This window comes from Synechococcus sp. RS9909 (genome assembly GCF_014279595.1).
GTDB lineage: Bacteria > Cyanobacteriota > Cyanobacteriia > PCC-6307 > Cyanobiaceae > Synechococcus_C.
Genome location: NZ_CP047943.1, coordinates 1801938 through 2015229 on the forward strand (window position 1 = coordinate 1801938; position 213292 = coordinate 2015229).

The 213292-nt window shown below is 64.4% G+C and carries 250 protein-coding genes, 3 tRNA genes and 3 pseudogenes (2 of these 256 only partly in view); 116 read left to right on the forward strand and 140 right to left on the reverse strand.

Features of this window, described 5'->3' with window-relative positions:
* Window positions 1-1088: the 5' portion of an ABC transporter ATP-binding protein gene (locus SynRS9909_RS09385; RefSeq protein WP_007101987.1), read on the reverse strand. The gene continues 769 nt to the left of window position 1, outside the view; 1088 of the gene's 1857 nt are visible here — the first part of the coding sequence; its start codon is at window positions 1086-1088; the stop codon falls past the left edge of the window.
* Complete coding sequence (gene hisG, locus SynRS9909_RS09390; RefSeq protein WP_007101986.1) at window positions 1088-1741, reverse strand: ATP phosphoribosyltransferase; 654 nt, start codon at window positions 1739-1741, stop codon at window positions 1088-1090. The genes SynRS9909_RS09385 and hisG overlap by 1 nt, the downstream gene beginning before the upstream one ends.
* A 29-nt stretch (window positions 1742-1770) precedes the next feature.
* Between hisG and gloB the strand changes: the two genes are divergently transcribed.
* Window positions 1771-2529 carry a hydroxyacylglutathione hydrolase gene (gene gloB / locus SynRS9909_RS09395; protein WP_007101985.1) on the forward strand — a complete coding sequence of 253 codons (759 nt, stop codon included), beginning with the start codon at window positions 1771-1773 and terminating at the stop codon, window positions 2527-2529.
* A 7-nt stretch (window positions 2530-2536) separates the two neighbouring features.
* Here the strand turns inward: gloB and SynRS9909_RS09400 are convergent, their stop codons facing one another.
* A complete protein-coding gene (locus SynRS9909_RS09400) occupies window positions 2537-3628 on the reverse strand; it encodes an ABC transporter ATP-binding protein (RefSeq protein WP_007101984.1) in 1092 nt (363 codons plus the stop codon).
* Window positions 3629-3671: 43 nt separating this feature from the next.
* Here SynRS9909_RS09400 and SynRS9909_RS09405 point away from each other — a divergent pair, with 43 nt between their 5' ends.
* From SynRS9909_RS09405 to SynRS9909_RS09415, 3 genes are all read left to right on the forward strand, one after another.
* Window positions 3672-4073, forward strand: coding sequence for a Rid family detoxifying hydrolase (locus tag SynRS9909_RS09405; protein WP_007101983.1), 402 nt, complete (start codon window positions 3672-3674; stop codon window positions 4071-4073).
* A 95-nt stretch (window positions 4074-4168) separates the two neighbouring features.
* A complete protein-coding gene (locus SynRS9909_RS09410; protein ID WP_240307762.1) occupies window positions 4169-4639 on the forward strand; it encodes a hypothetical protein in 471 nt (156 codons plus the stop codon).
* Window positions 4640-4711: 72 nt separating this feature from the next.
* Window positions 4712-4936: a DUF3136 domain-containing protein gene (locus SynRS9909_RS09415; protein ID WP_130129579.1), complete on the forward strand. Its 225-nt coding sequence runs from the start codon at window positions 4712-4714 to the stop codon at window positions 4934-4936.
* Window positions 4937-4962: 26 nt separating this feature from the next.
* On the opposite strand, the gene cbbX is transcribed toward SynRS9909_RS09415, so the two are convergent.
* The 13 genes from cbbX to SynRS9909_RS09485 all read right to left on the reverse strand — a co-directional run bounded on the left by cbbX (window position 4963) and on the right by SynRS9909_RS09485 (window position 18289).
* The gene (cbbX, locus tag SynRS9909_RS09420; RefSeq protein ID WP_007101979.1) at window positions 4963-5871 is read right to left on the reverse strand and encodes a CbbX protein; all 909 of its coding nucleotides are present in this window, start codon (window positions 5869-5871) and stop codon (window positions 4963-4965) included.
* Window positions 5855-6127 (reverse strand): 4a-hydroxytetrahydrobiopterin dehydratase, encoded by a 273-nt coding sequence (locus SynRS9909_RS09425; RefSeq protein ID WP_038001913.1) that lies wholly within the window; start codon window positions 6125-6127, stop codon window positions 5855-5857. Before SynRS9909_RS09425 ends, cbbX begins: the two co-directional genes overlap by 17 nt.
* A 49-nt stretch (window positions 6128-6176) precedes the next feature.
* The gene (locus SynRS9909_RS09430) at window positions 6177-7313 is read right to left on the reverse strand and encodes a CO2 hydration protein (RefSeq protein ID WP_007101977.1); all 1137 of its coding nucleotides are present in this window, start codon (window positions 7311-7313) and stop codon (window positions 6177-6179) included.
* Window positions 7313-8818 (reverse strand): NADH-quinone oxidoreductase subunit M, encoded by a 1506-nt coding sequence (locus SynRS9909_RS09435; RefSeq protein ID WP_007101976.1) that lies wholly within the window; start codon window positions 8816-8818, stop codon window positions 7313-7315. Before SynRS9909_RS09435 ends, SynRS9909_RS09430 begins: the two co-directional genes overlap by 1 nt.
* Before the next feature lie 10 nt (window positions 8819-8828).
* Window positions 8829-10673, reverse strand: a complete 1845-nt coding sequence (locus SynRS9909_RS09440; protein ID WP_007101975.1) for an NAD(P)H-quinone oxidoreductase subunit F — start codon at window positions 10671-10673, stop codon at window positions 8829-8831.
* Window positions 10674-10757: 84 nt separating this feature from the next.
* Window positions 10758-11438: a BMC domain-containing protein gene (locus SynRS9909_RS14125; RefSeq protein ID WP_083774486.1), complete on the reverse strand. Its 681-nt coding sequence runs from the start codon at window positions 11436-11438 to the stop codon at window positions 10758-10760.
* A gap of 44 nt (window positions 11439-11482) precedes the next feature.
* Window positions 11483-11734 (reverse strand): carboxysome peptide B, encoded by a 252-nt coding sequence (locus SynRS9909_RS09455; protein WP_007101973.1) that lies wholly within the window; start codon window positions 11732-11734, stop codon window positions 11483-11485.
* Window positions 11734-12057 carry a carboxysome peptide A gene (locus SynRS9909_RS09460; protein ID WP_007101972.1) on the reverse strand — a complete coding sequence of 108 codons (324 nt, stop codon included), beginning with the start codon at window positions 12055-12057 and terminating at the stop codon, window positions 11734-11736. The genes SynRS9909_RS09455 and SynRS9909_RS09460 overlap by 1 nt, the downstream gene beginning before the upstream one ends.
* A gap of 2 nt (window positions 12058-12059) precedes the next feature.
* On the reverse strand, window positions 12060-13589 hold the full coding sequence (locus tag SynRS9909_RS09465; protein ID WP_007101971.1) for a carboxysome shell carbonic anhydrase: 1530 nt from the start codon (window positions 13587-13589) through the stop codon (window positions 12060-12062).
* Window positions 13590-13596: 7 nt separating this feature from the next.
* Window positions 13597-15963: a CsoS2 family carboxysome shell protein gene (locus tag SynRS9909_RS09470; protein WP_007101970.1), complete on the reverse strand. Its 2367-nt coding sequence runs from the start codon at window positions 15961-15963 to the stop codon at window positions 13597-13599.
* Window positions 15964-16062: 99 nt separating this feature from the next.
* Window positions 16063-16404 carry a ribulose bisphosphate carboxylase small subunit gene (locus SynRS9909_RS09475; protein ID WP_006043651.1) on the reverse strand — a complete coding sequence of 114 codons (342 nt, stop codon included), beginning with the start codon at window positions 16402-16404 and terminating at the stop codon, window positions 16063-16065.
* 59 nt (window positions 16405-16463) lie between these two features.
* Window positions 16464-17879: a form I ribulose bisphosphate carboxylase large subunit gene (locus SynRS9909_RS09480; protein ID WP_007101969.1), complete on the reverse strand. Its 1416-nt coding sequence runs from the start codon at window positions 17877-17879 to the stop codon at window positions 16464-16466.
* A 98-nt stretch (window positions 17880-17977) separates the two neighbouring features.
* A complete protein-coding gene (locus SynRS9909_RS09485; protein ID WP_006169870.1) occupies window positions 17978-18289 on the reverse strand; it encodes a BMC domain-containing protein in 312 nt (103 codons plus the stop codon).
* Between the two features lie 345 nt (window positions 18290-18634).
* Between SynRS9909_RS09485 and SynRS9909_RS09490 the strand changes: the two genes are divergently transcribed.
* Complete coding sequence (locus tag SynRS9909_RS09490; protein WP_007101968.1) at window positions 18635-19219, forward strand: non-canonical purine NTP pyrophosphatase; 585 nt, start codon at window positions 18635-18637, stop codon at window positions 19217-19219.
* Here SynRS9909_RS09490 and SynRS9909_RS09495 read toward each other — a convergent pair whose 3' ends face one another.
* Window positions 19220-20005: a BMC domain-containing protein gene (locus SynRS9909_RS09495; RefSeq protein ID WP_007101967.1), complete on the reverse strand. Its 786-nt coding sequence runs from the start codon at window positions 20003-20005 to the stop codon at window positions 19220-19222.
* 97 nt (window positions 20006-20102) lie between these two features.
* Between SynRS9909_RS09495 and SynRS9909_RS09500 the strand changes: the two genes are divergently transcribed.
* The gene (locus SynRS9909_RS09500) at window positions 20103-20471 is read left to right on the forward strand and encodes a hypothetical protein (RefSeq protein ID WP_007101966.1); all 369 of its coding nucleotides are present in this window, start codon (window positions 20103-20105) and stop codon (window positions 20469-20471) included.
* A gap of 20 nt (window positions 20472-20491) precedes the next feature.
* On the opposite strand, the gene SynRS9909_RS09505 is transcribed toward SynRS9909_RS09500, so the two are convergent.
* Window positions 20492-21013 (reverse strand): hypothetical protein, encoded by a 522-nt coding sequence (locus tag SynRS9909_RS09505; protein ID WP_007101965.1) that lies wholly within the window; start codon window positions 21011-21013, stop codon window positions 20492-20494.
* 136 nt (window positions 21014-21149) lie between these two features.
* On the opposite strand from SynRS9909_RS09505, the gene SynRS9909_RS09510 reads away from it, so the two are divergent.
* From SynRS9909_RS09510 to bchL, 3 genes are read left to right on the forward strand one after another with little or no spacing between them, the layout of a single operon-like run.
* Window positions 21150-22388: a ferredoxin:protochlorophyllide reductase (ATP-dependent) subunit N gene (locus SynRS9909_RS09510; protein WP_007101964.1), complete on the forward strand. Its 1239-nt coding sequence runs from the start codon at window positions 21150-21152 to the stop codon at window positions 22386-22388.
* A 17-nt stretch (window positions 22389-22405) separates the two neighbouring features.
* Window positions 22406-24004, forward strand: coding sequence for a ferredoxin:protochlorophyllide reductase (ATP-dependent) subunit B (locus tag SynRS9909_RS09515; RefSeq protein ID WP_007101963.1), 1599 nt, complete (start codon window positions 22406-22408; stop codon window positions 24002-24004).
* Window positions 24005-24058: 54 nt separating this feature from the next.
* A complete protein-coding gene (bchL, locus tag SynRS9909_RS09520) occupies window positions 24059-24949 on the forward strand; it encodes a ferredoxin:protochlorophyllide reductase (ATP-dependent) iron-sulfur ATP-binding protein (RefSeq protein WP_038001202.1) in 891 nt (296 codons plus the stop codon).
* 2 nt (window positions 24950-24951) lie between these two features.
* On the opposite strand, the gene SynRS9909_RS09525 is transcribed toward bchL, so the two are convergent.
* From SynRS9909_RS09525 to psaM, 3 genes are all read right to left on the reverse strand, one after another.
* Window positions 24952-25959: a protochlorophyllide reductase gene (locus SynRS9909_RS09525; protein WP_050752501.1), complete on the reverse strand. Its 1008-nt coding sequence runs from the start codon at window positions 25957-25959 to the stop codon at window positions 24952-24954.
* Between the two features lie 91 nt (window positions 25960-26050).
* Complete coding sequence (locus SynRS9909_RS09530) at window positions 26051-26437, reverse strand: hypothetical protein (RefSeq protein WP_007101960.1); 387 nt, start codon at window positions 26435-26437, stop codon at window positions 26051-26053.
* 69 nt (window positions 26438-26506) lie between these two features.
* Window positions 26507-26611 carry a photosystem I reaction center subunit XII gene (psaM, locus tag SynRS9909_RS09535; RefSeq protein WP_007101959.1) on the reverse strand — a complete coding sequence of 35 codons (105 nt, stop codon included), beginning with the start codon at window positions 26609-26611 and terminating at the stop codon, window positions 26507-26509.
* Between the two features lie 81 nt (window positions 26612-26692).
* On the opposite strand from psaM, the gene SynRS9909_RS09540 reads away from it, so the two are divergent.
* Window positions 26693-27166, forward strand: coding sequence for a CRR6 family NdhI maturation factor (locus SynRS9909_RS09540; RefSeq protein ID WP_007101958.1), 474 nt, complete (start codon window positions 26693-26695; stop codon window positions 27164-27166).
* Here SynRS9909_RS09540 and SynRS9909_RS09545 read toward each other — a convergent pair.
* Window positions 27154-27927: a TSUP family transporter gene (locus tag SynRS9909_RS09545; RefSeq protein WP_007101957.1), complete on the reverse strand. Its 774-nt coding sequence runs from the start codon at window positions 27925-27927 to the stop codon at window positions 27154-27156. The genes SynRS9909_RS09540 and SynRS9909_RS09545 overlap by 13 nt on opposite strands.
* 91 nt (window positions 27928-28018) lie before the next feature.
* On the opposite strand from SynRS9909_RS09545, the gene SynRS9909_RS09550 reads away from it, so the two are divergent.
* On the forward strand, window positions 28019-28690 hold the full coding sequence (locus tag SynRS9909_RS09550) for a lipoate--protein ligase family protein (RefSeq protein ID WP_240307761.1): 672 nt from the start codon (window positions 28019-28021) through the stop codon (window positions 28688-28690).
* On the opposite strand, the gene SynRS9909_RS09555 is transcribed toward SynRS9909_RS09550, so the two are convergent.
* Entirely contained in the window at window positions 28663-29952 is a 1290-nt protein-coding gene (locus SynRS9909_RS09555) for a site-2 protease family protein (protein WP_007101955.1), read from the reverse strand. The genes SynRS9909_RS09550 and SynRS9909_RS09555 overlap by 28 nt on opposite strands.
* A gap of 64 nt (window positions 29953-30016) precedes the next feature.
* Between SynRS9909_RS09555 and SynRS9909_RS09560 the strand changes: the two genes are divergently transcribed.
* Together SynRS9909_RS09560 and SynRS9909_RS09565 are read left to right on the forward strand one after the other, a co-directional pair.
* Window positions 30017-30691 carry a phosphoribosylanthranilate isomerase gene (locus tag SynRS9909_RS09560; RefSeq protein ID WP_007101954.1) on the forward strand — a complete coding sequence of 225 codons (675 nt, stop codon included), beginning with the start codon at window positions 30017-30019 and terminating at the stop codon, window positions 30689-30691.
* Between the two features lie 26 nt (window positions 30692-30717).
* Window positions 30718-31230 (forward strand): hypothetical protein, encoded by a 513-nt coding sequence (locus SynRS9909_RS09565; protein WP_007101953.1) that lies wholly within the window; start codon window positions 30718-30720, stop codon window positions 31228-31230.
* 5 nt (window positions 31231-31235) lie between these two features.
* On the opposite strand, the gene folE is transcribed toward SynRS9909_RS09565, so the two are convergent.
* From folE to SynRS9909_RS09595, 6 genes are all read right to left on the reverse strand, one after another.
* Window positions 31236-31982 carry a GTP cyclohydrolase I gene (folE, locus tag SynRS9909_RS09570; protein WP_007101952.1) on the reverse strand — a complete coding sequence of 249 codons (747 nt, stop codon included), beginning with the start codon at window positions 31980-31982 and terminating at the stop codon, window positions 31236-31238.
* Between the two features lie 12 nt (window positions 31983-31994).
* Complete coding sequence (locus SynRS9909_RS09575) at window positions 31995-32702, reverse strand: SDR family oxidoreductase (protein WP_007101951.1); 708 nt, start codon at window positions 32700-32702, stop codon at window positions 31995-31997.
* Between the two features lie 24 nt (window positions 32703-32726).
* The gene (locus SynRS9909_RS09580; RefSeq protein ID WP_007101950.1) at window positions 32727-33719 is read right to left on the reverse strand and encodes an acetyl-CoA carboxylase carboxyltransferase subunit alpha; all 993 of its coding nucleotides are present in this window, start codon (window positions 33717-33719) and stop codon (window positions 32727-32729) included.
* A gap of 20 nt (window positions 33720-33739) precedes the next feature.
* Window positions 33740-34780: a long-chain acyl-[acyl-carrier-protein] reductase gene (locus tag SynRS9909_RS09585; RefSeq protein ID WP_007101949.1), complete on the reverse strand. Its 1041-nt coding sequence runs from the start codon at window positions 34778-34780 to the stop codon at window positions 33740-33742.
* A 143-nt stretch (window positions 34781-34923) separates the two neighbouring features.
* Window positions 34924-35655: an aldehyde oxygenase (deformylating) gene (locus SynRS9909_RS09590; protein ID WP_007101948.1), complete on the reverse strand. Its 732-nt coding sequence runs from the start codon at window positions 35653-35655 to the stop codon at window positions 34924-34926.
* A gap of 74 nt (window positions 35656-35729) precedes the next feature.
* On the reverse strand, window positions 35730-36563 hold the full coding sequence (locus SynRS9909_RS09595) for a creatininase family protein (protein WP_007101947.1): 834 nt from the start codon (window positions 36561-36563) through the stop codon (window positions 35730-35732).
* Between the two features lie 69 nt (window positions 36564-36632).
* Here SynRS9909_RS09595 and SynRS9909_RS09600 point away from each other — a divergent pair, with 69 nt between their 5' ends.
* From SynRS9909_RS09600 to pgeF, 3 genes are read left to right on the forward strand one after another with little or no spacing between them, the layout of a single operon-like run.
* Window positions 36633-37931, forward strand: a complete 1299-nt coding sequence (locus SynRS9909_RS09600; protein WP_007101946.1) for a S1 RNA-binding domain-containing protein — start codon at window positions 36633-36635, stop codon at window positions 37929-37931.
* Window positions 37928-38842: a Tab2/Atab2 family RNA-binding protein gene (locus tag SynRS9909_RS09605; protein ID WP_007101945.1), complete on the forward strand. Its 915-nt coding sequence runs from the start codon at window positions 37928-37930 to the stop codon at window positions 38840-38842. The genes SynRS9909_RS09600 and SynRS9909_RS09605 overlap by 4 nt, the downstream gene beginning before the upstream one ends.
* Window positions 38843-38852: 10 nt before the next feature.
* Window positions 38853-39641 carry a peptidoglycan editing factor PgeF gene (gene pgeF / locus SynRS9909_RS09610; RefSeq protein ID WP_007101944.1) on the forward strand — a complete coding sequence of 263 codons (789 nt, stop codon included), beginning with the start codon at window positions 38853-38855 and terminating at the stop codon, window positions 39639-39641.
* A 4-nt stretch (window positions 39642-39645) separates the two neighbouring features.
* Here the strand turns inward: pgeF and SynRS9909_RS09615 are convergent, their stop codons facing one another.
* From SynRS9909_RS09615 to hemH, 6 genes are read right to left on the reverse strand one after another with little or no spacing between them, the layout of a single operon-like run.
* Window positions 39646-41319 (reverse strand): NAD(P)/FAD-dependent oxidoreductase, encoded by a 1674-nt coding sequence (locus SynRS9909_RS09615; protein ID WP_007101943.1) that lies wholly within the window; start codon window positions 41317-41319, stop codon window positions 39646-39648.
* A 30-nt stretch (window positions 41320-41349) separates the two neighbouring features.
* Window positions 41350-42612 (reverse strand): histidine kinase, encoded by a 1263-nt coding sequence (locus SynRS9909_RS09620; RefSeq protein ID WP_038001200.1) that lies wholly within the window; start codon window positions 42610-42612, stop codon window positions 41350-41352.
* A gap of 29 nt (window positions 42613-42641) precedes the next feature.
* Window positions 42642-42902: a GIVxVP protein gene (locus SynRS9909_RS09625; protein ID WP_007101941.1), complete on the reverse strand. Its 261-nt coding sequence runs from the start codon at window positions 42900-42902 to the stop codon at window positions 42642-42644.
* On the reverse strand, window positions 42903-43262 hold the full coding sequence (locus SynRS9909_RS09630; RefSeq protein WP_007101940.1) for a hypothetical protein: 360 nt from the start codon (window positions 43260-43262) through the stop codon (window positions 42903-42905).
* The gene (gene ilvB / locus SynRS9909_RS09635; protein ID WP_038001199.1) at window positions 43262-45115 is read right to left on the reverse strand and encodes a biosynthetic-type acetolactate synthase large subunit; all 1854 of its coding nucleotides are present in this window, start codon (window positions 45113-45115) and stop codon (window positions 43262-43264) included. The genes SynRS9909_RS09630 and ilvB overlap by 1 nt, the downstream gene beginning before the upstream one ends.
* A 54-nt stretch (window positions 45116-45169) precedes the next feature.
* Complete coding sequence (gene hemH / locus SynRS9909_RS09640; RefSeq protein WP_007101938.1) at window positions 45170-46345, reverse strand: ferrochelatase; 1176 nt, start codon at window positions 46343-46345, stop codon at window positions 45170-45172.
* Between the two features lie 74 nt (window positions 46346-46419).
* Here hemH and SynRS9909_RS09645 point away from each other — a divergent pair, with 74 nt between their 5' ends.
* The 3 genes from SynRS9909_RS09645 to cobO are packed head-to-tail and all read left to right on the forward strand — an operon-like array spanning window position 46420 to window position 48964.
* Complete coding sequence (locus SynRS9909_RS09645) at window positions 46420-47586, forward strand: site-specific integrase (RefSeq protein ID WP_007101937.1); 1167 nt, start codon at window positions 46420-46422, stop codon at window positions 47584-47586.
* 29 nt (window positions 47587-47615) lie between these two features.
* A complete protein-coding gene (locus SynRS9909_RS09650; RefSeq protein WP_007101936.1) occupies window positions 47616-48284 on the forward strand; it encodes a class I SAM-dependent methyltransferase in 669 nt (222 codons plus the stop codon).
* Window positions 48281-48964, forward strand: a complete 684-nt coding sequence (gene cobO, locus SynRS9909_RS09655) for a cob(I)yrinic acid a,c-diamide adenosyltransferase (protein WP_007101935.1) — start codon at window positions 48281-48283, stop codon at window positions 48962-48964. Before SynRS9909_RS09650 ends, cobO begins: the two co-directional genes overlap by 4 nt.
* A 1-nt stretch (window position 48965) precedes the next feature.
* On the opposite strand, the gene SynRS9909_RS09660 is transcribed toward cobO, so the two are convergent.
* Complete coding sequence (locus tag SynRS9909_RS09660; protein ID WP_007101934.1) at window positions 48966-49151, reverse strand: hypothetical protein; 186 nt, start codon at window positions 49149-49151, stop codon at window positions 48966-48968.
* Between the two features lie 126 nt (window positions 49152-49277).
* Between SynRS9909_RS09660 and pyrH the strand changes: the two genes are divergently transcribed.
* From pyrH to SynRS9909_RS09675, 3 genes are read left to right on the forward strand one after another with little or no spacing between them, the layout of a single operon-like run.
* Window positions 49278-49985, forward strand: a complete 708-nt coding sequence (gene pyrH, locus SynRS9909_RS09665) for a UMP kinase (protein WP_007101933.1) — start codon at window positions 49278-49280, stop codon at window positions 49983-49985.
* Window positions 49986-50011: 26 nt separating this feature from the next.
* Complete coding sequence (gene frr, locus SynRS9909_RS09670; protein WP_007101932.1) at window positions 50012-50560, forward strand: ribosome recycling factor; 549 nt, start codon at window positions 50012-50014, stop codon at window positions 50558-50560.
* Window positions 50561-50570: 10 nt separating this feature from the next.
* Window positions 50571-51719 carry an NAD(P)/FAD-dependent oxidoreductase gene (locus SynRS9909_RS09675; RefSeq protein ID WP_007101931.1) on the forward strand — a complete coding sequence of 383 codons (1149 nt, stop codon included), beginning with the start codon at window positions 50571-50573 and terminating at the stop codon, window positions 51717-51719.
* On the opposite strand, the gene SynRS9909_RS09680 is transcribed toward SynRS9909_RS09675, so the two are convergent.
* The 6 genes from SynRS9909_RS09680 to SynRS9909_RS09705 all read right to left on the reverse strand — a co-directional run bounded on the left by SynRS9909_RS09680 (window position 51716) and on the right by SynRS9909_RS09705 (window position 58673).
* Window positions 51716-53230 (reverse strand): cryptochrome/deoxyribodipyrimidine photo-lyase family protein, encoded by a 1515-nt coding sequence (locus SynRS9909_RS09680; protein ID WP_007101930.1) that lies wholly within the window; start codon window positions 53228-53230, stop codon window positions 51716-51718. The genes SynRS9909_RS09675 and SynRS9909_RS09680 overlap by 4 nt on opposite strands.
* Window positions 53231-53274: 44 nt before the next feature.
* Window positions 53275-53661, reverse strand: a complete 387-nt coding sequence (locus SynRS9909_RS09685) for a Crp/Fnr family transcriptional regulator (RefSeq protein ID WP_007101929.1) — start codon at window positions 53659-53661, stop codon at window positions 53275-53277.
* Window positions 53662-53727: 66 nt separating this feature from the next.
* Entirely contained in the window at window positions 53728-54900 is a 1173-nt protein-coding gene (locus tag SynRS9909_RS09690; RefSeq protein WP_007101928.1) for a transaldolase, read from the reverse strand.
* A gap of 63 nt (window positions 54901-54963) precedes the next feature.
* Window positions 54964-56760, reverse strand: coding sequence for a penicillin-binding protein 2 (locus SynRS9909_RS09695; protein ID WP_007101927.1), 1797 nt, complete (start codon window positions 56758-56760; stop codon window positions 54964-54966).
* Between the two features lie 4 nt (window positions 56761-56764).
* Complete coding sequence (locus SynRS9909_RS09700; protein WP_007101926.1) at window positions 56765-57217, reverse strand: hypothetical protein; 453 nt, start codon at window positions 57215-57217, stop codon at window positions 56765-56767.
* Between the two features lie 88 nt (window positions 57218-57305).
* Window positions 57306-58673 carry a CPBP family intramembrane glutamic endopeptidase gene (locus tag SynRS9909_RS09705; RefSeq protein ID WP_007101925.1) on the reverse strand — a complete coding sequence of 456 codons (1368 nt, stop codon included), beginning with the start codon at window positions 58671-58673 and terminating at the stop codon, window positions 57306-57308.
* 107 nt (window positions 58674-58780) lie between these two features.
* Here SynRS9909_RS09705 and SynRS9909_RS09710 point away from each other — a divergent pair, with 107 nt between their 5' ends.
* Window positions 58781-60109: a histidine phosphatase family protein gene (locus SynRS9909_RS09710; protein WP_007101924.1), complete on the forward strand. Its 1329-nt coding sequence runs from the start codon at window positions 58781-58783 to the stop codon at window positions 60107-60109.
* 4 nt (window positions 60110-60113) lie between these two features.
* Window positions 60114-61391, forward strand: coding sequence for a dihydroorotase (locus SynRS9909_RS09715; protein ID WP_038001195.1), 1278 nt, complete (start codon window positions 60114-60116; stop codon window positions 61389-61391).
* Here the strand turns inward: SynRS9909_RS09715 and lepB are convergent.
* A complete protein-coding gene (gene lepB, locus SynRS9909_RS09720; protein WP_007101922.1) occupies window positions 61363-62067 on the reverse strand; it encodes a signal peptidase I in 705 nt (234 codons plus the stop codon). The genes SynRS9909_RS09715 and lepB overlap by 29 nt on opposite strands.
* 80 nt (window positions 62068-62147) lie before the next feature.
* Here lepB and SynRS9909_RS09725 point away from each other — a divergent pair, with 80 nt between their 5' ends.
* Window positions 62148-63653 (forward strand): hypothetical protein, encoded by a 1506-nt coding sequence (locus tag SynRS9909_RS09725; protein WP_007101921.1) that lies wholly within the window; start codon window positions 62148-62150, stop codon window positions 63651-63653.
* Here SynRS9909_RS09725 and SynRS9909_RS09730 read toward each other — a convergent pair.
* The 4 genes from SynRS9909_RS09730 to SynRS9909_RS09745 all read right to left on the reverse strand — a co-directional run bounded on the left by SynRS9909_RS09730 (window position 63616) and on the right by SynRS9909_RS09745 (window position 65739).
* Complete coding sequence (locus SynRS9909_RS09730; protein ID WP_007101920.1) at window positions 63616-63975, reverse strand: Spx/MgsR family RNA polymerase-binding regulatory protein; 360 nt, start codon at window positions 63973-63975, stop codon at window positions 63616-63618. The two genes, SynRS9909_RS09725 and SynRS9909_RS09730, sit on opposite strands and share 38 nt — an antisense overlap.
* A gap of 6 nt (window positions 63976-63981) precedes the next feature.
* A complete protein-coding gene (locus SynRS9909_RS09735) occupies window positions 63982-64341 on the reverse strand; it encodes a 2Fe-2S iron-sulfur cluster-binding protein (RefSeq protein WP_007101919.1) in 360 nt (119 codons plus the stop codon).
* Between the two features lie 80 nt (window positions 64342-64421).
* A complete protein-coding gene (locus SynRS9909_RS09740) occupies window positions 64422-64934 on the reverse strand; it encodes an inorganic diphosphatase (RefSeq protein WP_007101918.1) in 513 nt (170 codons plus the stop codon).
* A 340-nt stretch (window positions 64935-65274) separates the two neighbouring features.
* A complete protein-coding gene (locus tag SynRS9909_RS09745) occupies window positions 65275-65739 on the reverse strand; it encodes a hypothetical protein (protein ID WP_007101917.1) in 465 nt (154 codons plus the stop codon).
* 146 nt (window positions 65740-65885) lie between these two features.
* Between SynRS9909_RS09745 and SynRS9909_RS09750 the strand changes: the two genes are divergently transcribed.
* The 4 genes from SynRS9909_RS09750 (at window position 65886) to SynRS9909_RS09765 (ending at window position 70651) form a co-directional block, all read left to right on the forward strand.
* Window positions 65886-67670 (forward strand): proline--tRNA ligase, encoded by a 1785-nt coding sequence (locus SynRS9909_RS09750; RefSeq protein ID WP_007101916.1) that lies wholly within the window; start codon window positions 65886-65888, stop codon window positions 67668-67670.
* Window positions 67671-67730: 60 nt separating this feature from the next.
* Complete coding sequence (gene psb27 / locus SynRS9909_RS09755; protein WP_007101915.1) at window positions 67731-68168, forward strand: photosystem II protein Psb27; 438 nt, start codon at window positions 67731-67733, stop codon at window positions 68166-68168.
* Window positions 68169-68256: 88 nt separating this feature from the next.
* The gene (locus SynRS9909_RS09760) at window positions 68257-69576 is read left to right on the forward strand and encodes an adenylosuccinate synthase (RefSeq protein WP_186593719.1); all 1320 of its coding nucleotides are present in this window, start codon (window positions 68257-68259) and stop codon (window positions 69574-69576) included.
* A 58-nt stretch (window positions 69577-69634) separates the two neighbouring features.
* Window positions 69635-70651, forward strand: a complete 1017-nt coding sequence (locus SynRS9909_RS09765; protein WP_007101913.1) for an adenosine kinase — start codon at window positions 69635-69637, stop codon at window positions 70649-70651.
* Here SynRS9909_RS09765 and cutA read toward each other — a convergent pair.
* On the reverse strand, window positions 70613-70972 hold the full coding sequence (gene cutA, locus SynRS9909_RS09770; RefSeq protein ID WP_038001907.1) for a divalent-cation tolerance protein CutA: 360 nt from the start codon (window positions 70970-70972) through the stop codon (window positions 70613-70615). The genes SynRS9909_RS09765 and cutA overlap by 39 nt on opposite strands.
* Window positions 70973-70987: 15 nt before the next feature.
* The gene (locus tag SynRS9909_RS09775) at window positions 70988-71782 is read right to left on the reverse strand and encodes a precorrin-6A/cobalt-precorrin-6A reductase (protein WP_007101911.1); all 795 of its coding nucleotides are present in this window, start codon (window positions 71780-71782) and stop codon (window positions 70988-70990) included.
* Window positions 71783-71816: 34 nt separating this feature from the next.
* Between SynRS9909_RS09775 and SynRS9909_RS09780 the strand changes: the two genes are divergently transcribed.
* A complete protein-coding gene (locus tag SynRS9909_RS09780; protein ID WP_007101910.1) occupies window positions 71817-72284 on the forward strand; it encodes a single-stranded DNA-binding protein in 468 nt (155 codons plus the stop codon).
* Between the two features lie 35 nt (window positions 72285-72319).
* Here the strand turns inward: SynRS9909_RS09780 and SynRS9909_RS09785 are convergent, their stop codons facing one another.
* Window positions 72320-72514, reverse strand: coding sequence for a hypothetical protein (locus SynRS9909_RS09785; RefSeq protein WP_007101909.1), 195 nt, complete (start codon window positions 72512-72514; stop codon window positions 72320-72322).
* A gap of 117 nt (window positions 72515-72631) precedes the next feature.
* Between SynRS9909_RS09785 and SynRS9909_RS09790 the strand changes: the two genes are divergently transcribed.
* From SynRS9909_RS09790 to SynRS9909_RS09800, 3 genes are read left to right on the forward strand one after another with little or no spacing between them, the layout of a single operon-like run.
* The gene (locus SynRS9909_RS09790) at window positions 72632-73186 is read left to right on the forward strand and encodes a DUF2854 domain-containing protein (RefSeq protein WP_038001906.1); all 555 of its coding nucleotides are present in this window, start codon (window positions 72632-72634) and stop codon (window positions 73184-73186) included.
* Between the two features lie 9 nt (window positions 73187-73195).
* Complete coding sequence (gene argB, locus SynRS9909_RS09795; RefSeq protein WP_007101907.1) at window positions 73196-74059, forward strand: acetylglutamate kinase; 864 nt, start codon at window positions 73196-73198, stop codon at window positions 74057-74059.
* A 3-nt stretch (window positions 74060-74062) separates the two neighbouring features.
* Window positions 74063-75160: a DUF3153 domain-containing protein gene (locus SynRS9909_RS09800; protein ID WP_007101906.1), complete on the forward strand. Its 1098-nt coding sequence runs from the start codon at window positions 74063-74065 to the stop codon at window positions 75158-75160.
* A gap of 1 nt (window position 75161) precedes the next feature.
* On the opposite strand, the gene priA is transcribed toward SynRS9909_RS09800, so the two are convergent.
* The gene (gene priA, locus SynRS9909_RS09805; protein ID WP_007101905.1) at window positions 75162-77405 is read right to left on the reverse strand and encodes a primosomal protein N'; all 2244 of its coding nucleotides are present in this window, start codon (window positions 77403-77405) and stop codon (window positions 75162-75164) included.
* Window positions 77406-77759: 354 nt separating this feature from the next.
* On the opposite strand from priA, the gene rpoD reads away from it, so the two are divergent.
* The gene (gene rpoD / locus SynRS9909_RS09810; protein WP_007101904.1) at window positions 77760-79130 is read left to right on the forward strand and encodes an RNA polymerase sigma factor RpoD; all 1371 of its coding nucleotides are present in this window, start codon (window positions 77760-77762) and stop codon (window positions 79128-79130) included.
* 37 nt (window positions 79131-79167) lie between these two features.
* On the opposite strand, the gene SynRS9909_RS09815 is transcribed toward rpoD, so the two are convergent.
* Complete coding sequence (locus SynRS9909_RS09815; protein WP_007101903.1) at window positions 79168-79656, reverse strand: DUF6561 domain-containing protein; 489 nt, start codon at window positions 79654-79656, stop codon at window positions 79168-79170.
* Between the two features lie 96 nt (window positions 79657-79752).
* Here SynRS9909_RS09815 and hemC point away from each other — a divergent pair, with 96 nt between their 5' ends.
* A complete protein-coding gene (hemC, locus tag SynRS9909_RS09820) occupies window positions 79753-80706 on the forward strand; it encodes a hydroxymethylbilane synthase (RefSeq protein WP_007101902.1) in 954 nt (317 codons plus the stop codon).
* 3 nt (window positions 80707-80709) lie between these two features.
* Window positions 80710-81342, forward strand: a complete 633-nt coding sequence (locus SynRS9909_RS09825) for a MarC family protein (RefSeq protein ID WP_007101901.1) — start codon at window positions 80710-80712, stop codon at window positions 81340-81342.
* Here SynRS9909_RS09825 and SynRS9909_RS09830 read toward each other — a convergent pair.
* The 6 genes from SynRS9909_RS09830 to SynRS9909_RS09855 form a co-directional block, all read right to left on the reverse strand.
* Window positions 81332-81808, reverse strand: a complete 477-nt coding sequence (locus tag SynRS9909_RS09830) for a L,D-transpeptidase (protein ID WP_007101900.1) — start codon at window positions 81806-81808, stop codon at window positions 81332-81334. The genes SynRS9909_RS09825 and SynRS9909_RS09830 overlap by 11 nt on opposite strands.
* A 193-nt stretch (window positions 81809-82001) precedes the next feature.
* On the reverse strand, window positions 82002-82589 hold the full coding sequence (locus SynRS9909_RS09835) for an inorganic diphosphatase (RefSeq protein WP_007101899.1): 588 nt from the start codon (window positions 82587-82589) through the stop codon (window positions 82002-82004).
* A gap of 58 nt (window positions 82590-82647) precedes the next feature.
* On the reverse strand, window positions 82648-83109 hold the full coding sequence (locus tag SynRS9909_RS09840; RefSeq protein ID WP_116431316.1) for a L,D-transpeptidase: 462 nt from the start codon (window positions 83107-83109) through the stop codon (window positions 82648-82650).
* Window positions 83109-83294: a hypothetical protein gene (locus SynRS9909_RS09845; RefSeq protein ID WP_007101897.1), complete on the reverse strand. Its 186-nt coding sequence runs from the start codon at window positions 83292-83294 to the stop codon at window positions 83109-83111. Before SynRS9909_RS09845 ends, SynRS9909_RS09840 begins: the two co-directional genes overlap by 1 nt.
* Window positions 83295-83486: 192 nt before the next feature.
* Complete coding sequence (locus SynRS9909_RS09850) at window positions 83487-83744, reverse strand: hypothetical protein (RefSeq protein ID WP_007101896.1); 258 nt, start codon at window positions 83742-83744, stop codon at window positions 83487-83489.
* A gap of 58 nt (window positions 83745-83802) precedes the next feature.
* On the reverse strand, window positions 83803-84123 hold the full coding sequence (locus tag SynRS9909_RS09855) for a hypothetical protein (protein ID WP_050752629.1): 321 nt from the start codon (window positions 84121-84123) through the stop codon (window positions 83803-83805).
* Between the two features lie 112 nt (window positions 84124-84235).
* Between SynRS9909_RS09855 and SynRS9909_RS09860 the strand changes: the two genes are divergently transcribed.
* Window positions 84236-84469, forward strand: coding sequence for a hypothetical protein (locus SynRS9909_RS09860; protein WP_038001181.1), 234 nt, complete (start codon window positions 84236-84238; stop codon window positions 84467-84469).
* Window positions 84469-84783: a hypothetical protein gene (locus SynRS9909_RS09865; RefSeq protein ID WP_007101893.1), complete on the forward strand. Its 315-nt coding sequence runs from the start codon at window positions 84469-84471 to the stop codon at window positions 84781-84783. Before SynRS9909_RS09860 ends, SynRS9909_RS09865 begins: the two co-directional genes overlap by 1 nt.
* Window positions 84784-84804: 21 nt before the next feature.
* Here SynRS9909_RS09865 and SynRS9909_RS09870 read toward each other — a convergent pair whose 3' ends face one another.
* A complete protein-coding gene (locus SynRS9909_RS09870) occupies window positions 84805-85143 on the reverse strand; it encodes a phenylpyruvate tautomerase MIF-related protein (protein WP_007101892.1) in 339 nt (112 codons plus the stop codon).
* Window positions 85144-85203: 60 nt separating this feature from the next.
* Complete coding sequence (locus SynRS9909_RS09875) at window positions 85204-85386, reverse strand: hypothetical protein (RefSeq protein ID WP_007101891.1); 183 nt, start codon at window positions 85384-85386, stop codon at window positions 85204-85206.
* A 44-nt stretch (window positions 85387-85430) separates the two neighbouring features.
* Between SynRS9909_RS09875 and SynRS9909_RS09880 the strand changes: the two genes are divergently transcribed.
* Both SynRS9909_RS09880 and SynRS9909_RS09885 read left to right on the forward strand, forming a co-directional pair.
* Window positions 85431-85682, forward strand: a complete 252-nt coding sequence (locus SynRS9909_RS09880; RefSeq protein WP_007101890.1) for a hypothetical protein — start codon at window positions 85431-85433, stop codon at window positions 85680-85682.
* Window positions 85683-85791: 109 nt separating this feature from the next.
* A complete protein-coding gene (locus SynRS9909_RS09885; protein WP_007101889.1) occupies window positions 85792-85980 on the forward strand; it encodes a hypothetical protein in 189 nt (62 codons plus the stop codon).
* A gap of 37 nt (window positions 85981-86017) precedes the next feature.
* Here the strand turns inward: SynRS9909_RS09885 and SynRS9909_RS09890 are convergent.
* Window positions 86018-86071: pseudogene (locus SynRS9909_RS09890) on the reverse strand (DUF427 domain-containing protein); the annotation flags it as partial.
* Window positions 86072-86117: 46 nt separating this feature from the next.
* Between SynRS9909_RS09890 and SynRS9909_RS09895 the strand changes: the two are divergent.
* Window positions 86118-86603, forward strand: coding sequence for a GNAT family N-acetyltransferase (locus tag SynRS9909_RS09895; RefSeq protein WP_007101888.1), 486 nt, complete (start codon window positions 86118-86120; stop codon window positions 86601-86603).
* 256 nt (window positions 86604-86859) lie between these two features.
* Here SynRS9909_RS09895 and SynRS9909_RS09900 read toward each other — a convergent pair whose 3' ends face one another.
* Window positions 86860-87810 (reverse strand): alpha/beta fold hydrolase, encoded by a 951-nt coding sequence (locus SynRS9909_RS09900; RefSeq protein WP_007101887.1) that lies wholly within the window; start codon window positions 87808-87810, stop codon window positions 86860-86862.
* Window positions 87811-87951: 141 nt separating this feature from the next.
* Here SynRS9909_RS09900 and SynRS9909_RS09905 point away from each other — a divergent pair, with 141 nt between their 5' ends.
* A complete protein-coding gene (locus SynRS9909_RS09905; RefSeq protein ID WP_007101886.1) occupies window positions 87952-88188 on the forward strand; it encodes a DUF2973 domain-containing protein in 237 nt (78 codons plus the stop codon).
* A gap of 222 nt (window positions 88189-88410) precedes the next feature.
* Window positions 88411-88950: a sterol desaturase family protein gene (locus SynRS9909_RS09910; protein ID WP_007101885.1), complete on the forward strand. Its 540-nt coding sequence runs from the start codon at window positions 88411-88413 to the stop codon at window positions 88948-88950.
* A 52-nt stretch (window positions 88951-89002) separates the two neighbouring features.
* Here SynRS9909_RS09910 and SynRS9909_RS09915 read toward each other — a convergent pair whose 3' ends face one another.
* Entirely contained in the window at window positions 89003-89212 is a 210-nt protein-coding gene (locus tag SynRS9909_RS09915) for a hypothetical protein (protein ID WP_038001905.1), read from the reverse strand.
* 187 nt (window positions 89213-89399) lie between these two features.
* Here SynRS9909_RS09915 and SynRS9909_RS09920 point away from each other — a divergent pair, with 187 nt between their 5' ends.
* The 3 genes from SynRS9909_RS09920 to SynRS9909_RS09930 all read left to right on the forward strand — a co-directional run bounded on the left by SynRS9909_RS09920 (window position 89400) and on the right by SynRS9909_RS09930 (window position 92152).
* Window positions 89400-89810 (forward strand): YccF domain-containing protein, encoded by a 411-nt coding sequence (locus SynRS9909_RS09920; RefSeq protein ID WP_007101883.1) that lies wholly within the window; start codon window positions 89400-89402, stop codon window positions 89808-89810.
* Window positions 89811-89834: 24 nt separating this feature from the next.
* Window positions 89835-90098, forward strand: a complete 264-nt coding sequence (locus SynRS9909_RS09925) for a hypothetical protein (RefSeq protein ID WP_007101882.1) — start codon at window positions 89835-89837, stop codon at window positions 90096-90098.
* Between the two features lie 203 nt (window positions 90099-90301).
* Window positions 90302-92152: an alpha-amylase family glycosyl hydrolase gene (locus SynRS9909_RS09930; RefSeq protein ID WP_007101880.1), complete on the forward strand. Its 1851-nt coding sequence runs from the start codon at window positions 90302-90304 to the stop codon at window positions 92150-92152.
* Between the two features lie 197 nt (window positions 92153-92349).
* On the opposite strand, the gene SynRS9909_RS09935 is transcribed toward SynRS9909_RS09930, so the two are convergent.
* From SynRS9909_RS09935 to SynRS9909_RS14050, 3 genes are read right to left on the reverse strand one after another with little or no spacing between them, the layout of a single operon-like run.
* Window positions 92350-93471, reverse strand: a complete 1122-nt coding sequence (locus tag SynRS9909_RS09935) for an IS3 family transposase (protein WP_007100122.1) — start codon at window positions 93469-93471, stop codon at window positions 92350-92352.
* On the reverse strand, window positions 93435-93941 hold the full coding sequence (locus SynRS9909_RS14045; protein WP_071933931.1) for a transposase: 507 nt from the start codon (window positions 93939-93941) through the stop codon (window positions 93435-93437). Before SynRS9909_RS14045 ends, SynRS9909_RS09935 begins: the two co-directional genes overlap by 37 nt.
* Before the next feature lie 32 nt (window positions 93942-93973).
* Complete coding sequence (locus SynRS9909_RS14050; RefSeq protein ID WP_255479138.1) at window positions 93974-94099, reverse strand: hypothetical protein; 126 nt, start codon at window positions 94097-94099, stop codon at window positions 93974-93976.
* A 127-nt stretch (window positions 94100-94226) separates the two neighbouring features.
* Here SynRS9909_RS14050 and SynRS9909_RS09940 point away from each other — a divergent pair, with 127 nt between their 5' ends.
* A complete protein-coding gene (locus SynRS9909_RS09940; protein WP_038001902.1) occupies window positions 94227-94637 on the forward strand; it encodes a hypothetical protein in 411 nt (136 codons plus the stop codon).
* 318 nt (window positions 94638-94955) lie between these two features.
* On the opposite strand, the gene SynRS9909_RS09945 is transcribed toward SynRS9909_RS09940, so the two are convergent.
* Window positions 94956-96098: an alanine/ornithine racemase family PLP-dependent enzyme gene (locus tag SynRS9909_RS09945; protein WP_116431314.1), complete on the reverse strand. Its 1143-nt coding sequence runs from the start codon at window positions 96096-96098 to the stop codon at window positions 94956-94958.
* Window positions 96095-97261, reverse strand: coding sequence for a DUF1611 domain-containing protein (locus tag SynRS9909_RS09950; protein WP_240307759.1), 1167 nt, complete (start codon window positions 97259-97261; stop codon window positions 96095-96097). Before SynRS9909_RS09950 ends, SynRS9909_RS09945 begins: the two co-directional genes overlap by 4 nt.
* 517 nt (window positions 97262-97778) lie before the next feature.
* On the opposite strand from SynRS9909_RS09950, the gene SynRS9909_RS09955 reads away from it, so the two are divergent.
* Window positions 97779-98150: a YidH family protein gene (locus SynRS9909_RS09955; protein WP_007101874.1), complete on the forward strand. Its 372-nt coding sequence runs from the start codon at window positions 97779-97781 to the stop codon at window positions 98148-98150.
* A 191-nt stretch (window positions 98151-98341) separates the two neighbouring features.
* Window positions 98342-99930: pseudogene (locus tag SynRS9909_RS09960) on the forward strand (IS3 family transposase).
* A gap of 15 nt (window positions 99931-99945) precedes the next feature.
* Here SynRS9909_RS09960 and mscL read toward each other — a convergent pair.
* The 4 genes from mscL to SynRS9909_RS09980 all read right to left on the reverse strand — a co-directional run bounded on the left by mscL (window position 99946) and on the right by SynRS9909_RS09980 (window position 103970).
* Window positions 99946-100254, reverse strand: a complete 309-nt coding sequence (gene mscL, locus SynRS9909_RS09965; protein WP_007101873.1) for a large conductance mechanosensitive channel protein MscL — start codon at window positions 100252-100254, stop codon at window positions 99946-99948.
* Window positions 100255-100369: 115 nt separating this feature from the next.
* Window positions 100370-101176, reverse strand: coding sequence for a prohibitin family protein (locus SynRS9909_RS09970; protein WP_038001898.1), 807 nt, complete (start codon window positions 101174-101176; stop codon window positions 100370-100372).
* A 191-nt stretch (window positions 101177-101367) separates the two neighbouring features.
* Window positions 101368-102348, reverse strand: coding sequence for an SDR family NAD(P)-dependent oxidoreductase (locus SynRS9909_RS09975; protein WP_007101871.1), 981 nt, complete (start codon window positions 102346-102348; stop codon window positions 101368-101370).
* A complete protein-coding gene (locus SynRS9909_RS09980) occupies window positions 102345-103970 on the reverse strand; it encodes an FAD-dependent oxidoreductase (protein WP_116431313.1) in 1626 nt (541 codons plus the stop codon). The genes SynRS9909_RS09975 and SynRS9909_RS09980 overlap by 4 nt, the downstream gene beginning before the upstream one ends.
* Window positions 103971-104278: 308 nt before the next feature.
* Here SynRS9909_RS09980 and SynRS9909_RS09990 point away from each other — a divergent pair, with 308 nt between their 5' ends.
* Window positions 104279-104482 (forward strand): type II toxin-antitoxin system VapC family toxin, encoded by a 204-nt coding sequence (locus SynRS9909_RS09990; RefSeq protein ID WP_007101868.1) that lies wholly within the window; start codon window positions 104279-104281, stop codon window positions 104480-104482.
* A gap of 14 nt (window positions 104483-104496) precedes the next feature.
* On the opposite strand, the gene SynRS9909_RS09995 is transcribed toward SynRS9909_RS09990, so the two are convergent.
* The gene (locus tag SynRS9909_RS09995; RefSeq protein ID WP_007101867.1) at window positions 104497-105171 is read right to left on the reverse strand and encodes a L,D-transpeptidase; all 675 of its coding nucleotides are present in this window, start codon (window positions 105169-105171) and stop codon (window positions 104497-104499) included.
* A gap of 244 nt (window positions 105172-105415) precedes the next feature.
* On the opposite strand from SynRS9909_RS09995, the gene SynRS9909_RS10000 reads away from it, so the two are divergent.
* Window positions 105416-107116, forward strand: coding sequence for a YdiU family protein (locus SynRS9909_RS10000; protein ID WP_007101866.1), 1701 nt, complete (start codon window positions 105416-105418; stop codon window positions 107114-107116).
* Window positions 107117-107146: 30 nt separating this feature from the next.
* Here the strand turns inward: SynRS9909_RS10000 and SynRS9909_RS10005 are convergent, their stop codons facing one another.
* From SynRS9909_RS10005 to SynRS9909_RS10020, 4 genes are read right to left on the reverse strand one after another with little or no spacing between them, the layout of a single operon-like run.
* Complete coding sequence (locus SynRS9909_RS10005; RefSeq protein ID WP_007101865.1) at window positions 107147-107941, reverse strand: J domain-containing protein; 795 nt, start codon at window positions 107939-107941, stop codon at window positions 107147-107149.
* A gap of 15 nt (window positions 107942-107956) precedes the next feature.
* Window positions 107957-108622 (reverse strand): SDR family oxidoreductase, encoded by a 666-nt coding sequence (locus SynRS9909_RS10010; RefSeq protein ID WP_007101864.1) that lies wholly within the window; start codon window positions 108620-108622, stop codon window positions 107957-107959.
* A 46-nt stretch (window positions 108623-108668) separates the two neighbouring features.
* Window positions 108669-108824, reverse strand: a complete 156-nt coding sequence (locus tag SynRS9909_RS10015; RefSeq protein WP_007101863.1) for a hypothetical protein — start codon at window positions 108822-108824, stop codon at window positions 108669-108671.
* 4 nt (window positions 108825-108828) lie between these two features.
* Window positions 108829-109398 (reverse strand): zinc ribbon domain-containing protein, encoded by a 570-nt coding sequence (locus tag SynRS9909_RS10020; protein WP_007101862.1) that lies wholly within the window; start codon window positions 109396-109398, stop codon window positions 108829-108831.
* Between the two features lie 127 nt (window positions 109399-109525).
* Here SynRS9909_RS10020 and SynRS9909_RS10025 point away from each other — a divergent pair, with 127 nt between their 5' ends.
* On the forward strand, window positions 109526-109693 hold the full coding sequence (locus tag SynRS9909_RS10025; protein ID WP_007101861.1) for a hypothetical protein: 168 nt from the start codon (window positions 109526-109528) through the stop codon (window positions 109691-109693).
* 11 nt (window positions 109694-109704) lie between these two features.
* Here SynRS9909_RS10025 and dcd read toward each other — a convergent pair whose 3' ends face one another.
* Window positions 109705-110229, reverse strand: a complete 525-nt coding sequence (gene dcd / locus SynRS9909_RS10030) for a dCTP deaminase (protein ID WP_007101860.1) — start codon at window positions 110227-110229, stop codon at window positions 109705-109707.
* 77 nt (window positions 110230-110306) lie between these two features.
* Here dcd and SynRS9909_RS10035 point away from each other — a divergent pair, with 77 nt between their 5' ends.
* Together SynRS9909_RS10035 and SynRS9909_RS10040 are read left to right on the forward strand one after the other, a co-directional pair.
* The gene (locus SynRS9909_RS10035) at window positions 110307-110639 is read left to right on the forward strand and encodes an MliC family protein (protein ID WP_007101859.1); all 333 of its coding nucleotides are present in this window, start codon (window positions 110307-110309) and stop codon (window positions 110637-110639) included.
* 118 nt (window positions 110640-110757) lie between these two features.
* The gene (locus SynRS9909_RS10040; protein WP_007101858.1) at window positions 110758-110931 is read left to right on the forward strand and encodes a hypothetical protein; all 174 of its coding nucleotides are present in this window, start codon (window positions 110758-110760) and stop codon (window positions 110929-110931) included.
* 27 nt (window positions 110932-110958) lie between these two features.
* Here the strand turns inward: SynRS9909_RS10040 and SynRS9909_RS10045 are convergent, their stop codons facing one another.
* Entirely contained in the window at window positions 110959-111192 is a 234-nt protein-coding gene (locus tag SynRS9909_RS10045; protein WP_038001174.1) for a hypothetical protein, read from the reverse strand.
* Window positions 111193-111877: 685 nt separating this feature from the next.
* Between SynRS9909_RS10045 and SynRS9909_RS10050 the strand changes: the two genes are divergently transcribed.
* A complete protein-coding gene (locus SynRS9909_RS10050; RefSeq protein WP_240307758.1) occupies window positions 111878-112111 on the forward strand; it encodes a hypothetical protein in 234 nt (77 codons plus the stop codon).
* Between the two features lie 41 nt (window positions 112112-112152).
* Here the strand turns inward: SynRS9909_RS10050 and SynRS9909_RS10055 are convergent, their stop codons facing one another.
* The gene (locus tag SynRS9909_RS10055) at window positions 112153-112308 is read right to left on the reverse strand and encodes a hypothetical protein (RefSeq protein WP_162858321.1); all 156 of its coding nucleotides are present in this window, start codon (window positions 112306-112308) and stop codon (window positions 112153-112155) included.
* 783 nt (window positions 112309-113091) lie between these two features.
* Between SynRS9909_RS10055 and SynRS9909_RS10060 the strand changes: the two genes are divergently transcribed.
* Both SynRS9909_RS10060 and SynRS9909_RS10065 read left to right on the forward strand, forming a co-directional pair.
* Window positions 113092-114540 (forward strand): hypothetical protein, encoded by a 1449-nt coding sequence (locus tag SynRS9909_RS10060; protein WP_007101852.1) that lies wholly within the window; start codon window positions 113092-113094, stop codon window positions 114538-114540.
* Window positions 114541-114593: 53 nt separating this feature from the next.
* On the forward strand, window positions 114594-115019 hold the full coding sequence (locus SynRS9909_RS10065; RefSeq protein ID WP_162858320.1) for a DM13 domain-containing protein: 426 nt from the start codon (window positions 114594-114596) through the stop codon (window positions 115017-115019).
* A gap of 19 nt (window positions 115020-115038) precedes the next feature.
* Here the strand turns inward: SynRS9909_RS10065 and SynRS9909_RS10070 are convergent, their stop codons facing one another.
* Window positions 115039-115341 carry a TIGR03894 family protein gene (locus SynRS9909_RS10070; protein ID WP_007101850.1) on the reverse strand — a complete coding sequence of 101 codons (303 nt, stop codon included), beginning with the start codon at window positions 115339-115341 and terminating at the stop codon, window positions 115039-115041.
* 69 nt (window positions 115342-115410) lie between these two features.
* On the opposite strand from SynRS9909_RS10070, the gene SynRS9909_RS10075 reads away from it, so the two are divergent.
* Entirely contained in the window at window positions 115411-115788 is a 378-nt protein-coding gene (locus SynRS9909_RS10075; RefSeq protein WP_007101849.1) for a DCC1-like thiol-disulfide oxidoreductase family protein, read from the forward strand.
* A 12-nt stretch (window positions 115789-115800) separates the two neighbouring features.
* Here SynRS9909_RS10075 and SynRS9909_RS10080 read toward each other — a convergent pair whose 3' ends face one another.
* The gene (locus SynRS9909_RS10080) at window positions 115801-116298 is read right to left on the reverse strand and encodes a hypothetical protein (RefSeq protein ID WP_007101848.1); all 498 of its coding nucleotides are present in this window, start codon (window positions 116296-116298) and stop codon (window positions 115801-115803) included.
* A gap of 157 nt (window positions 116299-116455) precedes the next feature.
* On the opposite strand from SynRS9909_RS10080, the gene SynRS9909_RS10085 reads away from it, so the two are divergent.
* Both SynRS9909_RS10085 and SynRS9909_RS10090 read left to right on the forward strand, forming a co-directional pair.
* Window positions 116456-116938 carry a hypothetical protein gene (locus tag SynRS9909_RS10085; protein WP_007101846.1) on the forward strand — a complete coding sequence of 161 codons (483 nt, stop codon included), beginning with the start codon at window positions 116456-116458 and terminating at the stop codon, window positions 116936-116938.
* A gap of 7 nt (window positions 116939-116945) precedes the next feature.
* Complete coding sequence (locus SynRS9909_RS10090; protein WP_007101845.1) at window positions 116946-117425, forward strand: low molecular weight phosphatase family protein; 480 nt, start codon at window positions 116946-116948, stop codon at window positions 117423-117425.
* Here the strand turns inward: SynRS9909_RS10090 and SynRS9909_RS10095 are convergent.
* Both SynRS9909_RS10095 and SynRS9909_RS10100 read right to left on the reverse strand, forming a co-directional pair.
* A complete protein-coding gene (locus tag SynRS9909_RS10095) occupies window positions 117414-118061 on the reverse strand; it encodes an SOS response-associated peptidase (RefSeq protein ID WP_007101844.1) in 648 nt (215 codons plus the stop codon). The two genes, SynRS9909_RS10090 and SynRS9909_RS10095, sit on opposite strands and share 12 nt — an antisense overlap.
* The gene (locus SynRS9909_RS10100) at window positions 118061-118963 is read right to left on the reverse strand and encodes a GNAT family N-acetyltransferase (RefSeq protein WP_007101843.1); all 903 of its coding nucleotides are present in this window, start codon (window positions 118961-118963) and stop codon (window positions 118061-118063) included. The genes SynRS9909_RS10095 and SynRS9909_RS10100 overlap by 1 nt, the downstream gene beginning before the upstream one ends.
* Before the next feature lie 230 nt (window positions 118964-119193).
* Between SynRS9909_RS10100 and SynRS9909_RS10105 the strand changes: the two genes are divergently transcribed.
* A complete protein-coding gene (locus tag SynRS9909_RS10105) occupies window positions 119194-119415 on the forward strand; it encodes a chlorophyll a/b-binding protein (RefSeq protein WP_007101841.1) in 222 nt (73 codons plus the stop codon).
* On the forward strand, window positions 119416-119895 hold the full coding sequence (locus SynRS9909_RS10110) for a hypothetical protein (protein WP_007101840.1): 480 nt from the start codon (window positions 119416-119418) through the stop codon (window positions 119893-119895).
* Here SynRS9909_RS10110 and SynRS9909_RS10115 read toward each other — a convergent pair.
* From SynRS9909_RS10115 to SynRS9909_RS10130, 4 genes are all read right to left on the reverse strand, one after another.
* On the reverse strand, window positions 119885-120478 hold the full coding sequence (locus SynRS9909_RS10115; protein WP_007101839.1) for a pyridoxamine 5'-phosphate oxidase family protein: 594 nt from the start codon (window positions 120476-120478) through the stop codon (window positions 119885-119887). The genes SynRS9909_RS10110 and SynRS9909_RS10115 overlap by 11 nt on opposite strands.
* Window positions 120465-121205 carry a peroxiredoxin-like family protein gene (locus SynRS9909_RS10120; RefSeq protein ID WP_007101838.1) on the reverse strand — a complete coding sequence of 247 codons (741 nt, stop codon included), beginning with the start codon at window positions 121203-121205 and terminating at the stop codon, window positions 120465-120467. The genes SynRS9909_RS10115 and SynRS9909_RS10120 overlap by 14 nt, the downstream gene beginning before the upstream one ends.
* The gene (locus SynRS9909_RS10125) at window positions 121202-121366 is read right to left on the reverse strand and encodes a hypothetical protein (protein ID WP_007101837.1); all 165 of its coding nucleotides are present in this window, start codon (window positions 121364-121366) and stop codon (window positions 121202-121204) included. Before SynRS9909_RS10125 ends, SynRS9909_RS10120 begins: the two co-directional genes overlap by 4 nt.
* Before the next feature lie 101 nt (window positions 121367-121467).
* A complete protein-coding gene (locus tag SynRS9909_RS10130; protein ID WP_007101836.1) occupies window positions 121468-121641 on the reverse strand; it encodes a Nif11 family protein in 174 nt (57 codons plus the stop codon).
* Between the two features lie 557 nt (window positions 121642-122198).
* On the opposite strand from SynRS9909_RS10130, the gene SynRS9909_RS10135 reads away from it, so the two are divergent.
* Window positions 122199-124913 carry a DUF1214 domain-containing protein gene (locus SynRS9909_RS10135; protein WP_038001171.1) on the forward strand — a complete coding sequence of 905 codons (2715 nt, stop codon included), beginning with the start codon at window positions 122199-122201 and terminating at the stop codon, window positions 124911-124913.
* Here the strand turns inward: SynRS9909_RS10135 and SynRS9909_RS10140 are convergent.
* The 3 genes from SynRS9909_RS10140 to SynRS9909_RS10150 all read right to left on the reverse strand — a co-directional run bounded on the left by SynRS9909_RS10140 (window position 124902) and on the right by SynRS9909_RS10150 (window position 126959).
* On the reverse strand, window positions 124902-126446 hold the full coding sequence (locus SynRS9909_RS10140) for a carboxypeptidase M32 (protein ID WP_007101833.1): 1545 nt from the start codon (window positions 126444-126446) through the stop codon (window positions 124902-124904). The two genes, SynRS9909_RS10135 and SynRS9909_RS10140, sit on opposite strands and share 12 nt — an antisense overlap.
* A 10-nt stretch (window positions 126447-126456) precedes the next feature.
* Entirely contained in the window at window positions 126457-126633 is a 177-nt protein-coding gene (locus SynRS9909_RS10145) for a hypothetical protein (protein ID WP_007101832.1), read from the reverse strand.
* Between the two features lie 74 nt (window positions 126634-126707).
* Complete coding sequence (locus SynRS9909_RS10150) at window positions 126708-126959, reverse strand: hypothetical protein (protein ID WP_007101831.1); 252 nt, start codon at window positions 126957-126959, stop codon at window positions 126708-126710.
* Between the two features lie 65 nt (window positions 126960-127024).
* Here SynRS9909_RS10150 and SynRS9909_RS10155 point away from each other — a divergent pair, with 65 nt between their 5' ends.
* Window positions 127025-127939, forward strand: coding sequence for a histone deacetylase (locus SynRS9909_RS10155; RefSeq protein ID WP_007101830.1), 915 nt, complete (start codon window positions 127025-127027; stop codon window positions 127937-127939).
* A gap of 10 nt (window positions 127940-127949) precedes the next feature.
* Here the strand turns inward: SynRS9909_RS10155 and SynRS9909_RS10160 are convergent, their stop codons facing one another.
* Window positions 127950-128195 carry a hypothetical protein gene (locus SynRS9909_RS10160; protein ID WP_007101829.1) on the reverse strand — a complete coding sequence of 82 codons (246 nt, stop codon included), beginning with the start codon at window positions 128193-128195 and terminating at the stop codon, window positions 127950-127952.
* A 56-nt stretch (window positions 128196-128251) separates the two neighbouring features.
* Between SynRS9909_RS10160 and SynRS9909_RS10165 the strand changes: the two genes are divergently transcribed.
* The 5 genes from SynRS9909_RS10165 to SynRS9909_RS10185 all read left to right on the forward strand — a co-directional run bounded on the left by SynRS9909_RS10165 (window position 128252) and on the right by SynRS9909_RS10185 (window position 132634).
* Complete coding sequence (locus SynRS9909_RS10165) at window positions 128252-128542, forward strand: 4a-hydroxytetrahydrobiopterin dehydratase (protein WP_007101828.1); 291 nt, start codon at window positions 128252-128254, stop codon at window positions 128540-128542.
* 60 nt (window positions 128543-128602) lie between these two features.
* Window positions 128603-129706 (forward strand): GTP-binding protein, encoded by a 1104-nt coding sequence (locus tag SynRS9909_RS10170; protein ID WP_038001891.1) that lies wholly within the window; start codon window positions 128603-128605, stop codon window positions 129704-129706.
* A gap of 70 nt (window positions 129707-129776) precedes the next feature.
* The gene (locus tag SynRS9909_RS10175) at window positions 129777-129926 is read left to right on the forward strand and encodes a hypothetical protein (RefSeq protein ID WP_007101826.1); all 150 of its coding nucleotides are present in this window, start codon (window positions 129777-129779) and stop codon (window positions 129924-129926) included.
* Window positions 129927-130031: 105 nt separating this feature from the next.
* Entirely contained in the window at window positions 130032-131069 is a 1038-nt protein-coding gene (locus tag SynRS9909_RS10180; protein WP_007101825.1) for an extracellular solute-binding protein, read from the forward strand.
* Window positions 131066-132634 (forward strand): iron ABC transporter permease, encoded by a 1569-nt coding sequence (locus SynRS9909_RS10185; RefSeq protein WP_007101824.1) that lies wholly within the window; start codon window positions 131066-131068, stop codon window positions 132632-132634. Before SynRS9909_RS10180 ends, SynRS9909_RS10185 begins: the two co-directional genes overlap by 4 nt.
* Here SynRS9909_RS10185 and SynRS9909_RS10190 read toward each other — a convergent pair.
* The 7 genes from SynRS9909_RS10190 to SynRS9909_RS10220 all read right to left on the reverse strand — a co-directional run bounded on the left by SynRS9909_RS10190 (window position 132613) and on the right by SynRS9909_RS10220 (window position 140851).
* Window positions 132613-134754, reverse strand: a complete 2142-nt coding sequence (locus tag SynRS9909_RS10190) for a PhoX family phosphatase (protein ID WP_007101823.1) — start codon at window positions 134752-134754, stop codon at window positions 132613-132615. The genes SynRS9909_RS10185 and SynRS9909_RS10190 overlap by 22 nt on opposite strands.
* A gap of 28 nt (window positions 134755-134782) precedes the next feature.
* Window positions 134783-135790, reverse strand: coding sequence for an esterase-like activity of phytase family protein (locus SynRS9909_RS10195; RefSeq protein WP_007101822.1), 1008 nt, complete (start codon window positions 135788-135790; stop codon window positions 134783-134785).
* Between the two features lie 121 nt (window positions 135791-135911).
* On the reverse strand, window positions 135912-137354 hold the full coding sequence (locus tag SynRS9909_RS10200; protein WP_007101821.1) for an MFS transporter: 1443 nt from the start codon (window positions 137352-137354) through the stop codon (window positions 135912-135914).
* Window positions 137355-137384: 30 nt separating this feature from the next.
* On the reverse strand, window positions 137385-138359 hold the full coding sequence (locus SynRS9909_RS10205) for a lysylphosphatidylglycerol synthase domain-containing protein (protein WP_007101820.1): 975 nt from the start codon (window positions 138357-138359) through the stop codon (window positions 137385-137387).
* A complete protein-coding gene (locus tag SynRS9909_RS10210; RefSeq protein ID WP_007101819.1) occupies window positions 138353-139597 on the reverse strand; it encodes a LarC family nickel insertion protein in 1245 nt (414 codons plus the stop codon). The genes SynRS9909_RS10205 and SynRS9909_RS10210 overlap by 7 nt, the downstream gene beginning before the upstream one ends.
* The gene (locus SynRS9909_RS10215) at window positions 139590-140222 is read right to left on the reverse strand and encodes a hypothetical protein (protein ID WP_007101818.1); all 633 of its coding nucleotides are present in this window, start codon (window positions 140220-140222) and stop codon (window positions 139590-139592) included. The genes SynRS9909_RS10210 and SynRS9909_RS10215 overlap by 8 nt, the downstream gene beginning before the upstream one ends.
* A complete protein-coding gene (locus SynRS9909_RS10220) occupies window positions 140222-140851 on the reverse strand; it encodes a hypothetical protein (RefSeq protein WP_038001889.1) in 630 nt (209 codons plus the stop codon). The genes SynRS9909_RS10215 and SynRS9909_RS10220 overlap by 1 nt, the downstream gene beginning before the upstream one ends.
* A gap of 136 nt (window positions 140852-140987) precedes the next feature.
* Here SynRS9909_RS10220 and SynRS9909_RS10225 point away from each other — a divergent pair, with 136 nt between their 5' ends.
* On the forward strand, window positions 140988-141800 hold the full coding sequence (locus SynRS9909_RS10225; protein ID WP_007101816.1) for a hypothetical protein: 813 nt from the start codon (window positions 140988-140990) through the stop codon (window positions 141798-141800).
* Here SynRS9909_RS10225 and SynRS9909_RS10230 read toward each other — a convergent pair.
* The gene (locus tag SynRS9909_RS10230) at window positions 141745-142071 is read right to left on the reverse strand and encodes a hypothetical protein (RefSeq protein ID WP_007101815.1); all 327 of its coding nucleotides are present in this window, start codon (window positions 142069-142071) and stop codon (window positions 141745-141747) included. The genes SynRS9909_RS10225 and SynRS9909_RS10230 overlap by 56 nt on opposite strands.
* A 58-nt stretch (window positions 142072-142129) precedes the next feature.
* Between SynRS9909_RS10230 and xth the strand changes: the two genes are divergently transcribed.
* Window positions 142130-142960 carry an exodeoxyribonuclease III gene (gene xth / locus SynRS9909_RS10235; protein ID WP_007101814.1) on the forward strand — a complete coding sequence of 277 codons (831 nt, stop codon included), beginning with the start codon at window positions 142130-142132 and terminating at the stop codon, window positions 142958-142960.
* 11 nt (window positions 142961-142971) lie between these two features.
* Here the strand turns inward: xth and SynRS9909_RS10240 are convergent, their stop codons facing one another.
* A complete protein-coding gene (locus SynRS9909_RS10240; RefSeq protein ID WP_007101813.1) occupies window positions 142972-144432 on the reverse strand; it encodes an FAD-linked oxidase C-terminal domain-containing protein in 1461 nt (486 codons plus the stop codon).
* 136 nt (window positions 144433-144568) lie between these two features.
* Between SynRS9909_RS10240 and hemL the strand changes: the two genes are divergently transcribed.
* Complete coding sequence (gene hemL / locus SynRS9909_RS10245) at window positions 144569-145870, forward strand: glutamate-1-semialdehyde 2,1-aminomutase (protein WP_007101812.1); 1302 nt, start codon at window positions 144569-144571, stop codon at window positions 145868-145870.
* Window positions 145871-145910: 40 nt separating this feature from the next.
* The gene (locus tag SynRS9909_RS10250; RefSeq protein WP_007101811.1) at window positions 145911-147164 is read left to right on the forward strand and encodes a carbohydrate porin; all 1254 of its coding nucleotides are present in this window, start codon (window positions 145911-145913) and stop codon (window positions 147162-147164) included.
* Window positions 147165-147172: 8 nt separating this feature from the next.
* Here SynRS9909_RS10250 and SynRS9909_RS10255 read toward each other — a convergent pair whose 3' ends face one another.
* Window positions 147173-147670 carry a YajQ family cyclic di-GMP-binding protein gene (locus tag SynRS9909_RS10255; RefSeq protein WP_007101810.1) on the reverse strand — a complete coding sequence of 166 codons (498 nt, stop codon included), beginning with the start codon at window positions 147668-147670 and terminating at the stop codon, window positions 147173-147175.
* Between the two features lie 54 nt (window positions 147671-147724).
* Between SynRS9909_RS10255 and SynRS9909_RS10260 the strand changes: the two genes are divergently transcribed.
* Window positions 147725-148177 (forward strand): MAPEG family protein, encoded by a 453-nt coding sequence (locus SynRS9909_RS10260; RefSeq protein ID WP_038001168.1) that lies wholly within the window; start codon window positions 147725-147727, stop codon window positions 148175-148177.
* Here the strand turns inward: SynRS9909_RS10260 and SynRS9909_RS10265 are convergent.
* The gene (locus tag SynRS9909_RS10265) at window positions 148174-149088 is read right to left on the reverse strand and encodes an SPFH domain-containing protein (RefSeq protein ID WP_038001886.1); all 915 of its coding nucleotides are present in this window, start codon (window positions 149086-149088) and stop codon (window positions 148174-148176) included. The two genes, SynRS9909_RS10260 and SynRS9909_RS10265, sit on opposite strands and share 4 nt — an antisense overlap.
* 107 nt (window positions 149089-149195) lie before the next feature.
* Between SynRS9909_RS10265 and SynRS9909_RS10270 the strand changes: the two genes are divergently transcribed.
* A complete protein-coding gene (locus tag SynRS9909_RS10270; RefSeq protein ID WP_007101807.1) occupies window positions 149196-149648 on the forward strand; it encodes an NfeD family protein in 453 nt (150 codons plus the stop codon).
* Between the two features lies 1 nt (window position 149649).
* Here SynRS9909_RS10270 and SynRS9909_RS10275 read toward each other — a convergent pair whose 3' ends face one another.
* Genes SynRS9909_RS10275 through ebsA form a run of 3 tightly spaced genes read right to left on the reverse strand, consistent with a single transcriptional unit; the run spans window position 149650 to window position 151758 of the window.
* Window positions 149650-150168, reverse strand: coding sequence for a hypothetical protein (locus tag SynRS9909_RS10275; RefSeq protein ID WP_007101806.1), 519 nt, complete (start codon window positions 150166-150168; stop codon window positions 149650-149652).
* Between the two features lie 30 nt (window positions 150169-150198).
* A complete protein-coding gene (locus tag SynRS9909_RS10280) occupies window positions 150199-151293 on the reverse strand; it encodes a phosphotransacetylase family protein (RefSeq protein WP_186593720.1) in 1095 nt (364 codons plus the stop codon).
* Window positions 151294-151326: 33 nt separating this feature from the next.
* Window positions 151327-151758, reverse strand: a complete 432-nt coding sequence (gene ebsA / locus SynRS9909_RS10285) for a type IV pilus biogenesis protein EbsA (protein ID WP_007101804.1) — start codon at window positions 151756-151758, stop codon at window positions 151327-151329.
* 11 nt (window positions 151759-151769) lie between these two features.
* Between ebsA and SynRS9909_RS10290 the strand changes: the two genes are divergently transcribed.
* The gene (locus SynRS9909_RS10290) at window positions 151770-152534 is read left to right on the forward strand and encodes an SDR family oxidoreductase (protein WP_007101803.1); all 765 of its coding nucleotides are present in this window, start codon (window positions 151770-151772) and stop codon (window positions 152532-152534) included.
* Here the strand turns inward: SynRS9909_RS10290 and map are convergent.
* A complete protein-coding gene (map, locus tag SynRS9909_RS10295; protein WP_007101802.1) occupies window positions 152512-153372 on the reverse strand; it encodes a type I methionyl aminopeptidase in 861 nt (286 codons plus the stop codon). The two genes, SynRS9909_RS10290 and map, sit on opposite strands and share 23 nt — an antisense overlap.
* A 77-nt stretch (window positions 153373-153449) precedes the next feature.
* Between map and SynRS9909_RS10300 the strand changes: the two genes are divergently transcribed.
* From SynRS9909_RS10300 to SynRS9909_RS10315, 4 genes are all read left to right on the forward strand, one after another.
* A complete protein-coding gene (locus tag SynRS9909_RS10300; RefSeq protein ID WP_007101801.1) occupies window positions 153450-153767 on the forward strand; it encodes a hypothetical protein in 318 nt (105 codons plus the stop codon).
* A gap of 33 nt (window positions 153768-153800) precedes the next feature.
* Window positions 153801-154310, forward strand: coding sequence for a 50S ribosomal protein L19 (gene rplS / locus SynRS9909_RS10305; RefSeq protein ID WP_007101800.1), 510 nt, complete (start codon window positions 153801-153803; stop codon window positions 154308-154310).
* Window positions 154311-154372: 62 nt separating this feature from the next.
* Window positions 154373-154445: transfer RNA gene (locus SynRS9909_RS10310), tRNA-Trp, on the forward strand.
* Window positions 154446-154481: 36 nt separating this feature from the next.
* Entirely contained in the window at window positions 154482-154670 is a 189-nt protein-coding gene (locus tag SynRS9909_RS10315) for a hyperconserved protein Hcp (RefSeq protein WP_006043540.1), read from the forward strand.
* A 15-nt stretch (window positions 154671-154685) separates the two neighbouring features.
* Here SynRS9909_RS10315 and SynRS9909_RS10320 read toward each other — a convergent pair whose 3' ends face one another.
* The gene (locus SynRS9909_RS10320) at window positions 154686-154865 is read right to left on the reverse strand and encodes a hypothetical protein (RefSeq protein WP_162858319.1); all 180 of its coding nucleotides are present in this window, start codon (window positions 154863-154865) and stop codon (window positions 154686-154688) included.
* A 130-nt stretch (window positions 154866-154995) separates the two neighbouring features.
* Between SynRS9909_RS10320 and SynRS9909_RS10325 the strand changes: the two genes are divergently transcribed.
* Together SynRS9909_RS10325 and gltX are read left to right on the forward strand one after the other, a co-directional pair.
* Window positions 154996-155069 (forward strand) — tRNA-Asp (locus tag SynRS9909_RS10325).
* Window positions 155070-155089: 20 nt separating this feature from the next.
* Window positions 155090-156526, forward strand: coding sequence for a glutamate--tRNA ligase (gene gltX / locus SynRS9909_RS10330; RefSeq protein ID WP_038001164.1), 1437 nt, complete (start codon window positions 155090-155092; stop codon window positions 156524-156526).
* Here gltX and SynRS9909_RS10335 read toward each other — a convergent pair.
* Genes SynRS9909_RS10335 through wecB form a run of 3 tightly spaced genes read right to left on the reverse strand, consistent with a single transcriptional unit; the run spans window position 156476 to window position 159170 of the window.
* Window positions 156476-157762 carry a sodium:proton antiporter gene (locus SynRS9909_RS10335; RefSeq protein WP_007101797.1) on the reverse strand — a complete coding sequence of 429 codons (1287 nt, stop codon included), beginning with the start codon at window positions 157760-157762 and terminating at the stop codon, window positions 156476-156478. The genes gltX and SynRS9909_RS10335 overlap by 51 nt on opposite strands.
* Window positions 157752-157997 carry a hypothetical protein gene (locus tag SynRS9909_RS10340; RefSeq protein WP_007101796.1) on the reverse strand — a complete coding sequence of 82 codons (246 nt, stop codon included), beginning with the start codon at window positions 157995-157997 and terminating at the stop codon, window positions 157752-157754. The genes SynRS9909_RS10335 and SynRS9909_RS10340 overlap by 11 nt, the downstream gene beginning before the upstream one ends.
* Before the next feature lie 60 nt (window positions 157998-158057).
* On the reverse strand, window positions 158058-159170 hold the full coding sequence (gene wecB, locus SynRS9909_RS10345; protein WP_007101795.1) for a non-hydrolyzing UDP-N-acetylglucosamine 2-epimerase: 1113 nt from the start codon (window positions 159168-159170) through the stop codon (window positions 158058-158060).
* Between the two features lie 119 nt (window positions 159171-159289).
* On the opposite strand from wecB, the gene SynRS9909_RS10350 reads away from it, so the two are divergent.
* On the forward strand, window positions 159290-160471 hold the full coding sequence (locus SynRS9909_RS10350; RefSeq protein WP_038001161.1) for a PilT/PilU family type 4a pilus ATPase: 1182 nt from the start codon (window positions 159290-159292) through the stop codon (window positions 160469-160471).
* Window positions 160472-160486: 15 nt separating this feature from the next.
* Here the strand turns inward: SynRS9909_RS10350 and SynRS9909_RS10355 are convergent, their stop codons facing one another.
* Together SynRS9909_RS10355 and tsaD are read right to left on the reverse strand one after the other, a co-directional pair.
* Entirely contained in the window at window positions 160487-160711 is a 225-nt protein-coding gene (locus SynRS9909_RS10355) for a high light inducible protein (protein WP_050752627.1), read from the reverse strand.
* A 41-nt stretch (window positions 160712-160752) separates the two neighbouring features.
* Complete coding sequence (gene tsaD, locus SynRS9909_RS10360; RefSeq protein WP_007101792.1) at window positions 160753-161838, reverse strand: tRNA (adenosine(37)-N6)-threonylcarbamoyltransferase complex transferase subunit TsaD; 1086 nt, start codon at window positions 161836-161838, stop codon at window positions 160753-160755.
* A 76-nt stretch (window positions 161839-161914) separates the two neighbouring features.
* On the opposite strand from tsaD, the gene SynRS9909_RS10365 reads away from it, so the two are divergent.
* Window positions 161915-162394 (forward strand): photosystem I reaction center subunit III (PsaF), encoded by a 480-nt coding sequence (locus tag SynRS9909_RS10365; protein WP_007101791.1) that lies wholly within the window; start codon window positions 161915-161917, stop codon window positions 162392-162394.
* A 35-nt stretch (window positions 162395-162429) separates the two neighbouring features.
* Window positions 162430-162549 carry a photosystem I reaction center subunit IX gene (gene psaJ / locus SynRS9909_RS10370; RefSeq protein ID WP_007101790.1) on the forward strand — a complete coding sequence of 40 codons (120 nt, stop codon included), beginning with the start codon at window positions 162430-162432 and terminating at the stop codon, window positions 162547-162549.
* 53 nt (window positions 162550-162602) lie between these two features.
* Here the strand turns inward: psaJ and gmk are convergent, their stop codons facing one another.
* Window positions 162603-163172: a guanylate kinase gene (gmk, locus tag SynRS9909_RS10375; protein ID WP_007101789.1), complete on the reverse strand. Its 570-nt coding sequence runs from the start codon at window positions 163170-163172 to the stop codon at window positions 162603-162605.
* A gap of 61 nt (window positions 163173-163233) precedes the next feature.
* Between gmk and SynRS9909_RS10380 the strand changes: the two genes are divergently transcribed.
* On the forward strand, window positions 163234-164982 hold the full coding sequence (locus SynRS9909_RS10380; RefSeq protein ID WP_007101788.1) for an NFACT family protein: 1749 nt from the start codon (window positions 163234-163236) through the stop codon (window positions 164980-164982).
* Between the two features lie 102 nt (window positions 164983-165084).
* A complete protein-coding gene (gene tatC, locus SynRS9909_RS10385; protein ID WP_007101787.1) occupies window positions 165085-165819 on the forward strand; it encodes a twin-arginine translocase subunit TatC in 735 nt (244 codons plus the stop codon).
* On the opposite strand, the gene SynRS9909_RS10390 is transcribed toward tatC, so the two are convergent.
* Window positions 165770-166114, reverse strand: coding sequence for a DUF3067 family protein (locus SynRS9909_RS10390; protein WP_007101786.1), 345 nt, complete (start codon window positions 166112-166114; stop codon window positions 165770-165772). The two genes, tatC and SynRS9909_RS10390, sit on opposite strands and share 50 nt — an antisense overlap.
* A 102-nt stretch (window positions 166115-166216) precedes the next feature.
* On the opposite strand from SynRS9909_RS10390, the gene petC reads away from it, so the two are divergent.
* The 6 genes from petC to SynRS9909_RS10420 all read left to right on the forward strand — a co-directional run bounded on the left by petC (window position 166217) and on the right by SynRS9909_RS10420 (window position 170438).
* The gene (gene petC / locus SynRS9909_RS10395) at window positions 166217-166753 is read left to right on the forward strand and encodes a cytochrome b6-f complex iron-sulfur subunit (protein ID WP_007101785.1); all 537 of its coding nucleotides are present in this window, start codon (window positions 166217-166219) and stop codon (window positions 166751-166753) included.
* Between the two features lie 46 nt (window positions 166754-166799).
* Complete coding sequence (petA, locus tag SynRS9909_RS10400) at window positions 166800-167732, forward strand: cytochrome f (protein WP_007101784.1); 933 nt, start codon at window positions 166800-166802, stop codon at window positions 167730-167732.
* Window positions 167733-167752: 20 nt separating this feature from the next.
* Window positions 167753-168604, forward strand: coding sequence for a prolipoprotein diacylglyceryl transferase (gene lgt, locus SynRS9909_RS10405; protein ID WP_038001883.1), 852 nt, complete (start codon window positions 167753-167755; stop codon window positions 168602-168604).
* Window positions 168601-169368: a precorrin-4 C(11)-methyltransferase gene (gene cobM, locus SynRS9909_RS10410; protein ID WP_007101782.1), complete on the forward strand. Its 768-nt coding sequence runs from the start codon at window positions 168601-168603 to the stop codon at window positions 169366-169368. The genes lgt and cobM overlap by 4 nt, the downstream gene beginning before the upstream one ends.
* Before the next feature lie 42 nt (window positions 169369-169410).
* Window positions 169411-169482: transfer RNA gene (locus SynRS9909_RS10415), tRNA-Val, on the forward strand.
* A 140-nt stretch (window positions 169483-169622) separates the two neighbouring features.
* Window positions 169623-170438, forward strand: a complete 816-nt coding sequence (locus tag SynRS9909_RS10420) for a helix-turn-helix domain-containing protein (protein ID WP_007101781.1) — start codon at window positions 169623-169625, stop codon at window positions 170436-170438.
* Here SynRS9909_RS10420 and SynRS9909_RS10425 read toward each other — a convergent pair.
* Complete coding sequence (locus SynRS9909_RS10425) at window positions 170401-172062, reverse strand: Ppx/GppA phosphatase family protein (protein WP_007101780.1); 1662 nt, start codon at window positions 172060-172062, stop codon at window positions 170401-170403. The genes SynRS9909_RS10420 and SynRS9909_RS10425 overlap by 38 nt on opposite strands.
* Window positions 172063-172143: 81 nt before the next feature.
* On the opposite strand from SynRS9909_RS10425, the gene SynRS9909_RS10430 reads away from it, so the two are divergent.
* A complete protein-coding gene (locus SynRS9909_RS10430) occupies window positions 172144-173064 on the forward strand; it encodes a 4-hydroxybenzoate polyprenyltransferase (RefSeq protein WP_007101779.1) in 921 nt (306 codons plus the stop codon).
* Window positions 173065-173082: 18 nt separating this feature from the next.
* Window positions 173083-173988: pseudogene (locus tag SynRS9909_RS10435) on the forward strand (LD-carboxypeptidase).
* On the opposite strand, the gene ispD reads toward SynRS9909_RS10435, so the two are convergent.
* Window positions 173975-174652, reverse strand: coding sequence for a 2-C-methyl-D-erythritol 4-phosphate cytidylyltransferase (gene ispD / locus SynRS9909_RS10440; protein WP_038001881.1), 678 nt, complete (start codon window positions 174650-174652; stop codon window positions 173975-173977). The pseudogene SynRS9909_RS10435 and the gene ispD sit on opposite strands and share 14 nt — an antisense overlap.
* Before the next feature lie 73 nt (window positions 174653-174725).
* Between ispD and SynRS9909_RS10445 the strand changes: the two genes are divergently transcribed.
* The 3 genes from SynRS9909_RS10445 to fabG are packed head-to-tail and all read left to right on the forward strand — an operon-like array spanning window position 174726 to window position 177431.
* On the forward strand, window positions 174726-175562 hold the full coding sequence (locus SynRS9909_RS10445) for a glycosyltransferase family 9 protein (protein WP_007101776.1): 837 nt from the start codon (window positions 174726-174728) through the stop codon (window positions 175560-175562).
* On the forward strand, window positions 175562-176632 hold the full coding sequence (locus tag SynRS9909_RS10450; RefSeq protein ID WP_007101775.1) for a TrkA family potassium uptake protein: 1071 nt from the start codon (window positions 175562-175564) through the stop codon (window positions 176630-176632). The genes SynRS9909_RS10445 and SynRS9909_RS10450 overlap by 1 nt, the downstream gene beginning before the upstream one ends.
* Window positions 176633-176678: 46 nt before the next feature.
* Window positions 176679-177431 carry a 3-oxoacyl-[acyl-carrier-protein] reductase gene (gene fabG / locus SynRS9909_RS10455; protein ID WP_007101774.1) on the forward strand — a complete coding sequence of 251 codons (753 nt, stop codon included), beginning with the start codon at window positions 176679-176681 and terminating at the stop codon, window positions 177429-177431.
* A gap of 16 nt (window positions 177432-177447) precedes the next feature.
* Here the strand turns inward: fabG and SynRS9909_RS10460 are convergent, their stop codons facing one another.
* The gene (locus tag SynRS9909_RS10460; protein WP_007101773.1) at window positions 177448-177624 is read right to left on the reverse strand and encodes a hypothetical protein; all 177 of its coding nucleotides are present in this window, start codon (window positions 177622-177624) and stop codon (window positions 177448-177450) included.
* A 129-nt stretch (window positions 177625-177753) separates the two neighbouring features.
* On the opposite strand from SynRS9909_RS10460, the gene groL reads away from it, so the two are divergent.
* A complete protein-coding gene (gene groL, locus SynRS9909_RS10465) occupies window positions 177754-179418 on the forward strand; it encodes a chaperonin GroEL (protein ID WP_038001879.1) in 1665 nt (554 codons plus the stop codon).
* Window positions 179419-179447: 29 nt separating this feature from the next.
* On the opposite strand, the gene SynRS9909_RS10470 is transcribed toward groL, so the two are convergent.
* Genes SynRS9909_RS10470 through SynRS9909_RS10500 form a run of 7 tightly spaced genes read right to left on the reverse strand, consistent with a single transcriptional unit; the run spans window position 179448 to window position 184610 of the window.
* Window positions 179448-179630 carry a hypothetical protein gene (locus SynRS9909_RS10470; protein ID WP_007101771.1) on the reverse strand — a complete coding sequence of 61 codons (183 nt, stop codon included), beginning with the start codon at window positions 179628-179630 and terminating at the stop codon, window positions 179448-179450.
* A gap of 48 nt (window positions 179631-179678) precedes the next feature.
* Window positions 179679-180401: an N-acetylmannosamine-6-phosphate 2-epimerase gene (locus SynRS9909_RS10475; RefSeq protein ID WP_007101770.1), complete on the reverse strand. Its 723-nt coding sequence runs from the start codon at window positions 180399-180401 to the stop codon at window positions 179679-179681.
* Window positions 180402-180404: 3 nt separating this feature from the next.
* Window positions 180405-180740 carry a hypothetical protein gene (locus SynRS9909_RS10480; protein ID WP_007101769.1) on the reverse strand — a complete coding sequence of 112 codons (336 nt, stop codon included), beginning with the start codon at window positions 180738-180740 and terminating at the stop codon, window positions 180405-180407.
* Window positions 180741-180744: 4 nt separating this feature from the next.
* Window positions 180745-181572 carry an ABC transporter permease gene (locus SynRS9909_RS10485; protein WP_007101768.1) on the reverse strand — a complete coding sequence of 276 codons (828 nt, stop codon included), beginning with the start codon at window positions 181570-181572 and terminating at the stop codon, window positions 180745-180747.
* A gap of 51 nt (window positions 181573-181623) precedes the next feature.
* Complete coding sequence (locus tag SynRS9909_RS10490) at window positions 181624-182637, reverse strand: daunorubicin resistance protein DrrA family ABC transporter ATP-binding protein (protein WP_007101767.1); 1014 nt, start codon at window positions 182635-182637, stop codon at window positions 181624-181626.
* A gap of 31 nt (window positions 182638-182668) precedes the next feature.
* On the reverse strand, window positions 182669-183673 hold the full coding sequence (locus tag SynRS9909_RS10495) for a heme o synthase (RefSeq protein ID WP_038001147.1): 1005 nt from the start codon (window positions 183671-183673) through the stop codon (window positions 182669-182671).
* The gene (locus SynRS9909_RS10500) at window positions 183666-184610 is read right to left on the reverse strand and encodes a heme A synthase (RefSeq protein WP_186593721.1); all 945 of its coding nucleotides are present in this window, start codon (window positions 184608-184610) and stop codon (window positions 183666-183668) included. The genes SynRS9909_RS10495 and SynRS9909_RS10500 overlap by 8 nt, the downstream gene beginning before the upstream one ends.
* Window positions 184611-184879: 269 nt before the next feature.
* Between SynRS9909_RS10500 and SynRS9909_RS10505 the strand changes: the two genes are divergently transcribed.
* From SynRS9909_RS10505 to SynRS9909_RS10520, 4 genes are all read left to right on the forward strand, one after another.
* Window positions 184880-185716, forward strand: a complete 837-nt coding sequence (locus SynRS9909_RS10505; RefSeq protein ID WP_007101764.1) for a cytochrome c oxidase subunit II — start codon at window positions 184880-184882, stop codon at window positions 185714-185716.
* Window positions 185713-187386: a cytochrome c oxidase subunit I gene (gene ctaD, locus SynRS9909_RS10510; protein ID WP_007101763.1), complete on the forward strand. Its 1674-nt coding sequence runs from the start codon at window positions 185713-185715 to the stop codon at window positions 187384-187386. Before SynRS9909_RS10505 ends, ctaD begins: the two co-directional genes overlap by 4 nt.
* On the forward strand, window positions 187383-187985 hold the full coding sequence (locus SynRS9909_RS10515) for a cytochrome c oxidase subunit 3 (protein ID WP_007101762.1): 603 nt from the start codon (window positions 187383-187385) through the stop codon (window positions 187983-187985). Before ctaD ends, SynRS9909_RS10515 begins: the two co-directional genes overlap by 4 nt.
* Window positions 187986-188065: 80 nt before the next feature.
* A complete protein-coding gene (locus SynRS9909_RS10520) occupies window positions 188066-188485 on the forward strand; it encodes an AbrB family transcriptional regulator (protein WP_007101761.1) in 420 nt (139 codons plus the stop codon).
* A gap of 16 nt (window positions 188486-188501) precedes the next feature.
* Here SynRS9909_RS10520 and SynRS9909_RS10525 read toward each other — a convergent pair whose 3' ends face one another.
* Window positions 188502-189092, reverse strand: a complete 591-nt coding sequence (locus SynRS9909_RS10525; protein WP_007101760.1) for an HdeD family acid-resistance protein — start codon at window positions 189090-189092, stop codon at window positions 188502-188504.
* Between the two features lie 73 nt (window positions 189093-189165).
* Window positions 189166-189816, reverse strand: coding sequence for a riboflavin synthase (locus SynRS9909_RS10530; RefSeq protein ID WP_007101759.1), 651 nt, complete (start codon window positions 189814-189816; stop codon window positions 189166-189168).
* 65 nt (window positions 189817-189881) lie between these two features.
* Here SynRS9909_RS10530 and SynRS9909_RS10535 point away from each other — a divergent pair, with 65 nt between their 5' ends.
* Window positions 189882-190499 (forward strand): bifunctional nuclease family protein, encoded by a 618-nt coding sequence (locus SynRS9909_RS10535; RefSeq protein WP_007101758.1) that lies wholly within the window; start codon window positions 189882-189884, stop codon window positions 190497-190499.
* Window positions 190496-191632, forward strand: coding sequence for an aldo/keto reductase (locus SynRS9909_RS10540; protein WP_007101757.1), 1137 nt, complete (start codon window positions 190496-190498; stop codon window positions 191630-191632). Before SynRS9909_RS10535 ends, SynRS9909_RS10540 begins: the two co-directional genes overlap by 4 nt.
* Before the next feature lie 10 nt (window positions 191633-191642).
* Here SynRS9909_RS10540 and SynRS9909_RS10545 read toward each other — a convergent pair whose 3' ends face one another.
* From SynRS9909_RS10545 to topA, 5 genes are read right to left on the reverse strand one after another with little or no spacing between them, the layout of a single operon-like run.
* Window positions 191643-192665 carry a hypothetical protein gene (locus SynRS9909_RS10545; RefSeq protein WP_007101756.1) on the reverse strand — a complete coding sequence of 341 codons (1023 nt, stop codon included), beginning with the start codon at window positions 192663-192665 and terminating at the stop codon, window positions 191643-191645.
* A 9-nt stretch (window positions 192666-192674) separates the two neighbouring features.
* A complete protein-coding gene (locus tag SynRS9909_RS10550) occupies window positions 192675-193805 on the reverse strand; it encodes a nicotinate-nucleotide--dimethylbenzimidazole phosphoribosyltransferase (RefSeq protein WP_007101755.1) in 1131 nt (376 codons plus the stop codon).
* Window positions 193805-194437, reverse strand: coding sequence for a DUF2232 domain-containing protein (locus tag SynRS9909_RS10555; RefSeq protein WP_007101754.1), 633 nt, complete (start codon window positions 194435-194437; stop codon window positions 193805-193807). The genes SynRS9909_RS10550 and SynRS9909_RS10555 overlap by 1 nt, the downstream gene beginning before the upstream one ends.
* 35 nt (window positions 194438-194472) lie before the next feature.
* A complete protein-coding gene (locus SynRS9909_RS10560; protein WP_007101753.1) occupies window positions 194473-194940 on the reverse strand; it encodes a hypothetical protein in 468 nt (155 codons plus the stop codon).
* Window positions 194940-197654, reverse strand: coding sequence for a type I DNA topoisomerase (gene topA / locus SynRS9909_RS10565; RefSeq protein ID WP_007101752.1), 2715 nt, complete (start codon window positions 197652-197654; stop codon window positions 194940-194942). The genes SynRS9909_RS10560 and topA overlap by 1 nt, the downstream gene beginning before the upstream one ends.
* 132 nt (window positions 197655-197786) lie before the next feature.
* Here topA and SynRS9909_RS10570 point away from each other — a divergent pair, with 132 nt between their 5' ends.
* From SynRS9909_RS10570 to SynRS9909_RS10580, 3 genes are read left to right on the forward strand one after another with little or no spacing between them, the layout of a single operon-like run.
* Window positions 197787-199358 carry an NAD(P)H-quinone oxidoreductase subunit N gene (locus SynRS9909_RS10570; protein WP_007101751.1) on the forward strand — a complete coding sequence of 524 codons (1572 nt, stop codon included), beginning with the start codon at window positions 197787-197789 and terminating at the stop codon, window positions 199356-199358.
* Window positions 199351-200082 (forward strand): ABC transporter ATP-binding protein, encoded by a 732-nt coding sequence (locus SynRS9909_RS10575; RefSeq protein ID WP_007101750.1) that lies wholly within the window; start codon window positions 199351-199353, stop codon window positions 200080-200082. The genes SynRS9909_RS10570 and SynRS9909_RS10575 overlap by 8 nt, the downstream gene beginning before the upstream one ends.
* 40 nt (window positions 200083-200122) lie before the next feature.
* Window positions 200123-200851, forward strand: coding sequence for a response regulator transcription factor (locus SynRS9909_RS10580; protein ID WP_007101749.1), 729 nt, complete (start codon window positions 200123-200125; stop codon window positions 200849-200851).
* Between the two features lie 12 nt (window positions 200852-200863).
* On the opposite strand, the gene SynRS9909_RS14065 is transcribed toward SynRS9909_RS10580, so the two are convergent.
* From SynRS9909_RS14065 to SynRS9909_RS10605, 5 genes are read right to left on the reverse strand one after another with little or no spacing between them, the layout of a single operon-like run.
* Window positions 200864-201868: a M23 family metallopeptidase gene (locus SynRS9909_RS14065; RefSeq protein ID WP_007101748.1), complete on the reverse strand. Its 1005-nt coding sequence runs from the start codon at window positions 201866-201868 to the stop codon at window positions 200864-200866.
* Between the two features lie 24 nt (window positions 201869-201892).
* A complete protein-coding gene (locus SynRS9909_RS10590) occupies window positions 201893-202672 on the reverse strand; it encodes a biotin--[acetyl-CoA-carboxylase] ligase (protein ID WP_007101747.1) in 780 nt (259 codons plus the stop codon).
* Window positions 202654-203847 carry an aminotransferase class I/II-fold pyridoxal phosphate-dependent enzyme gene (locus tag SynRS9909_RS10595; protein ID WP_007101746.1) on the reverse strand — a complete coding sequence of 398 codons (1194 nt, stop codon included), beginning with the start codon at window positions 203845-203847 and terminating at the stop codon, window positions 202654-202656. The genes SynRS9909_RS10590 and SynRS9909_RS10595 overlap by 19 nt, the downstream gene beginning before the upstream one ends.
* Complete coding sequence (gene trxA / locus SynRS9909_RS10600; protein WP_007101745.1) at window positions 203834-204160, reverse strand: thioredoxin; 327 nt, start codon at window positions 204158-204160, stop codon at window positions 203834-203836. Before trxA ends, SynRS9909_RS10595 begins: the two co-directional genes overlap by 14 nt.
* Before the next feature lie 36 nt (window positions 204161-204196).
* Window positions 204197-204976 (reverse strand): PspA/IM30 family protein, encoded by a 780-nt coding sequence (locus SynRS9909_RS10605; RefSeq protein WP_007101744.1) that lies wholly within the window; start codon window positions 204974-204976, stop codon window positions 204197-204199.
* Window positions 204977-205072: 96 nt separating this feature from the next.
* On the opposite strand from SynRS9909_RS10605, the gene SynRS9909_RS10610 reads away from it, so the two are divergent.
* Window positions 205073-205645, forward strand: coding sequence for a DUF721 domain-containing protein (locus SynRS9909_RS10610; protein WP_038001140.1), 573 nt, complete (start codon window positions 205073-205075; stop codon window positions 205643-205645).
* Here the strand turns inward: SynRS9909_RS10610 and SynRS9909_RS10615 are convergent.
* The 3 genes from SynRS9909_RS10615 to SynRS9909_RS10625 are packed head-to-tail and all read right to left on the reverse strand — an operon-like array spanning window position 205605 to window position 209532.
* Complete coding sequence (locus SynRS9909_RS10615) at window positions 205605-207473, reverse strand: glycosyltransferase family 39 protein (RefSeq protein ID WP_007101742.1); 1869 nt, start codon at window positions 207471-207473, stop codon at window positions 205605-205607. The two genes, SynRS9909_RS10610 and SynRS9909_RS10615, sit on opposite strands and share 41 nt — an antisense overlap.
* Complete coding sequence (locus tag SynRS9909_RS10620) at window positions 207464-208576, reverse strand: glycosyltransferase (protein ID WP_007101741.1); 1113 nt, start codon at window positions 208574-208576, stop codon at window positions 207464-207466. The genes SynRS9909_RS10615 and SynRS9909_RS10620 overlap by 10 nt, the downstream gene beginning before the upstream one ends.
* The gene (locus SynRS9909_RS10625) at window positions 208576-209532 is read right to left on the reverse strand and encodes a DMT family transporter (protein WP_007101740.1); all 957 of its coding nucleotides are present in this window, start codon (window positions 209530-209532) and stop codon (window positions 208576-208578) included. Before SynRS9909_RS10625 ends, SynRS9909_RS10620 begins: the two co-directional genes overlap by 1 nt.
* A gap of 53 nt (window positions 209533-209585) precedes the next feature.
* Between SynRS9909_RS10625 and sppA the strand changes: the two genes are divergently transcribed.
* From sppA to yidC, 7 genes are all read left to right on the forward strand, one after another.
* Entirely contained in the window at window positions 209586-210395 is an 810-nt protein-coding gene (sppA, locus tag SynRS9909_RS10630) for a signal peptide peptidase SppA (protein WP_038001876.1), read from the forward strand.
* Window positions 210392-210772, forward strand: coding sequence for a chorismate mutase (gene aroH, locus SynRS9909_RS10635; RefSeq protein WP_007101738.1), 381 nt, complete (start codon window positions 210392-210394; stop codon window positions 210770-210772). Before sppA ends, aroH begins: the two co-directional genes overlap by 4 nt.
* 98 nt (window positions 210773-210870) lie before the next feature.
* Window positions 210871-211476, forward strand: a complete 606-nt coding sequence (locus SynRS9909_RS10640; protein WP_007101737.1) for a DUF2808 domain-containing protein — start codon at window positions 210871-210873, stop codon at window positions 211474-211476.
* Window positions 211477-211536: 60 nt separating this feature from the next.
* Window positions 211537-211674, forward strand: a complete 138-nt coding sequence (gene rpmH / locus SynRS9909_RS10645; protein WP_071933957.1) for a 50S ribosomal protein L34 — start codon at window positions 211537-211539, stop codon at window positions 211672-211674.
* Window positions 211675-211690: 16 nt separating this feature from the next.
* Window positions 211691-212089, forward strand: a complete 399-nt coding sequence (locus SynRS9909_RS10650) for a ribonuclease P protein component (RefSeq protein ID WP_038001137.1) — start codon at window positions 211691-211693, stop codon at window positions 212087-212089.
* Window positions 212086-212496, forward strand: coding sequence for a PH domain-containing protein (locus tag SynRS9909_RS10655; RefSeq protein ID WP_007101735.1), 411 nt, complete (start codon window positions 212086-212088; stop codon window positions 212494-212496). The genes SynRS9909_RS10650 and SynRS9909_RS10655 overlap by 4 nt, the downstream gene beginning before the upstream one ends.
* Window positions 212497-212562: 66 nt before the next feature.
* Window positions 212563-213292: the 5' portion of a membrane protein insertase YidC gene (gene yidC, locus SynRS9909_RS10660; RefSeq protein ID WP_007101734.1), read on the forward strand. 416 nt of this gene lie beyond the right edge of the window; the window shows 730 of its 1146 coding nt (coding positions 1-730); the start codon lies at window positions 212563-212565; its stop codon lies off the right edge, out of view.

The window sequence follows — 213292 nt, forward strand, 5'->3', positions numbered from 1 at the left end:
GTGGTGCTGGAGCGACGCGACGCCGTGGTCCCGCCCAGGGGGTGATCAACCTCGCCCAGGGTGTGGTCAACGATGTCGAGGGGCTCCTCGAGCAGTTCGCCGATGCGCTCCACGGCCGTCAGGCCCCCCTGAATCTGGGTGAAGCGTTCAGCTAACTGACGCAGGGGGTCAAACAATCGCTGCGAATAGAGGATGAACGTGGTCAGGGTGCCCAGACCGATCGCCCCGGCGGTCACCATCCAGCCGCCAAGCGCCAGAACCACGGCCACAGCCCCGAGCGCCACCCACTCGATGAAGGCGGAGATGCTGCTGTCGAAGAAGATCGTGCCATTCACAGCACGGCGGTAGGCCTGTCCGGTGTGGGCAAAACGGGCGCTGTTCGCCGCCTCTCGCCGGAACATCTGCACCACATCCAGGCCCTGCAGGTTTTCCTGAAAGTCAGCGTTCAGCTGCGACAACTCCTCGCGCACCCGGTAGTTGGCCTTCCGGAAGCGCCGTTGCAACCAGAGAATGGTGAGAACCACCGGCACCTGGGACACCAGCAGCAACAGCCCGAGACGCCATTCCACCAACAGCATGGTGATCGCAATCACCAGGAGGGTCACCAGGTCGCCGAGCACGCCGACGGCACCGCTGCCGAACACCTCCGCGAGAGCATCGACATCGCTGGTGAGCCGGGTGAGTAACTTGCCGACCGGCATCCGGTCGTGAAAGCGAAGCGACAACTGCATCGCATGCGAAAACAGATCGTTGCGGATCCGGGCCGTGAGGCGCTGCCCGACCGCCTGAATATTGAACGACTGAAATCCCTGCAGACCCAGGCGCAACAACACCGACACCAGCAGCGTGATCACCAGCAGGCGGACCGCCACCGGCGTGTCGAGCGACTGCAACAGGGGAAGCACCGATTCGTTGGTGGCACCGCCCGTGCGCCGCAGCACGGCAATCGCCTGGCCGACCAGGAGGGGTTGGATCGCACCGGCCAGGGCCACCGGCAGGAGCAACACGAGGGTGAGCGTGAGCCGGCGTCGATCGCGGCCGAGATAGCGACCGAGCCGCGTGACGCGCTGCAGATCAGAGCCGGCCATCAGGCTGCTGCCGCCGGATGGCCGGCGGACGACCGCATCGCTTCCACGATGGCGCCCAGCTCACCGCGATCGAGCCGTAGCGACAGGGGGTGGCCCACCAGCCTGGCGGTGGAATGAAACAGGTCTTCAATCGCGATCAGGCCGTTGTCCCGCAGGGTTCTGCCGGTGGCCACCAGGTCGACGATCGCTTCGGCGATGCCGGTGATCGGCCCGAGCTCCACGGATCCGGTGAGATGCACCAGTTCGACCGGCAGATCGAGGGCATCGAAATAGGTGCGGGCGCAGTGGATGAATTTGCTGGCAACGCGGCAATGGGGAGGCAGATCGGCGGCGCTGCGATAGCCGCTGCCGTCCTTCACCGCCACCGACATGCGACAGCCGCCGAAGCCCAGATCCACCAGCTGGGCAACGGGCATCTGGTGTTCCCGCAGCACGTCGTAACCAACCACTCCCAACTGGGCCTGGCCATAGGCCACATACACCGGCACGTCGCCGTTGCGCACCAGCAGAGCCCGGGCCTTGCCGCAGGCGGACGGCACCATCAACTGGCGATTGTCGGGGTCGAGGACGGCGCTGAAATCCAGCCCTGCCGCAGCGAACCGAGCGACGGAATCCTTCAAGAGCGCTCCCTTGGCCAGGGCGACGGTGATCATGGAGTGATGCGTCGACATGGACTTTAACGATGCCCCCTGCTGCCGAGGTGCGCGATGGCCTGCACGCCCTGCCCGTGCTCCAGGACAACATCGTCTGGATCTGGGTGGCCGGAGATCGGGCGGTGGTGGTTGACCCCGCCGTGGCCGCGGAGGTGATCGCCTGGCTCGACGCCCGCGCGCTCCGGTTGGACGCGGTGCTCCAGACCCATCACCACGCCGATCACATCGGCGGCACGCCGGCACTGCTGCAACGCTGGCCAGAGGCGGCGGTGCTGGCCGCCGCCAACGATCGAGACCGGATCCCGTTCCAGACCCTGTCGGTGCGGGAAGGCGAGCGGATTCCCCTGCTCGACGGGGAGCTTGAGGTGATGGAGGTTCCCGCCCACACCCGTGCCCACATCGCCTTTGTGCTCACCCCCAGCGATGGAGGCCCAGCGGCCCTCTTCTGCGGCGACACCCTGTTCAGCGGCGGTTGCGGTCGCCTGTTTGAGGGCACAGCCGCCGACATGCATCGCGCCCTGCAGCGCTTCAGCCGTCTACCGTCCGACACCACCGTGCATTGCGCCCACGAATACACCGAAGCCAACCTGCGCTGGGCTGCAGCGCTGCAACCAACGAACGAGGCGATTCAACAGCGCTTGAGGGCGGTGCAGGCCCTGCGCCGAGAGGGGGGCTGCAGCCTGCCCAGCACGATCGCGATCGAACGGGAAACCAATCTGATGCTGCGGGCCGCCGATGCGGAGGAGCTGGGGACGCTGCGCCAGCACAAGGATCACTGGAGGGGCTGAAGCGATCTCAGCTGGAGGCCAAGGCCAGCAGCGGCAGACGCTGGGGATAGAGCACCACCGCCTCACCCGGTGACAGCTCCAGGCGGCAGCGGGTGCCGCGCCGGTAGTCGCTTTGCAAGGGTAGGCGCAGCCGCAGCTGACGCGATCCCACCTCCACCCGATACAGCCATTCGCGTCCGAGAAATTCCCGACCCATCACGCAGGCCTCAGCCGACGCATCCGGGACCAGGCGAATGGCGGCCGGATCGATCAGCACCGAGGCCTCGGCCAGATCGTCGGGACAGATCCCGGCGGGCATCGGGAAGCGGCCCAGGGGGCAGACCAGATGGCCACCAGCGTCGGCGTGCACCGGCAGCAGATTGCCCTGAAGCACGAAACGGCCCACGAATGGCGTCGCCGGTTGCTCCACGAGGGTGCGGGGCGACGCACATTGATGAATGATGCCGTTCTGCATCACCGCGACCCGATCGCAGATCGCCAGGGCCTCCCCGGGATCGTGGGTCACGAGGACGCCCGAAGTGCCGCAACGGCTGAGCACGGCGGGCAATTCACTGCGCAGACGCAGGCGCACCTCCACATCGAGATTGGAGAAAGGTTCATCGAGCAAAACCACAGCGGGAGCGGGCGCCAGGGCCCTGGCCAGGGCCAGCCGCTGGCGCTGACCACCGGAGAGTTCATGGGGATAGCGGGCGGTGAGCCGCTCAAGACCCAGCAGCTCCAGCAGCCAGGACGCCCGGCTGGTGTCCTGCCCCCTGCGCAGGCCGAACACCGTGTTCTCCCACGCGGTGAGGTGGGGAAAGAGGGCGTAGTCCTGAAAGACCATGCCCACACCACGCCGTTCCGGGGGCAGACAGCGCTGAGCATCGGCGGCGATCTGCCCCTGCAGGAACACCTCCCCCCGGGAGGGCTCCTCAAAGCCGGCGATCAGGCGCAGGAGGGTGGTCTTGCCGCAACCGGAGGGGCCGAGCAACCCCACCAGCTCTCCCGCCGCCAGGCTCAGATCGATGCCCTTCAGCGTCCAATCGCTGTCGCGTCCCGGGTAGCGGTGCCAAAGGCCCGACACCGCAACCGGCGCGGCCTCTGATCCGCGACCCTCCATAGTCCTCAGGGGCGATGATGCCCGCTCATTCTGCGACCCGACCATGCCGGCATCCGCCAGCCCTGAGGCGATCAACACTCCTGCGGCCCCGGCCCCGGTGGGTCCCTACAACCAGGCGGTGCGCGCCGGCGAGTGGCTCTATTGCTCAGGCCAGATCCCCCTGGATCCCCACAGCGGTGCCATGGTCGGCGCCGGGGATGTGGAGGCGGAGACCCGCCAGGTGCTGCACAATCTGGAAGCTGTGCTCTCCGCTGCAGGTGCCAGTGCCGCCCAGGTGGTTCGCACCACCGTGTTCCTGGCCGATCTGAATGATTTTCAGGCCGTCAATGCCATCTATGCGGAGATGTTTGGTGCGGGGGTGAGCCCGGCGCGGGCCTGCGTACAGGTGGCGGCCCTGCCGAAGGGCGCCCGGGTGGAGATCGATTGCGTTGCCTACCTGGGCTGACCACCACCGGTGCGGATTCGGCAACGGTGTCATCCAGCTCACCGCGGCCTCCACCCGTTGGCTCTTAATCAGGGCTCAGCTCCTGAACCATGGTGATGCCATCAATCTCCGAGATCACCCCGGTAGCAGCATCAACCGATTCCCTGCCCTGCCTGGATCTCCGTGATCAAGCCGCCCGCACCCTGATCGGCCAGGGCTGGCAGCTGCTCTACTCCGGCAGCACGCCGCAACGGGTCACCACCACCCTGCTGGATCCCAGCGAAAGCCTCCAGATCAGCCTGCAGATTCCGGTTCACCAAGACGACGACTGGAATCTCTGGCTGGAGGCCTGCCACCACCAGCTGAGTGCGCCACTGCGCGACTGGCTCCAATCCCTCGGGGTGGAACACAGCAGACTCAGCCGCCTCAGCGGCCTGGAGCGTGGGGTGGATCACGCCCTGGATCTGAACGCCATGCTTCAGGTCGCGCGCTGGCTGCAGGGGCCGATCCAGGAGATCGAACAACTGGCACGAGAGCACAACAGCCAACTGGTGCTCCACCTGGCCGGACTGGGGCCGAACAGCTGAAGCAGGCCATCCGCCAACGGTCGACCGAGGGGCAGCCGGTTGCATAGGTTGAGAGTTGCGCTGCGTGACCCCATGGCCCAGACCAAGCTGACCATCGGTGAACTGGAGGCGGGCTATCCCCTGTATTGCAAGGCCCTGCGCCGCTTGCTGAAGGAAGGTCGCAGCACCCAGGACATCCAGAAAACCGTCTGCTGGGGACACCTGGAAACCCTCAACCGCTGCCTTCCCACCCGTTACAAAGCTCCCTCCTATCTGCTCGCCCTGATCCGTCGCGATCTGCAGCAACCCAAGGTCTGAGACGCCGCAGCCACCCATTCACAACCTCAAGACGTCAGCGGGCGGGCGGGATCCACACCTTCCACCTCCCCTTGAAACACCCGGCTCGCCTGAATATCGGCAGCCTCAATCGTGATCAGGTCATCGCGACTGAGCGGTTGATCCATCCGGGAAAACAGCCGGTTGGCCTGACGCAGACGCAGGCGATCGAGGGCATTGCGAATCGAGCGGGCATTGGCAAAGAACGGCAACTGACGACGACGACGGATGTAATCCGCAAACACCTCCTGGGCATCATCGGCAAACCGGTAGCTCTGCTTTTGCAACAAGAGCAAGGCGATCGCCATGAGTTCGGAATCGCTGTAATCCGGAAAATCAATGTGATGAGCCACACGCGATGAAAGCCCTGGATTGGAGTGATAAAACTGCTGCATCCTGTCTTTGTAGCCAGCAAAAATTACGACAAAATCATTGCGTTGCCGCTCCATATCCTGCAGCAGGATTTCGATGGCTTCAGCGCCATAATCCCTTTCATTTCCAGGTTTATAGAGGTAGTAAGCCTCATCAATGAACAACACACCCCCCTGCGCCCGCTTGATCATCTCGCGGGTTTTCGGAGCGGTATGGCCCACATACTGCCCAACCAGATCGTCACGGGTCACCGTGACCACATGACCTTTGCGCAAATAACCAAGCCGGTTCAGAATCTCAGAGATGCGATTGGCCACGGTGGTTTTACCCGTTCCCGGATGACCGGTGAACGACATATGCAGCGATGGTGCAGAGCTGGGCAGATCCAAGGAACGGCGCGCCCGATCCACCAACAACAGAGCGGCAATTTCGCGAATCCGCGTCTTCACCGGTTGTAAACCGATCAACTCACGGTCGAGCTGCTCCAGCACCTCAGCCACGCCGGATTCGGCGAGGCTCGCCGAAAGATCAATCGAGGAGTCCATCGACCCCTGCAGCGAAGGCATGATCCTCCTCCCGCAGCTGGGCGCCCTCAGACTCATCACCCGGCCGCAGCGTCAGATTCACATAGGTGCGGCCAAAGCTGATATCAGGGAAACGCTGCTGTTGCTCGCTGAACTCACCAAGTCGATCAAGAAAATCGCGGGTGGCGCCGTAGGTTTCAAATTCAACACGTCGCTCCAGACGGATCGGGCGCTCGCGCTGCTGCCATTGATGCCTCCCGGTAGGGCCCTGCCCCATCGCAATCGGTTGCTCCACGCTCTCCAGCCTCCCAGCTCTCTGGCTGAACCTAGATCAGGGCTTCGCGACGGGTGCCCATCAGTCGATCCACCCAGGACTGGGCATAGGCCAGGTTCGCCTCGCGGGCCTCGGGATCCTCGCTGTCCAGCGGATGGGGCATGGTGCCGGCGATGGCACCGTTGGTGACGCAGAACATTGATTTCTGGAAGCTGATGCAGATCTGCACGTGCACATCCACCTGACCGCGCCCATGGCGGTCGTACCAGCCACTGAGCTCCTCAGGCAGATGGCGATACATGTCCTGCATGCAGAGACTCGGCGGGATTCCAGCCCCCATGCTCGGCAGGGGATCGGCATAGAGCGCCCCATACCGAAAGCTGCTGGGATCGGGAGAAATCTGCTGAGCCTGGGCGTTGTAGGACACCGTGCCCAGAAAGGGCATGCCCCGAAAGAACACCGCTTCCACGTAGGGCACGGCGACGTCGGCAAGAAACGTGAGGCCGGCCTCCGGCGGCAGGATCCAGATCGTTTCTCCGCCCAGCTCCACCTGATAGGTGATCGGATCGGCAGCGGCTGCCACGAGGCCATCGCGGATGTGATGCACCACATCGCGCACAGAAGCCACCTCACCGAGGCGATAGCGACGGGCCAGATCGAGGAACAGATCGCTCATCACCCGCCAGAAGAGGCCGAGGGCGTAGATGGTGGTCAGGGAGCGGATCGCCTCCGGGGCGAAGCCCGGGAACAGGGCGTTGACGGCAGCCAGCAGGGGATCCCGCCGGCGCTTCAGCTGGATGATGCGATCACAGACTGCCAGGAAGGGCGGACTGTCGAGATAGGCATCAAGGCCTCCGGTGCCGTGCCAGAACATCGCTTTCTGGCAGTACTCGGCATATTCAAAATTGATCCGATCCCCGGCCAGATGCCGCCAGAGCCGCGACAGGCTGAAACCGTCGTGGAAAAAGCGCAACACCGGAAAAGGATTGAGCAACTGCGTCTGCCCCTGATACACCAGGTTGCGGCTGTAGGCATCAAGAACAATGCCGTAGCTCTCCAGCACATTCACCACCTGAAGCAGGTGATCCGGGGTGTCGGCCAGAAGAGGCACATCGCCGAGGAGGCGCTCGATCAGCTGCTCACGATCGGGCGGAGTCTGAAGCTGGAACTGGGACAGGAGCTGGGACATCAGGTGAATCCTCCCGGCAAAGCGGTGAGAGCAAGCTGGCTGAGCCCGGTGGTGGCCGCTTCACTGATGCCCACCAGGAGGTCGGGGGCCAACCCGAGCACCAACACGCCCAGGCTGAGCAGAATCGCAGGCATCTGCTCAGCCAACGGAACGGGCAACAGGATGCGGGGGTTGGGCTGATCGCCCACAGCGATCGCCAAACGACCAAAAAAGGCGCGGTTCACCAAGAGCAGGAAGTACACCGCCGTCAATCCGGAGCCCACCATCGACAACAGGGTCGCGACGGTGAACGACGGAAGACTGCCGCGGAAGATCAGAAATTCGGAGATGAACCCAGCCATACCGGGAATCCCAGCACTGGCCATCACGCCCACAATCATCAACGTGCCACTGAGGGGAAGACCCCGCTGGGGGTTGAGCAGACCGCGCAGGACATTGAGATCGCGGGTGCCTGTGCGCTCATACACAACGCCAACCACCAGGAAAAGAATGGCCGAAATCAAGCCGTGGCTCACCATCTGGAACACGGCGCCGACCAAAGCCACAGGGGTGGCAGCGGCGGCTGCGAGCAACACATAGCCCATGTGGCCCACCGAGCTGTAGGCCACCATGCGCTTCATATCGGTCTGGGCGATGGCGGCGAGGGAACCGTAGAGAACGGAAACCGCGGCCCAGATCGCCAACCAGGGGGCCGCCACGGCCCAGGCCTCCGGGAACAGACCCAGACAGAAGCGCAGAAGGCCGTAGGTCCCCAGCTTGAGCAGCACACCGGCCAGCAGCACCGACACCGGCGTGGACGCCTCGGTGTGGGCGTCGGGCAACCAGGTGTGAAAGGGAAACAAGGGAATCTTGATCGCAAAGCCGATCAGGAGCGCCCCCATCAACACCAGTTGACTCAGCAGCCCCATGTCCGTGCCGAGCACGGGGTGGAGGCTGAAGTCCGCCGATCCGGTCAACACGGCCATGCCGAGAAATGCGGCCAGGATCAACACACCCGACACTGCGGTCACGATCAGGAACTTGGTGGAGGCATAGGCGCGGTTGGCACCTCCCCACACCGCGATCAGCAGCCAGAGCGGGATCAGCTCCAGTTCATAAAAGAGGAAAAACAGCAGCAGGTTCTGGGCCAGGAAGGCACCATTCACGGCGCCACTGATGATCAACAGCAGGGCGAAATAAATCCGGGGGCGATTCTCAACACGCCTGGAGGTGAAGGCGGCGACAAAGCAGAGCAGCCCATTCATCAACACCAGGGGCAGCGACAGACCATCAATGGCGAGGGCGTAATCAAGGCCGAGGCTCGGCAGCCAGGGCATGCGCTCGATCAGCTGCAGACCCGCCTCACCCGGCTGAAACGCCCACAGCACAGGCAATCCGAGTAGACACTGGGCCGTGAGCAGAACCAGGGCCAGACGGCGAAACACGGGCCCATCGGCACCTGAGGGCCAGAGGCTGATCAGCAGCGCACCGGCGAAGGGGATCAGGAGCAGCAAGGTCAACATCATGGCGTCCCTCTCAGCGCTGCAGCCAGTTCAAACTGGACAACAACAGAACAATCGCTGCAATCGCCGTGAGCACATAGGTCTGGCTTCGACCGCTGATGCTCAGCTTCAGCCCCTCCGCACTCTGCAACGAGAGACGGGCCATGGAATGGAGCACACCATCAACCACCACGCGGTCGAAACGATCAGCCAGCGTGGAGAACGCCGCCACAACACGCACAATCGTGAGCCGATAAAAACGCTCGGTGTAGAAATCGAAAGCGAGAAGATCCTGACACCAACGCAACACCGGGTTGAGGGAACGACTCCAGGCCTTATTGAGCGGAATCAGCGCCCCGATCAGCAGACCCAAAGCACCACTCCCCACCACCAGAGCCGCTGCCCAGAGCGGGAAGGCCAGCATCCCCTCCAGCGATTCAAGCCGGATCAACAAAAACGGCGTGAGCAGAACGATCACCGCAAGGGCCACCATGGGCAGCGCCATCTGCCAGTTCACCTCCGCCGCCCGCCGAGTCTTGAGCAGGGAGGCGCCGAGGAACACATGGCGGTACACACGCGTGAGGTTGAGCGCCGTGAGCGCATTGGTGAGCAGGAACACACTCAGCAAAGCGGGGGCACGGGCCCCGATCAGTTCCACCGACTGGGCCAGGCACAGGAACCCACCCAGGGGCAGCAGACCGACCAGGCCGAGGGAGCCGATCAGAAACGCGCCGGATGTGGCTGGCATCCGCGAGCCCAGACCACCGAGCTCGGTGATGTCCTGACAGTTGGTGGCCGCAATCACGCCACCCACACTCATCGACATCAGCGCCTTGGCAACCGCATGGGCAAACAGAAGCAGCAGAGCGAGCACGGGCACCTGCAGGGCGATGGCAAGGAACACCAACCCCAGATAGGCGGTCGTTGAATAGGAGAGATTGCGTTTGATGTCGACCTGGGCGATCGACACGAGGGAACCCCCAATCGCACTGATCGTGCCGATCACCTGGAGCACCACCAACGTGACCGGAGTCTGCTGGAGCAAGGGCATCACCTTGAGCAGCACGATCGCGCCACAGGTGACAACCACAGAGTTGCGCAGGATCGAGGCTGGATTCGGCCCCTCCATGGCCTCATCAAGCCAGAGGTGCATCGGAAACTGGGCACACTTGCCGGTGGGACCGGCAATCAACCCCAGGCCCAGCAAAGTGGCGGCCAGGGGAGGGAGCGTCTGCGTGGCCGACCAGGCATAGAGATCCTCGAAGCGCATCACTCCAGCCCAGGCGGCCAGGGCCACCACACCCATCAGCAGCATCACATCGCCGACGCGTTTGGTGAGAAAGGCATCGCGGGCGGCGGTGACCACCAGGGGCTGGGCGTACCAAAACCCCACCAACAGATAGGTCGAGAGGGTGAGCATCTCCAGGAGGAAATAGCTCTGGAAGAGGGAGTCGCTGAGCACCACGCCCGACATCGCCCCCTCGAAAAACCCGAGCAGGGCAAAAAAGCGCGCCAGCGCCCATTCCTTGTCGAGATAGCCGAGGGCATACACCTGGGCGAGCAGGCTGAGGCCGGTGATCAACTCCAGAGCGGCCAGGTTGGTGAGCGACAAGCTGATGCTGATGCTCAGATCGAGATCGGCAAAAGCCAGCCAGGGAAACTCGAGCGTGGCCGGCCCAGCGCGCATCACCGCCTGCAACACCAGGCTGCCGTGCACAAACGCCACCAGGGTGAGCAGGATGTTGAGGTAGGCCGCCGGTCGGTGAGCATCACGCCGGAACCACCCGAAGGCCCAGGGACAAGCCACGAGTGTGCCAACCACTCCATACAGAGGAATCAGCCAGGCCGTTTGGGTGGGCAGTGTGAAAACCGAGCTCAAGAAAGAGGAATTAAACGAAGCGAACCAAAGTCGCGTTGGCCGGGGAATCTAGGCGAAAACCCAGGAACCGAGCATGACAACGGATCAGAGACGCCTCCGGATCCCGGTGGCGACCAGGGCAGGCTCCACCTCCTGGTGCGGGCGAGCAATGATGTGGGCGGCCACCAGACCGTCGCCGACCCGCTCACAGGCATCGGCACCGGCGCGCACAGCGGCATTGACGGCACCGGTTTCGCCACGCACCATCACGGTCACGTAACCGCCACCCACATACTCGCGACAGATCAGCTGCACTTCAGCGGCCTTGGTCATCGCGTCGGCAGCTTCGATGGCCGGCACCATGCCCCTGGTCTCGATCATGCCCAGGGCGACACCACGAATCGGGGTCGGTGCGCTGGGGGTGGAGCTACTAACCGCAGCCATGGAGCCACCGCCTCCTGCTCTGCCAACGGACGTGGCTCTCCCGCGAGCGCTGGTGGAGCGCACCGGCGTGCTGCGGACGCCGGTGGAACGACGGGTGGTAGTGGTGGTGCGTCGTGTTGTGGTGGCGCCACGCGTGGGCACCGGCGTCACATCGACGGTGGCCTTGGCTGCAGCCGAGCCCGCCGCGGTGGTGGCTGTGGAGGCCGAAGGCTGGGGAGGGGATGGCGTCAGGGCGCTGCCAGAGACGGGTGCTCCGGAGGTTGCGGCCTTGGCATGCTCCGTGGCCGAAGACGGCGGACTGGTGGAAGCGGAAGAACGGCGACGAGGAGCAGGAGTGGCCATGGCGAGAGAAGAAGGGATGGAACGGAGGAGGCGGTGCTGGTCAGCTATCCATCCGGCATCCAATGGTCGATGATCCCACCAATCGTGAGATCCGTGAGCACCTTGTTATCGGGACAAGCGTGACGGGCCGCGGAGCCACTGGCGGTGAACACCCAGTTGCCCTCGCGGGCGCCAACAGGATCCACAGCCACCAGCTGCTTGCCTTTGCTGTTCTGAAGAATGCGCAGGTGCATATGGTCGAGCCCCGCCACCCGATAGGTGCACACCAGGGTTCCCTTCACCTGCATGATTTCCATCAGCCCACGCCTCCCCCAGGGGGAGTGGACGCCGGCGCAGGGGATGGGCTCGGCGCTGGAGCAGCGGGTGGCTTGGGCGGATCCGGTTCCCAGTGATCGATGATGCCAACGATGGTGAGATCGCTGGGATACGACTTGCTGCCGGCCGCTTCCCGCGCAGCCGAACTGCTCACACAGATGACCCAGTCGCCGGGTTTGGCGCCGACGGCGTCGACAGCCACCTTCTTCGTGCTGCCGTCCTGCACCACCTGGAGATGCTTGTGCTCGAAATCAGGGATCCGATTGGTGGAAACGAGGGGCTTGATGACCTTGACGATCAACATGATCAGTGGGCCTCCTGCTGAACAGGATCGAGTGAGGACCCTACCGGTTCGGCAGGGGTGGCGTCATCGCGATCGCGGATGGTGAGGAAGGTATGGAGCAGTCCGTCCTGCATCAGATCGCCATAGCGCTCCGCGATCGCCCCATGCACCCGTCGGCAGTCGGAGATGGCCCGCTCGCGAGCGCCAGGCACCTTGCCGGAATAGTCGAAGCGCACGACCACCGGAATCGGCAGATCTCGGGAGACATTGAGACCTTTGAAGATCTTGATGCCCACATCAAGATCAGGCGCGCCCTCCTCCACCGTGTCGAGATGGGCGAAATAGGTGAGGTTGCGAAGGTGCACCTCCTTGAAACCGATCCCCACACCGATGAAGCGCTCGGCGTGACCAGCGTCGGGATAGGCGCCACCATGCAGAGAACGCACGTAATCCTGCTGGGAAAAATTATTGATCAGCATCTGACTGATGAACCGCACCATCCCCGGGTCGGGTGCCTCGGCCTGGTGCGTCTCCACGGCTGCTGTCACCGCATCCCGAGCCTGGCTGGCCGTGAGGGGCAGGGTGCTCTCGTACAAAGCCCGGCCGCAGAGCCAGCGGTCGAGTTGCAAGCTGCCAGCACGATCGGGCACATGCACGCGAATCGCGTCCGTGTCGGTGTCGAGTCCGATCAGGAGCAGATCGACAGAGGCGCCGCAGCAGAAGCTGTTTTCCACCGCTTCGCGGAAATCAAGCAGCCGTTGCAGGCCCGCCGAGGCCGCAAGAGCATCGTTGCTGCCATGGGCAGCGCAACCCTGATGCTCGGGATCCAGGGAACTGAAGTGGTAATTCACCACTTTCAGATAGCGGGTGGGGGCATGGGCCTCATTCGGCACCTGCTCCCGATAGCGCCGGTGTTCCGTTTTCACCCAGCGGTTGACGGTGTTCTCCACATCGAACATGGCGCCGGCATGGGTCCGACGCCGCACCGAACTGAACGGGATCCTCAAGGTGTAAGCGATGGCATGTGCCAAGCGACCATCGGCGCAGGGCGTGACATCGAGAAGATGGAAGCCACACTCCAGCAGGAACCGGTTGAACGCTTCCGCCGGTGCACTTGAGGCCCCTCCGTTGAGGGGGTCATCCAGAAAGAATCGATCGCTGATGCTTTGGTGCGACTGAAACACGCACCAGGCGAACAGGGCCCGCATGTCCAGAGGGCGCACCCAGGCCTTGGCCAGGATGGGCTCGGGCAGGTCAAACCCGAGTTCAGCACGGGCCAGTCGCTGGGCCTGGGCGGTGAAGTCGGGGTCGTGCTGAAGCGCAGACAGCCGCTGAAGCACAGGAATGATCCGTTCAAACCGCCCCTTCACTTCCAGCTCATACGCCTGGAGCCGCGCATTATCATCGCGCTTGGTGAGCGGATGGACAGCCGTGTTGCGAGCCGTGGAGGCTGGCTGACGTCGAACCCAGGCCGGCTGCTGCAGCTGACGACGCGTCGGAGCGGTGGGAGCCTGGGGCCGCCCGCTCCGCAACGATGGTGTGGAGCGAACCATGCTCCGATCAGCCCCGTGCGCCGCCGGAGACGGTGATCAGGGACCCTTTGTCGGTGTTACCGCTGGAACCGGTCACACGGCTGACAGGCCACTCCGTCTCCTGATTGCGCTTGCGCTCGAATGGTGGCATCGCACCCATGGGGCCGGGACGGGTGGGGTTGCGACGACGGGCTGAGGCCCCTTCCGTGCCGGTGACATGCTCACCACGATCCCAGTCATCGCCGGTAATTTTTGTGGAGGATCCCTCTCCGGTGACCCGGGATGCGGGTGGCGCTGAGGGCTCACTCACCACAGCCACCGTGGGCTGGAACTGACGCTGTTGACGGTTCTGGAAGTCGCGGTTATCGAAGCGAAACTGCTCGGTCCCGGTCACCTTGCCGCCAGCCATGTCAAAAGGGCCGGTGATACGGCTCCCTTGCTCATAGGCCGTGCCAGTGACGCCGGAGCGTTGATCGCGCTGCTGCTGGGCGGCGCGGGCTGGAGACATGACGCTGAAGCGAGTCCAGGCAGCTCCTTCAGGAGCAACACCATGGCTGTCGGTTCCCTCTGGGGCATCGGCGCCACAGGCCGCGGCCAACTGATCAGCCCCCACATAGGGCGTTCCGGTCACCGCTTCACAGGCACCACGTTCATCCCCGGTCATCACACCGCCAACGCCGGGCTGGATTCCGGTCATGGCAGCGCCAGGGGTTCCTGGACGGGAAGGGGTGCGCTCACGCATGGCCTTGACCGCAGGGGTGCCGCAGTACTGACCGGCCTGCTCAAGCCCGGCGTAGGGAGTACCGGTGACCGCCTTGCAGCTGCCCGGCTCATCGCCGGTGACCTTGTCCGAACGACCGGTGCGGGTGCCGCTCACCACCTGGTTGCGGTTGGTGATGCTGAACCCCACCTTGGCCGCTTCCGGTTCTGCTTTGGTGCCGCAGAACGCATTCACCTGTTCAGCACTGATGTATTGATCGCCGCTGACGCGATGGCAAGAGCCGAATTCATTGCCGGTCACCTGGGCTGACCGGCCCACCAGGGTGCCGGTCACACCGGTGCCCGACAGAGTGGCCGACACACCGACCTTCGCTGCAGACCGGCCTTCGGGCAGGGGATCGGAGCCCAGATATTGATCGCCGGTGAGGCTGCGGGCAGCGCCGGCCTCATCGCCGGTGACGCGGGACGAGCGACCGACCATCACCCCACTCACCGGACGCCCCTGGTCGGTGAGGCTGTGCCCCACTTTGCGCGGCGACGGCTGAGAACCACCACACCAGGCTGCGGCCTGGTTGGCGGAGATGTATTCGGTGCCGGTCACGTTCTTGCAGGTGCCGGGCTCATCCCCGGTGACCTTCTCACTGCGGCCGACTTCGTTTCCGGTGACCCGGTTGCCGTGGCTGGTGGCCGACACCCGCACCTTGGCTGGGGTTGTGACCGGAGGCGCGCTCTGGCAGAAGGTCTGGAACACCTCAGCGCCGAGGTATTCCGTGCCGGTGATCGTGCGACAGGTGCTGGCCTCGTTGCCGGTGGTCTTCACGGAACGGTTGGCCTGGGTGCCGGTCACGGTCTGGCCCGCGCTGGTGGTGCTTTCGCCCACCTTCCAAGAGGCATCCGCAGCAGCAGCCTGCTTGGCGCCGTGGCGATTAGGACCGGTGGGGCGGGTCACACCGGCGCTTTGCTTATTGCGGGCACCAGCCTTGGCACGGAGCTCGCGCACCTGTTGGGCAAGCTCACGGCTGGTGAGATCGGGATTGGCCTGTCGGGCGACAGCCGCCGCACTGGTGGGCTGCTTGCCGGCGGTTTTGCCGTGCTTCGACATCGCCTCACGACGGGCAAGCACCAGAGCTCGGCTAGGGTTTTCGATGGCCCGCCGTTTCGGCGTCGCAGAGCGGCGCTCGCCGTTGCGGCTGCTCAGTTGAAGGCGCGCTGCAGGACGACTTGGGGCTTCGGCGCTCTCCACTGGCCGCTGGCCACCAGCGCAGGAACAGGAGGATTTGGCCTCGCTGGCACTGGCAGCAACCTTGCTCGACTGGCTGGCCTGCTTGGCCACATCGGCACGATTGCGATCACGCGTGGTATCGGCCGATTTGCCTCGACGGGACAGGGCTTCGCGGCGCGCGAGCACCAGCTCGCGGCTTGGCTGGCTGATGGGTTTGACCTGGGAACGCACCGTGGTGGATCGCACGAGCCGTTGCGGAGCTGCAGCAACGGGCTCTGGCGTGGTCACGACGGCGGGCTCGTCAGCACCATTGGCCTGGGTGCGGGTCTGGTGGGCATCCGATGCATTGCGAACCCGGTTGGCACTGCCAACAGCGACGGCCGCCTTCTTTCCGGAGGCGGTGAGCGCCTTACGGCGTTCAAGTGCGAGTTCGCGACTGGAAAGTCTTGCCATGTCCGCCCGATGGATTCGTCGTGAAGTGGAGGGGTAACCCCCCCCAGAAAAAATTGAGCCCTGAAGAAGGTCAGGGCTCGGAACCGTTCGATCCGAAGATCAGCGGCCTTCGAAGACCACGAAGCAGGCACCCTGGCTTTGGGTGTAAGCGTCGTAACCGACGATGCGCACGTGATGGTCGGGGTAAGCGCGATGGCAGGCCTCGAGCTCACTCACCACCACGTTGAGATCCTTCTCGCCGAAGAAAGGCAGCTTCCAATAGGACCAATAGGTGGCCATGGAATTGCTGGGATGGACGTGCTCAACGAGCGGGCTCCAGCCCTGGGCGATGATGTAGGCGATCTGGTCGTAGATCTCGTCCTGGGTCATCGGCGGGAGGAAGCCGAAGGTCTCCAGGGTGGCGACTGTTTGGTAGTCACCCACGGTGCTCTGGAAAGGCATGGGGATCCTGGGTGTAAGAAAAAGGGTTGGCCGGTTGCATCAACCGGCCGAAGAAACGATCAGTTCTGAACGTCGAGCTTGTCGACGGTGTCGAATTCGAACTTGATCTCCTTCCAGGTCTCGAGGGCGATGGCCAGCTCGGGGCTGTGCTTCGCCGCCTCGGTGAGGATGTCGCGGCTCTCCTTCTCGAGATGACGGCCGGCGTTGCGTGCCTTGACGCAGGCCTCGAGGGCCACGCGGTTGGCGGCAGCACCTGCAGCGGAGCCCCAGGGGTGACCGTGGGTACCACCACCGAACTGAAGAACGGAGTCATCACCGAAAATGGTGACGAGGGCCGGCATGTGCCAAACGTGGATACCACCGGAGGCAACGGCGAACACACCGGGCATGGAACCCCAGTCTTGATCGAAGAAGTTGCCGCGGCTGCGATCTTCGGGAACGAAGGATTCACGCAGCTGGTCGATGTAGCCGAGGGTGGTCTGACGATCACCTTCGAGCTTGCCCACCACGGTGCCGGTGTGGAGCTGGTCACCACCGGAGAGACGCAGACACTTGGCGAGGACGCGGAAGTGGATGCCGTGCTTGGGGTGACGGTCGATCACCGCGTGCATGGCGCGGTGGATGTGCAGGAGCATGCCGTTCTTGCGGCACCACTTCGACAGACCGGTATTGGCGGTGAAGCCGCCGGTAATGAAGTCGTGCATGATGATCGGCATGCCGAGCTCTTTGGCGAACTCGGCGCGCTCATACATCTCTTCGGGAGTGTTGGCGGTCACGTTGAGGTAGTGACCCTTACGCTCACCGGTTTCCTGCTCCGACAGCTTGATCGCTTCGGCCACGAACTCGAAACGGTTCTGCCAGCGCTGGAAAGGCTGGGAGTTGATGTTCTCGTCGTCCTTGGTGAAGTCGAGACCGCCGCGCAGGCACTCATACACCACACGGCCGTAATTCTTACCGCTCAGGCCGAGCTTCGGCTTGATGGTGCAACCGAGGAGAGGACGGCCGTACTTGTTCATCCGGTCGCGCTCGACCTGGATGCCATTCGGCGGGCCGTAGCAGCTCTTGATGAAGGCAATCGGGAAGCGGATGTCCTCGAGACGCAGGTGGCGCAGAGCCTTGAAGCCGAACACGTTGCCGACCAGGGAGGTCAGCACGTTGGTGATGGACCCCTCTTCGAACAGATCGAGGGGATAGGCGATGAAGGCATAAAAGGATTCCTTGTCGCCAGGAACGTCTTCAATGCGGTAGCAACGGCCCTTGTAGAAGTCGAGGTCGGTGAGGAGCTCGGACCACACGGTGGACCAGGTGCCGGTGGAAGATTCCGCTGCCACAGCAGCAGCCACTTCCTCCTTGGGCACACCTTCCTGGCCGGTGCACTTGAAGCAGGCCAGGAGATCGGTATCGAGGGGAACATAATCAGGAGTCCAGTACGTGTCCCTGTACTCCTTGACCCCTGCGTCGTACTTCTTGCTCATGGGGAAAACTCCGTTAGGTCGGTGAAGGGAAGGGTTGAGATTGCGACCTTCGAGGACCGATGGTCAGCACCGGTCGCTCAGAGGGTCAGCGGGAGATCTCAGTCCTTCTGACCCAGGAAGTTGCCGTTGCCCAGAGCAGGCTCCACTTCACGGTGGGGGCGGGCGATGATGTGGGCGGCTACCAGGCCGTCGCCCACGCGCTCACAGGCATCAGCACCGGCGCGAACGGCAGCGTTCACAGCACCGGTTTCACCGCGCACCAGCACGGTCACGTAACCGCCGCCGACGAACTCACGACCAATCAGGCGTACTTCAGCAGCCTTGGTCATGGCGTCAGCCGCCTCGATCGCGGGGACCAGGCCGCGGGTCTCGATCATGCCGAGAGCGATGCCCATGGTTTCGTTAGCCATTGCCTACCGAAGAAAGGTGTGGAATGTTCGCCGCTGACATTGCTCTGCCACGAGCCCAGACGTCAAGCGATCCGGCCCTGTTCGCGCATCACTGTCCATAGTGAACCTGATAAGCGCAGCTAATCAGCAAGGCCCCAACTGTTATGAACGGCTGTGGGGGTTCCTGTAAGCACACCGCCACACAGCATTGTCAACGCCCAGTGACCGCCATAACTTCACATTCGGAGACAGAACCCTGCGCCTGCGGGGGTGGAATGTTCAACCCGATCTGACTCCTGGCCGACGAGCGAGCGCCGAGACCCCTACCCCTTACCCACACAATGGAGGCCCCCATCGCCTCACGGATTGGCACGGCCCACCCTCACCATTGCCAGCGGCAATCCTGGCAAGGTTGCTGAAATCGAGGCAATGCTCGGCCCTCTTCCCCTGGAGGTTCGTCGTCAGCCCTCGGACCTGGAGGTGGAGGAAACAGGCGCGTCCTACCTGGAGAACGCTCGCCTCAAAGCGAGGGCCGCCGCCCAACGCACGGGGCACTGGACCCTGGCGGATGATTCCGGCCTCGAGGTGGACGCCCTGGACGGTGCGCCCGGGCTCTATTCCGCCCGTTTCGCCTCCTCCGATGCCGACAAGGTGAGTCGGTTGCTGGAGGCCCTCAGAGGCCACCCCTACCGCAGCGCCCGTTTTCGCAGCGCCATGGTGCTCTGTTCACCACAAGGCGAGTGCCTCGAGGAAGCGGAGGGCCTGTGCTGGGGAGAACTGCTTCAGGCTCCGGCCTATCCAGGGGGCGGCCTCGAATCCCTGTTCTGGGTGCGGGAAGCACAATGCAGCTACGGCGAATTAAATCCGGCCCAGCTGGCCCGCCTGGGCAGTCGTGGCAAAGCGGCCAGAAGCCTGGCTCCCCGGCTGCGGAACCGGCTCGGACTGGACTGATCAGCGCGCGGCGGATCGCCGGTTGACCAACTCAATCGCACGCATGGCAGCAGCGGCGGCCTCCTCCACGTCACCCTCGCGGCCGGCGAGGGTGAGTCGCCCGAACGCCCCCACCGCTTTCACATCCACCAGCGTGATGTTGGAGGCCTTTTCCGCTTCATTGGCGGCGATCAACACGTAACCCGCCGGCTCCGTTTCCAGGATGAACATGCTCATGCCCGCTTCAATCATCGAACCGCGACGGTTCTGACGGTTGATCAACACGGCATGGTCGGGGGTGATCGCCCGGATCACCTCGGTCCAGCTCACATCCGCCGGACTGCGCTGCTCAACCGAGCTTCCGATCGCTTCCAGCACCACATCACCGGAATGGAGCACGGTGCTCTGGTCGCGGTGGTAGAGCGCCATGGATCCGAAGGCCCGCTCCACCACCATCTGGCCAAGCCGCACATTGCTGGCCTTGAGAGCAATGTCGGTGACACGGTGCACCGCCATCCCTGGCGACACCTCCATCCAGAGGCAGGCATCGCCGGGAATCGGCAGGAACCCCTGGCTCACCGAACCCATGTAGGCCGCCAACTGGGGCTGCAGGGAATCGATGAACACATGCGTGCGCAGTTCGATCGACTGCACATGGCTGTTGAGCCGCGTCAGTCGCGGCGATTCGCTGTCGGTGGTGACCACACAGCTGGGACCGCCTGCGGAGGAACGAACCTCCGTGCCGGTGACGAGAGCGCTGCCGCCACGTCGCCGCTCCCGAGCATCGAAGCCGGCGAAACGATTCATGGCGCGGATCTTACCGGAAGCTCAACGACAAAAAACCAGTGGCAATCTTGCGCAGCGGCAGGCAACCGATACCGTCCGGCCATCTGCGCTTGGATCGATGGCAGCTCCTCAGCTCAATGCGGAACAGGCTCTCGGCCTGGTGAGCTACTCGCTGATGCAACGGCTCGCCGATCAGAGTCAGGACCCACTCCCCTGGTTGAACGCCAGCTCGCTGCAAGAGACCGATGGGCTGCGCCAGCTGCGGCAGCGTCTGGAGCTGACGGCCCTCGCGATCGACACCGGCGCCCCACTGTCCACAACCGAGGTCACCCACCTACTCGGAGCCCGACCAGGGGCGGATGTGGTCGAACGGGGCGGACTTCGGGCCCGACGTGTCAGCCGCAACGTGTGGAGGCTGACACGTCTCGACGCCGACTCGCGCTCCTCGGGCGGCTTCAGCGATGACCGCTTCCGCCGCCGCCTCTGAGACTTCAGAGTGCTGAGGAATCAGGACTGACCTTTGTCAGCCTCCTTGGCCTTCTCGTCGGTCTTGGCCCCGTCCTTCTTCGGTGCGGCGGTTTCATCGATTTCCACGCACACGGTGGTGGCAGCCAGCTGCTCCTGGGCAGCCACCACAGGCGCGGCCTTGCCCTTGAGCTTCTCAGCCGCCTGCTCGAGGGTGAGCGACTTGTCTTTGCTCACCGTTTCCACTTCCTTCCGGAAGATGGCCACCTGATCGCGGTATTCCTTCACTTCAGCCTTGTTGAGCTGCTCTTCGGCGCCCTCAAGCTTGGCCAGGGCCGACTTCAGCTGCTCGCCAGCCTTCTCAGCATCGCCGATCGTGGATTGGGGCGTCAGGCCGTTGACCGTTTCGAGGGCGGCATCCACATCGACGCGAGCGGCACAGACCGCTTCCACACCCTGGGCCACCTTCACCTCATCCTTGACCGCCTTCTTCTCTGGCGATTGACAAGCCGCCAAAACCACGGTCAGGGCGAGGACCGCAGGCAGGACGCGCAAAGGAGACATGGGAGATGCAGAACGATTGCGGCAGAAATGTAGACGCAACTTCCTCCGCCCAGACCGCCTGATCCCGAAGAGTTCCTGAGTACAGGCGCCTCAGCCGATTCCGGCGCCACCCTGAAGCCACCACCCCCGGAGCGGGATGCTCACCAACCTGCGGAAGGAATCGGGCCCAAGAGAGGTGTTCTGCGGCCTCACCTCGATCGTCTGGCTGCATCGACGCATGCCGGATGCCTTTTTTCTGGTGGTGGGGTCACGCACCTGTGCCCACCTGATTCAAAGCGCCGCCGGCGTGATGATCTTCGCCGAGCCACGCTTCGGCACCGCCATCCTGAGCGAGCGGGATCTCGCCGGCCTCGCCGATGCCCAGGAGGAACTGGACCGCGTCGCCCGCGACCTGCTGCAACGACGCCCCGAAATCCGCACCCTGTTCCTGGTGGGGTCCTGCCCCAGCGAGGTGATCAAGCTGGATCTGGCCCGGGCGGCGGAACGGCTCAATGCCAGCCTCTCCGGCCGGGTGCGGGTGGTGAATTACTCCGGCAGCGGCATCGAAACCACCTTCACCCAGGGGGAGGACGGTGCCCTGGCGGCCCTGGTGCCGACGCTGCCCGCGCGGGATGAGCCCCAGTTGTTGCTGGTGGGGACCCTGGCCCATGCGGTGGAAGACCGGCTGATCACCCTGTTCCAGCGCATGGGAATCGAAACGGTGCGGAGCTTTCCGCCGCGCCTGTCGACCGATTGTCCGCCCGTCGGCCGCGGCACCCGGATGCTGCTCTGCCAGCCCTATCTGAGCGACACCAGCCGCCAGCTACAGGCCCGCGGCGCCGAACTGATCAGGGCGCCCTATCCACTGGGGGCAGAGGGCAGTCGGTTGTGGATGGAAGCCGCGGCCAGGGCCTGGGGCATCGACGAGCCGATCATCCACGCCACCCTCGATCCCCTCAGCGCCCGGGCGCGCCAGGCCCTGGAGCCCCACCGGCAGCGCCTGCAAGGCAAGCGAATCGTCCTGCTGCCGGACTCACAACTGGAACTACCCCTCGCCCGCTTCCTGCACCGGGAATGCGGCATGGAGTTGGTGGAGGTGGGCACGCCTTACCTCCACCGCGATCTGATGGAGGAGGAACTGAAACTCCTGCCCGCCGACACCCGGGTGGTGGAGGGGCAGCACGTGGAACAGCAGCTCGACCGGGTGCGACAGGCGCACCCCGATCTGGTGGTCTGCGGCATGGGCCTGGCCAACCCGCTCGAAGCGGAGGGCATCGCCACCAAGTGGTCGATCGAGCTGGTGTTCAGTCCGATCCATGGCATTGACCAGGCCGGAGACCTGGCCGAACTGTTCTCACGCCCCCTGGTACGCCACGGTGCCCTCGCCTTCGCCTAACCCCACACCCTCACCGCATGGATCTCACCCTCTGGACCTATGAAGGCCCCCCTCACGTGGGAGCGATGCGGATCGCCGCCTCCATGGAGGGTGTGCACTTCGTACTGCATGCCCCCCAGGGGGACACCTACGCCGATCTGCTGTTCACGATGATCGAGCGGCGCGATCGCCGCCCACCCGTCACCTACACCACGTTTCAGGCCCGTGATCTCAGTGGCGACACGGCGGAGCTGGTGAAGCGACATGTGCGTGAAGCGGTGGATCGCTTCCAGCCCGATGCCCTGCTGGTGGGCGAGAGCTGCACGGCCGAGCTGATTCAGGATCAACCTGGTGCCTTGGCTGCCGGCATGGGGCTGGAGCTACCGGTTGTGAGCCTGGAGTTGCCGGCTTACAGCAAAAAAGAGAACTGGGGGGCTGCTGAAACGCTCTACCAACTGGTGCGCGGCCTACTCCAACATCAGCGCCCTGGCCCCACCGATCACGATCCCTGCGCCTGGCGCCAGCAGGAACGGCGCCCAAGGGTGAATCTGATCGGCCCGTCCCTGCTGGGATTTCGCTGTCGCGATGACGTTCTCGAGATCCGCCGCCTGCTGGAGGCGCACGGCATCGAGGTGAATGCCGTGGTGCCCCTGGGTGCCCGGGTGACGGATGTGGAGCGCCTTCCGCTGGCCGACGCCAATGTGTGCCTGGTTCCAGAGGTCGCCGAACCCTGCTGCAACTGGCTGGAACGCCATTTCGGACAACCCTTCACGCGTACGGTGCCGATTGGCATCGGGGCCACCACCGACTTCCTGAAGGAACTGCACAGCCTGCTGGGCCTGGAAACCCCGGATCCACGGGAAGCCCAGCGTCAGTCGCGGTTGCCCTGGTACGCCGCCTCGGTGGACTCCACCTATCTCACCGGGAAGCGAGTGTTCATCTTCGGAGACGGGAGCCATGCCCTGGCGGCCGCTCGCATCGCCCAGCAGGAACTGGGGTTCAGGGTGGTGGGCCTCGGCACCTACAGCCGGGAGATGGCACGGCCGGTGCGGGCGGCCGCCAAAGACCTGGGGCTCGAGGCCCTGATCACCGACGACTACCTGAGCGTGGAGGCCGCCATGGCGGACGCAGCACCGGAGCTGGTGCTCGGGACCCAGATGGAACGCCACAGCGCCAAGCGGCTCGGCATCCCCTGCGCCGTGATCAGCACCCCGATGCATGTTCAGGATGTGCCCGCTCGCTACGCCCCGCAGATGGGTTGGGAAGGGGCCAATGTGATTTTCGACAGCTGGGTTCACCCGCTGATGATGGGGCTGGAGGAACACCTGATCGGCATGTTCCGCCACGACTTCGAGTTTGTGGATGACCAGCCGAGCCATCTTGGCCATCTCGGCAGAGCCGACACGGCCAAGCCAGCCGGCACCGATCTTGACGCTGCAGGCTCAGAGCCGGACCCCGCCGCGAATCTCAACGTGGAGCTGCAATGGACCCGCGACGGCGAAGCGGAGCTGAAAAAGATTCCCTTCTTCGTGCGCGGCAAGGTGAAACGCAACACCGAATGTTTCGCCAGGCAGCAGGGGAAACATCAGATCGACAGCGAAACGCTGTACGACGCCAAGGCCCACTTCAGCACCTGACACCGGCCACCAAGCCTCAGCACCACTGTCCAGACACTCAGGAGACCATTCACCATGACATCAACACTGAAACGCCCGACCGACGGTGAAGGCAGTGTCCAAGTGCACCAGGAGGCCGGCCTCCAGATCGAGGAGGGAGCCCTGGTGATTGCCGTTTACGGCAAGGGCGGCATCGGCAAGAGCACCACCAGCTCCAACCTCTCGGCCGCCTTCTCCAAGCTAGGCAAGCGGGTGCTGCAGATCGGCTGCGACCCGAAACACGACAGCACCTTCACGCTGACGCACCGCATGGTGCCCACCGTGATCGACATCCTCGAAGAGGTGGACTTCCACAGCGAAGAACTGCGTCCTGAGGATTTCGTCTTTCCTGGCTACAACGGCGTCCAATGTGTGGAAAGCGGTGGCCCCCCTGCCGGCACGGGCTGCGGCGGCTACGTCACCGGTCAAACGGTGAAGCTCCTGAAGGAGCACCACCTGCTTGAAGACACCGATGTGGTGATCTTTGACGTGCTCGGTGATGTGGTGTGCGGCGGCTTTGCAGCGCCGCTGCAGCATGCCAACTACTGCCTGATCGTCACCGCCAATGACTTCGATTCCATCTTCGCGATGAACCGCATCGTGGCGGCGATCCAGGCCAAAGCGAAAAACTACAAGGTGCGGCTTGGCGGTGTGGTGGCCAACCGCTCGGCCGACACCGATCAGATCGATCGCTTCAACAGCCGCACAGGCTTGCGCACGATGGCCCATTTCCGCGATGTGGATGCGATCCGCCGCTCACGCCTGAAGAAATGCACGATTTTCGAAATGGACGACGACGAGCCAGGCGTTAAAGACGTCCGCAATGAATACCTGCGCCTGGCCCAGACCCTGCTCGATAGCGTTGAGCCCCTCGAGGCTTCGCCACTGAAGGACCGGGAGATTTTTGATCTGCTGGGCTTCGACTGAGATCAGGCCTCGGCCGCTACCCCCACCAACTGCATCGACAGGTCCCAGACCCGTTGCGCCGTGCGTGGGTCTGTGGCTTTGTCAGACAACTCCTGACTGAACTGACGACCATCCTTCTTCTGCCGATTGCCCCAGCTCCAGTGCACTCCAGAGGTGCCGAAGTCTGGATCGGCAACGACCTGGGCCACCCGCTCCCCGGCCAGGGCCTGGGTCACATAGCCGCCGGTGATGTTTTTCTGGAACCAGGGGAAGATGGTCTGAAACGCCTTTGGTGTGTCGCGAAACAGGGGTGTATCAGCCACGCAGCCGGGGTAGAGCGAGCTGAACACGATTCCGGTCGGCTCATGCAGGCGCCGATGCAGCTCCTGGCTGGTGATCATGTTGCACAGCTTGCTGTCTTTGTAGGCCTTGCCAGGCTTGAAGGGCTTGCCGCTGGCCATGCTGATCGGAGCCTGGAACCCCTGCTCGAAGCCCGACAGATCGCCGAGATCGGCCGGCGCCGGGATGGGAATCTTGCCGCCCAGCTCCTTGGAATTGGCGGTGACCGTGCCGAGGATCACCACCCGACGTGACGGGTGACTGGACGCCTGGAGTGTGGGCATCAGCAACTGAATCAGGAGAAAATGGCCGAAATGATTCGTGGCCATCGAGATCTCATAGCCCTGGGGTGAGCGCTCCGGCTCCTTGAGGCGGGGTTTGTAGACGGCGGCGTTGCAGACCAGGGCGTCGAGTTCACCAGGGAGGGAGCCGATCAGGGCCTCTACGCCGGCCCGCACACTGTCGAGATCGCCCAGATCGATGCGCAGATGGTGCAGCTGTGCGGAGGGAAGCCCCAGAGACTCCGCGGCCTGAGCGGCCCGCACCGGGTCGCGGTTGGCGGTCACCACACGCCAGCCCCGATCGACCAGGGCCTTGGCGGCATTCAAGCCCACACCGGATGTGGTTCCCGTGATCAGCACCGTTCCCGGAGTGGCGGTGGAGGCAGCTGAAGAAGCAGGAGAAGCAGCCATCAGGGCGGGCCGAGAATGTTCAGAGGGCCAAGGTAAACGTGCCTCGCCTGGCCGAAGCCCCTGGAAAGATCACACCGCAACACTTGGCGACTCAGCGCCAGATCACCCGTAGACGGTTGGGTTCAATCCACTGATCCTGCTCATCCATCAAGCGCTGGTCACCACCGAGGGTGAACAGGCGATCGAAGCGCTGCTGGAGGTGGCGCAGCTTGCCGGTTTCCACGTCAACAACAGCCGCCAGTTCGCTATGTCGATCCAGTCGCTGTTGATAGGCCATGGACAGATTGACCAAGCTGACCACGCCCAGAGCGACCAGACCGAACTTGACGGTGAGCGCCAGAGCACTGCAAAGCAATTCCCGACGCTCCGTCTCGAGTTGCAGTTCAGAAGCCAGGGCGGCGGCGGCGTGGGGTCGACGCTGGGAGACCTCGCGACCTTCACGCCGCTGACGGGACGACTGAGCCAAGGATGACGCCATCAGGTCGTTCGCGCGGATGCTCGCTTCTAACGCAGCCCGTGGGACCTGCCAAGAGGCCCGATCCCGGGATCAGGCGCGGTAGAGGCTGACGCAGAGACGCACAGCGAGCACGCCGGCATGGGCCGCCACCACCAGAGCGATCAGCACTTCAGCTTGGGTGAGGGAGCTGGCCATGACGTCAAGAGAAAACCACCACCATTCTTCTCCCAACTCCAACGCAGACGCCATCATTCGCAAAGGCCTGTCACACCGCCCATGTCTGTTCTGGTCTCGCAGGACGCCATCCGCCTCCTGGATCTCACGCCCCTGCAGGACTGGCTCCACTCCCCCCTCAGTGAGCGCCTGGCCGCTGGACCGGTGCTGGAGTTGCGTTACGACTGGCCCCGCAACGGGGACGATCCGCGCGAAGTGAGCGAATGCCCGGAACCGCGACTCTGGGCCCTGCGGGCCGATGGTCGCTGCCCCTGGCTACCGCTGCTGCTGGAGCGTCAGGGGGGCTCCCTGGTGCAGCATGTGGCCATGCTGGTGCCCCACAGCTTCAGCCGTGGTGAAGGACTGCGCTTCGACCCCCAGGCCCTCGAACTCTGGATCACCCACCGCCTGATCCTGCTCGACACGCTCGCCAGATCGGAAGGCGCATCCCAGCGCGGCAACCTCACCTTGATGGCCCAGAGCCTCGGCTATGAACTCGATCCAGGCTTCTGGCAGCTGCTGGATCAGGCGCCCTGATGCAGGGCGAGCATCACGGCCCGGCGACCGCTGTCGATCGCCAGCAACAGGGAGAGCCCTCGGAGCATCCAGGCCAGGCGGACACCGCCCACCCGATCGAGCCGGGAGGCCGTCCACTGGGCCGCCACAGCCGCCACCGCCCCCAATGCGAGGCCCAGCACAGGCACGCCCCGAGCTTCTCCCAGAAACTGGAGGGACGCCGCACTGGAGGAACAGGCCACGGCCAAGGTGCTGAAGCGGATCGCCAGATGAATGGGCACCGCCAGCCCGCGCACCATCAGGGGCACCATCACCAGGCCGCCACCCAGACCCAACAGCCCCCCGGCCAGTCCCGCCACCCCGCCAACGGCCGCCAGGGGGGCCAAGGGCAGCGGGCGAGCGTCAACCTCCTCCGAAGCCGCGGCATCCGCCTGGATCGTGAGCGCGAGCATCAGATACAACAGGGCCTGGAGACCGAGCAGATGCCAATCCGCCGCAAAGCGGCCGAGCCGGCTGAACACCAGGGCTGCCAGAAACGCCGCCAGACCGATGGCGAGCCCGGGCCGCAGCGGCAGGCGCCGGCGGCGCACATGGGAGAGCGTGCCCCCGAGGGCCGTGGGAACGATTGCGAAGGTGCTGGTGGCCAGAGCCTGATGCGGCGCCAGCCCCATCCAGAGCAATAACGGAGCGAAGATCAAACCGCCGCCGATTCCCAGCAACCCCGCCAGGGCACCGGCCAGCAGGCCCAGGGGCACCACCACCAGTAGATCCCCGAGCTCCATGCATGCCAAGACAACGTCCGCATCCTGCCGCTCCAGCCACCCCAGGGAAGGCTGGCGACTGCCATTCCTGGAGTTGGAAGGGCCCGAGCAGATGGCCCTGGATCGGTGGTTGCTGGAGCGCAGCCTGCAGCGACCCGACAGCGGCCCCGTGCTGCGCTTCTACGGCTGGCGCGGCCCCTGGCTGTCGGTGGGACGTCACCAGGGCCGCCTGCCGGAGCACTGGCAAGCGATGGCCGCCGCCGGCTCCGTGTCCCTGGTGCGACGCCCGAGTGGCGGTGGCGCGGTGCTCCATGCCGGCGGGCTCACCTACGCCCTGATCTGGCCCCAGGCGCCTCGTCGCCGACGCCAGGCCTACGGCCAGACTGCAGCCTGGCTGATGGACGGTTTCCGCCGACTCGGGTACCAGCTCCGGTGCGGCAAGCAAGCGGCTGAGGCCGGAGCCAGCGATTGTTTCGCCACGGCCAGCCCGGCGGATCTGGTGGACACGCTGGGGCAGAAGCGCATCGGCAGCGCCCAGTACTGGCGCCACGGCCATCTGCTCCAGCACGGTGAAATCCTGATTGAACCACCGCCGCAACTCTGGACGGAACTGTTCGGCGGTCCAGCACCGGCCCCGCTGCCAGGGCTGAGCCGCAAGCAACTGATCCAGGCCCTGCAAACGAGCCTGGAAGAACGCTGGGCTCCTCTGCGCTGGATCGACAAGACCCTGACCCTGGACGAGGGGGAGCTGACCCCTTACCGATTGGAGGCGCGGCCCACCTGAACGGTGCCATCGTCATCGAGCAGCCCCGAAGCACGCATCGCCTCCACCGCCTGAACAAGGGGAAGGCCGAAGGGGTAGGTATTCTGCCGCCGGGCCGCCTGCAGCAGCGGCGGTGGCAATCGCAAGGCCATGGCCTTGAGCACGGCCTCTCCCAGATCACTGCGGTCGAGGGTGCCACTGGGTAGCCCGGCCCGATTGATCACCAAGAGACGGCCCTGCGGGCTGGATTCCAGCGCCGGAACCGCCTGCCAGAGCGGTGCCGTCTCGGCAATGGAAGGAAGCTCGGTCAAGGGCTGGAGGTGATCCGCCAGGCGCTGGCGGTCCCATTGCTGCACAGGGAGATCCCTGAGGGGCGCATCGGTGACATACCCCACCCATCGACCATCACGCGTCACCAGCACCCAGTCGCCGAGTGGATCGGCTCCGTCGCTGTCATCCGCGCCAGCCAGTCGTAGCTGGGACAGGCGGCGCAGGGGCTGATCGGCTTCGAGCACCCGAAACCGACGGCTGGCCGCCTCGGCCACGCTGACGCGGCGCAGCACCTGCTGCAGCGCCAGGATCTGGCTCTGGCTACGGGAGGCACCGAGACCGAACCAGCCCAGCATCACGAGCCAGAGGGCACCGATGCCACCACCACGCAGAAACAGCCAGGCTCCGAGCACGATCGCGAACAGAGACAGAAAACGGCCCGTGGCGGAGGCCACCTGGATCCCCTTGCGCTGGCTCCCTGTCCATTGCCACACCAGAGCCTTGAGGATCAATCCCCCATCCAGGGGGAGTCCGGGCAGAAGATTGAACAGGGCGAGCACCAGGTTGAGCGCTCCCAACTGGCCCACCAGGTTGCCGAGCAGGGGGCTGAAGTGACTGGCCTGATGCATGGACGACAGGAACAGCCCAGCCAGCACAAGGCTGACCAACGGACCAGCGGCAGCCACCCGCAGGGCCCCCATCGGCGTGGGACACTCCCGTTCCACGCTGGCGACACCGCCCAGCAGAAACAGGGTGATGCTGCGCACCTTCACCCCTTCCTGCAGCGCCACAAGGGAATGGCCCAGTTCGTGCAGCAACACGGACGCGAACAGGAGCAGGGCCGTGAACAACCCCAGCACCCAGCTGAGCCAGGGACCACTTGCCTGAGCGGCGGGCAGCGAGGCGACCTGATTCTGGAACGCGAGCGTGGCCAGCATCAGAATCACGAACCAACTGGGATGCACCCGCAGGGGAATGCCCCTGATCCGCATCAGCTCCCAGCCCTGACCCACGCGTCAACCTCCACCGGGCTGTGCAGTATCCCGGAATGACTTCATCCTAGAAACAGTTCCTTCGATGTCCCGATCGCCCCTCGCCCTCAAGATCTGCGGACTGACGGATCCGGCTCAGGCCCTGGCGATCGCCGCCCTCGGCGTTGATGCCATCGGTGTGATCGGCGTTCCTGGCTCCCCCCGCTATCTGCCCGAGAGGGAACGTCGCGAGCTGTTTTCGGCTCTGCAGCGGCACCATCCCGCCGTGCTGCGGGTGTGGGTGGTGGCGGATCTCGAGGATCGGGCCATCGCGGCCGGGCTGAGCGGCCCAGGCCGCCCGACGGTGGTGCAGCTGCATGGATCGGAGACCCCGGAGCGGTGCCTCTGGCTGAGGCGACACCACCCGACGCTGCAGTGGTGGAAAGCGCTGCGCATCCGGCAACCCGCCGACCTGGATCGGCTGATCCTCTATGCCGATGCCGTCGATGGCTTGCTGCTGGATGCCTGGAGCCCGGACCAATTGGGAGGCACCGGCCATCGCCTCGATCTCCACTGGCTCGACACCCTTCAGGACCGCCTGCCAGCTGGCATGCCGTGGTGGCTGGCCGGCGGCATCAGCGCCGAATGGGTTCCGGAACTGCGCCAGCGGGTGCAGCCCCATGGCCTCGATGCCTCCAGTCGCCTGGAAACGGCGCCCGGGGTGAAAGACCTGCAACGGGTCAAGCACCTGATCGATGCCATCCGCCCTGGAGCGGGATAGGTTGAGCGCTTCGATTCAGCATTCGGATGGGTTCTGCCCCGCTTCGCCTCGCCCCCCTCGGTGTGGCTTCCCTGCTGCTGGTGACCCAGGCGATTGCGGGCCGCAGCCAGGGCATGTTGGCCGGATGCCGCCTGGTGAACGGCAGTCTCCAATGCGTCCCGGGCCTCACAACGAGCCCGCAGCAGCAGATTCAGATCCTGGACGGGGAGATCAGCCAGGATCAACAGGAGGAAGGAGCGATCGAGCAAACGATCCAAAACCTGAAGCGTTTCGAACTGGTGGGGGAGGCCAGGCAAGGAGCGTTGATCCGCGCCCAGCTGATGCTTCAGGGAGACAACGTGCAGGAAGTGCACATTCACTGGTACCGGCGCCAGGGCGATGGCTCCTGGATCCTGGTGGATGACATCAGTGAGAGCACTTACCGCATCGGTCCTGATGATGCAGGCGCTTCAGTGATGGCGGTCCTCACCGTCCAAGCCGACAACGGAACGGTCCGACGCCTGCAGAGCAACGCCATCGGACCGGTGCCGGCGATCTGAAGAACTCAGGTGCTCAGAAGAGCTTCCTGCTGGCGAACGAGTTCAAAGAATTCCTGCTTCAGACTTGGATCGTGGCGGAAATCACCCCGCACCACCGAGTTGACCATGCTGGTTTGCGGTTCACGCACACCCCGCCACTTCATGCAGTAGTGCTGAGCTTTCACAATGATTCCGAGCCCCTGGGGTTCGCAAAGTCGCTCGATTTCATCAGCAAGGATCATCACCGCTTCCTCCTGAATGTGCGGGCGTGAGAACACCCAATCGGCCACACGCGTGAACTTGGAGAGTCCGATCACCCGACTGCCTGGCTTGATCCCAATCCAACAGTTGCCCATGATCGGCACCAGATGGTGAGAGCAGGCGGAGCGCACCGTAATCGGTCCGACCGTATAAATCTCATCCAGCTGTTTCACATTCGGAAAACTGGCAATCTTCGGCTGCTTGTGATAGCGACCCTTGAACACCTCGTGCAGATACATGCGAGCGACGCGCTCAGCGGTTTCCTCGGTGTTGTGATCATTCTCGATATCAATCACCAGAGCATGCAGCAGGTCGCGCACGCGGTCCGCCACTTCCCGCTCGAGCCCTTCCAGTTCCCCGTCGAGAATGTGATCAGCAATGTTGTCATTGGCCAGAAACGTGACGCCGGCAGATCTGAGTCGGGCACGAATGCGCTCAGACATCGACTGCGACAGCAAGGGAGCTGTCTCACGGCTGAGGCCGTTGGCTGAAGCAGGAAGCGTGGAAGTCATGAAAGCCGGTTATCAGAAAGCGCCAGTCGCTGGCATCAGTGTGAGGTCCTCGATCACCTGCGTGGCGGGTTGCTGGGCGAGGTGAAGAAGGGCTGCCGCCGCCTGCTCGAGAGGAAGCATGGCACGGCGGTCGAAATCGCTCTGCACCGTGGACGAGTCCCAGAGGGGGGAATCGACAGCACCGAGTGTGAGCGTGCAGGCCCGAATTCCATGCGGGCGCTCCTCCTCCGCCAAACATCGGGTGAAGCTAGCCAGTGCAGCCTTGGTGGTGCAGTACGCACCCCAGCCGGGAAAGGCATGGCGGGCGGCATGGCTGCTCACATTGATCACCAAACCTCCGGAGGGGCGCATCACGGGAACCACCGCGGCGCACATCTGGAAGACGCTGGTGAGGTTGAGCTGGAACAACCATTGCCAGCGTTCGAGAGGCATCGCGAGCAGATCACCGGTCCAGGCGGCACCGGCATTGTTGATCAGCACGGAGGGGCGCAAACCCTCACTCAACAGGGCGGCAACACCCTCGGCAATGGCCTCGGGATCGGCCAGATCAATCGCCCGATAGCGAACCTTTCGCCCGGATGCAGACAACTCGCTGGCGAGGGATTGGAGTGCCGCTTCACTGCGGGAGACAAGAAGCAGATCCCAACCCGCCTGGGCGAACTGTCTGGCGGCGGCGTGACCGATGCCTCGAGACGCTCCGGTGATCAGAACAGAGGGCAAGATGCCGTTGCAAGCCTCGATACCCTAGGCAGCGTGATCGTTCTCCGACGCGGCCCCTGTGGAGAGAACCCGCCCCATCGCTCTGAACTTGCGGTAGCGCTGCTCGCGCAACGCGTCGACTGAGAGCCCATCGAGTTCGCCCAGATGGCGCTCGATCGCCTCCTTCAGCACCTCACCGGCCTGAAGCGGGGCCCAATTGTTCCCACCAGCCGGTTCCGGAAGCACCTCATCCACCACCCCCAGCGTGCAGAGATCGGGGCCGGTGATGCGCAGGGCCGCTGCTGCCTCTGGCGCCTTGCCGGCATCGCGCCAGAGGATGGAGGCACAGGCCTCGGGGCTGGCCACCGTGTAGACGCTGTGTTCAAACATCAGCAAGCGATCGGCGACTCCGATGCCGAGCGCACCGCCGGATCCCCCCTCCCCGATCACCGTGGCGATGATCGGCACCCGCAAGCGGAACATCTCCCGCAGATTCACCGCAATCGCCTCTCCCTGCCCCTGTTCTTCGGCCAACAGTCCGGCGTAGGCACCGGGGGTATCGATGAAGCTGAGGATCGGCAATCCGAACCGATCGGCGTGATCCATCAGGCGCAAGGCCTTGCGGTAACCGCCCGGCGTGGCCATGCCGAAATTACGGGCCACATTTTCTTTGGTGTCGCGTCCTTTCTGATGGCCGAGCAGAAGCACCGCACGGTCTCCGATCCGACCCAGGCCGCCAATCAGGGCCTGGTCATCGCTGCCGCGACGGTCGCCATGGAGCTCAACCCAGTCATCGCAGAACATCTGGATGAAATCCAGAGTGCTTGGCCGGTGGGGGTGGCGGGCCACCTGGATTTTCTGTGCAGGGGTGAGATTGGAGAAGATCTCCTCACGGCGTCGCGCCGCCAAGGTTTCGAGCTGGAGCAGCTGCTGGCTCACATCCACCTCAGAATCCCTTGCAAGCTGACGGATCTGCTCGATCTGTTGCTCCAGTTCCACCAGGGGCTTCTCGAATTCGAGCAGGGGACGACGGGCCATGGCAGGTGGGGGAAAGGACTTCAGGCGGCGGCGACCTGAACAGGAGCGCTGAGGTTGAGGGTGGAGAAGCCATGCCGACGCGAAGCCTCACCAATGAAATCCATTTTCTCGAGGGTGATGTTGTTTCTTCCCCAACTGAAATTGGTGTGGCACGATTCAAATTCGAGCAACATCGCCTCCGCAAAGCAAGCAAACATCTGACGCTGCGGTTTCTCCATTTCCGCCAGCTCCATCATGTTCCAACCGATATCACTACCGAATTCAACGATGCCGCCCTTGAGCACATGCACGCCGGATCCGGCGATCCGGGCATTCAGGTTCTTGGGATAACCGCCGTCGATCATCAGGCAGGGTTGCCGCAGGCTGGCGGCATCGATTTCCAGCGTCCTGGGCATGCTGGCCACCCAGACGACCACATCCGCTTCGGGGACCGCTTCGTCGAGGGACAGGATGCGACCGCCACCCAACTCCTTCTGCAGGTCGAGCAGGGGCTGCTGCTGACGCGCCACGAGCAACAGCTCTGCCACGCCCGTGCGTTGAGACAGCCACCGGCAGACGGCGCTGCCGATGTCGCCGGTGGCACCCACCACAGCAACGCGAGCCTTGGAGAGATCGATGCCCAGGCGGGGAGCATTAATCTCAACTTGACGGCTGATCACCCAGGCCGTGTGGGTGTTGCCGGTGGTGAAACGCTCCCACTCCAGGGTGGTGCTGCGCACATGTTGATGCTGCAGCAAGTTGAAGTTCTCAAAAATGATCGAGGTGAAGCCACCGAGAGCCGTGATGTTGATGCCCTTTTTCTGAGCCAGTTCCATGGCGTTCAACACCTTGCGCCGTGCCGTCTTGAAGCGGCTGAGCATCTCAGGCACGAAACAGGAGTCGATGTAGGCCCCCGTGATGGTTCGGCCGGTGGGGCTGGTCACATCAAAGGTTTCCACCAACTGGGGCGGGGCACTGCACCACACATCCAGATCGCCATCAGCGATGTGATCGAACCCGAGCTCGAAAGCCTTCTGCCTGGCGGCTTCAAAGCTGGTGGAGTGTCCGATCAGACCAAACATGTCCCGCCGACGGTCAAAAGAGAAAGGAACCAGGGCCCCACCGAGCGGCGGACCGGTTGGCCATGCTCCCACGAAAGCATGTATCCGAAACTACGTGACAGTGCACGCAGCGGTTCCGGCAACGTGGGAGCTGGTGAAATGGATCAGACCGCGAGGGCAGCGGCGGCCATGCGAGCAATGTCACGGGAGCTGAAACCGATCTCGCAGAGGGCCTCCTGGTAAGCGATCAGGAAATCTTCGATCAGATCTTCCTTTTCCATCTGCAGCACGGCGGCGTCGGCTGCCACCTGCTCCAGCATCGAGCGGATCAGAGGCAGATTGGCCTTGTTGGCCTCCATCAGCTCATCCTTGCTGGCCTCAAAATTGGCCTTCAGCCATTCCTGGCCGTAATTGAGGTGGGTGTACTCATCCTTCACCACACCTTCAGTGATCTTGCGAGCGAAGGGATCCGCCACCGGGATGTAGATGTGATAGGCGGAAATGGCGAACGCTTCAATCAGCAGCGCCTGAATCAACAGGCAGGTCACCACCTTGCCCTCCTGGAGAGCTGCCTGGAAGTTCCCGTGCAGGGGGGCGAAGAATTCCTTAGCAAAGGGAAGGTCTGCCTCCACGCCGAGATTGCGGCCACAGGAGGTGAACCCCTTCATGTGCTTCATCTCCATGCGGGCGAGACGGGCCAGCTCATCCTTCTGCTCGGGGATCAGCGTGCCGAGGGCGATGTAGTTGTCGTGCGCTTCCTGCTCACCCTCGATCACGATCGCATTGATGCGGCTGTAGGCGTCCTTGTAAGCCTCGCTGGTGAAATCAGGCAGCCGGGAGCCTGAAGCCATCGAGTCTTCAAGAACGGCGACCTCAGACGTCTCAAGGGTCGGCATGGGTCTCACAGAACTAGCAATGGATCCGACTGTAACCAGCACATCCGCGGTTGGACTGCTGAAGCGTGGTGAGATCACCACCTCGGGACGGAGTCCGAGGCCTCAGGGCGGGGTGGCCAGTCACTCGCCAGCAGCCGTTCGAGGCGGTCGCACCAATGGTTCACCAGGGCAGTTTCCAGAGCTGCCCCCAGCAACCTGGACGCGCCTCGGCTGTCACCGATCACCCCGCTGTCACTGAGATCGCGGCTCATCCAGGCCCAGGGAGCATCGCCCTCCAGGCTCCAGCCAGCCGGTGGCGTCACAGCAGCGTCGACGCGCTGATGCTCCCCATCCACGGGGCGCTCCGAACCGACCAGATCCGGAGCCAACTGCAGCATCAGACTGGTTTCTGCCAGGCCGGCATGGAGACCGGTCTGCAATTCCGGAGCGGGGATCAGATCCCCGATGCCGTCGACACCAGCCCAGAGGAAGCAAGGCAGCACAGCCAGGGCCGGCCGGCTGGCCCGCAGGCTGCGGGCCGCCGTCTGCAGCAGGGCGATCTGCCCACCATGGGCATTCAGCAGCACCAGGCGTTGCACACCGGCATCGGCCAGCTGGCAGCCCACCTCTTCAACGAGACGCATCAACAGCTCTGCCGACAGGGAGAGGGTACCGGCGAAGCCGAGGTGCTCCGGGGAGAAACCGATCGGCTGCACCGGCAACGACCAGACCGGAAGCGCATCCGGCAGGCGTTCCAGCACCGCCGCGAGGATCCGCTCCGCGAACAGGGCATCGGTGGCCAGCGGCAATTGGGGGCCATGCTGTTCACAGGCACCGAAGGGCCAGACCAGCGTGGCCCCCTCCCGAAGCAAGCCGGTGCGCACCTCCGGCCAGGCGAGACGGTCCAGGCGCCGTTGCGGCTTAGGCATCGGACAGAAGGGGCGCAGGACACCCCACCCTGCCTGTCAGACTGACCAATCGACGACCCCCCAGGGCCCATGGCCGGATCCGGCAGTCCGCAGCCCAAGCAGCCGAAGCCAGCCGCTGCAGCGGCTGCGCCGCGCAAGCCCCAGCTGGTGATGCACATCAGCAAGAAGGAGGAGCAGGATCGCCTACGCCGCGAGGCGGAGGAGGCCAGGGCTGCAGCCGTCGCAGCCGAACAGCGAGCCCTGGAGCTCGAGCAGGCGGCCCAGGCGGCCGGTGTGGTGCCGGCAAGCGGGCCGAGCCGGCCCGTGGCACCGAGCCGGCCGGGCACCCCTGTCAACACGGACGAGAGCCGTTTCGACACCTCGGAGCTCGAGGGCCTGTCGATGGCGGATCTGCTCGGCCCTGCAGACCAGCAGAGACGTGCAGCAGGCGCGTCCCGGCAGGAGTCACCACGGGACGAATCAATCAGCCGCAGCGTCGACGATTTCGACTTCGATGAAGATGCCTTCCTCGCGGCACTCGATGCCAACGAACCGGTGGGAACCACCGGTGAAGTGGTCACCGGAACGGTGATCGGCCTCGAGAGCGACGGAGTGTATGTGGATATCGGCGGTAAAGCGCCGGGGTTCATGCCGAAGAGCGAGTGCGGTCTGGGGGTGATCACCAATCTCAAGGAGCGGTTCCCCAAGGGCCTGGAGGTGGAAGTGCTCGTAACACGCGAGCAGAACGCCGATGGCATGGTCACGATCAGCTGCCGCGCCCTCGCCCTGCGCAAGAGCTGGGACAAGGTGAAGGAGCTGGAGAAACAGGGCAAGGTGGTTCAGGTGACGATCAGCGGCTTCAACCGCGGCGGCGTCACCTGTGACCTGGAAGGCCTGCGCGGTTTCATTCCCCGGTCCCATCTGCAGGACGGGGAGAACCATGAAGCCCTGGTGGGCAAGACCCTGGGTGTGGCCTTCCTCGAGGTGAATGCGGAGACCCGGAAGCTTGTGCTGTCAGAAAAGCGGGCGGCCACGGCGGCCCGCTTCGCCGAACTGGAAGTGGGCCAGTTGGTGGAGGGCACGGTGGTGGCTGTGAAGCCCTACGGCTTCTTCGTCGATCTCGGCGGCATCAGTGGCCTGTTGCACCAGTCGATGATCACCGGCGGCAGCATGCGCTCACTTCGCGAAGTGTTTGATCAGGGTGATGCCGTCAAGGCCTTGATCACCGAGCTCGATCCCGGCCGCGGTCGGATCGCCCTGAACACCGCCCTGCTGGAAGGTCAACCCGGAGAGCTGTTGATCGAGAAGGACACCGTGATGGCGGAAGCCGCCGATCGGGCCAACAGGGCTCGTAACGTCCTCAGGCAGCAAGAACAATCTGCCGGATGATCACGGCCGAACCCGCCTCCAGCGATGGCAGCGCCGATTCCCGAATCAGCCGCCAGGCCGATTGGGAGCTCGACTTCTATTCCCGTCCGATCCTGGAGGCCGATGGCAAAAAACGCTGGGAGCTGCTGATCACGGGCAGTCCCGATCGTTCCGGCCGCCCCCCCTTCCGCTATGAGCGTCGCTGTCCAGCGGGAGAGGTGAATTCCACCTGGCTGGCCTCAGCCCTCCGGGACGCGCTAGATCTTGCCCAGAGTGAAGGATGGTCACCACCGCAACGGTTGCGTTGCTGGCGCAGTGCCATGCGCACCATGGTGCAGCGGGCCGGAACGGAGCTCGGCCTGGAAGTCCGCCCCAGTCGGCGCACCTATGCCCTGATCGACTGGCTGGCCCAGCGGGAACGGGAGGTCTACCCGACTGAGGAGGGCTTCATGGCCGGGCCTCTGGCACCCTCGCCAGCGCCGACCCCCACCCCCGCACTCCCCCTGCCGGAAGCGGTGCGCGGCGATGCCTGGAGCTGGGCCTCCCTGCCTCTCGGCAGCCTTCGGGATGCCGAAGACTGGCCCCTGGGCTTCCACGACCTGCTGCCGATCCCCAACGCTCTGGCAGCGGATCAGCCCGTGCCCGGGCTTCGCTTGTTCAGCCGCAGCCGCGCCCTCGCCCTGGCGGGTTGGCTCGGTGGCCTGGAACCCGTTCGCCTTCGGGTGGAGGGCTGCCAACTGGTGCTCGATGCCGGGCAGGACGACGCCTGGCTGGTGACGGACCTCGAGCCAGAGGCCGCCAACATCACACAGCGTGAGCTGGACGCGGCAAGGGAGCAGATCGGCGGTCTGCAATTCATCGCTGTGCAGACCACGCCGGAAACCCCTCGGTTTGAGGGGTTCTGGATGCTGCGGGATCAACCTGAACCATGACCGCAGAACCATGAGCGAGGTGTGCAGCGATCCGCTGGCCCAGCCCGACAGCCGCTTCAACCTGCTCCAGGGATGGACCTGGATCGGCTGCTATGGCGGCTACTACCTCAGCGCCGACCTGTTGCAGGAGCAGGGATTTGAGCATGGCTTCTTCACGCGCCGCTGGCAGGGACGGGACCCCGATGCCCTGGCGGCCTATGTTTCGGCCGGCGTCAGCGTGCATCGTCCGCAGCAGGTGCATGGCGCCCTGGTGTTGGAAGCCTCCGACGCCAAGGGACCACCCTGGCCTGCTGCCGACGGTCTGGTGAGTGATCGGGGAAGCCAGAGCCTCTGGGTCTGTGGCGCCGACTGCACCCCTGTGCTGATCGCCGATCCAGGCCATGGCCATGTGGCCGCCTGCCATGCCGGCTGGCGTGGGGTGGCCGCCGGCATCCTGCCCGAGGCCATCAGTCGACTGGAGCAACGGGGCGCCCGGCGGGAGCAGCTGGTGGTGGCCCTGGGCCCGGCCGTGAGCGGTCCCCGCTACCAGGTGGCCCTCGATGTCGCCCAGCAGGTGCTGGCCAGCGTGCCTGCGGATCACCAGGCCGGCATCGTGTCGGACGACCCGGAACCCGGGCGCTGTCGACTCGACATCCGCCAAGCCGCCACGGCCCAGTTGATCGGCGAGGGGCTGAACGCGCAACACATCAGTCGCTGCCCGCTCTGCACCGTCTGCGAACCGGACTTGTTCCACTCCTGGCGCCGGGATCAGGTGAAGGCGGTCCAATGGAGTGGCATCGTCTCCCAGGCCGCCAGCTGACCGCTCAACCCGACTCAGCCGCAAGAATCCGCAGCGCCACCGCTTCCGCAGCCCGGATGCCATCAATGGCTGCCGACAGGATGCCGCCGGCGTAACCAGCCCCCTCCCCCGCGGGTGTGAGCCCCAGGGTATTGATCGATTCGAAACTTGCATCGCGAGGCAGCCGCACGGGAGAGGAGGTGCGGGTCTCCACGCCGGTGAGCACGGCATCCGGATGGTCATACCCCTCCAGGCGCGCGGCGAACCGAGGGATGGCCTCCTGCAGAGCCTCGATCATCGGCGCCGGCAGGGCGCTGCGCAGATCAGCGGGCCTGGTTCCCGGTTGATACGACGATTCAATCGTGCCCAGACTGGTGGAGGGGCGATCAGCGAGGAAGTCGTCCAGGCGTTGCACAGGAGCGCTGTGATCGCCGCCGCCGAGGTGAAAAGCCCGCTCCTCGAGCGCGCGCTGAAACGCCACACCGGCGAGCGGATCGCCGGCATAGCGGGCGAAAGCGGTCAGGTCCTCCGCATCCACCGGCACCACCAGACCACTGTTGGCATTGCGCTCATTACGGGTGTGCTGACTCATGCCATTGGTCACCACCCGACCGGCCTCGCTGGTGGCTCCGACCACCAGGCCCCCGGGGCACATGCAGAAGCTGTAGACGCAACGTCCATTGCTGGCGTGGTGCACCAGCTTGTATTCCGCCGCCCCCAGCCGGGGATGGCCCGCCTGCGTGCCCCAGCGGGCCTGATCGATCAGGGGCTGGGGGTGTTCGATCCGCAGGCCGACGGCGAACGGCTTGGCGTCCATGGCCACGCCGATCCGATCCAGCATGTCGAAGGTGTCGCGCGCCGAGTGACCAGGGGCGAGCAGCAGCTGGCGGCAGGGAACGGTCGTGCCATCGGCCAGGCTCAGGCCCACCAGGTGCTGAACCCTGCCATCGGCCCGAGGCTCCGGCAGGGGCTCAAGCTGAAGCTCCTCCACCTTGGCCCCGAAGCGCACCTCACCCCCGAGCGCTTCCACCCTGGCTCGCAGCCCCCGCACGACGGTGGCGAGCTTGAAGGTGCCGATATGGGGCCGATGCACCGTGAGGATCTCGGGATTGGCCCCACACGCCACCAGCTCCTCCAGCACCTTGCGTCCGTAATGCTCCGGATCACTCACCTGGCTGTAGAGCTTGCCATCGGAGAAGGTGCCGGCCCCGCCCTCACCGAACTGCACGTTCGATTCCGGATTGAGAGGCGCCGTTCCCCTCCAGAACGCAAATGTGTCGGCGGTGCGTTGGCGCACCGGCTGGCCGCGCTCCAGCAGGAGAGGCCTGAACCCCATCTGGGCCAGCACCAGGGCAGCGAAGTAGCCGCAGGGTCCAGCCCCCACCACCACAGGGCGCTGCTCGATCCGATGCGGGAATCCAGCTGGCGCCTGTGCCACCGGGCGGTAAGTGGTTTCTGGCGCCAACCGGATGCGCTGATCACCGCGATGCCGGCGTCGCAGAGCACTCTCCCCACGCACCTCCACATCCACGCTGTAGATCAGCTGGATGCGGTCGCGACGACGCGCATCGATGCTGCGTTTCACGAGGCGGTGGCCAATCAATTGCTCCGCAGACACCCGCAACCGGCGCAGAATCGCCGCCTCCAGATCTTCGGGCCCGTGATCGAGGGGGAGCCGAACTTCGCTCAACCGCAGCACGGCCGTTGCCCGCCAGACCTCCAGAAAACCTTACTGAGCGGCGATGAGGCGAGTGAGAGCCTCCCCTGAAGGCGCCTGGGCAGGCCGAAGATCGAGGCCGCTGCTCACCCCCTCCAGGCGCACGGCCTGGCCAGCACGTCGGCGTGCAATCGCCTCGCAGAGCGGCAGGGGGGAAGCCTCAGGATCCATCCAGCCAAGGGGATCGCGGCTGCCTTCCGAGGACACTGGGGCGGGGGCCACCGAGGCCAGCGCCAGCAGACGGGCGGTGTCGTAACCGGCTCCGGCCAGCTGAGAGGGTTCCTGTCCGTAACGCTCCTGAAAGCGCCGGGCAAAGCTCTCCCAGCCAGGACCGACGGCGGGCCGGCGCAGGGCCAGCTGGGGCCAGGGCTGCTCCTTCAGCTCCGTGACCTGATCGGCAGAGAGCGGCCAGATCCAGGCGGGATCGGCCGGAGCGAAGGCGCCATCGCGCTGGGCACGGCGGAGCGCCTCGGCCAAGCGCCCCTGGGGAGGCGCTGCCATCACCAGGGCATCGGGCGCCAACCAGGCCAGATCCTGCGCCAGCAGGCGCAGGCGATCGGGATCAGCCGGGTCCACCTCCTGAACCAACGCATTGGTGTAAGAGAGCACCTGCCCCCCGTCACCTTGCACCAGGCTGATGAAGGGGGTGGCAGCATCCGCTTCGATGGTGCCCGGATCGCTCACCACCACCATCCGGGTCCAACCGCGACGGATGGCGTCCTGAGCGAGAGCCTGCAGATCGGTGTCGCGTGACGGCAGCAGGGGCGACAATCTGGTGCCGGATTCCAGCGCTTTGAGGCCCTGCAGTGAGGTTCCCCTCTGGAAGGGCAGCAGCACCCGGCTGTCGGTGGACTCCGCCAGCTGAGCGAAGGCACGCAGATCGGCAGCGAAAGGAGCCACCAGCAACGGGGGTGCCATGCCGGAGGGGAACGCTGAACCGGGATCGCTGTCCCAGGACAGCGTGCGCCAGTCGACCCTGACGGGCTGCAGGCCACAGGCCCGCACGGCCGCATCACCGAGCTGAAGACCCTGGAGGAAGGAGCCCCTGGCTCGAGCCGGCCCATCCACCAGCAGGATCGCCGCTGCAGACAGGGGCCGCTGACTGGCCGCAATCGCCTGACAGCCCAGCAGACTGGCCGTGATCAGAAGCAGCCGGGCGAAGGGCCAGCGTCGCCATGACATCGCCCGCAGGAATGGCACAGCCTTGGATCGCTCAGCCCCCGCGGAAGCGTGTTCAACACCGGAGTGGGTTGGAGCCTCCGATGAGGCAGCCATGGCGATGCATAGGGCAATGACACTGCAACTTAGGGAGCGGAATCCGATTCGTCCGGGATTGTGCTGGAATCCCCGGCATCGGAGTCGCGTTCGGATTCAGGCTCGGCCTCGGCTGCTGCCGGGAGCCACAACGCCGCCAGGCCAGCGAGCAGCAACATCACGCCCAGACCCAGCGCCAGGGAGCGATTCTCACCCGCAGCATCGGTCCAGACCGCCGTGCTCAGAAAAGCAGCACCCAGGAGCACACAGGGCACCATCACCACACCGGCAGCGACGCGATTGCGACCCATTCAGAGCTGGGCAGAGGCGCAGGTGTCACGCCCGAATCCGGCGGCAACCAGTCCCTGCGACAGATCCCTCCCCTGACCGAGTGGCGTCACCCTGGCGAGAAGGACGCCATCGTCGCTGCCTTCAGGGCGGAGGTTGACCCGACGCCGGCGGGGCAGTTCCTGCTTCAACCAGGCCAGGGCTTCAGCCTCGGAGCCAGGATCCACGGCGACGCAGGCCAGGCGCACCGTGTAGATGCGGTTGTGATCGCCCACCTGCAGCAGGGATGGCGTGCGCACCTGCAGCACCTCGGCCGCTGCGGCCTTGAAGGGAAGGCACAGCAGCATCAAAACCAGCACAGCGGCCCCGAACCAGCGACCCATCAGAGCGAGGCCCCGCAGGAGGGGCAGAAACGGTGCTCGTGGGCCGTGGTCGCCCCACAGGCGGCGCAGGAGCGGGTCGTGTCCATCGCCAGTTCGGGGTGGGCGGGCAGCCCCACCATCTGGGCATTGCTCTTGCCCGGCGGCACCATCGGATAGCAGTTCTCGCCCCGGCGGACGTGCACATCAATCAGCATCGGACCCGGTGCCTGGAGTGCAGCGCTCAGATCGCTCCGGAGGGACTCCCGATCACTGATCTTCACCCCGTCGACACCGAAGGATCGGGCCAGAGCAATGAAATCCGGCATGCCATTGAGCATGTCGGAAGCGGAATAACGCTCGTCGTAGAAACTTTCCTGCCACTGGCGCACCATGCCCTGCCAGTGGTTGTTCACAATCACCACCTTCACCGGCAGGCCATAGGCCGCCAGAGTTCCCAGCTCCTGAATGTTCATCAGGATGCTGGCGTCACCGGCAATACAGATCACCTGACGCTCCGGGCAGGCCATCTGGGCACCGATCGCTGCCGGCATGCCGAAGCCCATCGTGCCGAGACCTGAGCTGCTGATCCAGCCGCGGGGTCCGTTGCGCAGGTATTGCGCCGCCCACATCTGATGCTGGCCCACATCGGTGGTGACGATGGCGTCGTCGGAACATGCACGCACCGCCATCAGCACCTCCTGGGGATAGATCGCCCCTTCCGGCGAGGGCACCACCAGGGGATAGCGCTGCTTCCAGGCCTCGATGCGCTGCAACCAGGCGGCCGTTCTGGGCTCCTCGTGACGCTGCAGGCTCATCTCCACCATCCGGGCGAGGCTGAGGCCGAGATCACCCAGCACGGCCACATCCGCCTGCCGGTTCTTGCCGATTTCCGCCGGGTCGATTTCGAAGTGGATCACCCGCGCCCGGGGCGCAAAGGTGTCGAGCTTGCCGGTGACACGATCATCAAAACGGGCTCCCACCGCAATCAGCAGATCACATTCGGTGACAGCGAAATTGGCGTAGGCGGTGCCATGCATGCCCAGCATGCCCACCGACAATGGATCGTTCTCATCGAAGGCCCCCTTTCCCATCAGGGTGGTGGTGACCGGAATCTGGAACCGATCCGCGAGCACGCGCAGGCTGTCGTGGGCGCAGGCGGAAATCGCTCCACCCCCCACGTAGAGCAGTGGGCGGTTGGCCTGTTCGATCAGATCCAGAGCGGCAGCAATCGCGCCATCCTCCGGGGCTGCAGGCTGACGGAACCCGGCCGGGATCACCGAGCCGGGTTCCACGGGCACGTAATCGAATTCCTCCTGGCCCACATCCTTGGGAATGTCGATCAGGACCGGACCGGGGCGGCCGCTGGCGGCAATCAGGAAAGCCTGGGCGACGATCGCACCGAGATCCGCGGGATCACGCACCACCCAGGAGTGCTTCACGATCGGCAGCGTGATCCCGAAGATGTCGGTTTCCTGGAACGCATCGGTGCCAATCGCCGCCCGGGGCACCTGACCGGTGATCACCACCATCGGCACCGAGTCCATCTGGGCCGTTGCAATCCCGGTGACCAGATTGGTCGCCCCAGGCCCCGACGTGCCGAAGCACACACCGACCTTGCCGGTGGCGCGGGCGTAGGCATCGGCGGCGTGGGTGCCAGCCTGCTCATGTCGCACCAGAATGTGCTGAACCCAACCCTCCCGTTCGGCCACATGGAGGGCGTCGTAGATGGGCAGGATGGCGCCGCCGGGATACCCGAAAATCGTGTCGACCCCGTGGCGACGCAGGGCATCCATCAGCGCCTCAGCGCCGGTGATTCGGCGGTGACCGCCCTGATCGGATGCTCGGGAGACCGAGGGGGCGGAAGTCAGGGTCACTGCGGCATCAGACGGGTCTGACCCTCAAGATTAAGGGCCCAGCCGATCCGTTGCTCAAAGCAGGCCGAGGGCATGCAGTGGACCCTGACCGGTGATCAGCTCGAGCAGGAATGCCGAGAAACCAACCATGGCGAGGCGCCCATTCCACACTTCGGAGCTGTTGTTCCACCCCCACTCCCACTTCTCCTGGGGGTAGAGCTTCACTTTGGTGGGCAGTTCCGCCGCCTGATCCAGATTGATCTCCGGACCCTCGAGGCTGGCACTGACGAGATCGGCCAGGCCTTCGATGAACGGGGGGTAGGTATCGAGGGCGGGAACGCGCCGGAAATGCACCACGCCGGCCTCGGTGGCCAGTTCGCGGTATTCGATGTCGATCTCCTCGAGCGTCTCGATGTGCTCACTGACGAAACTGATGGGCACCACCACCAGGTCGCGGGTGCCGGCGGCACCGAGGGCCTCCAGTGCTTCCTCGGTGTAGGGCTTCAGCCATTCCACGGGGCCGACCCGGCTTTGATAGGCAAGGGTGTGGGGATTGGGACAAGCGAGAAGGCGCTCAAGTTCCGCCATGATCAGGGCGGTGCAGGCCTCGATCTCCCGTTGGTAGGGGTCGCCGGCCTCCTCCACGTAGCTCTTCGGCACCCCGTGGGCACTGAAGAACACGTGGGCCTCCTCGGGCCGCTCCGACGCACGCACCTGCTCAGCGATCAGCTCCGCCATCGCCCGCACATAGCCGGGGTGGTCAAACCAGCTGCGGATGCAGCGGATCGGCAGCTGTTGAAACGCAGGATCGAGCTGACGCAGACGCTGGAGCTCGCGGAAACTGGAACCGCTGGTGCTGATCGAGAAGTGGGGATACAGGGGCAGAACCACCACCTCATCCATGGCATCAGCCTTGATATCGGCCACGGCCGATTCCGTGAATGGGTGCCAATAGCGCATGGCCACGTAGGTAGTGGCCTCGATTCCCCGCTGACGCAACACACTCTGCAGCTCCCGCGCCTGCTGCTCCGTGATCCGGCGCAGCGGTGAACCGCCGCCGATGGAGCGATAGGCCTCCTGCGACTTGCTGCTGCGCAGGGTGCTGATCAACCAGGCCAGGGGCTTTTGCAGGGCCGGAATCGGCAACCGGATGATCTCCGGATCCGCGAAGAGGTTGTAGAGAAACGGACCCACATCCTGAATCCGTTCGGGTCCCCCGAGGTTGAGAAGAAGGACGCCGACCCGGGCCATGGGGGATGTGCGGGACATGAGGGGCTTGAGCGTAACCCCCATCAACGCGATGGTGGCGGCGGCAGACCCGGGGCATGGATCTGAGCGTTGACCTGGCACGAATCAATGCCTCCCTGGCGGCGGAGGGCATCCGGCTGCGCCTCGAGCAGCGCGGCCGGAAACTCAACCTGCGCGGTCCGCTGCCCTGCCGGCAGACGCCACACACCACCCGCACCCAGCGCCTCAGCCTCGGGCTACCAGCGGATGCCCAAGGGCTCCGAGAAGCGGAGCGCACCCTGCAGCTGGTCGATCTGCAGCTGCGCCGCCAGCAGTTCCGCTGGGACCAGTGGGCCGCAGACGCCAACGGAATCGCCTCCAGCAACGCCGCGGCCACCCCCGGGCTCGAGCACCAGCTCGAACAATTTGAACAAGCCTTCTTTCAGGACCCGCGACGGCGGCGCTCAGCAGCGGGCAGCCGCAGCACCTGGACCGCGGCATACCGGCCCTACCTGCGGCGCCTCAGAAGCCTGGCCAGCGAGCACAACCTTCCCCTGGACACGGAGCTCCTGCGCATCACACTAGAGAGTTACGTCGAGGGCAGCCGCAGCCGGCAGCAGTGCGCCACGGCCCTCCAGGCCCTGGCCGTCCACGCCGACCTCGTTTTACCGGAGGACTGGCGGGCCCAGGCGGGGGGCTATGGCCTGCATCGCGCCCGCTTCCGCCAGCTTCCCAGCGACGCCGACATCCTCGAAGCCTTCCTGTTGATCCCCAACCGAAGCTGGCGCCTGGCCTTCGGCCTGATGGCGACCTTCGGACTGCGCAACCATGAGGTGTTCTTCAGCGACCTGTCGAGCCTGCGCGCGGGCGGGGATCGGGTGATCCGGGTGTTGCCCACCACCAAAACAGGCGAACACCAGGTCTGGCCCTTCCATCCAGACTGGGTGGATCGCTTCGATCTGCACCACCTGGGTGATGGCCACGAAGCACTGCCGCCGGTCTGCACCGATCTGCGCCGCACCACCCTGCAGCAGGTGGGCCGTCGGGTCGCGGAGCAGTTCCGTCGCTACGGGCTGCCGTTGACGCCCTACGACCTGCGCCACGCCTGGGCCGTGCGCACCATCCACATCGGCCTACCCGACACGGTGGCGGCCAGGATGATGGGGCACTCCGTGGCCATTCACACCCGCACGTACCACCACTGGATCACCCGCCGAGATCAGCAGCAGGCGGTGGATGCTGCCCTCGCTCGCCTCAAGGCCTGAGCCGGCCCGTCCCGATTCCATCCGCGACCATGAGCACTCCCCTGCGCCAGCTCGCCTATCGCCATCGCTGGCTTTACGACACGGTCACAGCGCTGTCGGCTGTTGCGGTGGGGGGCGTGGGCCGGTTGCGCCGCCTGGGGTTGGAGGGCCTGGCCTCCCGATTGCCCGCCGGAGCTCCCGTGCTCGATCTCTGCTGCGGCAGTGGCGAGGCAGCCGCTCCCTGGTTGGCCTGCGGGTTTTCGGTCACCGGCCTCGATGTATCGCCAAGGGCGCTGGGCCTTGCGGCACAACGGCATCCGGAGCTGGGACGGGTGGAAGGCCTGGCGGAGGAGCCGCCCCTGGAGAGCGAGCAGTTCCAGGCGATTCAGATCAGCCTGGCGCTGCATGAGTTCACCCGATCGGAACGGCAGAGGGTGCTGCAGAGCGCCTATCGGTTGCTGCGCCCCGGCGGCTGGCTGGTGATCGTGGACCTCCATCCCGCCGGAGCCTGGCTGCATCTCCCGCAACAGCTGTTCTGCGCCCTGTTTGAAACCGACACCGCCCTCGACCTGCTGCAGGACAACCTGCCTGCCGAGCTGCAACGGCTTGGCTTTGCGGCGGTGGAGCAGGAGCGTCTGGCGGGGGAGGCCCTGCAACGGATCGTGGCGCAGCGACCGCCAGCGGCCATGCTGCCCCCGGACCCCACGCCAACGCCATGACCTCGGGAGAGACCGGATCCGCCCACAACCTCGACCAGTCCGCCGATGCCCTCGGCATGGGAGGGGATCTGGCGCCGGAGCGGGATGCGGAGGCCTACCGGGCCCGGATGCGGCGCCGGCAGGAGGTGCAGCAGCAGCGCGTCCAGGAACGGTCGCTGGAGAAGGGGCTGGTGATGGTGTTCACCGGGCATGGCAAAGGCAAGACCACCGCAGCCCTCGGCCTCGCCCTGCGCACCCTCGGGCACGGCGAACGGGTGGCGGTGGTGCAGTTCATCAAAGGTGGTTGGGAACCGGGAGAAGCACGCGCACTGCAGGCCTTCGGCGATGCTCTCCAGTGGCATGCCCTCGGCGAGGGCTTCACCTGGGTGACACAAGATCGGGAACGGGACAGGGAGCTGGTGCAGGGGGCCTGGCAGCAGTCGCTTCACTACCTGCGCAGCAGCGAGCATCAACTGGTGATCCTCGATGAGATCAACGTGGCTCTCAAACTCGGCTACCTGACGCTGGAGCAGGTGATCGCCGGTCTCGACACCCGACCGGAGCTCAGCCATGTGGCCCTCACCGGTCGCGGCGCTCCCGCAGGGTTGATCGACCGCGCCGACCTGGTCACGGAGATGACCCTGGTTCGCCACCCCTTCCGGGAACAGGGGGTGAAAGCCCAGGCCGGGGTTGAGTACTGAGTTACGTCTGCTCGAGATCAGCCAAGAGCAGGGTGGAGGCGGTGGTCAACACCGACAGACCACTGACCAGAAGCGCCCGATGCACGATCGGATCACGCCAACAGGAGGGATCCCGGCTGGCGCGATCCAGCGCGGAGAGCGTGAGGCGGGCCATCACCCCGCTCCGTGGCTCCTGCGACTCCGGCATGAAGGCTCTGGCACTGCCCCATCCAAGCGAGGAATGGCACGCCGCACCAGCCCGTCTCCCGCAGGGGTTGCTGAAGGCTGTTGTGCTTGAAGCCTGTTGCTACTGTCATCAGGATCTGGATGCTGCATGGCTTACGCACGTGCCCTTCTCAAACTCAGCGGCGAAGCGCTGATGGGAGATCAGGGGTATGGAATCGACCCCGCCATCGTTCAATCCATCGCTGAAGACGTGGCCCGCGTGGTTGCCGGAGGCACCCAGCTCGCGATTGTTGTGGGTGGCGGCAATATTTTTCGCGGTCTCAAGGGATCGGCGGCGGGAATGGATCGAGCCACCGCCGACTATGTGGGCATGCTGGCCACAGTGATGAATGCGATCACCCTCCAGGACGGCCTGGAGCGGGCGGGGGTGGAAACAAGGGTGCAGACCGCTATCGCCATGCAGGAAATGGCTGAGCCTTACATCCGCCGCAAAGCGATCCGCCATCTCGAGAAGGGCCGGGTGGTGGTGTTCGGAGCGGGTTGCGGCAACCCCTTCTTCACCACCGACACCACCGCCGCTCTGCGTGCAGCCGAAATCAGCGCCGATGTGGTGTTCAAAGCCACCAAGGTGGATGGGGTCTACGACCGGGACCCCAACGTGCATGCCAACGCCGTGAGGTACGACCACCTCACCTTCCAGCAGGTGCTGAGCGGGGAGCTGGCGGTGATGGACAGCACCGCCATCGCCCTGTGCAAAGACAACAACATTCCGATTGTGGTTTTCAATCTGTTCGAGCCCGGCAATATCGGCAGAGCCGTGGCCGGCGAATCCGTTGGTTCCCGCATCAGCAACTGAAACCTCAACACTCCAGCACCGTCGTCATGTCGCAGAACGATCTCGAAACCAGCATGCAGAAGTCGGTGGAATCCACCCAACGCATGTTCAACACGATCCGCACCGGTCGTGCCAATTCTTCGCTTCTCGACCGCATCAGTGTCGAGTACTACGGCGCCGACACCCCTCTGAAGTCGCTCGCCACCCTGTCGACGCCCGATTCACAGACGATTCAGATTCAGCCGTTCGATCTCAGCGCCCTGGCAGCGATTGAAAAAGCCATCGCCATGAGTGAACTGGGATTCACCCCCAACAACGACGGCAAGGTGATCCGCATCAATGTGCCTCCTCTCACCGAGGAGCGACGCAAGGAATTCTGCAAATTGGCCTCAAAATATGCCGAAGAGGGCAAAGTGGCTTTGCGCAACATCCGCCGCGATGCCATCGACAAAGTGAAGAAGCAGGAGAAAGAGGGTGAGATCTCTGAAGACCAGAGCCGCGATGAACAAGACAAGGTTCAGAAGCTGACGGATCGCTTCATCGCTGCCATCGAAACCCATCTCGCCGACAAAGAAGCGGACATCCTCAAGGTCTGAGATCCCTCGCATGAGCCTGTCGGTGGCCGGTCTTGATGCCGATGTTCTGATCCTCGGCGCCGGCGCCGCCGGAGGAGCGGCGGCTTTTCACCTCGCCGCTGCCGGCCATCGGGTGCTGCTGCTGGAGCGGGACGGGAACGACCGCATCAAACCCTGTGGCGGCGGCATGGCGGCCTCCGTGCAGCAGTGGTTTCCTTTTCCCCTCGCCCCGGCGGTGGAAGAGGTGATCCGACGCGTCGACTTCAGTTGGTGCCTCACGGATCCGGTGGTGGCCGAGCTACCCGGCAGCGCACCGTTCTGGATTGTGCGCCGGGAACGGCTGGATCAGCTGCTGCTAGAGGAGGCCATGGCCAAGGGATGCCGGATCGAGCGCGGCTTTGGCGTCGATGACGTCCAGCGGGACGGTGAGCAGTGGTCGGTGCGCTCCACGGACGGACGCACCGTGCGCGGCCGTGCGGTGGTGATCGCCGATGGCTCCAGCTCCCCCTGGCCAGCTCGGTTCGGGCTCGGACCCTCAAGCCTGCACATGGCCAGCACCACCTCGGTGCGCCTCCAGGGGCGGGGATCCCTACAACCCGGAGCGGCCCGATTTGAATTCGGCCTGGTGCATCACGGCTTCGCCTGGGCCTTTCCCATCGCCGATGGCGTCAATTTAGGGGTGGGAACCTTCATCGGGCGCCAGGCAGACAGCAGCGACACGATCCTGCAGCAGCTCCTGCCCGACCTGGGATTCGCCGCCGACGCAGGCCTGCGTCAGACCGCTTCCCTGCGGGTCTGGAACGGCCATGAGCGCCTCGATGGCGATGGAATCCTGGCCGTGGGGGATGCCGCCTCCCTCTGCGATCCCTTTCTCGCTGAAGGGCTGCGGCCAGCGCTGATGAGCGGCTGCGAAGCCGCCACCCACCTGAACCGCTGGTTGCGGGGAGAGTGCAGCGATCTGCGCGGCTACAGCAACGGCATGCGGCAACGCTGGGGCGACTCGATGGCCTGGGGACGACGCATCGCCCAGGTGTTCTATCGCTTTCCGAAGGTGGGGTATCAGCTCGGGGTCAAACGACCCACAGCACCCCAACGGATCGCCCAGATCCTCTCGGGTGAGATGGGCTATGGAGACATCGCCCAGCGGGTGATCCGGCGCCTGTTGTTGCAACGGCGTTAAGCCGGGTCGATCTCGACCTGGAGGCTGAGCTGACGCATCGACGCGTCAGCGATGTCAGTCCGGCGCCGACGGCGGCTGCCCCGGCCTCCCGTCGGCGTGAGCCCAGCCCGGCGGGAGCCATGGCGTTCCTGGATCGCATCGGCGATGCGATCAAAACCGGCGGCGCGGCGGATCGCCCAGATCCTGTCCCGAGCCTCCCGGGCCGCCTGATCAGGATCCACGATCGGGGCGGGGTGATCGCCGCCGCCCCGCCAGGGCTCATGCAGCCACACATCGGGCCGATGGGCGAGTTCCGGACACCAGCGTCGGATGAATACCCCCTTGGGATCGTGATCGAGGCCCTGCTTGATCGGGTTGTAGATGCGGATCGTGTTGATCGATGTGCTGCCGGACTGCATCTGACACTGACTCCAGTGGATTCCGGGCTCGTAATCCACGAACAACCGGGCCAGATGGAGGCCGGTGTCCCTCCAGGGGAGCCAGAGGTGATAGGTGGCCACTGACATGAGCATCGCCCGCATGCGGAAATTGATCCAGCCATGGGCGATCAGGGCGCGCATGCAGGCATCCACAAACGGCAAGCCCGTGCGCCCCTCGGCCCAGGCCTGATAACGCTCCGCATCCCAGACACGGATGTCGCGCATGAAGGGATGGAAATCGCGATGCTCGATCGCCGGCTCACTCTCCAGCTTCTGGATGAAGTGACAGTGCCAGTGGAGGCGGGAGCGAAAGTTGCGCACCCCCCGGCAGGTGAGGGAAGCACTGGCCTGCACCACTTCCCGCAGCGACAGGCAGCCCCAGGTGAGATAGGGCGACAGGCGGGAACAGCCGTCGAAGGCGGTGAGCGGACTGGAGATGCTGCCGCAGTAGCGCTGAACGCGACGCTGAAGAAAATCCTGCAACACCGTCTCAGCCTGGGGGCGACCACCGCGCTGACGGCAGGGACAGGGGTCTGCCGTCAGACCCAGGTCTGAAGCCGAGGGCAGACCACCGGGCTGAATCGCAGGCAGCGGCGGCAGTGCAAGCGGCTCCGGCGTGAGCGGCGTCGCCATCCGCTCCTGCCAGCGGGTCGCCCAGCCCTCGCGACGGCGCAGCCCACGAATCACGCCGAACTGGGGACACTCGCGCCAGGGGATGCCGTGACTGCGCGCCCAGGCCTTCACCCGGCGATCCCGGGCATAGGTGAAGGCATTGCCAGTTTCTTCATGACTCCAGAGCGCCGCCACACCGAGCCGCAGGCGAGCCCGTTCCAGCACCTCCACCGCGTCGCCCACACGCACCACGAGGGGCTGACCCAGCGCAGACAGACGCTCCTGCAGGGCCTCCAGAGCCTCACGACAGAACGCCCACTGGCGTGCAGACGCATCAGGCTGCAACCAGAACTGCGGCTCAACGATGTAGAGGGGCAGCACTGGACCGCGCTCGAGAGCCAGGGCCAGCGGCCGGTGATCAACGCTACGCAGATCCCGCTTGAACCAGACCAGCTGCAGGGGCTGATCGGCCACCGCCATCACCTGCCAGACAGAACGCCGACCCTAGGCAGAGTCAGCATCACTCAGGTGTGAGCCTTGAGCTTGAGATCACGCAGGCGCTCATCCACCGACGCCAGCAGTTCGATCGCGAACATCGGTGCTTCCTGCACGGCAAACAGGAACTTCTCCCGGTTCATTTCGATCAGGCGACAGGAGGTCTCCGCCACGGCGGTGCCGAGTCGGCGGTGATCCGGCGTGACCAGGGCGCCAGCACCGAACACGTGACCAGCCTCGATCACCTCATACCCCTCAACCCCTTCCTCGGTGAGCCAGTTCAGACGCACCGAGCCCTCCAGCACCCCGAACATCGACGTGCCGCCATCACCGGCGGAGAAGATCACATCACCGGCGTTGAAAGTGCAGGACTCGCCTTTGGCGGCGAGGGCACGCATGGTGTCGAGAGCGTTCACGGAAAGGAAACAAGGTCAAGACCTGATGCTGCTCGCACCAGGTAAAGAAGCCGCTAACACGTGCCCTCAAGCGGTCGTCAGCGAGAGGGCAGCCCCTAACCCCTGACGCACCTCATCGGGCGTGAGGCGGCCGTCATGATCTTGATCCAGGGCATCGAACACGGCATCGCTGCCGAGCCATTCATCCCGCGTGATCGAGCCATCCCCATTCATGTCGTTGAGCAGGAAGATCTCCTGCACGGCATGGCGGAAGGCGGAGCCGCCCTCCAGTTCGGCGAGGCGATGGGCGAGCTGCTGTTCGAGGGTTTCGATCGCCTTGCTGAAGCCCTTGATGCCCTCGCCCAGTTTGTCGCTCGCCATCCGGTCCTCGCGCATCAGGGCATCGAAACGCTCCCGGTCCACTTGAATCTGCGGTTCGCTGCTGGAGGGGTTGGCGCCATCCAGCTTGCGGGACAGCACGGCGTCGCTCTGCCGCAGCTGATCGAGCAGCTTGGGGGAGATGGTGAGCAGATCACACCCGGCCAGCTCCACGATCTCGTCGGTGTTGCGGAAGCTGGCCCCCATCACCTCCGTCTTGTAGCCGTAGGTCTTGAAGTAGTTGAAGATCCGCGTCACCGACAGCACACCGGGATCCTCCGGACCCGGATAGGAATCGCGCCCCGTCTCCGCTTTGAACCAATCGAGAATGCGGCCGACGAAGGGAGAGATCAGGGTGACGCCGGCTTCAGCGCAGGCCACCGCCTGAGCGAAACCGAACAGCAAGGTGAGGTTGCAGTGGATGCCTTCCTTCTCCAGAACCTCGGCGGCCTTGATGCCCTCCCAGGTGGAGGCGATCTTGATCAGCACGCGGTCGTTGCTGATGCCGGCATCGTTGTAAAGCCGGATCAGTTTGCGCCCCTTGGCGATCGTGGCGTCGGTGTCGTAACTGAGGCGCGCATCCACTTCCGTCGACACCCGGCCAGGAACGATCTTGAGGATCTGCTTTCCGAAGATCACACTGATTTCATCCAGCGCCTCGTGCACCACATCCTCCACGGGTGCGTTGTCACCGATGAGCTTGCGGGAAGAACGCAGGGCCTCATCGATCAGGCTCTGATACGCGGGAATCTGTGCAGCAGCAAGAATCAGCGAGGGATTCGTGGTGGCATCCCGGGGAGTGAATCGACGGATCGCCTCAAGGTCACCGGTGTCGGCCACGACAACGGTCATGGCGGACAACTGCTCGAGGAGGGTGGCCATGGGGTTGAGAAAGGCTCAGTGCCCGTAACGTAGCGGCGGTTTTCGAACTGACAGCCTCCTGAATCACCCGGGTTTGGCGGTGGCGGACACCTGAGGTGGAATCTGTTCCAGCACCAGCAGACCATCGATGATCTGTTTGGCAACGGGCACGGCCACCGTGGAGCCATAGGCATTGCCGCCCTGCGGTTCGTCCACCACCACCACCACCACGAAGCGTGGATCATTCACCGGCAGGGTGGCAACAAAACTGCAGATCCGGGCGCCGGGGATGTACACGCCGTTGCGCGCCTTCTGCGCCGTGCCGGTCTTGCCGCCGATGCGATACCCCGGCGTCTTGGCCCCTTTGCCACTGCCCTGGTCGACCACCGACTCCATCCAGGCCATCACGGCACGGGTGACCTCAGGCTTGAGCAACTGCTGACCTTTCGGCGGACTCGAGCTGGCCAGACCATCGCCGGAGCGGAGACCGCGGGTGATGTGGGGGCTGACCAGGCGACCGCCATTGGCCAGCATGGCGTGCAGCTGGGTGAGTTTCAGGGGAGTTAGGGAGAAGCCCTGACCGAAAGCGGCGGTGGCCGGTTCGATCGGCTGACCGGTGAACTGCTCTTTCGTCTTCAGCTGACCGGCCTGGGCACCGGGCAGATCCGTATCGGGTCGTGCTTCCAGCCCCAGCCGCTCCAACCAGTCCCAGTAAAGGGAAGGCTTGAGGTTGCGCATCGCCTGCACCATCCCCACGTTGCTCGACACCTGGAGCACGGTGGGGAAATCGATCACGCCATTGGCCTGGCGGTCGTGATTGAAGATCGGCCAACCGCCGATCTGCAGCTGCCCCACATCATTCACCGTTCCTTTCGGTTGAATCACCCCCTCCTGCAGGGCGATCGCCAGGTTGATCGGCTTGAACGTGGAGCCTGGTTCATAGAGATCCTGCACCGACCACTCGCGGAAACGCCCTGGAGCGAACGCCCAGTAGCGATTCGGGTCGTAGGTGGGGGTGGAGGCGAGCGCCAGCAGTTCGCCGTTGCGCACATCCATCACGATCGCCACACCTTTCTTGGCTTTCCACTGCTTCACCTGGGCGGTGAGAGCCTTGGCCGCCAGCTGCTGCAGGCGGGCATCGAGGGTGAGCTGCAAACGCAGATCATCACCGAAGAACACCCCGGGGCTGAGGTTGTCGGGCAGAGGCGTGCCATCGGCGCCCCGGCGCAGGCTGCGCGACTGTTCATGGCGCAGCAGATCGTCATGCCGGCTCTGCTCCAGACCCGCCTGAGGCACACGCTCCTGATTGAGGAAGCCCACCACATTGGCGAACAGATCTCCCTGGGGATACACCCGATAGGGATAGGCCTCGAGATCGAGACCGCTGATACCGAGACGCCGGATTTCCGCCGCCGTTTCCGGATCGATCGCCTCGGCCAGGCGGATGCCCGATGGGCGGTCTCCCATGCGCTTCACGAGCTCCGCCATCGGCACGGCCAGCAACCCCGAGAGGCGACGGGCCACATCAAGCGGAGGGCGCACCAGCTGGGGATCGTCGCCGGGAAAATTGAAGTAACGGGGATGGGCCCAGAGCCGAAAGCGTTCCTCATCGAGCGCCACCAAACGGCCGGAGCGATCGACGATCGGTCGACGCGTCCCCAGGGGGTCGGTCGTCTGGGTCTGGAGGGAACGGGCCCGGGCCTCCAGGGCATCACTCTGCACCACCTGGAGCCAGGCCATCCTGCCGATCAGGCCCACCAGCCCCACGCAGAGGAGGGCGTACACCAGGCGCATCCGGCCAGCGGGAACGGGCTCGAGGCGCACGACCCGCTGACGGGGCCGCTGCTGAGGACGGGCCCGGCGCTCCGTCGAAACAGGCATCAGCTCAATACCCCTGATGGATGGGTTCCTCCATCCAGGCGCCAATCATGGCCAGATGATCGACCTGGGGCTTCGAGGCGGGCTTCGGGCGTTCGAGATACACGAGATTCGACACCTTGGTGGGCACCAGGGTCTTGGGAAGACGCCCCTTTTCAAGCAGATGGCGCTCCAGCATGGCCGTGGATTCGGTCAGGCGGTGGGACAGGGAACGGGTGTCGTCCAGCTGTTGAAACGCCAGGGTCCAGCGGTGCTGCCAATGCAGCGTCAACCCGGTGAGCACCAGCACAGCCACAAACACCCCCACCAGGCTGCCGTCAGCAGCACGGTGCAGCCCTGCCAGCAGGGGAGATCGCCGGGCCACTTTCTGGGCCGACAGCGACCCCTGAATCAACTCCAGGGCACCGTTGCTGCTGCTCCGCGCAGCAGGCGCAGATCGTGGCTGGGGAACGGCAGTCACGGCACAGACCGACCAATGGACCAGTGAACCATTGCCAACGCGCTGTCGCAAGCCCGAAACATCAGGTGCTCACAGGCCCGGTCACCGCTCAGGCCAGGAGAATCAGATTGAGGAAGGTGGCGCCGTTCCAGAAGGCATGCATCACCACGCAGGGGAAGAGTCGACCGCTGCTCAGCCTGAGAAGCCCAAGCCCTAACCCGAGCACGAGCAGCGGCGGCAACTCACCGATGCTGAGATGGGCCACAGCAAAGATGAGCGCACTCAGAAACACGCTCCAACTACGACCGATGCTGCGCCCCAGCACCGGGAGCAGCACGCCGCGGAACACCATTTCCTCAAACAGGGGAGCCAGCAGCACCGCGGTGGTGGCCAGGAGGGCCAGGGCCCAGCCATCCCGACTACGCAACACCAGCTCCAGCAGAGGGTTGCTCCCCCCCTGATCACCGAGCAGGCGCCCCATCAACCAACCGGTGAAGGCCACCGGAGGCATCACCATCAACCAGGCCCTTCCTCCCTGCAACAGGCCCTGGCCCACCGGCCGGAGCCGCCACTGCAGCCAGCCTCCCTCCGGCGCTTCGCGGCGATCGAGACCGCCGAGCTGCTGCTTGATGATCAGCAGGGGCGGCAAGGCCAGTGCGGAGTAGCCCACGAGAACGGCGGCAGCCTGGCTGAGGGGGCCGCGGAGATCGCGCGTGATCCAGCTTGTGAGCGGACTGACCACAAGAGGCAGCAGCACTTCACCAAGCACCACGAAGCCCCCGGCCACCAGCAGCACCATGTCGATGAGACTGAGGGGCAGCACCTGAAGCCGGGGCCAGCGCGGTAGGTCACCACGCCACAGCAACCAGAGATGGCGCAGGAGCAGACCGACACCCAACAGCAGCGCGAGCAGGGGAAGAAGCTCCGCCAACACCAGACGCCGGGCGGTGGAGCGGGCGACTGCGGGCTGCTGACACTCCTGTGCCGTACCGCCCAAGGCCAGACAGCTCACCTGCCGGAGCAGCGGGTCCGCCGGAGCCATCTCCAGGAGCCGCCGTTCCGCCGCCGAGAGACTGGTCCGGTCTGAATCCTCCGCCAGGGCCCGCTGAAGCGGATTCCATGCAGCACCGCCCAGGGGAGCTGTCAACAGCCGACGTTGCTGCTCCGCATCGGTCTCGAGGGCGGCCAGCAGCAGACGCTGACGATCATCGAGGCGATCCAGCGGAATCTCCTGCAGAGACTCCAGGAGGACCTGGGCAGGATCAGCCCCCACCAGAAGAGGCCGGACCGGTTCCGGCAGGGCTGGCCCCGCCAGGAGGGCCATCTCCTGCTGCTGCAGCGACAGAGCCGGGGCCACCGAGGGTCGACGGAGGCTGTCCATCAACCCCACAATCCAGACGGTCACCGCCAGCAGCAGGGACAGAACGGCCAGGAAACCTTTGAAGGAAGCGATGCGTCCGATCGGAGGGGAGGTCAACGGACCGGCGGCAACTGGGCTCGATTCTCCCCGGCGACCGGGACATGTGGGTGACACCGTGGCGGCAGAACGGGCCCATACGATGGCCGCGCCTACGCCTTGATGCGGTGACCTTGCGTCTTCTCCTGGTTCGCCATGGCCTGAGCAGTTTCAATGTCGAGCGGCGCATTCAGGGCCGCAACGACCTCTCGGTGCTGACGAGCGAAGGGGAGGAGCAGGCCCGTCGCACCGGCCAGGCCCTGATCGATCTCCGCCTCGACGCTGTCTACAGCTCGCCGCTTCAACGGGCCGCAGCCACCACCGCCGCGATCCTGGGCGTGCGCAGCGACCACCTGCAACCGGTGCTGGATGAGGGACTGCTGGAAGTCGATCTGGAACCCTGGAGCGGACTGAGCGCCGATGAGCGCGCCCAACGCGATCCGGAGTCTTACCAGGCCTGGAGGCTCCGGCCGGAAGAGCTGGAGCTCACCCGGGCGGATGGCAGCCGCTATCGCCCGATCCCCGACCTGATGGAGCAGGCGCGCCGCTTCCTTCAGACCCTGCTGCAACGCCATCCAGTGGATGGCGACAGCACTGTTCTGGTGGTGGGACACAACGCGATCCTGCGCTGCCTGATCCTGGTGCTGCTGGGAGAACCGGAGCGTGGCTTCCGACGCCTGCAACTCGACAATGCCTCCCTGTCGGTCTTCAACCTCCAGCCGAGCGGCGAGGGGCACAGCGTTCAGATCGAGTGCCTCAACAACAGCAGCCATCTCGGTCAGCCCTTGCCGGCCAAGGGCAAGGGCGCCCGTCTTGTGCTCGTCCGCCACGGTGAAACGAACTGGAACCGGGATGGCCGCTTCCAGGGACAGATCGACATCCCCCTCAACGCCAACGGCCACGCCCAGGCGGAAGCGGCCCGCGCCTTCCTCGCACCCGTGCCGCTGCAACGGGCCTACAGCAGCTCCATGTCACGTCCCCGTCAGACGGCGGAGGGCATTCTTCGTTCCCACCCCGGGGTGCCCCTCACCGTGACCGGGGGGTTGGTGGAGATCGGCCACGGACTCTGGGAAGGCAAGTTGGAAGCGGAGATTCAGGCCCAGTGGGGCGACCTGCTGGCGGAATGGAAACGCTCGCCGCACACAGTGCAGATGCCGGAGGGGGAAACCATCCAACAGGTGTGGGAACGGTCGGTGCACACCTGGACCACGATCGCCGCGAGCCTGGATCCAGAAGAAACGGCCCTGGTGGTGGCCCACGACGCCGTGAACAAAACGATCCTCTGCCACCTGCTCGGCCTGTCCCCCGCCGACATCTGGGCGGTGAAACAGGGGAACGGCGGCGTCACCGTGATCGACATGCCCGTCGACCCTGGCCAGCCTGCGGTGGTGACCTGTCTGAATCTCACCTCCCACCTGGGAGGCGTACTCGACCGCACGGCCGCAGGAGCCCTCTGAGCCCATGCCGCACTCCATGCTGCTGGATCCGGTCCGGATCCTGATCGGCAGCGACCAGGATCCGATTGAACAGGGCGCCGCCCTGATCCGCGACGGTGCGCTGGTGGGCTTCGGTGACGACGCCAGACACTGGGCCCAGCGGGACGGCCTCGAAGCCCAGGCCAGGCCCAAGGCGCTCCTGGCACCTTTGCTGGTCGATCCCCACTCCGTTCTTGAGCAGCCCCTCAACGGCCAAGCGGAAACGCTGGAGAGCCTGTGCCGTGCCGCCGCTCGGGCGGGCTACGGCCAGGTGGCCCTGCTGCCGCGGGCCGAATCCTGGCGCGACAGGGTCGAGCGGCTCCAGGGAGTCCAACGCCCTGAGCTGGGGGTGCGGCTGCATCTCTGGGGCGGATTCAGTTGGGGCGGACGCGGTGAGCAGTTCTCCGCCCATGGTGACCTGCTGGAGCATGGCGCCATCGGCCTCGCCGACGATGACCACTGCCCGCCGATTCCCCTGCTGCAGCGGGCCCTGGTGCTGGGAGAGATGGGCACGGCCCCGCTGCTGCTGGCGCCACGCGACCCCCAGATCCAAGTGGACGGCATGGTGCGCGAAGGCGTGGAGACCCTGCGGGCCGGCTGGCCCCCGGATCCGGTCGCCAGTGAAACCCTGCCCCTGGGCCAGCTGCTCGAACTGCAGCGCCAGCATCCGGAGCGCCGTCTCTGCCTGATGAACCTGTCCACGGCCGCCGGTGTCAACCAGCTGGGGGCGGCGGCCGTGCAACCGCAAGCCAGCGTCTGCTGGTGGCACCTCGTGGCCGACAACGGCAGCCTCCAGCCCACGGAGACCGGCTGGTGCATCACCCCCTCGCTGGGGGGCCCGGAAGACCGGCAGGCCCTGATCGACGCGTTGGAGCGGGGCACCCTGGCTGCCGTGGCGGTGCACGCGGTGCCGCTCGACGAGGAAGACTGCCTGCTGCCGCCCGGAGAACGCCGCCCAGGCCTGGCGGGACACCAACTGGTGCTGCCGGCCCTGTGGCAGGAGCTGGTCAACGTCCGTGGCTGGTCGGTGCGTCAACTCTGGAACGCACTCAGTTTCGGCCCCTCCCGCCTGCTCGGGCAGGCGGAGGAGCGACTGGAGATCGGCAGCAACCGCTGGCTGCTGTTCGACCCCCAGCAGCGCTGGCGCCAGTCGCGTCGGTCAACCGATTCACCCCTGGCGGCCAATCAACCGTGGGAAGGGCGGGAGTTGGTGGGCCAGGTGACGGCCTGCGGTCTTACGACCCCAGAGACCCACTGCGATTGAGGGGCCAGAAACGCCAGACAGCGCGGCCGAGGATCTCTTTTTCAGGCAGAAAGGGGCCGCCGGGCCAGTACCGGCCATCCCAGCTGTTGCTCCGGTTATCGCCGAGCGCCAGCACATGCCCCTTGGGCACAGTGACGTTGAGCGTGCGGCAACGGCTCATCCCCTGCGCATCCAGTGGGCAGTAGTTGCTCACATAGGGCTCGGGCACGGCCTTGCCGTTCACACTCACCTCACCCCGAGGATTCACCACCACCTGATCGCCGGCCACCGCCACCACACGCTTGATGTAGGCGTCACAGGCCGGATCACCGAGACCGGGGATCAGACCCAGCAGGGGAAAGTTGGCCAGGGCGCATTGCAACGGCGAAGGTGACGTGGTGGATTTCAGTGCTGGATCGAAGGAATAAGGAGAATTGAATACAACGATTTCACCGCGGCGGGGGGAACGCTGCCGGTAGGTGAGCTTCTCCACCAGCAGGCGATCCTGAATCTGCAGACCCGGCAGCATGGAACCGGACGGAATGAAACGGGCTTCAGCGATCCAGTGCCTGATGCCCAGGTAGAGGGCGAGGGTGAACAGCACCGGCCCCCAGAAATCCCAGAACGGGTGGGAGCGCCGCGGGCTCGAATCACGGGTCTGGCCCTCCGGGCTCGGATCCCTCTGCGCGTCGGACAACTCGCTACAACACGGATTGGAAACGGCACGATAGGCGCGACTGGTGTCGGCTCCTAGGCTGCCCTTCGCCAGGAGCGCCCATGGTTCGACCCCGCTGGCAAGCGTTGAAACCCTCCTCAAGCGGACGCTTTTGGCTGCGCTGGGATCGACTGCTGGCGTTAATCGCCAGCGCGAACCTGGCCTGGGTCGTGTTCGATGTGACCTATGTGCCCCTGCGCACCTTCTGGCTGCAGCGCAACCTCTACCCGCTGCCGTCGGTGCCGCTGGCCGTGCCGCTGCCCTGGATCCCCGACATCACCCCGGCCTATGACCGGGTCAAGGGCATCGAACCTCATCGCGACACCGCTGCCTACATCGCCCACTTCCGCCAACTCGAGCAGGTGGCCGACAGCCAGGGCATCAACAGCCCCGCCGCGCGGCAGCTGCGCCTGGAAATGGTGGTGCGCAACAGCCAGCTCATCGACGAGAACCCCTTCATCGGCTCTGGCCAGGCCGGCACTCTCGAAAAACTGAAGAATCGTCTGCGCGCCCGCGCCGGCCTTGATTCGGCCAAACAAGCGGCCGCCCGTCTCCTGAGTGACGACCAACTCGCTCAGGGCGGCTGGGACGAGGAGCGTGAATTCTGGAACCGCCAGATCCTGCCGCTGGCCGCCACCAATTACTGGCGTGGCATCGATGAAAACGGGCAGCCGATCGACCACGCCTGGCGCATCGACACCCCGTTTCAGGTGCTGTTCCTCCTCGACATCCTGATTCGAGCGATCCGACTCAAACGTCGCTTCCCGGCGATCGCCTGGCGGGATGCCCTGTTGCGGCGATGGATCGACCTGCCGCTGCTGTTGCCGTTCTGGCGCCTGCTGCGGATCATCCCGGTCACCGAAAGGCTGTCCAGCAGCCGTCTGATTCAGCTGGAACCGCTGCGAACGGTGGTAAGTCGCGGCGTGGTCGCCCTGCTGGCCCTGGAGCTGTTCGAAGTGCTCACCCTGCGGATCCTCGATGCGGTGCAAGGAGTGATCCGCTCGCCGCTGCTGCCCCAGAGAATCCGCGGATTGTGCAGTCACCAGTCGGTGGATGACAACGGCGAACGGGAGCTTGCCGAACTGATCAGGCTGTGGATTCCCCTGTTGCTCACCCAGGTTGGACCGGGTATGCGTCCCCAACTGGTAGCTCTGTTCAGCCACGCGCTGCAGCGCAGCATGAGCGATGCCATGGTGCCGGGTCCGTTGCGTGAACTGGCGGCGGTGCAACGGGCGGAAAACGGCATCAGTCGCCAGCTGGCAACCGGCATGGTTGACGCCTTTCTCGATCTGTCACGACAGACCGGTCAACGCCTGGGACGATGGGACGCCCAGATGGAGGATCTGGCCCTGGAGGCGTTCGACCGTTTCTGGGAGGAGTTGGCGCGCACCTTGGAGCAGGGTCCCGTGCTGGAGAGGAGCCAGGAACTGGTGGCAGCCTTTCTCGAGGAACTCAAACGCAACAGCGTGCAACAGCTGCGCGATCAGGGAGGCGTGGATCAGCTGATCACAGAACTCGATGGCCTCAGCTTCACTGAGGAATCGCCTCGCTCCACACCTCGGCGTTGAAGCCAACGAGACAACGGCCGTCCGGGAGTTCAACAAACGGCCGTTTGATCAACTTGCCGTCGGCGGCAAGGGCGTCGAGGACCTGGCTATCCGTCATCGCCTTGACGCTGGCCGCACCCAGAGCGCGATAACTCTGACCACTGGTGTTGAGGAGCGGTTGGCGCCGGCCAAACTGGGCCAGAGCACGGGCCAGCAGGTCCCGATCGGGCGGGCTCACGGTGATGTCATGGGGGGTCAGCTCAATCCCCCTGTCCTGAAGCCAGGCCAAAGCCTTGCGACAGGTGGAACAGCGGGAGTAACTCCAGATCGTGAGGCCGGTCACCGGCGATCAGCGGCCGATCAGGGCTTTGAGAGCGCCCAGAAGGGAATTCGAACCCTTGCCGACACCGTCATCGGGACGGGTCCGAACAGTGACATCACCATTGACGCTGGTGCGGCAGCTGAGGCGGTAGTTGGCAGGGCGATCCGCCAGGTACACCTCCTCAACATCGCTGCGCGGGGAAAGATTCTGAGCACCCTCCAGCACCTCCACCACGCAGGTGCCGCACTGACCGACGCCGCCACAGTTGTTGAGGTTGTTGAGCCCCTTGTAGGGATTGATGCCGGCATCCAGCGCCGCTTTGCGGAGATTGGCACCTTCAATGCAACCGACCTGCTGGCCTTCCTGCTCGAAACGGATGGTGGGCACGGGTCGTTCACATGCTGGGCGCGCACCAACTTACAAGCTTCCAGGCCCATCCCCGCGGGTCTGCAACGGAACTTGGCTCTTCACGCCTGAGCCGCCCGGATGCAGGACTCCAGCAGGGGCGCCACCGCATCGGCGTCTCGCCAGCCACCGATCACCGTCACCCGGCCCTCGAAGTTCTTGTAGACGCGAAAAAACTCCGCCACATCCTCGAGCTGGTTCGGTGCGATCTGGCGGATGCTGGTGATGCCCCGCTGGCGGGGGTCCGCCACGGGCACGCAGAGAATCTTGCCGTCGTAGTGGCCGGTGTCATGCATATCGAGAACACCGATCGGCCTGGCGCAGATCAGGCAGCCCGCAAAGGTGGGTTCCTCCATGATCACCATTGCGTCGAGGGGAGACCCGTCTTCGGCAAGGGTGTTGGGAATGAAGCCGTAATCAAAGGGATATTTCACCGACGAGTGCAAGACCCGATCCAGGGCCATCACACCGGCATCAGCGAAATACTCGTATTTATTCCGGCTGCCCGCCGGGATTTCCACCAGCAGGTTCACCAAGCCGGGTGATGGCGAAGGGGGAAGGGAGCGCAGATCCATCGCGTTCCTGAACCATGGTGGAGTGGACACCTCGGGCTGGCCGGTCGCTCAACACGGCCAACGTCGGAACGCCGATCGTGGCAACCGCAATGGCGAATCCGGTAAGAATGAGTGCCGGGCCTGCGAGATCGAGGCTGTCTTGGGCCGAGAGGTCGGGTTGGGAACCGTGAGGAGGTTCGGGGTCCATGCAGGTGGAAAAGGGGACATCCCGAGCGCTTCGAACCCCTAAAAAGGGATTCGTATTGAGAGCGTCGAGAACCGCAACTCCCGCTCTGGAGCAGAAGGGGGTGTCTTCACTATGGCACCTCTTTCGTGGAGATGTCGGCCGCAACAGCCAGGGTCAGGCAGCGGCGCGGTCCTGACGCTCGCGCCGGGAGGCAAGGTCGGAAGGGGGCTCCTGCAGACCCTCCAGATGGGAGCGGATCATCCGCAGCTCTTCGAGAATCGCCCCGAGGCATTGCTGCGTGGCGGTCGAGGGTGAGTTCAATACCTCAACGGTGACTTCCTTGATCCGCAGCACATCTTTGGCAAATCGAGCCACCTCGTTGGGGTGAAACAGAAGCGGATCTTTCTGATCGCTTCGGTATTCGGGATTGAGCTTGCGGGGATTGAAAGGAGGATTGAGGTTTCTCGGATCGGTATTGGTGTAGCGATACACCGAGGCACGGGACCGATTCAGTGACTTTTGAACGTCTTCGATACCGACAAGGGCATCGGAGCGCGACATCACCGCATCCACATCAACGGAGGGGTCAACCGTGCCAGCGGTGGCGGAAAGACTGGGGTCGACCGGCCGTGAAAACATGGAGCAAGCCTTATGGCGACTGAAGTCTCACGGACGTTAGCAGTTGAGACTCAGTCGTCACTCCCTCTCTCCCGGATCGGGTCCACTTCGCAGATCGACCCTCTCTGGGGCGGTGGTAATTTCCCGCTTCTTGCTGAATCACGATCATGCGCGTCTCCCGCCTGATGCTGGTGACGTTGCGGGATGTTCCCGCAGACGCGGAGATCGCTTCCCATCAGCTGCTGCTTCGAGGTGGATTCATCCGACGGGTGGGATCTGGGATCTATGCCTACTTACCGCTGATGTGGCGCGTGCTTCAGCGAATCAATGCGATCGTGCGCGAGGAAATGAACGCGTTAGGGGCCCTCGAGACCCTGCTGCCCCAGCTCCAACCGGCTGAACTCTGGGAACGCAGCGGTCGCTGGCAGGGCTACACCGCCGGGGAAGGGATCATGTTTCATCTCGATGACCGGCAAGGACGTCAGCTCGGCCTGGGGCCGACCCATGAAGAAGTGATCACGTCGTTAGCGGGTGAACTGCTGCGGTCCTACCGGCAACTCCCTGTCACGCTCTATCAGATCCAGAGCAAGTTTCGCGATGAGATCCGCCCCAGGTTCGGGTTGATGCGCGGTCGTGAATTCATCATGAAGGATGCGTATTCCTTCCACGCCGACGCATCGGATCTGCAGGCCTGTTATGGGGCCATGGATGGGGCTTATCGCCGGATTTTCGACCGTTGCGGCCTCCAGACCGTGGCGGTGGAGGCTGATAGCGGCGCCATCGGTGGCGCCGCCTCCCAGGAGTTCATGGTCACGGCCGAAGCCGGTGAAGACCTGATCCTGATGAGTGAATCCGGCAGCTACGCCGCCAACCTCGAGAAGGCCGTCTCGATCGCGCCTGACGCCATTCCACTCCCCGAGGGCGACAGCCGGTCGATCGACACGCCCGGACAGCACACGATTGAGGCTCTCTGCCGTGCACAGCAACTCGACCCCTCCCAGGTCGTGAAGGTTCTCGCGCTGATTGCCCGCATGGCCTCCGGCAGCGAGCGCCCCGTTCTGGCCTGCCTTCGGGGCGACCAGGAGCTGAACGAGGTGAAGCTGATCAACGCCCTCACCGCTGCGCTCGGTGAGGGGGTGCTGGATCTGGCCGCCGTGACTGCCGAAGAGCTGGAACGGCAAGGACTCAATCCATGGCCCTTCGGAGCCCTCGGCCCCGACCTGGAGGACAGCCGACTCGCGGGCGCGCGCACCTGGGTCCCCACGTTTCTGCGCTTCGCCGACCCCACCGCTCTGGCGCTCGAGCGATTCGTGTGCGGCGCGAACAGCCCCGACCAGCACCGTTGGGGGTGGCGTTGGCCTGACTGCCAGGTCTTGCCTCAGGCGGTAGATCTACGCAATGCCCAGGCCGGCGACCGCTGCCAGAGCGATCCGGAGCAGACCCTGATGGCACGGCGCGGCATCGAGGTGGGCCACATTTTTCAGTTGGGCCGGAAATATTCGCAAGCGATGGACGCCAGCTTCACCAACGCCGATGGGGGGCAGGAAGCGCTCTGGATGGGCTGCTACGGCATCGGTGTGTCCCGCCTGGCGCAGGCGGCGGTGGAACAACATCACGACGACGCCGGCATCTGCTGGCCGCTGGCGATCGCTCCCTTCCAGGTGATTGTGGTGGTGGCCAACCTGCAGGAGGCAACACAACGCAGCCTCGGCGAAGATCTCTACGCCAGGTTGATGGCCCAAGGCGTGGATGCCCTGCTCGATGACCGTCAGGAGCGGGCTGGGGTGAAATTCAAGGATGCGGATCTGATCGGCATTCCCTGGCGGATCGTGGTCGGCCGCGCCGCCGCTGACGGACAGGTGGAACTGGTGGAACGGGCGACTCGCCAGGCCGACGTGCTGACGGTTGACGCCGCACTGGAGCGGGTGCTCGCTGCGGTTGCCGCCACCTGAACCGACCCATCCAGGTCGCTTCGCCGACACCTTTACAGTCCTGAGAGCTGATCCGTCGCCATGCTCACCGCCCTGCTTCGCCTGACGAACACGTTGCTCAGGGCGGCCGCGACGGCAGCACTGGCCGCCACCCTCTGCGTCGCCCTCCTGCTCACGGCCTGTTCAGGGGCCTCCGCCTCCGGCCTGAGCGGTGATTACGTCGAAGACACCGTGGCGGTGGCCCACAGACTGCAGGCCACCATCGCCCTTCCGCAGGATGATGCCGATCGGCCGGAAGCGGAGGCGGAAGCCCGCACGCTGATCAACGACTACATGTCGCGCTACCGGCCGCGGCCCCAGGTGAACGGACTCGCATCCTTCACCACCATGCAGACGGCCCTGAACTCCCTCGCCGGCCACTACAACACCTACGCCAATCGCCCCCTGCCTGAGGGCCTCAAAGAGCGGGTCGACAAAGAGCTCACCAAGGCGGAGCGGGCGGCCGTGCGCGGCAGCTGAGCGCTGCGAACCACTGCTTTTCTTTTGACCGAAGGGTGGTGGATCTGTAAAGCTGTCGGATTGTGCAGATTGGCGGCTTCGGGCCGCAGTGTCTTTGGCCAACGTTGTCGTCATCGGTGCGCAGTGGGGTGACGAAGGGAAAGGGAAGATCACCGACCTTCTGAGTCGTTCCGCCGATGTGGTCGTCCGCTATCAGGGGGGCGTCAACGCTGGCCACACCATCGTGGTGGACGGACAGGTGCTCAAACTGCACCTCATTCCTTCCGGCATTCTTTATCCCGACACCATCTGTCTGATCGGTTCAGGAACGGTGGTGGATCCCAAGGTGATGCTTGGGGAACTCGACATGCTGATCGAGAATGGCATCGACATCTCCGGCCTGCAGCTGGCGTCGACGGCCCACGTGACCATGCCGTATCACCGCCTGCTGGATCAGGCGATGGAGATGCAGCGCGGTGATCGACGGATTGGCACGACCGGTCGAGGGATTGGCCCCACCTACGCCGACAAGTCCCAGCGCAGTGGCATTCGCGTGATTGACCTGCTGGATGAACAGCGGCTGCGGGATCGCCTCGAAGGCCCCCTCAAGGAGAAGAACCAGCTCCTGGAAACCATCTACGGCATGGAGCCCGTCGATGGGGAAGCGGTGATCGAGGAATATCTCGGCTACGGACGTCGCCTCGCTCCTCATGTGGTTGATTGCACCCGGGCGATTCACACGGCGGCACGGAATCGCAAGAACATCCTCTTCGAAGGAGCGCAGGGAACCCTGCTCGACCTCGACCATGGCACCTATCCCTACGTCACCTCCTCCAACCCGGTGTCGGGAGGTGCCTGCATCGGCGCCGGCGTCGGTCCGACCCTGATCGACCGGGTGATCGGTGTCGCCAAGGCCTACACAACCCGCGTTGGCGAAGGGCCTTTCCCCACTGAACTGAGCGGCAGTCTCAACGATCAGCTCACCGAACGCGGCGGTGAATTCGGCACCACCACCGGCCGCCGCCGTCGCTGTGGCTGGTTTGACGGGGTGATCGGTCGGTATGCGGTTGAGGTCAATGGGCTCGATTGTCTGGCGGTGACCAAGCTGGACGTGCTCGACGAGCTGGATGCCATCCAGGTGTGTGTGGCTTATGAGCTCGACGGGCAGACGATCGAATATTTCCCCAGCTGCGCCGAGGAATTTTCCCGTTGCAAGCCGATCTTCAAAACCCTGCCGGGCTGGCAGTGCTCCACCGCCGATTGCCGCCGACTGGAGGATCTGCCGGAACAAGCGATGGCCTACCTGCGTTTCCTCGCCGATCTGATGGAAGTGCCCATCGCCATCGTCTCGCTGGGCGCCAGCCGGGATCAGACGATCGTGGTGGAAGATCCGATTCACGGACCGAAACGGGCCCTGCTAAGCGCCTGACCAACAGCCGCAGCGCTCGAAGGGCGATACTGCCGCTGTTCTGCGCCTTGATGGCCCCATGACGACACCCCGATTCAGCAACCACGACTGCTCCCTGGATGTGGTGGGAATCGGTAACGCGATCGTGGACGTGCTCGTGCAGACCGATGACAGCTTTCTCGAGACGCACGGTCTGAACAAGGGCGCCATGGCTCTGGTGGATGAGAACCAGGCCCACGCGCTCTATGAAGCCAGCGGCAGCGGTCTGGAGACATCGGGTGGCTCGGCGGCCAATACCCTCGCGGGTCTGGCGCAGCTGGGCAGTCGCGCCGGCTTCATTGGCAGGGTCCGCAACGACCAGCTGGGCGAGATCTTCAGCCACGACATCCGCGCCGTCGGCACACGCTTTGACACCCCTGCAGCGATCGATGGCCCCAGCACGGCCCGCTGCCTGATCCTGGTCACCCCCGATGCCCAGCGCACGATGTGCACCTACCTCGGAGCCTCGGTGCAGCTCGAACCGGAAGACCTGGACCTTTCGATGGTGCGAGACACCAAGGTGCTCTATCTGGAGGGCTATCTCTGGGACAGCCCCGCCGCCAAACGGGCCTTCATCTCCGCTGCGGAAACCTGCCGGCAGAGTGGTGGCCAGGTGGCCCTGTCACTCTCCGATGGCTTCTGCGTGGACCGGCACCGCGACAGCTTCCTGGAGCTGGTGAACGGTCATGTGGATGTGTTGTTCGCCAACGAGAGTGAGATCACGTCGCTGTACGGCACGGACGATTTCGATCACGCCATCGCCCAGGTGAAGGGCTGTTGCCACGTGGCGGCCCTCACCCGCAGCGAAAAAGGTTCGGTGGTGCTCAGCGGCGATCAACGCTGGGACGTTCCCGCCTACAAGCTGGGGGATCTGATCGACACCACCGGCGCCGGCGACCTCTATGCCGGCGGCTTCCTGCATGGCTACACCCAGGGGCTCGATCTGGAGACCTGCGGCCGGATCGGCTCCCTCTGTGCCGGGCAGGTGGTCACCCAGCTCGGCCCCCGCTCCCAGGTGTCACTCCAGACGTTGGTGCGGGAGCACCTGGGGAGCTAACGCCTCCCGCAGCCAGCCGCCATAGGCGGCTGATGCTGATGCAGTCCAGTGCAGGCACTCGGGTGTGTCGTAACTGTGCAGTGTGTCGAGGGCCTGCCTGAGCGGGACCAGGCCCTCAGGTGAGGTCTTGATCAGGAGCTGCACCTCCTCAGCCCGTTCAACTTCACCGTTCCAGCGGTAGCAGGAGCGGATCGGCATCAGGCTCACGCAGGCGGCCAGGCGGCGCTCCACCAGGGCTGAGGCCAGGGCTTCCGCCCGCTCACGATCGGCTTCGGTGGTGAGCACCAGCGTGATCGGTGCGGCCTCGGATCGGGAGTCCATCAGCAGCAAGGAGGGTCAGGCCAGAGCAGCCAGAAGCGCCTCCACGCTATGCACAACCGACACTCCGGCGGGTGGCGCCGGCCGCCGCAGCAACCAGAGCCGCAGGCCCAGCGCCTCCGCAACCCGATGCCAGCAGCGTTCGCTCGCCCCACCAGACTGGCGGCAGAGCACATCCGTGATCTGCCAGCGGCGACAGAGAGCCAGCTCCAGAGCCCCGCTTGACCCCGCCGGCGCGAGCGACTGAAGAGGCCGGAGCAGGGCGAGCTGCTCGGGCGGAATCCCCGCCGCCCGGGCTTGACGCAGACCAGCGGGGGTGGGCAGCACGCGGGCGAACAGCTGGGGTGGCGGTGGCGGCAAGGCCGCCACGACAGCCGAGAGATGGCGCGCCCCCAGGGCCAGCAGCAAGCGCTCCGCACGCAGAAACCGAACGTTGTCGATCAAGTGCAGCGCCGCGGCCGCTGCTGGGGCGATCGGTTCCAGCCTCCGCTCGAAACGCACCAGACACCCTGAGGAGGCGCCGCAGGCCTCCACTAACTGGCGGCTGATCACCGTGGCGAAGGGATGGGTGGCATCCACCACCCGATCGATCCTCTGGGTCGCCAGCCGGTGCCGTATCGCCGCCACATCAGCCAGCGGACCCACCCAGACATGGCTGAGTGGCAGCTGGCGGTAGGCCGCTGCGGCGCCAGGCGTCACAACGCTGACGCTGACCCGCCAGCCCTGCCGGAGCATGGCGTGAGCCAGGCCTGGCCCCTCACCGGTGCCGGCGAGAAGCCACAGATGCCCCTGGCGATTGTGCGGGTCGTGCATCAGGATGGCGGCTCCATCAAGGCGTCAGACGGCGATGAACCACTGCGTGCTCGAAGTGGAGGTGCTGGAGGCCCCCACCCTTCGCTACACCCAGGACAACCAGACGCCGATTGCGGAGATGGAGGTGCGCTTCGACGCCCTGCGCGCCGACGATCCCGCCGGTCAGATCAAAGTGGTGGGCTGGGGAAATCTGGCCCAGGATCTGCAGAACCGGGTTCAGCCGGGGCAGCGCCTTGTGATCGAGGGACGCCTGCGCATGAGCACCGTGCCGCGGCCGGACGGCATGAAAGAGAAACGTGCCGAATTCACGCTCTCCCGCCTGCATCCGGTGGGAACCGCAGCCGCCGGCGCTCCGTCCGCCAGCCCTTCCGCAACGGGCGGCAGGACAGCCCAGCCCAGCCGTCAGGCCTCCGCCAACCGCCCGCCTGCGCCTGCCCAGGACGACGCCGCCACCTGGAACAGCGCACCGCTGGTGCCCGACACCGACGACATCCCCTTCTGAAGAACGATCCACTCGCAACTTGACCACCCGATCGATCAGGTGGTCGGGTCGAGTCGCTCCGCGGCCTTGGCGAGCAACTGACCCAGTTCCCGCTCCAGGGCCGCCAGATCGAGACGCAGATCCGACCAGCGACCGCGATCGATCTGTTCGAGCAGCCAGGCCCGGTCTTGATCGAGCTGGGCGATCAGCTCGACCAGCTCCGGGGTCCCCGCTGCGGCCGTGCCGGGCATGTCTGACGCAGGACGGTCCATGGGCGGAGGCATCGTGATCCCCATTCTCCCCATGGCGCCACGCCATCGCGATCGATTCCATCACCAGGCACCAGGGGCATGCAGCAGAGTGCAGCCATGAACAACCTGCTTTCCCCAGGCAATCTGATCACCGTGGCCGGTGGCGTGCTCACCGTGGTGGGCGCCGTCGCCTACGGCAGCGGCAATGCCAACCTCAGTTTGCCAACGATCTTCTACGGGATCCCGATCCTGCTGGGTGGCCTGGCCTTGAAATCCTCGGAGCTGCCTCCTGCGAAGCGGGTGACGCCGGCCGGTCAGCTCAAGAACGAACGGGCCGATGCTGCCCCGGAACTGGCCAAGCTGCTCAGCGATGTGACCCGCTGGCGCTACGGCCAGAAAGCCCATCTCGAATCATCCCTGGAAGCCCTGAAGCTCTGGGATGAAGACGAACCGCCCCAGCTGCTCGAGATCGAAGAACTGCATGGCCCATCGGGATATGGGCTCAGGCTGCGCTTCAAGCGTGGCAAGGTTCCCCTGGAGCAGTGGCAGGAGAAGCAGGAACGGCTCGGTCGCTTCTTCGCCAAGGGGTTGCAGGCCCAGATCACAGCGTTGGGATCCGCTCGGCTGGACCTCACCCTGCTGCCCGCCGCAGGCGAGCATGGTCAGCAGTGAGCACGAGCGATGGCCAGTGACGACGCCCTGAGGGTTTCGGTTCTCAGTGAAGCCCTTCCCTACATCCAGCGCTTCGCAGGGCGCCGGATCGTGGTCAAATACGGCGGTGCCGCCATGGCCCATGCCTCGCTTCAGGAGGCCGTGTTCCGCGATCTGGCCCTGCTCACGAGCGTGGGGGTTCGCCCGGTCGTGGTACACGGTGGTGGCCCGGAGATCAACCACTGGCTGAAAAAGCTGGAGATTCCCGCCGAATTCCGCGACGGGCTGCGAGTCACCGACCCTTCCACGATGGATGTGGTGGAAATGGTGCTGGTTGGACGGGTCAACAAGCAGATCGTGAATGGGCTCAATCGACTGGGTGCCCGTGCCGTGGGCCTCAGCGGCAGCGATGGGGGCCTGGTGCAGGCCCGCCCCTGGGGGGACGGCAGCCACGGACTGGTGGGGGATGTGGCCCGGGTGGACCCCGACGTGCTCGAACCTCTCCTGGAGAAGGGCTATGTGCCGGTGATCTCCAGCGTGGCGGCCACCAGCGATGGCCGTGCGCACAACATCAACGCCGACACGGTGGCCGGCGAACTCGCCGCGGCCCTGGAAGCGGAAAAGCTGATCCTGCTCACCGACACCCCCGGCATCCTGCGGGATCGGCAGGATCCTGAGTCGCTGATCCGCCAACTGCGCCTGTCGGAGGCGCGGCAGCTGATCGCCGAAGGGGTGGTAGCCGGCGGCATGACCCCGAAAACCGAGTGCTGCATCCGCGCTCTGGCCCAGGGGGTGGCCGCGGCCCACATCATCGATGGCCGCGTCCCCCATGCCCTGTTGCTGGAGGTGTTCACCGATGCGGGAATCGGCACCATGGTGCTGGGTCGCGGTTGATCGATGAGCACGCCCACGGCAGCGGCGGAGGCCGCCCTCGAACGGGGGGATTACGGCCAGTGCCTGCAGCTGTTGGAGCCGCTCGCCGCGGAGCACCCGATCACGGATCCCCTGGGCGCCCATCTGCGCATGCTGATGGTCACCGCCTGGATGGGCCAGGGCCAGGAGGAAAAAGCCCTGAGCACCTGCCGGCTGCTCACCCGCTGCAAAGACAGCGAGATGCGCAACCGCGCCCGCCAACTGCTCACGGTGCTGGAGGCGCCCAGCCTGCAGCGACCGGCCCGCTGGTCGATGCAACTGCCAACACTGGCGATCGATCCTCAGCTGGGGGCACCCCCTCAATCAGCACGGCGCCGACCTCGTCAGCTGCCGGCCGCTCCACCGCCGCCGCCCACAGGGCCAACCCAGGCAGCGGCTCCGGGTTTTGCTGTCGTGGTGCTGGCCGCGCTGCTGGGGCTCACCCTGCTGTTGGGGGGTTGTGGTCGCCTGACCGCAGACATTCACCTGCCCGGCCCCGACCGGATCCAACTGGGCTGGAGCACCGCCAGTGAGAACGACCAGCTGCTTCCCTGGCAGGGGCGGCTGGCGGCCAGTCTCGACGCCACAGGGGATGACTGGACGCTGCACAGCAGCGACCACGGGCAGCAGGAGTTTGCAAGCGCCGTCCTGCGGAGTCAGGACGCTGAAGCGCTCTGGCAGCGCAGCGTGGCGGTCGCTGCCGCAGCGGCCGGACTGCACCTCCCTCCACCGCAGCTGAGCCTGCAGGAGCGCAACTGGTTCCTCGGAGTGCAACAGCGGCTGGAGCTCAGCCTTGATCTGAGCCCGCTGCAGGACTTGCCCCTGCCTGCCCTGGACGTGCGCATCCAACCGGCACCCTCACGCCGGGCCCAGCACGGTGCACCGAATCGAGCGGAGCGCCAGGGCAACGCCCTGATCTGGTCCCTGGAGCCGGGCCGGGTCAACCAGCTGTCGATGCACTTCTGGCGCTGGAATCCGCTGGGCATCGGCAGTGTGGCCGTGGTGCTGCTGCTGGCGATCAGCCTGCTGTTGCAGCGGCTGAGACTGACCATGGGGTTCGGCTATCCAGAACTCCCCTCGTGATTCAGAGGGCGAGCGGGTCAGGGTCGACCGCCAGGGCCACATCCGCGGGCAAGGCCTCCCAGAGAGCCGTTCCGGCTGGCAGGGGCAGGTCACTCCCCTGCGGACCGTGGAGCAGCAGCTGCCAGCGACTGCGCCCCGCCACGCGGGCCACCGGAGCCGGCGCAGGCCCGAGCAGCTGCCAATCGGCGGCGGCGCAGAGCGGGCGCAACCGTTCCGCCAGAACACTGGCGGCGGTGGCGGTGCCTGAAGCCGAGGGCCCCGACAAGCGCAGCAGGCAGGCCCGACTGAAGGGCACCAGGCCCGCCTGCTGCCGCACGGTCCTCTCCGCTTCAAGAAAGCGCTCATAGCGTCCATCCACCAGATGGCGGATGACGGGATGGTCGGGGGAGTAGGTCTGCACCAGCACCTGACCGGGTTTTTCGCCGCGGCCGGCCCGGCCGGCCAGTTGCAGGAGCAACTGCAGGGCCTGCTCTCCGGCGCGCAGATCGGGGCGATGCAGCAACCCATCCGCAGCGAGCACCGCAGCGAGGGTGACGCGGGGCAGGTCCATCCCTTTCGCCAGCATCTGGGTTCCCACCAGCACATCCGCCTCCCCGGCAGCGAACTGCTCCAGCAGACGGCGATGGCCGTCGCGCCCACCGGTGGTGTCGCGGTCGAAGCGCAGCAGACGCAGCCCCTCCAGTTCCTGGGCCAGCTGTTCCAGAACCCGCTGGGTGCCGGCACCGAAAGGCTTGAAGGCGAGGGAACCGCAATGGCGACAGGACGCCTCCACCTCGGCGCGATGATCACACCAGTGACAACGCAGCCACTGCCGCCCGGGCTGGCTGCCATGCACCGTGAGGGCCACATCGCAGTGCGGACACTGCACCACCTCACCACAGCTGCGACAACTGAGAAAGCTGCTGTAGCCGCGCCGCGGCACCAGCACCACGGCCTGCTCCCCCCGCTCCGGCAGCAGCGCCAGGCGATCCATCAGGGCACGACTGATCAAGCGTCGATGGCCATCCTGCAGTTCTGCGCGCATGTCGATCACATGCACCGGAGGCAGGGGTTGGCTGGAGATGCGCCGGCTGAGGCGCGCCAGGGCCAGAGGACCGGCGGGCGACCGCTGCAGCCAGGTTTCCAGGGAGGGGGTGGCGCTGCCGAGCAGCAGCCGGCCGCCCAGATGTCGCACCCGTTCCAGGGCCATATCCCGCGCGTGGTAACAGGGCATGGGCGACTCCTGCTTGTAGGAACTGTCGTGCTCCTCATCCAGCACGATCAGCCCGAGCGGTTCCAAGGGAAGAAACACCGCAGAGCGGGTTCCCACCACCACAAGCGGCGTCTCCGCCTCGAGGCTGCGGCGCCAGGTGAGCACCCGCTCCCGCTCCCTGCAGCCGCTGTGATATTCGAGCACCTGGCTGCCGAAGCGGCGCCGACAACGATCCACCAACTGGGGAATCAGGCCGATTTCTGGAGTGAGCAGGAGCACATGGCGGCCGGCGGCCAATTCACGGGCCGCCAGCTGCAGATACACCTCGGTCTTGCCGGAACCAGTCACCCCCCACAGCACCATCCCCCCGCCTGAGGGCTGCTGAGCAAAGGCTTCGAGAACCTGCTGCTGTTCGTCGGTGAGGGTGCGGCCGCCAGCATCCGACGCCACTGAGGTGATCGCAAGCGCTGGAGCCGGACGCCGCTCGCGCCGCGCCAGGCCCCGGCGCACCAGAGCCTGAATCAGATGGGGGCCGAATCCATCGGCCTGGAGCTGCCGCTGCCAGGTGCCACCGCACTGCATTAAGGCCGCATGCAGCGCCGCCTGACGTGGAGGCAACGCCGTCTCACCCTGAGCACGCGTGTCGGCATCGACGGGCTGAAGCACGGGCTCCACCCACCAGAGCTCAGGGGCGGCGCTGGGCCGCGCCACGCGCTGCCCAAGCCATCCAGGCGGCAGGGCCGCCTTGAGCATGCGAAACGAACTGGTATGACAGCGCACTGCCATGGCATCCAGCCATTGGCGCCAGCGGGGCTCCACAGCAGCGCGCTGCAGCAATGCCTCCACCGGTTGCAACGCCGAAGGCGGCGGATCCCCAGGCGAAAGCAGCGAGGAACCAGAGGGGCGGCAGGCGATCACCAGTCCCTGCAGGGGCCTACCACGCAGGGACACCCGCACGAGATCACCGAGACCCACACCCAGCCCCCTGGCGTCGCTGTAGGTGAAGCTGCGGCCGTCGCGTCCCGCTTCCAACCAGACATCCACCTCAGTCATCGTCGGTGTCTGAAGCACTCACCGGCTGAATGGGGTTGCCGACGCTACAGGAATTTCTTAAGATAAGATCGTTGGACAGCCATGAGCTGTTGTCGGAACCGCGCAGAGTTCCGTCCAGAGGGAAGACACGAAGCTCGAGCCACAGGAGTTCACTCCAGCATGGCCGACCGGTCTGAGAAAGCCCCTGACAGCCCTGCACCGGTCCCCGGCCCACTTCCCCCTTGTTGATTCAGACACGTTTCGGCTGCCATCAGGTTCTGATGACGGCCTGATCGCTCTCCCGTCGATGGGTCATGCCCGCATGCCCGTTCGGCGATGTCTTGTCTTGATGCCCGCCCAACCCCTCCTTCTGCCATGAGCCCTGCTGCGACGACATCCGCTGCGGCCAAACCCGCCATCGTGATGGTGGCCGATGCCAACGGACAGCCCAAAACGGTGAAGGCAGCGGAGAAAAAGCCCGCAGCGACGAAGGGGAAGGTGGCCGCTAAGTCGACGACCAAATCGAGCCGCAGCCGCTCGGCAGGTCTCAAGCCTGGCGAGACTCTCAATGCTGCCGCCGATGCCCTGCTCGCTGCGGCTGATCAGAAATCCGCCAGCAAGGCCACCGGCAAGACAGCGGCCGCCAAGACCGCCTCAACCAAAAAAGCCAGCACCAAAGACGCCGCCGCCAAAGACGCTGCAGCCAACGCAGCCACAGCCAAGCCTGAAACGACGGCAGCAGCCGAAAAGGATGCCAAAGCCAAAGCCTTGGCCAGCATCAAAGTCGGTCCGAAAGGGGTCTACACCGAAGATTCGATCCGGGTCTATCTCCAGGAGATCGGCCGCATCCGTCTGCTCCGTCCAGACGAAGAGATCGAACTGGCCCGCAAAATCGCCGATCTGCTCCTCCTTGAAGAACTGGCCGCTCAGTTCGAGAGCGACAACGGCCGCGAACCCGACACCAAGGAATGGGCTGCCCTGGTGGAGATGCCGGTGATCAAGTTCCGCCGTCGTTTGATGCTCGGCCGACGGGCCAAGGAAAAAATGGTGCAGTCCAATCTGCGCCTGGTGGTGTCAATCGCCAAGAAATACATGAATCGGGGCCTGAGCTTCCAGGATCTGATCCAGGAAGGCAGCCTGGGCCTGATTCGCGCCGCCGAGAAGTTCGACCACGAAAAGGGCTACAAGTTCTCGACGTACGCCACCTGGTGGATCCGTCAGGCGATCACCCGCGCCATCGCCGACCAGTCCCGCACCATCCGTCTGCCGGTGCACCTCTACGAGACCATCTCACGGATCAAGAAAACCACCAAGGTGCTCAGCCAGGAATTCGGTCGCAAACCCACCGAAGAGGAGATCGCCGAATCGATGGAGATGACCATCGAAAAGCTGCGCTTCATCGCCAAGAGCGCCCAGCTGCCGATCTCCCTTGAAACGCCGATCGGCAAGGAAGAGGATTCCCGCCTGGGCGACTTCATCGAAGCCGACATCGAGAACCCCGAGCAGGATGTGGCCAAGAACCTCTTGCGTGAAGACCTCGAAGGTGTGCTGGCGACCCTGAGTCCACGCGAGCGCGATGTGCTGCGTCTTCGCTATGGCCTCGATGACGGCCGCATGAAAACCCTCGAGGAGATCGGCCAAATCTTCGATGTGACGCGAGAGCGCATCCGTCAGATCGAGGCGAAGGCGCTGCGCAAGCTGCGTCACCCCAACCGCAATGGCGTGCTCAAGGAATACATCAAGTGATCGCCGGCTGGTGATCGGCTCGGCCTGGAGGGAGGGATCAGCCCCCCTCCAGACTTTCGGTAAATTCCTCAAAAGCCCGCTTCAGGCGTTCCACGGGGGTCTCCTCCGGCGGGCATTCCTGATTGGTCCGGATCGTGTAGGCATGCAGAAGCCTGGGCTCCGGATTGAGCACAGACGCCACTGCGGCTTTAAAAAGCACCAGATTCTCCTGCGTGGAGAGTCCGGCCAGAAAGGGCGACAGGATCCAACCGCTTCCGGGCTGGGCCGACTCGGAAGGATGTTTTTCCTTCACCAGCAGAGGGCGCAGGAGCTGGTAAGCGCGTTCACCGTCGCGATCACTGGTCTGCCGCAGACGGGCGATCAACAGCTGACCGCTCGTGAGCAGCACCAGCCGAATCGTGCCTTCCGCCAATAAAGGAAGAAAGGGCTTCTCGGCATGGGCCGGAACTCCGCTAGCAGCGTTCGCTGGCACGCCTCCACCGGAATTGGCGTCATGGCGCACGCCATTGACCACAGGTCCGGGCATGACGGGCTCTCAACTGTCTCGAATCGTAAAGCGGGCCGCCGCTCCGAGGTGATGGTCATTCGACTGCGTAGTCTGAGCGGCTGCAATTCCTAGGCCATGGCCCTCGAGCATCTGCGCATCGCCTCCCGCCGCAGCCAGCTGGCCATGGTGCAGACCAACTGGGTGAAGGCTGAACTGGAACAGGCCCATCCGGGCCTGCCCATTTCGGTGGAAGCGATGGCCACCCAGGGCGACAAGATTCTGGATGTGGCCCTGGCCAAAATCGGCGACAAGGGCCTGTTCACCAAGGAACTCGAGGCCCAGATGCTGGTGGGGCGGGCCGAGATCGCCGTTCACTCCCTCAAGGATCTGCCCACCAACCTTCCCGAAGGCCTGATGCTGGGTTGCATCACCGAACGGGAAGATCCGGCGGACGCCCTCGTGGTGAATGCCAAGAATGCCGACCACAAGTTGGAGACCCTGCCGGAAGGCGCCGTGGTGGGCACCAGCTCCCTGCGCCGGCTGGCCCAGCTGCGCCACCACTACCCGCACCTTGAGTTCAAGGATGTGCGTGGCAACGTGATCACGCGCCTGGAAAAACTTGATGCCGGCGACTACGACTGCCTGATCCTGGCTGCAGCCGGACTCACCCGTCTGGGATTCGCCGATCGGATTCATCAGATCATCCCCAGCCACATTTCCCTGCATGCCGTCGGTCAGGGCGCCCTCGGAATTGAGTGCGTGGAAGGGCAACCCGACGTGCTGGAGTTGATCAAGGTGCTCGAGCACAGTCCCACCGCCAGCCGCTGCCTCGCCGAGCGGGCGTTTCTCCGGGAGCTGGAGGGTGGCTGCCAGGTGCCGATCGGCGTGAACACTCGCATCGAAGCCAACGAGCTGGTGCTCACCGGCATGGTGGCCAGCCTCGATGGCAAGCGCCTGATCCGGGATGAACGTCGCGGCACAGTCGACAAAGCCGAGGCAATCGGACAACTGTTAGCCGCTGACTTGAAAAGTCAGGGGGCAGGCGACATTCTCCAGGAGATTTTTGCCGCGGTACGTCCCGAGGCCTGAACCATGTCTCTGCTTCACACCGCCGTCGGCATCTTCACCATCTCCAACCCGATCGGCAACCTGCCGATCTATCTCTCGTTCACCGACGGGAACAAGCGAAAGGATCGGGCGATTGCCCGTAGCAGCGCCTTCACGTTTTTGATTGCCTTGTTGCTGGCCACCTGGCTGGGCGACGCCCTGCTTGGTTTCTTCGGCATCGGTCGACCGGCCTTCCAGGTGGCCGGTGGCCTGATCGTGGTGCTGATCGGCCTGTCGATGCTGCGGTCCGAACCCTCCAAGGTGCATCACGACCCCGACTCGGTGGATCGGGATCAGGATTCCGCCGTCAAAGGCATTGTTCCCCTCGGCATCCCGCTGCTGGCTGGCCCTGGCACCCTCACGGTGGTGATCGCCGATCCCGCCGCCGCCAGCATGGGCGGAAAGTTCGGCCTCAGCCTGGTGGTGCTTCTTCTCACCGTGGTGGTGTATGTGATCTTCGATGCCGGTGAGATGCTGTCGTCAAAGATCAGCACCTCGGCGTTGCAGGTGCTCACCAAGATCATGGGCCTGCTGCTCACGGCCATCGCCGTGCAGATGCTCTTCAGTGGACTGAGCGCCGGTTTCCCTGTGCTGATGCAGCACGCTCTCAGCGGGTGATCACCACCGGTGTGCCCACGTCCACCAGCTCAAAAAGCTGCTGAACATGGGCATTGAGCATGCGCACACAGCCATTGGAGACGGCAGCACGGATCTTCACCCAATGGGGCCAGGGAGTGCCATGGATCCCGAACTGGTTGGGTCCCTGTTGCAGGAAACCGATCCAGCGATGACCCAGGGGCGCCTTGGGTCCGGTGACCGGGTGCACCTTGCCTGACTTCGTGCTCTGGTATTGCGGGTTCTTCCGCATGTTCTCCACCTGAAAGACTCCGGCGGGAGTCGGTGTTTTTGGATCGCCGATCGCCACCGGCCAGGGCCCGAAGCGCTGACCATCGCGCAGCACACTGATGCGACGCTGGCGCAGATCGAGATGAATCTGCGTGGAGGGAGCAGCGGGGAGAACCGCAAGCTGATCGGGCACAGAAGCGGGGCGAGCCCGTCCTTGCACCGGCATGACCAACGGCATGGCCAGGGCCATCGAAAGGCCAGCAAGGGTCGACCAGGAAAGAGGCACAGAGCGAGTGGACATGAATCTGTCAAGACTCCTTGGTCTCAACCTAAACATCGCTCGCAAAAAAAGCAGCCCTGCCGCAACCGGCCATAAAAAAGGCGGGGTGACCCCCGCCCGCCAACGCTGCAACCCAAGGCTGAAAGCCTGTTCAGTCGACCAGCTTGGGATCAATCTCCGCCATGTAGCGCGCTTCGCAGCTCTTGATGATCTCCACAGCCTTCTCGGTGCCGAAGAAGCCGTTGACACTGCAGGTGCCGGGCTTCTTGAGGTCCTTGTAGTGCTCCCAGTAGTAGGTGGTTTCCTTCTTCCAGTGCTCACCGAGATCTTCAACACTCCTGATGTGATCCATGCGCTTGTCGTCAGCCAACACGGCGATCACCTTGTCGTCCACCTCGCCGCCGTCATCGAAGGTCATGATGCCGATGATGCGAGCTTCCACCACGGATCCAGGGATCAGAGGCTCGGTCACGTTGACGATCTCGATGTCGAGCGGATCGCCGTCCTCATCCCAGGTGCGAGGAATGCAGCCGTAGGCGAATGGGTAAGCCAGAGAGGAGTAGCCGACACGGTCCAGCTTCAGGTGACCGGTCTCAGTGATCAGCTCATATTTGTTGACCGTGTTGGAGTTGAGCTCCACGATCGTGTTCAGCCGCAGCTCCGCCTCATCAGCGAAGGCCGGCAGAACATGCAGCAGGTTGGGCATGCTGCGGCTCGGGGCCTGGTCAAGGTTGGCCATGGACAGGGTGGATCGGCGCGGCGCATCCTAGGAGCCGTGGCGCGCCTGGACTCCGGCCTCAGTTCACCACCCGCAACTGACGAATGTCTGCTTTGCGGATCCAGGCGACCACGGCATCGGTGTCGGCCTTGCTGGGCAGACAGATGCAACCACTCCCCGGCAGGCAGGTGTGAATGCCGAGAGCCGAGCGGGTGGTGGAGAAGCGAGGGCTGAGATCCACCCACCAGGAACCATCCCAGCGCTCTGGCCATCCCACGCTGTAACGCCCCACGGGAAGGGGTGCCCCGTTACCGGGAGACCAGCGACGATCAGCCGCCTGCGCCTTCGGGGTGCCGCTGACCGCCGGCCAGCTGGCAACGGCTTGTCCACCTCGCTGCAGTGTCAGGTTCCAACGGCGATGCCCGGAGGGCAGCAGCCCCCTGGTGCGTTGGAAGACCAATTCATAGGAGCTGGCAGCCACCGGCCCTGCTGAACTGACCAGCAGCAGCGCAACCAGGAGCAGGAAGGAGCGAACACGCATCATCGGCGCACTTCACGGATGACCGCGTCAATGCAGTTCGGACGATTACGGATGTAGGCGTTGAATTCGATCGCCATCAGACGGGCCTCATAGGCATCGCTGGCATAAAAACAGGACTCAAGTTTCTGCCCGTCAAAATGTTTGTAGCGAACAGTGTAAGGATCGAGTGTTTCGAGCGACTGCATGAGTGGAGCTTTGGTGCCCCTTTATGATCGCTCAATATCAACATCATCGGCCAACATCCGGCCTTGACGTGCTGCTAACCCAATCTTAGGGAACAAGCCTGGCCTACTGGTTCGCCATGCCGCAGCCCTCATCATTGCCAAGGCCTCGCCGTCCAAGGCTGAACGTGGAAAGGCCGATCCCTCGCGGGCTGATCAACGCTGCGCCGCCTGCGCCTGGATGGCGTCCACCGTGTGGTTGAGCTGGGCGATGTCATGCAGCCCATTCACATCGAACCAGGGTGCGGTGGCCCAGTCAAAGCCGGTGCCGAAGGTGTTGTCGGGCGCCACCACATACCAATGGCAATCAGCATCGGGCACATCCACAGCGCAATGCGACCAGTCGTTGCTCCACTGGGGCACTTGCACCCAGAGCACCGCGGCCAGCACAACGGCGAAAAGGCTGCGGAGCATGGATCTAAGACTGAGACAGTGCAGTCTAACCGCTTCTGAGCTGATGTAGGCCAGGAGATCAGGCCAGCGGTTCACAGCGATAGGTCTCGACCGCACCACGCCGCTGGCGGAATTCGGGATGGTCGGGGTCCTCGGCCCTCCACCACCAGCGACCGTCGGTGTAGCTAGGGGCACCAGTGTTGTTGGTACGCGGCAACTGCAGGGTGACGCCCCGCCAATGAATCAAGATCCCATCCCCAGGCACCGTGCCCGCAGCCGTGTTGGGGATCGAGTCGGCCAGAGCCCCCATCGCCTCCCGGCCCAGATCAATCGTTTCCACACTGAGCCGATCTCCCTCGCAGATCCAGTCGGCCGACACCGGGCTCGGAATCGCCAGCATCAGCTGCAGAGTGAGCGCAAGCGTCACAACGGCACAACAACAGCGATTCAGCAGGGAGGAATCCACAGCGAGCTCCTGGGCGCGACAGAGTGACAGTGTGGCGTTTCCAGCAATGCTCCCCTTCAGCCCGCTCTGCCCGATCAGTGCAGCGAAGATCGCCGGCCTGAAGGCCACGGTGATGCTGCTGCTCGTGCTTCTGATCAAGTCGAAACTGCTGCGAGTGAAGATGTCACTGCTCGGCTCCCTGCTTGGCCTGTTCATGCTCACCGGATTTCTGCTGAGCACGGGGCTCCTCACCCTGATCACCGGTGGCGCCGTGGCCTATGCCGCAACACGCAGCAAGTGATGGACGACTCCTCCAACCAGGCAACAGCCTCTCCCAGCCGCGACCAGATCCTGGCTGGCTCGGCAGGCTGGGTGGCCGTTTTGCTCAATGTGATTCCCGGCCTTGGCGCCGGCTACCTGTATCAGCGCCGCTGGAAGGCGTATTGGATCACGACGGTGCTGGCCACAGCCTGGTTTGCGGCAGGTGCAGCCCTGGGCCAGAACGCTGACCCAGCCGCTGAAGTTCAGAACCAGCTGGTAGGACTGATCGGCCTGGTGCTGCTGGCAGCGATCACGGCTGCAGAAGCGGGGCTGGCCGTGAAGCGGGTGCGCTGAACCTCTGAGCCATCAAGCGTCTCAACCGAAGGTTGAACCGTTCCAGCCCCAGCAGCTGGCCTGCACATCCTCAAAGCCGACATAAATGCGATTGGCGGGAATACCTGTGCGGGCCTCGATGAGCTCACAAAACGCGGCGGTCATCGCCGGCGGCCGCAGGGCCCCGATTGACTTGACCTCCACGTAGGCACAGGGCTCAGCGCTACCGGCGAAGGTCATGGGCACGCCGGTCTCCAGCAGGGTCATCACATAGGCCTCCGGCTTGCCGGTCTGCTCGGCCAGCGCCGAAGACAACTCCTGCAGCAGCCCCGAGCCATCCTGGACGGCAGGCAACGAGGTGCGCACGTTGATCAGGGGCACAGCGGGCGGAGCAACGACGCTGAAATGCTGCCACGTCAAGGCATGACTGTCTTGAACCGGCTAGTCCTCCCGCCGAAAGATGCGCTCCAGCTCAGCGCGGAACTCCCGATTGCTCAACGGCTCCCCCGCACGGCGACGGCGGTTGCGCTGCAACAAGGAGGCGATCCACCACACCTGCAAGGCTGCGAAACAAACACCGAACACCACCAGACTGATGGTGGGCGTATCGAGAGCGGTAAGCATCGGTGCGTTGTCTCTAGGGTGCGCAGAAGGCCTGAATCATCGCGATGAACGCTCCATCAGTGCGTCAGCAGGACAAGGACGAATGGCGTGATTTCATCCTGCGCGAATTGGTGAGCTTTCTCTCAGCGCGCAAGGAGGAGATCTACAGCAACTATGCCCAGCGCAGCCAGGGCCAATTACCCCTGGAGACGATCGAAGCCGCCGGGCTGATGGATTTCGAACTGGCGGTCACCTTCCTGCAGGACAAACGCTCCGGACTGGGCCGTGGTTTCCTGGGAATGAACCTGATCCCCTGATCACCGCGTGTGGTCATGCGGGAACGCTGAAAAACGGTCTGCACTGTCGCCATGGCGACGACCGAACTGGTTCACAGGGCCAAGCATGGATAGCAAACGCCCCATCCCCATGACCACCGAACAGGCGATCGAACTGATCGAAGGTGCGTTGGATTACAGCCGTCAACGCACCAAGTTGCTGGGTGGCTGGGAACGACTAGGCGATGCTGAGGCGATCCACCAGGAGTTCGACGAATGGCTGAATCCCCGCGGCGATGCCCTGCCCTTGATGCCCTGCCCCCTGCCTGAGGGGAAGTGATCGGTTGAGGGCAGGGAGGGTTCAGCTGATCTCCCCCCACCACATCCCAGTAGCGGGCCGCTCCTTTCCAGCCGCAGACGGTGGTGTGAGTCGACTCGCGAAATCAACGGCAACGTAAGAGGAAGCGGCCCCATGCCATGAGCATTCGCACCCTTCATCTGGCGGCGTTTTCCGCCGAACCGCTCTACGGCCCCGAGGAAGCAGGCACGATCGCCGACCTGGCCGAAACGTTGATCGCCGAAGGGCAGGCCAGTTTCACGTTGCAACGGGAGGGAACCGTGGTGGCCCATGCCTGCTACACACCGCTCAGGCTGGTTGAAGCGCCGCAGCTCAAGGCCTACGTGATGGCGCCACTAGCCGTGCTGCCCGCCTGGCAACGGCAGGGTCTGGCCACTGAGTTGATGCAGAAAGCGGAAGAGGCACTGGATGCGGATGCGATCTTCGTGCTGGGCAATCCCCTGCACTACGCCCGCCGCTTCTCCTCCCCGCATCAGGTGTCGCCTCCCCAACCCACCGACCACGCGGACTGCTGGTTCGCCCGGGCGCTAAAGCCAGGGGTTCTCGATGACCTGAAGAGCGCATCTCAGATCGAGGGCGCTCTCAACAATCCGGAGTTGTGGTGATTCCGATTGCTTCGGATCTGTGTCATGGTGGTGAAGTGAAGCGGGTGTTCCCAAGACGGGGTCCCGCCAGCCAAGCGAGCCTGAATATCCACTCCATTCAGCGCGATCCGAATACACCGACCAAACAACACCATGAAGAAACACTCCGCGCCCAAGCGCGATCGGCCCAGCGCGACTGAGCGGCAGAGGCCCCTCAGCAGCATGATGCCGTCCCGGAGCAAGGGCAAGACCACACATGCCACAACACCCCAGTGGATCAGCTGGGAGGATCTGCTCGGCCATCGCTGAGATCTGCGCAAGGCCCAGCCGCCTTTTGCAGAACGGCGACAGCATGGGCCTGGGCCTCCTCCGCATCGGGTGCAATCCAGAACGCCAGGTGGGAGCCCGCCGCGATCCAGTGCAGCTCGGCCCCTTCGATCTGGCCATGGGCCCACCGGGCATCCTCAGGAAGCACATCCCGATCGGCTTCACCATGCAGGATCAGGGTGGGGCAGCGGATGGCGGTGAGATCGAGTTGGCTGATCGCCGCCAGCTGCTTCAGATCATTGCGGACGCCCTCATGGCGTTGCTGAAACCGCTCCGACATCGTGCGCATCATCGCCTGCACGAAGGCCAGCTTGTCTGGCGAGTTCAACACCTCGCTGACCCGCTCCTGCAGGATTTCCGGATTGAGGCTGCTTTCCGTCTTCAACAGGTTGCTCACCACGGTGCCGGGGAAGTGACGCCCCAGCCAGTCCATCAAACCAATGCCCGGTCGGCTGAGAAAGATCGCTTCTTCCCAGGCACTCAGCTGCTCACCCTTGTGATACGACTGGGTCACCCCATCGATCACCACGAGGGATTGCACCCGATCGGGGTGTCGACTGGCGAGCAGATAGGCCGGCGGGCCTCCAGCAGACGCTCCCACCACGCCCACGGAAGGCAGCTCCAGCGCGTCGAGCAGCGCCGCGAGCAGATCCGCCTGTTCCTCCAGGTGGACGCCGCTGCTGAGGGGAGTGCCCAGATACCCCGGGCGCGACGGCGCAATCACACGAAACCCTTCCTGCAGCAAGGGGAGTGCCATCAATAGCCCCTGGTCGCAACCGCCGGGCCCACCATGCACCGACAGCACGGTGGGCCCCGCACCGAGACAGGCGATCTCCACCGCACCCTTGGCGGTTTGAATCAACCGGGAGGGCTGGGACAGACAGACCTCAATGCTGAACACGGTGCAGACGAGTAATTATCACAACACTAGTGCAATATCAACATGGAGAACAGGGCTGCATGAGTGTGAGTCGCGCGAAGACGTGCAACCACGGGGCGAGCATGGAAACCGTTAATATTTCTTCATACGAAAGATGGAATCATGTTGACCAGTCTCTTTCCCCTGCTGTACATAGGAGCCTTTCTTTTCCTGCTTGTGCAGGGATTTCAGATGATGCGGCTGGGACGCTCCGCCAACACGGCCAACAACCGTTGCAAGGATCGCACCGGCCTGCGCACCACCCACCCGGAGCTGCTGAATGCCGACGGCGAACTCACCAACGAAGACCTGTTGGTGGTGCACTTCCCCGACCTCGATCAAGCCGAACCCAGCCGATAGTGCCAGCTCCACCGACAAGGTGGAACGCTGCGGAACCGTCGCAATGCAAGCTCAGGGCTGCGCTCCGCCCCAATTGCCACTAGACATCAGCAGTTGCGAAGCGTCTCGTCCGTGTCGTCAAGACAGTCCTTCAGAGCTGAGGAATGGGCCGATGCAACGCTGGCCTGTGGCTCTGTAGCCCTCTTTGCGCTGATAGCTGCTGCTGCCATCAAGCTTCACGAGATGGGCTTCACGCGGATCTATGGGAATCCGAATCTGCACGGTTGGTGGTATTTGCCGATCAGCTACCTGATCGTGCTGGGCCTGCAAGACACCTGTTTCTATTTCTGCCACCGCTGCTTTCATCATCCACGGATCTATCGCTGGACCCATCGAGGTCACCATCGATCCCGCCATCCGTCGCCGCTCACATCGTTTGCCCTTGATCCGATCGAAACGCTGCAGCATGGTCTCGTTTTGCTCGGCATCATCCTCGTTCTGCCCCTGCACCCCGCCACCCTGCTGGCGGTACTCACAACGATGACGGCCTGGACGGTGATGAACCACCTCAGCCCTGAACAGCTACCGGCACGCTTTCCCCACCACTGGCTGGGTCGCTGGATCATCGGCCCCGCCCATCATTCAATTCACCACAGGAAACAGACCGTGCATTTCGGCCTCTACTTCACGTGGTGGGACAAGGTGCTGAACACGCAAGACAACAGCTACCCGGCGCTGCTTAGGCCACTGCCGTTGCCCACCAGAAGCTGGCCGACAGGATGACCGACACACCGAACACGATCAAGGCGATGTCGATGGCCTGAGCGAGCGTCCGCTAGCGAACCACCCCGAAGGCGGCAATCTCCGCTGGCGATGGATCCATTCCCAACGCCAGCTGCAGCAAGCGTGCAGCGAGCAGCTCATCCCCCTCCTCCAGAAGCAGGCGATGCAGATGCAGCACCTCGCCGTAATCCGCCGCGGCGGAACCGTTCAGCAGTCCACGGGCTGTGCCGCGTGCCACCACAAGCTGTAATGACATGCTCATGCTCACAACCTGGCAGCGGCGCCGAGCCAAGGCGAGAGACAGCAGATTTCCATCGCATTTGCCGCCCAGAGACATCTGGGCTGAACGCTCACTGCCGATCAGTCGGCGCTGAGTCTGAAGAGAGCAACTTCGGCGCACAGGCCACAACAGCCAGTCGCTTCGCAACGAACGGGGTGATGATGCAGCCATGATCAGTTCTCTGCTCAACATTCTCTGGGTCGTGCTCGGAGGGTTTGTGATGGCCCTGGGCTGGTGGCTGGCAGGCCTGATCTGCGCGATCACGATCATCGGTCTGCCCTGGGCGCGCTCCTGCTTTGTGATCGGCAGGTTCTCGTTCTGGCCGTTCGGGCAGGAAGCCGTGAACCGCAGAGATCTAAGCGGCCGAGGCGATCTGGGCACCGGGCCGCTGGGGCTGCTCGGCAACGTGCTCTGGTTTGTGGTGGCGGGTTGGTGGCTGGCGATCGGCCATCTCACCTCGGCGCTGGCCTGCTTCGTGACGATCATCGGCATTCCCTTCGGGATCCAGCACATCAAGCTGGCGCTGATCGCTCTGGCACCGGTGGGCATGACCGTGGTACCGGTGCGCTCGACTGATTGAGATCCACCGGCACAGCACCAGTCCATGCAACGCGACATCCCCAATCAGGAGACCACGCAGAAATGGTTCCGCAGCCACCTGCTCAACCGCGAGGTGGAACTGCAGGAGCTCTATGAGCTGCAGCTGTGGGAGCTGGATCTGTTGATGGCCGAAACCGCGGAGATCCGCTCCGATCCGGAAAACCGGGCCCGCAACCATGGCCGCTGGTGCACAGCGGGCTACATGCTCGAGCTGGCGCGGATCATTGATGCAAGGCGCCTCAGCGGGGCACCCACCATCACGGGCTGATGCTCAGCACAGCATGGGCCGAGACGCAAGATCAACGACGGCTCAGCCGGCTCCACACAAACCACACGATCACAGCCAGAAGCACCCAGGGCAGCAGGCCTGGCACAACCCAGACTCCAGCTGCAGCGGCGGTGATCAGGGTCACCAGCGCTGGCACGTGATCTGGCTACGACGAGGGTCCGGCCTGCTTCGCCATGCAACCCATGGAAACCCGCCTTGATCTCGACGCGATCCGCCACTCCAACGCAGGCTTTCTGATCACCCCTGAGATGGAGTTCCGCAAGGAAACCATCTACTTCATCGTCATCGACCGCTTCCACAACAGCTGCGCCGGCAACGACGCGGTGGGACGGCAGGGCCTGTTCGACCCCAGCCACAGCAGTTGGGGTCACTACTGGGGTGGCGATCTGCAAGGGGTGATCGACAAGGCCGATTACCTGCAGGCTCTGGGTGTCACCGCGATCTGGCTCTCGCCGCTGTTTGAGCAGGTGGATGACCTCCAGGCAGACAGTGCCCCCATGCATGGCTACTGGACTCGAGACTTCAAACGCATCAATCCCCACTTCATCGCTTCGAACGATTCAACATCGCTGGATCACTCCCGAACCTTGCGAAAACTGGTGGAGGTTTTTCACGCCAGGGGGATCAAGCTCATCCTCGACATCGTCTGCAACCACAGCTCCCCAGACATCAATGGCAGCAAAGGCGTGGTGTATGACGATGGCGTGCTGATTGCTGACTTCAACAACGACACGAACAACTTCTACTACCACTTCCCAACGATCACCGACTGGAACGACGAATTCCAGCTTCTCCATTACGAGATGCTGGGGCTGGCCACATTCAACGACAAGAATATTGCCTATCGCAATTACATCAAATCAGCGATCACGGCCTGGCTCGATGCAGGATTCGACGCCCTGCGTGTGGACACAGTGAAACACATGCCGATCTGGTTCTGGCAGGAATTTGTCACAGACATCCGGCGCCAACACCCCGAAACGTTCATCTTCGGAGAGTACGGCTTTGGCAGTCCCCATGACAGTCGCACCCTGACTTATGCCAACAGCTCAGGGATGTCAATCCTTGACTTCGGGCTTGCTTACGGGATTCGCGATGCTTTCTCCGGCATGAAGCCAGGAGGGTTCCGGCATGTGCAGTCGGTGCTGGACATGGACCATGTCTATAAACGCTCCACGGAACTAGTGAAGTTTATCGATAATCACGACATGCCGCGATTTCTGTCTGTGACAGATTCCCACGCGAATCTGGAACTGGCCATGATTCTGCTGCTCACCCTACGGGGAATTCCGGCGATTTTCTATGGAACCGAACAATACCTTGTGAACAACACCCATGGAGGGCAGGATCCCTATAACCGCCCGATGATGGAGCAGTGGGATGAAAGCAGCCGACTGTTCCATTGCATTCGTCAGCTGGCCGATCTGCGGCGCACCAATCGCGCCCTGGCCTACGGCTCCCATCAACAGAAGTACCTCAGCGACGCGACCTATGCCTTCACACGCTGCTATCGAAACTCCAGGGTCTTCACCCTGTTGAATCAGGGGGATGCCACCACGATCACGGTGACCAACGTTGATCTTCCCGATGGAGTGCATCGCTGTGTTCTCAGTGGCACCGATGTGAGGGTGGAGAACGGCACGATCCGAAATCTGCAGTTGGCCGCCAAGGACGCGGTCGTGCTGAGCGTGATCGGCCCTCCGGTGGAGGGCACCACGATCGTGAAATTCCAGATCAACAACTTTTTCACACGACCTGGCGAGCGAATCGCCGTGACGGGAGATGTGCCTGAGCTGGGCTGCTGGGATCTACACAAGAGTGCCGCACTGGAATACATCAACGGGGACACCTGGTTCAACGAGATCCCGTTTGATGAGTCGGTGGGTCAACCAATCTGCTTCAAGTTCGTGGTGCTGAAGGAGGGAGCTGAAGACCCCGCCTGGGAGGCCCGTTACGAGAACGTGCTGCACCGCCGCTTCCTCTTGCCGGCCTCCGGGCGGGTGAAACTGGAGTTTGATTGGGAAGCGTTCTGAAAGCGACAAGCTCCCTAACCCACCAGGGCCAGCCAGGCGCCAGCGGCAGCGGCAAGCAAGCCACAGATCAGTGCCTGCAGCACGGTGGCGGTGGGATCAGGCTTCTCCCAGCGATCGATCGTGCGGCAGGCGATCGCGTAACACTCGCCATTGCGATCCGGTGACTTTCAGGAAAGGTGTCACTCCTGGGCTGCCTTTCAGGCCGCCTGCATCAACGGTAGCTGCCCTGGTTCATTGAGTTCATCTGGCGGCTGATTGATCCAGACCACCTCCGGTTGACGCCAACACCTGGTTGATCGTGACCAACGCCTTGGATTGAGCTGTCGGGCTCGCTCGTAGACGACAGCGCGATGGCGGCTGATCTCCACAGCCCGGCCATTGTGACGTTGCTGGGGCGTCACGAATTTGATCCCGCTGTGGCGGTGTTGGTGGTTGTACCAATCGACGAACGCGGCCACCCACTGACAAGCCTGCTCTTTGGAGGCAAATGGCTTGCGGGGGTAATCAGGCCGGTACTTCACTGTCCTGAACAGGGATTCTGAGTACGGGTTGTCGTTGGACACCCGTGGCCGTGAGAACGACCTGAGTACGCCCAGTTCCTCCAACCGGCTTTCCAGCGTGGCTGCACGCATGGCGTTGCCGTTGTCGGCATGGAGAACCAGAGGTTGTTTCCTGCCTTTGCTGATCCGTTCTCTCAGGCAAGCCCTACTCACCAGATCCGCTGCAATCGCTGGATCTTCCCGTTCGGCGACATCCCAGGCCACAACCTTGCGGCTCCAGACGTCGATTACCAGGTAGAGGTAAAGCCAGATCCCGCGCACGGTGGTGGGCAGGTAGGTGATGTCCCAACTCCACACCTGGTTTGCGCCTGAGGCCCTGAGCCGTGGAATGGGGCGCGGTTCCTGTGGTGGCCGTGCACGACCGCGCCTGTGCACCTGTCCGTGGGCGTGGAGCACCCGGTAAAAGCTGCTCTCCGAGCCGATGTACAGCCCCTGATCTGCCAGTGCTGGCACGATCTGACCTGGTGGCAATGCGGCGTACTGGGGCTGGTTGCAGGTGAGCAGGATGCGCTGGCGCTCCTCTTCACTCAGTCTGTGGGAGACCAGGCGTGGGCTGCCTTTACGACGATCGTGACCACCGTCATCACCCGTCAAGGCCTTGCGCCAACGCTTGAGGGTGCGCAGAGAGATCCCGATCTCGCTGCAGGCACGCACCAAACCCGCGCCAGCGGCATGTGCCTCGCTGATCAGCTCGATGGCCTTCTTCCTGTGAGCGGCGCTGGTCAGCCTTCCGCGTCCTCCGAACAGAAGGCTTCCCACTTTTTTCGCAGCACCAGCAGGGCCGCCATCTCCGCCATGGCCTTCTCTTTGCGCTGCAGCTCCTTCTTGAGGGCTTTGATCTCCCGTTGGTCCTGGGCGCGGAGCTTTTCCAGCTCCTTCTGCTCTTTCAAGGTCAGCACTGGCTTTTCATTGGCATCCTGGGCCGCCTGCCGCCAACGCTCCACCTGCTCAGGAAACAGGCCTCGCTCTCGGCAGTAGGCACTGAGTTCGGTGGCGTTCAAGCCAGCCGTCTCCATCACCACCGTGAACTTATCGGCAGCGCTCCAGCCCTCTGGTTCCTTCTCGGATGCCGGCACCACCTCTCCCTGCAACCGCCATGCCTTCCTCCAGTTGTAAAGGGTCACCACGTGAATGCCCAGCTCCTCGGAGATCTGGGCCACGCTTTGCCGCTGCGGTGGGCTCATTCGCCTCCTCACGTCAGCCTTTACAGCCTCGCTGTAACGACGCATTGGTCATGTCCTCAAGCCCCCGGGTGTACTGATCACAGGGGTGACAACTTTCCTGAAACCGGGGGATCGAGTTTGGCGAGGTAACGCTCAATGAAGCGCTCGTCCAGCTCCAGACGGTGAAGCTTGGCACGGATCTGATTGCGCTCAAACTGGGTCATGGGTGCTCTTCTAGCCAACGGCCGCAACGGGTCGTGGGGGACATCCCCGATTCGGGGGATGGGGAAGACCGAGGATGCGGTGGCTTCAACGATGATGCCGGCAGAAACCCACGGCCTCACGCACAACATGATCCGCATTGCACTGGTGATGGGTTCGGCACTCCTCGTCGGCGGCGTCAACGCCATCACGGCGAGCAGTGCCGTGATGGCCATGACCGCCGAGCCCTGGGTGAACTGCCTTTACAACAACAAAAGCATCGCCTGCCGGCGCACCTTTCTCTGCACCAATGCCCCCTGCAACCGTTTCAAGCTGGAGTGGAAAGACGGCATCCACGACACGTACACACGAGTGAGGGACGGTGATGCACGCAATGTGGGCTTCTACAAAGACCAACGGGGAGGGGAATGGATGCTTCGGGGATATGCCGACAGCTTCGGACTTGTCAATCAAGCCAACGGGAACACCATGATCTTCGGCATGACGCTGGCGGAATGCCGCAACAGTTCTGGCCTGAGCGATCTCTGCGGACTGAAATAGAATCAGGCCAGGGACCGAAGCGCGCAGCTCACCAGGGCAGCGGCCCGCGACCTGCCGCAGTGTTGCAACCCACCTCGGAACCGAGCAGTGCCCCGAGAGGAATCGCCCAGGAGCGGCCGTGACGTTAAGCGAATTCCTCGATGCCCACTCGCCTGATCACCACTAGCCAACTGTCGCTGTTTTCGATCAGTCCGGTGATCGGAGCCTGGCGGCAAGAGCTTGATCATGAAGGGCGACTGAAGTCCAGCCCAGCGACTTGCAGAAATCGTGGCGGAAGAATTGTTTGTGGAGGTGCCTTGAAACTGCTCAGTCAAATTTCTATTCCGCCGACGTCGTTGAAACCGGGCACAATGCTGAGGTCTGCGTCGGGGGCGATCGTGAGGGTCCGCTCTCATGGATGAAACGACGACTCACGAATGGTGAGGTCATCGCTCGCAACAAGGTGCTGTAGCTGATCCGGAAGCGTTGCTCGTCGCCCACGGCCAGGTTCTTGGTAGCCCCACTCACCACCAGATGGTCACTGGAGGCCCCCTCGATGATCAGCCCGGGGGCACTGAGACCATCCGGATCGGCATCCTGCTCGCCGAGAGCCAGGATGACACGCTCGCCAAGCGCCTCAGCGGAATCAGTGCTGGCCACTCGCGGAGTGGTGGCAAAACTGGAGTGATGACGCGACCCCCACGGGCGGGTGGGCTTGACCTTTGCCTCGATCACTTCTGCCACCAGTGTGATGGCATCGGTGAAAAGGCCTGGGATGGCCTTTCGGGTCAGAGGCTCTCGACCCAGCAACAGCGCCTCTCCGAGGCGAAGGTGATTGATGCGTCCAAGGCCCACGCCGCCATTCAGCCAGTTCAAATTGGAGGAATTGCCACCGGAACACCACTGCAACCGGATGCAGAAGCGTGCTTCCAGAGCGCTGATCAGACGGGACAGTTCCCCCATATTGGCTGCATCCGGTGCCACGCCGTTCTGACAACCGAGATTGGTGCCGATCCCCACTAAATCAAGGCCCGGCAAGGCCAGTGTGAGCGCCACCATCGCTTCCATGTCCGCCGGAAGAATGCCCTCGCGCAAGTCTCCCAGCTCCACCATCAACAGTACGCCATGGGACATGCCCTGACGCATGGCAGCGCCTGCTAGTGCCTTGATCACAACAGGTTCGCTATTGCAGCTCATCGCGGCATGGGCCACCACACGATCCACCTGGCTCAGCATTGGCGAACGAATCAGCAGTCGTGGCACGCCCAAGTCGCAGCGGCTGAGTGATTCGATCGATTCAATCCTCGATTCACCGATGGAATGCACTCCTGCATCAATCCAGATCCGAACGATTTCCGGCATCCCAAGGGTGGCCTTGCTCACGCCGGTCACCTTGATGCCTTGCAGCGCCAGTCGCTCCACCATCGTGCGGGCGTTGTGACGTAATTGATCGAGCCGAATCTCCAGTCTTGGCGCTGTCAAAGAACCTGGCGCACAGCAGGGCCTAACGCAGGGAATGCCTGCACGACCATGTCCACCAAGGCTTGCGAAGGGCCACTCACTGCATCGGTCACAGGAATGGCTAATTCGCTTTGATGCAGCGCGATTGACGCTCTCAACTCGCGGGCATCCATTCCCTCGTGGTTGATGGTTAAACCGATCACGCGAGTTGGAGAAAACGCTTCGATCAGGCCAATTTCACTGGCAGGGGTAGGCATGGCCATGAAAGGGAAGTCACTCAGATGTCGGCGCGCTGGAGCATGCTGAAGAATCACACCCTGGGGTTGGCTTCCACGCAGAATGAAGCTGGAGGAGAGATAGGCAGGATGGCTCAAGGCACCTTGACCTTCAATCACAATGACCTTAGGCCGTTCGGCTTCGTAGGCCTCCACCACGGCAGCTTCGACTTCGCCAGAACAGAATTGAGATGGAATGGCATCAAGGGGCATGCCATAACGCCCTCCCTGGATCAGACCTGTCTGGCCTGTGCACACCAGTGCAGCGTGGATACCGCTGCTCTTCAGGGCCTGGACAAGCAGGGTGGCTGTGGTGCGTTTGCCGATCGCCCCATCCGTTCCCAGCACGGCAATGCGTAGGCATGGAACGTTGAAGATGTTGCCACTGAATAAACGCAGATCCTTCAATGCGGGCGGACGCCGCACATCGCGGATGTGTACCTGGTGTTGTCTGGCTACTGCAGCGAACTGGTGATCATCACTGAGAAACTCACGCATCCCGCTGACCAGATTCAGGCCCGCTGCCATGGCTGACAGCAGAGCGGCACGATCGTTGCTGGAGAACAGACCATCCGCTGGTGCCATGCCATAGATCATCGTGCTGACACGTGGCCCTGGCAGAGCGAGGGCCTCCTGTAGATCAGCCACGATGGGGATCCCACTGTTGAGTCCATCCAGCAACAATCCGGCGTCTACACCGGATGATTCTCGATCAATAACGGCACGAATCTTAAATGCTTCGCAGAAGCGCACCAGGCCATGAGCTGTTTTACCATCGAGGCCAGCGAAGTGGCCTTCGCAGTAAATGACAGCTCCTGGAAGACAATCCCTTTTCGGAGGAATCGTCAGGACTTCAGGGGCCTTGTCGTGAATGAAATTGATGAAAGGTTTCAAAAAAGCCAGGCCCAACCCAATGCCTCTGACTTCAAGCAAATCAGTCAGACCCAGGACGTTCAGGGCGCAGGAGTGGCCACTGAAGGGAGTGGTGTAACAACCCTAGCCCAGTTTCATGGCATTGGTGGCCAACCTCACCCTCCAAACGACTTTCGGTCATCCCACTTCAGATCATGGATTCCACATCGGTGATTTGGGCCTCCGTTTTGCCCACATCGTGCAGGAGTGAACAGCAGCTTGAGACGCCGTCATGGGCTGATGCCACATCCTGCAAATGCCTTGGGGACCAACCGGCGGAACAAAATGCTGGCAACTCTCACAAGTGGTCAACGTGCAACGGCCAGGCTGATGTCTTGAGGTCTAACTGATTTCCGGCGTTGGGAGGGCCAGCCTCAAGCCTGACCTGGCTTGCTTTGTTGCGAACTGTTGCGACCTGATCGCAGCGCCGTTTTGCTTGAAACACTTTGCTTGTCAGAGACATTGACCAGGTGCGGGCCAGGGACGATCGGTTCCCTCTCGCCATTTCCCCACTGTGAATCTCACCAACGAACTGGCCCGCCAGCGCAACCGCGATGCCGCGGAGCGCACCCTGATGGCCTGGATCCGCACCTGTCTGTCCTTGATCAGCTTTGGATTCGGTCTCGACAAGATCGTGGCTGCCATTGACCGGGCCACGGGTGATCCAGGGCCCAGGCCCGGGGTGATCGCAGTAGCACTCTCCTTTGTGTTCACCGGCATCCTGGCGATGTCCGCCGCCATCGTTCAGCACAACCGCGAGCTCAGGCGCCTCAGCAGGGAGAACTACGCGTATGTGGAAACACCGCGAATCGCTGCGGCCACAGCAACCATGATCACCCTGATCGGTCTGCTGGCCATGGCGATTCTGCTCTCGAACTGGCTGTGACGACGACCCAACTTGATGGGTTGTGGTGCGTCAGAGCTGACGGCGGTCGAGGGCCTCGGCCAGGCGGGTGGCTGCCGAGGCGAGCTGGGCCTGGGGATCGGGAGGGGCGATGGCCTCTTCGCTGCCCCCTCTGCCAGGAAAGTTGACGCCTCTCCATTTCGATCACCAAGGGGGCTTGATGGAGCAGAGCAATGCGTCGCTACAGCGAGGCCGTCAAGGCTGATGTGAGAAGGCGGATGAGTCCGCCGATGCGGCAGAGCGTGGCCCAGATCTCAGCAGAGCTGGGCATTCACGTGGTCACCCTCTACAACTGGAGGAAGGCCTGGCGGTTGCAGGGAGAGGTGGTGCCGGCATCCGAGAAGGATCCTGAGGGCTGGGGCGCCACCGATAAGTTCACGGTGGTGCTCGAGACCGCTGGGCTCAACGCCACCGAGCTCAGTGCCTACTGCCGCGAGCGGGGCTTGTTCCCGGAGCAGGTAGAGCGCTGGCGTCAGGCATCGCAGGATGCCAACGAAAAACCAGTGCTCACCTTGAAAGAGCAGAAGGAGCTTGAACGGCTCCGCGCCCAGGATCAAAAGGAAATCAAGCGGCTCAAGCAGGAGCTGCGCCGCAAGGAGAAAGCCCTGGCGGAGGCGGCTGCACTGCTGATCGCCTCAAAAAAGATTCAGGCCTTCTGGGGAGAGGACGGGGACGATTGACGTCACCCGACGATCGCCGGAAGGCCCTGGATATTCTTGATGAGGGCATGGCCAATGGTGCCCGAGCCCGTGAGCTGGCCTTGCTGCTCGGCGTGGGGCTCACCACGCTGCAGCGCTGGCGCCGTCAGTTTGCTGGTGACGGTGATGGCGTCGACCGGCGCAAGGGGAGCCACCGCCACGTCGCTCACCGCCTCAGTGAGGAGGAACGCCAACGGATCCTGCTCACCTGCAACGAACCTGAATTTGCAGCGCTGCCGCCAGGCCAGATCGTGCCGGTCCTGGCCGATCGCGGGCTTTATATCGGTTCGGAACGCAGCTTTTACCGGGTGCTGCACGCTCACGGTCAGGTTCACCGGCGGGGTCGTGCACGGCCACCACAAGAACCAAGACCCGTGCCACGGCTGAGGGCCGCTGGTCCAAATGAGGTTTGGAGCTGGGACATCACCTACCTGCCCACCACCGTGCGCGGGATCTGGCTGTACCTCTACCTGGTGATTGACGTCTGGAGCCGCAAGGTTGTGGCCTGGGATGTCGCCGAGCGCGAGGATCCAGCCATTGCAGCGGATCTGGTGAGCAGAGCCTGCTTGAGAGAGAAGATCAGCAAGAGGCGCCGCCAACCGCTGATCCTCCACGCTGACAACGGCAATGCCATGCGTGCGTCGACGCTGGAAAGCCGGCTGGAAGAACTGGGTGTGCTCAGGTCGTTCTCACGGCCGCGCGTCAGCAATGACAACCCCTACTCCGAATCGCTGTTCCGCACAGCGAAGTACCGGCCTGATTACCCGAGACGGCCATTTGCCAGCAAGGACGAGGCCTGCCAGTGGGTCGCGTCGTTTGTCGACTGGTACAACCATCGGCACCGCCACAGCGGCATCAAGTTCGTGACGCCCCATCAACGCCATAGCGGTCAGGCCATCGAGATCTGTCGACATCGCGCTGTCGTGTACGAGCAAGCGCGCAAGCGACACCCACGCCGGTGGTCACGATCCACACGCTGCTGGCGTCAACCAGAGGTGGTCTGGATCAATCCACCACCAACAGAACTTGACCCCAGTCCAGCTACGTTGAGGATGGCTGCTTGAACAGCAGCAGGGGCGTCATCTTTGCTGGCAGTCACCGCTGCGGCGCATCGCTTCGATCGCCCGCACGATCAGGAACACCACGAAGGCGATCACCAGGAAGTTGATCAAGGCCACGATCACGCTGCCGGCGGGCCAGGCGGCGATGGAGTCCACATTCGCCGCCTTGAGGACGGGCTCCAGGATGTTGCCCATCACGAGACTCACCACGGCATCCACCACCTTGCCGAAGGCGCCACCGATCACCACCGCCACGGCGAGATCCACCACATTGCCTTTGTTGATGAAGTCCTTGAAATCAGCAAAGAATGTCCGAGTGCGGGCCACAAAAACAGGAGAAAAGAATGGTCACTCAAGAGATTACCTGACTGATATTGCCATCACCAGCGGCTTGCCGACATGGTCGCGGATTCAAAAAAAGCTAAGCCGATGGCGCTGAGACTCAACGCCGCCCATTCACGATCACCGACTGACCACCAGCCGCACCGGAACTGGGCAGCGCAGGCACAACGGAGGTTTGGCCATCCCACTTGTCGAGGAACAGCTTGTAGAGCACCTGATCATCGAGGCTGGAGTTCAGCGTTGCGTAACGCTTGGCCTCCTGCTCCGCAATCTTCACCTCGGTTTGAGCGCGAAGGAGCTGCTGCTCTGCGATCTGCTTCTGCTCAATGGCAGAGCGATACTCCTCGGCGATCTTCAGCCCGGTGAGGTCTAGGCCCTGCACCGTCACATAATCAAACTTGGCCAGCTCCTCTGTCACCTTGCTCTGCACAATCTCAGAGATCGTGTTCCATTCCGTGGCAATGGTGACCAGCTCATACTGGGAAAACACCGACTTCAGCGCTTTCAGCAGAGACGGTTGAATCACCCGTGGATAGATCTGCTGGTTATCGGTGGCGATGGTTTGAAAAATGCGCCCTGCCTCGCCGGGCTTCATCGCATACTTCACCGTGGCCGTGGCCTCAATCACCTGCAGGTCTTTGGTGAGGGTGGAGAACTGCTCAGGTCGCACCTGGGTACGCACATCAAACAGCGAAACCGTCTGCACGAGCGGCGCCTTCAGATTCGGCCCCGGCGTCCTGGGGACGCCGGTCACCTTGCCGAGGGTGGTGACCACGGCCACATTGCCCGCCGGCACGATGAACACAGCCTGAGCGAGCAGGATCAGCAACCCCAACACCACAGCCACGATCAGGCCCAACCCTCCACCGGGTCCGCCGGAATTGATGGAGCGGAGCGGTGTCTGCATCAGGTTTTTGCCGTTAACCAAGGCTAGACAGGGCCGCAGGTTTCAGGGAAGCAGGATCTGGGTGAGCATTCCCTGCAGCACCCGTAGCAGACTCGACCGACCCACTACCGCTGCGGCCTGATGGACAAGCCTCAACAACCCTGGCGACTCTGGGCCTTGGTGATCGGGTTCAACGTGGTGGCGTTTCTCGGCTATGCCTGGGCCCGCTCCCATGGCCTGTGAATCAAAGCTTCGGACAGGCGCCATAACGCAGCCGCCAGCTCATGATCGGCACCTGCCGCACTCGTGGCCGTGGCCTCAAAGCGATGCAGGCCCGGGCGCACCAGTTGGTTGCTCCAGTAGCTGAAGCCAGGGCTCGAAAAGGCCGCATCGGTGACCAGATCAGCCAGCAACCGACCCGCCGTAGGCACCGATTCGGTGAGACGCAGCAGATCCCGTGCCACCAACGCGAACAATGCCATCCCCAGAGGGTTGTTCTGGCGGTTGTGGCGGAAGAAGCCTGCGCTGCTGCGGGGAATCACCAACCCAGGGCTCCAGCTGATCACCGGCATGGAGCCCTCCAGTTGCCGATCGAGCTCGCGCCCCAGCAGCACATTGCAGAGCTTGCTGTCTTTGTAGGCCTTGTCGCCATCGAAGCGGTCACTGCCATCGAGCATCACGAAGCCCGCACCCGCCCGCAGCCCCGCCAGATCCCCCAGGTCAGCCGGTTGGCCCACACGCCCGCCGCCACTGGCGGGGTTGTGCACCTCCGAAGCGGTGATCACGATCCGAGGCTGCGGCCCCGCTTGCAGCAACGGCAGCAACCGGGTGGCGATCAACTGGTGGGCCAGCTGGTTCACAGCGAAGGTGATCTCAATCCCCTGGGGCGTGAACACGGGCGCCGCGGTGCCGGCACGCTGCTGGCCGGCATTCAGCACCAGCCCATCCAGGGGTTGTCCCTGATCCAGCAGTTGTTGACAGGCCCTGTCCACACTGGCCAGATCCGCCAGATCCACGGCGATGCAGGCGAGCTGACTGGGCGCCGCTCCGGCCGCTCGCAGCTGCTGCTCCGTCTGCTCGGCACGCTCGGCCGTGCGACAGAACACCGTGAGCTGATGGCCACTGCGGGCGAGACGCCGAGCCGCTTCCAGGCCGATGCCCGAACTGCCGCCCGTGATCAGAAGTCGTTTCATCGCAACCACGGCCAACGCAGCCCCAGAGCTTCCGCGGGGTTCATCACCAGAGCATTCAAGGCGCGAACGATCAGCACCTGCGGTTCATCAGCGCGGATCGGGATCACCCGGTGCTGATGCGTACCGGCAGAATACCTTCCCTTCACCACCCTGCGCCGGATCAGGGAATTGGCGGCCTCCAGGCCACACGCATAGGCCCGTTCCTGACACAACCCCTTGGCGCCTTGTTCGCGGCTGCCCATCCGCACCCAGTCGCCGGCACACACGATCGATGGCAGCGCCGTTTCCAGGGGCGGCCGCTGGTTGAAACTCCCCGGTGCAAACAGCGACACCGACGCTGGATAGCGCCTCACCTCCGCCTCCAGCACGGTGGCGGTGTGAAAGGCGGGATTGGCCACCGGCAACAGCTCCCGCATCAACAAGGCCACAATCTCCTCATCGCTGAGGATTGCGATCGCTGAGGCGTTATAGAAATCGCTGGCGATCACCGATCCCCTGGGTTGTTCCCCGCCCCACAGAGCGGCTTCGTCCTGCTTCTGCAGCTGATCGAGCATGAAGAAGGTGCCACCGGCCCCCCGCAACGCCTCAAAACGGGAGAAGACATTGGCGGGATCAGCAACGTCCACATAGGCATCGAGCCACAGACGCACCGACACCACATCGATGGCACCGAGACTGCCGGCCTCCACCAGCTCGGGTACGGCAGCAGCACAGGCCGGCGACGCCGCCATCAGCGCTCCCATCCCCTTGGCGCCCACCGCAAGCACCACCGCATCCACCGGTTCAATCAGCCCCTCCTCACCCGTTCCAACGGCCCGGGTTGCCACCGAAGCAACCGCCGAACCGTCGGGCGTGAGGTTCAACCGCGTGGCCAGCGTGCCCCCCAGCACCCGCAGGCCCTCGTGCTCGATGAGCCTTCGGGCCAGGGGTGCGATCAACTGTTCGGCAATGCTCTTGCTCCTGATCCAGCGCACATCGAAGGAATCCTGGTGCGCAAAGGAGTAGTAGTAAAGAAGCTCCATCGTCACCGCCGCCGAGAGCTCTTCGGGCGGCTTGAACAGTCCCACCAGCAGGGTGGGACGCAGGAAGTCGTTGATCATCCGCTCGCTGATTCCGACGCTCCGGAACAACGTCAGCGCATCGAGGTTGTCGTAACGCCGATACACCGCCTCACTGCGGTGTAGATCGAGCATCGCGTAGAGAAGCCCTGTGATGCTCAGCCGATCGGCGATCGGCAGGCGTTTGAAATTAGTGAGCGTTGCTGCCACCTGCCCCAAAGGACTCGGCCACTGGGGCGCATCCCCGAACACCGGCGCCGTGGCCTCCAGGCCATCGGGCGACCAGAAGGCACTGGTGGTGAAGTTCGTGAACACCGGGCCGAGATCGAGCTCAGCGGTAAGGGCATTGATGTTGGGGTAGTCCTTCCAGAAGCCGCGGGTGCCGGCTTCAAACGGCTTGCCGCTGGCGGTGGTGAGGGGCGTGCTGCCGGTGGGATCCGCCAGCCCATCCAGCAGGGTCACACGCACGCCGGCTTCGCCCAGGGCCTTGGCCGCACCCCAGCCAGCCCAGCCTGCTCCGATCACCACCGCGTGGGACGCACTGGATTGTTCTGTCATCGCCATCACTCGAGCGAAAACTCCCTGGGCAGGATCATCGGCGATCACAATCAATCCCTGCCTGCATTGGACTAAGGCGAGGACTAAGGTCAATGATTCATCCACTTCAAGGCCCGTGGACGCCTCGCCAGCTGCTGCCCATGGAACGCCCCGCGTCGTCAACGTGCACCAGGCCAAGACGCACCTGTCGCGCCTGATCGACGACGCCCATGCCGGCGAAACCATCCTGCTCGCCAAGGCTGGCAAACCCTGGGCGCGATTGATGCCCCTGGCACCACCTCCGCCCCAGCGCATTCCTGGCCGCCTGCGCACCCATGGGCCGCTGCGCGATCCCCACCTCCTCCTGGAGCCGATGGCGGCCGATCACCCTGGCCCACGGCCTGCGGGCGGGTGCTTACAGCCATCCGCACCGTGATCCCTTTGACCGCATGCTGGCAGCCCAGGCCGAACTGGAGCGGCTTGTGCTGCTGAGCGCCGACCCCGAACTTACCACGTTCCCTTGTCAGACGCTCTGGTGAGCGGTTGGCACCACTCAGGGCGTGCAGGGGCCATGGTCGGCCGTCACGATGACCTCATCGCCAAGCTTCACGGTCTTGAGCAGGGTCTTGAGGATCGGCTCCTTCACATTCAGGCAGCCACCGGTGACCTTCTCACCGATGCGGGCCTCGTTGTTGCTGCCGTGGATCGCGAAGCTGTACCAGCGGAATTTGCCGTCGTATGTGTTGAATCGGAACGGTTGCTTCACGCTGTCGACCGGCTCCAGGCTGATGTAGCCGATGCCGTATTCCCCCACCTCGCCGTCGCCACTGAAGTCGATCGCATTCATGTTCTTGAACAGGATCGTCTTGAGCTCGGCTTCGCTCTTGCCGGATTGCTTGATCAGTTGCGGAGCCATCACGAACTGGTCCTCACTCAGAATCGCGTTCACCTTGAAGCGCCCCAGCGGTGTGTACCCCTCCTCAAAGCGGCTGCCGGCGCAGGTGACGCCGTAGCGGCCGTAGCCCACCTGAAAACTGGTGGGCTGCTTGCCTCGCACCAACGTGCCTTTGCTCTTGGCCGGATCGTTCAGATCAATCGCAATCCGGATCGGACCGTCCAGCGATTCAGTGCGGCCCGAGCCAGCGCCTGGCTTTGCACCATCCCGCCCGCCGCAGCCCCCCAACAGCAGAGCGAGACCAAACAGCGCAAAAGGAACACGGCGGCCCATCCCGAAGCAACAACCTGAGTGGACCCATGCTGGCCATGGCTCAGCGGGACCACCCCCTGTGGCAGCTGCTGTTCTGGACCAAAAAAAGAGGCCCCTTGCGGCAGCCTCTCGGAGGGTGTGAGGAGAAAAGCCCTGTGAGGAGCTTTCCTATCCACAGTCATAGATCCCCACGGCGCCTCTGGGGAAGCCCACAGGGCTGACTCAGCGCTCGCTCCATAGCATCGACCAAGACAGGAGCCGGGCCATGCCAACGCCAGACGAGAGCAGCGCCGCGGTGATCAGCGACTTCAGCCAATTCGCCGAGCGGGTGGATTACTCGCTGCTGGAGGCCCTGCGCCACGATCCCGAGGCCACCAACGACGGCAACGATCACCGGCCTCGCCAGGTGCGTTCAGGCCATTACGTGCCGGTCACGCCCACCCCCCTGCCTGAGCCCGAGTATGTGGCCCACAGCCCAACGCTCTTCGCGGAGCTGGGGCTCAGCGACGCCCTGGCCCACGACGCTCGTTTCCGCCGACTGTTTTCCGGGGATGCCTCAGTGGCCACAGGACCGATGCGTCCCTGGGGTTGGGCGACGGGCTATGCCCTCTCGATCTACGGCACCGAATACATCCAGCAGTGTCCTTTCGGCACCGGCAACGGCTACGGCGATGGCAGGGCCCTGTCGATCGTGGAGGGCGTCTACGCAGGCCGGCGCTGGGAGATGCAGCTCAAGGGTGGCGGCCCCACCCCCTATTGCCGCGGTGCCGATGGCCGTGCGGTGCTGCGCTCCAGTGTGCGTGAGTTCCTGGCCCAGGAGTTCATGCACGCCCTCGGTGTGCCCAGCTCCCGCTCGCTCACTCTCTACATGTCGCGCGCCGAAACCGTGCGCCGGCCCTGGTACAGCCCCCAGTCACGCTCCTTCGAGCCGGATGTGATGGTCGACAACCCCGCAGCGATCAGCACCCGGGTGGCACCGTCCTTCCTGCGCGTGGGGCAGCTCGAGCTGTTCGCTCGCCGCGCCCGCAGCCAGGCCCACCCCGAGGCCATGGCCGAGCTGCAATTGATTGTGGACCACCTGATCGAGCGCAACTACCGGCCTGAGATCGATCCAGCGCTGCCGTTCTCTGAGCAGCTCCTGGAGCTGGCCCGCCTCTTCCGCGCAAGGCTGACGCGCTTGGTCGCCGACTGGATGCGCGTCGGCTACTGCCAGGGGAACTTCAACAGCGACAACTGCGCCGCCGGGGGCTACACCCTCGACTACGGCCCCTTCGGCTTCTGCGAACTGTTCGATCCGCGCTTCCAACCCTGGACCGGAGGGGGTGAGCACTTCTCCTTCTTCAACCAGCCTGCGGCGGCGGAAGTGAATTACGGGATGTTCTGGCGATCGCTGCGGCCGCTGCTCGAAGGCAATCGTGAAGCCCTGGCCCAACTGGATGCGATCCACGAAGGCTTCGCTGCCGTGATGCGGCAGGAACTCGAGGCGATGTGGGCCCGCAAGCTCGGTCTCAAGGCCTACGACGAAGAGCTGGTGACCAAGCTGCTGCAGCTGCTGATGGCCTCCAGAGCTGACTACAGCCGCAGCTTCCGATTGCTGTCTGCCATCCCGGAGCAGGCCTCCGATCTGCACCCCGGCTTCTATGGGCCGAGCTCCAGCACACTCGATCAGCAGTGGGAGAGCTGGCTGCAGCAATGGCGCGCGCAACTCGCGGCCAACGGCACCCTGGAGGAGACGTCGGCCGCGATGCGTCGCGTCAACCCCGCCATCACCTGGCGCGAGTGGCTGATCGCCCCCGCCTACCAGCACGCGGAACAGGGAGACCACAGCCTGATCCAGGAGCTGCAGGAGGTGTTCAGCGCCCCCTACGCCGATCTTTCCGAAGACCGTGCTGCCCGTTACGACCGCCTCAGGCCCCGCGACTTGTTCAATACCGGCGGCCTGTCCCACTACAGCTGCTCCTCTTGAGCCCGTTGCCGGTCAAGAACCAAGCCACCCTCAGGCCACCAGGCGCTGATAGGCCTCTGTCACCCGCCGGAAAGCCTCGGCAGAGCCACCCATATCGGGATGGTGCTGTTTCACCAAGTGCCGAAACGCCAGCTTGATCGCCTCCTGAGATGCCCCGGCCTGCAGACCCAGCACTGCCAGGGCATCAGCGCGAGAGTTCGAGGCATGGTTGTTGGTCTGCCAGCGATCACTGCTGCGTTGATCCGTACTGCGTTGATCCGTGTGGGTGCGCCGGCTGCTATGCGGACGCAGCCGCTTGCGCAGCTCCGCCACCACCCGGGCCGGATCCTCATCCAGCCACTCACTGGCCCGCACGCCGTAAAGGGCAAAGGCCGCCAGAACGACAGCACGCTTCTTGGTCACCTTGATGCCCACCGCCTTTATCAGGTCGGTGCCCAACCCGCTCACCAGCCGGTCAAGACGCTGCTCAAGACTGAGTTGCGGATGAAAGCTGTTGCGGTTGAGTCGATCCACCAGAGCCTCCAGCCCGCTCTGCCGCAGGTCGGCCCAGCCGGCTTGCCGAGCCATTGCCTCGCCCCAGCGACGCACCTGCTCGGCACTCACCCGCGGCGCAGGGCTGGCGGAAGGTTCCTCCTGCCATTGCGGCGGCTGCACCCATTGCTGATGCCGCTGGTGGTACAGCTGCCGCTCGAGCTCCCGCTGCAAGCGCCGCACCTCCCGACGCAGGGCCTCATTCTCGGCCAGCAGCGCGTCCATATTGATGGTGACCCGCTGGGCCGCACGGGCGCCAGAAGAGGGTCCCCACTGGCGTGGATCAAAGCCCATGGCCTGTGCTCATCATCACCAAGGCAGCAACTCGCCGTTGGCATGCCAGAAGCTGCCGCTGGTCTCAAGAGTGAGGGCATCGATGCGAGCCAGCAGGCCACCCACCGCCTGCTCCGGAGCAATGCCATTGGGGTTGAAGTTGATCATGCGGGTGCGCACGAGCCCCGGATGCAGAAGCGCGACCGCGATCCCCCGGGGTTGAAGGTCGATCGCCAGCGACTTGCCGGCCATGTTCAAGGCCACCTTCGACATCCGATAGCCATAGGAGCCCCCGGAGCTGTTGTCGGCGATCGACCCCATGCGGCTGGTCATCAAGGCCAGCTTGGCCCCTCGCGGCATCTGATCCAGCAACGCCCGCGCCAGCAGCAGCGGCGCCAAGGCATTCAGCTCGAACTGACGGCGGATGCCCTCGGCATCGAGATCCGCCAACCCCATCGACTGCAAGATGCCGGCGTTGAGGATCACCACATCGAGCGGCTGCCCCTGCAGGCGAGCCACCAACTCGGCGGGCGCCGACGCAGCAGCAAGATCCAGCCCCGCTTCAATCCGCACCCCCAGGGCCTCTAGCTCCGCCGATGCCTCGCGGCAGATCGCGATCACCTGGTCGCCCCGCGCCTGCAACTGCCGGCAATACTCCAGGCCAATGCCCCGATTGGCGCCGGTGACCAGAACTGTTGCCATGACGCTCCCCAGCCGTTCCGTTCCATCCTGACGGCAGCGCAGCCCGTCAGCGCATCAAGGGCGTGCCCCAGCGGAGGCGAGTGGGCTCGACTGTCAGAACGTTCACCACAGCACGACCGGCCGTGCTGTTGGCCTTCCAACGGCCCGGATCCATGTTGTCACCAGCCCATTCGTCGGGCGCAACGCGCGGCAGCGTCACCACGACGTCAGCGTTCCAGCGACTGCAGCAGCTTCTTCAGCTTGCCTGCATTGCGCTTCGAGAGACAGGAGATCGTGGCGGCCGTCTGCCCGCGGGTTTCGATCGCGATCGCATCCCAGAACAGGCCGGATCGATGCGAAAACCCGGCCACCTTCTCCCAGGGCAACTCCTCATGCCGGGCCGTGAGGCCAAACAGGCTGTACGAAGAGATGGTGAGTTTCTCCGGTTGCACCACCACCCGCTGCGGATTGAGGCTCAGCTCCAGCAGCAGCGTGGGCAGCAGCTCGGCTTCGATCACCATCGTGCGCAAACCGGCCAGAACATCGCTGCGATCGCCAGGCCTGCTGGAGCGCCCAAGGCTGTTGAAACGTTCAAGGCTGCTGCCGCAATACCGGCAGAGCGTGGCTCCATGGGGACAGAACGATCGACAGGCCTCGCACTGAATCCCTTCCAGTCGGGTGCCACAGGCTCGGCAGACCTCAGCCTCCGAAGGAATCTCCGAGAGGCAGGAGCTGCAACGCTTGAACTCCGGCGCATCGCCTGGAGGGAAAGGCGGCTGCATCGGGGGCATCACCATCGGCGATCAGCGATCGTGTGGGTCGATCCTCCCATTTTCATTTCTTCGGGATGATGTCGAAATGAAATTGCTCTGAAAAAAGGGTCACGGGCGGCCATAGGACAACAGCAGCACTGCGTTCCATCCCATGGCTTTCGTCAGTCGCATCTGCGCGACCTCCCGTGGCTCCACGATTGATGCGGTCGGCGAAGGCCGCTACCGCGTCTGCGATCGGCAGGCGCACTGCGCCGAGGTGCAGGGTCTCTGGCAGGCCTACGAAACCCTGAGGCTTCAGGAGCAGCGCCCCACGGCCTGAACCCACCTCCGTCAGAAACTGCTCTGGGTCTGACCGGCGAATCGGCCGGCGTAATGCTCATCGCCGTCCATCCGCTGGAAGATGAACTGGCAGATCGGTGTCTCGGGATACACCGCCAGCGGCGCCGGGCCGAAATTGCTCATCTCCAGCACCTGCTGGCTGTCGATCCCAGGCCCCATGAACGGTGCACTGATATGCACCATCAATCCCAGTCGGGCGAAGCGGCTGCGTCCCTCCAGCCAGCCGCAGAGTCCGGGGCCGAGCCGCAGACGTTCGCGTGTGATCCCGAGCACGGTCTCGCCGGGCATGATCAGGATGTGTTGGCCGTCGGCAACCTCAACCCGGTCGGTGAGGGCGCGGTAATCGGTGTGCTCACGCACCTCGATCACTTCATGCACCTTGCGAAACACCCGGAAGGTGTTGGCCAGGGTCAGATCCACCGACGCAGGCCCCACCCGGTCAAGGCAGAAGGGGGTGATCGTGATCACCCCATCCTCGATCGCCTGAAGAATGGCCTGGCGTCCAAGCACCACCATGGCGAGATCCTGTGCGGGGCCATGAGTATGGGTGACAGCATCGGCATCATGACGATGCCGCTTCAAGCACTGACCCCATGCCCGCCTTCACCCTGCCCGGCACCTTGCTGGTTGGCCTGATCAGCCTGTCCGTCGTGCAGGGAGACACGATTCGCTACCGCTGCGGCGGTGGGCAGATCATCGAAGCGCAATACGGCTCCCTCAGCGATCAGTCGTTGTCGTTCGTGCGCCTGCGCCTGCCCGACGGGCGCCGCCTCACCCTGCCCCAGGTGGCCTCCGGCTCCGGTGCCCGCTACAGCGCCGACCGAGACGTCACCTGGTGGAGCAAAGGCAATGGCGGTTTTCTCCAAGAAAGGGGCGATGACGGGGAGTGGCGCATCACCCTGGATGCCTGTGATGCGCAGAACTGACGCCGCCCCCTCGTGATTCCACCCCGGAAGAAGCGGTGTTCCAACGGGCCTTGGCGTAGCCAGGCGACCATTTTGCGGTGACCATGGGACGCCCCCACCGGCCTCCAGCCGCAGGCCCATGGTCTTCCCCGAACACGGCCTCATTGAGGAGATCCTGACGTCCTACGCCCGGCAAACCGGTGTGGAGGAGTCGGATGGGGAACTGCAGCGGCGCATCGAGGCGTTCCATGTTCAACTTCTCACCCTCACCCACCAGCAACTGGCCTGGGTGCATCAGGAATGGTGCGTCTGAGGGCTTGCACGTCCGAAGCGTCGGGCCTCAGAAGCTGAGGCGGCAGCGGGCAGCATGCATCTGCAGCTCCCCCGAATAGGCACCCCCACCGGGCTGGTAGGCATAGGGGGCTCGGTTGCCAGCACCGAGTTCGGCGGCGCCGCAATCGAGCGGACGTCCATCGATCTGCAGGGAAAACTCTTCGACGGTGAGCCCCGGTGCCTGACGACTCTCCTTTCGAATCTCCACCGGTGGCAACGGCGGAATCGGTGGTGGATCCATCGAACAATCAGCAACAAGCCACAAAAGACCGCAAAGCGGCCTAAGAAGCAAGATGCCATTGCTGTGATCTCAATCGGCGAAAGCCAATGCGTCTGCACCAAGCACGCATCTATTGCGACGCTATTTCGGTCAACAGCACCATGCTCGAATCAACGAGGCAGAGCCTCCCATGCATTCGGTTGTCCTACTTGCGGAAGACAGCCGCAACCATGGCGCTTGGAGAGACAGGTCATGGTCGCCGCTATCTTTCCGCTCGTCTCAATCGTAATTGCATCCCAGACCACCCCGGCTCGGTGGGAACAGCCCGCCACCTTCTCCCAAGACAATTCCTCGTGCCGCGTAATCAATCCGAACAGGCTGTAAGTGGAGAGGGTGAGTTTGTCGGGCTCCACCAACGCTCGCTGCGGGTTCAGGCTCAGTTCCAGCAGCAGGGTCGGCAGCCGGTCAGCTTCTATTCCTGCCCGCAACAGCGACTGATCCGCGCTCCCTCGGGGCAGAAACTGAAGCAGGTATCGCATTGAACCCCTTAGATCCGGGTGCCGCAGGCCCGGCACACTTCAGCGGTGAACGGGATCTCACTCAGACAGACGCTGCAGGCCTTGGTCTCTGGCATCTCGCCCGGGGGGTCATCAACATGGCAAGAGGATACTACCAAACTACGATGGCTTTATGTCTAGCGGCGATGATGGCAACGACGGCAAGCGACTCGGTGAATCCGATCAGCAACGCGGTCGACCAACTCGCCGCCAGCGTGTTTCCCCAGGCCTCGCTCTCTCAGCTGCTGCTCACCCTGTTGTTTTTTGGCCTGATCGCCCTGCTGGTCGGCGCGCCCGTCGCCCGGCGACGGCGTCACTTGCAGCAGTTTCAAAATCGGGTCAAAGAGCGGGAGGCTGCGGATCAGAACCCGGATGACCACTGATGATGCGAAGGATCGGTACAGCACCGAGAACCTTGGCAGCACTAAAGCTCGAACATCGTGCCCAGCAGATTGGCAGGGTGTTCGGCACCGTCGGTGCGCAGCAACTCCAGCTGCAACAGCATCAGAACATGGGCTGAGAAACGAACCGCCGAGAGGATCGCCAGGCCAACACAGAGGGGGCAGTGCATCAATCCCATGGATGCCGTTTCGGAGGTGCATGCAGCCTCAAGCCGTTATCCCCCAGTGGGAAGGAAACGTGCGATTTCTTGACCTTGCCGGACAGGGCATGCCATCAGCCGTACTGGCGTACCGCGAAAACGGGTGATGGAGGGCTGGGGTTTCCTCGACGCTGGCGACCAGGCGCCCCAGCCAGCGCGGCTGATCTCGCCATCGGCCTGCACTCTGATGCGGGCACGTCATCTCCAATCTCGATTCGCTGAGCACTTCAGGCAATGGGCCTTTACACCGATTGCGCCTGTGTTCCAGACGACCAAGACTTGAAGCATCGAGATCGGAGGCACCGAATGATGGCCGACACTCCACCCGAGCAACTCAAAGAAGCAACCTGACCTTCTGGCCCCTGCTCCAACAGTTTCCACCCATCTGGGAGGGTCAGCCCTTCGATAGGCACTGATTCGGTTTCGCCACGTCGATCGGCGCTCCATCTGCACCGCAAGGCTGTTCCGCAGTCAGCTGTTCCGCAGTCAGCTGTTCCGCAGTCAGCTGTTCCGCAGCAACAGGTGCCCCAAGGAGTTCAACTTCCCTCCCCCTTTGGACCCCTGGCCCCAGGCGCCACCAGCCAGCTGCTTCGTCTTTCCTTTCGCTTCACTCACTGTCCTTCGCATTGGATTTTCTTTTCTGATTCGCGTTCAGTTGTCGACAGGAAACCGATGAATCAACGAGCGACTTAGGCCGTCTCTTCCATCCGGGAGGGGCGGCCTCCCTCTTGGCAAGGCCCCCTTCTTCGCGATCACTGGAGCATGACGATCACCACCCCGCTTCTGCCGCCGATCTCCGGGCGGGAGATCGGGCTTCAGGCCCTGATGCAACGGCCCCCAGGGCCCCAGCCCTTCGGTGCAGGCCTGCAGCTGAACATGATCCGCTCCGCCTTTGCCTGTGCGCTGCACATGCATCAGCCCACGATCCCCGCCGGACCCGATGGAGCCCTGATCTCCCACCTGCAATACATGCTGGACCACCCCGGCGAGGGGGAGAACCACAACGCCGAGCCATTTGCCCACTGCTACCGGCGGATGGCCGAGCTGATTCCCGAGCTGATCAGTGAGGGCTGCGCACCGCGGATCATGCTCGATTACTCCGGCAACCTGCTCTGGGGTGTGACCCAGATGGGGCGTGACGACATCACCGGCGCACTCCGCTTCCTGGCCTGCGACCCGGAGATGCAGGGCCATGTGGAGTTTCTCGGCAGCTTCTGGAGCCATGCCGTCGCCCCCTCCACACCGATCCCGGATCTGAAGCTGCAGATCAGTGCCTGGCAGCATCAGTTTGCGGCGATGTTCGGTGATGAAGCGCTTCTGAGGGTGCGCGGCTTTTCGCCACCGGAAATGCATCTGCCCAACCATCCCGACACCCTGTTCAGCTTCATCACCGCCCTACGGGAGAGCGGTTATCAGTGGCTGCTGGTGCAGGAGCACAGCGTGGAAAACCTGGACGGTGCGCCGTTGAGCCGGGAGCAGTGCCTGGTGCCGAACCGACTGGTGGTCTGCAGTTCCAGCGGTGAGGAGATTGCGATCACAGCTCTGATCAAGACCCAGGGCTCCGACACCAAGCTCGTGGGGCAGATGCAACCCTGCGACGAAGCGCTCGGGCTGGATCGCCTCCCCCTGGGCACCACAACGATGCCCGCCCTGGTGACCCAGATCGCCGATGGTGAGAACGGGGGCGTGATGATGAACGAGTTTCCTGAAGCCTTCCGGCAGGCGAACCGGCGCATACGGGATAAGGGTGACGGCTGCGTGGCCATCAACGGCACGGAATACCTCGAGCTGCTGGCAGCCGCGGGGATCGATGCCGGTGCATTCCCAATCATTCAGGCCGTAGGCCAGAGCCGGCTCTGGGAGGCGGTGGGATCGACCCCGACGCCGGCAGCTCTGCAGGCTGCGATCGAGCGACTGCAGCAGGCCGATCCCTCCTTTGCCATGGAGGGATCCTCATGGACCAACGATCTCAGCTGGGTGCAGGGATACGACAACGTGCTGGAGCCGATGCAGGAACTCAGCGCCAGATTCCATCACCATTTCGATGCAAGCGTCGCCAGCGACTCGGCGATCACCTCAACAGCCCACTATCAGGAAGCCCTCCTGCATCTGCTGCTGCTGGAGACCAGCTGCTTCCGTTACTGGGGGCAGGGCACCTGGACCGACTACGCCCAAGCCATTCACCGGCGCGGCATGGCGCTGCTGGGCTGATGCCGGCGGTTCCAGCAGATCCAATCAAGATGGACGATGTGTGGGTCAACCCGATGCTTCAGCGCACTTCGCTTGCGGCGGCCGCCCTTGGCCTCAGCCTGATTCCGCTCCAGGCCAGCGCCCAGGCCATCCAACGCAGCGGCCGGTTCCTGGCGGCGGAACACCCTGCCGCTGGGCAGGTGCACCTGGAACGGCGGAACGGCAACGCCACGCTGGTGTTCAGCCAAGACTTCCGAACGACTGATCAGGCACCAGACCTGTTCGTGGTGGTGAGCCCCATGGCCATGCCGCTCGAGAACAGTCCAGCGCCGGCGTACCCGCTGACACCGGGAACGTTCCACGTCGTGGCGCCACTGAAGTCAACCAGAGGAAGCCAGCGTTACGGGCTGCCGGCTTATCTCAAAACCAGCGAACAACGGTCAGTGTTGATCTGGTGCCGCCAGTACAACGCCACCATGAGCTGGGCTCAGCTGGAGTGAGGCTTGCCGCCGCTCCAGCTCAGCCGGCTGAGCTGGAGCGGCGGCGCACCACCCTGCGTCCGTCCGGGGTCTGCTCCACCGTCGGTTCGCTCCCTGGGGTCGTGGTGACGTCGTCCCCCTTCGGTTCGTCTTCGGGAGGTTCCATTTCAGCGACAAGGCCCACAATCACCGCCGCCTGCACCTGATCGGCCAGATCACCGATCACCATCAGGGCTTTGAGCGTGAGCTCCAGGCGGGAATCGCGGGGGAGGCCCGGACGCAGCTTTTTCACGCTGGACCAGAGCTCCTGGGCCACCTCCTTCAACAGCGCCTTGTCGGACATCCCGTGGTGTGATCAATTGCATCAACCTACCGCTCTGCGACTCCCTGCCTTTGCCGTCAGACTGGAGAGATGTCCCTGACCCTCGTTTACGACGGCGGCTGCCCGTTCTGCCGCCATTTCGCCCTTCGCAGTGAACTCCTGGGGGGAATCCCCGACCTGCAGATCCGCGATGGTCGTGCCGACCACGGACTGCGCCGGGATCTGCGCCAACGCGGTTTCAACCTCAACAACGGGGCGGTTCTGCTCGACGGCGAGAGGGTGTGGCATGGCAGTGAAGCGATTGCCGTGCTCTGCCGCCAGCTGACGCCCACCGATCCGATGCTGCAACTCCTCCACGGCCTCTTCCGCAATCGAAGGCGCGCCAATCTCCTCTATCCAGGCCTTCTGGCCGCCCGCCAGCTGGCCCTCGGCCTGCGCGGTCTGCCCCTCGATCCGGATCGAATCTGAAATCTCTGCAGATCAGGCGGCGGTCCTTGGTGCCACTGGAGGGTCAGCTGACGGGGTTGGCCAGAGACTGAGTATCAGCAACACCAGAGCTGCGGCGGCCATGGGCAGATTGATCAATGCGCCTGGGGCCTCAGCCGTGGTCGGGATGGTCTTGAGGGCAGGGATGACCAAGCCGCGCATCAGGTATTCGAACACCGTGAGCAGGTAAAAAAGCGGTATCAGAGACCTGTAACGCACAAGCACCAACAGTTCCAGCAAAGCGAGGATCAGCTGGGAGAGTCCCCAGAGAGCGAAGACGCCCACGATCGTTTGCTCTGCAGCGGGTGGATAGGCATCCAGGGGAATGTGAGCGATCGACTGGGCACCACCATCGGCCGCGAAGAGATGGTGTTGACTGCGCCACAACGTCACCACGGTGAGAGGAACAAACAGCCAGAGGGCGATGCGACGTCCTGAAAACTCTGAGGTGACGTTGGCTGGAAACAGGCGTTGAAACCATCCAGTGGCCATGACTGCAACTTGAGACGTTCCCGACCATCATCGGGATGGAACCCGACTGGCGCACCACCCATGAATGGCAAATGGCTGGTCCTCACCATCCTGCTGGCCCTGGCCGGCGTCGCCGCCTATGAATACGTCCTTCTGCAGGGGCTTGCACCCGCCTGAGATGGTTGTCGTGATCTCGCGTCTGATCCTGCCCCTCCTTCTGATAGCCACCGTGGTGCTGCGTCCACCGGCAGCCCTGGCGGCGGAATTGAAGCTCTCCGCCGTGGCGCTGGCCCCCTGCGCCGCCACCGATCCAGGCGCCCAGCCGGGGGCGAGCTGCTACGTGCTCACGGGCACCGTTGAGAACCCCGGCCGCCGTCCCGTGGTCGACACCGACGTCTATGCGCGCATCCTCGATAGCAGCGGCGAACCGGTGCTGCAGAACCGCACCCGGGTGGGATCGATCGGCGATGTGGATCCGGGCTCCCAGCCCTTCGCCCTGCGTCTGGCCGTGCCCACCGGCACCCCAGGCCCCTTTGAAGTCAAGAGCGCCCGCGCCCGTGGCTTCAGTGCTCCGGTGCGCAGCCGCGCCGGCGACGACGAAGAGCTGCTGCCCCTGGAACAGGGCGTGATCAGCAGCCAACCCGACCCCGGCCCCCGCTGATGCCTCCATGGACCGCGTTCTGTTTCTCTGCACCGGCAACTACTTCCGCAGTCGCTTTGCTGAGCAGTGGTTCAACCACAGGGCCCATCAGCTCGGCCTTGAGGGGCAGGTGCGGGCCTGCTCAGCCGGTCTGGGGGTGAGGCCCGACAGCGGCAACGTAGGTCCAATGGCCCAGGAGGCTCTGGCGGCCCTGCGGGAGCGAGGGGTGGAGCTGGATCCAGCGGAGCTGGCCCTGCCGCATCAGGTGAGCGGCCAGGAGCTCGAGCAGGCCACACTCGTGGTGGCGGTGGATGCCGAAGCCCATCGCCCCATGGTCCAGGCCCAGTGCCCTGACTGGGAGGACCAGATCACCTTCTGGAGTGTGAAGGACCTGGGCGAGGGGGAGGCGGATGCCGACCCGATCGCCCAGCTGCAGGGTCGGGTGGAGCAGCTGCTGCAGCGCTGGCGGGATCTGTTCAACGGATGCAGCCCCGGCTCAGAACAGTGAGCCCTGCACCGCCGCCTCCGCTGAAGCGCGCGACGGTGTCAGCGGCCGGGCCTGCCAGCCGTCCGGGGCCCAACCACTCAGCAAAGGCTCGAGAGCGCGCAACTCCGCACCGTCACTGGGCGCCATCCAGGCCTCCTCCAGGCCTGCGGGAATGAGCACCGGCATCCGGTCGTGGAGGGGCCTGATCAGGGCATTGGCCTCGGTGGTGAGCACGGTGCAGGTGTCCACCTCACTGCCATCGGCCCCGAGCCAGCGCTCCCAGAGGCCGGCGATCCAGATGGGCTCACCATCGTCCCGGACAATCCGATGGCCCTTCTCGAAAAAGGAGGTGGCCGGAATCAGGCAGCGCCGGTGTCGCCAGGCGCCACTGAAACTGGCCTTCTCCGCCACGGTTTCCGCGCGGGCATTGAAGGGCCTGGGGCCGGTGGAGGGATCCTTGCTCCAGGAGGGAATCAGCCCCCAGAGCATGAGGGACGCCTCGGTGTGGCCCTCGTCGCGCCGCAGGGCCAGCAGCGGTTCACCGGGACGGATCAGATCCCTGGGGGCGTAATGACGCCGGTGCTCCCCATCCAACCGCTCCCGCAGCGGCGCCGGCAAACCGTTGACCTCGCTGCTCAAGGCAAAGCGACCGCACATCAACCGAGCTCCAGGCAGGCCAGACCAAACACGTCATCCAAGGAAACCGCAGGACAGGGGCCGCGATACATCCGCAGGGTTCCGCCCACCCGCTCAAAACCCAGATCAGCCAGCAGCGGCCCAGCGCCGGGGTTGGCTCCGGGCGAATCGATCAGCACCACCCCCGGATGCTGGCTCAGTAGCTCTTGGATCAGCAATGCCGCCAAGGCAGGCGTGTCAGCGAGGAGCGGCCCGATGCGCCACCCCTCCCCCCGCGGCAACAGGCAGGGGCGGATGCGGCCGAAGCCATGGCAGCGACCCTCGCCATCGATCAGGGCCTTGACGGTGCCGGCGCGATGGGCGAGCCAATCAGCGAGAAAGTGAGGGCGCGGACTCGGTTCCCGTTGAGCGTCGTAGAGCTGCACTGCGGCCTGGGGAATCGCCCCTCCCTCCAGCAGGCGCATCCCTTCCGGCAGGGCAGGGCCCACAAGCGCAGCAGCCTCGCCACTGATCTGCTGACTCATCTGCTGACTGATCCGCTGCCAGCGACTGGTGGGTGAGGCCGAACGGAACCCCCAGCCGGCGTAATCCTCAATCCGGTTGATCGCGGCTTCCAGACCCACGCAGGGGAGATCGGCGAGATGGTCGAGGGCGTGCTGCCAGAGCTGTCGCCCATACCCCCGCCCCCGGTGCTCAGGCACCACGATGTACAACCCGATGAAGCCGTACGCGAGGTTGTACTTGACGCCAGCGATGCAGCCAACCGGCTCGCTGCCCAGCCAACCGATCCAGAGCCCCTGACGGTCGGTATGGCGGTAGATCTCCACATCGCCCAGGCCTGGCGCGAAACCCTCACGCCGGGCCCAATCCGTGAGCCGATCCACCTGATTGGGCTGGAGGGGCCGGATCTGCAACGTTGACATCCAACGGCGCCCAAGCGATCACCCATTCAGGCATGCGCGCACTCAAGCGCACGACCTGCCAGGATTGGTCAAGAAATACAACGCATCATTGACATGACCACGGAATCTCTTCTCACCCTCATGCTCGGCTTCGGAGCTGCGGCCACCAGCCTTGCCTTCTGGAAGATCAGCCAGGCTGGATCGAGCTCCAGCGAAGGCTGAATAAGCTCCCAGCATCCGACCTCGCTCCGATGCCTCCTGATCCTTACCTCTACGAGCCGCTGGAGAGCTTCGGGGAGAGCCTCAGCTCCCGGAAGCCATGGAACACCTCCGCCCTGATCGCAGTTGAGCGACTCAATGGACGTGTCGCCATGCTCGGCTTCGTCGCCGCCCTGATCGGTGAATGGATCAGCGGAGTGGGGCCGGCCGGTCAGGTGATGGCACTGCTGCGCTGGTATCTCAGCCTCGGGTGAATGATGCATCCACCCAGCAGCAGTGAGCTGCTCAAGCTTGAGCAACAAGTCCGCCGTGAGGGAACTGGCATCAGAAGTTCCGACCTGCAGGGATCCTGGCGCCTACAGAGTGTCTGGTCTCGCAGCGGCACGGAAACCAGCGCTGTCACCAGCTGGATGCTGCGCCTTATCAACGCCCGACTGGAACTGAGCGAGACGGGTGATGGATCGCTCTCCATCAGCAACGCGGTGAATCTGGGAGCTCTGGAGCTTCGTTTTCGAGGCATCGCTCAACTCCATGGCCAACGGCCCCTCTTGCGCTTTCAGTTCGACAACCTCTCCCTGAGCTTCAGCAATCAAACGCTGCTGCAGCGCCCACTCAACCCAACAACAGAGCCACGTCGTCAACCCTTTTTTGCCCTGATCCGGCGTGATCCCTCCGGCTGGCTGGCCGCCCGCGGTCGGGGTGGTGGATTGGCGCTTTGGAGCCTCAAGGGTTGAGGTGCTGTTCCGGCCAACCCTGATCCCGCAACCAGCAGCGACGGCGATGGGGGTGGGGTTTGAGATCGAGCTGCTCCACCCGCTCCAGTTGCACTCTGATCAAAGCAAACACGTCCGGCTGGGGGACACCATCAGGGATCTGCTCAGGCCAGGGGCCCTCCGTCTTGAAGGGGCCTCCTGGCTGGGGCCAGTCCCAGACTGCACGCCCCCGAGGCGTGAGCCGCTGCCAGTGATGCTCAAGGGCCTCGTGATCCTGCTCGCCATCGATGACCCGGGCGAGGCCGCGCAGACGAAATTGCTCGCGGGTTTTGCGAAACAGCCAGCACAGTTCCACCCTGGGCTGATGCCGAAGGTCGTTGGGCTTCTCACTGCGCGTATCGGTGAGCAACTCCAGCTCCCCTTGGGCACTCCAGCCGCGAAACACCAACGTCCTCACCCGAGGACAGCCCTCCGCGGACACCGTGGCCAGTTGCAGCCAACCAGCCCCAGGGGCGCGACCCTCCCGTTGCCGAGCGGCACGCAGGAGGGGGCGCCAGGGAGGTAATGCCCCAAGCGCCCCGTCGGCCATCTCAAGCTGCTGCATCAGCCTGCAACCAGGGATCAAGGAACGCCAGGGGCCGATGCATGGTGGCCGAGAAGCCGAGGATCCCCCTATCCCGGTGGACGTAAAGCGGGGAGTCATCGGCAGCCAACAGAAACGTTCCACCCCGTTGAGTGATGAAACGGTCATCGGGCACATAGGTGCGCCAGCGACGCAACACCTCGTTCATGTTGCGCAAACGCACAGTGGCCAATTCGAACGGACGCTGAAAGCCATGGCCGCCAGCACGTCGAAAGAGAGCTGCAGGAAACGCTGGCAACACCCCGGTTTCAACCACCGCCTCGTCATCGAAGCACTGCGGTGCTCTGCGATCCCCGGTGTAACCACGCACCACCTCAGCCAGCGTTCCGGGCGAACCGATGCCCGCGCACATCAGGAACAAAGCAGGCCAAGGGCCTCCCGGCAGCTGCAGGCCGGGAGAGCATCCCAGGGCACGATGCAGGGAGGCATCCGCCTCAACCTGAAGTCGTTCGCGGGGGAAGCCTGTGAAAGCGCAGAAGCGATCGGCGCCGGCGCCGTCTCCAATGGCGATCGCCAGAACCTGGATGCCGACCCGGTCAAGCTGAGGCAGAACCGGCACCAGCGCCTGGGCGTATTCGAGAGAATCAAAGTCCCCAAGCTGGCTGAGCAGGAGCACGAGTCGGGGTGCCCCAGCTTCCATGCCAGGAACCGCTGCCAGGCGCGACAACAACGGCTGCAGATCGATCATCCCAGGGGCGGCAGCAACTCAGGCTCCGGGGTCGCCAGGGCTGCACAGGGTTCAACAGCGGCCACGTCAACCTGAAAAGCGAACTCCTGCAATTCCGCATCCAACTCCAGCAGCATCAGGGCCAACGACTGAGCCAGATCTCTGCTGAAGGTTCGCGACATGCCAGGTCTCATGCGGGACTCATCCCTTGTAGAAGGCCGGCAGCCACCGCCGTGGCTGCCGTCGCAGCTCAAACACAAAACGTGCCGGAGCCGCGGATCGATCACTGGTGCTCTCGCTGCCAGCGGGTCAGATTCGCTGGAGAAAACCTGTGACCGTGACGGAGCGCAACCTTGGCAACACAGGTGTTGTCGGTGCCGCAGCTCTCCACTTCACGACGGATCGTGTCGTTGCTTTGAGCCTTGGCGAGGAAGGTCTCCAGTTGTTTCATCGACATGGGCAAGCCGGCGATGGGACTCCCCACCGCTAGGCACCAACCCGTGGGTATGGAGCGACACATCGCTTTTTCTTCGGCTATGGGGCGCTGGGAGCTAATCCCAGAAGCCTGGCCAAGAGGCGCTTAACCCCAGCATGGGCCCCGTCGAACCGGCGATGTCGACCAACTACGAGATATCAATGCCCGCCCTGGCTTGGGCACCACTCAACGACAGCGGCATAGGTCATGACCCATGAGCCACTGAAGGAATCGAAAACGAGATAGAGGTGTTCTCAGATGGGGTGAGGGATGACCTTCTGCAACAGCGCGAAGAGAGCAGATGTGAATCGCTGCCTCTAACTGACAAAGCTACTGGCGAATTGCCGATCCAGGAACTGAATCCGCTATGCATACAACCCATAAAGCTGCTCACGCCAGTGGCGGGCAGGGTTCAAAAATTCAGGGTAGTACCGCAGAGGCTAAGTGAGCGATTATGAACAGCAGGCCAACAAGCAAGGACGAACGCATAGACAACACCAAGCGAAGCCGCTAGAAATCCACTAGCCCTAAACCTCACAATGAGCACCATTGCGTGGCCTGAGGATTATGTCACTTCCGATGGCAGCGGCCTCAATACAACAGCACTATTGAGTGATTTCAAGAGCAGCACAGGCCTCGGAGATCTCACAGAGAATGAGAGAAAGATATTCGATGCGACCCTGGAGGCCACGATCTGGTCCTATCCGCTGAATGAGACCCATAGATTATTTTCACTTAATACGATCAGCGAGGCACCCAGAAACAGATTATTTAAACCAGACTATATAACCAGCTGGTTGAACAAAAACTCGACACCGGCACCTGATGCGTCTGTGTACTACATGACTGCATGGCTGGATCTCAACCGGATCGACGGCCGGGACCATGGGGAACAGGTTCTGCAACTTCCAGCCAACCCTGATGGGCTCTATTACATTCTCGCCGTTCTCGATAGCTACATCAACACGAATGGATCTCTTGGCCCCAGGACCGCTGCAGAGATCAATAGCACATCTCCCCAATACATCCTCCTGGCTGGCCCTGACAGCCCTCACTACAAGGGCAGTCACACGACAGTGACGATCGCGGGTAGCAAACTCAACATTCTCCGCATCGACACCCCACGAGCCTGGATCACAGCGCGCTTCGCCACGAACACGCTGGATGCAGAAGCCATGGCGGCAACCCGTGCCTTCATCAACGGATCAAGGTCTGAACCAGGTAGCGGCTTCCAGATCACCACATTAAAGGATTTCAAATCCACAGGAACAGTCCCGCACCGAAGACCAAAACACGAACCCAATGAAGGAATCCGAGTTGAAGTTGCACGCGATCTATACGGGAGCACTCCACAACGGGCCGAACATTACTTCAAACAAGTATCGGAAGCCCTCACGCTTAATCCCATTCCAGATACCCGCACCAATTCCTTTCAACCTCCTGCTTACCAGGTCTGGATCCACAATCAAAACAGTGTTCAGGACCAACAGAAAAACCCCAACACCATCTACCAACCCCCTTCCGCACTCTCTTCTCGTCGAAAAAACGATCTCAATGAGCGCTTTGCAGCCATCGGCCTCAATCTAGAAGAGGGCTTTCAGCAGCCTGCCAACTGGACAACACAAGAGCGCCAGATCTTTCAAGAGTCCTATCGTTTTGCCCTAAATTTTCTCCAAAAAGCTACCGACGACGCTTCCAAGGGCATTCCACTCCTACACCACGGGTGGCACATCACGAACAACCACATCGGGGTCTATCCCAATACCTGGAAATCGTGGCTAGTCCGCGCCGGGGCCGCCGTGGAAGGGGGAGCGGCCAATATCCCCAATGACGCTGTTTACCCCACGACGCAGCGCGATAGCGACGGACTTCAGCTCACGAGTACTTACAACTACCGAATCACCCTCCCTGCCACAGCCAATCAACAGTCCATCGCAGCATATGCACCGGCTCAGGGTTTCTGGTCATTCACGATTTATCAACCAAACCCCGGAAATGCATACCAGCCCTTCCTGATCGAGAACGCCATCCAGAACACCGCTTACACACCCATCGATGAGACGGCCACGCTCACAGCCGACGGCAGGATCAAAACGAGTAAGCCACCGAACTGGAATGACAGCACTGCCTTAGGAACAGCATTATTAACAGGCAAAGAAAAGCCATCCATTGAGGGAATGGAAAAAGACACGATATATTACGTCTACAGCGCAGAAGAAGTTGGCAACAGCATCTTACTAAAGCTGGCCTCAGATTATCAGCCTACATATAGCAACGGAATCCCAGTTGGAGGAGAGGGATCACCCACCCAGCCGGTCTCCCTTAAGGGCTCAGCCGGCAGCACCCTGTCATTTGGTTGGATCAATCCTGTGGCCCAACTCGGTTCCAGCCAACTGCCGGGAGAGACGAATGCAACCACCACACTTGCCACCGAAAGCGACGGAAGCATCAACCTTCTTCTTTCCAATCTGGCACCAGACACCAACCGGCAGAATTGGCTCCCCACACCTCTGGTCACCAACGCAGGTTCCGGCCATCCCAGAAAAGCCCATGAATTTGAGGTCATGGCTCGCTACTATTGGCCAACCGAGGGTGATCCCTCCATTCTCGACAAAAAACATTCACCAGGATTTTATAAACCTCCAGCAATCGAAAGACTGGGCCTGAATCGCATCAAAACCTGGGATTTACTTTCTCAATCGGCGCGTCAACTCGCCTTGCAAAGTGACGCCAATTTCGACTCCATTAACCCATTAAACTCGACATCCCCCTTTAACGACGAAGTCGTGGGAGCCCTGCTGGATCTGCGCTTCCTTCCGGACTCCCTTGAGGGAAGAAAGACCACGGTGAACTACAGCTATTCCCGCAACGCCGACTACACCAATCAACTCTTCTTTTACGCCATTGATGACGTGACTGGCAGCATCAATGGTCTCCCACCCTCAGACAGCGAGTACCTCAACGAGGCCTGGTCACGCAGGCTGCAGCCAGACGCGCCGATTGTTGCCGATTTTGATTCCACCAGCAAAGGATCAATCCAACTCACAGCCGGCCAACTTTTTGCTCCGATCATCAACAACGGCAAAGGCCAGATGTTGACCGCTTTCGACAGTGCCAATGCCAGGGACTATCGCCATTTCGATCTGCTCAGCGGTAGCAGCTTCGCCTTTGAAGATCTGCTCAATGGCGGCAATGAACATGACCGGAACGACGGCATCTTCACCATCACCTCGATCGACCTCTCAGCTCCCTGACAGCGCCAGCGACAAACGGCTGAGCTTTGCCTCGAGGTAGGCCAGAAACGGCTCGGCCGACAGGGGGCTTCCACTCACCTGCTCCACCAGCTGCTCCGCATTGAGGGCACGGCCGATCGGATGCACGTGCTCGCGCAACCAGGCGAGCATGCCGCCGAGATCACCACGGGCGATGTGGTCTTCCGGGGCGCCGATCGCCGCGGTCATCGCTTCACTCAACTGGGCACTGATGAGATGGCCGAGCAGATAGGAGGGGAAGTAACCGAACAAGCCCTCGCTCCAGTGCACATCCTGCAAACACCCCTCGGCGTCATCAGCGGGCTTGACCCCAAGCAGCTCTTCGTAGCGACGGTTCCATTCCTGCGGCAGATCGTCCACTGCCAGCCCCTGCTCCAGCAGGGCCAGCTCCAGATCCGTGCGGATCATGATGTGTAGCCCGTAGCTGAGTTCATCCGCCTCGACGCGATTGCAGCCCGGCGCCATCGGATTCATCGCCTGCCAAAACTCCCGCGCTGAACCCAGCGGGGCACCCGCCGCCGCAAATCGCTGCCACCAGCGTTCGGCGAAGGGGAGGCTGCGGGCCACCCGGTTTTCCCAGAACAGCGACTGGCTCTCGTGCACGGCCATCGACGTGGCCTGCCCCAGGGGCCAGGCAAACCACTGATGGCTCGCGGTGGGCAACCCCTGCTCATAAAGCGAATGCCCCCATTCATGGGCCGTGGCCAGGAAACAGGAGAGGGGCTGACCGGCCACCACCCGGGTGGTGATCCGGAAATCCCTGGGGCCAAGGGTGATCGAGAACGGATGCGGGGATGCGGCCACGCAGGTGAGCGCCGGATCCTGGCCCCAGTCGGTGAGCAGCTGATCACAGAGCTGCTGCTGAGTCGCGGCAGGCAGATCCCAACTGAGGGATGTGGGCCTCGGACCGCTGCGCAGCTGATCCAGCAGTTCCGGCAACCGCTTGCGCAAGGGCGCAAACAACTGCTGAAGTCGCTCCAGGCTGAGATCGGGCTCGAAAGGCTGGGCCAGGGTCTCCCAACAACTGCGCGGTTCCGCCAGCTGGCGGGCCTGCTCCTGTCGCAGGGCGACCATTCGGGCCAGAGCCGGCGCGAACAGGCTGAAATCGGCGCTGGCTTTGGCCTGCTGCCAGCGGTCGTAGCCCTCAGCCTTGGCCGTGGCCAGGGCACTGACCAGATCGGGATCGAGGGCCTGCTGGCGGCGCAGATCCTGCTCCAGAAGATCGAGATTGCGGCCGCGGGCCACCAGATCGGGATTGGCCGCAGCGCCCGCTGCCGCGATGGCGACACGCCAATCCTGCCGAGCTTCGGCGATCAGGTCGGCATAGGAGGCAGCGCTCTGGCGGGCATGGAGCTGACGCGCCAGCAGGGCCAGCTGCTCACCACGCCAGGCGGCTCCCCCGCTGGGCATGCGTGTGTTCTGATCCCAGTAGAGCGTGCTCTGGATCGAACCGAGCAGATTGGTTTCCCTCAGATGGCGACCCAGTTGCTCCCAGGCTGTGTCTCCAGCGCCCATGCCATGCCCTTTAACGGGGCACGTTACGGGTGCGACGGCGGGCTTGCTGCTCGCTGGTCCAGGCAGCCCAGTGGCGCCACTCCACTTCACTGGCGGGCTGCACAGCGGCCACCAGAGCGTTATCGGTCCAGTAGTCGGGCGAGTCGAGGGTGCCCAGATGGATCGGGCAGGAGGGTCCGGCTTTCATGGCAGTTCTTTCGATTGTCTTAAGCTTGGCTCAGCTTGGGACGCATCGGCAAGGGGTGCAGCCCGCCGCAACCGTCAGTCGACCACCTCACCGTCGACGGTGATCTCAAAATCAATGCCGAAGCGGTGGGCGGTGGCGCGAAAACGCCGCGCCAGCTCGATGAACAGCTTCTTCACCAAGGCATCGTCGAAGTCGTAGATCTCGAGATTGGCCGTCTTGGCCACAGCCTGCAGAGCCTCGATCAGCTTCTCCACCCGCGGCGCGAACACCTTGCCGAAACGGGCGCGCTTCTCGGCGGCACTATTGAAATCAGGCGTTGCCGCCATCGCAGTCGGATTCCTGAGGGATCCGGGCAGTCTGGTGCACATCCTTCGCCTCGACAGAGCCGCCGGTGCCCCTGCCGATCGTCTACCACCCGCGCTACTCGACTCCACTGCCCAGCAGCCATCGCTTCCCGATGGCGAAATTCCGCCTCCTGCATGACCTGCTGCTGGAACGCGGCTGGATCAGGCCCGATGCGGTGAAACGGCCCGTGAGCATCGCCCGCCGCGACCTCGAACGCATTCACGATCGCTCTTATCACCAGGCCTTCAGCCGAGGACAGCTCGGCCGGGCTGAACAACGCCGGATCGGGCTTCCGAACAGCCATGCCCTAGTGCAACGCACCTGGTTGGCGGTGGGCGGCACCCTGCTGACGGCGCGGCTGGCCTTGCGTCATGGCATCGCCTCCCACCTGGCCGGTGGCACCCATCACGCCCATCCCGGCTATGGCAGCGGCTTCTGCATTTTCAACGACTGCGCTGTGACCGCCGCCGTGCTGCTGGCCGAGGGGGCCGTGAAGCGACTGATGGTGGTGGATCTGGATGTGCACCAGGGCGACGGCACCGCGGCCTGTTTCGCGACGGATCCCAGGGTGTTCACCCTCTCGGTGCACGCCCAGAGCAACTTTCCGCTCCGCAAGGGCCGCAGTGACCTGGATCTGCCCCTGGCCGACGGCACGGACGATGCGACCTACCTCAGCACGATCGGCGATCGCCTTCCCGATCGGCTCGACACCGTCCGCCCCGATCTGGTGCTGTACAACGCCGGTGTGGATCCCCACAGAAACGACCGACTCGGGCGCCTGGCTCTCAGCGATGAAGGACTGCTGCATCGCGATCGGCTCGTCCTCGATGCCTGCCTGCGCCGCAACATTCCAGTGGCAACGGTGATCGGCGGTGGATATGACGCACTCGAGCCCTTGGTGCAACGGCACGCCCTGATCATTCGCGCCGCGCTCGAGCAGGCCCGTTTACACGGACTCTGACGGGGGGCGTTCATTTTTTGCGGCAGTAGCCGCCTCCCACATTCATCCAGCCACTCGGGCAGGCCTTGCCGTTGGTGGGCTGCACCGTGTAGCTCATCACACCCAGGGTGCTGCACTTGCCGTTGAAGGTGTCGACATACCCCATCGGGCAGAGGTCGGCGATCTTGGGAACCACCCGCTGCGCCCGCGCCGAAGCAAACACAGAGGCAAGGCCGACGCCGACCAGCACAAGAGCGAGATTGCTTGGGCTCTTCACACCAGGCTGGGCGCAACGGCTTCAAGATTAAGGCTGAGATCCCGACAGACACAGCCATGCTTGCCACCCTGCTGAGCCCTGAGGAGCGTGCGGCCCTGCGCACGGAGCTGCCCCTCTGGGCTGTGGTGGACGGACAGCTGGAACGGCGCTGGCAGTTCAGAGACTTCAACGAAGCCTGGGGCTTCATGAGCCGGGTGGCGCTCTTGGCTGAGGCGATGAACCATCACCCCGACTGGAGCAATGTGTACGCCACGGTGACGATCCGGCTGCACACCCACGATCTGGGAGGACTGTCGACTCTCGATGTGGAGCTGGCGCAAGCGATCGATCGGCTCACGCCAGCCTGACGCCCCGCACTCGCACCTGCCAGCATGGAGAGCTGTGGCCTGGCCTTCCCCGAATCGACCATGACAGCCTCTACGACCAGCGGCGTTCCGGTGACCATCCTCACCGGCTTTCTGGGGGCCGGCAAAACCACCCTTCTGAATCACATCCTCAGCAATCAAGACGGCGTCAAGACCGCCGTTCTGGTGAATGAATTCGGCGAGATCGGCATCGACAACGACCTGGTGGTGAGCACCGGTGACGACATGGTGGAGCTGAGCAACGGCTGCATCTGTTGCTCGATCAACGGAGAACTGTTGGACGCGGTGGATCGCATCCTGGAGCGTCCGGACCCCATCGACTACCTGGTCGTGGAAACCACGGGTCTGGCGGATCCACTCCCAGTGGCCATGACGTTTCTGGGCAGCGAGCTGCGGGATCAGACCCGGCTCGACTCGATCATCACGCTCATCGACGCGGAGAATTTCGGTGCGGAGGTGCTCGAGACCGAAGTGGGCCGCTCGCAGGTGATCTACGGCGACATCCTGCTGCTCAACAAGACCGATCTGGTGAGCGAAGAACGGCTGCAGGCGATTGAAGCCAGCCTGAAAGAGGTGAAGCAGGACGCCCGCATCCTGCGCGCTGTGAAAGGCGGTGTGCCGCTGCCCCTGCTCCTGAGCGTGGGGCTGTTCGAATCCGATCGGGTGGTGAACGCTGCCGATGATCCCAGCCTCGATCACAGCGCCTGCGACCACGACCATGGCCACTGCAGCCATGACCACGAAGGCGACCAGGGGCACAACCATCACCATGGGCACAGTCATGAGCATGGACACAGTCATGACCATGGGCACAGCCATGATGCTGGCGACCATCTGGCGATCGAGGGGTTCACCTCTCTGTCCTTCAGCAGTGATGGGCCCTTCGCCCTGCGCAAATTTCAGAATTTCCTCGACAATCAGTTGCCGGCCTCCGTGTTCCGGGCCAAGGGCATCCTCTGGTTCAACGAAAGTGAACGCCGCCACGTGTTTCATCTGGCCGGCAAACGCTTCTCGATCGATGACAGTGACTGGCCTGGCGCCCGCAAGAACCAGCTGGTGCTGATCGGCCGTGATCTGGATCACGCCACCCTGCGCCGGCAACTCCAGGCCTGCGTGGCCAAGGACGCCGGCCAGGGGTTCGCCTGAGATTCCGATGCAACAGGCACAGGCGAAAGGGCTCTGAGGTGATTAGGGTGACGGTTCAACGGGAGAGAGCATGGTTGAAGTTCTCGCGGCAAGCACGCTTCTGACCGTGCTGGGGCTGGCCCTCTGGTTTCTGGCAGATTCCGATGACGACAACAGCGGCGGCGGCCTGATGGAACCCGCCCTGGTGCCGGTCCCTGTGCGGCATCAGGGCCGCTCCTGAGCAGGCCTTCGTGACTTCGCAACCCCGCGAAAGCGGGGTTTTTTTAATGCCCACCCACAGACGGCGAGCTATTGCGTATCATTCTCAGGCAATCGCCGCTCGCAAATGCGGATCACTCGCAAAACCGCCGGTCGGAATGCCGGCCTGCTCGCCCTGCTCCTGGCATCGTCCGGCCTGCTCGCCGCCTGCACCACATCGGGCCGCCAAGAGATCGGCGTCTACTCCGGACGGCATTACAACACCGACAAGGCGCTTTACGAGCAGTTCACAGCCGAAACCGGCATCAAGGTGAAGCTGCTGGAAGCCAAAGACGATGCCCTGATTGAGCGACTGCGCAATGAGGGCAGCAACTCGCCCGCCGACGTGTTGATCCTGGCCGACGCGGCGCGACTGGACCGCGCCGCCGACCTCGACCTGTTTCAAACCGTGGATTCAGCCGCGCTGGAAGCGGCTGTGCCAAGCGATCTGCGCGATCCAAACAACCGCTGGTTTGGCCTGACCCGGCGCCTGCGCGCGCCGATCATCAACCCTGCCCAGGTCACCCCCACCGAGGTGAACAGCTACCGCAAGTTGGCGGACCCGGCCCTGCAAGGGCGACTCTGTCTGCGCAACCGTCGCAGCGTCTACAACCAGTCGTTGGTGGCCTTCATGATTGATCGCGTAGGGGAAGAGGCCACCGCCGACTGGATCAAAGGGATGGTGGCGAATCTCGCTCAGCCGATGTTCAGCAGCGACACGCCGATGATCCGCGCCGTTGCTCAGGGAAAATGCGGCGTCGCCCTGGCCAACACCTACTACCTGGGCCGTCTGCAGGCTGGGAAAAAAGGCGAAGAAGACCGCGCGCTCTCAAGCAAGGTGGCTGTGGTTTGGCCCGACCCAGTGCACGTCAACATCACCGGTGGCGGCGTTACCAGCAGCAGCTCGCGTCCCAAGGCGGCCCAACAATTCCTGGAATTTCTCGTCTCCAACAAATCCCAGGGGGGCTATGCCGCCGCGAACCATGAATACCCTTTGCGGGGCTTCGGCAATGATCCGATCGTGAGCGCCTGGGGACCGTTCCAGCAGGCGGACGTGTCGGCCGCCCGGCTCGGCGAACTGAACGGCAAGGCCCTCGATCTGATGACAGCCAACGGCTGGCAATGAGTGTTTCCCCCCTGGCAGCCGGCGACCGCCCGACCTGGCAACCAGGGCGGCGCCTGCTCAGCGGCGTCGCCCTGCTGCTCGCCCTGCTCGCTCTCTGGCCGATCGGAGGGCTTCTGGGTGAAGGCCTTCAGGGACTGCTGAACGGCTCTGCCCAACTGGGGCCTGACGGCGGCGCCCAGCTGCGCGGCACGACCCTGCTGTTGCTGGGCACCGCCCTGCTCGGTGGTGCCCTCGGTACCGCCAACGGCTGGCTTCTCGCCAACTGCCGCTTCCCGGGCCGGCGCCTGCTCCGCGTTGCCCAGCTGCTCCCCCTGGCCAGTCCCTCCTATCTCCTGGCCGCCACACTGGTCGACCTCGGCAGCCGTCAGGGGCTACGCATTCACGGCCTCGGCTGGGGGGTGCTGGTGATGGCCCTGAGCACCTACCCCTATGTGTTTCTGTTGAGCACCGAAAGTTTCACCATCTGCGGCAGGCGACAGCTGGAAGCATGCCGCTGCCTCGGCGTGGGGCCCTGGAACAGCTTTCGGCGCATCGCCCTGCCCCTCGCTCTGCCTGCGATCGGTGCCGGCATCGCCCTGATGGGGATGGAGGTGGTGAATGAACTGGGCGCCGTGCAGTTGCTCGGCATCCCCAGCCTGTCGGACGGCATCCTCCAGGCTTGGCAGGCCGAAGGCAATCCCGCCGGGGCCGTCGGCCTCGCCCTGATCACGCTGTGCATCGTGATGGTGCTGCTGGTAGGGGAACGCCGGCTGCGCCGGCGCAGCCGGCGCTGGACTGAGGGGGTGGCCGGGGGTGAATCACCGGCCTGGCCCCTGCAGGGGCAACGGGCTCTTGGCGCCCAGGTCCTTGGCTTCGTGCCGCCTCTGCTCAGCCTCGGCATTCCCCTGCTCTGGACCGCCCGCAACCTGGACCAACTCCGAGCCGGATTCAGCGGGGAATTGCTGCAGCTCACCGTCCGCAGCCTCGGGCTCGGCCTGGCGGCCGCGGGGCTGGCGGTGGCCGCCGCACTCGTGCTGGCGATCGCCAAACGCTGGAGCAGCGCAGCCTGGTTGCGCAGCCTCACCTTTCTCGCTGGCGTCGGCTACGCCGTTCCCGGCGCGGTGCTCGCCCTGGCCCTGCTCCTGCTCGGCTCCCCCTGGCGGCTGGCCCCCTTGCTGCTGCTGCTCTGGGGCTACAGCGATCGCTTCCTCGCCGTAGCCAAGGGGGGCTTGGACGCCGCGCTGGAGCGGTTATCACCCAGCCTGGATGAGGCGGCCACCGGGCTGGGTTGCCGTTGGCCCGCCGTGCTGCAGCGCATCCACCTTCCCCTGCTGCGCGGCCCTTTGGCGGTGGGCGCCCTGCTGGTGTTCGTCGACACCGTGAAGGAACTGCCCCTCACCTTCGCCCTGCGTCCCTTCGACTTCGACACCCTGTCGGTGCGGGTGTTCCAGTACGCCAGCGATGAACGCCTGGCCGCCGCCCTCTGGCCAGCGCTGATGATCCTGACGCTTGGACTCATCGCCGCCCTGGCCCTGATCCCTGGCCTGGAGCGACAGGGCCGGGATCAAGCACCCAGCAGGGGCTGACCATTGCGCCGCTGCACCGCCACCACACCCGGGCGAGGTGGCCGTCCCGGCGCCTGGGACGGCCAGTTCGACCCCAGCGGCACCCGGCGCAACTGCTCGATCGTGCCCCCCTGCCGATCCTGCAGGCGATGGGCCTGAAACTCCTCCGAGCCCGGCTGGCGCCGGCCCTGCACCTCGCCGGGATGCTGCACCGCCAGGAACAGGGCCCGCTCCTGCTGATCGAGGCTCACGCCGCAGAGCTCGCATTCCATCGGGCCGGTGGCAAAACAGGCGGCTGTCTCCCCATCCCCAGCACGGGGCACGAACCAGCAACTGTTGTTGCCGAACTGGTCGCTGGCCGCTGACTTGGCGGAACGGTCCGTGACGATCCAGAGGTTGCCCTGCCGGTCGATCGCCAGGTTGTCGGGATTGGTGAAGCCAAGCCCTCCAGCCCAGGGTTCACCACCGGTGACAGCCATGCGCCAGCGAAAACCACGGCCTGGGACTGGATCGTCACTCAGGCGCATGACCCAGCCATGCGCCCAGCTGGCTTCACCGGAAGGGCCACGGAAAATGGCCGGATCAGCTCCACCACGGCTGCCGGGTGCCCCGGAGGTGAACGCCACCAGCAGGTCGCCGCTCACCGGATCAATCTCGGTGTCCTCCGGTCGGGCCGTGGGCGTTGCGCCAGCGGCGGAGGCCGCCAGATGGGCATCGATCAGGATCGCCCCCTGCAACGCTTCGCCGTCTCCGCGATACAGGGCCGCCAGGGTTGGAAAGCGCTTGGCGTAGGCGATCACGGCCGCATCGTCGCGAAACAGTTCCCCTCCCGCCTGCAGTCGATCGGAATGGGGCAAATCCACCGGGCAGGAGAGCCCGGCCGCCTGATAACGGCCGGGACGGAACGGCTGCACGGGGGTCTCTGGACGCAGGGGCAACCACTCGCCGGTGCCATTGGCGGCGAAACGGGCCACCTGCAGCTCACCGGCTTCGAGCAGTCGGGAATTGGCGGGATCCTCCGGCCGGCTCACCCGGCCGGAGCTGACGAATCGATAGAGATGGCCGCCGCGGCGATCGCAGCCGGAATACACCACGAGGGGCGCACCGGCGACCGCGCGCACAGCCACCGCCTCATGGCGAAAACGGCCGAGAGCGCTGTGCTTCCGCACCGGGGCCGCCGGATCCTTCGGATCGATTTCCACCATCCAACCGTATTTGTTTCCAGCCAACCCATAGGGATTGCCGAGACCGGCCAGGGTCGTGGCCCGGCACACGAAGGGCAGGGTCGACGGGGGAGCAGCACTGCCATCGGCAAACACCGCCTCCGGCACCTGCGATTGGAAATTCTCCTCAGCGCTGAGCACCGTGCCCCAGGGGGTGGTGCCGCCGGCACAGTTGGCGAATGTACCCACCACCGCCGCACCCAGGCCATCGGCATAGCCCAGGCACTGCGGCGCCATGAACACCGCCGTGGCGGGGCCTGTGATCGGCAGACGCGCCCCGGGGTCGCGCCAACCGGCCAGACCATCCACGCGCCGCTCGCGCCGGTCGGGCGTCCGCTGCCAGATGCCGCTGCCCTGGCGCTGCAGGTGAATCACCCCAAGCCCGAGATCGGCCATGGCCTGAGCGCTGACAGCCCGGATCGTCGCCAGCAGAGGATCGTTGGCCGGCAGGCTGCTGCAGTCGATCACCCCCTGGCGTGACGCCAGAGCCGCCACAAGCTCGCCCCAGGGCAGGGGCTGACCCACCACCTCCGCGAAACCGTCGCTCCAGGGGATCGGACTGATGTATTCGAAATTGACGCTGAGCAGGGCCTCGTTCAAGCCGAGGGGAACAAAGCCGAGGTAATCGTTGTTGAAGCCGAAACGCCCCGTCGCCAGGGGATCCCCCCAGGCAGCCAGCAGGTCACTGCGGAAGCCCTCCGGAACGACCAGCCGATCCTCCACCGCCACCTCGCGATAGGCACGCTGTTGCTGGGCCGCCGACAGGCCATCGCTGTTGACGGGCAGCGGTGTGGCCACGGGTTGAAACGGCCAGGGCCCTGCCTCCTGGGCTGAAGCCGCCAGCCCATCGGCGGCGCGGCTGGCGATCCAACCGGCACCTCCAAGGCCGAGGAGGCTGAGCACGGAGCGGCGGCGCATGGGAAGCGAAAGAGCGAGGAGCGGAGGGTCAGGACGGGTTCGGAGCCGGGGTGGTCTGATCCGGGCACCTGGCCTGACGACGCGGCGCCAGCACCGCCACCCAGCTTCGCTGACGCGGATTGAAATTGTCGTCGCTCACGAGCACAAGCGTCGAACGTCCATCCGCCAGCCCTGGCCCCCAGGTCATGCCCTCCCAGTTGTCGGCCGGCAGCCCAACCCGAAGCAGATCCCAGCCAGCCAGAGGACGCAACGGCGGCTGCGCGCTTCCCTCGGGCCAGGGCAGCCACTGGAGCTGAGCCGTCCACTCCCCTGGCGGGGTGTAGCTGCGGAGCAGCGCCAGCACACCGCGGGAGGGGTTCAGACTGAGCAGCTCGGTGAGGCCCTGGGAGCGGACCAGGGCGCTACCGGCCGGACCGATCACCACCCGGCCGGCCTCGGCCATTGCGCCGTCGGCCGTGCGGATCGCGAGCCGCACCACATCGCCATCATCACCGGACACGTCCTGTCGCAGTGGCGCTTCCGCCGCCAGCAGCAGACTGCCGGCAGGCCCGGCAGTGAGGGATTCCGGCCCCTTGTTTGACGCCAGACCGCGACCGGGGCCAAAGCGCCAAGCCTGAGGCAGCGCTTGCTCGGCCTGCTGACGACCACTCCGCAGCGAAAAGCGGAGCAACTGGGGCGGCCGTTGGGCCCCCAACCGCCTGTTGCGCCGTCCTTCACTCACGATCCAGGCCTGATCGCCGTTGAGCACCAGACCCTCGCCGTCGAAGCGCGCCGGCAGAAGCTGCCCGGCTCCATCCCGCAGGAGCAGCCGGGGCCCAGGCGCAAGCGGCGCCGTTCCCGTCAGCCATGGCGTCACACCCGCCAGAGGCACGAGATGCCCCTGGGGCGCATCGCTGAGCAACCAGAGCCGGTCGGCCGACCGCTCGTAAGCCACAGCCGAAAAGCCCCCGAGCGGGCGGCCATCCTCGGCTCGGCGGGGCAGCTCCTGACGGCGGATCAGCTCCCAGCCGGCATCTGGCGGACAGGGAAGCATCATGAAAGCAAAGGCCGGTGAACGTGAGCCATCATCACCACCACGCCAGTCACGCCTTTCGCTGGACCGTCACTGCACGTTCCAGCTGGAGAGCCACTCCTGCGGTTGAAGACCGGTGCTGAATTCAGATGCTCTCCATGTCGCGGCCCTTGGGCTCGATCCGGTAGATCCAGGTGACCACGGCACCCAGCAGGGATGTCACCACCAGCACCATCAACAACTTCTCCGTGCCCCACACCTGCAGCAGAGTGGGGAAGAAGAAGGCGGTCAAGACGGCACCCACCTTGCCACTGGCCGCAGCGAAACCAGCGCCGAGGCCACGGATCTTGGTGGGGAACACCTCGCCCGCCAACAGATAGGTGGTGGCGTTGGGGCCGAAGTTGGTCATGAACTGGAACAGCAGGAAGCCTGCAACCACCAGCGGCAGGCTGATGCTGGAGCCGCTGCCACCGAGGCCGGCGATGAAGAGTCCGGCCGCACAACCGATGAACCCCGTCACCTGCAGCGGGATGCGGCCCCAGCGATCAGCCAGCAGGATCGCCACGGCGATGCCCACCAGGAAGCCCACATCAATCAACGCCGTGCCCCGGGCCCCGATCATGTCGTTGTGGATGAGAGCCGACACCGTCTGCTCATGGCTCTGGGCACCGAAGGCGGTGGCGATGATCACCGGGGTGAAGATGCCGATCCCGTAGGTGGAGAGATCCTGCAGGAACCAGGGCACCGAGGTGAGGATCGTGGAGCGGAGATATTTGCCACGAAACAGCTTCGACCAGTCGTTGCTGCGCTGCTCAGCGTCGATTTCCTCCAGACGATCCACTCCAGCAAGGGTGAGGTTCTGGCGATTGAGCAGTTTGCGTAGCTGCTTCTCCGCCTTCTCCGGCAGACCGCGACTCACCAGCCAATGACTGCTCTCCGGCAGGAAGAGCCTTCCCCAGATCACGGCCGCCACCGGCACCACCGGCACCAGGAAGAAAATCCGCCAGGCATCGAGGGCCTGCGGCGAGGAGGCCATGCTGCTCAGCACCACCGAAGCAATCGCCGTGCCGAGCACGGCACCGATCGCCTGGAAGCTGAAAGCACCCAACACCAGCCGGCCGCGGATCGCGGCCGGGATGCTCTCGGAGATCACCAAATGGGCCGTGGGGTAGTCGGCCCCCAGCGCCAGACCGATCACGAACAGGCTCAGGATCAAGACCCCCTTGGAGGGAGCGGCTGCCGCCACCAGCAGAGCCACCAACAGCAGCACCATCTCACCGATGAACACCGGTTTGCGTCCGAGCCGATCGGCCAGACCGCCGAGGAAAAGGGCACCGAAAAGGATGCCGGCCAGGGTGGCCGCGGTCACCAGTCCCTTGTCGAAGTCGGTGAGGGAGAACTCGCGGGTGATCAGGGGAAGGCCCACCCCCTGCATGAACACGATCATGCCCTCGAAGAATTTGCCGGCGGTGGCCAGGGCCCACACCAACCACTGCATGCCAGAAAGCGGTGCATGGGCGAGGGGAGAGCCGTCATCCCAGACCGGGATGTCCTCAATGTAGGCCTGGACGGAGTGCTTGTGCTTCACAAGGTGCGAAACAGATCCCCCGAATGCTGATCACACGCCGCCGGGCTGTCGGAAACGGGCGGTTAAGGATTGGCGTTGATCCAGCACCACGGCACCGGCCGCAAGGGCATCAGCGCCCGTGACAATCAACCGGTAGGTGAGCGCCACCGCCAGCAGGGGCGCCTCCGGCACCAGCGCACCGAGCCGCAGGATCAGCACCGCCTCAAACACGCCGAGGCCTCCGGGCGCGGCGGGCACCACCAAACCAACGGCCCAGGCGAGGGCAAAGCCGGCCAACCAGAAGCCGGGCGCATGGCTGAGGCCCAGGCCGAAGGCCTGCACGCAACACCAGAAACCGGCGAAACGGCAGCACACAAAGAGCATTTCCATGCCCAGGGGCGCCCAGGGGTAACCACTGCGGCCACTGCCCAGGTGCTCAGGATCGGGAGCCTCCAGGCCTTCGGCACCGAAAAAGCGCTGAAGCTGCTTCCATTTGCCCCGCTCCAGCCGCTGCAACAACGGCTCGCGCCAACGGGGAAGCAGCAGCAGGGCGGGAAGGGGCGCCAGCAGAGCAACGCCGGCCTGCCAGCCACCAGCGGGCAGCCAGAGCAGGGCGGCCACGACCATCAGCAGGGGCTCCAGCAGCACCGAGACAAGGGCCCGATTCGTGCCGATCCGAGGCTGCAGCTCCCGCAGGCGATCGACGAAATGCCAGACGCCGCCGGGGAGGTATTTGAGGAGGTTGCTGCGCAGATGCAAGGCCACCAGATCCACAGCCTCGGCGCCATGGCCCAACCAGGCGATCAGCACGCGCCAGGCCAGGGCGTTGACCACCAGGCTGGCCCAGCTCAGTCCCAAACCCAGAAGAAGCCACCACCAACCGCGCCCATCGAGCGAAAGCTGTTGAAGACCGCTGAGATGGCCCGCCAGCGCCCAGGCCACAAAGGCCAGGCTCGCCAGGGTGATCCACAGGCGCAGCCCGCCCGGAAGCGCCGGCCTCCAATCTCGCGGTTTCCACCTCACCATCGCCACGCCTCCGTCGCCTCAAAACGCGACGCCTCGGCCAGCACGGTCAGGCGCACCCGATCGATCGCCTGACCGGCGGCCTGGCTCAGCCGCTGCAACTCATCGTGTTCCACCTTCACGGTGCACTCCCCCCCCGGGCGCCGCACCTGCTTGACGCGCACCGGGCCCCAGGGGGAAGGGCAATGCCCAACGCGGCGCGGCAACACCCAACGGCCCTGGCGACGCTCCCGCACCCCAAGGGTGGGGCTGCGAGCCAGCCAGATCCGCCGCAGGGCCTCCACATCCTGCGGCCAGAGAAGAGCCGACAGGGCCAGGCCCTGACGCCCCTTCTGCATCAGCACCGGCGTGGTGGTCACCTCCAGGGCCCCGGCCTGACGCAGCGACTCCGCCAGGGCGGCGACATCTTCAGGGCTGGCATCGTCGAGCCAGGCCTCCTGCAGCACCAACTCCTGCCAGTGAGCCTCCGCTGCATCCATCAACGGCGGCAGCGGCGGCTCCAGCCGCACGGCTCGATCACTGCGGATCAACCGCAGCAGGTTGGGGCGGTCCAGCTGCCGGTGGCCGAGCCCGACCCCCAGACCATCCACCGCAAAGGACGGCCAGGGAGCAAAGCTGTCGGCAAGAACCGCCATCAACGCCAGCCCGGTGGGGGTGGTGAGCTCTCCCTCCGGCTGATCTTCACCCCCCCGGAAGGGCAGACGATGCTGACGGGCGAGCTCCAGGACGGCGGGAACAGGCACCGGCAACATGCCATGGGCGGTGGCCACCGTCCCCCGGCCAGCGGGTGGCGGCTGACACAGCAACCGATCCGGAGCCAGATGGGTGATGGCCGCGCAGACCCCCACCACGTCCACCAGGCTGTCGATCGCACCCACTTCATGGAAATGCACCGCCTCTTCGGGCATGCCATGCACCCGCGCTTCTGCCGCTGCAAGGGCAGCGAAGACGCGCAACACCCGTTGCCGCAACGGTTCCGCCAGGGCGGCCGCCTCGAGCTGGGCGCGCAGGTCGCCCCAACGGCGATGGGGCTGGCGGTCGCCGCTGGCCGCCACCTGCAGGCGCAGACCACGCAAGCCGCCACTGCTGGCCTCCTCCACCGTCAATTGATACGCCCCCGCCAAGCCCAGCGAAGCCAGGGGCTCCTCCACCACCGCCCTGGGCACACCCAGGTCGAAACAGGCCGCCAGCAGCATGTCTCCAGCCAGGCCGGTCGGGCAATCGACCAGCAGATCAGCCATGGGCCGCCTCCGTCAGCAGCTGATCACGCAACTGCTCGAGCTGGTCGCGCTCCCGCCGCAGCTGCTGATCCACCTCCCGCCTGGCGCGCCGCTGCTCGCGCTGGGCCGTGGGCACATCATGGCCGGAGAGTCCCCAGAGCCGGCCGAGCAGGGCCCGATCATCGGCGCCACCGCGGGCCTGGCCATACACCAGGGTCTCCGCCGCCATGCCCGCCTGGAGCACCCGGCTCCAGCGGCGCAGATCCTCGAGCGACAGGCGCACGGAATCAGGAAGCTCGAATTCCGTGGCACCGTTGCTGCGCAGCCCGGCCTGCAAGCAGGCCTTCGTGCCCACCAGCACACGCCGAACGGGCATCGCCTCAGCCTGGGCCACCAGCAGGTGCCCCGCTTCGTGGCAGGCGATGCGCTGCAGACGGGCCCGGCCACCCGGCAGGGTTTCCGCCAGAAGGTGGCCGCCCAGCCCCTGCCATTGAGAAGCATCCAGGGTGAGCCCGAGCAATCCGGCCCCGAGCCCCAGGGCAATCCAGGCTGGCGACAGACCAAGCAAAGGACCGAACACGGCCAGGACGGTGGCTCCGGCCACCGCGAAGCCCGCACTGGTGGCAGACACGGGCGATGAGGCCATCAGGCGCGAGCCTGCGGGCGACTGCTGCGCCCGCCCCCTTTGCGAGCCCCACCTCTCCCCTTGCCACCGCGGGTGGGCATGGGTGCGATCAGCTCATGGGACTCCACGTGCAGCTCCTGCCCCTGACGCCGCACATTGAAGCTGACGAAATGACGCAGCTGATCCAGGGGGATCTCCCCTTTGAGCTGCAGCTTGAACGGCAGGGGGCGACTGCCATCCGCCCTTGGCTTCTGACGCACTTTCACCACCAGATCACCCGTCTCCGGGCGGGTGTAGATCAACTCGCCGCGAATCGAGAAATAGTCATCGCCCTCAGGCAGCGCATCGTCTGGAGCCCCTGGCTGCAGAGTGCTCGGCTCCCAGATCCCCGTGATCTGCAGATGGAGATGGCCCGCATCCCGGCAGCGGGGGTACACCACCCACAGATGGGGTGCATCCATGGCGAGATGGCGACGCATGAGCGTGAGCATGCGACCCAGCACCACCGCCTCCAGCTCCTGGCCTTCGGCGTCGACCAGCACACCACGGGTGAACTGGTCGGCATCCTCTGGCCTGTAGGTGCCGCGCACGACACCGATGGCCCGGTATTGGAGCGGCTCGGTGACCGGGGGAATCGGATGGTCGCGCATCAGGAAAAGGGGCATCCACAAGCCCGGATCAACTGTAGCCAGGCCGAGGTGACCATCCCACACTGGTTGGCGTCAGCGATGCGAATCAACCGTTGTGGCAGGAGGGAGTGGGCGGACGCGTGCATGGAGCCGCTGGATGCTGGTGGCTGGCCTGGCGATCGCCGCTGGCGGTGGCTGGTTGCTCCTCCAGATGGTTCACCCCCCGTCCCTGCAATCCGCGCAATCCGCCACCCGGGCCCAGCTCGACCAGCAGGTGCAGGAGCAGCTGCGACGTCGACGCCGCAACGCCCTGCCTCCGGACGAGGAACGGCGCTTGCTGGAGCGCCTGATCGCGCTGGGCCGGAGCCGCGACGGCATCGCACTGGTGCAAGACCAGCTCAAGCAGCAGCCAAAAGATTGGCGCTGGCGCCTGCTGCTCAGTGAGCTGATGCGACGCTCCGGACAGCAGAACGCTGCCGACCGCGAACTGGCCCTGCTGCTGCGCCTGCACCCTGAGCAGGAAGAGGTTCTCAAGGTGGCGTCTTTGAACGATCTCAACCGCGGCCGCAGCAAGGTGGCGATCGAACGGGTGAAGCGCCGCTTCGACGCCCGCCCCCCAGGGCAACGCCTCAAACTCGGGCTGCTGCTGGCGGATCTGCAGCGCCAATCCGGTCAGGTGAAGGACGCCACCACGACCTATCAGCAGTTAGCCAAAGAGAATGGTTTGGATCCACGGCCACTCCTGGCCCTGGCCTTGATCCGTCAGGAACAGGGCCAGGGCGCGGCAGCCCAGGAGCTTCTGGCTCAGGCGCAACGGCGGCAGAGCCCCGAGCAAGCTTCCCAACGCCCCTTAGCCGGGCTGGCCGCTCGCTGGGCCCTGCTGTCGGCACGGAGCACCACGAACCTGAAGGCGCTCAAGGCTGGGGCAACGGACCAGGCTGGGCAGGCGCCTCCGTCTGATACCCCTTGAGGGCGGCATCGATCGCGTCGGCGGGATCGGTGGCATCACTCATGGAGGTGGCCCGCCGCAGACGGTTGATCAGATCCATCGGATTGGTGGCATCCAGCGGACTGGTGCTGTCGTTTTGCCCGGGAACCGTGTTGTAGATCTCCCGTTCCTGCGGCGTCTGATAACCACCCATGGGGCTCTGGGCATGGGCGGCCTCCATGACAACAAGCAGTCCTGTCACAGCCAGTCCCAGGAGCATGCCGGTCCTGGGCAGCATCTGAACGGCGCGCATGGTTCTCTGCTTCAGGAGCCGCTAAATGCTAAGGGTCAACCACTGAATCTGAACCTCCGTGCGGATCGCCAGCTGGAACGTCAATTCCTTGCGCACCCGCCTCGACCATGTCCTGAACTGGTTGAACGCAGCCCAGCCCGATCTGCTCTGCCTGCAGGAAACGAAAGTGGCCGACCCCCAGTTCCCGCTGGAGGCCTTCACAAGCCGCGGCTGGCAGGCGACCGTTCATGGCCAAAAGGCCTACAACGGCGTCGCCCTGGTGAGCCGGACGCCCCTCGAGGATGTGCGCCTCGGCTTCTCCGGTGAACTGGCTGACGAGGAGGCCGAGGAGCTCGGCACGCAGAAACGGGTGATCAGCGCGCTGCTCGATGGCGTGCGCGTGGTGAATCTGTATGTGCCGAATGGATCAAGTCTCAAATTGGAGAAATACCCCTACAAACTGCGTTGGCTCGCCTGCCTGCAGCGCTATCTCCAGCGGCCGCAGGAACGGGGTGAGCCCCTCTGCGTGGTCGGCGACTTCAACATCGCCCTCGAATCGCGCGACATGCACGACCCGGATCGGCTCACCGGCGGAATCATGGCGAGTGAACCGGAGCGGGCCGCCCTCAAAGCCGCCCTCGGCGACACCCTGCACGATGTCTTCCGGGTGTTTGAACCCGACACGGGGCACTGGAGCTGGTGGGATTACCGCAGCGGTGCCTGGGATCGCGACCGGGGCTGGCGCATCGATCATATTTATCTCTGCGACGAGCTGCTCGCCCGGGCCCGGGGCTGCCTGATCCACAAACAGGAGCGGGGGCGGGATCAGCCCAGTGACCATGCCCCGGTGGTGGCGGATCTCTGCTGGCCTCCAGAGGAGGACGGCGACAGCGATGAATGGAACCTCTAGGCCTGAAACCTCTAGAAAGCGACGAGATTCGGATCCGTGATCGTCAGCTCCACCCGGCGTCGGGCCGACTCCGCGCAGCTGATGGGGGTGGGAAAGATCTTGCCAGGGTTGGCCAGCCCACAGGGATCGAAGGCCAGGCGCACCCGGCGCATCGTTGCCAGATCATCCGGGCTGAACATCCAATCGAGATAGCAGCGCTTGTCGGCGCCGACGCCATGCTCTCCGGTGATGCTGCCTCCAACATCCAGGCAGGCCCTCAGGATCGCCGCCGCCAGCTCCTTGACGCGGCCCCTGACACCGGGCTCATCGCGTTTGTAGAGGATCAACGGATGGAGATTGCCATCGCCCGCGTGGAACACGTTGGCCACCGGCAGGTCATGGTCACGACTGAGGGCACCAATCGCCGCCAGCACGGCGGGCAGGCTGCTGCGAGGCACGACACCATCCTGCACGTAATAGGTGGGAGAGATCTGGCCGACGGCGGCAAACGCTGATTTACGCCCCTTCCACAGCTGGGCGCGATCGGCCGCGTCGTCAGCCCGACGCACGCCACGGGCCCCCGCCTGACGGCAGAGCGCGGAGGCTCGCTCCGCCGCCACGGCCACCTCGGCAGCCTGACCATCGAGCTCGATCAGGAGCACCGCCGCCGCATCGCGGGGGTATTCGTCATGGCCGAACAGGTCATTGACGGCCTGAATCATGAAGTTATCCATGATCTCCATGCCCGCCGGCAGAACGCCCGTCGCCGTCACCTGCCGCACCGCTTCCCCGGCCGCCTCGGTGGTGGAGAAATCCGCCAACAGCACACACACCGTTTCCGGTGCCCGCAACAGGCGCAGGGTGATCGCCGTGGCAATCCCAAGCGTGCCCTCACTGCCGATGAAGGCTCCGCGCAAATCCAACTCCGCCGCCTCCACCAGGCCATGGCCCAGATGGGTGAGCGTGCCATCGGGAAGCACCACCTCCAGCCCGAGCACGTGATTGCTGGTGACGCCGTATTTGAGGCAATGCACCCCACCGGAGTTCTCCGCCACGTTGCCGCCGATGCTGCACACCACCTGGCTGGAGGGATCGGGCGCGTAATAGAAGCCATCGCCGGCCACCGCCCGGGTCACCCAGCTGTTGATCACGCCCGGTTCCACCGTGATCGTCTGATTGGCCAGATCCACCGCAAGAATGCGACGCATGCGGCTGGTGATCACCAGCAGCGCCTCCTCCTCCACGAGAGCGCCGCCGGAGAGACCGGTGCCACTGCCCCGGGCCACAAAGGGAATGCGGTGGTGGTGGCAGCAGGCCAGGATCTCGGCCACCTCCTCCCGGGTACGCGGCAAGACGGCCAGGGGCGGAGCATGGCGATCCAGCGTCAGCCCGTCGCAGTCGTAGGCGAGGAGCTCCTGCCGGCGTCGAACCACAGCATTGGCGGGAAGCCGACGGCTGAGATCACGGTCCAGGGCAGCCCAGTCGTGCGGCAAGGACGTCACCGATGTCTGGCTCAACTTAAGGAGAAGCGCGACCGCCGAGCCAGGTCTCAGTCACAGATCGGACGCATCTGTCCGTTTTGGGTCAGGATGGCGCACGGTTTGCATCAGCCCTTTGGCTCCCGTCCCCGTGACAGCTCCCACCCTGAACACCTCCCGCTCCCAGGCCATCTTCAGCGCCGCCCAGGCCCTGATGCCCGGTGGCGTGAGCTCTCCGGTGCGGGCGTTCAAGTCGGTGGGCGGCCAGCCAATCGTGTTCGATCGGGTGAAGGGCTCCTACGCCTGGGACGTGGACGGCAACAAATACATCGATTACATCGGCAGTTGGGGGCCAGCCATCTGCGGCCATGCCCACCCCGAGGTGATCAGTGCCCTTCAGGAAGCGATCGAGAAGGGCACCAGTTTCGGAGCCCCCTGCGAACTGGAGAACACCCTGGCGTCCAGGGTGATCGATGCTGTACCCAGCGTTGAAATGGTGCGCTTCGTGAACAGCGGCACCGAGGCCTGCATGGCGGTGCTGCGGCTGATCCGCGCCTTCACTGGACGCGACAAGGTGATCAAGTTTGAAGGCTGCTACCACGGCCATGCCGACATGTTCCTGGTGAAGGCCGGCTCAGGTGTGGCCACCCTGGGCCTTCCCGATTCCCCGGGGGTGCCGCGCAGCACGACAGCCAACACCCTCACCGCCCCTTACAACGACCTGGAAGCGGTCAAGCAGCTGTTTGCGGAGAACCCTGAGGCCATTGCCGGCGTGATCCTTGAGCCGATCGTCGGCAATGCCGGCTTCATCACGCCGGAGCCCGGATTTCTGGAAGGTCTGCGCGAAATCACCAAGGAGCACGGTGCTCTGCTTGTGTTCGATGAAGTGATGACCGGCTTCCGCATCAGCTACGGCGGTGCCCAGGCCCACTTCGGCGTCACACCCGACCTCACGACCATGGGCAAGGTGATCGGTGGTGGGCTTCCGGTCGGTGCCTACGGCGGCCGTCGGGAGATCATGGAGATGGTGGCTCCCGCAGGCCCGATGTATCAGGCGGGCACCCTCAGTGGCAACCCTCTGGCGATGACCGCCGGCATCAAGACCCTCGAGCTGTTGAAGCAACCCGGCAGCTACGAGAAGCTCGCTGCCACCACAGAGCGCCTGATCAGCGGGATCATCGAGGCCGCTGGTGCTGCCGGCCTGCCGATCACCGGTGGCAGCGTCAGCGCCATGTTCGGGTTCTTCCTCTGTGATGGGCCCGTGCGCAACTTCGAAGAAGCGAAAACCGCCGATACCGAGCGTTTCGGTCGCCTCCACCGAGCCATGCTCCAACGCGGTGTGTATCTGGCACCCAGCGCCTTTGAAGCCGGTTTCACCTCGCTGGCCCACAGCGAAGCCGACATCGATGCCACCCTGCAGGCCTTCCGCGAAACTTTTGCGGAAATCGCCTGACACCTGACATCCTGGCGCTGCCCTGTTGCCGATCTGAGGCATGCGCCGCCTGCTGACCCGCCTTCTGGCATCGACTTCAGTGGGCTTTCTCAGCCTGCTCAGCCCTGCCCAAGCCGGTCCAATCCAGACGCTGCTGGGCCTGCCCGACTGGGTCGACTTCAGTGTCGACTACACCACCGAACCGATGGGCGGCCTGATGGGGGGGCTCGAACCCTCTGCCGCCACCTGGTTCCAGGAGACCGTTGTCGGCCTGTCTATTGGTAGTGGCCTGAACAAACCAGAGGCGAACTGGCAGGAAATTGATCACTGGCAGGTGAATCTGGAACTCACTAATGCGGCTGGAGACCCGAATCTCAACACGGAGCTGGGATCCGCCTTCACCCTGCAGACCCTGGTGATTCCAGTCGGCACCTGGATCACGGAAGCCAACATCAGCCGAGATCGCGGTGACAGCTGGTGGAGCGCCCAGGCCGGCCTGATGTCAATGGATCCGGAATTTCTCGTCGCTCCTGCCTACAACAACTACATCAACTCCACCCTGAACAACACCCTCAACCTGCTGGTGGTGGGGCTGCCGATCAATCCCTTCGTGACGCCGGGCGTGACCGTGGCCGCCCACAGCGCGTCTCTCGGAGAGCTGCGCTACGGCTACTTCTATCTCAATCCTGAGACCAGCATTGCCGCCAGTTTGGGCACGGATCCAGAGCAGCCAGACGTGGAGGGCGGGATGCAGGCACTGCAATGGCAGATCAACCCGTTGCGCAAACGCCAGGATCTGTTTGAGCCCATCAAGATCCGCAACAGCAAGGTCACCGTGGCTCGTCAGTTGCCGCTGCCACTGATGCAGCTCGGTGGCTATTTCGCATCCACCAAGCTGATGGTGAATGATGCCGGCACGATTGGCAATGGCATCAACCGCGGCATCTACGGTTCACTCACCTGGCCGATTGAGTTTCCGGTGGGTCTCGACAACCGGGTATGGATAGCCGGCTCCCTTGGACTGGATCCCGACAACAACCCGGTTCCTACCTATGGCGCCGGGGGCTGGCTGTCCCAGGGTGTGCTGCCCAACCGCCCCCTGGATGTGCTCGCCCTGGGCCTGACCCGCAGCAGCTTCAGCCCCACACTCACACCTGGAGTGACCTATGAAGGCGTCATCGAACTGAATTATTCGATCTACATCTCCGATGTGGTGCAGGTTCAGCCTGTGATGCAATGGCTGATCAATCCATCTGGCAGCGGCGAGGTTCCGGGAGTCTGGGCCGGCGGCGTGCAGATCAACTTGAATCTGTAGGGCTCGAGTCAGCGATAGTTCTCAAACTGCAGGGGCACATCCAGTTCCTCTTCCTTTGTTTTGAGCAACTGAATCGCCTGTTGCAAGTCGTCTTTGCTTTTGCCGGTGATGCGCAGACTTTCCCCCTGAATTGCCACCGTCACCTTCTTGAGCTCATCGCGCACGATCTTGCTGAGCTTCTTGGCAAGCTCCTGGCTGAGCCCCTTGCGCAGCTTCACCACCTGCTTCACCCGATTTCCACCCACGGCCTCCGGCGTCTGGAAATCAAAGATCTTGAGAGACAGAGTCCGCTTCGTTGCTTTGGTACGCAGCACATCCTCTACCGCCTGCAGGGTCATGTCGCTGGCTGTGGTGATCACCACTTCGGTTTCCTCCAGCTCGATCTCCGTTCCGGAATCCTTGAGGTCGTAGCGCTGACTCACATCCCGCCGCACCTGATCCAGGGTGTTCACCAGCTCCTGACGGTCGAAATCCGAAACCACGTCGAAGGAGTAGGTGCTGGCCATGGCGTCTGTACCGGTTGCCCGCAGCTTAGAAAAGGGCACTGCAGCTGGCTGCCGATGGCTTTGATCAACCTGTTCACCGCGTCCGATGCGGCCCCGTTCGCCTGGTCTCTGGTGCTCGCCGGAGCCGTGGTGGTGCTGAGCATCGTGCCCCTGGGCGCCGCCCGCTCCCAGGCGGATTTCACCATGGCCGACATGGGTGCTCCCCGGGCGATGTTTGACCGCCTCCCCGCCTGGGGACAACGGGCCAGCTGGGCCCATCAAAACAGCTTCGAAGCCTTCAGCCTCCACGCCCCCGCAGCCCTGCTCGCCCTGATCGCCGCCCTGCACACTGGCCCACTTCCGGTCGTCGCCATCGGCGCTGCAGTGCTGCAACCGCTGCTGCGGCTCCTCTACATCGGCGCCTACGTGGGCAATGTGCCCCCCCTGCGAGGGCTCTGCTGGGCCAGCGCCCTCTTCTGCACAGGTCTGCTCTATGTGGAGGGGCTCAGGGCTCTGATCCAGGCCTAACTCTGACCTTGCTGAAACTGCTTCAGGGCTGCGAGCAAGGACGCCGGTGACTGGGGATCCACCATCAGCACACTGCCGGCGGGGGCGTCGGCCAGCTGTTCACCCATGGCCATCCAGTCTTTGGCGAGCATCAGACGCATCGCCTCCGCCGCCTTGGGATTCGCCTCCAGGGCACGGGCGAGCTCCAACGCCGCCTCCGCCTTGGCCTTTGCAAGAAGTTCCTGCTGTTTCACCTGGGCCTCCGACTCCAGAAGCAACGCCTCCTTCTGGGCTCTGGCAGCCAACACCAGCGCCTCCGCCCGGCCGCGCGCTTCGTTCAACTGGGCTTCCTTTTCCCCCTCGGAGCGCAGAATCGCCGCCCGTTTCTCCCGCTCCGCCGTCATCTGCGCCTCCATCGCCTGCTGCACTCCCGCTGACGGATTGATGTCGCGCATCTCCACGCGGGTCACCTTCACCCCCCAGGGATCGGTCGCCTCATCCAGCTCCTTCAGCAGCAGCTCATTCACCTCACTGCGCGTTGTGAAGGTCTGATCGAGATCGAGCTTGCCCATTTCGGCACGGATCTGGGTCAACACCAGATTCACCATGGCCGCCTGCAGATTGTCGACGGCGTAATACGCCCGGGCGTGCTCCAGGAGCTGCCAGTACACCACGGCATCCACCTCGATCGAGACGTTGTCGCGGGTGATGCAGAGCTGGGGAGGGATGTCCAGCACCCGCTCCTTGAGCGATTCATGGCTCACCACCTTCTCCACCACGGGCAACACGAAGGAGAGGCCCGGTTGCAGCTCGCGGTCGTATTTGCCCAACCGCTCCACCAACCTGGAGCGTCCGCCGCTGGTGACCTTCACGCTGCCGCCACCGAGCAGAGCAAGCAGCACCAGGGCGGGCAATCCCAAAAAGACGTCCATCACGCGCTCCATCCGTATCCGGACCCTACGGATGGCATCGCGCCGGGGCAACTGCCTGCCGATCGCTGCCCCAGGCAGCAGAGTGTGAAGGTCTGGCTCCCCTCTCAATGGCTGCGTTCTGGGTGCCCCTGATCTGGCTGCTGCTGGCCGGTGTGCTGCTGATCCTGGAATTGGTGCAACCCAGCTTCGATGGACTGATGTTTGCCGCCCTGGCGGCACTGCTGCTCTCACTGCTCACCGCACTGGCCTCCGTGCCCATCGGGATCCAGATCGGACTGTTCGTGCTGTTCACCGTGATCGGCACCGTGTGGCTGAGCCGCTGGTCGGCCCGGCGCAATCCCCGCCCGGGGCAGGCACGGCAACGGGAGGATCTGGCTGAAGTGATCACGCCGTTCCCGGCCGGCGGTGAAGGGCGCGTGCGCTGGCATGGCCAGAGCTGGGCCGCCAGCTCCCTCGACCTCGACCGACCGATCGCCCTGGGCGAACACGTGGTGGTGGCCGGCCGCGACGGCAACCGACTTCAGGTGATGGCCCACCTGCCGAGGCTCTCAGACCCCTGAATCAATCGAAGAAGAGAAGACTCACCACCTTGCCCATGTCTTCCGCACTGCGGCAGCTGTTGAGCAGGGTCTCGCTGTCGTGAAACGCCAGGCAGATCAATTGATCGCAGCGGCTGATGATGTCTTGATTGCAGCGACTGCTCGCCATCGGCAGAGGCAGATCATCGTGTTCCGGTTTCTCAATGAGATGGAGCACCCGGTCGAGCTGATCACGAATCTCGGGGGCCTGCCTCTCCAGGCTCTGAGGCAGCAGCACGGTGAGACGGGCCGGATCCACCTCAAGCACGCCGCGGATCACAGCCGCATTCACCCCCTGGGCCCCGGACGTGATCAGGGAATGACCTTCCTGTGCCAGGGAACGGGCGATCAATTCGATCAGATGGATGGCCACCACCGGCACATGACGGCTGCCGAGGATGGCGATCCGACGTTTGCCCTTGTCCTGAAGCAGGGCCAGTTCCTGGGCGAGGGTGTCAACCCGATCGAGGGCAGGAAGGTCTAGGGAGCGGCTCAATGACATCCCGCCGATGTGAATCTGAAGCTAGCAGTGTCAGCGGGATGGCAAGCCAAGGGCGGAGCACATCTGCTCGAGCTGACAATGCTCTTCCACGAGACGGAAGGCATAGGTGGCCTTGACCGCCTCATGCAAACGCACATGCCCAAAGGCCTGCTCGATCACTTCCACAGTGGCCAGGGTGTCGTGGTCGACCTTCAGCAAGGGCACTTCGAGCTCATCGGCACGACTGATCAACTGGGGCAGAGGTTCGCCCGCACCGGTGAGGATCAGGCACTGGGTGGAGGCCTCCAAGGCCGCCAGCTGAATATCAGTGCGATCAGCGCCGGTCACCACCGCCATGTTGCGACGACGCCGGAAAAACTCCATCGCTGAATTCACGTTCATGGCGCCGATGCTCAGCGTCTCGACCAACAGCTCCAGGCGCTCCTCACAACAGATCACCCGCGCATCAAGGCGGCGCACCAACTCGCCCACTGTGACACTGCGCAGCAGCGGCGATCGGGGCATCACCCCGAACACCACAAGCCCCAGCGCTTGCAGTGCTGGCACCACATGACGCTGCAGCTCGTCCACCTCATCGGGGGTCACCGCATTGAGCACGATGCCCACCAGGCGATCACCCAACTGCTCCCGGGCGGCGAGCAACGCCTCCACACTGCGGCTGTCCTGCCAGAGATGCACCAACACCACCGGAGCTTCAAGGCCATGGGCCAGTTGCACAAGGCTGAGCCCGTAGAGCAGGCCCTCATGAAGGCTTCCGGCCGCTTCGAGCAAGGTCACAGCCTCGCCGCACTGGGCCAGATCCTGCCGGAGCCGCTGGAAGCCCTCGCCCGCATCGAGCTCCGCCTGAGCGAGGCGAGACTCGGCAGTGAGAGGTGAGAGCAGGTGGAGCGAGGGAATGAGCTGATCCTCTGCCAAACCGAGCGTGCTGCCCACGAAGCGCACGTCGTCGTCAATCAAGGGGTCGGGCAGGGGCCCATCGGCCGGAGTCCAGTCGAAGCTGGTGGCCAGTGGCTTGCCGAAACGGACGGGATGGCCGCCGGCGGCCAGGTGTCGGGCCAGACCCAGCACCAGGGCTGACTTGCCGCTGAAGGGCTCACAGGATCCGATCAGCAAGGTGTTGCCCATGACCGGCCCCAGATGTGCATTCAGCCCGTCAATTTAATGGGCCTGTGGGGCTTCGTTCCGTTCAACAAGGCTGGAATCAGCCAGGCCGCGTTCCAGCGAAGCCTCCAGAAGCAGCCACTGCCAGAATTGATCGGAGAGGTCGGGCGCTCCGTCGCCTTCGGATTGGAGCTCCATCAACCAGACGATGAGCTGATGGGCCGCCAGATTGAAGCGAAACCAACGGGGTGGCTCGACCTGCAGCGTCAGGGTGCAGGCGCTGATCAGCAGGGGAGCCTCCACCACCTGCCACTGGAGCCGAAAGTGATGACCGGGCGCCCCCACCAGCGGCCGAATCCCGTTGACATGACCACTGGGCCACAGCTCCAGGGCCCTGCGCAACTCGCGTTCCACACGGCGACCGCCGCAATAGGGCGCATACAGCGCGACCTGGGCTTCGATCGAAGGGGTGAGCAAGGATTCCGCCAATCCCACAAAGCATGCCCCAAGCTGGAGTGATGGCCCAGAGCGATGCCGCCCCAATCTCCCAACACCAGCGGCGCTGGCAGGGCCGAAGGGTGGGCATCACCGGCGCCCGCGGCGCCCTCGGTCAGGCCCTGGCCCGGCGCTTCCGCGCCCGCGGCGCCCATGTGGTGGGCCTGACCCACAGTGAACCACCCTCCCAGCCAGAGCAGGAATGGGTGCGCTGGCAATGCGGCCAGGAGGAGGCACTCCTGCCTGTGCTGCGCGACCTGGACGTGCTGGTGCTCAACCACGGAATCAATCCCGGGGGAGATCAAAGCAAGGCCAGCCTGAACAGCAGCCTGGAGATCAATGCCCTCAGCAGCTGGCGACTGCTGGAGCTCTTCGAAGCGAGTGCCGCTGAAGTTGGTGCCACGCCGCGGCCGCGGGAGCTCTGGGTGAACACCTCGGAAGCTGAGATTCAGCCGGCCCTCAGTCCAGCCTATGAACTGAGCAAACGCCTGATCGGACAGTTGGTGAGCCTGCGCTGGAGTGCGTATCGGCGCCAGCCCCAGTCGAACCTGATTCTGCGCAAGTTGGTGCTCGGCCCGTTCCGATCCGAGCTCAATCCGATCGGCCTGATGTCGGCCGACTGGGTCGCCGGCCAGATCCTTGCCCAATCCGAGCTGGGCCTGCGGCTGGTGATCGTGACCCCAAATCCGCTCACTTACCTGGTCATGCCCCTCAGTGAACTGGGGCGGGCGGTTTACAACCGCCTGGTCAGCTCTCCCCCCGATCGGTGAGGATCTCGCAGCCGTCGGAGGTCACCACGATGGTGTGCTCCCACTGGGCGGAGAGGCTGCCGTCCCGGGTGACCACGGTCCAACGATCCTTGAGGGTGCGGCAGCGTTTGCTGCCTGCGTTGAGAATCGGCTCCACCGCGAGGGTCATGCCGGGCCGCAGGGTGACATTCGGCAGATCGTTGGTGCGGAAATTGAACACCGACGGTTCTTCGTGGAGATTGCGACCGACGCCATGGCCGGTGTAGTCCTCCACCACGCTGTAGCCATGCGCTTTGACGTGATCTTCCACAGCGCCGGCGATATCCAGCAGCGTGTTGCCCGCTTTGATCTGTCCCAGGCCGGCCATCAGAGACTCCTGCGCCACCCGGCTCAGGGTGCGGGCTTCTTCCGGTACGTCGCCAACGCAGATCGTGACGCAACTGTCACCGTGGTAGCCGTCGAAATAGGCACCCGTGTCGACCTTGAGCAGATCACCCGAGCGGATGACGCGCCTGGCACTGGGGATGCCGTGCACCACCTCATCGTTGATGCTGGCGCAGATGCTCGCGGGGAAACCGTGATACCCCTTGAAGCTGGGGGTGGCTCCCATGGCGCGAATGCGACTCTCGGCGATGGCATCGAGGTCGGCGGTGGTCTGGCCTGGCTCCACGGCCGCCATGATCTCCCGGAGCACCGTGGCGACGATCTTGCTGGCCTGGGCCATGATCTTGAGTTCCCTCGCCGACTTCACTTCCACTCCACGACGCTGCTGAATGCGGGGACCGGTGGCTGTGGCTTTTGCACGGGCAGGTGCTTGCGCTCCGTTGGACGCCGCCAGAAGGTCTGCAAACAGATTCATCAAGACGCAGGTGGTGGGGTCTCGGCAGAGTCGCCTTGGCGTCACGCTATCAATGTCGACGACCAACGTGACTGGTGATGGCCTGGCTCAAGCACGTGCGTCAGTGGCACCGCTGGCTGGCACCGTTCGTGCTGCTGCCCCTGCTGCTCACCCTCAGTTCGGGGATGGCGTATCGGCTCGCCCGCGACTGGGGTGGGGCGAGCAGGGATCAGGTGCACTGGCTGATGGCCCTGCATGAGGGGGAGTGGCTCGGCGCCGATCTGGAGCCCTTCGTGGTGCTGCTCAACGCCCTCGGCCTTCTCTGGATGCTCGTCACGGGCGCCACCCTTCTGCTTCAGAGCTGGAAGCGACAGTCGCCACCACGAGCCACCAGGGCTGGAGGCACGAAAGGGTAAGCTGGTTGTTTGGCGTGATTACCCGGAGCTGGGATGGCAGCGGACCCTAACGAGACCACCGCACAGGAGACAGCCGCCGAGGTGGCAACAGCGGCAAGCGAAGCAAGCGCGACCGCTGGAGATCAAAGCGGGGCTGAGGCCCCTGCACCGAAGGCTGAAACCCCTGCAGCAGCAGCCGTCGCCAAGCTGGGTCCTGAAGCTCTGATTCGGGAATTTGAAGCCGCGCAGCTCAAATCCGATTTACCCGATCTCTACGTCGGCGATACCGTGCGGGTCGGGGTTCGCATCAGCGAGGGCAATAAAGAACGCGTCCAGCCCTACGAGGGTGTGGTGATCGCCAAGCGTCACGGTGGCATCAACGCCACGATCACCGTGCGCCGCATCTTCCAAGGAATTGGTGTGGAGCGGGTGTTCATGTTGCATAGCCCTCAGGTGGCCTCCATCAAGGTGGAGCGCCGGGGTAAAGTGCGCAGGGCGAAGCTTTTTTATCTGCGGGAACGGGTGGGCAAGGCCACCCGCGTGAAGCAGCGCTTCGATCGCTGAGGTTTCGGCCTCGTTCAATCCAGTGCCATCACCTCGATGATGGTCGAGGGGTCCATCGCCTTGCGCCGTTAGTTCAGTTGGTAGAACGCAGGTCTCCAAAACCTGATGTCGGGGGTTCGAGTCCTCCACGGCGCGTCCGATGCCCCCTCATGCAGTTTCCCGGTTTTGAGCATGGAGTTGGATCTTCAACCTGGTGATGTCGTCAAGGTGCTCGAGTCAGCCGCCCTCGGCTGGGTTCGTGCCCGTGTGATCCGTGTCAAATCCGGAGGTCGCGTGGTGGTGCAAAGCGACCAAGGTCGTGAGTTCACAGCCCGTGGCAATCAGGTGCGTTTGATTGAACCGGCAGGATTTCGTCCCTGAGATTCCGGTTGAGCGTCATTGCGATCCATCCTGCTCTTGTCGGGCAGGATTTTTTATGCCGAGGTGTGGGCTGTCGCGACCTGGGCCAAGCGGCACCAGGCCCGCATGCCGTTCCGACAGGTCCCGGTCGTAGTTCAGCGGCGTCAAGCCGCGCCAGAGTGCAAGGCCCAGACAGTTGGCGTAGGTCAGCGTCACCTGGTCCTGCGTACCGGCGCCGCCCAGCCCATCAGTTGACGGAGGGCAGGGCGGAGGTTGATACTACTTTGGTCGCGCAGGCGACACAGGTCAGCTGCTCAAAGCCAGACGCTTTGCTGTTGGTCAGCCTGGGACCGTAGTTCAATTGGTTAGAGCACCGCCCTGTCACGGCGGAAGTTGCGGGTTCGAGCCCCGTCGGTCCCGTTCCAGTTCCCACTCCAGCCGTGTCGGTTCGCGTTCGCCTCGCCCCGAGTCCGACAGGAACCCTGCACATCGGCACGGCCCGTACGGCCGTCTTCAACTGGCTCTTTGCCAGGCGCATGGGTGGAGCCTTCCTACTGCGCATTGAGGACACCGATCGGGAACGATCGAAACCGGAATTCACCGCCAACATCCTCGAGGGGCTGCGCTGGCTGGGTCTCGCTTGGGATGAAGAACCGGTGGTGCAGAGCGAACGACTGGATGCACACCGGGAAGCGATCCAGACCCTGCTCGACCGCGGCCTGGCCTATCGCTGTTACACCAGCGAGGACGAACTCAACGCCCTGCGCGATCAACAACGCGCCTCGGGCCAGGCCCCCCGTTATGACAACCGTCACCGCGATCTGAGTCCTGAGCAGGAGGCCGCCTTCCAGGCGGAGGGGCGTACGGCGGTGATCCGCTTCCGCATCGACGATCAGGCAAGCATCACCTGGTCTGACATGGTGCGCGGTGCCATGCGCTGGAGTGGTTCCGATCTGGGTGGCGACATGGTGATCGCCCGCCGGGCCGCCGCTGATGCCATCGGCGACCCCCTCTACAACCTGGTGGTGGTGGTGGACGATGCGGCCATGGCCATCACCCACGTGATCCGCGGCGAAGACCACATCGCCAACACGGCCAAGCAACTGCTGCTCTACGAAGCCCTCGGCCTCAGCGCACCCCAGTTCGCCCATACCCCCCTGATCCTCAATGCCGAGGGGCGCAAACTCTCCAAACGTGATGGCGTCACCTCGATCAGCGACTTTCGCGCCATGGGCTACACCGCCGAAGCGCTCGCCAACTACATGACCCTGCTCGGCTGGTCGGTGCCCGAGGGGATGGAGGAGCGCTTCAGCCTCACCGAAGCGGCTGCCGCGTTCAGCTTTGAGCGGGTGAACAAGGCCGGCGCCCGTTTCGACTGGGACAAACTCAACTGGCTGAACGCCCAGGTCTTGCACGGCTGGGATGCCGAGCAGCTGCTGATGGCACTCCAGCCCCTCTGGCAGCAGGAAGGCTGGAGCCTGCCTGGCGACGACGGCAGCTGGGGCAGGGACCTGGCCACTCTGCTGGGTCCTTCCCTCACCCTGGTGAATGATGGCGTGGAGCAGGCGCGCCCGTTCTTCGAGGAACCGGCGCTGGAAAGCGATGGTCTGCAGCAACTGGACCAGGACGGTGCCAGGGCGGCCCTTCAGGCCCTGAACAGCCTGCTGGAGTCTTCTCCCTGGGATGGCACCGATAACGGGCGCGGCCAGGAGCTGCTGAAACAGGCGGTGGAGCAGGCCGGTGTGAAAAAGGGGCTGATGATGAAAAGTCTTCGTGCCGCCCTGCTCGGTCGCCTGCAGGGGCCAGACCTGATGACCACCTGGGGCCTACTGGCTCGAATCGGCCACGACCGGCAACGGATCCACCGCTGTTGCTGATCCGTCAGGCGCCTCCCCAGCCCCTGGGGCGTCATCGCCCTCGTCGGCAGCAATCAAACCGAGCCAGTGAGCCAGAGGCTGGGCCGTCAATCCCTGCAGGCCCACCGTCATCAAAATCGTGAGAAACACCAGGCCCTGAAGGCGGCCCGCCCCAAGCACACCCGCCTGCTCCAGACGAATCGCGAACAGCGAAGCCACCGCAGCGGTGACGATGCCCCGTGGCGCCAACCAACCGAGAAACAGGCGCTGACGCCAGTCCAGGGGCAAGCCGATCGTGGCGACACTCACCGCCACCGGTCGCACGAACACCATCAGCACCAACACACAACTGATCCCACCCCAACCGAGCGGACTCAGTTCCGCCCAGGACACATCGGCCGCCAGCAGGGGGAAGAGCATGGTGATCGCCAGTCGAGCCAGTTCCCTGATCAGTTCATCCAGCTGCGCCGCATCAGTGGAGGGGCGACGACCCACCACCACGCCAGCTGCCACCGACGCCGGCAACCCCGACTCGGGCAACAACCACTCACAGGCGCCGAACATCAGGAACAACACCCCGAGGGTGAGCTGCAAGCGCAACCCGACCGATGGATCGGCCTTGAGGCGTCGCAGGGCCTCGGAAAGCAGCCAGCCGCAGGCCAGGCCGATCAGCACCCCGCCGCCGAGGCGCGAGAGCAGACCGATCGCCAGACCCCGCCAGCCATGCAGATCGCCCAGCAGCAATTCGAGCAGCAATAACGCGAGCACCGCCCCCACAGGCTCCAGCACCAGCCCCTCCGCTTCCAGCACATCCCCCAGCGGTGGGGCCAGACGGATCTGCTGCACCAGAGGGGTGACCACCGTGGGCCCTGTCGCGAGCACGATCGCGCTGTACACCGCCGCCACCGACCAGCCCAGCCCAGCAAGCCAATGGGCCGCCAACAGACCGGCGGCGAGAGACAGCAACAACCGGATCAACAAGATCCGCAGCACCGTCGCCTTGATCGTGTCACCCGGTAAGCGCAGATTCAGGCCACCGTCGAAGAGCACCAGGCTCACGAGCAACCCCACCACCGTCTCCAGGCCCTGGCCGAGATCCAGGGGCTCCACCAGGCCCAGGCCGGAGCGACCGATCAACAAGCCCGCCAGAAGCAGCAGCACCACCCCCGGCAAACCGGACAAGGCCGCCAGCAAACGCGCACTGGCGCCGGCAAACACGGTGACGCCCCAGAGCAGTCCCAGCCGCTCAGGTGTCATCGAGGGACGCGAATTGAGGTTCCACGCGCAAACCGGTCACCGCATCGGGCCGCACCACCAGATATTCCCCATCCAGTTCACCGAGGGGAACGTTGATGAAACCGCCCTGGCTCGGCGCATTGACCAATCCCTGATACCACTGCTGGAACTGATCCAATGTGGAGAAATGCACCAGTTCCGTCTGTCCGCCCACCAGATGGAGCGACACGGCATAGCGGCGGGGTTGGCGAGTCATGGGCGAACCGTACCTCCCGGGGGCATCCCGTCAGGATGACGGTTCAAGGCGGCCGTGTCTTCAGGCCTCCAGCAGGGCCAGTGATGCCTCCAGGATCCGCTGACTGGCCTGGCCATCACCAAAGGGATTCACGGCGCGCGCCATGACGTCATAGGCCTGGGGGTCATCCAACAGGCGCGAGGCCTCGGCTGCGATGGTGGCGGGGTCGGTGCCGACCAAACGGGCGGTTCCCGCATCAACCGCCTCGGGCCGCTCCGTCGTCCGTCGCAACACGAGCACGGGTTTCCCGAGGGCGGGCGCCTCTTCCTGCAGGCCGCCGGAGTCGGTGAGCAAGAGGGTGCACCCCTTCATCGCCGCCACGAGGCGGTCGTAATCCAGGGGCTCGGTGAGCACAACCCGGGGGTGGTCGCCCAGCAAGGCCTGCAGGGGTTCGCGCACGGTGGGATTGCGGTGCAGGGGCAGCAGCAGAGCGGTGTCGGGATGGGAGTCGAGCACCCGCAGCATGCCTTCGGCGATCAGGGCCAGACGCTCACCCCAGTTCTCACGCCGATGCACCGTGGCCAGAATCACCCTCTGCCCCGACCAATCGAGGGGCAGATCCGTGAGCGGTGCCGCCTGTTCCGCCATATGCAGCAGGGCATCAATCACCGTGTTGCCGGTGACCATCACCCGGCCCACCACACCCGACGCCTGAAGATTGGCCTCCGAGCGGGCGGTTGGAGCGAAATGCAGCTGGGCAATCTGGGAGATGAGGCGGCGGTTGGCCTCCTCCGGGAAGGGGTCATAGAGGTTGTCGGTGCGCAGACCGGCCTCCACATGGCCCACGGGAATCTGCTCGTAGAACGCCGCCAGAGCGGCGGCGAAGGCCGTGGTGGTGTCTCCCTGCACCAGCACCAGAGAGGGCGGGAAGGCCTGAAAGTCGTCACGCAAGCCCTGGAGCGCAGCACAGGTGACATGCGTGAGGGTCTGGCGCGGGGCCATCAGGTTGAGATCCTGATCAGCGCGGAGCCCGAACAACTGCATCACCTGCTGCACCATCTCCCGATGCTGCCCGGTGAGCACCACACGGGTCTGCAACCGATCACTGGCCTGGAAGGCCTGAATCACCGGTGCCAGCTTGATGGCCTCCGGTCGCGTTCCCAGAACGATCGTGACCCGCGGCTGGCCAGACATACAGCGAGAGGCGGCTGATCTGGCCGGATCCTAGGGGTGATCTCGTCGCGCCCCCTCGATCACCCTTGCCAGATCCCCACCTGCAGCGAAGCTGATGAAGTGCCGCCTGCCGTCGCCCTTTGACCGATTCGGTTCTGCCGCCGGGATTGGCCCGGTCGCTCCCCACAGCCCGCCGCCCGGAGTCCACGCCCATGCCCACGCCGGTGGGCAGTAGTCCCGCGCCAGAGACCGGCAGCGCCCCCTCGTTGCAGGAGATTGTGAAATGCGCCCACGAGCGAGGCCATTCCGATGTGCATCTGGGGGTGGGGGAGAAGCCCCGCTTCCGGGCCCGCGGCGAGATGGTCCTCACCGACTGGCCCTGCACCGACAGGGCCGTGTTCCAGGGCTGGCTCCGCGAAATCCTCACGCCCCATCAGATCGATTCGTTTCAACGCAGCAAGGAATTCGATGGCTCCCACGCCTTTCCCTTCGTGCGGGTGCGCATCAATCTGCTCGACAGCCTCCACGGGCCGGCGATGGTGCTGCGCCTGATTCCCAAGACGATCCTCAGCCTGGATGATCTGCAACTGCCACCGGTGCTGCGGGAGCTGGCATCGCGGCCGAAGGGCCTGGTGCTGGTGACTGGCCCGACCGGATCCGGCAAGAGCACCACCCTGGCCGCCATGATCGATTGGATTAATCGGAACCAGGCCCGACACATCCTCACGATTGAAGACCCGGTGGAATTCGTGCACGGGAGTCAACGCTCTCTGGTCCGCCACAGGGAGGTTGGACAGCACACACTGAAATTTCACAATGCCCTGCGGGCAGCTCTACGAGAGGACCCCGATGTGATTCTCGTGGGAGAAATTCGCGATCGGGAGACGCTGAGCACGGCCATGGAAGCCTCCCAGACCGGTCACCTGGTGTTCGGGACTCTGCACACCACTTCAGCCGTGAAAACGGTGGAGCGGGTGCTCGGCATGTATGACCCCGACGAGCAGGACAGCGTGCGTCGCGGGTTCTCCGAAGCGCTGCTGGGGGTGATCGCCCAGGGATTGATCCGCACCACTGACGGCCAACGTGCTGCGTATCACGACATCCTGATCAATTCCGATGCTTGCCGTGACTACATCCAGCGGGGGGATCTCGATGAGGTGGAAGAGATCATGAGCCGCAGTGGCTTCGAGGGCATGATCACCCTCAACCAATCCTTGCAGACCCTGGTGGAAGCGGGCCGGGTGGAAGCGGATCAGGCCGTCGCTGTGAGCCTGAAGCCGAATGAGCTGGCCCAGACCCTGCGCGGGCGGAATGGGACGTGACGAGGACCGCCTGAATCAGGAAGGGCTGTCACCGAAGAGGCGCACCAGGAGCAGGGTGGCGAGACCCACGGAGAGACCCAGCATCGCCAGGCGTCCATTCCAGATTTCCGCCTGGGGGGTGAAGCCGCGCCTCCAGGCATTCAGTTCACCACTTGCAACCGGTTGCCGCGCTGCACGCTGCGAACCGGACTCAGAAGACGTGGCCGCAGCAGCGGTTGTGGTTCCCGATTCGGAGGCCATGCCGTTGCGACAGAAGAATTTCAATTCTAAGAATTTCAACCTCAGAACGGTGCCACGGTCGACACCAAAGCCTCGGCCTGCTCCAGGGGCCAACGGGCTGACACTCCAAGGCGAAGCGAACTGAAGCCCTGCGCCCCTCGGAGACGCTGCAGTGCAGCCGCACCCACCATGGCGGCATTATCGGTGCAGAATTCCAAGGGTGCGATCTGAACCTGCACCCCGCAGGCGGCGGCCCGCTGGCTCATTTCTCGGCGCAAGCGGAGATTGGCTGCCACGCCACCCACAAGCACCAAGTGGTGCAGCCCCGCATCCCGGCAGCAGCGCAGGCTCCGCTCCACCAGCACATCCGCCACCACCTGCTCAAAACTGGCGGCAAGATCGGCCCAGACGGCGGCTGCCGCATCGCCATCCACCAGCTCGGCCTTGCAGGCATCCACCTGGCGCAACATCGCTGTTTTCAAGCCACTGAACGAGAAGTCGTAGGGGTGGAAGCCCCCCTCCCGCCGCGACACCCGCCCCTTCGGCAGGGAGAACCGGGAGGCATCACCCTGGGCCGCCAGGGCCTGAATCGCCGGACCGCCCGGGTAAGGGAGGCCAAGCAGCCTTGCCACTTTGTCGAACGCCTCTCCCGCCGCGTCGTCGTGGCTGCGCCCAAGCCGGGTCATCGCACCATCCGCCGCCACCTGGATCAGCTCCGTGTGTCCGCCGCTGACGAGAAGCACCAGGTAAGGAGGCGTTGGAGGGGTGGCGCCCAACAGCACCGAGGCGAGATGTCCCTCCAGGTGGTGCACCCCCAGAAAGGGCTTGCCATGCAGTGCCGCCAGGGTGCGGGCGCTCACCGAACCCACCATCAGAGCGCCCACCAGGCCAGGCGCCACGGTGGCGGCCACGGCATCAAGCGCATCGATTCCAAGCCCGGAGTGTTCGAGAACCTCATCCACCAGCGTGGGCAACGCCTCCACATGGCGGCGGGAGGCGATCTCCGGCACAACCCCACCCCACTGGGCATGCTCCTCCACCTGAGAAGCGATGCGGTGAGCGAGCACCTCAAGGCGGCTGCCGTTCTGCCGCACGACGGCCGCCGCCGACTCGTCACAACTTGTTTCGAGCGCCAGCACTGTCGGCATCGCTTTCCACAGCCTCCCCTACTGTCCGTTTGTGACATCCTGCCGTCCGGGGCAGGCCTAATCAGGAATCGATCCGATGCGTCGTCTCTTCGCCCTTGCGCTTTCGGCCCTGCTCATCGTCGGCTTCGCTCCCGTTGCCAAGGCGGACGTGGCCGGCCTCACCCCCTGCGCTGAAAGTGCTCGCTTCCAGCAGCGTGCAGCTGCTGCCACCACACCTCAGGCCAAAGCTCGTTTCGAGATGTACAGCGAAGCTGTGTGTGGCGACGATGGTTTGCCCCACCTGATCGTGGATGGTCGCTGGAGCCATGCCGGTGATTTCGTCTATCCCGGTCTGATGTTCCTTTATGTGGCTGGTTGCATCGGCTGGGCTGGTCGTGAGTATCTCAAGGCCACCCGCGGCACCAAAGAGCAATACACCAAGGAAATTCAGATCGATCTCCCCCTCGCCCTGAAGAGCTGCATTGCAGCAGCCACCTGGCCCCTGGCAGCATTCGGTGAATTCACGAGCGGCAAGCTTCTTGAAAGCGACAACAAAGTCACTGTGTCGCCCCGCTGAGACCTTTTCACCCTCCACGTTTCTTCTCACTTCCCATGCAGAAATTCCTGACCACCGCCCCTGTGGTTGCCGCGATCTGGTTCACCCTCACCGCCGGCATTCTGATCGAGTGGAATCGCTTTTTCCCCGATCTGCTCTTTCACCCGATGGGTTGATCCCTTCGCCATCAATGAAGCAACAAGAGGGCTTGAGGCCCTCTTTTTTATTGTCAAGCCACCAGACCCATCAAACGCTCCAGCTCGGCAAGGGCGCGATCGAGGTCATCATTCACCACCACGGCGTCGAATTCCGACTGGGCCGCCAGCTCGATGCGCGCCCGCTCGAGGCGACGCTGAATCGCCGCCTCTGCATCCGTTCCCCGACCACGGATCCGACGCTCCAACTCCTCAAAACTGGGCGGCGCCAGGAAGATCTGCTTCGCCGTGGGGAAGGTGCGACGCACCTGACGGGCACCTTCGAGCTCGATCTCCAGCAACACCGGCGTGTCAGCAGCGAGACGCTCCTGCACCGGCTGCCGCGGCGTGCCGTAACAGTTGCCGGCGAATTCAGCCCACTCGAGCAAGCCCCCTTGCCGCACCAGGGCATCGAACTGATCGCGACCGTGAAAGAAATAGTGCTCTCCCTCCCTCTCCCCGGCCCGGGGGGCACGGGTCGTGGCAGACACCGAGAGCCAGACCCGGGGATGGCGCTCCAGCAGTCGGGCCACCAGCGTGCCTTTGCCGACACCGCTCGGGCCGGTGAGCACCGTGAGTCCGGCGGTGGCTGGGGAAGAACCCATGCATTGCGTCCGATCGACCTGCAGGGTAGGAAGACACCTCGCCTGCCAAGCCATCCCCGCCATGGACCTGCCCCCCCGGGATCGTCCCTCAGCCCAGGGGATGGATGTCACCACCGTGCGGGCGGTGGTCAGCGATCTGCGGCGTTGCCTGCTGCCCAGCCGTTTTGAAAAGGCACAACAACCCGATCCCCACAGCCTGCAGCTGGGATTCCGCACCCTGACGGGAATGCTGTGGCTGGAACTGAGCTGGCAAGCCGATCTGCCACGGCTGGTTCTAATCCCTCCACCGCGCCGGAAGGGGGGGGGCAGCACGCTGGCGCAGCAGGTCCAGCACAGCCTGCGACAACTGGCTCTCGTGCAGATCGAGCAACAGGGTTTCGAACGGGTGGTGAGTTTCGCACTCGCCACGCGACCGGGAGACCCGATCCAGCGCCGACTGGTGCTGGAACTGATGGGGCGACACAGCAACCTGATGCTGCTGGATCCGGACCAGCGGATCATCGCCATCGGACGTCAGGTGCGGGACCACCAGTCGCGCGTCCGACCGATCAGCACCGGCGATCTCTACGTGGATCCCCCTGGGCTGCAGGGACAGATCCCCAGCCTGGAGGAGTCGTTCGATCGCTGGAAGCAACGCCTGACCCTTCTGCCGATTCCCCTCGGCAAAGCGCTGAGACAGACCTATCAAGGCATCAGCCCCAGCCTGAGCCTGCAGCTGGCCCACGAGGAACGGAGCCCAGCCGAGCAACTGCTCAGCACGCCGGTCGAGGCGCTGCACACCCCCGACTGGCTCGCGCTGCATGCGCGCTGGCAACTCTGGTTGCAGCAGCTTGAGGCAGGGAGCTTCCGACTCCGTTTTGACGGCCCCACCCCCTACCGGGTCTGGGCCCCCGACGTTGACGGCGAAGCGCCGGAAGCCGACTGCCTCAGCCTCAGCCTTGGTCTCCACTACCGGCACCACAACAGCCAACGCCGGATCGAGCGCCAGGCGAGGGAGCTGCGTCTCCGCCTGGAGCACTGGCGGCAACGGGAACAACGCCAGCTGGAGGATCAGGAGCGCCGACTGCACGACACCGACCAAGCACAAGCCCTGCAGCAGGAAGCCGATGGGCTGCTATGCCACGCCTCCCCCAGCCGCGAGCAGATCGATCGCGCCCAGAAGCTGTATCAGCGGGCTCGCAAGCTGCGGCGAGCCGAGCCGCTTCTTGAGGAGCGCCGGCGCTATCACCAACAGCGTCTGCAGCTGATCGAAGGAAGCGAAGCCTTTCTGGACAACCTGCTCGACGCCCCGTCCGCTGCAGCAGGCGATGGCCTGGATGACACACCCGAGCGCCTTCAGGAGCTGCGCGGCGAACTGGATGAGCTGTTGATGCCGCAGCGGCGGCGCAACCGGGCGGACGAACGACGACACCGCCAGGAGGGACCGCAACCCCTACAACTGCGCAGCCCCAACGGACTGATGATCCAGGTCGGTCGGAACCATCGCCAGAATGACTGGATCAGCCTGCGCCAGGCGCGCCCCGGCGATCTGTGGTTCCACGCGCAGGAATGTCCGGGGAGTCACGTGGTGCTCAAGGCTTCCAGCGGTCTGGCCTCCGAGGAGGACTTGGTGCTGGCTGCCGATCTCGCGGCTCACTTCAGTCGTGCGCGCCGGAATCGCAAGGTGGCCGTGGTGATGGTGCCGGTGGAGCAGCTGCAGCGGATCGCGGGCGCGGCCCCAGGCACGGTGCGTCACCGCGGCGGCGACGTGCGCTGGGCCGAACCGGAACGGATCGCCCAACAACTGCACAGCGGAGGACTCCTAGCCTGAACACTGCTTGGTCACAGCCCCCTGGAACCACCGCCGCCGATTCGCATCCCCAGAGCCACGGCCTCCCAGCCGCCGGGTGATGCACCGCCGGCCGACCGGGACATGCCCCTGGTGGATCACCTGGAGGAGCTGCGCCAACGGGTGTTGCGCAGCCTGCTGGCCGTTGTGCTGGCTGCCCTCGGCTGCCTCCTGGCCGTCAAACCCCTGGTGACCCTGCTGGAGCGCCCTGCCGGCTCGATTCATTTTCTGCAGCTGGCACCAGGCGAATTTCTGTTTGTGTCGTTCAAGGTGGCCGGCTATGCCGGCCTCACCCTGGCCTTGCCCTATGTGCTTTACGAGGGCCTTGCCTTCGTGCTTCCGGGCCTCACTCGAAGGGAACGCCGCCTGATCGCGCCTGCCGTGGCCGGATCGGCTTGCCTGTTTCTCGCCGGTATCGCCTTCGCCTGGTGGGCCCTCGTGCCTGCGGCCCTGCGTTTTCTGGTGAGTTACGGCGCCGATGTGGTCGAACCGCTGTGGTCGATCGAGCGCTACCTGGATTTTGTGCTTCTGCTGATGCTGGCCACCGGACTGGCCTTTCAACTGCCGGTGCTGCAGCTGCTTCTGGGGCTGTTCGGACTGATCACCTGGCGACGGATGCTGGCGGCCTGGCGCTGGGTGGTGCTGGCTGCGGCCCTGGCGGGGGCCGTGCTCACCCCCTCGACGGATCCGATCACCATGCTGCTGCTGGCTGGAGCGATCACCGCCCTGTTTCTGATCGGGGTGGGCCTAGTCGCCCTCACCCAGGGGTTCAAAGCAGAAACTCCTCCAGACGCTCCGCCCCCTGCAGCTGCAGACTGAGAGCCTTGCCGAGCCGGGGCCGATCCCGGGTGGAGGCCAACCACTGCCGCACCGCATCGGCCTGAGCCAAGCGGTTCACCACCTCGAGCACCTCAGCGAGATGGTGCCGATACGCCGTCTCATCCATGGGGAAGGACTGCTGCTCGAGATAGGCCCACATCACCTGCAGATACAAACGGCCTTGCCTAACGACGAGCTGAAGGTCGTAACTCGCCTGCCAGCGCTGCTGAAGACAGGCGATCACCTCCTCCACAGTCAGGGGCTCAGGCACGGTGGCGGGTGAATCAACAAGCACGAAAACAGGCTATGGCGGGAGGTTAAAGCCCAGTCGTTGCAAAGCGTGATGGGCCCTTCAACGTCCATAATGGTCCCCATTCAGTGACGGTTGCCCTCCGCCATGACCCAAGCCTCCTCGAGCGATGTGCCCGGAATGGGTCGTCGGCAGTTCATGAATCTGCTGACCTTTGGATCCGTAACCGGCGTCGCCCTTGGTGCGCTCTACCCGGTTGTGAACTACTTCATCCCCCCGCGGGCCGCCGGTAGTGGCGGCGGCACCGCAGCCAAGGATGAGCTGGGCAATCCCATCACCGCCACCGGCTGGCTGAGCAACCACCCCAGCGGTGACCGCAGCCTGGTGCAGGGCCTCAAGGGTGATCCCACCTATCTGATCGTCGATGGCGACGACGCCATCGGCAGCTATGGCATCAACGCCATCTGCACCCACCTGGGTTGCGTGGTGCCCTGGAACAGCGGTGCCAACAAGTTCATGTGCCCCTGCCACGGCAGCCAGTACGACGCCACCGGCAAAGTGGTGCGTGGGCCGGCCCCCCTGTCGCTTGCGCTTGCCAACGTCAGCGTTGAGGACGACAACGTGTTTGTGAGTCAGTGGACCGACACCGATTTCCGCACGGGCGAGAAGCCCTGGTGGGTCTGAGCCACACCCAGCCTGTCCCTCCTTCCCACCCGCCGTTCCGCCACCGATGCGTCGCCTTCTCTCCCCTCTCCTCGCCGCCCTCATCGTCGGCGTTTCCGTGTTCACCGCCCCGACAGCCAGCTGGGCCTACCCCTTCTGGGCCCAGCAGAACTACGACTCTCCCCGTGAGGCCACCGGCAAGATCGTTTGCGCCAACTGCCACCTGGCCAAGAAACTCACCCAGGCGGAGGTGCCCCAATCGGTTCTTCCCGACAGCGTCTTCAAGGCTGTGGTGAAGATCCCCTACGACACCAGCGTTCCGGAGATTGGCGCCGACGGCAGCGACGTGCCCCTGCAGGTGGGTGCGGTGGTGATGCTTCCCGATGGCTTCAGCCTCGCCCCCCAGGACCGCTGGACTGATGACATCAAGGAAGAAACCGAAGGGGTGTATTTCACCCAGTACAGCGACGATCAGCCCAACGTGATCCTCGTCGGTCCGATCCCAGGCGATCAGCATCAGGAGATTGTCTTCCCGATCCTTTCACCCGATCCCGCCACGGATAGCAACATCCACTTCGGCAAATATTCCATCCACGTGGGCGGCAACCGTGGCCGTGGCCAGGTCTATCCCACCGGTGACAAGAGCAACAACACCGTGTTCACCGCGCCTGGAGCTGGCCGGATCAGCGCCATTGAGGCAGGTGACAATGGTGCCAGCGTCGTAACGATCACGGCTGCCGATGGAAGCGAAGTCAGCGAAACCATTCCCGTCGGTCCTCAACTTCTTGTCGCCATTGGCGATGAGGTGGAGGCGGGTGCTGCACTCACCAATGATCCCAATGTGGGTGGTTTTGGCCAGCTCGATACGGAAGTGGTTCTCCAGAATCCGGTGCGCATCTATGGCCTGCTCGCCTTCTTCGCTGCGGTTGCCCTGGCCCAGATCATGCTGGTGTTGAAGAAAAGACAGATCGAGAAAGTGCAGGCAGCTGAGGGCGTTTGATCACCGTGTCCCTCGTTGCCATGTTCACCTCCCCTGGGCCCGAGCTTGTGCAGCTCGGGCCTTTTGTCTTGCGGTGGTACGGGCTGCTGATCGCCCTGGCGGTGCTGATCGGGCTCAACCTCTCCAGCTGGCTCGCCAAACAACGCCATCTGGAGCAGGGGCTGATTAGCGATCTGCTGCCGATTCTGGTGCTGGCGGCGGTCGTAGGCGCCCGCCTGTATTACGTCGCCTTTGAATGGCGCAACTATCAGGGAGCCTGGTGGGAAGCCTTCGCCATCTGGCGCGGCGGCATCGCAATCCACGGCGCCCTGCTCGCCGGTACTGTCGCTGTGATCCTGTTCTGCCGCTGGCGGCGCCAACCACTCTGGGATGTGCTGGATGTGCTTGTTCCGTCGGTGGTCCTCGGGCAGGCGATTGGTCGCTGGGGCAACTTCTTCAACTCCGAAGCCTTCGGTGTGCCCACCGATTTACCCTGGAAATTGTTCATTGCCTACCCCAACCGGCCGGCCGTCTTCGCCGATGCCGAGTTCTTCCATCCCACCTTTCTGTATGAATCTGTCTGGAATCTGGGGGTGTTCGGCCTCTTGATGGTCCTGTTCGTGCGTGGCCATCGCGGTCGTCTCGTGCTTCCCGCCGGTGCTCTCAGTTGCCTTTACCTGCTCACCTACAGCCTTGGCCGCTTCTGGATCGAAGGCCTGCGCATCGACCCCCTCTGCCTCAGGGGCCTTCCCCCCTTTTGCGATGGAGGCCTGCGCATGGCGCAATTGATGAGCCTCGCCCTGATCGCTCTGGCCGGCGTGGGGCTGTGGTGGCTCTACGGGCGGAAGCGTCCCCTGCCTGATCCCTGCGGACATCGAAGAGAAGCTGCATGACCCAAACCGATGCTCTGGTTTCCATCGTGGGAGCCGGTCCAGGTGCTCCCGATCTGCTCACCAGACGCGCCGAAGACCGCATCCGCTCCGCCGATGTGCTGATCTGGACCGATTCACTCGTTTCGCCCGAAATCGCCGCCCTGGCAGGGCCGGATTGCGAACGGATCCGCAGCAGCACCCTGACCCTCGAGGATGTGGTGCCCCTGATGATCGATCGCGTCCGGCAGGGCCTGCGCGTGGTGCGTCTTCACGATGGCGATCCCTGTCTGTATGGCGCTCTTACGGAACAGATCTGCGGGCTGGCCGATGCCGGCATCGATACGGAGGTGGTGCCGGGCCTCAGCGCCTACCAGGCGACGGCCTCCGCGCTGAAGGCGGAACTCACCATCCCTGGCCTGGTGCAAACAATCGTGCTCAGCCGGGCCGGGGGTCGCACCGGTGTGCCGGAGACCGAGACGCTCGAGCAGCTGGCGCGGTTAAGGGCCTCGCTCTGCCTCTATCTGAGTGCTCGCCATGTCGAGGAAGTGCAGGCGACCCTTCTGGAGCACTATCCCGCCGACACCCCCGTCGCCATCGGCTACAGGGTCAGCTGGCCCGACCAATGGCTGCAGGTGGTGCCGCTGGAGCGCATGGCGCAGACTTCACAGGAGCGGGGATTGATTCGTACAACCCTGTACGCGATCAGCCCAGCGCTGACGGCCCACGGCCATCGCTCCAAGCTCTATTCACCGGAACACGACCACCTCTTCCGTCCGCAGCGCTGACGGCTCGGGGGCTGCCGATGGTGGTTTAAGATTCCGTTGTACGGGCGATTAGCACAGTGGTAGCGCACTTCCTTCACACGGAAGGGGTCACTGGTTCGAATCCAGTATCGCCCATGTCTTGATCAACGATCGACTGATCGGTTCGCCACGATCCCATCATGATTGTTGACGATGACAGAACAGGTCACTGCATTTAAGGTTAGAGGCCTTTGCTTTGGGTCTTCATGGGAGCGAGTCATGGCCATGATTCCTCCATGCTCACCTCTGCTGAGGAGGCTGATTCGACAGCCGCTGATTCAACAGCCACAGTCACCGGTCTCACTGCTGCTGGTTTGGCCCTGCGGCAGGCTCGCGAGGCCCGGAGCCTGAGCCTCCACGATCTGGCAGGCAACCTGCGCATGGGCGAAGAGCAGCTGGCAGCTCTGGAGGCCGGCGACCGCGCCAATCTGCCTGAAGCGGTGTTCATCAAGGCGATGGTGCGACGCGTCGCCGACAAACTTGGACTGGAGCCCGACGCGCTCGTCAGGGGCCTCACCGATCTTGATCAGGAGCGCTCCCGAACCAAGGAGACCCCCTCCAGATCCATTGCCGCGCCGCGCAGCAAGAGCCAGGCGCGCCCGACGCCACAACGCCGACCCGGATGGCTGGGGCTCGCGACCCTGTCGGGGTTGATTGCCATCGCAGCCGTGATCGCCGGGCTGTTCAGCCTGAACAGGATCACCCCGGAACCCTCCACCGCCGCCCAACCAAGCGAAGCCACAGCGGTCGAGCCACCGACGCCCCCCCAGCCTCCGGCAGCAGTCCCCACCGTGACGGTCACATCCCAGGAGCCCAGCTGGCTGATGATCCGCAACGCCAAAGGCGCCATCCTCTTTGAGGGCATGCTGAAAAGCAGCACCACCCTGCGTGGTGAGCGGGGGGTTGAAATCTATGCCGGACGGCCTGATCTGGTGAAGGTGAGCACCGGAGAGGGAAACAACGCCTCCACAGCCCGGACCCTCGGGAAGATCGATGACGTGCGCTGGTATCGGGTCACTGCTGAACCATCACCGTCAGATTCAGCCCTGTGATCTCACGGAGCACCGGGGCACAGCTCTCCAGACTCCATTGCTCCAGGCTGATGTTCTGATTCACGCGCTCGGGAATCAGGCCGAGCTGGAGCTCTTGGCCCGTAACCTCGGCCTGAATCGAGGCCACCACAGGCTCCGGGCGACGGTCGAGCGCTGCCGCCAGGCGCAGCAACAGGGCCATCTCCGACACCGTGGTGCGATTGGCACGAGACTGCAGCGCCTGCCAGGCTTCATGCCGTTTCTTCGGCAGGCTGCGGCGGTGATAACGGGCAATGGCAGCCACCATCAAGTGCTCCGCCTCTGAGTAACCCAGCAATTCGCCGTGGCGAATCAGATACCAGGAATGCTTGTGGTAGGCACTGAGATTGATGTGTTGGCCGCAGGTGTGGAGCATGGCGGCCGCCCAGAGCAGATCACGGCCAGGCCCCTCATCACGATGCAGGCGGCCACGGGTGGCGTCATAGAGGCTGAGAGCATGGGAAGCGACCCGTTCGGCCCGCAGCTGATTGACGGCGAACCGCTGCACCTGATGGATGACGGTGCGCTGGCGGATGCTGCTCTGAAAACTGAAGCGATCCTCGAGCAAGCCATGCCGGAGCATCCAGTCGACGATCAACCCCTCCCGGAGCGCCCGCTCGCTGAGCACCAGCTCCTGGACGGCGAGCATCTGCATGGTGGTCTGCAGGATCAGCGCACCCGGCACGATGATTTCGGCGCGGCGGTCGTTGATTGGAGCCAGGGCGCGGCGCTGCTCCGGTGACATGTCGACCAGTTTGTCGACGACGCGATCCAGCCTCTGCCTGGAGATGCGATACCCATGCAGCTTCAGCGGGGGTCGCTCCTCCTCACTGGCAGCGAGCGCCCCGATGGCCATGGCGGTGCCACTGGTGGCCACCATCACGGGGGTCTCACCGGGCTTGATCCGCCGCCGCACCTTGTCGACCGCCGGCTCCAGCGATCCCTGAATGAACGCCTGCAGGAAGGCCCGCCTCTGGGCCGGCATCGGATCGTGCTTCACGAAATCCCGCTGCAGGCGCACAGCACCCACCCGGGTGCTGGTGAGCGCCCGGGCATCACGGCCATCAGCAAGGATCAACTCCGTGGAGCCACCGCCGATATCCAGGAGCAGGTGGGGACGGTCCCCGAATGGCATCCCCGACAACACACCCAGGTAAATCAGCCGCGCCTCCTCCGGGCCACTGACCAGATCCACCTCCAGATCCAGCTCCTCCTTCACCATCTGAAGAAACTCCCGGCCGTTGGGTGCTTCCCGCACGGCACTGGTGGCGGCTGTCACCACCTGCTCCACCTGATGGCTGGCGGCGAGGTCGCGGAAGCGCCGCAGCGTTTCCAGGGCCCTGGCCATCGCCGCATCGGTGAGCTTACCGCTGTCGGGATCACGCTCACCCAGCCGGGTAGTGGATTTCTCCGCCAGTTCGATGCTGAAAGTGTGCAGGCTGGGATCAACGGCAGCCACCAGAAGGTGGGTGGAATTGGTGCCGATATCGATCGCCGCCACCTGGCGAAGCCGGCGGCCATTGCGCAGCACTCCCTGGGGGGAAGGGGCCGCCTCCATCTCGGCCGTCACTGGCTCGCGCAGCGCGGAGGGGTCGGCACCCGCCATGGAGCAGCAGTCGTCAATCCGCCCCACTCTGCCACCGCTTCCCCAGCCGCTTCCGACTGCGGCCCTGGTCACGCGATGCCTATGGTTTCGCAGTCGCAGAGCGTCGTGAGCAGCGCCTTGTCCCGTTCCGACCTCACCGCCTGGATCCAGCTGCTGCGTTGGAACAAACCCACGGGTCGCCTGATCCTGCTGATTCCGGCGGGCTGGAGTTTGTGGCTGGCACCCACCGCCCCACCCTCTCCCTCCCTGGTGCTGTGGATCGTGCTGGGGGGCGTGGCCATCAGTGGCGCCGGCTGCATCGCCAACGACCTCTGGGATCGACGCTTCGATCGAGAGGTGGCCCGCACCCGAAACCGCCCCCTGGCCCAGGGGAAGCTCTCGCTCACCTCGGCGTTTGCTGCGCTGGTGCTGCTGCTGCTGCTCGGCCTGGCGGTGGTGCTGGCGTTGCCGGCGACCAGCCGACTGACCTGTCTGCTGCTGGCGATTCTGGCCTTACCCCCGATCCTTCTCTATCCATCAGCGAAACGCTGGCTTGCCTATCCCCAGGCGGTTCTCGCCCTCTGCTGGGGATTCGCCGTCCTGATTCCCTGGGCCGCCAGCGGTGCCAGCCTGCAGGCCTCCTGGCCTTTACTCGGCTGCTGGATGGCCACCCTGCTCTGGACCTTCGGGTTCGACACCGTTTATGCCATGGCAGACCGGCCTGACGATGCCCGTCTGGGCCTGAACAGCAGCGCCCTGAGCCTGGGCCATCGCGCCGTGCGCGTGGTGCGCATCAGCTACGCCCTCACCAGCCTCTGCCTGGCGATCGCCGCCTGGCAGGGTGGGCTGGGCTGGCCGTTCTGGCCCTGCTGGCTCCTCGCCAGCGTTGGCATGCAGCGCGCTGCGGGCGAGCTGCGCGGCGATCAGTCCCAGCCGATGGCCCTCTTCGGACGCCATTTCCAGCAGCAGGTCTGGCTCGGATCCCTACTGCTCCTGGGTCTGATCCTGGGCAGGATCAGCTGACCCATCGCCGCAACCACCTTGGCTCCTCGCCCCGATCACCGGGCTGTGCTGCCGCCCCCCCAACCCTTGCAGCAGGGTGATGGCGTCGCCGTGGTGGCCGCCAGTTCCGCCCTTGACGATCCCAGTGCCCTTCAGGCCGGCCTCGATCTGCTGACGTCCTGGGGATTGGAGGTGAGACCGCACAAGACAAGCGGGCGCCGCTGGGGCTATCTGGCCGGGACGGATCAAGAGCGCCGCGCCGATCTCACGCCCACGCTCCCCGCCCGGCTGCTGGCCTGTGCCCGTGGCGGCTGGGGGGCAGCCCGGCTGCTGGAGGAGCCGCTGCACTGGACTCCGGGATGGCTGCTGGGTTTCTCCGATGTGACCGCCCTGCTCTGGGCCCGCTTGGCCGCCGGCATCCCCGGCGGCGTGCATGGCCCCCTGCTCACCACACTGGCCAGCTAACCGGGCTGGAGCCAGCAGCGCCTGCGCGATCTGTTGTTTGGTCAGCCCATTCCCCCCCTGCAGGGCTGCAGCTGGCGCGGTGGCCGGGGCCGCGGCCCCCTGGTGGTAGCGAATCTCACAGTGGCCAGTCACCTGCTCGGCAGCAGCCACGTTCCCCAACTCGACGGGGCGATTCTGGTGCTGGAAGACGTTGGCGAAGCGCCCTATCGGCTCGATCGCATGCTCACCCACTGGCGGCTGCTTGGCCTGCTGCAGAACCTGGCCGGCCTTGGCTTCGGTCGCTTCAGCGGCTGCGATGAACGGGACGGGGAGCGCTCCGGCTTCCAGCTGGAGGACGTGTTGCGGGAGCGGACGGCCGACCTGGCCATCCCGCTGCTGGGCGAGCTGCCCGTGGGCCACGGTGCGGGCGGCAATGCGGCGCTGCCCCTGGGCCGGATGGCGGAACTCGATGGCGATCGGGGCCTGCTCAGCCTGCTCTGAGCGCCAGCACCGCCTCCGCCACGGTGAGATCAAAGGGCGTCGTGACCTTGATGTTGGCGGGGCCGGCCTCCAGCACGCGCACCTGCCAGCCCAGCCGTTCATACAGCGAGGCATCGTCGGTGACAGTCCAGCCCTGCTCGAGCGCTTGGCGGTGCCCCTGCCGCAGCTGCTCCACGGCAAACCCCTGGGGAGTCTGCGCCGCCCAGAGGCTGGAGCGATCCGGCGTTGCTGTGATCCGCCCCGCCGCATCCACACGCTTGATCGTGTCGGTCACGGGGGTGGCGGCAATCACCGCTTCTCCCGCCTTCACCGCTGAAGCACAGCGATTGAACAGCTCCGGCTCCACCAGGCAACGCGCTCCGTCGTGAATGAGCACATGCACGGCCTCCGCCGGCAGGGCTGCCAGACCTCGCTCCACAGACTGCTGGCGGGTGCTGCCCCCCTCGATCCAGATCACCGGCTTGGCCGTGTCGCGCATCAGCGGGGCGATGGCGACCTGATCCACCGGTTGGCCAACGATGCCGATCCAGGAAATGGACGAGGCCTGCAACGCCGCCTCCAGGGTCCAGGCCAGCACCGGCCTCCCGGCCAATGGCAGGAGCAGCTTGTTGCACTCGGCACCCATGCGACGTCCACTGCCTGCGGCGGCGATCAACAGATGCACAAGCGACTCCTCGGACCAGCGGGCGGAAACGGCCTCCATACAATCAGCTCGCACCGTTCTGTGCTGCTGGTTCATGCGTGTTCTTGCCCTCAGTCCGGGGAGTGTTCAGCAGCAACTCCAACGCCTACCGGCCCTGGCGGCGGTGGCGGAGCAACTGGGCGGCACGCTGCAGGTGGCGGCACCCGCCGCCAGCCGCGAGGTGTGGACGCTGCTTCCCGCCATGGAGAAGCTGATTCCCTTCCCTTTCGAGGCAGCGCCAACGCTCGCCGACTGGGCCAACCTGCTGGGCTCCGTGCGCGAGCCGGATTTTCAGGTGTGCCTCAATTTTGCGGAGGGGCGTCAGGTGAATCTGATGCTGTCGATGAGTCACATCCCCACCCGCATCGCCAGCAGCGGCTTCGCCAGCACGGCCATCGCCAGGCCCACAGAGGGCTGGCCCGCTCAACAGCCGCAAGGCTTCCTCGCGGCCATCGGTTTGTCGCTCGATGCCAACAGCTTTCGCCTCTCCCTTCCAGCCACAGCACTGAACGAAGCCCGAGACCAGCAACCGGCCGGCGAGGGGCCGATGCTGCTGCTCGCTCCAGGCGGCGGAAGCCATGACTGGCCGGCGGAGCGTTGGCACAGCCTTCCCGACACGATCCGCACCCGGCTGGCCAACCTGCGTTGCCATGCACTGCCACCGGGCGGGTCTCTGCTCAGCCGTGCGGCTTCGATCGCCAGCGCTGATGTGGTGCTCAGCAGCTGCCCGATCAGCCAGCTGCTCGCTGTTTATAGCGGCGTGCCTCTGGTGGCCCTTGGCGCCGACCCACAGCAGCTACCCGCCCGTGAAGGGCTCAAGGCCCTCCGAGCCCCTGCCGGCGGCCTGCCATCCCTCGATCCCCAGGATGTGCTGAGCGCGCTGGGCTTCTGATGCCAAGCCCGGCGCCACGCCTGCCCCAGCTCAAGCGTCTGGCCAGACCGTGGCTGCTGCCGGTGCTCGCTCTGGCGGCGGTGATCTGCGGCGGTGCTCTGGGCTACCGCATCACCGAAGGCTGGGACTGGGGGGATTGCCTCTGGATGGTGTTGATCACCATCACCACGATCGGCTACGGCGAAGTGGAGCCGCTCTCTCAGGCCGGCAGGTTGGTGACGGTGCTGATCATTGCCGGTGGCCTGGTGGTGGTGCAGCTCTCGATTCAGCGCCTCCTGGGGCTGACAGAATCCGGCTATTTCCGGCAGTTGCGCGAGCTGCGCTTCCGGCGGATCCTGCGGCGCATGCACAACCACGTCATTCTCTGTGGCTACGGCCGCATCGGCCGTGAGATCAGTGCCCAGCTGCAGTTGGACAACGTCCCTGTTCTGGTGGTGGAACTGGATCCGGAACGGCGACAAGCCGCGGAGGAGAGCGGCCTGCGGGTGCTTCAGGCGGATGCCACCCTCGATGAAACCCTGCTGGAGGCTGGTCTCGAACGCTGCCGAAGCCTTGTCGCCGCCCTGCCGAGCAACGCGGCCAATCTCTATGTGGTGTTGAGTGCCCGCGGACTCAAGCCCCGCTGCCGGCTGATCGCCAGGGCCGACAGTGAAGAATCAGCCGCAAAATTGCGCCTGGCAGGAGCGAATGTGGTGGTGAGTCCCTACGTGGCCGGAGGGCGGATGATGGCTGCCACCGCCCTCCGGCCCCTGGCGGTGGACTTCATGGATCTGCTGGCGGGGTCGGATTGCGAGATCGAGGAATTTCAGCTCAGCAATGATCCTTTGTTGCTGCATCACCTGCCTGGGCGCAGCCTGTCGGAACTGCAGCTGGGACGCCGCACCGGAGCGATGGTGCTGGCCATCCGCGACCGGGGCCGCCTGATCGCCAATCCGGGCGGCGATGTGGTGCTGGCACCCGGTCAATTGCTGGTGGTGCTTGGCAGCAAGGGCCAACTGCGGTTGTTGCGGGATCTGCTCGGTTCCGCCGTCGACATGGTGGAAACGATGGGGCGCACGGGGGGCGGCTGATCCCTGCTTACGATCCCGGGCGATCGATCACCGTTGCCGCGCTGCCATGACCACCTCAGCCCCCATGACCGGCCAGACGGCGATCGTGACCGGAGCCAGCCGCGGCATCGGTCGTTGCGTGGCTCTAGCGCTGGCCGATGCGGGGGCTGAGGTGGTGGTGAACTACGCCCGTTCTGCCGAGGCGGCTGAGGCCGTGGTAGCGGAGATCCTCGAGGCCGGCGGCCAGGCCTATGCCCTCAAGGCCGACGTGGCCGAAGAACACGCGGTGGAGGCCATGGTCAAAACCGCGCTCGAGCGCAGCGGCCGCATCGATGTGCTGATCAACAACGCCGGCATCACCCGCGACGGCCTGCTGATGCGCATGAAGACGGACGACTGGCAAGCCGTGATCAACCTCAATCTCACCGGCGTCTTCCTCTGCACCCGCGCCGTGACGCGCACCATGCTCAAGCAGAAAAGCGGCCGGATCATCAACATCACCTCCGTGGTGGGATTGATGGGCAATGCGGGCCAGGCGAACTATGCCGCCGCCAAAGCGGGTGTGGTGGGCCTCACCCGCAGTGCCGCCAAGGAGATGGCGAGCCGCGGCATCACCGTCAATGCCGTGGCACCGGGTTTCATCGCCACCGACATGACCAAGGATCTCGACGCCGAGGGCATCCTTGCGGCCATTCCTCTGGGGCGGTTCGGCAATCCGGACCAGGTGGCGGGCGCCGTGCGCTTTCTCGCGGCCGATCCAGCTGCTGCCTACATCACCGGCCAGGTGCTGCAGGTGGATGGGGGCATGGTGATGGGCTGATCGGGCCGCCCTCCTGTCAAGACTCCAGCGGTTGGCCCAGTTCATCGCGCAATCGCCGGATCCTCTGGAGCAGCCGCAGCCGTCGGCTGCGGGCCGTGGCCGTGAGAAAAATGCGCAGTGGCACGTAGACGAGCGTCATGGCTCCGGCAAGAGCCGTGATCAGCACAAAGAACAGGGTGCCGGAATCACTCATAGACAAACGTTAACGAGCGTGCTCCGATCACACACGCTGAAGCGGCCCTTGATTCGGCTTTCCCCACCAAGGCGCTGATCCGGAAGACCGCCTCCCTGTGGGACATTGATCGACGGGATTCAGACCATCATGGCCAAACTTCTTAGTTTTTCGGATGATTCGCGCGCCGCTCTCGAGCGGGGCATGAATGCCCTCGCCGATGCAGTGCGCGTGACCATCGGCCCGCGCGGTCGCAACGTTGTGCTGGAGAAGAGCTTCGGCGCACCCGACATCGTGAACGACGGCGACACGATCGCCAAGGAGATCAGCCTGGAGGATCCTTTTGAGAATCTGGGAGCCAAGCTGATTCAGCAGGTGGCGGCCAAAACGAAAGACAAGGCCGGCGATGGCACCACCACCGCCACCGTTCTCGCCCAGGCCATGGTGGAGGAGGGTCTGCGTAACACCGCCGCCGGCGCCAGCCCGATCGAACTGCGTCGCGGCATGGAAAAGGCCGTGGCCCAGGTGGTGGCTGGTCTCGACCAGCGCAGCCAGAGCGTCAGCGGTGATGCCATCCGTCAGGTGGCCACGGTGAGCTCCGGCGGCGATGAAGAAGTGGGCCGGATGGTGGCGGAAGCGATGGACCGGGTCAGCGTGGATGGCGTGATCACGGTTGAGGAATCGAAATCCCTGGCCACCGAACTGGAAGTCACCGAAGGCATGGCATTCGACCGTGGCTATTCCTCCCCCTACTTCGTCACCGATGGCGATCGCCAGGTTTGTGAGTTTGAGAATGCCCTGCTGCTGCTCACCGACCGCAAGGTCAGCGCTGTGGCCGACCTCGTGCCTGTTCTCGAAAGCGTCCAGTCGTCTGGCTCACCCCTGGTGATCCTGGCGGAAGAAGTGGATGGTGAAGCCTTGGCCACGCTGGTGGTGAACAAGAACCGCGGTGTGCTCCAGGTGGCAGCGGTGCGTGCTCCTTCCTTCGGAGAGAGGCGGAAAGCCGCCCTGGCTGACATCGCCGTGCTCACCGGTGGCACGGTGATCAGCGAAGACAGGGCAATGACCCTCGACAAGGTGACGCTGGCCGACCTGGGCCGCGCCCGTCGGATCACGATCACCAAAGACAGCACCACGATCGTGGCCAATGATGATCATCGGGATGCTGTGTCAGCTCGGGTGGCTTCGATTCGTCGCGAGCTGGAGAACACCGACTCCGACTATGACCGTGAAAAGCTGAACGAGCGGATCGCCAAGCTGGCTGGTGGCGTTGCGGTGATCAAGGTGGGAGCGCCCACCGAAACCGAACTGAAGAATCGCAAACTGCGGATCGAAGATGCCCTCAATGCCACGCGCGCTGCCGTGGAAGAAGGGATCGTCGCTGGTGGCGGCTGCACCCTGCTGCAGCTCGCTGCTGAACTGGAAGACCTCGCCAACACCCTTCAGGGGGATCAGCGCACTGGTGTGGCGATTGTGCAGCGGGCCCTGGCAGCCCCCCTGCGCCAGATTGCGATCAATGCTGGCGCCAACGGCGATGTGGTGATCGATGAAGTGCGCCGCAGCGGCCAAGGTTTCAATGCCATGACCGGCGGTTATGAAGATCTGCTCCAGGCCGGCATTCTCGATGCGGCCAAGGTATTGCGCCTCGCCCTTCAGGATGCGGTGTCGATCGCGTCCCTGCTCGTCACCACTGAGGTGGTGATTGCCGACAAGCCTGAACCTCCGGCGCCGGCGGCGCCTGGCGGTGGTGATCCCATGGGTGGCATGGGCGGAATGGGCGGCATGGGCGGCATGGGCATGCCCGGCATGATGTGAAGCGCCTGCCGCCTGGTGGTTCAGGCGCTTCAGAGCGCACGCACCAGGCGGGCATGCAGGCGACAAACGGTGAGAGCCTCGCGGGGTGGGCGTCGGCACAGACGCCCCAACTCCGCATTCAGAGCCTGCAATTCACCCATCGGCAGCCCGGCGATCGGCATGCCGAGCAACATGCCACCGAGAAGAAGCGGCGCAAAGAAGCGATGGGCCACAGATCCTATGCGTCTCAACCCATTCTGAACACGCGACGATCGCGCGGATCATGCGCTTGACGCTGCTTGACCTCGACGATGCTCCTCTAAAGCACGGCCGTAGGCCTGCACCTGAAGGTCAACGCCAGTGATGGCCGTCCCGACAACCACCAGGTCAGCGCCTCGGGCGACCGCGTCCACCGCCACAGGGGCGGAAGCGATGCCTCCCTCGCAGATCAACGCCACCGACGCCGGCAGCTGCTGCCGCAGGGGTTGCAGCAGATCGAGGGCCGGTGGCCTGTCTCTGGATGTGGCTTCTGTGTAGCCGTAGAGGGTGGTGCCGACCCAGGCGCAACCGAGCGCTGCCGCCCGCAAGCCGTTAGCCACACTGTCGATGTCGGCCATCAGTGGAGCACCGAGCTCCTGCCCGGCACGGCTCACCAACACCTCAAGAGACTCGCCATCCGGTCGTAAACGTTCGGTGGCATCGATCGCTACCACATCGGCTCCTGCGGCCCACACGGCGCGAATCTCCTGCCAACGCGGCGTGATGTAAACACTGCTGCCGGGGAAGGATCGCTTCCACAAACCGATGATCAACGCCTCCGGGCAACGACGACGCACCGCGCCGATATGCTCCGGGCTCTCCAGGCGTACCCCCACCGCACCATTGCGCAGACTCGCTTCCGCCATCGCCGCGATCACCTCCGGATGGCGCATCGGCGAGGCTTCCGGAGCCTGCACCGATACGATCAGCCCACCGCGCAAAGCCTCCAGATCAAGGCGTTCCATCGATCAGGAGGCCTGAGGAAACGCGACGGTGTCGGCCGGAAGCCAGCGGCGCAGGCGGTGGAGACGGGGCGCCGGTGGGGGCGGAAGTTCGCTGTCCTGGTCCTGGCTGCGCCAGTCGAGCGTGGGGATCTCCGCTTCCTCCGCTTCCGTGACGGCAGCCACCCGATCCTCTGGCTGGTCGATCGACCCATCGGGGAGCGAATCGACGCCATAGCGATGCACCCACTGCAATTCCAACAGGGCAGCTGCCCGGTGGTCACCGCGATCCCGGCACGAGGCCAGCAGGCGCTTGAGGGTGTCCTGACGCTGATGGGGTTGGCGAAACGGAGAATCGAGCACGGAATCAGGCGAGCTTGCGGTTCAGGAGGGGGCGGATCAGCAGGAACAGCCCCAGGGTGAGGCCAGCGAGGACCAGCAGACAGGTGGTGCCACTGACGGGCCCATAGGGCGCCTCAAGCAACACACTGGACAGGTCGAGGGGACCGGCGTAGGCGGCCCGAATTGGTTCAATCGCGAAGGTAAGCGGATTCAGGGCTGCAAGCCAGCCCATCCAGGTGGGCATGAAGGACAGTGGCGCCAGAGCAGTGCTCGCAAACAGCAGCGGCAGATTGGCCACGAAGATCACCGCGATCAACTCGATGTGCCCCGGCAGGGCGAACGCAAGACCCAGACTCAGGGCAGTGACCGCAAACACCAGCATCAAAAGCGTGAGCATCACCAGCCCCAAGCCAGCCAGACCGGGCCAGCCATAGCCGAGGAAAGCGGCCATCAACATGATCGCCAGGCTCTGCACCATGCTCAGGGTGGTGATGTAAAGCACCGAGGCCAGCACAATCGAACTGCGGCTGCGCAGGGGAGCCACGAGCAGACGGTTGAGAAATCCGAATTCACGGTCAAACATCACCGGCAAACCGGCATTGAGGGCGCCACTGAAGGCGGTGAACACGATCACACCAGCTCCGAGAAAACGTCCATAACTCATGCCGCCGGGCAGCAACCCCTCCGGCGCGCGCGAAAACAGAGCCCCGAACAACACCAACCAGATCAGGGGCTGCAGGATCCCAGCCACCAGAGTGGAGGGTCTGCGCTGCAACTGCAGGAAGAGGCGACGGGTGAGGGCCGCCGTTTCCTGCGTGAGTTCAGAGAGAGCGGAGGGATCAGACGCGGTCATCGAAACAAGAGGAGAGGTGCGAAGGGGGAGAGAACACAGCGAGCTAGGCCGTCAACGCATGGCCTGCTTGCGCTCCAGCTTTGGATCACGCTGACCGGCCACAGCCAGTTCCGCATCCATCAAGGTGCGGCCAGTGGCCTGCAGATACACATCATCGAGACTCGGGCGGCTCTGGGCCAGGGCGAACACGGGGAGTCCGGCGGCGTCGAGCTCGGCACGCAGGCGCGGCAACACCTCCTCGCCATCCACCACCAGATTGAGCGAATACCCCTGGGAGCGATTGACCACGATCCGACGCACCCCCTCCAGGGGTTCCAACAGGGCACAGAGGTGGTTCGCCTCCGACGGATCACTGAATTCCCTTACGCGCAGGGTGACCCGATCCCCCCCCAGCGCCTGCTTCAGGGCCTCAGGCGAACCCTCCGCGATCACCCGCCCTGCATCGATGATCGCCATCTGATCGGCGAGCGCCTCCACCTCCTCGAGGTAGTGACTGCTGAGCAGCACGCTGGTGCCCTGATCCCGCAGATCCCGCAGCACCTGCCAAATCGCGGCCCGACTCTCGATATCCAGACCCACCGTCGGTTCATCGAGCACCAGCACCCGGGGACGGTGAAGGAGGCCGGAGGCCAGGTCGAGGCGACGGCGCATCCCGCCGGAGTACGTCCCACAGCGCCGGTCCACCCATGCCTCCATGCCCAGACCATTCACCAGTTCATCAATGCGCCTGTCCCGCTCCCGCCTTGGCAGGTGGTAAAGATCGCCCTGCAGCTGAAGCAATTCGCGGCCGGTGAGGATCTTGTCGATCGCCACCTCTTGGGCGACATAACCGAGCAGACGACGCACCGCGCGTGGATCGGTCAATGCATCAACCCCCGCCACCCGCACGCTGCCGCGATCAGGGGCCAGCAGGGTGGCGATGATGCGCAGGGTGGTGGTTTTGCCGGCACCGTTCGGTCCCAGCAAGCCATACAACGCTCCCTCTGGGATCGAGAGGGAGAGACCGTCGAGGGCCTTCACCTCGCCATAGGCCTTCTCCAGTTGAACCAGCTCCAAGACAGGCATCGAGCCGTTGCTGCAGGAATCTCGACGGAATCTAGGCAGCTGGCCCGAGGCCGCCGCCCAGCATGGCCTCCACCACACTGCGCACCTGCAGATCGAAGGTGGCCGCACCCGACCAACGGCTGAACACCAGCAGCAGACAGATGCCGAAGAGGTAAAGAATCGACCAACGGAAGAGGCCTTTGGCCCGCTCCAGACTGTCGGGAGCGGAGGCCAGATTGCCAACCATTTGCAGCAATCGACCGTTGAAGGGAAGCAACAACAGGCCATAAAGAAGACCGCCCTCGGGTAGGGCCAGCACTCCAAAACCGCTCAGCACCACGGTGGCCCAGCCGTAGCGTCGGATGGCCCGGGCGGTGACGGTCGACCCCTTGACCACCGGAAGCATGGGGATCCCCACCGCTCGATAGTCCTCACGAAGCAGGAGGGCCAGCGCCCAGAAGTGGGCCGGCGTCCACACCATCACCAGACCGAACAGCCACCAGCTGCCCAGACCGACGTGGCCGGTGGCAGCCGCGGCCCCCACCAGAGGTGGAATGGCGCCTGCCACACCGCCGATCACGATGTTCTGAGGCGTCCTCGGCTTGAGCAACGCGGTGTAGAGCAGCACGTAGCTGCAAAGCCCGAGCAGCGAGAGACCGGCGGCCAAACAGTTGACACCACTCACCAGCAACACGGCTGCTGCGAGCGTGCAGGAGACCGCACCGGCGAACGCGGCCGCAGGCGACAGGCGTCCCGACGGCAGAGCCCGGCCGCTGGTGCGCTGCATGCGCCCATCCAGGTCTTGCTCCCAGAGGCAGTTGAGCACCCCCGCCGCTGCAGCCGCCAGGGCACCACCACCAAGGGTGCAGGCCAGGCGGGGCGAGGAAAGCGGCCAGCCTTCCGTGAGAGCCATCCCCCCCAGGGTGGTGGCAAGCAACAGGGGAATCAGCCGCGGTTTGGCCACCTCAAGCCAGGCGGGCAACTTGATCCGGCGCCGTGACGGCACCACCTGCTCGCGGCTGATCGCCACGGCAGAGGTCGGAACGGAACTAGCCATGCGCAGGCTCCAGAGAAGAGGACTCAACAACGACTGGCAGCGGTTGCTGCGACGCCGCCTCGGGGCGACGACAGAGCAGGGCCGCCATCAGGGCCACCAGAAGAGAAGCGATCAACTGATGGGCCACGGTGACCGCGGGCTGACTCAGCCCAAGGCGCAACGTGAGAACCCCCAGCGCGATCTGGCCCCCCACCAGACCACTGGCGAGAAGCAGCAGGGGCCATTGACGACGGGGCCAACCGCCGGCGAGGAGGGCGACGGCCGCCAGAAGCAGCACACTCAGGGCCGCCGGAGTGGCGAAACTGCGATGCCAATGGAGCCATTGGCAGGACTGGCCTGCCTCAAGACAGCGCTGCGCCGCCCAGGAGGTGGCCATCCGAGCACCGAGCAGGCACTGGCCCATCACCGCAGTGAGGCTGATCGCCGCAAGCGCTCGCCACCAGATCGGCGCTGGAGCGGCACTGTTGTCGGCGGGAGCCAGAAGCAGCTGACTGCAACCACTGACGATGGCCACAAGGGTGAGGGCCAGAAGCAGATGGGCGGTGACCACCCCCGAGGGCAGGAGCTGCAGAACCGTGAGGGCCCCCAGACCACCCTGGGCTGCAACGAGCGCAAGCAGGAGGCCGCTGATCGGAAGCAACCAGCGGGGCAACTGGGCCCGCCACCAGGCGGCGGCAGCGAGCTGAACCACCAGCGCAATACCGATGACGAAGGCATCGAGGCGATGAAACCACTCCAGAAACACCTGAACGTTCATCTGACGCCCCGGCAGGAAGCTGCCGTAACAGAGCGGCCAATCAGGACAGGCCAGACCGGCCTCCATGACTCGGGTCGCTCCACCGATCACCACAAGGGCCACGAGGGCAACGACCAGATGGGTGCTCAGAAGAGCGAGGCGGTGACGAATGGGAACCAGGGGGGTACTGACCAAGGCCATCGCGTTGCCCAAAGGCAACTGAAGTGTCTTCGGAACGTAGCGATTGGATTCCGGCGCGCACGTTATGTGGCTAACTGCAACACCAACCGGACACCAAGATTTCGCTTCCCTGACAGGTCACACCAACTCTTGGCATCCATGCGCACCAAAACCAGGGGATGGGAGTGGATGACGTGCCATCAAGCAGAGGATTTTCAACCCCTCTTAAGAATCAGAACGTGGTGAGGGCATCGCCTCCTCCATAGCCTGAAACCATTCACGGATGCGCCGTGCCGATCCCTTCATCGATCATCACACTGGTGCTGGGAATGGTCCTGGTGCTGGGAGGGCTCTGGATTGGCCAGAACATCAATCTTCTGCCAGTTGATGCCAGCGCAAACGCTCCGATTTACGACGAACTCTTTCGGGTTCTCTTCAGCATTGGCGCGATTCTGTTCCTTGGCATCCTCGGCCTGGTGATCTTCAGCCTGATCCGCTTCCGCCGCCGCGAAGGTCAACTCTCCGATGGCCTGGCGATCGAAGGCAACCTCCCACTGGAAGTTCTCTGGACAGCCGTCCCTGCGGTCGTCGTGTTGTTCATCGGCTTGTACAGCTACGACATCTACGAGCGCATGGGAGGGATGGCCCCCCTGGGGCATGACGCCATGACCCATGTCAGCGCCAGCGCACCCAACAGCGATCGGAAAGTGTGGGGAGGGATTGGCACCCCCGCTCTCAGCACGACAACCGAGGCGGCCCTGGCAACCCCTTTGCCGGTGGAGGTGACGGCCATGCAATTCGCCTTTCTGTTTCGCTACCCCCAGGGCGATTTCATCTCCGGTGAGTTGCATGTGCCCGTCGGTCAACCCGTGACCCTGGCGATGGAAGCGAAGGACGTGATTCACGCCTTCTGGGTTCCTGAATTCCGCTTGAAACAGGATGTGATCCCGGGCCAGCCAACCGTCCTCAACTTCACGCCCACACGCGCCGGTCGTTATCCGATTGTGTGCGCAGAACTCTGTGGCCCATATCACGGCGGCATGCGCTCCACCGTGGTGGTCGAAGACCAGCAGGCCTACGACGCCTGGTTTGCCCAGAACGACAAGCTTTCCGCCACCAACACATGACCGCCACCCTGACGCCCCAGGCCGAATCATCCCGGCCGCCCTCCCTGCAACCGCACGGCTGGCTGCGCTATCTGAGCTTCAGCGTCGACCACAAGGTGATCGGGTTGCAATATCTGGTGTGCGGCTTTGCCTTTTACCTAATCGGCGGCGCCCTGGCTGGAGCCATCCGCACGGAACTGGCCAGCCCCCTCTCCGACTTCATGCCACGCGAGGTCTACAACCAGGTGCTGACGCTGCACGGCACGGTGATGATTTTTCTCTGGATTGTCCCCGTTGTGAATGGAGCCTTCGGCAATTATCTGATTCCCTTTTACGTCGGCGCCAGAGACATGGCCTTCCCCCGCCTCAATGCGGTGGCCTTCTGGTTGATCCCGCCTGCGGGTCTGCTGCTGATCAGCAGTTATTTCATTACAGGCGCGGCCCAATCCGGTTGGACGGCCTATCCACCGCTCAGCCTCACGACCCCAGCCAGCGGCCAGATCATCTGGATCCTGAGTGTGCTTCTGCTGGGGGGAAGTTCGATTTTCGGCGGCATCAATTTCATCGCCACCATTCTCAAGCTGAGGCGGCCTGGACTGAAATTGATGCAACTTCCGATGTATTGCTGGGCCATGCTCGGCACCAGCATCCTTGTGGTTCTCTCCACACCGGTTCTCGCCGGAACCCTGATCCTGCTGAGCCTCGACATCGTGGCTCACACAGGCTTTTTCAACCCCGGGATGGGCGGCAATGTGGTGGTCTATCAGCATCTGTTCTGGTTCTATTCCCATCCCGCCGTTTACATCATGGTGCTACCGGCTTTCGGCCTGGTGAGTGAAATCCTGCCAGTGCACTGCCGCAAACCCCTCTTCGGGTACGCCACGATGGTTGTCTCCATCATGGCGATTGTGGTGCTGGGTCTTGTGGTGTGGGCCCACCACATGTTCACCAGTGGAACACCGCCTTGGATGCGCCTGTTCTTTACCATTGCCACGGCTTTCATCGCTGTGCCCACAGGCATCAAGTTCTTTAACTGGCTGGCGACGCTCTGGGGAGGCCGGATTTCACTCAACAGTGCCGTGCTGTTCTCCTGCGGCTTCATCGTCAACTTTGTGCTCGGAGGCATCACGGGCGTGGCCCTGGCTCAGGTGCCCTTCGACGTGCATGTGCACGACACCTATTTTGTTGTTGCACATTTCCACTACATCGTCTACGGCGGCTCGGTGTTTGTGATCTTTGCCTCGATCTATCACTGGTACCCCAAGGTGACCGGCCGCATGCTCAACGAACCGCTAGGGCGCCTGCATTTTCTGATCACCTTCATCGGCTTCAATCTCTGCTTTGCACCCCAGCATTGGCTTGGCCTCAACGGCATGCCCCGCCGCGTCGCTGAATACGACCCCCAATTCGCTTTCATCAACCAACTCAGCAGCGTCGGCGCCCTGTTGATGGCGATCAGCACCCTGCCCTTTCTCTGGAACGTGATCGCCAGCGCGTTCCAAGGCGAGATCGCCGGCGATAACCCCTGGCGGGCCCTCACGCCCGAGTGGCTCACCAGCTCGCCACCACCGGTGGAGAACTGGCGAGGCGACGCCCCCCTGGTGACCGAACCCTACGGCTATGGCGTCGCCGCCGATGAACTCGACCTGAAGGCCGCCAGCGGCCGTGACCTCTGGAGCAGCGGACGATGACCACCCTCAATCCATCCCAGGCGCAGCTCGATCAGGCCGGGGCCAGCGCTGAACACCATGCCGACCATCGGATCTTCGGTCTGGCGACGTTTCTGGTGGCCGATGCGATGACCTTCGCCGGTTTCTTTGCCGCCTACCTCACCTTCAAAGCCGTGAACCCTCTCCAGCCCGGGGCGATCTACGAACTGGAGCTGCCCCTGCCGATCCTCAACACCGTGCTCCTGCTCGTGAGCAGTTTCACGTTTCATCGGGCCGGCGTGAACCTGCGACGGGGCATGAATCAACGCTGCCGCCAGTGGCTGCTGCTCTCGGCCGTGCTCGGGCTCGCCTTCCTCGCCAGCCAGATGGTGGAGTACTTCACCCTTCCCTTTGGCCTGACCGACAATCTCTACGCGAGCACCTTCTACGCCCTCACCGGCTTCCATGGCCTGCACGTGACCCTCGGTGCCCTGATGATCCTGATCGTGTGGTGGCAATGCCGCACACCGGGGGGCCGGATCACAGCCGACAACCACTTTCCACTTGAAGCGGCAGAGCTCTACTGGCACTTCGTGGATGGCATCTGGGTGATTCTCTTTGTAATCCTCTACCTGATCTGAACACCGCCAGGGCAAAGTCGCAGGATCGCTTGCCTGGCTTGCGATCGAGGTTCAGAATTCTTGCAACATTCACCGTAGAGATGCTGGTCGGCAAGGAGCTTCTCGACAAGGCGCGCGCGCTCAGCAATCGCCCAGAGGATGAGATCGCCAGAGGCTGCGGCTACGTGGGCCCCAGCGGCCGCTTGCTGCGCAAGAGCTTTTACCGAGCCCTCGTGGAAGCGAAGGGTTACAAGCTCCCCACCTCAGGGGCTGGCGCTGGTGGTGGCACCCGCGGCCGCCAGGCTGAATTCCGCACCCGTGTGCATGGCAACGGCAATCTGCTCATCGGCCATGCCTACACGCGTCGGCTCGGGCTGGAACCAGGCCAGGAGTTCCGGATTGAACTGCATCGGGACTCGGGCTCGATCTGGCTGCTGCCACTCGATGAGCAAGATCTCGATGGACCCAGCCTCGATGGGCAAGACGACCACCCGGATCAGAGCGAGGAGGCTGGGCTCTGATCCGGGTGGTGGCTCATCAGGCGAGGGCCGGAGGATCCTGATCGTCGTGAATGGCCGAGCTGAAGGCGATCAGCTCGATGCCGCTGAAGAGGAAGCTGATTCCCACCAGGGTTCCCAGCACCCACAACAGCCCCCAGAACTTCAGGGTCACGATGAGGAGACCCAGGATGAAGGTGATCACACCGTTGGCGATCGCCCAACCGGCACCGGGGCGGTTGCTGTTCGCCAGACCGGTGAAGAACGCCACCACGCCCTCGACGAGGAAGACGATGCCGATGGCCAGGGCGAAAGCGGCCACCTGTTCGGCGGCCTCAGCCGGATCGCGGAAATTGCCGATCATCGAGGCACCGGCCACGATGAACAGGGTGGACACCACCAAACGCCAGAAACAGATCCAGCGCCCCATGCGGCCGGAACGGGCCAGATTGCTGATCCAGCCAACGACACCGCCCACGAGGAACAGCACCGCAATCACGCCCGTGGTCCAGAAGGAGGCCAGCACGGGGAACACCAGGGCCAGGATGCCCAGCACAATCAAAAGAATGCCCTCGGCAATCGCGAAAGCCTTGAAGCTGCCCAGGGAATCCGGGCGGTCATTACCGGTCATGAAACGTTCGGAATGAACAACCCCTGCAAGGTATTGAGCTTTGCTCCAGGCGACCAGGGTTTGTGATCGTTTCTCAGCTCCAGCCCTGCCGGGCCAACCATTCGGCGCTGATCACCTGGCTCGCGTCCGCGTGGGATGGCTCGGTGGCCAACAGTCGCTCGGCGTAGCGAGCGATCACATCCACCTCCAGATTGACCCGATCCCCCACCCTGAGGTGGTGCAGGGCGGTGGTCCGCCAGGTGTGGGGAATCACAGCGATCCAGAACTGTCGGCCCGACGCCGCCAATCCGGCCACGGTGAGGCTGATGCCGTCCACGGCGATGCTGCCCTTCTCGCAGATGTAGCGCTCATGGCCTGGCTCGCGCCAGCGCAGCTCCAGCCGCCAGGACTGGGGCAGGGCCTCAATGGCCATCACCTCGCCGGCGGCGTCCACATGACCAGTGACCAGATGGCCCCCGAGCCGATCAGACAGCCGCAGGGCAGGTTCCAGATTGACCGCGCCCCCGCGCAACGCCTTGGGGCCGAGCGTGGTGCGCTCCAGTGTCTCCTCGCTCACATCAGCGAGAAAGCCATCCCCCACCAGGGAAGCCACCGTCAGACACACCCCATCGACGGCGACGCTGTCGCCAAGCTGCAGTGGAGCGAACGGCGCGCATCCGTGCACAAGCAGCTGGGCCCCCCGCCGTTCCAGCCGGCCCACAGCCTGCACGAGCCCCGTGAACATCCTCTCAACCTGTGGCTGCTGACCTGGTCATAATCAAACCAGGGGGAGGAGTGACAGTGGTCGAAATGCATGTCGCCGGGATTGCCCTGGATGCGGCCAGTCGCAGTCCGATCGTGCTGCTGCGGGATCCAGCCGGACGGCGCCAGGTGCCGATCTGGATCGACCAGGCGCAGGCCCACAACATCATGGCCGGGCTCCAGGGGGAGCCAACGCCCCGGCCCCTGAGCCATGACCTGATGGTGGCCCTGCTCGAGGCGGGCGGCCTGGAGCTGGAGCGGGTCATCATTCATGCGATTGAAGACAACACCTTTCGGGCCGTGTTGCGCCTCGAAACCTCGACAGAGACGCGGGGGGAGGGTGATGGCAACAGCGCTGAACGCAGCCCACAGGCCTCCAGCCAGGCCGTCACCCCCTCAGAACCGCCTGGCCCCAATGGTGGAGTGGAAGTCGATGCCCGACCCAGTGACGCGATCGCGCTGGCGGTGCGCACCGGCAGTGGCATCTGGATGCTGGAGGAAGTGGTGGCAGAAGCCTCGATTCCGGTCGATGCCGACGCCGATCACGAGGAACAGGATGCCTTCCGAAAGTTCCTCGATCAGGTGAGCCCGGCTGCGCTCGTGCGCCATCTGGAATCGCGCCGCCCCGACGACGGCTCCGCCGCGGACGAGTCACCTGAACCGTGACGGCCCAGCGTCGGCCCTTCGGCCGGGGACCGGCCGTGAGCCTGTTCACGCTCGGCACGATGCGGGCCCTGGCCTCCCAGGCACAGATGGATGCGGTGGTGCGGGCCGCACTCGATGCCGGCATCAACCATCTGGAGACGGCCCCGGCCTATGGCCCGGCGGAAACCTTCCTGGGCGCTGCCCTCGCCAGGCTCGAACGGCAGGACCTGAGGCCTGACGGGGGGTGGGTGGTCACCAGCAAGATCCTGCCGGGGGTGAGCTTCAGCGAGGGGCGCTCCCAGCTGCAGGCGAGCCTGAAGCGCCTGGGATTGCACCATCTTCCAAACCTGGCGGTTCACGGCATCAATCGGCAGGAGCACCTGCTGTGGGCCCAGGACGGTGAAGGGCGACAACTGCTCCAATGGGCACGCGACTCCGGCCTGGTGGGGCAGGTGGGATTCAGCAGCCATGGGTCCCATGCCCTGATTGCCGAGGCGATCGCCAGCGGGCTGTTCGAGTTCTGCAATCTGCACCTGCATCTGCTCGATCCCAGCCGCATGGGGCTGGCCAACGACGCCCTGGCGCGAGGCATGGGCGTGCTGGCGATCTCCCCGGCTGACAAGGGAGGGCGGCTGTGGGACCCGAGCCCAACGCTCTGCGAGGACTGCGCTCCATTCCCACCGCTGACACTCGCCTATCGCTATCTGCTGGCGGCCGGCATTTCCACCCTGACCGTCGGCGCCAGCCAACCGCAGGACCTGGACCTCGCCCATCGACTTGCCGAAGCCAGCGGCGCCCTCAGCCCGGCGGAGCGCAGCGCCCTGGCCCGCCTGGAGCAACGGCGGCGGCAGCGACTCGGGCGGGAGCACTGCGGCCAGTGCCGCTCCTGCCTGCCCTGCCCCAACCAGGTGCCGATCCCGGAGCTGCTGCGCCTGCGCAATCTTCGCCTCGGCCACGACCTGCAGGCCTTCACCGAGGAGCGCTACAACCTGATCGGTCGAGCCGGGCACTGGTGGGAGCAGCGCGATGCCAGCGCCTGCCAAGGCTGTGGCGACTGCCTGCCCCGCTGCCCCCATGACCTGCCGATCCCCGAGCTGCTGGCCGAGACCCATCGCCTGCTGGCAGCGCGCCCCCGGCGCCGACTGTGGGGGTGAGCGTCAGCCCTCAGGGAGCGGTCTGGCGCCAACGGCGGCTGAGCTGCGCACGGGCAGCATCCTGAAGCGGCGGCAGGCTCCAGCAGCGCTCCCACACCGGCTTCGGTGGCAGTATGAGCGACCGCAAACTGCCGGGAATGGCCTGGGCCTCGGTCTGAAGTTGCTGGGATGGCAAGGGGGGACGCCATCCCCGTGCCAACAGCTGCCCGAGCAGGGGGGCCTGCCAGGCTTCCTTCACCCAGGCCTGGGGTAGCGGTTCACGACTGGTCGCCGGCCGCAGCAGCAGCGTCCAGTGCAGGGGCGCCCCGCTGCTTGGGAGCACGGCATGCAGGCGGGGATCACGCCGGAGCGAAGACACACAGCGCTGCAACGGCAGCACTGCCGCCCTGGCCTTCCCCTGCAACAACCAATTCAGCGCCTGGCGGTCGTCAAGGGTAAGGGCGGCACTGCGCAGCCTGCCCAGACTTTCGGGCTGATCAAGACGATCGGCAAGCTCGACCACCACCCTGGGGCTGGCCGGCAACACCACCTGACCGCGCAGGCCGGGATCAAGCAGCACATCCCAGCCCTGTTCGGCGGCGCCCCCAAGCCACTCACTGCCCCGGAAGAGCATCACCCAGGGGCTGACGCCAACGGGCAGCACCCGAGCAGCACGCACAGGCCCCAGAGCCTCGAGAAAAGGCCCAGCCTGCCCCCCCAGACGCCCCTGCAAGGGGGCCGCATCCACCGGTTGGAGCGCCTCGTCGGTGAACTCCGGCAACCAACCATCACCGCAGGCGAGCAGATCGGCCGACGGATCGATCTGCAGGGCCGCCCAGGAGGAACCGGGGTTCGCCTCCAGGGGCTGAAACCGCCAGGGGCGGGGCAAACGCCGCCGCCACAGGGGGGGGAGCGTTTCCGGTGCTGCCTGGAGCAAAGGCTGCGCCTGGCCACGGGCACAGCCCCCCAGCAGCCCCAGCCCCGCCGCCAGGCCGAGCTGCAGCAGATCACGACGCCCCAGCCTGGCCCGCTCGGTGTGATGCAACCTGCTCATGGCCAGACCTTACAGACGTTGCAGTGCATCCAAAGCCTGGTCGCAGTCGCGGCGCAGCAGCTCCAGGCTGCATCCTCTCAACTCAGCCAGCAGGGCGAGAGCACCGGCACCCACGCCCTCCTTCACGTAGCCGCGTTCATAGTCGCGCCAAGCCTGATGGCGACTGTCATGGAAGCGAAGGCCGCTATGCAGGGCCAGGATCTCCACCGCCAGAGCCCTTTCGAGGCGGGTCAAGAGATCAGCAAAGGCCGGCCGACCGGCCAGGGACTCTGCCGCCAACCAGGCCGTGGTCCCCAGGGTCACCCCAGCCGTCAGGGCGGACCTGTCGGCTCTGGGGAGGGCCCGCAGGGCCAGGGCGAGGACCGCCAGCATCTGGCTGCCGCCGGCCAGCATGACCGGTTGGCCACTTTCCATCGCCCCCAGCAGCAAGCCCGTGGCCACCGCCTGAAATGGATCACCAACGGCGGCCAGAATCGCCTGGGGCGAAGGATCAGGCCCCAAGGCCGCCCGTTGCAGACCAGCCTCCACCAAGCGCCGCTTCAGCTGCATGGGCGGATGCAGCGCACTGCCACTCACCAGATCAGCGACGGGCAGGCCGAGGGCGGTGAGGGCCGCCTGGGCGGTGCTCGTCCCGCCGGGAACGCATTCGGCTAGCACGAGCGGCCGGCGCAGGGAGCGGCCAAGCCGCACCCCCCTCTGCCACAGCCGTTCCACCCGATCGGGAGCCATCGCCCGTCCGCTGCTCAGACAGGCGGCGGGTCCACAGTCACAGGCCTCCAGGCGCAGATGGGGGAAGGGGGGCTGCTGTTGCAGGCCAACCGCGGCCACCTGGGGCCTCAGGCCGAGCGTCTGAGCCGCGACCCAGCTGATCAGCGCCGGGCTCACCCCAGCCGGCAGGGGCGGCAGGGCCCAGCGGGGCCGGTGGCCGGGGCCGTAGAGCAACAGCTCGGCATCGGCAAGCGCGGTGTAGCGACGGGATGCGGCCGAGGCACCGGCCGCCGAAATCCCCTCCACCTCAGCCGTGGCCGTGGCGGCCAGCACCAGCAGAAGGTCGGGCTGAACCTGAAGATGGCGCCAGGGGGCGAGCCGCTGTTTCAACGCCGTTGCCTCCGGATCCGGCCACACCCGGCCAGCCGTCATCAGAGGGGATCCAGCGCCACCAGGCCTTTCAACTGCGGTGGCGGCTCGGGCAGAGGGGAGCGGAGCCGCGGGAAAATCCAGTAGGCCAGGGCGTGCAACGCCAGCACATACACCAACTGCTGAAAGAGCACCAGGCCCAGCGCCATCAACTGCACCTCCAACAGATCGGGAGCCAGGGGAAGACGGAGCAGATCCACCAGGCGATCGAGCAGACCAGCCCCTGCCCTGGTGATCACGACCCAGAGGTTCTCACCCACCAACAAGGAGAGGGCCAGCACCCGCACGAGGAAGCCGATAGCGCCCAGCAACAGGCCGACACCCCAGCTCAACCACCAGCTGAAGCTTCGGCTCCAAGCCCAGCCCAACCAGAGCGACAACAGGCCGTAGGGAAAGAGCATCAGGGGGCCACGGACCGGCCCCATCAGCGCCGTGAGCAGGAGCAGGGCCACCGCCACCCCCTCAAGCCCGGCTTTCCAGCCACGACGCAGCACCAACAGGGCCAGGGGCAACGGCAGCGCCAGACGGAACAGGGCACCCCCGACCGGCAGGTAGTAAAGAGCGAGCCAGATCAACGCCGCCGCCGCCGCCAGGTAGGCCGTTTCCATCATGCGAAGCGCCTGGCGGCGGCTCATGGACGGCGTCGCTGGTGGTGCGGGCGGTGGCGGGGTCATGGCGTTGCAGCAGGGGATGGCGTATCGCCTGAGGCTGCGCCGCCGGCGGGACTGATCCGTTCGATCGTCTCCACTTCAAACGGAATGCCGGCCTCCCGCAGCGACCGGGTGACAAGCTCAGCCGGTGCGGCCGGATCCGCCCCCGACAGACGGATGGTGATCCGATAGGGCTGCGGCTTGGCCGTTGGGGGCTGCGCTGGCTCCTGGGTTTTGGCGGTGGTGGCTGGCTTGGCTGTCGCCGCGGCCGTGTCCTCCACCGATCCCCGCTTCTGCGGGTCGGGATCTTGAGGGTTGGGCTCTTCGGGTTTCGGCTGCTCCTGTTTGGTCTGGGCGTTGGCCGTGGCGGTGGGAGGAGCCGGTGGAGGGTCAAAACTCTCGGCCAGCTGCCGACCAAACGGGGTGGTGCTGCAGGCCTGCAGCACCAGGAGAACCGGGATCCAGAGGCCGATGCGGCGCGGGGCCATCAGCTCTCCCCGGGTTTGATCACCCGCACGGCGCTGGCCCTGAGGCGCCCGGTCTTGGTGGTGGCGGGTGGTTTCTTGGCTGCGGGTTTGCGTGCCGCCGCCTTGCTTCCGGTGGTGCTTTTGGCCGTGCTGCTCCTGGTGCTGGAGCGCTTGCTGGTCTTTTTGCTGGCGGCCTTGGCTTCCAGCAACTCCACCGCTTCCGCCAGGGTGATGGCGTCAGCGCCCTTGCCCTCCGGCAAGGACGCATTCACCTTGCCCTGTTTCACATAGAGGCCATAGGGACCATCGAACACCTGCACGGTCTCCTCACTGCCCTCGGGCTTCCCAAGGTCCTTGAGGGCGGTGCGTCCCCCACGCCCCCGCTTCGGCATCGCCAGCAACTCCAGGGCGCGACTGAGGCCCACCGCCAGCACATCGTCATCGCCCTTGAGTGAGCGGTAGTCCTTCTCACCCTTGCCCTTATCCCAAACCACGTAGGGGCCGAAGCGGCCGAGTCCGGCCTGAACGCGCCCTCCCTCGGGATGCTCCCCGAGCAACCGCGGCAACCGCAGCAGACCGAGCGCATCGTCGAGGCTGAGATCCTCCGGCTTCACTCCCTTGGGCAGAGACGCCCGTTTCGGCTTCGGGTTCTCATCACTCACCTGGCCCCGCTGCACATAGGGGCCGTACTGACCAAAAAGTAGATACACCAGATCACCGGTTTCCGGATCTTCACCCAGGGCTTCGGGGCCGTCGGCCTTCTGCTTGAGGATGAGTTCAGCCTTATCGGCATCGAGATCGGCCGGCGTGATCTCCTGGGGCAAGGTGGCCTTGATCAGCTCCTCTTCGCCATCGTCTCCCACCCGTTTCGCCTCCAGATAGGCGCCGAAGCGGCCGATGCGCACCACGCAGGGCAGCCCCTCCAAGTCGACCGTGCGGGAGGCACCGGCATCAATGTCTCCCTCACGCTTCTGAACCTGGGATTCCAGTCCTTCCTCACCCTTGTAAAACCCTTCCAGGTAAGGCAACCACTGCACCTTGCCCGTGGAGATCTCATCCAGGGTCGACTCCATCCGAGCGGTGAAGCCCGTATCGACGAGATCGGGGAAATGCTCCTCCAGCAGGGCGGTGACGGCAAAGGCCGTGAAGCTCGGGGTCAGGGCATTGTTCTGGAGTGAGGCGTAGCCACGGTCAACAATCGTGCCGATGATGCTGGCGTAGGTGGACGGCCGGCCGATCCCTTCCTTCTCCAGCATTTTCACGAGCGAGGCCTCGCTGTAGCGAGCCGGGGGCTGGGTCTGGTGGCCGAGGGCCTCCACCTCCCGGGGCGTGGGCGCATCACCGGATTTCAGAGCCGGCAGCAACACCTCCTGCCCCTCCAGGGCTGCATCGGGATCATCGCTGCCCTCCACATAGGCGCGGAAGAAGCCAGGGAAGTCGATGCGTTTGCCGGTGGAACGAAACCGGGCGTCCGCCACCTGCAGGTCCACAGTGAGCATGGTGAGCCGAGCTTCCGCCATCTGGCTGGCCACCGTGCGTTTCCAGATCAGCTCATAGAGAGCGAGATCGCGACCATCCAGACCGGTGTCCGCAGGCGCGCGGAAGGTTTCACCGGAGGGCCGGATCGCCTCATGGGCCTCCTGGGCGTTGCGGGCCTTGGTGCTGAACTGCCGCGGCGCCTTGCTCAGATAGTCCTTGCCGTAGCGATGCTCCACGCAATGGCGGGCTGCGCTGATCGCCTGCTCGGAGAGGTGCACCGAATCGGTGCGCATGTAGGTGATGAAGCCCCGTTCATACAGCCCCTGGGCACAGCGCATCGTCTCCCGTGCCGACAGCCGCAGTTTGCGGTTGGCCTCCTGCTGCAGGGTGCTGGTGGTGAAAGGAGGCACTGGCCGACGCACCGACGGCTTTTCCTCCACCGACTCCACCCGCCAGGGAGAGGTCTGAACGGTGTTGACCAGAGCACGGGCCTCAGTCTCACTGAGCAGCCGCACCTTGCTGCCCTCCTTGAGACCGCCGGTCGACTCATCGAAATCCTGACCGGTGGCGATGCGCTGGTTCTCCAGATGGGTGAGCTTGGCGTCGAAGGCAGACCCGGCCTGCTCCAGTTGCGCCTTGAGATCCCAGTAGCTGCCGCTGCGAAAGGCACGACGTGCCCGTTCCCGCTGCACCAGCAGACGCACCGCCACCGACTGCACCCGACCGGCAGAGAGGCCCCAGGCCACCTTCTTCCATAACAGGGGCGAAAGGGTGTAGCCCACGAGGCGATCGAGAATCCGTCGGGTTTCCTGGGCATGGACCAGCTCCATATCCAGCTCGCGGGTCTGCTCCAGAGCCCGGGAGATCGCCTCCTTGGTGATCTCGTGAAACACCATGCGCTTGACGGGCACCTTGGGGGCCAGGAGCTGCAGAAGATGCCAGCTGATGCTCTCCCCTTCCCGGTCTTCATCGGTGGCGAGCAGCAACTGCTCAGCTCCCTTGAGCGCGTCCTTCAGCTCTCGCACCACCTTTTTCTTGTCCTTCGGCACTACATAGAGCGGTTCGAAGTCTGCCTCGGTGTTGACACCGAGGTTGGCCCATTTCTGACCTTTCTGGGCGGCTGGAATCTCACTGGCGTTATTGGGCAGGTCGCGCACATGCCCCATGGAAGCCTCCACCCGATAGCCCTTGGGCAGAAAGCCACGGATGGTGCGGGCCTTGGTGGGGCTCTCAACAATGACCAGGGTGTTCGCCACAGGCGGCAGGTATCCGTCCCCCTCTTTATCGCACCATGGTTCCTACTGCAGGGAATCGCGCCCGGGAAGCGCGAGCGTGTGTGGCCGGGCAGCGCAGCTACAGTCGCCGCACGGACGGATCCCAAGCGAGCCATGCCCGAGCTGGGTGCACTGTTTCTCTCCACCCAGGCCATGGCCGCACCTGGGGAGTTAATCAATCTGGCCCTCAACGCTGGAGCAGTGGCTCCAGAGGGCGCTGTGCTGATCGCCATGCTGGCCACGCTGCTGGTGGATCTGGCGGGTGAACGGGTGGCCGTGCGCTGGGTTCCACCGATTTGTTATGCCGGCCTCGGCACCGCCCTGGTGCTGCTCGCGCTGCAGTGGAATGCGCCGCTGGAGCCCTCATTCCTCGGGGCTTTCCTGCCGGACCGACTCGCCATCGCCTTCCGATCGATCGTCGCCCTCTCCACCCTGCTGTCGCTCCTGATCAGCTGGCGCTACGCCGAGAAAAGCGGCACGCCTGTGGGTGAATATGCCGCCATCCTCCTCGCTGCCACGCTCGGTGCCATGCTCCTCTGCGGAGCCACCGATCTGGTGAGCGTGTTCGTTTCCCTGGAAACCCTCTCAGTCGCCAGCTATCTGCTTTCGGGTTACATGAAGCGGGATGCCCGCAGTTCCGAGGCAGCCCTGAAATACCTACTCGTGGGCTCAGCCGCGGCGGCTGTTTTTCTCTACGGCGGCTCCCTGCTCTATGGCCTCAGTGGTTCCACCAGCCTCGAGGTGATCGGCGAAGCCCTGCTCACCAGCCCCACACCACTGGCGGCCCTCGCCCTCGTGTTTGTGCTGGCCACGGTGGCCTTCAAGATCGCGGCGGTTCCCTTCCATCAATGGACGCCGGATGTGTATGAGGGATCGCCGACACCTGTGGTCGCCTTCCTCTCCGTGGGCTCCAAGGCGGCTGGCTTTGCCCTCGCTCTTCGCATCCTGGTGGGTTGCTTTGACTTCTTCGACGCCCAGTGGAAGCTTCTCTTCACCGTGCTGGCGTTGTTGAGCATGACCCTGGGCAATGTGGTCGCCCTGGCCCAAACATCGATGAAGCGGATGCTGGCCTACAGCTCCATCGGCCAGGCGGGCTTCGTGATGATCGGCCTGGTGTGCGGTACGGAAGATGGATTCGCGGCCATGGTGCTTTACATGGCGGCCTATCTCTTCATGAACCTGGGCGCCTTTGCCTGCATCATCCTGTTCTCGATCCGCACGGGCAGTGATCGCATCGCTGATTACGCCGGCCTCTATCAAAAAGATCCGTTGATCACCCTAGGACTCAGCCTCTGCCTGCTCTCCCTTGGCGGCATTCCGCCGATGCTCGGCTTCTTCGGCAAGATCTATCTCTTCTTTGCTGGCTGGGCCGATCACCAGTATCTGCTGGTGGTGGTGGGCCTGATCACTTCCGTGGTGTCGATCTACTACTACATCGGGGTGATCAAGATGATGGTGGTCAAAGAGCCCCAGGAAGCGTCTGAAGTGGTGCGTAACTATCCCGCGATCCAGTGGACCACCCTCGGACTTCCGCCCCTGCGCTTTGCCCTCGTCGCCTGCGTGTTGGTGACCGCCGTGGGTGGCATTCTCTCCAATCCCCTGTTCCAGTGGGCCAATAGTGCGGTGGATGGCACACCACTGCTGCAGCAAGCGATCGCCCAGGCCAGCCTGAGAGCCCTTGGCTGACCCCGCACCCGCCCCCTTATCAACGGCAACCGACGCGCAACCGGTGGCTCATCTGCATGAGGTGAGCAAGGTTTACGGCACCGGTGCGGCCACCGTGAAGGCTCTCGACCATCTCAATCTCACCGTGCATCAGGGCGATTACCTGGCGGTGATGGGTGCGAGCGGCTCCGGCAAAAGCACGGCGATGAACATCATCGGCTGCCTCGACCGCCCCAGCAGCGGCTCATACCAACTCAACGGCATCGCCGTCGAACAACTCGATGACGACGCCCTGGCCGATCTGCGCAACCAGGAGCTGGGCTTTGTCTTCCAGCAGTTCCACCTGCTGCCGCACGCTTCCGCGCTTGAAAATGTGATGTTGCCGATGATCTATGCCGGCGTTCCCGCCGGCGAGAGACGCCGCCGGGCTGCAGCGGCACTGGAACGGGTCGGCCTGGCCGAACGCCTGGAGAATCGCCCCAATCAGCTCTCCGGCGGCCAGCAGCAACGGGTGGCGATCGCCAGGGCGATCATCAACCAACCCGCCCTCCTGCTGGCGGATGAACCCACCGGCGCCCTCGATTCGCGCACCACCAACGATGTGCTGGATCTGTTTGACGATCTGCATCGCCAGGGGATCACGCTCGTGCTGGTGACCCACGAAGACGATGTGGCCGCAAGGGCCGCCACGGTGGCCCATTTCCGCGACGGCCGCGTCGAGCGCCTCGAGCGGAATCGCCGCTGATGCAGGGCTGACTAAGCTGACGGAAGGCCGCTGCTCGTGCATGGTTGATGCTGCAGCCAGCCCCCCGAGGGTTCTGCTGGTCGATGACGAATCCCGCCTGACCGACCTGCTGCGCCTCGAACTCGATGTGGAGGGCTACGCGGTCGACGTGGCCTCCGACGGAGCTTCAGCCCTGATCAAGGCTCGCCAGGACCCGGCTCCGAATCTGATCGTGCTCGACTGGAATCTCCCCGACTTCACCGGCATCGACATCTGCCAGAGGATTCGCAGCAGTGGCGTCACCACGCCGATCCTCATGCTCACCGGCCACGACGACATCGCCGATCGGGTCAAAGCTCTCGATGCCGGCGTGGATGACTACCTCACCAAGCCCTTCTCGATCGAGGAGCTGATGGCTCGCCTGCGGGCCATGCAACGGCGGGCGGAATTCTTCTCCAAGGAGGGCAGGAGCGGGCAGCCACTGCTCCTGGAGGTAGGCGATCTCCGTTTGCATACCGGCACGCGCGATGTGCGTCGAGGTGACCGGGAGATTCAACTCTCCGTGAAGGAATACGACCTGCTTCACTTCCTCATGCGGGGCCGGGGCCGGGTGTTGGAACGCGCTGAAATCATGCGCGGTGTGTGGGGAGAAAATTTCTATGGAGACGACAACCTTCTCGACGTTTACATCCGCTATCTCCGCCAGAAAATTGAAACCGAAGATCAACCCACGCTGATTCACACCGTTCGTGGCGTTGGCTTCATCCTGCGGGATGAAGCCACGCGATGAAGCCGGGCGTGCTTAACCGCGGGGCCGCTCCAGACCCTGCATGAGCTGGGCCACCAACAACGACACGGCATCATCTCCGCCCGCCGTCAGCGGGTTCAGATCCAGATCACCCGGATCCATCGCCACCCAGCCATCCCCATCGGGTCGCCGCAGTTCGAAATGGAGATGGGGACCGGTGCTCAACCCCGTGCTGCCGACCCGTCCGATCACCTCCCCCTGACGGACGGTCTGGCCCGCTTTCACATAGATCTCGGAGAGGTGGCCATACAGCGTGCGGCGCCGGGGCTGGCTGTGTTCGAGCTCAACGGCGATGCCATACCCACCCGCTAGACCACTGCTGGTGACCGTGCCAGACAATGCGGCCACCACCGGCGTGCCTTCAGGCGCGGCCAGGTCCTTGCCGGCATGCATCAACCAATTGCCGATCACCGGATGGAGACGCCAGCCGAATTCACTGGTGGTGATCGCCGAGCCGATAATCGGAAAGAGGAGACGGCGATCGCCGTTGCCCACCAGCGGCAAGGGGCGAGGTGAGACGGCGAACACCGATTCGAGTCGGAAGCCGGGACCGGTTCCACCGAGCAGAGCGGACACCGGCACCGTGATCGGTGGCAGGGGCTGACCATCCGCACCGCGACGCAAGCTGGCGGCCAGACCACCGTCGCGGCGGGAACGCCAGGACAAACGCTTTGAGTCACCGCGCAAGCCACGGCCACGCAGGGCCACACCGGAACGGCATTCCTGCTTCGACAGCGCACCGCTGCGACAGGCCTGCTGCAGGGCCGGCACATGAATCGGCCGAGCCACGGCACCCGCCTCCAGCTGCCGCCGTTCCAGCGGGGTGATCACCCTGTTGCGCTCCAGGCTTTCGAGGGAGCGGTCAAAACGCAGCGGTTCCTGAGTCTCCAGCCTGGCCGGGGGCAGCACAGGCGGCTCTGCGGCAGGGAGGTCACCCGGGGCCTGAGGGGCCACCGGCAAGGCCAGGAGCCAGGCAGCCGCAAGCCAGCGCACGAGCACACATCAGTCAGGAACGGCGAGACTCTAGAGACCCTGCTCGCGAGCGTCAGTCCAACGCGTCCAGCTCATGGTCCGGGTTCCCTGTTGCAGCTGCAAAGCCCCATCAGCCGCCAACCCCGTGATCCGCCACAGCTCACCGGTGGCGGGGTCACGCACCTGCCGTTGCCACAGCCTCGCCTCCACGGCCCGCACCAGCGTCTGTGGAGCCAGGGCGAATCCACAGGCACGCTCGAGGCATCGCAGCACCTCGGTCGTCCAGACCCAGGGACGGCAACGACCAGGGGCCAGCACCTGACGCAGCGCCACAGCCCCTACCGGCACGGGATTGATCACATTCAGGCCCACGCCGATGCGCGCCAGACGAAGCTGACCACCGCAGTACACCATGCGCGGCAATACACCAGCCAGTTTCCGGTCGCCGATCAGCAGATCATTGGGCCATTTGATCCGGATCGGGACTCCCTCCCCCTCGAGGCGCTCCGCCAGAGCCAGGGCAACGGCCAGACCCAGGAGGCCGGGGGCCGCTGCCGTTGAGGGCCAGGGCAGGGCCGCGCTGATCCAGACCCCTCCCGCCGGGGCCTGCCAGACCCGCCCCCATTGCCCCTGAGCCCGAATCTGATGGCGCGCGATCACCGCCCGGGGCTGCGGCCCCTGCCAGGGCCTGTGCTGCAACCACTGGCTGAGCGCGGTCTCCGTGCTGGCACAGACGGGAAGCACGCGAAGGTTCCAGGCGGGAAGGCCCTGACGACGCCGTCGCCGCGCCAGATCCGCCCCTCGCCGGCCGATCAGCCCTGCTGCCGCCACCAGGGCTCCAAACGCCGGATGGCCTGCTCCAGGCTGTCGCTCGGTTGCACCAGGGCAAGGCGCAACCAATGGGCACCGGCGGCACCGAAGCCCGACCCCGGGGTGAGCGCCACACCCGCCTGATCGAGAAGCGCCGCCGCCAGATCCTCGTCGTTCCAGCCCCGCTGCCTGGCCCAGGCGGGTACGGGAAGCCACAGATAGAGCGCCATCGACGGGACGGGCGCCTGCCAGCCGAGGCGTTGAAGCGCCTTCAGGGTGCGATCCCTGCGCTCGCGATAGATGGGCACGATCCGGCGCGGCCAATCGGGGACCTCGGTGAGAGCCGCGATCGCCCCCTGCTGCAGGGCGAGGGATTGGTTGAAGTCCACCACCCCCTTGAGCTGCCGGAGCGCGCTGATCAGGGGCGCCGCCCCAACGGCGAAGGCAAGACGGAAGCCACCGAGGCACCAACCCTTCGAGAGGGAAAAGAATTCGATCCCCCGCTCGCGCCAGCCCTGGCTGCGCAACAGCGCTGGCGCCTCTCCTTCCAGGGCTAGATCGAGATAGGGGTTGTCGTGGGCCAGCACGCAATCGTGGCGCTGGGCCCGCTGCATCGCCTCATCCAGCCAGATCTGCTCACCGACCTGCGCCGTTGGGTTGTGGGGAAAGCCCAGCACCATCAACCGCAACTGATCCCATTCGGCGCTGCTCAACCTGTCCCAGCAGGGTCGCCATCCCGTCGCCTCCTCCAGAGGCAGCGATGCAATCCGGGCGTCGGCCAGCAGCAGGCCACCGCGGTGGGAGGGGTAGGAGGGATCGAGGATCAAGCCGGCCTCGCCAGGATTGAGCACCGCCAGAGGCAGATGGGCTGTTCCTTCCTGGGAGCCCACCAGCAGCAGCACTTCCCGCTCTGGATCCACATCCACCGCGAAACGGGACTGACACCAGGAGGCCACGGCCTCACGCAGGGGCCGGGTGCCGGCATGGAGGCAATAGGTCGCGCTTCCAGGCGCCTCAAGTGCTGCCGCCATGGCGGCCAGCGCCTGGGGTGGCGGCTCCAGATCCGTCGACCCAAGGGAGAGGTCCACAAGCGGCAGGCCCTGGGCCGCCTCACTGAGGCGATAGTGATGCTTGCGCTGGTCATTGCGGTCGAAAACACCGCTGCCCAGTCGCTCCAGACGCCTAGAGGTGTGCATCCAGGAACGCCTGCAGCTGGGGCTTGGCGATGGCACCCTCATGGCGTGCCAGCTCCGCACCATTCTGAAAAATGATCAACGTGGGAATGCCCTGCACCCTGTAGGCATCGCGGGTGGCAGGGTTGCCGTCCACCTCAAGCTTGCCGACATCGAGGCGGTCGGCGTAGGTCGCGGCGGCCCAGTCCATCAAGGGGGCCATCAGGCGGCAGGGGCCACACCAGGTCGCCCAGAAATCGACCAGCACCGGCTTCGACGCCTGGAGGACCTCCTGGGCAAAGGCCGCATCGGTGAAGTCGGAGACAGCAGGAGCCACGGCAACAGATCAAGCGTGGCCCGATCCTATGGGGGCTCAGAGCTTGTCGATCGACTTGCGCAGCTCCTCGAGATCGGCATCCACCTCCGCCACCTTCACGGGCTCGACCTTGGTCTGGTCGGAGGGCTCTCCGGCCGGCAAGGCCACCGCTTCCGGTCCACCCTCCAGTCGCTGCCGCAGGGAGGCCAGTTCATCGTCCACATCACTGCCACCCTCGAGGGAAGCGAACTGGCTCTCCAGATCGGCGCCGGCCAGCTCGGCTGCAGCCTGGCTGCTGGCCTCCAAGGCCTGCACCTTGTCTTCCATGCGCTCAAACGCCGCCATGGCCGAGTTGGTGCCGAGATTGCCCACAGCACTCTGCAGCTGCTGCTGCGCCTGGGCCGCCTGGGCCCGGGCCTTGAGCATGTCCTTCTTGGTGCGCGCTTCGGCGATCTTGCCCTCGAGGGCCACCAGGCTCTTCTTGAGGGTCTCCACCTGAGCGTCCTGACCCTGCAGCTGGCCTGAGAGCGACGTCGCGGTCTCCTGGAAGGTCTTGCGGCGGGCCAGGGCCTCACGGGCCAACCCCTCCTCCCCTTTCTTCAAGGCCAGTTCAGCCCGTTCATACCAGGTGGCCGCCTGGGCCTCGGCCTGATCGGCCTGATTGCGCAACCGCTTCTGACTGGCAATGGCCATCGCCACCGCCTGACGCAGCTTGACCAGGTCGGCCTGCATGTCGGCAACCGACTGATCGAGAATCTTGACCGGATCCTCCGCCTTGCTCACCAGATCGTTGAGGTTGGCCCGAAGCAGACGACTGAGCCGATCGAAGAAACCCATGGGGGAGGAGCTGGCAGGAGCGGCGGTTTGAGGCTAGCGAGAGACCCTCTCAGCGCCGCTTAACATCCACTGGAACATTGGGACAGGTGGTGAGCCATGGCAAGGGCGCCACGATCCCAGCGGCGGCGTTTCGGCCGGGGCGAGCTGATGCAGGCGGCGGAACCAGCCGCAGCCGAGCCACTGCTGGGCTGCCTGGAAAGCCTGCAACGCGACTGGCGCTCGCAAGGATCGATCGCCGCGATCTGGCAGGACTGGCCGCGCCTGGCCGGATCCCAACTCGCTCCGCACTGTCGCCCCCTGAGTTTCCATGGAGGGCTGCTCACCGTGGGAGCCAGCCAACCCCAATGGCGTCAGGCACTCCAATACAGCCGCCCCCAGCTGCTGGCTGCGCTGCGGAGCGCCGGCCACGCGATTCGCGACCTGCGCATCCAGCAACACCATGCACCGACACGCCCGGCACTGGACAGCGAGGCATCGATCTGGGCTCGTCATCCCAGTCGCATCGATGTGCACGGACTCGCCACCTGTCCGCAGTGCCAGAGCCCGGCCCCTGCTGGGGAGATGGCGCTCTGGGGCCATTGCGGCTTCTGCCGGCGCCACCGGCTGGCCACCAGCGACACAACCTCCTTCAGTAACGCTCCGGCCGAGGATCGCGCCAATCGGAGCTGACGCCATCGGCCTGAAGTTGTTCGGCCCGGGCCTCGAGGCGACGGCGATCAAGGCGCCAGAGGCGATAGATGCCATAACGACCGAGCAGCTGCGGCTCCAACCCCTGCCAATGCTTCTGAGCTGCCGTGCCGGCATCGATCACAACCAAAGCGGTGGGCATCTGCTCGATCGGGACACCGCTCCACTGCCGCCGTTGCTCGGAGCGCAACCGCTCGGCGACATTCACCAGAGCACCTTTCGAGCGTCCCTCGTACACCACCACCCGATCGGTGTAGAAGTGCAGGGAAGGCTTCATGACCCCCACCATCGCCACCGGCTCCTGAGCAGATGGGGCTGGGGCTCGCTGACCCTGACGAACGATCTCTGCAGCAGCCTGACGCACGGGCTGCTGCCGCACCCGGTCGCCGAGGGCGATCATCGGCACCAGGGCAACCAACTGAAACAGCAACAGGGGACCCTGCATGCCGAGCAGCTTGGCGGGCCCCTGGCCCGGCTGGCGGCGCCAAGCCAGCACCACGCCCAACACAGCCGCCACGCTGAAACATACCGCCGCTCGCAGCAACAGGCCGCTGGCGAGCAGCTCTGCGGAGAGCGTGGGCATCTCCGGATCACGAATCAGGGGGATCCAGAGGTGAGACAGCCACAGCCCCACGGCCAGAACGGCACTGAGACCAGCGCAAGCGAACCAGGCCCACCACTGGGTCTGCCGGGAGCGCAGGGGCGATGGCAGCAACGACAGACTGATCAGCAGCGCTGCCGCCGGCGTCGCCGGCAACCAGTAACTGGGCAATTTGGTGGCCGCCGTGGTGAACAACAGCAGCACCGCCAAGAGCCAGCAGGCGGCGAAGACCTGGAGCGACTCGTCGCGCTCAGCGGGCGCTGACCATCGGCCAACACCTTTTGCCACCTGAAGCAGACCCAGGAGCAGCAATGGCGTGAACGGCAGGGCCGCCACCAGCATCACCGGGCCGAAAAACCACCAGGGCTGCAGGTGGTTGTTCACCACGGAGGTGAACCGCTGCAGATTGTGGTAACCAAAAAAGCTGTTCCAGAAAGGTTCTCCTTCCACCAGCAATTCAGCGGCGTACCAGGGCAGGCTCACCAGGGCCGTGAGCGTCAGGCCTCGGAGCGGTCGCAGATGGCTCCAGAGCCCGACAACATCCCGGCGCACGAAGCCAAACAACAGCAGGGTGAAGCCGGTGAGCACCACCGCCACCGGCCCCTTGGCGAGCACAGCACAACCGAGCAGCAACCAGGCGATCCACCACTGGCGTCCTCCGGCGCGATCGCAACGCCACTGACAGAGCAGGCTCAGGGCCAGGGTGCCGCAGAGGAGGGCATCACTGACGGCGGTTCGGCTCCAGATCAGCACCAGGGGCGAGAGGGCAAAGGCCAGGGCTGTGGCGAGCGCCGTCCGCCGGGGTGTGCCATCACCGCACTGGGGATGGCGCATCACCGTGTCGCCGAGCATGAGCATCGCCGCCAGCGTGGACAACGCCGAGGGCAGGCGAGCCGCCCAGGTGCCCAGGGGATCCCACTGTCCATGGCCGGGCATGGCATAGCCCAGGCCCATCAGCCAGTAGACAAGCGGCGGTTTGTCGTAGCGCGGTAAGCCATTGACGCGCGGCGTGAGCCAATCACCGGTGCGCGCCATGGCCCGACCGGCAGCGGCGAACAACGGCGGGGTCTCATCCACCAGACCGGTGGCGCCGAGCTGCCAGCAGCAGACCAGCACACCGAGGGCCAGGATCAGCAGCAGGCCTCGGCGCCGCTGCCTCGGGCTGAGCTGCTGCGCATGGTGCCGGCGGTCCGAAAGGGTCAGGGGCATGCGGAAATGCTGCCATCTCCGGGCGCCAGGCCCCGGCAGATCCACCGCTCCACCCGTTCAGCAAAAATCGCCTGGCTGGCGTGGCACTCAACCCAGTGGCGACAGGCGTTGCGGTCGATCGCATCGAGCTGTTCCACCGCCGCCAGCAAGCCATCACAGTCATCCGGAGGCACCAACCAACCTGTGATTCCGTGCAGCACCAGCTCTCCGGGGCCGCCCCGGTCGTAGGCGATCACAGGCACGCCGCAGGCCAGGGCCTCCACCACCACGTTGCCGTAGGCCTCGTTCCATTTCGGCGTGTTGATGAGAGCCCGACAGCGCCCCAACTCCTTTTGCAGAGCCGCGGTGGGCAGAAAGCCACGCCATTGGATCGTGCCTGCCGGAGCGGCGGCTTCCACCCGGGCGGCGTAGGCAGGATCCTCGACCAGTCCCCACACCAAGAGAGGCTCACCGAGCCTCGCCGCGACCGACACGGCATCCTCAAGCCCCTTCTCGGGGGCGACACGGCCCGCCCAACCCAGGGGGCCATCGGTCTGCACCTGGAGGGCGTAGCGGCTGAGATCAAACCCATTCCCCACCACCACCGGGGGGGCTGGCAGACCGAAATCCTCGGCCTGCCGTCGGCTATGAAACGCAAGCCGCCGCTGGTCCCAGTGGGCCAGATCCAGCAGCAGCGCATCGATCACCCGCGCCACTGAGCCCATGCTCACCAAATGGAAGATCGGCTGGTGCTGACGGGGCGTCAGCCAGAGGGGGAGCCAGTCGTAGCCGAAATTGAGCACCGCATCGGCCGAGGAGGCAAGTTCCAGAGCCCGCTCCCACAGCTTTGGCAGGACCCCCTGCGCAGGGATCAGCACCGGTCCATCGGGGTCGGCATGTTGCCAGCTGGGCTGATCCTCACCGGCCACGGGGTGCAGGTGCACCTGCTCACACCCCTCGGGCAACCGGGAACCCTCCGGGGCCACCAGATGGAGGTGGTGGCCGCGCTGGCCCAGCCCTCGCAACAGGGAGGTGATCGTGAGTTCCACCCCACCACCTCGCCCGCTGCCCAGGTGGCCGATCGGTGTGCTCACCAGCACGAGATCCAGAGAGGGCGATGCCATCAGCCTGATTCCCCTGTGGAGAGAAGCGTCTCGGGCATCGAGGGCTCCCAAAACCGACGCCGCTGACTCACCAGAACCACCGACAGCAACACGAGGCAGACCCCCACCCACTGCAGGGCCGTCAACCGTTCCTGCAGCCAGATCCCACCCGACAGCAGAGCAAACACGGGTGTGAGAAAGCCCAGGGTGCTGAACCCGGTGAGATCGCGGCGGGTGGCGAACCAGAAGAACAATCCATAAGCCAAGGCGCTGCCCAGCAGGCTGGCGTAGGCCATCAACCCCCACTCGGGCCAGGTCCAATCCGGCCAGAGCGAACGGCCTGGCGCAAGGGCCTGCAGGAGCAGGAGTGGAACCCCGCCGATCAGCATGTGCCACCCGGTGACAGCAACGGGATGACTGTGGCGGCAGGCATAGCGGCTCAGCACGGTGCCGAACGCCATGGCCACGGCCGCCGCCAGCATCCAGCCCGCCCCACCGCCGAGCAGGCCGGCGAGCGGCACCGGCGCTCCAAACAACCACCAGTGCTGCAGGAGATCGGCCGGAACCCCCAGGCAGACGATGCCGGCCAGTCCCAGCAACAAACCAATCCAACCCACCGGATTGATTGCTTCAGCAAAGAGGGCCCGGGCCAAAAGAGCCACCATCAGAGGCTGGGAGTCAATCAGCACGGAACCAAGACCGGCACCGGTGAACGCCAAACCGCGGGCCAGGCAGAACTGGAACACCGTGGCGTCCACCAGGGTGAAGAGCAGAAACCACAACCAGTCGGCCGGATCCACCCGTGCGGAAGCACCGAGCAGGGGCAGACTGAGGAGCACCGCGATCCCCGCCGGCAGCAGTCGCAGCGCAGCCACCAGCAGGGGACCGGCGGAAGCCACCAGGGGAGCCATCGCTGCCATCGCCGTGCCCCACAGGGCGAAGGGCAACAGCATCAACAGCCCGAGCCGCAGGGACATGGGGGCCTCCAACAGGCTCCTTTTTAAGATCCAGACCACTTTGGATGATGCAGATGGCCTGGCCCTGGCGGCGCAGATCCCGACGACGCATGGCACGCATCGCCATCGAGGGAGCGATCGGAGCCTCCACACGCCGGCGGGTGCTGAAAGCCTTGCGTGAGGTGGAGAAGCGGGAATTCCCGGCCCTGCTTCTACGGATCGACAGCCCCGGTGGCACGGTGGGGGACAGCCAGGAGATCCATGCCGCCCTGCTCCGCTTGCGCGACAAGGGCTGTCGGGTTGTCGCCAGCTTCGGCAACATCTCAGCCTCCGGCGGGGTGTATGTCGGAGTGGCCTCCGAAATGATCGTGAGCAACCCGGGCACGATCACCGGATCGATCGGCGTGATCCTGCGCGGCAACAACCTCTCCAAATTGCTGGAACGGGTCGGCATCCGCTTCGAAACCGTGAAAAGCGGCGCCTACAAAGACATTCTTTCCCCCGACCGCGCCCTGAGTGCCGAAGAGCGAGACCTGCTGCAATCGCTGATTGACAGCAGTTATGAGCAATTCGTGCAGGCAGTGGCCCAAGGTCGGCAGCTGGAACCCGACGTGGTGCGGCAGTTCGCCGACGGCCGGGTCTTCAGCGGCGCCCAGGCCAAGGAGCTCGGCCTCGTGGACGCCCTTGGCGACGAAGAGACCGCCCGCCGCAAGGCGGCGGAACTGGCCGGACTCGAGGTCGACAGCCAGCCCGTGACTCTGGGCAAACCACGCAAACAGCTGATGGGGCTTCTGCCCGGCTCGGGGCTGCTGCAGCAGTTGGGTCAACTGCTGGAAAGCGAAGTGCTGCTGTCCCACCAACCCCTTTGGCTGTTCCGGCCATGACCGCCTCGCCCAAGCTCTGCGGCCTCCGGGGAGCCACCACCTGCTCCGCCAACACATGCGACGCGATTGCCGCAAGCGTCGGCGATCTGGTCGGCACCCTGGTGCAACGCAATCGGCTGAGCGCCGAACGCATCGTGTCGGTGACGTTTTCCGTGACCGCAGACCTGGATGCCTGTTTCCCCGCCGCCATCGCCCGGCGCCAGCCGGGCTGGGACAACGTGGCCCTGCTGGATTGCCAGCAGATGGCGGTGCAGGGCGACCTGCCGCGCTGCATCCGTCTGCTGGCCCACGTGTGGTTACCCGCCGATCAACCACCCCATCACGTCTACCTTGGCGAAGCGGCCCAACTGCGTCCGGACAGATCCGGTCACAACTGACAGCTCCAGGGCCGGCCCAGGCCGCGTCGCTGCCAGAGGCTGGCTCAGGACAATCAACCACAGACTTCCGCCGATGGCTCTCGCCATCCGCTCTGCCCATGCTGACTCCCACACTGTCCACACTGCGCCGAACCTGTCGTGGAGCCGGCCTGGCCGGAGCCCTCGGCCTGACGACGGGCCTGCTGGCAGCAACAACGCTGGTCGACGTCGCCGCGCCAGAAGCCACCCGGGCCCAGGGCACTCCCTCCCTGCTGGAATTCCGCTGGGAGAACAGTAAGGATTACCGGAAGCTTTACTACTACCAGAGTTCAACCGCCCAGCTGGATCGGGCCGAGTACTTTTTCATCCTTCGCCCGAAGGATCGCAAAAGCGCCATCCTCAAACTGAGCATCACGGTGCCGGACTACTTCAACGCCAAGATCACCCCGGATGATCTCACCCTCTGCAGGATGGACTCTGGCGGCATGCTGGCACGCACCCGTTGCAAGGAAAAGCTGCCTGCCGTGTTTGAGGTGAATGAGAAGCAGACGGCGATTGAGGTTTTTCCGGACACCCCCATTCCCACCGGCGGCACCTACGGCGTGGTGATGAACATCTTCAACCCCAACCGCAGCGGCATGTTCCAGTTCAATGCCCTGGCCCAGGCCCCGGGCGATGTGCCCGTGGCCGGCTACCTGGGCAGCTGGCTCATCGACATCGAATGAGGACGCAGACCGGCTGATACATTGGCGGATCGATGAGAGGCCGGTCGCCGGACGTTTTCCATGACCAAACGAACACTCGGCGGTACCAGCCGCAAGCGCAAGCGCGTCTCCGGTTTCCGTGTCCGCATGCGGACCCATACGGGCCGTCGGGTGATCCGCAGCCGCCGCAAACGCGGTCGGGCGCGCCTGGCCGTCTGAGAGGAACGGTTCGGCGATGGCCTTACCGCCACCGATGCGACTGAGGGGGCATCGCTGCTTTGACCTCCTGCACCGGCGCGGCAAACGCCACGACAGTGACCATCTCGTGCTTCGGGTCGTTCAGGCCGACCCCCGGCGCCTGAGCCCCCCCCTTCAACGCTGGGAAAGCCTGGATCCGGCGGCGCGCCGTTGTCGGTGCGGTGTTGTGATCAGCAGCAAAGTGAGCAAGCGTTCGGTGAAGCGCAACAGGCTTCGCCGTGCTTTGCATCAGCATTTGCGCTCCCGTCTGGCATGCGATCCAGGACTGGCCGACCGCTGGTTGCTGCTCAGCTTGCGACCCAGTGCTGCCGACGCCGGACCCGGATTGCTGGAAGAATGCGACAGATTGCTGAAGAAGGCCGGCCTGCTGCCATGACCACCACAACCGTTGAAGAGACCTTTTACGAGGGCGGCCCAGCCCGCGGAGACCTGATTCTCAATCTGCTCTTCGGTCTCACCCTGATCGGCTTGCCCTTCGCCGTCGGTGCCGTGATGCGGGCGCTCTGGCTGCGGTTCCGCATCACCAGCCGACGGATTTCCGTGAGTGGTGGCTGGATGGGACGGGATCGCAGCCAGGTGGTCTACAACCAGATTCGAGAGGTGCGCTGTGTGCCCCGCGGTTTTGGCGCCTGGGGCGACATGGTTCTGGTGCTCACCGACGGATCCCGCCTCGAGATGCGCTCCGTGCCCCGCTTCCGAGAAACGGAGGCTTACATCCTCGCCAGGATCGAAGCCCGTGCAGGCGGTGAGACAACAGCCGAAGCCAAGGGCTTTGCAGCCTGAGCACCACAACCGCTGCCGCTGTTGCACACTGGCAGCACCCTTCCCACCACCATCAGGACTTCTGCCGTGATCGGGTACATCTCCGACAACCTGCTGATCCCGATCCTGGATTTCTTCTATGGATTGGTTCCCAGCTACGGCCTGGCGATCGTGGCGCTCACGGTGGTGATCCGCCTCGCCCTCTTCCCCCTCAGTGCCGGCTCGATCCGCAGTGCCCGCCGGATGCGCATCGCCCAACCGGTGATGCAGAAGCGGCAGGCGGAGATCAAATCACGCTTCGCCAACAACCCTCAGAAGCAGCAGGAGGAACTCGGGAAGCTGATGAAGGAGTTCGGCAGCCCCCTGGCGGGGTGCCTGCCCCTGCTGGTGCAGATGCCGATCCTTTTTGCCCTCTTCGCCACGCTGCGGGGTTCACCCTTCGCCGACGTTCCTTACACCCTGAATCTGAAAGTGCTACCGGCCGAGCAGATTGCCGCCGTCGACCCGAAACCTTTCAACAGTGCCAGCCATTCGATCTTCATCACCGAAACCAATCATGTGCCGGTGATTGCCAGCCTCCCCGGCGGCACCAAACTCGGCCAGGGCGACAGCGCCAAAATCCAGCTCAAAACCAAAGACGGTGAGAGCTTCGCCACCGTTCTTGAAGGCGTGGAGGATGGCCCATCCTTCCTTCCCGACTGGACGGTGACCAAAGGGGAGGGTGTGGTATCCGTTGCTGACGACGGCACCATTCAGGCCTTGTCTCCCGGCGATGCGACCGTGGAAGGCAAGATTCCAGGCCTTGCCGCCCGCAGTG

Bases quoted from the DNA above. Each gene is read 5' to 3' on its own strand.
- hisG (WP_007101986.1), bottom strand. From the start codon at position 1,741: ATGATCACCGTCGCCCTGGCCAAGGGAGCGCTCTTGAAGGATTCCGTC.
- gloB (WP_007101985.1), top strand. From the start codon at position 1,771: ATGCCCCCTGCTGCCGAGGTGCGCGATGGCCTGCACGCCCTGCCCGTG.
- SynRS9909_RS09400 (WP_007101984.1), bottom strand. From the start codon at position 3,628: ATGGAGGGTCGCGGATCAGAGGCCGCGCCGGTTGCGGTGTCGGGCCTT.
- SynRS9909_RS09405 (WP_007101983.1), top strand. From the start codon at position 3,672: ATGCCGGCATCCGCCAGCCCTGAGGCGATCAACACTCCTGCGGCCCCG.
- SynRS9909_RS09410 (WP_240307762.1), top strand. From the start codon at position 4,169: ATGCCATCAATCTCCGAGATCACCCCGGTAGCAGCATCAACCGATTCC.
- SynRS9909_RS09415 (WP_130129579.1), top strand. From the start codon at position 4,712: ATGGCCCAGACCAAGCTGACCATCGGTGAACTGGAGGCGGGCTATCCC.
- cbbX (WP_007101979.1), bottom strand. From the start codon at position 5,871: ATGGACTCCTCGATTGATCTTTCGGCGAGCCTCGCCGAATCCGGCGTG.
- SynRS9909_RS09425 (WP_038001913.1), bottom strand. From the start codon at position 6,127: ATGGGGCAGGGCCCTACCGGGAGGCATCAATGGCAGCAGCGCGAGCGC.
- SynRS9909_RS09430 (WP_007101977.1), bottom strand. From the start codon at position 7,313: ATGTCCCAGCTCCTGTCCCAGTTCCAGCTTCAGACTCCGCCCGATCGT.
- SynRS9909_RS09435 (WP_007101976.1), bottom strand. From the start codon at position 8,818: ATGATGTTGACCTTGCTGCTCCTGATCCCCTTCGCCGGTGCGCTGCTG.
- SynRS9909_RS14125 (WP_083774486.1), bottom strand. From the start codon at position 11,438: ATGGCCACTCCTGCTCCTCGTCGCCGTTCTTCCGCTTCCACCAGTCCG.
- SynRS9909_RS09455 (WP_007101973.1), bottom strand. From the start codon at position 11,734: ATGGAAATCATGCAGGTGAAGGGAACCCTGGTGTGCACCTATCGGGTG.
- SynRS9909_RS09460 (WP_007101972.1), bottom strand. From the start codon at position 12,057: ATGTTGATCGTCAAGGTCATCAAGCCCCTCGTTTCCACCAATCGGATC.
- SynRS9909_RS09465 (WP_007101971.1), bottom strand. From the start codon at position 13,589: ATGGTTCGCTCCACACCATCGTTGCGGAGCGGGCGGCCCCAGGCTCCC.
- SynRS9909_RS09470 (WP_007101970.1), bottom strand. From the start codon at position 15,963: ATGGCAAGACTTTCCAGTCGCGAACTCGCACTTGAACGCCGTAAGGCG.
- SynRS9909_RS09475 (WP_006043651.1), bottom strand. From the start codon at position 16,404: ATGCCTTTCCAGAGCACCGTGGGTGACTACCAAACAGTCGCCACCCTG.
- SynRS9909_RS09480 (WP_007101969.1), bottom strand. From the start codon at position 17,879: ATGAGCAAGAAGTACGACGCAGGGGTCAAGGAGTACAGGGACACGTAC.
- SynRS9909_RS09485 (WP_006169870.1), bottom strand. From the start codon at position 18,289: ATGGCTAACGAAACCATGGGCATCGCTCTCGGCATGATCGAGACCCGC.
- SynRS9909_RS09495 (WP_007101967.1), bottom strand. From the start codon at position 20,005: ATGAATCGTTTCGCCGGCTTCGATGCTCGGGAGCGGCGACGTGGCGGC.
- SynRS9909_RS09500 (WP_007101966.1), top strand. From the start codon at position 20,103: ATGGCAGCTCCTCAGCTCAATGCGGAACAGGCTCTCGGCCTGGTGAGC.
- SynRS9909_RS09505 (WP_007101965.1), bottom strand. From the start codon at position 21,013: ATGTCTCCTTTGCGCGTCCTGCCTGCGGTCCTCGCCCTGACCGTGGTT.
- SynRS9909_RS09510 (WP_007101964.1), top strand. From the start codon at position 21,150: ATGCTCACCAACCTGCGGAAGGAATCGGGCCCAAGAGAGGTGTTCTGC.
- SynRS9909_RS09515 (WP_007101963.1), top strand. From the start codon at position 22,406: ATGGATCTCACCCTCTGGACCTATGAAGGCCCCCCTCACGTGGGAGCG.
- bchL (WP_038001202.1), top strand. From the start codon at position 24,059: ATGACATCAACACTGAAACGCCCGACCGACGGTGAAGGCAGTGTCCAA.
- SynRS9909_RS09525 (WP_050752501.1), bottom strand. From the start codon at position 25,959: ATGGCTGCTTCTCCTGCTTCTTCAGCTGCCTCCACCGCCACTCCGGGA.
- SynRS9909_RS09530 (WP_007101960.1), bottom strand. From the start codon at position 26,437: ATGGCGTCATCCTTGGCTCAGTCGTCCCGTCAGCGGCGTGAAGGTCGC.
- psaM (WP_007101959.1), bottom strand. From the start codon at position 26,611: ATGGCCAGCTCCCTCACCCAAGCTGAAGTGCTGATCGCTCTGGTGGTG.
- SynRS9909_RS09540 (WP_007101958.1), top strand. From the start codon at position 26,693: ATGTCTGTTCTGGTCTCGCAGGACGCCATCCGCCTCCTGGATCTCACG.
- SynRS9909_RS09545 (WP_007101957.1), bottom strand. From the start codon at position 27,927: ATGGAGCTCGGGGATCTACTGGTGGTGGTGCCCCTGGGCCTGCTGGCC.
- SynRS9909_RS09550 (WP_240307761.1), top strand. From the start codon at position 28,019: ATGGCCCTGGATCGGTGGTTGCTGGAGCGCAGCCTGCAGCGACCCGAC.
- SynRS9909_RS09560 (WP_007101954.1), top strand. From the start codon at position 30,017: ATGTCCCGATCGCCCCTCGCCCTCAAGATCTGCGGACTGACGGATCCG.
- SynRS9909_RS09565 (WP_007101953.1), top strand. From the start codon at position 30,718: ATGGGTTCTGCCCCGCTTCGCCTCGCCCCCCTCGGTGTGGCTTCCCTG.
- folE (WP_007101952.1), bottom strand. From the start codon at position 31,982: ATGACTTCCACGCTTCCTGCTTCAGCCAACGGCCTCAGCCGTGAGACA.
- SynRS9909_RS09580 (WP_007101950.1), bottom strand. From the start codon at position 33,719: ATGGCCCGTCGTCCCCTGCTCGAATTCGAGAAGCCCCTGGTGGAACTG.
- SynRS9909_RS09585 (WP_007101949.1), bottom strand. From the start codon at position 34,780: ATGTTTGGTCTGATCGGACACTCCACCAGCTTTGAAGCCGCCAGGCAG.
- SynRS9909_RS09590 (WP_007101948.1), bottom strand. From the start codon at position 35,655: ATGCCGACCCTTGAGACGTCTGAGGTCGCCGTTCTTGAAGACTCGATG.
- SynRS9909_RS09595 (WP_007101947.1), bottom strand. From the start codon at position 36,563: ATGCCTAAGCCGCAACGGCGCCTGGACCGTCTCGCCTGGCCGGAGGTG.
- SynRS9909_RS09600 (WP_007101946.1), top strand. From the start codon at position 36,633: ATGGCCGGATCCGGCAGTCCGCAGCCCAAGCAGCCGAAGCCAGCCGCT.
- SynRS9909_RS09605 (WP_007101945.1), top strand. From the start codon at position 37,928: ATGATCACGGCCGAACCCGCCTCCAGCGATGGCAGCGCCGATTCCCGA.
- pgeF (WP_007101944.1), top strand. From the start codon at position 38,853: ATGAGCGAGGTGTGCAGCGATCCGCTGGCCCAGCCCGACAGCCGCTTC.
- SynRS9909_RS09620 (WP_038001200.1), bottom strand. From the start codon at position 42,612: ATGGCTGCCTCATCGGAGGCTCCAACCCACTCCGGTGTTGAACACGCT.
- SynRS9909_RS09625 (WP_007101941.1), bottom strand. From the start codon at position 42,902: ATGGGTCGCAATCGCGTCGCTGCCGGTGTGGTGATGGTGCCCTGTGTG.
- SynRS9909_RS09630 (WP_007101940.1), bottom strand. From the start codon at position 43,262: ATGGGTCGCTGGTTCGGGGCCGCTGTGCTGGTTTTGATGCTGCTGTGC.
- hemH (WP_007101938.1), bottom strand. From the start codon at position 46,345: ATGGCCCGGGTCGGCGTCCTTCTTCTCAACCTCGGGGGACCCGAACGG.
- SynRS9909_RS09645 (WP_007101937.1), top strand. From the start codon at position 46,420: ATGGATCTGAGCGTTGACCTGGCACGAATCAATGCCTCCCTGGCGGCG.
- SynRS9909_RS09650 (WP_007101936.1), top strand. From the start codon at position 47,616: ATGAGCACTCCCCTGCGCCAGCTCGCCTATCGCCATCGCTGGCTTTAC.
- cobO (WP_007101935.1), top strand. From the start codon at position 48,281: ATGACCTCGGGAGAGACCGGATCCGCCCACAACCTCGACCAGTCCGCC.
- SynRS9909_RS09660 (WP_007101934.1), bottom strand. From the start codon at position 49,151: ATGCCGGAGTCGCAGGAGCCACGGAGCGGGGTGATGGCCCGCCTCACG.
- pyrH (WP_007101933.1), top strand. From the start codon at position 49,278: ATGGCTTACGCACGTGCCCTTCTCAAACTCAGCGGCGAAGCGCTGATG.
- frr (WP_007101932.1), top strand. From the start codon at position 50,012: ATGTCGCAGAACGATCTCGAAACCAGCATGCAGAAGTCGGTGGAATCC.
- SynRS9909_RS09675 (WP_007101931.1), top strand. From the start codon at position 50,571: ATGAGCCTGTCGGTGGCCGGTCTTGATGCCGATGTTCTGATCCTCGGC.
- SynRS9909_RS09680 (WP_007101930.1), bottom strand. From the start codon at position 53,230: ATGGCGGTGGCCGATCAGCCCCTGCAGCTGGTCTGGTTCAAGCGGGAT.
- SynRS9909_RS09690 (WP_007101928.1), bottom strand. From the start codon at position 54,900: ATGGCCACCCTCCTCGAGCAGTTGTCCGCCATGACCGTTGTCGTGGCC.
- SynRS9909_RS09695 (WP_007101927.1), bottom strand. From the start codon at position 56,760: ATGCCTGTTTCGACGGAGCGCCGGGCCCGTCCTCAGCAGCGGCCCCGT.
- SynRS9909_RS09715 (WP_038001195.1), top strand. From the start codon at position 60,114: ATGCCGCACTCCATGCTGCTGGATCCGGTCCGGATCCTGATCGGCAGC.
- SynRS9909_RS09725 (WP_007101921.1), top strand. From the start codon at position 62,148: ATGGTTCGACCCCGCTGGCAAGCGTTGAAACCCTCCTCAAGCGGACGC.
- SynRS9909_RS09740 (WP_007101918.1), bottom strand. From the start codon at position 64,934: ATGGATCTGCGCTCCCTTCCCCCTTCGCCATCACCCGGCTTGGTGAAC.
- SynRS9909_RS09745 (WP_007101917.1), bottom strand. From the start codon at position 65,739: ATGTTTTCACGGCCGGTCGACCCCAGTCTTTCCGCCACCGCTGGCACG.
- SynRS9909_RS09750 (WP_007101916.1), top strand. From the start codon at position 65,886: ATGCGCGTCTCCCGCCTGATGCTGGTGACGTTGCGGGATGTTCCCGCA.
- psb27 (WP_007101915.1), top strand. From the start codon at position 67,731: ATGCTCACCGCCCTGCTTCGCCTGACGAACACGTTGCTCAGGGCGGCC.
- SynRS9909_RS09765 (WP_007101913.1), top strand. From the start codon at position 69,635: ATGACGACACCCCGATTCAGCAACCACGACTGCTCCCTGGATGTGGTG.
- cutA (WP_038001907.1), bottom strand. From the start codon at position 70,972: ATGGACTCCCGATCCGAGGCCGCACCGATCACGCTGGTGCTCACCACC.
- SynRS9909_RS09775 (WP_007101911.1), bottom strand. From the start codon at position 71,782: ATGCACGACCCGCACAATCGCCAGGGGCATCTGTGGCTTCTCGCCGGC.
- SynRS9909_RS09780 (WP_007101910.1), top strand. From the start codon at position 71,817: ATGAACCACTGCGTGCTCGAAGTGGAGGTGCTGGAGGCCCCCACCCTT.
- SynRS9909_RS09785 (WP_007101909.1), bottom strand. From the start codon at position 72,514: ATGCCCGGCACGGCCGCAGCGGGGACCCCGGAGCTGGTCGAGCTGATC.
- SynRS9909_RS09790 (WP_038001906.1), top strand. From the start codon at position 72,632: ATGAACAACCTGCTTTCCCCAGGCAATCTGATCACCGTGGCCGGTGGC.
- argB (WP_007101907.1), top strand. From the start codon at position 73,196: ATGGCCAGTGACGACGCCCTGAGGGTTTCGGTTCTCAGTGAAGCCCTT.
- SynRS9909_RS09800 (WP_007101906.1), top strand. From the start codon at position 74,063: ATGAGCACGCCCACGGCAGCGGCGGAGGCCGCCCTCGAACGGGGGGAT.
- priA (WP_007101905.1), bottom strand. From the start codon at position 77,405: ATGACTGAGGTGGATGTCTGGTTGGAAGCGGGACGCGACGGCCGCAGC.
- rpoD (WP_007101904.1), top strand. From the start codon at position 77,760: ATGAGCCCTGCTGCGACGACATCCGCTGCGGCCAAACCCGCCATCGTG.
- SynRS9909_RS09815 (WP_007101903.1), bottom strand. From the start codon at position 79,656: ATGCCCGGACCTGTGGTCAATGGCGTGCGCCATGACGCCAATTCCGGT.
- hemC (WP_007101902.1), top strand. From the start codon at position 79,753: ATGGCCCTCGAGCATCTGCGCATCGCCTCCCGCCGCAGCCAGCTGGCC.
- SynRS9909_RS09825 (WP_007101901.1), top strand. From the start codon at position 80,710: ATGTCTCTGCTTCACACCGCCGTCGGCATCTTCACCATCTCCAACCCG.
- SynRS9909_RS09830 (WP_007101900.1), bottom strand. From the start codon at position 81,808: ATGCCGTTGGTCATGCCGGTGCAAGGACGGGCTCGCCCCGCTTCTGTG.
- SynRS9909_RS09835 (WP_007101899.1), bottom strand. From the start codon at position 82,589: ATGGCCAACCTTGACCAGGCCCCGAGCCGCAGCATGCCCAACCTGCTG.
- SynRS9909_RS09840 (WP_116431316.1), bottom strand. From the start codon at position 83,109: ATGCGTGTTCGCTCCTTCCTGCTCCTGGTTGCGCTGCTGCTGGTCAGT.
- SynRS9909_RS09845 (WP_007101897.1), bottom strand. From the start codon at position 83,294: ATGCAGTCGCTCGAAACACTCGATCCTTACACTGTTCGCTACAAACAT.
- SynRS9909_RS09850 (WP_007101896.1), bottom strand. From the start codon at position 83,744: ATGCTCCGCAGCCTTTTCGCCGTTGTGCTGGCCGCGGTGCTCTGGGTG.
- SynRS9909_RS09855 (WP_050752629.1), bottom strand. From the start codon at position 84,123: ATGCTGGCGATTCCGAGCCCGGTGTCGGCCGACTGGATCTGCGAGGGA.
- SynRS9909_RS09860 (WP_038001181.1), top strand. From the start codon at position 84,236: ATGCTCCCCTTCAGCCCGCTCTGCCCGATCAGTGCAGCGAAGATCGCC.
- SynRS9909_RS09865 (WP_007101893.1), top strand. From the start codon at position 84,469: ATGGACGACTCCTCCAACCAGGCAACAGCCTCTCCCAGCCGCGACCAG.
- SynRS9909_RS09875 (WP_007101891.1), bottom strand. From the start codon at position 85,386: ATGCTTACCGCTCTCGATACGCCCACCATCAGTCTGGTGGTGTTCGGT.
- SynRS9909_RS09880 (WP_007101890.1), top strand. From the start codon at position 85,431: ATGAACGCTCCATCAGTGCGTCAGCAGGACAAGGACGAATGGCGTGAT.
- SynRS9909_RS09885 (WP_007101889.1), top strand. From the start codon at position 85,792: ATGACCACCGAACAGGCGATCGAACTGATCGAAGGTGCGTTGGATTAC.
- SynRS9909_RS09895 (WP_007101888.1), top strand. From the start codon at position 86,118: ATGAGCATTCGCACCCTTCATCTGGCGGCGTTTTCCGCCGAACCGCTC.
- SynRS9909_RS09905 (WP_007101886.1), top strand. From the start codon at position 87,952: ATGTTGACCAGTCTCTTTCCCCTGCTGTACATAGGAGCCTTTCTTTTC.
- SynRS9909_RS09910 (WP_007101885.1), top strand. From the start codon at position 88,411: ATGGGCTTCACGCGGATCTATGGGAATCCGAATCTGCACGGTTGGTGG.
- SynRS9909_RS09915 (WP_038001905.1), bottom strand. From the start codon at position 89,212: ATGAGCATGTCATTACAGCTTGTGGTGGCACGCGGCACAGCCCGTGGA.
- SynRS9909_RS09920 (WP_007101883.1), top strand. From the start codon at position 89,400: ATGATCAGTTCTCTGCTCAACATTCTCTGGGTCGTGCTCGGAGGGTTT.
- SynRS9909_RS09925 (WP_007101882.1), top strand. From the start codon at position 89,835: ATGCAACGCGACATCCCCAATCAGGAGACCACGCAGAAATGGTTCCGC.
- SynRS9909_RS09930 (WP_007101880.1), top strand. From the start codon at position 90,302: ATGGAAACCCGCCTTGATCTCGACGCGATCCGCCACTCCAACGCAGGC.
- SynRS9909_RS14045 (WP_071933931.1), bottom strand. From the start codon at position 93,941: ATGCGTCGTTACAGCGAGGCTGTAAAGGCTGACGTGAGGAGGCGAATG.
- SynRS9909_RS14050 (WP_255479138.1), bottom strand. From the start codon at position 94,099: ATGACCCAGTTTGAGCGCAATCAGATCCGTGCCAAGCTTCACCGTCTG.
- SynRS9909_RS09940 (WP_038001902.1), top strand. From the start codon at position 94,227: ATGATCCGCATTGCACTGGTGATGGGTTCGGCACTCCTCGTCGGCGGC.
- SynRS9909_RS09970 (WP_038001898.1), bottom strand. From the start codon at position 101,176: ATGCAGACACCGCTCCGCTCCATCAATTCCGGCGGACCCGGTGGAGGG.
- SynRS9909_RS09975 (WP_007101871.1), bottom strand. From the start codon at position 102,348: ATGAAACGACTTCTGATCACGGGCGGCAGTTCGGGCATCGGCCTGGAA.
- SynRS9909_RS09980 (WP_116431313.1), bottom strand. From the start codon at position 103,970: ATGGCGATGACAGAACAATCCAGTGCGTCCCACGCGGTGGTGATCGGA.
- SynRS9909_RS09990 (WP_007101868.1), top strand. From the start codon at position 104,279: ATGGGCCGCTGCGCGATCCCCACCTCCTCCTGGAGCCGATGGCGGCCG.
- SynRS9909_RS09995 (WP_007101867.1), bottom strand. From the start codon at position 105,171: ATGGGCCGCCGTGTTCCTTTTGCGCTGTTTGGTCTCGCTCTGCTGTTG.
- SynRS9909_RS10000 (WP_007101866.1), top strand. From the start codon at position 105,416: ATGCCAACGCCAGACGAGAGCAGCGCCGCGGTGATCAGCGACTTCAGC.
- SynRS9909_RS10005 (WP_007101865.1), bottom strand. From the start codon at position 107,941: ATGGGCTTTGATCCACGCCAGTGGGGACCCTCTTCTGGCGCCCGTGCG.
- SynRS9909_RS10010 (WP_007101864.1), bottom strand. From the start codon at position 108,622: ATGGCAACAGTTCTGGTCACCGGCGCCAATCGGGGCATTGGCCTGGAG.
- SynRS9909_RS10020 (WP_007101862.1), bottom strand. From the start codon at position 109,398: ATGGTGATGCCCCCGATGCAGCCGCCTTTCCCTCCAGGCGATGCGCCG.
- SynRS9909_RS10025 (WP_007101861.1), top strand. From the start codon at position 109,526: ATGGCTTTCGTCAGTCGCATCTGCGCGACCTCCCGTGGCTCCACGATT.
- dcd (WP_007101860.1), bottom strand. From the start codon at position 110,229: ATGGTGGTGCTTGGACGCCAGGCCATTCTTCAGGCGATCGAGGATGGG.
- SynRS9909_RS10035 (WP_007101859.1), top strand. From the start codon at position 110,307: ATGCCCGCCTTCACCCTGCCCGGCACCTTGCTGGTTGGCCTGATCAGC.
- SynRS9909_RS10040 (WP_007101858.1), top strand. From the start codon at position 110,758: ATGGTCTTCCCCGAACACGGCCTCATTGAGGAGATCCTGACGTCCTAC.
- SynRS9909_RS10045 (WP_038001174.1), bottom strand. From the start codon at position 111,192: ATGGATCCACCACCGATTCCGCCGTTGCCACCGGTGGAGATTCGAAAG.
- SynRS9909_RS10050 (WP_240307758.1), top strand. From the start codon at position 111,878: ATGGCAACGACGGCAAGCGACTCGGTGAATCCGATCAGCAACGCGGTC.
- SynRS9909_RS10055 (WP_162858321.1), bottom strand. From the start codon at position 112,308: ATGGGATTGATGCACTGCCCCCTCTGTGTTGGCCTGGCGATCCTCTCG.
- SynRS9909_RS10060 (WP_007101852.1), top strand. From the start codon at position 113,092: ATGACGATCACCACCCCGCTTCTGCCGCCGATCTCCGGGCGGGAGATC.
- SynRS9909_RS10065 (WP_162858320.1), top strand. From the start codon at position 114,594: ATGCTTCAGCGCACTTCGCTTGCGGCGGCCGCCCTTGGCCTCAGCCTG.
- SynRS9909_RS10070 (WP_007101850.1), bottom strand. From the start codon at position 115,341: ATGTCCGACAAGGCGCTGTTGAAGGAGGTGGCCCAGGAGCTCTGGTCC.
- SynRS9909_RS10075 (WP_007101849.1), top strand. From the start codon at position 115,411: ATGTCCCTGACCCTCGTTTACGACGGCGGCTGCCCGTTCTGCCGCCAT.
- SynRS9909_RS10080 (WP_007101848.1), bottom strand. From the start codon at position 116,298: ATGGCCACTGGATGGTTTCAACGCCTGTTTCCAGCCAACGTCACCTCA.
- SynRS9909_RS10085 (WP_007101846.1), top strand. From the start codon at position 116,456: ATGGTTGTCGTGATCTCGCGTCTGATCCTGCCCCTCCTTCTGATAGCC.
- SynRS9909_RS10090 (WP_007101845.1), top strand. From the start codon at position 116,946: ATGGACCGCGTTCTGTTTCTCTGCACCGGCAACTACTTCCGCAGTCGC.
- SynRS9909_RS10095 (WP_007101844.1), bottom strand. From the start codon at position 118,061: ATGTGCGGTCGCTTTGCCTTGAGCAGCGAGGTCAACGGTTTGCCGGCG.
- SynRS9909_RS10100 (WP_007101843.1), bottom strand. From the start codon at position 118,963: ATGTCAACGTTGCAGATCCGGCCCCTCCAGCCCAATCAGGTGGATCGG.
- SynRS9909_RS10105 (WP_007101841.1), top strand. From the start codon at position 119,194: ATGCCTCCTGATCCTTACCTCTACGAGCCGCTGGAGAGCTTCGGGGAG.
- SynRS9909_RS10110 (WP_007101840.1), top strand. From the start codon at position 119,416: ATGATGCATCCACCCAGCAGCAGTGAGCTGCTCAAGCTTGAGCAACAA.
- SynRS9909_RS10115 (WP_007101839.1), bottom strand. From the start codon at position 120,478: ATGCAGCAGCTTGAGATGGCCGACGGGGCGCTTGGGGCATTACCTCCC.
- SynRS9909_RS10120 (WP_007101838.1), bottom strand. From the start codon at position 121,205: ATGATCGATCTGCAGCCGTTGTTGTCGCGCCTGGCAGCGGTTCCTGGC.
- SynRS9909_RS10125 (WP_007101837.1), bottom strand. From the start codon at position 121,366: ATGTCGCGAACCTTCAGCAGAGATCTGGCTCAGTCGTTGGCCCTGATG.
- SynRS9909_RS10130 (WP_007101836.1), bottom strand. From the start codon at position 121,641: ATGTCGATGAAACAACTGGAGACCTTCCTCGCCAAGGCTCAAAGCAAC.
- SynRS9909_RS10135 (WP_038001171.1), top strand. From the start codon at position 122,199: ATGAGCACCATTGCGTGGCCTGAGGATTATGTCACTTCCGATGGCAGC.
- SynRS9909_RS10140 (WP_007101833.1), bottom strand. From the start codon at position 126,446: ATGGGCGCTGGAGACACAGCCTGGGAGCAACTGGGTCGCCATCTGAGG.
- SynRS9909_RS10145 (WP_007101832.1), bottom strand. From the start codon at position 126,633: ATGAAAGCCGGACCCTCCTGCCCGATCCATCTGGGCACCCTCGACTCG.
- SynRS9909_RS10150 (WP_007101831.1), bottom strand. From the start codon at position 126,959: ATGGCGGCAACGCCTGATTTCAATAGTGCCGCCGAGAAGCGCGCCCGT.
- SynRS9909_RS10165 (WP_007101828.1), top strand. From the start codon at position 128,252: ATGCTTGCCACCCTGCTGAGCCCTGAGGAGCGTGCGGCCCTGCGCACG.
- SynRS9909_RS10170 (WP_038001891.1), top strand. From the start codon at position 128,603: ATGACAGCCTCTACGACCAGCGGCGTTCCGGTGACCATCCTCACCGGC.
- SynRS9909_RS10175 (WP_007101826.1), top strand. From the start codon at position 129,777: ATGGTTGAAGTTCTCGCGGCAAGCACGCTTCTGACCGTGCTGGGGCTG.
- SynRS9909_RS10180 (WP_007101825.1), top strand. From the start codon at position 130,032: ATGCGGATCACTCGCAAAACCGCCGGTCGGAATGCCGGCCTGCTCGCC.
- SynRS9909_RS10185 (WP_007101824.1), top strand. From the start codon at position 131,066: ATGAGTGTTTCCCCCCTGGCAGCCGGCGACCGCCCGACCTGGCAACCA.
- SynRS9909_RS10190 (WP_007101823.1), bottom strand. From the start codon at position 134,754: ATGCGCCGCCGCTCCGTGCTCAGCCTCCTCGGCCTTGGAGGTGCCGGT.
- SynRS9909_RS10195 (WP_007101822.1), bottom strand. From the start codon at position 135,790: ATGATGCTTCCCTGTCCGCCAGATGCCGGCTGGGAGCTGATCCGCCGT.
- SynRS9909_RS10205 (WP_007101820.1), bottom strand. From the start codon at position 138,359: ATGGTGAGGTGGAAACCGCGAGATTGGAGGCCGGCGCTTCCGGGCGGG.
- SynRS9909_RS10210 (WP_007101819.1), bottom strand. From the start codon at position 139,597: ATGGCTGATCTGCTGGTCGATTGCCCGACCGGCCTGGCTGGAGACATG.
- SynRS9909_RS10215 (WP_007101818.1), bottom strand. From the start codon at position 140,222: ATGGCCTCATCGCCCGTGTCTGCCACCAGTGCGGGCTTCGCGGTGGCC.
- SynRS9909_RS10220 (WP_038001889.1), bottom strand. From the start codon at position 140,851: ATGCGCGACCATCCGATTCCCCCGGTCACCGAGCCGCTCCAATACCGG.
- SynRS9909_RS10225 (WP_007101816.1), top strand. From the start codon at position 140,988: ATGCTGGTGGCTGGCCTGGCGATCGCCGCTGGCGGTGGCTGGTTGCTC.
- SynRS9909_RS10230 (WP_007101815.1), bottom strand. From the start codon at position 142,071: ATGCGCGCCGTTCAGATGCTGCCCAGGACCGGCATGCTCCTGGGACTG.
- SynRS9909_RS10250 (WP_007101811.1), top strand. From the start codon at position 145,911: ATGCGCCGCCTGCTGACCCGCCTTCTGGCATCGACTTCAGTGGGCTTT.
- SynRS9909_RS10255 (WP_007101810.1), bottom strand. From the start codon at position 147,670: ATGGCCAGCACCTACTCCTTCGACGTGGTTTCGGATTTCGACCGTCAG.
- SynRS9909_RS10260 (WP_038001168.1), top strand. From the start codon at position 147,725: ATGGCTTTGATCAACCTGTTCACCGCGTCCGATGCGGCCCCGTTCGCC.
- SynRS9909_RS10265 (WP_038001886.1), bottom strand. From the start codon at position 149,088: ATGGACGTCTTTTTGGGATTGCCCGCCCTGGTGCTGCTTGCTCTGCTC.
- SynRS9909_RS10270 (WP_007101807.1), top strand. From the start codon at position 149,196: ATGGCTGCGTTCTGGGTGCCCCTGATCTGGCTGCTGCTGGCCGGTGTG.
- SynRS9909_RS10275 (WP_007101806.1), bottom strand. From the start codon at position 150,168: ATGTCATTGAGCCGCTCCCTAGACCTTCCTGCCCTCGATCGGGTTGAC.
- SynRS9909_RS10280 (WP_186593720.1), bottom strand. From the start codon at position 151,293: ATGGGCAACACCTTGCTGATCGGATCCTGTGAGCCCTTCAGCGGCAAG.
- SynRS9909_RS10290 (WP_007101803.1), top strand. From the start codon at position 151,770: ATGCCCCAAGCTGGAGTGATGGCCCAGAGCGATGCCGCCCCAATCTCC.
- map (WP_007101802.1), bottom strand. From the start codon at position 153,372: ATGAATCTGTTTGCAGACCTTCTGGCGGCGTCCAACGGAGCGCAAGCA.
- SynRS9909_RS10300 (WP_007101801.1), top strand. From the start codon at position 153,450: ATGGCCTGGCTCAAGCACGTGCGTCAGTGGCACCGCTGGCTGGCACCG.
- rplS (WP_007101800.1), top strand. From the start codon at position 153,801: ATGGCAGCGGACCCTAACGAGACCACCGCACAGGAGACAGCCGCCGAG.
- SynRS9909_RS10315 (WP_006043540.1), top strand. From the start codon at position 154,482: ATGGAGTTGGATCTTCAACCTGGTGATGTCGTCAAGGTGCTCGAGTCA.
- SynRS9909_RS10335 (WP_007101797.1), bottom strand. From the start codon at position 157,762: ATGACACCTGAGCGGCTGGGACTGCTCTGGGGCGTCACCGTGTTTGCC.
- SynRS9909_RS10340 (WP_007101796.1), bottom strand. From the start codon at position 157,997: ATGACTCGCCAACCCCGCCGCTATGCCGTGTCGCTCCATCTGGTGGGC.
- wecB (WP_007101795.1), bottom strand. From the start codon at position 159,170: ATGTCTGGCCAGCCGCGGGTCACGATCGTTCTGGGAACGCGACCGGAG.
- SynRS9909_RS10355 (WP_050752627.1), bottom strand. From the start codon at position 160,711: ATGGCCTCCGAATCGGGAACCACAACCGCTGCTGCGGCCACGTCTTCT.
- tsaD (WP_007101792.1), bottom strand. From the start codon at position 161,838: ATGCCGACAGTGCTGGCGCTCGAAACAAGTTGTGACGAGTCGGCGGCG.
- SynRS9909_RS10365 (WP_007101791.1), top strand. From the start codon at position 161,915: ATGCGTCGTCTCTTCGCCCTTGCGCTTTCGGCCCTGCTCATCGTCGGC.
- psaJ (WP_007101790.1), top strand. From the start codon at position 162,430: ATGCAGAAATTCCTGACCACCGCCCCTGTGGTTGCCGCGATCTGGTTC.
- gmk (WP_007101789.1), bottom strand. From the start codon at position 163,172: ATGGGTTCTTCCCCAGCCACCGCCGGACTCACGGTGCTCACCGGCCCG.
- SynRS9909_RS10380 (WP_007101788.1), top strand. From the start codon at position 163,234: ATGGACCTGCCCCCCCGGGATCGTCCCTCAGCCCAGGGGATGGATGTC.
- tatC (WP_007101787.1), top strand. From the start codon at position 165,085: ATGCCCCTGGTGGATCACCTGGAGGAGCTGCGCCAACGGGTGTTGCGC.
- petC (WP_007101785.1), top strand. From the start codon at position 166,217: ATGACCCAAGCCTCCTCGAGCGATGTGCCCGGAATGGGTCGTCGGCAG.
- petA (WP_007101784.1), top strand. From the start codon at position 166,800: ATGCGTCGCCTTCTCTCCCCTCTCCTCGCCGCCCTCATCGTCGGCGTT.
- lgt (WP_038001883.1), top strand. From the start codon at position 167,753: ATGTTCACCTCCCCTGGGCCCGAGCTTGTGCAGCTCGGGCCTTTTGTC.
- cobM (WP_007101782.1), top strand. From the start codon at position 168,601: ATGACCCAAACCGATGCTCTGGTTTCCATCGTGGGAGCCGGTCCAGGT.
- SynRS9909_RS10420 (WP_007101781.1), top strand. From the start codon at position 169,623: ATGCTCACCTCTGCTGAGGAGGCTGATTCGACAGCCGCTGATTCAACA.
- SynRS9909_RS10425 (WP_007101780.1), bottom strand. From the start codon at position 172,062: ATGGCGGGTGCCGACCCCTCCGCGCTGCGCGAGCCAGTGACGGCCGAG.
- SynRS9909_RS10430 (WP_007101779.1), top strand. From the start codon at position 172,144: ATGGTTTCGCAGTCGCAGAGCGTCGTGAGCAGCGCCTTGTCCCGTTCC.
- SynRS9909_RS10445 (WP_007101776.1), top strand. From the start codon at position 174,726: ATGCGTGTTCTTGCCCTCAGTCCGGGGAGTGTTCAGCAGCAACTCCAA.
- SynRS9909_RS10450 (WP_007101775.1), top strand. From the start codon at position 175,562: ATGCCAAGCCCGGCGCCACGCCTGCCCCAGCTCAAGCGTCTGGCCAGA.
- fabG (WP_007101774.1), top strand. From the start codon at position 176,679: ATGACCACCTCAGCCCCCATGACCGGCCAGACGGCGATCGTGACCGGA.
- SynRS9909_RS10460 (WP_007101773.1), bottom strand. From the start codon at position 177,624: ATGAGTGATTCCGGCACCCTGTTCTTTGTGCTGATCACGGCTCTTGCC.
- groL (WP_038001879.1), top strand. From the start codon at position 177,754: ATGGCCAAACTTCTTAGTTTTTCGGATGATTCGCGCGCCGCTCTCGAG.
- SynRS9909_RS10475 (WP_007101770.1), bottom strand. From the start codon at position 180,401: ATGGAACGCCTTGATCTGGAGGCTTTGCGCGGTGGGCTGATCGTATCG.
- SynRS9909_RS10485 (WP_007101768.1), bottom strand. From the start codon at position 181,572: ATGACCGCGTCTGATCCCTCCGCTCTCTCTGAACTCACGCAGGAAACG.
- SynRS9909_RS10490 (WP_007101767.1), bottom strand. From the start codon at position 182,637: ATGCCTGTCTTGGAGCTGGTTCAACTGGAGAAGGCCTATGGCGAGGTG.
- SynRS9909_RS10495 (WP_038001147.1), bottom strand. From the start codon at position 183,673: ATGGCTAGTTCCGTTCCGACCTCTGCCGTGGCGATCAGCCGCGAGCAG.
- SynRS9909_RS10500 (WP_186593721.1), bottom strand. From the start codon at position 184,610: ATGGCCTTGGTCAGTACCCCCCTGGTTCCCATTCGTCACCGCCTCGCT.
- ctaD (WP_007101763.1), top strand. From the start codon at position 185,713: ATGACCGCCACCCTGACGCCCCAGGCCGAATCATCCCGGCCGCCCTCC.
- SynRS9909_RS10515 (WP_007101762.1), top strand. From the start codon at position 187,383: ATGACCACCCTCAATCCATCCCAGGCGCAGCTCGATCAGGCCGGGGCC.
- SynRS9909_RS10520 (WP_007101761.1), top strand. From the start codon at position 188,066: ATGCTGGTCGGCAAGGAGCTTCTCGACAAGGCGCGCGCGCTCAGCAAT.
- SynRS9909_RS10525 (WP_007101760.1), bottom strand. From the start codon at position 189,092: ATGACCGGTAATGACCGCCCGGATTCCCTGGGCAGCTTCAAGGCTTTC.
- SynRS9909_RS10530 (WP_007101759.1), bottom strand. From the start codon at position 189,816: ATGTTCACGGGGCTCGTGCAGGCTGTGGGCCGGCTGGAACGGCGGGGG.
- SynRS9909_RS10535 (WP_007101758.1), top strand. From the start codon at position 189,882: ATGCATGTCGCCGGGATTGCCCTGGATGCGGCCAGTCGCAGTCCGATC.
- SynRS9909_RS10545 (WP_007101756.1), bottom strand. From the start codon at position 192,665: ATGAGCAGGTTGCATCACACCGAGCGGGCCAGGCTGGGGCGTCGTGAT.
- SynRS9909_RS10550 (WP_007101755.1), bottom strand. From the start codon at position 193,805: ATGACGGCTGGCCGGGTGTGGCCGGATCCGGAGGCAACGGCGTTGAAA.
- SynRS9909_RS10555 (WP_007101754.1), bottom strand. From the start codon at position 194,437: ATGAGCCGCCGCCAGGCGCTTCGCATGATGGAAACGGCCTACCTGGCG.
- SynRS9909_RS10560 (WP_007101753.1), bottom strand. From the start codon at position 194,940: ATGGCCCCGCGCCGCATCGGCCTCTGGATCCCGGTTCTCCTGGTGCTG.
- SynRS9909_RS10570 (WP_007101751.1), top strand. From the start codon at position 197,787: ATGCCCGAGCTGGGTGCACTGTTTCTCTCCACCCAGGCCATGGCCGCA.
- SynRS9909_RS10580 (WP_007101749.1), top strand. From the start codon at position 200,123: ATGGTTGATGCTGCAGCCAGCCCCCCGAGGGTTCTGCTGGTCGATGAC.
- SynRS9909_RS10595 (WP_007101746.1), bottom strand. From the start codon at position 203,847: ATGCACACCTCTAGGCGTCTGGAGCGACTGGGCAGCGGTGTTTTCGAC.
- SynRS9909_RS10605 (WP_007101744.1), bottom strand. From the start codon at position 204,976: ATGGGTTTCTTCGATCGGCTCAGTCGTCTGCTTCGGGCCAACCTCAAC.
- SynRS9909_RS10610 (WP_038001140.1), top strand. From the start codon at position 205,073: ATGGCAAGGGCGCCACGATCCCAGCGGCGGCGTTTCGGCCGGGGCGAG.
- SynRS9909_RS10615 (WP_007101742.1), bottom strand. From the start codon at position 207,473: ATGCCCCTGACCCTTTCGGACCGCCGGCACCATGCGCAGCAGCTCAGC.
- SynRS9909_RS10620 (WP_007101741.1), bottom strand. From the start codon at position 208,576: ATGGCATCGCCCTCTCTGGATCTCGTGCTGGTGAGCACACCGATCGGC.
- SynRS9909_RS10625 (WP_007101740.1), bottom strand. From the start codon at position 209,532: ATGTCCCTGCGGCTCGGGCTGTTGATGCTGTTGCCCTTCGCCCTGTGG.
- sppA (WP_038001876.1), top strand. From the start codon at position 209,586: ATGGCCTGGCCCTGGCGGCGCAGATCCCGACGACGCATGGCACGCATC.
- aroH (WP_007101738.1), top strand. From the start codon at position 210,392: ATGACCGCCTCGCCCAAGCTCTGCGGCCTCCGGGGAGCCACCACCTGC.
- SynRS9909_RS10640 (WP_007101737.1), top strand. From the start codon at position 210,871: ATGCTGACTCCCACACTGTCCACACTGCGCCGAACCTGTCGTGGAGCC.
- rpmH (WP_071933957.1), top strand. From the start codon at position 211,537: ATGACCAAACGAACACTCGGCGGTACCAGCCGCAAGCGCAAGCGCGTC.
- SynRS9909_RS10650 (WP_038001137.1), top strand. From the start codon at position 211,691: ATGGCCTTACCGCCACCGATGCGACTGAGGGGGCATCGCTGCTTTGAC.
- SynRS9909_RS10655 (WP_007101735.1), top strand. From the start codon at position 212,086: ATGACCACCACAACCGTTGAAGAGACCTTTTACGAGGGCGGCCCAGCC.